Here is a 230,686-nt window from a genome sequence, read left to right as displayed (position 1 = left end):
CCGGAATCCGGCCCACTCAGTCCAGCGCAGTCCACAACGGCAGCGCAAATTTCCCGTCATCGGCAGGCCAGTCCAGACTCCGGAACCATCGTCACGCCCTGGTGAACGCCTGACGGCCAGCTGTAGCGGGGTCCGGGTGAGCTTTCATGAACATCGCTGAAGCGCCGTCGGGCATGGAGCAGCCGGTCACCACACCGCGATTGAAGGAGGCTACTCCCACGCGCCGCCTCGCGTCCCTGCATATGAAGAAGTGCAGCCGCTCGTCCCAAGCGACTTGAACTGGTGCTGAGGTTGTGCCCGAAAGTGATGTGCGGTCAGGCTGCCGGACCCTCGGTCAGGTAGTTGTGGACCTCGTAAATCGACACTCCGGTTGTTCGGTGATGCCCGCCTCGGCCGTGATGGGGTTCGATCTTCTCACGGGCGAACGCTTCGAAAGCGTCCGGCTCTTCCACATGACCACCACGCGGATGCCGTTCGCCCTGGCGGCGACCCACTGCGTCAGTCCCCCGGCGCTCCGGACCGCCCTTGGCAACCCCCATTTTGTCGATATCTTGGTCGTACTGGTCTGTGTTGTCCCAGGAAATCGAGGACGACGGCGACAGGCATGATGTACTCCTAAGAGATGAAGGATCATCTGGGGCGGCCGGAATTGGACTGCAAAGGTCCCTGGTACTCCCGCCGAGAGGGATGGGGTGCTTCTGTAGACTGTCTGGAGGTGAGCCGGGAAGTCTGGTCGGCATGTTCTTTGTCGAGCCCATGTTTAGGACACCTTCATGAGTAAAAACCCGTCAACTGCCCCGCGCTCCTCCGTTTTGGGACGGGGAAGCTATGGCGAAGTGCTGCGGATCGGGGCGATCCTGCGCAAGGAAACCGTGGGCGGCATCCTGCTCGTCGCCGCAGCCGTGATCGCCCTGGCATGGGCCAATTCCCCGGCTTCCGCCAGCTATTTCGCGTTGCGCGACTTCCGCATCGGGTACGAACCGTGGCATCTGGACCTCAGCCTCGGGGCATGGGCTGCCGACGGGTTACTGGCAATCTTCTTTTTTCTGGTGGGGCTGGAACTCAAACGTGAGTTCGTCGCCGGAGACCTCCGCCAATTCAGTAAATCCGTGGTGCCCATCGCAGCGGCTGCCGGGGGCGTGGCAGTCCCCGCGGTTATTTACGCCCTGGTCAACCTCACCAGCTCTGAAACCCTGCGGGGCTGGGCCATCCCCACGGCAACGGACATCGCCTTCGCCGTGGCGGTTTTGGCGATTATCGGTTCGCACCTGCCCAGCGCTCTGCGGATCTTCCTGCTGACCTTGGCGGTGGTCGATGACCTCATCGCCATCAGCATCATCGCTGTCTTCTATTCCAGCGACATCCAGGCCGGGCCGCTGCTGCTGGCCCTCATTCCGCTGGCGCTGTACACCTTCCTGGCCCAGAAATACCGCCGCTTCTTTGGCACCAGGCCCGCTGCGGCGTGGCTGATCCTGCTTCCCCTGGGCGTGATCACCTGGGCCCTGGTGCACGCCTCTGGTATCCATGCCACCGTCGCCGGCGTGCTGCTGGGCTTCGCCATCCCCGTGATCCGGTCCCGGGCCAGCGGGGGCCCGGCGGCGGGTCCGGGCCTGTCTGAGATCTTCGAGCACCGGTTCCGGCCGATCTCCGCCGGGATAGCGGTCCCGGTCTTTGCCTTCTTTTCCGCCGGGGTCGCCGTAGGCGGCTGGGACGGGCTGGTCTCGGCCCTGACCGACCCCGTGGCCATCGGCATCATCCTGGCCCTGGTACTGGGAAAACCGGCCGGCATCCTGGGCACCACCTGGCTCCTGACCAAGGCCACCCGGGCCTCCCTGGACAAGTCCCTGAAATGGATTGACGTGTTCGGGGTGTCCGTCCTGGCCGGCATCGGCTTCACGGTTTCACTCCTCGTGGCGGAACTGAGCTTCGGGCACGGCAGTACCCATGACGACCACGCCAAGGTGGGAATCCTCGCCGCGTCCCTGCTGGCCGCACTCCTGGCAACGGCAGTGCTCGGAACCCGGAACCGCCAGTACCGTGCCCTGGAAGCCGAAGAGACCATCGATACCGACCAGGACGGCATCCCGGACGTCTACCAAGAGGACCGCCAGCGGTGAGCCGACCCGGGCCGGGCCCGATTGCATTCACGTGCGGGCCGGGCAGCAGTCTTCTGCTCTTGCCCGGGGGTTGTCCCGGACGTTGCCTGTTGCGGGTTGAGTGCGTCAAGGAGCACCTGCTTTTCACCGGGGAGGACTCCCCCATGGCCAGCCTCATGTTTTCCGTTATGGGGCTTTTGCCGAGTGCTCGGTGATCAGGGAACGCCAGCGGGAAGGCATCGCCCTGGCCAAGCAGCGCGGCGCCTACAAGGGACGAAAGAAGACCCTCACACCGGAACGGGCGGCCGAGCTGGTCCAGCGGGCGGACAATGGAACTCCCAAATCCGTCCTCGCCAGCGACTACGGCATCAGCCGGGAAACGGTGTACCAGTACCTTCGCCAAGCAAGCCCGCAGAAAATCCCTCCGTACACAAGTCCTTCCGCTATCCCGGGCCTGGAACGGCTCTAGCTGGACGACATTCATGTCGTTGGCCGCTTCCCCCGGCCCCGGCCCAGCTGATCAGAAATCAGTATTGGTGCTCCTTTAGGGTGTGATTTCGGATGTGATCCGACCGTTGTTGCAACATGCGTTTTGTGGGAGCATGAAGGCATGACAGCAGTTGCAGGAGCCCGCGGCGGGTTGAAGGCGCACCAGGATTCCATCCGGCTTCCCGAGGCCGAGCTTATTCGAGACCTGCGTGACATCCTCGGCGCGAAGCTGGTCGCCTACATTGGCTCCGTGAAGGAAACCCGGGCGGTGCGTCAGTGGGCTGACGGTGAACGAAAGCCGTCGGCTGAGGTGATGACTCGATTGCGCCATGCCTACCATGTTGCCGCGCTGCTGGCTGAGCGCGATTCCCGCGCCGTGGTCCAGGCATGGTTCCAGGGTATGAACCCCCAGTTGGATGACGTGCCGCCGGCGCGATTGCTGCGGGAAGGCCAGGTCGAGGATGCGGCGCAGGCGGTTCTGGCCGCAGCCCGGGCATTCGCGGCAGCAGGCTGACGGGTGGGTTCTGAACAACTGGCTGTAGCTACTTCGGAAGGCCGGATTTACCGGATTGGATTCCGTCCTGACCCTTGGGCATGGAGCGGCTGGGAATGGGCAACTAATGGCAGGTTCCCTGGCCGGTGGGATGACCAGCACGGAAACTTCCGAGGGTGTACGCCGGCTCCAGCCTGCGTGCATGCCTGCTCGAAGTGCTGGCCGCGTTCCGCCGCGACGCCAGAATTGCCATGGAAATGGACGAGATCGTTGAAGACGATCAAGACATCGTGCTGCACCCTACCGTGCCGCCAGGGCAAGTCCCGCGCGAATGGCTAGACGCCCGGGCCCGCGACATCGGCCGAGCTGACCGGTACCTACTGCGCCGTGACGGACTCCAAATCCATTGCAGTCCTATACCCGCACTTCATCGGCGTCGCCCTCGGGCTCGGTTTGGCGGACCTGGACGCTGCCGCTCTTAAGGACGCCCGACCACGCCACCTCACCCAGGCGGTCGCAGTCTGGATCTACGAGACCACGGACCTCAACGGAGTTACGTTCGCCTCCCGTCACGGCGACGACCTGCGGTTATGGGCAATTTTCGAACAGCCAGGCGACGGTTTTGTCAGCCCTCAGCTACAGCACATCAAGATCGAGGAACTTCACCACGACAGCGACGCGATTAGGCAGGCCTTTCAGATGCTCGGCCTAACTTGGAAGAACGACTAAGCCGTTCCCTTGTCTCCACGACCAGGTTGACGGAATCGTGGTTATCGGCGTTTGAAAACGCCCGGGGAAGAGGCCCAAAAAGGGCCTTCTCTTACCTTCCGATGAGTGATCTGTCAGCCGGCGGCGGGGCTGCTGCCTGCGGGTCGCCGGCGGTGGTGTAGATCGTTTCGAATTCGTAGACTTCCTAACAGCCTGAAGCGGTGGCCCATCCTGACGGTGCGAAATGGCCGCTGCCGCTTATCGTCCCATCGCTTGGAGCACATCGAACACGGTCCGGAGCAGAGCGAGGGCGAGGCTGCATGCCGCTATCCAGAGCCCCGCGATCTGGACCCCTGTAGCCTTGCCGCTGCCTTTTTCAGTCACCCGAGACCACCTGCTCCTTCGAATTGGGTGACCATCATAGTCCTGGGGCACAGACACTTTTTGGGGGCCCGGCCACAGCCACAAGGCCGCCATGCACAGGATATCCACCGCCTGCCGGGGACCGGATCAGGGACCTGTGAAGAAGTGCGTGCGCGTTATCCACCGGAAATTGCCGGCGTGTCCGAACCCCCGGGAGTGTCGTCGACTACCCGGGCCATCACGGAGGAAGCTGCAGAGGTCATCACGCCTGCTCGCAGATCTGCGCAGGCAGGCTCCGGAGTCCAGCCAGCCGTGGCACGCTCCCTGTGAATGGGTCGCCGCTGCACGGTGGCAGGTCCTCAGGGTCCTGGACATCGCAGCCGCGAAACCTGAACACCTGAGCGACGGGTACTCAAATGATTCTTCGAACACCGCTCACCGGACATATTTCATGGGCCACTTTCACGCGTCAACACGAAGCCTGTTCAAGGTCCCAAGTCAACGGATAACATGGGGTTCTTTAGACGGTTTGCAGACTCCGTCCTTGTTGTCCCAACGGGCTGCTGCTGAAGGCTCACGGCGTGGATCCGTTGATCTACACTCCCAACGGCGGGAGAAACGGAGCAACATGTCCGGCCACTTCGAAGTCTTCGCCTCCCCTAATGGGGGCTACCGTTTCCGGCTACTGGATTCCTCAGGTAATCATCTGGCAACGTCCCGGCCCTACCCGACGAAGCAGGCAGCGGCGGCAGGAATATTCACCGTCCGGGAGATCGCCGGAACCGGCCTGATCAAGGACTCCAGGGCCAGCCAAGGCATCGTCGCCCGACCCGAAACCGGGCCGGTGAATGCCACAGGAGCCGCATCGCCGTCCCCCTGGTAACGGCTCTCCACGTGTCCATGCCACGTGTCCATGCCGGCAGCACTGGGTTCAAAGAGGATGCATGGCCGCGCGCCTAAAACTGAGGCCCGGCAAAGGCGCCGGGCCACGCACCCCTTAGCAGCCCAGGGTGCAGCAGTACCCGGAGCAGATCCGGCCGTTCAAAGGGATAACCAGTGGACCCGTCCACCATCATGGTCTACGTCCTCGCATATTTAGCGACGATGGGCATCGTTTTCCTCATGTTGTTGCCCGCCATCATCAGCCTGGTCCTGCTCCTCCTCGTAGACGGGGCCATCCAGCTGGTGATTCTGATCCTCAGACTCGCCGCTTTAGGTCTGTTCAGAAGCGCGAAGGCGCTCACCGGACGCCTGATCGAAAAGTTCCGCAGCCCGGGGAACACCGGCAGGCTGGCACACCACTGACCCCTGTCATTTGATCGGCCCCGGTAACCCCCGCACTCAAAAGCTGGAGGACGGCCCTGACTTCAGACGCGTGGCTGCGTTCTCTGCGGCCCGCCGGTGCAGGCCGAGGGAATTCATCCTCGGTCAAATCCGGACCTTCGGTGCTTGCTGTGGCGAGGCCTTCCACGGCGACTCCCCGTGCGCCGCCCGCCCTGGCCAACCGCCTCACAAGGGCGGCGCGTGGCCCGCAAAAGGGCTGAAATAGACGCTCCACCGGGAACGCTCGGTCGAGTTGGTCCAGCTTGCGGTTCGCCTGGCAAGAGTCGGGGCAACAAGCGCAGGCCGCCGAATTCTGCGAGAACGGCTCCACAGCGGCGGCCCATTCTCGTCTGGCATGCATGGCACTATCACGGGGGGTGCAATGCCCGCGGCATGACTTCGGTCAGTCCCTGAGCGACGACGGCCACGATGAAAATCAGTCCGAAGAAACGACTAAGCCCATTGTTTCTCACTGCTTTTTTCAACGTCTCTCCCTGTGCTTGAGGGGTTACCCCGGCATACCCGCTGATAGCCCGGGACGTACAGGCGGCGTCCCGCTGAGGGCAGCGTTCGAAGACCGTTTTCGGAAGGATACACCTGCTCCTTTTGATCTGCTCCTAATTGCCCGGCATTACGGCACCGACCAAGCGGAGCCCAACCTGCGCCGGTAAGAGCGGCGGCCTGCTGTCCGGCAGCAGGGCGCCATCTCCAGCAGCACATTAACCGTCAGGTTCCCTTGTCACCGCCACGGCTGGTCACTAAGACTCGGGTCATGAGCAGCGGCGGTGGCAGGACTTCAGGGCAGAGCCGGCAGAGACATTTCCGGCTGGGTGACGGAAACAGGCTCACGGCCAGCGGAAACCTGGTCCTTTATGCTGTGTCGCTTGGGCTGGCACTGGCCGGGGCCGCATCTTTTGTCCTGACTCTCGGGGAAGTGCTTCAACACGACGGAATTACAGCCCTTGACGAGCCCATGAGGGAATGGTTCGTCAGTCACAGGACGGACCTTGCCACCGCTGTCCTGACGCGATTCGCCAGAGTGTTCGGCCCGGTCGTGCTGCCTGTGGTCACACTGTTCGCGACCACAGGCTGGGTACTGTTGACGCGTCGTTTTTGGCGTCCCCTGCTGCTGGCCGGGGCCATGGTCACCGGCGTCGTCATCACGGAGGTGACCGCCCACCTGGTCCGTCGTTCCCGGCCGCCATCGGAATTGATGATGCTCGGCGCCGATCCAACCTCGTCGTTTCCTTCCGGGCACGTGGTGGGGGCGTCCAACTTTTTCTTATCGGCGCCTACCTGGTTTTTTCGCGTTCCTCCCGTGCCGGTCGCACAATTGCTGCCTTCGGTGCTGCCGCCGCAGGTATGCTGCTTGAGGCGACCAGCCGCATCTACCTGGGCTACCACTGGTTCACTGACACCGTGGGATCCGTCTCCGTATCCACGGTTTTGCTCGCGGCCGTGATTGCGGTGGACATCACCCGGGGCGAACGCAGCCCCGGGGAGGAAAAAGGCTGACCCTGCTGGGCTGCATCCTTAAAGCAGAAATCCGCGTCGACTTACTGTTGCGCACACGCAATTACTGCTGTTCAATGATGACATGGGTTGCCGCAAGGGGTGCCGGGTGGGTCAGTTTCCGGTTGCCAGCGTAAAGCGACCGTCAGAGGTGCCCCGGCCGCCGGCGGCGGCCGCGAAGGCCTCCAGTGCGGCAGCGAGGGCGGGGCGGCGGCCCGCCGGCATTCTGGAGATCACCTCGGCAATGGCTTGCCGCCGGTGCTCCAGTACGGAGTTGACCAGCTCCTTTCCCTTTCCCGTCAGTTCCAGCCTGATGTATCGGCGGTCGGCCGGGTCCTCGCGGCGTTCCAGCAGGTCCGCGGTGACGAGGCGGTCGCAGATGCGCGTGGCGTTGGAGGCGTGGACGCCAAGTTCCGCGGCAACGCCCCCCAGGTTTTGTGGGCCGCGGGAATGGATGAGGACCAGGACCCGCAGCTGTGGCGTATTTACGATGTCCTCCACCTCTGCAACGGAGTGGGCCACCACCCGTAACAGGACGTCGGCGGCGGCCATCACGGCTTCCACTTCCCGGCTGGAGGGACGGGACAGCCCGCCGGAGACAGATACATCCATGGAATCAGTTTCCTCTGATACTTCCGGCACTGCAAAGATTGCGGGCTTCGCGGCTTTTGCGACGAAAGGGCCCGCGCCGAGTCCACCCAAGCACCACCCAAGCAGTGACCATCATGGCGCTGGCGGCCGGGACTCCGGCCGTAGGACCCGCAAACATTTACTGCGATAGGAATTTATATGGGACCTGAACCAGTGACACGTCCGCGTCGTGGTTATATGCGGGCCGCGGTCGTGACTGCCGTTGTCGTTGTTACCGCCACCGGGGTGCACAGGCACCCAGGCACCTGCGGTCACTTCGTCTGGAACCGGCTCCTCCACCGGGCAGGTCAGCCAGGGAACACAAACACCCGGCGGACAGCCGCCGCAGTCCGCCCCGGACATTCCCACGATCATCCAGAACGTACAACCGTCCGTGGTCACCGTGTTCACGAAGGACGGGCTGGGGAGCGGTGTCGTGTACGCCAAGGACGGGCTGATCCTGACCAACGAGCACGTCGTGCGCGGCAACACCAACGTCGAGGTGGCCTTCGCCGACGGACAGCGCATCCCGGGCAAGGTGCGGGCCACCGACGCTATCGCCGACCTGGCACTGGTGGAAGCCCAACGCCAGGACCTGCCCCCCGCCACATTCCAGCAGCAACTGCCGCGCATTGGCGAACTCGCGATCGTGATCGGATCCCCGCTCGGTTTCGAAAACACCGCCACTTCCGGGATCATTTCCGGCCTGCACCGCCAAATCCCCGGATCGGCCGCAAGCAGTCAGTCACTGGTGGACCTAATTCAGACCGACGCGGCTATCAGCCCAGGCAACTCCGGCGGCGCGGTCGTGAACTCCCGCGGCGAAGTCGTAGGAATCAGTGAGGCCTACATTCCACCCCAGTCCGGAGCCGTCGCGCTCGGCTTTGCCATTCCCGCAGCAACGGCTGTCCAGGTCGCGGAACAATTGCAGAAAAACGGCAAAGCCGAGCACGCATTCATTGGCCTCGCTCCCACCGATATCACCCCACAAATCGCAGAGCAGCTTCACCTGCCGGACACCGCCGGCGTCCTGGTCCTGTCCATCGTCAGCAACGGTCCCGCCGACAAGGCCGGACTGCGCCCCGGAGACGTCCTGCTGTCCCTGGAAGGGCAAAAACTTAACGCACCTGAAGACCTGTTGGCCGCGCTCCGGAACAAGGCACCAGGACAGGCCGTGAACGTCGAATACCGCAGAGGGAACGATACCCGGGAGGCCAAGATCACGCTGTCCGAGAGGCCGGCCGCGGAAAGCTGAGCACAAGACCTGCACATTCCCGGCCCTGGCGTCGCCCCGCTGAGGTGGATCGAGACCCATTAACTGAAGCCGGCTTTGAAACTGAAGACCCTCCTGGTTTCCCTGGGACGGCGCCGTTATCGGCCGTCACCGGGGCGCTGACCGGGGCCGGAAACCAAGGGTGCGGGACGTGTTCAATATCCAGGCATCAACGTGGAGGGTTCCGCCCGAATTTCCCGCGACGCGCACCGCCCGGAACCGCAGCCACGCTGGCGAGCTTCTGGCCCGTCATCTCCGATTCGCGCATTGTTTCGGGTGGACGCATTGCCCGTTACTGATGGACGTGAGCAGCTACTGTAATCGAGTGCTTCGGCGTCGGCATCCAGAAAAATGTCCGGCTTTCATGTCCATGCGCACAGTCAATTCCGTACGGTGACCGCCCTGCTGTCCCCTCCCGGCAGGAGGAATGGGCTCACTGGCTCCGGCGGTCTTTAATCGGGGAGTTCGATGCTGAATCCGCAGGTGCAGCGGAGCATTTTTGTGGTGAGGAGGACGTCGGGCAAGCATGTCTCCCCGGTGCCGGACGAAGACACGGGTGCCGCCACAGTCCGGCGAACTCTACCGGTCATCGCCATCGGTTTCCCACAGTGCAAGTAGAAATTGCCGAACTTCAACATGCCTGGCACGATGTCCGCTTCATTCAGCAGTGCCGAGACGTCCCGGAACGAGGCAGCGTGGGCGTGGAGGGAACCACACGCGGTGCAGGCGTAGACGACATGCACCAGTGGTTCCCCCCTGCCCGCGGGCAAGGGGTCGATGGAATGCAGCACAAGGTGCTGGTCAGAACGGCACATGGCACACCCCAGGGGCAAACCTGGGGGTATGGCTACGCTGGGCTGCCCTGCATGGGGAGCAGGCCGGGTGGTGCCGCCGGCGTTGGAGCGCTCTTCGAGGCTAGAGATTTTTTTCATCGCTCTTCGCCCTTCCCCCATCCAATGGTTCGTTCACTTCGTGGTATTCAGGCGTCGCACCGTGATGGTGTTTGATGTTGTGTTTCCGGGCGTAGCGCATGGCAGGCCGGAGCCCATGGAACACATGCTCTTTAGATGAGCCGCCGCAGTGGACACGGTAGGCAACGTCGTCCAATACGTAGGACGGCGATACGGCTGCTGGTCTTGTCATGATCTTTTCCCTAGTTTGTTCTGCCCTCGGCGGGTTACAACAGGCCGGGGCCATCCTGATGGCCCCGGCGGCAACCAGGATCCCGTACGGCCGGGATCTGCGATGCCGGGGAGGATCTGCAAATGAAAGTTTTCCGTCAACTCCTCCTAACATAATGCAATAATTGCGATGTCGCAATGACCTGTTGGCGAGTGGATCATCGCCTCAGGAGGCGCAGCGGCGGGAACGGGCTATTTCCTCGCCTTCGGGAGCTGATCCTCGCTGGTGACTACGCCATCAGCCGGGAGACCGGCATCTCAGTAGCCTCCGGGTCACCACCAGCGCCCCATAAGCATGCGGAGTTACACCACAGGGAGTAGGCATGATTACGGAGAAGAGCAACGGCGACAGGGTCGACTTCTTCACGAGATTTACTTCCTGGACCGCAAAGGTATTGGGTCACCCCTGGGTCTTCGTCGCGGCAGTGGTGGTTCTCGTCGTGTGGGCCTGCACGGGCCGCTTCTGGGTTTCTCGAATACGTGGCAGCTGGTGATCAACACGGGCACGACGATTGTGACGTTCCTGATGGTGTCCATCATCCAGAACACCCAGAACCGGGACTCGGCAACGTTGCACCTCAAACTCGACGCGTGATGCGCGAACTCCGGGTGACCAACGCCAAACTCTACGACGCTGAAGATAAGGGCGAGGAGGAACTCGAGCGGCAGCGCAAACGCATCGAGGCGCAATCCGAAGATCAGCCCGCCCAGGACGGACAGCCGGTCAAGTAGACGACGAGAACCTGCAGTGACAGGCGAAAGCGATGGCCCTTGATGTAGGGAGTCCCCGCAGGACTGGTATGGCGAATAATCGCCCGTGCCGCAAAACACCGTTGCGCCTACGCAAATAAGGCGGGACACTGACCAGAGGTAATTGGCATTAAGAGGTAATTGCGACTAAAGGGAGGCATGATGCGTGCACTGGCGGTTACACCGGGAGAAAAAGACTCGCTCCACCTGCGCGATGTTCCTGACCCGGCACCTGACGGGCGCCAGGTGCTGGTGGAGGCACTGGCCGTGGGCCTGTGCGGGACCGACAGCGAAATCATCGCGGCCGAGTATGGGGAAGCCCCATCCGGCCAGGACTACCTGGTGCTGGGTCATGAGAACCTCGGCCGGGTAGTCGGTGCTCCCGCGGATTCCGGGTTGGCCAAAGGTGACCTGGTGGTGGGTATCGTCCGCCGGCCCGACCCTGAACCGTGCAAGGCATGTGTCGCCGGGGAATGGGACATGTGCCTCAACGGAAAATACACCGAGCACGGGATCAAGGGCCTGGACGGGTTCGCCCGGGAACAGTGGCGGGCGGATCCGCAGGCGATGGTGAAGCTGGATCCGGGGCTGGAGGACGTCGGGGTCCTGCTGGAGCCCACCACCATCGTGGCCAAGGCCTGGGAGCAGATCAACCGGATCGGGCAGCGGGCATTTTTCGACCCGCACGTCGCAGTCGTGACCGGGGCAGGTCCGGTCGGCCTGCTCGCCGCACTGCTGGGAGTCCAGCAGGGCCTGGACGTCCACGTCTTCGACATCGTCACCGACGGCCCCAAGCCCGACATCGTCCGCGACCTGGGTGCCACCTACCACAGCGAATCCCTTCCGGAGTCCGGGCTTAGGCCCAACATCCTGATCGAATGCACCGGCGTCACCCCCGTGGTCCTGGACGCGCTCAGGTGCCGGGCCCAGGACGCCATCACCTGCCTCACAGGCGTGTCCGGCACCGGGAAACAGACACCGGTGGACGTCGGCGCGCTCAACCGCGAGGAGGTGCTGATGAACGGCGTCGTCTTCGGCAGCGTCAACGCAAACCGCCGCCACTACGACGCCGGCGCCCAAGCACTGGCCAAGGCAGACCGGGACTGGCTCCGCCGGCTCATCAGCCGCAGAGTCCCCCTCGCAGACTTCGCAGAGGCCTTCAAACGCCAGCCTGAGGACGTCAAAGTCGTCCTCGACCTCACCCGGAACACCCAGGAAGACCCCGGCCATGACTGACGGACCAGCCCCCACGGACTCCGGGATGGACCACTGCCTGCCCTCAGGGCGGCAATACGAAATCTCCTCCGGACGGCAGAAGGTCCTGCTGACCGAAGTCGGAGGAGCCCTCCGGGACTACCAGCTCGACGGGCGCCCCCTATTGGACGGGTACGGGCCGGACGAAATGTGCACGGGCGCGCGTGGCCAGTCGCTCATCCCCTGGCCCAACCGGATCCGGGGCGGCAGCTACGCCTGGGACGGGCAGCGCTTGCAGCTTGACCTGAGCGAACCGGACAAAGGCGGTGCCATCCACGGACTGACCCGGTGGCGCAACTGGGAGATTGTCGCACAGGAGGCGGATGCGGTCTCCCTCGCCTGTACGCTCCACGCGTGCCAGGGGTGGCCCTGGGTGCTGGATTGCCGGCTCGACTACAGGCTGGACGACGGCGGGCTGACCGTGCGGACAACAGTCACCAATCGCAGTCCGGACCCGTGCCCCTACGGAACAGGAGCCCACCCCTACCTCAGCCCCGGAGCAGGGGCCGGCGTCATCGACGGCCGGCTCGTGCAGGTGCCGGCCGGGACGTACATGCCGGTGGACTGGCAAGGGATCCCCACCGGCCGTGAAAGAGTGGACGGGAGCCGGTACGACCTGCGGGAACTGCAGCAGCTCGGGGACCGGCACATCGACGTTGCCTACACCGACCTGATCCGCGACGTGGACGGACGCGCCCGGGTAAGGCTGCTGCATCCCGACCGTGCCGGAGGAGTAGAGCTGTGGGTGGACGGCTCCTACCCCTACCTGGAGATCTTCACCGGCGACACCCTCCCGCAGCCGGACCGGCGGCGCACCGGACTCGGAGTAGAGCCGATGACATGCGGCCCGGATGCCTTCAACTCCGGAGAAGGGCTGATCATCCTGCATCCCGGGGAATCCCACACGGGGGAATGGGGTATCCGGCCGCTCTGAAGGTTGGCCACCGTCCGGCCCGGGAGCAAAACCACTCGAACCCGGCCGCCAACTATTGCGTATGCGCAATCATTGGGGTTCAATGAAGACATGGTTTGCGGCCTTAAGGTTCCGGTCACTTCACGTGCCGGCTCCCAACGTAAAGCGACCGTCGGAGGTGCCCCGGTTGCCGGCGGCGGCCGCGAAGGCCTCCAGTGCCGCGGCCAGGGCCGGCCGGCGGCCAGCCGGCATCCTGGAAATCACGTCCGCGATGGCATGACGCCGGTGCTCCAGCACCGAGTTCACGAGCGTTTGTCCTTTCGCGGACAGTTCCAGCCGGACGTACCGGCGGTCGGCAGGGTCCTCCCGGCGGCTCCAGCAACTCGGCCGCTACCAGGCGGTCGCAGACGCGGGTGGCATTGGAGGCGTGAACACCGAGCTCCGCGGCGACGCCGCCCGGGTTCTGCGGGCCACGGGTGTGGATGAGAACCAGGACCCGCAACTGCGGGGTGTTCACCACGTGCTCCACCTCGGCAACAGAGCGGGCCACGACCCGCAACAAGGTATCCGCGGCGCCCATCACCGCTTCAACTTCCCGGCTCGAAGGTTCCGGGACTGATTCAGATCCACCAGCTGCATCCATGAGCACCAGTTTCCTCCGACAGTTGCTTTCCCGCAAAGTTTTCAGTTCCACGGGGCCAGTACAGGGCATTTCCGTGGGAAGAAGGAGAATCGTGAAAACACATCAGGCAAAAGGTTCTGTGGCCGGCACGGTCAGTGGGATCGACCGGCTCATCAGGAACGTGCAGACGGGCCGCTTCGAACGTTCCCTGTCCGGGCTGACGGCGGCCGGTGCGCTGGTCACCGCTGCGGAAATTTACCTGGAGCATGACAAGGCCAGCTTCGGCAACCCGTGGATGTGGGTCCCGGTGGCTTTGGGGCCGGTGGGTGCTGCTGCCGGGGTGGCGGGTGTTTTCAGCCGGCGGATGGCCAAGACCGCGTTGCCGCTGGCCAGTGCCGCCATCATTGCCAACGGGCTGCAGGGGACGTGGCTGCACCTGCAGGGCATCAGGCAAAAGCCCGGCGGCCTGTCCAACCTGCGCTACAACCTGGAGATGGGTCCCCCGCTGTTCGCACCGCTTCTGGTCACCCTCGTTGGTGGCATGGGCGTGCTTGCCTCCGTCCTGAGGCGGGAGCCATGAGCGCGCTGCCCCTGGACGCAGCCGACGGCGGCGGCCGTTACCCCGGCTTCGGCACCCTGTCCCAGGCGCAGCACTGGGATCCGGCCACCGCCGCCGTGGTCCACTCCCGGATGGGCCTGCTGCCGGACATCCGGTTCTTCACGCCGGCGGAGGAAGCGGCCGCACGGGCCCTCTTCGACCAGTTGCTGGACATGCGGGGTGAGCCCCGGGTGCCGGTGGTGAACATGGTGGACGCCCGGCTGGCGGAGGAAGAGACTGACGGATGGCACTATGACAACATGCCGCGGGACGGGGAGGCGTGGCGTGCCTCGCTGGCCGCGCTCGATGAGGAGGCCCGTGCCCGCGGGGACCGCACCTTCGCCCTGCTCGGGCAGGACCGGCAGGCCGGGCTGCTGCAGGACATCTGCGACCTGGACCGGGACTGTTGGCACGGGCTGCCGGCGGACCGGGTGTGGAGCCTGTGGACCCGGTACGCGTGCACCGCCTTCTACTCCCACCCGCTGGCCTGGGATGAGATTGGCTTCGCCGGTCCTGCCTACCCGCGCGGCTATAAGAACCTCGGGGTCGGCCGGCTGGACCCGTTCGAGGTGCGCGACGTCCGGCCCGAGGCGGATCCCACTCATGGGGGTGACCAATGAGTGCGCTGCGTGAACGTAACAACTCCGCCTGGTTGCTGCCCAAGGGCCCGGGCAGCAACCTGGGGTTGCGCGAAGGCATGCACCAGTATGGGGACGACGACGAGGTGGACATTGTCATCGTGGGCTGCGGGGCCGGGGGTGCGACGCTGCTGCAGCGCCTGGCCCGCGCCGGGTGGCGGGCAGTTGCCCTGGATGCGGGCCCGTTCTGGGAGCCGGAGCAGGATTGGGTGAGCGACGAGGCGGGTTCCCATCACCTGTACTGGACAGAACCCAGGGTGATTGCAGGCGCCGACCCCGTGCCGCTGGGCTCCAATAACTCCGGCCGGGGGGTGGGCGGGTCGATGGTCCACTTCGCCGGGTACACGCCACGGTTCCACCCCAGCGACTTCCGCACCTACAGTACGGACGGGGTGGGCGCGGACTGGCCGCTGGAATACCGGGAGCTGAGGCCTTTCTACGAGGACATCGAGGCGGAACTGCCCGTCGCCGGCGAGTACTGGCCATGGGGTGACCCGCACGGCTACTCGCACCGCCCACACCCGGTGTCCGGCAATGGGGAGCTGTTCCTGCGGGGGGCCCGCGCCTGTGGCCTGACTGCCAGGGTGGGGCCGGTGGCCATAGCCAACGGCCGCTTTGGGAACAGGCCGCACTGCATTTACCGCGGATTCTGCCTGCAGGGTTGCAAGGTCAATGCCAAGGCCTCCCCGTTGATTACCCACGTCCCGGATGCGCTGGCCCATGGGGCTGAAATCCGTCCCGAATCGATGGCCACCCGGATCGGTTTTGACGAGCGTACCGGGCTGGCTACCGGCGTCGAATACGTCCGCGGTGGTGTGCAACGGTTTCAGCGTGCCCGGCTGGTGGCCGTGGCCGGGTACTCGATCGAGACGCCCCGGCTGCTGTTGAACTCGGCGAACACGCGCTTCCCGGACGGGATGTGCAATGACTTCGACCAGGTGGGCCGGTACCTGATGGTCCAGGGTGCGCCGCAGACCGCGGGCCGGTTCCAGGAGGAAGTGCGGATGTGGAAGGGGCCTCCCCCGGAGGTCAGCACCGAGGACTTCTATGAGACGGACCCGGTCAAGCCGTACAAACGCGGCTTCTCAATCCAGTGCGTTTCCCCGCTGCCCATCACCTGGGCCGAGCACGTTGCCGCCCAGGGGCACTGGGGCGCGACGCTGCGCCGTTACATGTCTGACTACCCTCACTGGGCCTGCCTCGGGGCATTGTGCGAGTTCCTCCCGCTCGAAGGGAACAGGGTCACCCTCGCGGACGAAACCGACCGTCACGGCATCCCCGTCGCCCGCTTCAGTTACAGCCAGTGCGAGAATGACCGGCACCTGATGTCCGCGGCGCAGGAAGTCATGGAACGGATCCTGACCGCCGCGGGCGCAGCCGAGGTCATCACCATCAATCGCTACGCCCACCTGGTGGGTGGCGCCCGGATGGCTGCCACCGAGGACGAAGGCGTGGTGGACGGCGGCCTCCGGACTTTCGCGGTACCGAATCTGCTGGTCACCGACGGGAGTGTGCTGCCTACCCAGGGCAGTGCCAATCCGGCCCTGACCATCATGGCGCTGGCGGCCCGCGCCGCACGCGCTTTGGTTGAGGGTGCCCGCAGCGGCGCCCGGATGAGTATGAAGGAAGACTGATCATGGCAACTACAGTGGCTGACTACCTGCTTTCCCGGCTGGGCGAATGGGGCGTCGACAAGGTCTTCGGTTTCCCTGGAGACGGCATCAACGGCATCCTCGCCGCGTTCGGCAAGGCGGACAACAATCCGAAGTTCATCCAGGCCCGGCATGAGGAGATGGCGGCGTTCGAGGCCGTGGGCTATGCGAAGTTCGGGGACCGAGTGGCGGTGTGCATGGCAACGTCCGGCCCGGGCGCGATCCACCTGCTCAACGGACTGTACGACGCGAAGCTGGACCACGTTCCGGTGGTGTCCATCGTGGGACAGACGGCCCGGAGCGCCATGGGCGGTTCCTACCAGCAGGAGGTTGACCTGCTGACCCTGTTCAAGGATGTGGCCTCGGACTACGTCCAGATGGTCACTGTTCCGCAGCAGCTGCCCAACGTCATCGACCGCGCCATCAGGATCGCCGAGGCCGAGCAGGCGCCCACCGCGGTCATCATCCCGGCGGATGTGCAGGAGCTCGACTACGCGGGGCCGACCCACGAGTTCAAGATGGTGCCCTCCAGCGTCGGCGTCCAATGGCCCGACATCCAGCCCAACAGCGATTCGATCCGTGGCGCCGCCCAACTCCTCAACGAGGGGTCCAAGGTTGCCATCCTCATTGGCCAGGGCGCCCGGGGCGCGGCCGCGGAGGTCAAGGAGGTCGCCGAGCTGCTCGGCGCCGGTGTCGCCAAGGCACTGCTGGGCAAGGACTCGCTTCCGGATGACCTGCCTTACGTCACCGGGTCGATCGGGCTGCTGGGCACACGCCCCAGCTATGAGATGATGCGGGACTGCGACACCCTGCTGACCGTGGGCTCCAGCTTCCCCTACACCCAGTTCCTGCCCGAGCCGGGACAGGCCCGCGGGGTGCAAATCGACGTGGACCCAAAGATGATCGGACTGCGCTACACCAACGAATACAACATCGTCGCCGATGCCGCCGCCGCGTTGCGGGCCCTCATCCCGCACCTGGAGCGCAAGCAGGACCGGTCCTGGCAGGAGGGCCTGGAGAAATCCATCAGCCGCTGGTGGGAAACGATGCGTGACGAGGCCATGGTCAGCGCCGATCCGGTCAATCCGATGCGGCTGTTCGCCGAGCTTTCCACCCGGCTACCGGCGGATGCCATGCTCAGCGCCGATTCAGGGTCGTCCGCCAACTGGTATGCGCGGCAGCTGAGATTCCGCGGGGCGGTCCGCGGTTCCCTGTCCGGAAACCTCGCCACCATGGGGCCGGGGGTCCCCTACGCGATCGGCGCCAAATTCGCGCATCCCGGGCGCCCGGCCATCGCGTTCGCCGGCGACGGGGCCATGCAGATGAACGGACTGGCCGAACTGATCACCATCAAGCATTACTGGCGGGAATGGGACGACCCCCGGCTGGTGGTGGCTGTCCCGCACAACAACGACCTCAACCAGGTGACCTGGGAAATGCGCGCCATGGGCGGCGTGCCCGCCTTCCGCGAATCCCAGACCCTCCCCGACGTCGACTACGCCGGGTTTGCCGAGAGCCTGGGGCTGCAGGGCATCCACGTGGACAATCCAGACGACGTCGGCCCGGCCTGGGAGAAGGCCCTCGCCGCCGACAGGCCCACAGTGCTGGACGTCCGCACCGACCCCGACATTCCGCCCATCCCCCCGCACGCCACCCTGGAACAGGCCCGGAAGACGGCAGAAGCCATGATCAAGGGCGACGACAGCGCCTGGGACGTAGTGAAGGAAGGCGTCAAGACCAAGATCCAGGAATTCCTGCCGCACAAGGAGGGCTGAACGGTGGCCCGTCCCGCCACGCCGGCGGCGGAGGCTCCCGTCACCGCCATCCGGGCGGCAGCCTACACCGTCCCCACCGACGCCCCGGAAGCGGACGGGACGTTCAGCTGGGACTCCACCACGATGGTACTTGTCCAGGCCGCAGCCGGCGGGAAGACGGGCCTCGGGTGGACGTATGCGCCGGCGGCCGCGGCCGGCCTGGTCGAAGAGCTCCTCGGCCCGGCCGTCCACGGCGTCGACGCCCTGGACGTACCGGCAGCGGCAGCGGCGATGGCCCGCGTGGCACGCAACCCCGGCAGCACGGGTCTGGCGTCCTATGCCCTGTCTGCCGTGGACTGCGCGCTGTGGGACCTGAAGGCGCGCGTGCTGGACCTGCCCCTGCACAAACTCCTGGGCGCGGTCCGGGACAGGGTGGCGGTCTACGGCAGCGGCGGGTTCACCACCTACACGGAAGAGCAGCTGCGGAACCAGCTTCAAGGCTGGGCCATTGACCAGCGCATTCCCCGGGTGAAAATCAAGATCGGCCAGGACAGCGGAACCAACGTGCCTCGGGACCTGGAGCGGATCCGGCAGGCGCGCACCGCCGTCGGACCTCACACGGAACTGTTCGTCGACGCCAACGGCGCCTACACCGCCAAACAGGCCATCCGGGTGCTGCACGACACGGCTGCAGAGAGCGTGGTCTGGTTCGAGGAGCCGGTCTCCAGCGACCACCTGGCCGGGCTCCGGATGGTGCGGGATGCGGTGGATGCTGACGTGGCCGCCGGTGAATACGGCACCGGCCTGCCCTACTACCAGCGGCTGTGCAGCGCGGACGCTGTGGACTGCATACAGGCCGACGTCAGCAGGTGCGGCGGGATCAGCGAATGGCTGCGCATCGCCGCTGTCACCGCTGCCCACGGCCTTCAGGTGTCGGGACACTGCGCACCCCACCTGAGCACCGCCGTCGCCGCCGCAACGCCCAACTTCCGCCACCTGGAATGGTTCCACGACCACGTGCGCATCGAGAACCTCTTCTTCGAGGGAACGCTTGCCCCAGACGGCGGATGGGTACGGCCTGCAGATGAACCCGGTAACGGACTGTCTCTGCGCACGGTTGAGGCCGACAAATACCGGGTCCGCTGACATGCTGCCCGACCAAAAGAAATGGACTCTTTTATGGTGAACCTGCGAAACGAGCCGACAGCCTGCCCACTGGCAGGGGCCGCATGATGCCCGCGTGGTTGCTGGCCTGGATGTGGGGAACAATCGCCGGCGGTGCCCTGGTGGTCGGATGCGCCCTGGCATGGAAATGGCGAATCCCCTCAAAAGTCGTGTCCTCCGTAATGTCGTTCGGCGCCGGCGTGCTGATCTCGGCCCTCGCCTTTGAACTGGTGGAGGAAGCCGTCAACGGCGGCGGACTGTGGCCCACGATCGGCGGCTTCGCCACCGGCGCCGTCGTTTACGTTGCCGCCAACGCACTCCTTGCCCTCAAAGGCGCCAAGCACCGCAAACGCTCAGGCGGGAAACAGCCGTCCGAGCAGCAGAAGCCAGGCAGCGGTACCGCCATCGCGATAGGGGCCCTTTTGGACGGTATCCCCGAATCAGTGGTCCTGGGCGTGGGCCTGGTCACTGCCGGCGCGGTCAGCCCGGCCATGCTGGCCGCCGTGTTTATCTCCAACGTCCCCGAAGGCCTCTCCAGTACGGCCGGCATGAAAAAAGCAGGCCGCAGCGCCAGGTACGTGTTCGGAGTCTGGGTGGGAATCGCTGTCCTGTCCGGGATCGCCGCCCTCATCGGTTTCCTGGTCCTGCAGGATGCGCCCGCAGAAGTCGTCGCCTTCATCACGGCGGTGGCTGCCGGCGCCATCCTGGCCATGCTCGCGGACACGATGATCCCCGAAGCCTTCGAGGAACACCACCTCCTCACCGGCCTCATCGCCGCCGTCGGATTCCTGGCCGCCTTCACCGTGGACCAGGTCGGTGGCTAAGACATGACGGGACGGAAAGCCATGAACACCAATCCCCGCAACAACGGCTCCGTGAACGCAGAGCCACTCGCAGTGGACCCCACCGGGCAGGACCCTGCCGCCACGGATCCCGCCGCGGATGCGAAGCTGCGGCTCCAGCTGGCTATTTTCGAGGTCACCAAAGACGCCCGAGGCAAAGGCCTGGACGAGATCCTGGACAGGCTGCGTGCGGCCTTCGCCGCCCAGGGCGTCCGGACGCCCCCGACCACCTGGCTGGAGTCGGTAGCATCCTCAGTGTTTTACGGTGAGCCATACATCATTGATCTCCCGGCAGCGGTCGCGGCAGACGCTGCCGTGCCCGCCCCGAGCAGACTCGTCAGGGACCAAATCGCCTCCCGCCGGGAACTGCGGGAGGAAAAGCTCCCGCCCGGAACCTTTCCCTCCCCGGCCGACTGGCAGGTGCCGGCCACCGAGATCACCCGCACGGGCACGGCCGGGCGTGAGCATCAGGTCCGTGTCTCCCGACCGGCAGGTGGAAACCGCGCTGTCCTGGCCGCCGTCAGCCTGGCCGCAGCGGTGGTCGTGTCCGTCCTGGCGGTGCGCGGACGCAGACGCCGCCAGGTGCCGGTGCAAGCACATACAGATACGACCAGGAAGTGCAGCAATGTCTGAGGTCAGTGATTACGCACTCGTGGGGGACCTGCACACGGCCGCGCTGATCAGCACCAGCGGGTCCATCGACTGGATGTGCCTGCCGAACTTCGACTCCCCCGCCTGCTTCGCCGCCCTGCTGGACACCCCTGCCGCAGGGCGCTGGCTCCTGGCCCCTGCCGGGGCAGAAAAATGCACACGCCGCCGTTACCGCCCCGGCACCCTCATCCTCGAAACCGAATGGGAAACAGACCGCGGAAGCGTCAGGGTCACCGACTTCATGCCGGTCCGGGATGAGGCCGCTGACGTGGTGCGTATCGTCGAAGGCCTCAGCGGCAGCGTGCAGATGTACGGGGAATTATGCCTGCGCTTCGATTACGGCCACATCGTGCCCTGGGTCAGGCGCAGTGACCACGGACTCAGCGCTGTCGCCGGCCCTGACGCCGCCTACCTCACCACCAAAGCCCCCCTCGAAGGCAGGGACATGCGCACGGTCAGCGAATTCACCGTCCGGGCCGGTGAACAGGTGCCCTTCGTGCTGAGCTGGGTCCACAGCAGCCGGCCGGCCCCCGCCAGGACCGATCCCGGCGCCGCGCTGCAGGCAACGGAGGATTTCTGGCGGGACTGGATCGGCCGCAGCAAGATGGAAGGAAAGTACAAGGACGCCGTCGAACGGTCCCTCATCACCCTCAAAGGACTCATCTACGCCCCGACCGGCGGCATCGTTGCAGCTCCCACCACCTCGCTGCCGGAAGATCCCGGAGGATCCCGCAACTGGGACTACCGGTTCTGCTGGCTCCGCGACGCCACCCTGACGCTGCAGTCACTGCTCGCCGCCGGCTACACCGAGGAAGCAGCGGCCTGGCGCGAATGGCTGCTGCGCGCCGTCGCAGGCGACCCCGCTGACCTGCAAATCATGTACGCCATCGACGGCACCCGCCGGCTGCCCGAAACAGAACTGCCATGGCTGGCAGGGTTCGAAGGTTCCAAACCCGTCCGGACCGGGAACGCCGCCGCGCCCCAACTCCAACTCGATGTCTGGGGTGAAGTCCTGGACGGGCTCGCCCTCACCCGCGCCGCCTCCCCTGACGGTTCCGGGGATGATTCCTGGGACATCCAAATCGCCCTCATGGAATACCTGGAAGGGGCCTGGGACAAGCCCGACAACGGGCTCTGGGAAATGCGCGGCCCCCGCCGCCAGAACACCCACTCCAAAGTCATGGCCTGGGTCGCCGCCGACCGCATGGTCAAAGGCATCCAGCAATCCGGACTGCCCGGCCCCGAAGACCGCTGGTCCGCGCTGCGCGAGACCATCCATAAAGATGTGATGACCCACGGCTTCGACAGCCAGCGCAACACCTTCGTCCAGTCCTACGGAAGCAAAGAACTCGACGCCAGCCTCCTGCTCATACCCCGCGTCGGTTTCCTCCCCCACGACCACCCCCGCGTCGTCGGCACCGTGGAGGCGATCCAGCAGAACCTCACCGAAGAGCGGATTCGTCCTCCGCTACCACCCTCAGGCAAGCAACGACGGGCTGCCCGGCACCGAAGGCGTCTTCCTCGCCTGCTCCTTCTGGCTCGTTGACGCCCTCCTCGGCATTGGCCGCCACCACGAAGCCGTCGAGCTCTTTGACCGCCTCCTCAGCCTTCGGAACGACGTCGGCCTGCTCAGCGAAGAATGGGACCCCCAAAACAAGCGGCAACTGGGCAACACCCCCCAGGCCTTCAGCCACTTCCCCCTCATCCACTGCGCCCTGCAACTCCACCACGGACGTGCCCGGCACAGCGACACGCCCCTTCCCAGCCCAAAAAACCATGACCAGGGACAGGCCCGGCACGAGGACTCCCTCAGCGGACGGACCACCTGAGGCCCGACGTCGTGGTTGTCGGGGCCGGGCCCAACGGGCTGGCGCCGTCACCATGGGGCGGGCCGGGCTGAAAGTCCAGGTGCTGGAGGGAGCACTAGCGGTCGGGGCGGAACCCGGACCGCCGAACTCACGCTGCCGGGGTTCCTCCATGACGTTTGTTCAGCCGTCCACCCCCTGGCCCGGGCCAGCCCGTTCTTCCGGGCGTTTGAGCTTGAACAGCGCATTGACCCGCCGGTGCCTGAGATCTCCTACGCCCAGGCAGTGGACCCGTCCATGGCCGGAATCGCCTACCGCAGCTTGGCCCGGACCGCCGAGGGCCTGGGCCGGGACGGTGAACGGTACCGCCGGCTGCTCCAACCCCTCATGGAACGGGCAGACGGAATCACTGACCTCACCATGCACCAGCTGCTGCGCATCCCCCGGGACCCGCTCGCAGCACTCCTCTACTCTGCCCGGACCGTCGAACAGGGCGGGCCCTGGTGGAACACGCGCTTTACAGGAGCCATCGCACCGGCCATGATCACCGGTGTCAGTGCCCACTGCATCGGCTCCATGCCCGGACTGGCCACCAGCGGCACGGCGATGCTGTTGGCCGCGCACGCCCATGCCCGCGGCTGGGCGATCCCCATCGGCGGATCGCAATCGATCGCGGACGCGATGGCCGCGGACCTGCTGGACCATGGCGGTGACATAGTGCTCAACTCCCCCGTCACCGACCTGGCCGAAGTCCGCCACGGCTCCCGGCCCAAGACAGTCCTGTTGGACCTCGCCCCGGCGGGGCTTGCCCAAATCGCCGGAGACGTACTCCCCACAAACTACCTGCGCAAACTTGCCTCATTCCGGTACGGGAACGCCGTCAGCAAAGTCGACTTCGCGCTCTCCGCGCCGTGCCGTGGGCCAACCGCGCCCTTGCCCCAGCCCTTAGCGTGCACCTGGGCGGCACCAGGGCAGACATGGCACGGGCGGAAGCCGAAGTGGCCGCCGGACGGTATCCCGGGCAGCCCTTTGTCCTGGCCAGTCAACCAACAACCCTCGACAGCAGCCGCGCGCCCTCCGGGAACCACATCCTGTGGACCTACACCCACGTCCCGGCAGGCTCCAGTCAGGACATGACAGAGACGATCACCCGCCGGGTCGAACAGTTCGCACCAGGATTCCGGGACGTCATCCTCGCCACCCACTCCATCACCGCGCAGCAATACAGCGAATACAACCCAAACTACGTCGGAGGGGACTTCTGCGCCGGAGCCCTTTCGGCCTGGCAACTGCTCAAACGCCCCGTCATCTCCCCCGACCCCGGGCGGACACCGGCACAAGGCGTGTACCTGTGCTCGTCCTCAACCCCGCCCGGTCCCTCAGCCCACGGGCTCTGCGCCTGGTACGCGGCGCAGTCGGCCCTCAAAAGAGAATTCGGGCTGCCCTCACCAGCACTGGGGCAGCAGGAGAAAGCAAGCCGCAGCTGACCGCATCAGGGAATCACACGCCCCGACTCCTGCGAGGGCTGCTGGTCATTGGCGGGTCAGGTTGAGCAGTTCATTGAGCGGGGGGCGCGGTTCGTGCCGCAACCGGATATCTTCGGGCAGCCCCTGGACACTCACGGCCCGGCCGTCGATGTGGACCGAGAGCCGTCCCTCCCCTGCGAATGGGACGTTATCGAAATGGAAGTGCGTGTTGTGCGGGGGCAGGGTGGGGGCCAGCCACAGCTCCTTCCATGGAAGTCCCGGATCGAAGAGGAGCAGCGTCCTGATGAGCTGAACAGGCGCCGCCGACGCCCAGGCCTGGGGGGAACATGAGGCAGGGTACGGGACCGGCTGCGGGTAGTGTGAGCGGTCGAGTCCGCAAAAGAGCTCTGGGAGCCGGCCGTTGAAGTGGTCCGCCGCCTCGAGCAGGGAATAGGCCACGTTGCGGGCTTCGTCAACGAAGCCGTACCGCATCAGTCCGGCGGCCGCGATGGCATTGTCGTGAGGCCATACTGATCCGTTGTGGTAGCTTGCGGGGTTGTAAGCGCCCATGCTTGCCGCCAGTGTTCTGATCCCCCAGCCGGTAAACATGTCAGCGGACAGCAGGTGCGCCGCCACCAGGGCCGCCTTGTCGTCGTCGATGATCCCGGTCCACAGGCAATGGGCCATGTTGGAGGCGAGAGCGTCCACGGGTTTTTTATCCCGGTCCAGCGCCACCGCGAAGTACCCGCGGTCGGGCAGCCAGAACTGGTCGTTGAACGCCTTCTTCAGCCTGAGCGCTTTCTCCACGCAGGTCCCGGCGGTCTGCGCGTCGCCTGCGGCCCTGGCCAGCAGTGCCCGGCCCAGGTAGGCGCCGTAGGCGTAACCCTGCACTTCGCACAGGGCGATGGGCGGTTCGGCCAGCGTTCCGTCTGCGAAATTGATCCCGTCGCCGGAGTCCTTCCAGCCCTGGTTGCGCAGGCCTTTTTCGGTCTTTCGCTGGTATTCGATAAATCCGTCGCCATCGGAGTCACCGTAAGCTTCCATCCAGCCCAGTGCCTTGTCTGCCGCCGGAAGAAGCCGGCGCATCGCGTCATCGTCGAGTCCCCACCTGCTCAGCTCCGCCAGGACAATGACGAACAGCGGTGTGGCGTCCGCGGTGCCGTAGTACACCCCGCTGCCGCCCAGGGCGAGGCCGGCCGAGGCTCCGAGGCGTACTTCGTGCAGGATCCTGCCCGGCTCTTCCTCGGAAGCGGCGTCGACTTTCGTGCCCTGGTAGTCCGCCAGAGTCAGCAAGGTCCCCTTGGCCAAGGACGGGTCCAGCAGCAATGACATGAACGAAGCGAAAAGACTGTCCCTGCCGAAAAGCGCCATAAACCACGGAGCACCTGCGGCCACAACCGCTCGGTCCGGGTGGTCGGGATTGAATATCCGCAATGACCCCAGGTCTTCCTGACTGCGCTTGATCACCCTTTCCACTGCCTTGTTCCGCAACGTCGCCGTGGGCATGGATTTGCGCCAGGCCATCACCCGCCGCATGGCAGCCGCCCCCGGGTCGCCCGCACCGGCCGCTCCATGGCCGGTTGCGGGGTCCAGCACAGGCGTGGCAGAGATGTTGCCCGACCACGTCCCGTGGGCGGCGATGGCGGTCTCCAGAACGAGTCCGTCGCCCTCGAGCCTGGCACCGGGAAAGACCACCGTGATGCGCCCGCTATGGCCTTCCCGTTCGGACTCCAGCGTCAGCCCGGCCTCGCTCCAGCTGCGGTTACAGCGCCCGCCGCGGACGTGCCTGGCTTCCTTCACGTCAAACAGGCTGGCAAAGTCGGCGTCGGCATCTAACGATATCCGGCACTGCAGCGGCCGGTTCGAGTAGTTATGGACGGTCAGGGCCTCGGTGAGGCCCGCCCCCAGCCTGCGTTCCCGGTCAATGAGCAGCGCGCTGTCGGTGTGGTCCTTCCTGCCGGCCCTTCCGACGAAAAAGGCATGGAAAGGCTCCGGCGTGGCGGATGAGAGCGGCTCCACCGGCAAGCCCTGGAGCTTCAGCACCCACGCGCTGATGAACCGCGTGTCCTCAAAAAACACCCCTTGCGGGAGATTCGCTGACATATCGCCGTTGGCGGACGAAATGCAGAACGTCGTTCCCTGCACCAAGGTGACGTCGCCCTTGCCGGCAGATCCCGCATGATTCGCGACATTTACTTCGTCCACATTGACTTCTTCCGCAGTCGTACCACGGCCAGGGGCCTTGCCTTCCATCAACTAAGAAAGGCAAGCCCCTCCGGCAGGATGCCCATCATGCCCGGGGTCAGCACGGTCAGATCGGCAATGAATCAGGGTGGAGCCTGAGCCCGAGTTGGCCACCAGGCTGGCAGTCGCCTTCTCCTGGAAGTTAATGGCCAGGCTGACTGTGGCGCTCCTGCCGGCCGCGTGCCAGGGGACGGTCGCCGGTGCGGCGCAGTGTGAGCATGACCAGGCCTGCAGCCAACAGGCAGCATGCCAGGAAGATGGACGTGGCCAGGAAGCTGCCATGGGTCACATCCTGCAGGAAGCCTCCCACGTAGGGGCCGACAAATCCGCCGAGGTTACCTACCGCATTGATCAGCCCCATGGCGGTGCCGGCGACGGCAGCGGGCATTGCTCGGGACGCGGACGCCCAGAAGGGACCGTCGTAGGCCAGGGCTCCGGCCACCGCGACGCTGATGAGGGTGACGGCTACGAACGGAAGGCTGTCCCCGGTCGCCACGGAGACCACCAGGGCAACAGCACCGACTGCCATCGACAGCAGCACGTGCGTGGAGTAGCGGCCCGAGCGGTCGGCTGCCTTGGCGTTGTACCAGAGGCCGAACATCGCCAGCACGTACGGAATTGCGGTGATCATGCCCACCTCGATCGGGGAACCGGAGGTGATCGTCTTGATGACGTGGGGCAGCCAAATGTTGATGCCGTAGAAGCCGATCTGGATGAGGAAGTACACAAGGGTCAACCGCCAAACCACGGCGTTGGACAGAACGTGGCGGAGGCCAAGCCTTTCCTGTTGGGGATGTGCTGCGGCATCTGCAGCCAGTCCGTTCTCGATGTACTCACGCTCCTGGGCCGAGCACCATGCCGCTTCGCGCGGATGGTCGGCGATCAGGGCCCACCACAGGGGCGCAGCGATGATGAACGGGAAGATGCCTTCGATGATGAACAGCCAGCGCCAGTCAGAGAACGAGAGAATCCATCCGGAGAGGGGCGCGGTGATGATGGAAGCGATGGCGATGTTCATCATCCAGAACGCGTAGGCCCGTGCCCGTTCAGCCGCGGGGAACCAGTGGCTGATCAGGACAAGGATCGCGGGCCAGATCCCGGCCTCAGCCACGCCGAGGAAGAAGCGCACCAGGAGCAGTTGCGTGAAGTTCTGGATGAAGCCGGAAAGGACGGCCAGCACACCCCAGATGAGCACCATGATGCCGACGAACTTCTTCGCGCTCCAGTGCTCGGCGAGGTGGCCGCCGGGTATCTGCAGGACCAGGTAGCCGATGAAGAAGATGCCGGCGGCCAGTCCCTGCTGGGCAGCGTCGATACCCAGGTCCTGGTGGAGTCCGTTGAGGGCGAATCCAATGTTGGTCCTGTCCATGAACGAGATGATGTAGACGACGATCGCGACGGGAATCAGCCGCTTCCACCGCGCGTTGCCCACTGCCGCTGCTGACGTTACCTTCTGTGCCATCGGAATTGCTCCTTCGCAATACGGCGAATCGGATCGCGCCCCAGCACGCTGTTACTCTCCGCAGAGCCCAGCGGTACTCTTTCGGCCGGCGACCGGAAGGAGCAGAAGTTTGCGGCAGAACCCGGAATCACGTTGGAAACCGCCGCAGGCAGCTGGTTCCACAAAGTTATGCTTTTATTTTTACGCAACTATTGCGACAACGCAATAGGTTGTTTCCGATTTTTCTTATGGGTCGGTTGCCGCACTGGCCTACCATCGCGCGGTCTGCTGTTCGGCTCAAGAATGATCGGATCTGGTGGCCCGAGGTCATAGACAGGCTCCGTCCACGCTAACCCTTTCGCGGTGGTGCAGCTTTTCCCCCAAGAGTTCCACTGCCGGGGGAGCCCCTGTGTATCGCCGGTGAACCCGCCCGGGGGCTTCCCTTTCCAGCGTCACCGTTCCGGAGTGCATCGGGGTTGGCGAACGTTTGCGAAGCAGCGGGTGGCTGGGGCATGGCGGCGTTTACCAGTGCGCCCCCAGCAGTGGATGCAGTAGAGGTACGCCCCAACCTGACGGCAGGCCTCGGGCTGAGCGTTGTTTCCTGCCGGAGCTATAGGGTAGGGCCGCCCTTAGACGAGGAATCAGTTGGGATGAGGCGTGCCGTGGCCTGTTGGAGGAGATGTTCGATGGCCATTGTTGCGTCGAGCTGGAATCCGGGCTCGTCGGCTGCGAGAGGTTCGAGGGTGGCCAGTTGGCTGTCGAGGAGGCTTGCTGGCATGTATTCGTGGGTGCGGCCGGTAACCCTTTCGGCTATTTGTTGGCGGCCTGCCTCGAGGTGGATGAAGATGGCGCCTGGCAGGAGTGATAGCAGGTAGTCGCGGTAGCGGCGGCGGAGGGCGGAGCAGGCCACGACTGAGGGCTGGCGGCCGGCGGCACGTGCGACTGTTTCGAGCCATGGCCACCGGTCCTCGTCGGTGAGGGGAATCCCGGCAGCCATTTTCGCTATGTTGGCGGGCGGGTGCAGGTCGTCGGCGTCGATGAAGGGGGTACCGAGCTTGGCGGCCAGCGCGGATCCAACGGTTGTTTTCCCGACGCCTGATACGCCCATGACGAATACAGTCTCGATATCGTTCACAGGGCGCCCTGGGTGTCGGTGCCGGCGTTGATGGGCGTCATGGTTGTCACGGTCGTGGGTGAGTCAATGAGCGGGTCGACGGCCGCATCAAGCGCTGCAACGGCGGGACCTTTTGCGTGCGCTCCGAGCAGCTCCGGGCTGGTCCACTTCTCGATCATGGTGATTGTTCCATCAGCGGCGTCGTGGATGGCGTACAGGAGGCAGCCTTCTTCCGCGTGGACGGCCGGGATTGACTCCTGGAGGGCCTTGGCGAGTTGTTCCTTTTTCCCGTCGCGCGGGTGGAAGACGGCGGTGACTACTACGGTCATTCGAGTGTTTCCTGTCTGTTCTGGCCCTAACGGGCCGGGGCTTGGCTGGTTGAGGTGGTTTGGATGGCCGGGGCGCTGCTGGAGCGCCTTACGAACTCGGCAGCAACCTCGATGCGCCGCGGTGCGCCGGAGATGCTTCCTTTGGCACGTCCTACGGCGAGGTCGACGGAGTGGACCGCGAGCATGTCGATGGGCTGGCGAATGACGGTCAGGGGCGGGGAGACCAGTTCGGTCCAGGGATTGTCATCGAAAACGACCAAACTCAGATCGGCCGGGACTGCGACGTCAGACTGCTTGATCCGGCGCAGGGCGGAGCGAACCTGTGCCGTGTTGCCGACGACGACGGCGGTGGGCGGTTCGGGCAATCCCAGAAGGGCACCGATGGCGTCGCTCCCGGCGTCGCCGCGGAAGGGGATGTGGTGAATGAGTTCTTCATCAACGGGCAGTCCTGCCTCTGCCATGCCCCGTCGGAAACCTTCCACCCTGACCCGTCCGGTCGAGGTGTCGGAAGGTCCGGAGATGAACCCGATCCTGGTATGGCCCAAGCCAATGAGGTGCTCAACCGCTGTCTCCGCTGATACGTCGTTGCGAATGGCCACGACGTCGAATTCCGGGAGTTCCGGGATTTCCCGGTCGACGAACACGACGTTGATGCCTAAATCTGCGAGCCGGCTCCATTTGTCGACATTGCCGCCGGCCGGAGTGGCGATGACGGACGCAACGGACCGTTCCACCAGGGTGTCGATGGATTCGGCTTCCAGATGGGGGTCCTCCTGCGTGGTGAGCAGGACGACGTGGACTCCCCGGGATCGTGCCTCCCAGACGACCCTGTCGGCCAGGCGTGCGAAAAACGGGTTGGTCAGGTCGGCCAGTACCAGGCCAATAGTTGAGGTGGACTTCTGCTGAAGATCCCGGGCCGCTGCCATGGGCCTGTAGCCTAGACGGTCGATGGTCTCGACCACCTTGGCCCGCGTCAGGGCCGCCACCGGCCCGCTCCCCTCGTTCAGCACCCGCGAGACGACAGCGACAGATACCCCTGCCTCCCGGGCTACATCCCGAATCGTGGTCTTTTTCACCTGGTCCCTCCTTCCTTTAGCGACAGCGGAAACCAGCTAACCATGCTGGTGATTGACGTCACACGCTAACTACTGGTACAAAAGTGTAACCGTTACCACTCCAGATGGCGAGCGACGAGGAAGTCAGCCTGCAGGGCTTACGCCCCCCGCTCAACGCCACGAAAAGGAAGACCCATCGTGAACCTGCATTCCCTTCTTGAACAGCGTGAAAGCGAAGGCCGCCCGATCCGGGTAGGCCTGATCGGAGCGGGCCGCTTCGGCACCATGTACCTGTCCCAGGCGCGCAACATCCCCGGGGTACATGTTGTCGCGATCGCCGACATCAACCTCAAGCGCGCCCAGGGCGCGCTGGAACTTGTAGGGTGGCCGGCCGACGCAGTCGCCTCCACCATCGACGAGGCCCTTGAACGGCGGACCACCACCGTGGTGGCCAACGCGTCCGACCTCTTCGACGCCGACATCGACATCATTGTGGAAGCCACCGGAAACCCCATCGTGGGTATCGACCATGCGCTGCGGGCCATCGAAACCGGCAAACACATCATCATGGTCACGGTCGAAGCCGACGCACTGGCCGGCCCGGCCCTCGCCAAGCGCGCCGAGGAGGCCGGCGTTGTCTACTCCATGGCGTACGGCGACCAGCCGGCACTCATCATGGAACTGGTCGACTGGGCCCGGACCAGCGGCTTCGACGTCGTCTGTGCCGGCAAGGGCGCCAAGTACCTGGAGCATTACCACGAGATGAACCCGGACAACGTCTGGGAAAACTGGGAGTTCTCCAAGGAACTCACCGACTCTGGCCAGCTCAACCCGTACATGCACACCTCCTTCCGTGACGGCACCAAGGCCTCCATCGAGATGGCCGCCGTGGCCAACGGCGCAGGCCTCGTCCCTTCCGACAACGGGCTGACGTTCACGCCCGGAAACGTCGAGGAGATCGCCACGATCTGCCGCCCCTCGGACGTCGGTGGCGTGCTGGCCCATGAGGGCAGCGTCGATGTGATGTCCAGCGTCACCCGGGACGGCGACTGGATCCCGTTCAACACCCAGGAAGGCGTCTTCGTCGTCGTCAAGGCCACCAATGCCTACGTCTCCGGCTGCTTCACCGAATACCCCTGGCACCCGGACCCCACCGGCCAGTACGCAGCCCTCTACCGCCCGTACCACTACGTGGGCCTCGAGCTGAACATCTCCATTGCCAACGCGGTCCTCCGCGGTGTGGCGACCGGCGCCCCGAAGGGCTTCTTCGGCGACGTCGTCGCCACCGCCAAGAAGGACCTAAAGGCCGGCGAATTCCTCGACGGCGAAGGCGGCTACACGGTCTGGGGCAAGCTCGTCTCCGCCGAAACCTCCGTCCGCCACGGACTGCTGCCGGTGGCACTGGCCCACCACGTCGAACTCAAGAACCCCGTTATCAAGGGCAACAGCGTCAAGTGGGAGGACATCGTCATCGACGAGTCCCTCTCAAAGGCGCTCGAGCTGCGCCGCGAGACCGAAGCACTCATCCGCGCCACTGTCTGACCGCACCCGTTATTTCACAGTAGTCCCATCCTCCCTTTTCAAAGATGAAAGGAACCACCATGACGAAACGTATTGGCTGGTTTGCAGGCATTGCCACCGCCTCCGTTGCCGCCCTCGCCCTCAGCGCCTGCTCCGCAACCCCCGAACCGGCCTCTTCCTCTGGCGCATCAGGGAACCTGGCCTCCCAGGTCCAGGCCGACCAGAAGGTCGACGTCGCCTCCCTGCAGAAGTCCCTCGGGGCGCCCGAAGCGAAATCCGGGGTGAAGCTGTGCTACGTCACCCGTACGCTCGCCAACGAGTTCTGGGGTTATGAGCGGGACGGCTTCGAAGCCGAGGCCAAGAAGCTCGGAGTCCAGTTCCAGACCTATGCCGTCAACGACGAGTCCTCCATCACCGAGCAGCTCGACAAGGCCCAGAGCGCGCTGAACCAGGGATGCTCGGCAATCCTGGCCTCCCCGATCTCCGCCACCGCGCTGGACAGTGTCTTCCAGGCGGCACTGGCCAAGGGAGTTCCGGCGATCGTGCTCAACGACGCCAAGGGCACCCTCCCGGGCGTTGTTTACGTGGGCCCGGACGCCCAGACCATTGGGCAGTCCGCCGCGGACTACATCGCCAAGAAGCTGCCCTCCGGCGGCAAGGTCGCCCAGATCGAGGGTGACCCGGGTTCCTCGAACGCGCTGAACCGTGGCAAGGGCTTCAAGGCTGGCATCGCCCAGCATTCGAACCTGAACCTTGTTGCGTCGCAGTCAGCCAAGTGGGACACGAACCAGGCTCAGACCATCGCCAACGCCATGCTCACAGCTAACCCGGACATCAAGGCGTTCTACTCCCAGAACGACGGCATGGCTCTCGGTGTCCAGTCCGCGATCGATGCCAAGGGCCTCACAGGCAAGGTCCTGCTCGTGGGCACCGACGGCATCCCGCAGGCCAAGAAGCAGATCGCTGCCGACAAGTACACGGCAACGGTCAGTGAGCGGCCGACGACGGAAGGCGCCACGGGCGTGGACGTCGCCCTGTGGATGCTCGCCGGAAAGAAGGTCCCTGCCTGGGTGGATGTTCCGGCCTTCATCATCGACAAGCAGAATGTCTCCCAGTACCAGACCGGCATGCCCTAAGGCTAAGACCGGCTTAGACAGGAATCACCATGACTGACACCCTCCTAGAGATCAGCAATGTCGCGAAGTCCTTCCCAGGGGTCCGCGCACTGGACGACGTGAGCTTCCATTTGAACCGCGGCGAAGTACTCACCCTCGCCGGCGAAAACGGCGCAGGGAAGAGCACGCTTCTGGGCATCCTGGGCGGCTCCCTCGCCCCTGACCATGGATCGGTGACGGTGGACGGGGTCCGGCGCAGCGAGTACTCCCCGCGCCGGGCCCTGGCTGACGGCGTCGTTATCGCCCACCAGGAACCTGCCATCGTGCCGCAGCTGACCGTCGAGCAGAACCTGCTCCTGGGCAAAACGCCCCAGGAACGCCGCCGCGCGGGAGCCGCCGTGCAGGGCGCCCTTGAAGACGTCGCCTCCATGGGGTTCCCCCTCAAGCCCACAGCCCGCCTCGGTGACCTGAGCCCGGCGCAGCGACACGCCCTGACCATCGCCAAGGCGTTCGCCTTCGGGGCGAAGATCGTGGCGCTGGATGAGCCAACGACGTCCATGCTGGAGCACAACGTCGAAGCAGTCCTTACCCGCGTGCGGGAGATCGTCACCGACCGCGGAGTGGGAGTCATCTTCGTCTCCCACAAGATGCCCGAAGTCATGAGCGTCTCTGACCGCGTGGTCGTCCTGCGGGACGGCCGCGTCGGCTTCGAGAAGCGCATCGCCGAGACAACCGTCGAAGAAATCGTGCGGAACATGGTCGGGCGCGAACTGCTCAGCTTCCGCCGGCAACACCCCGTCGCCGCGGACGCTCCGGTCCTCTTCCGCGCCACCGACATCACCAGCCCGTTCTCAACCCGTCCGAACTCCCTTGAGGTGCACCGCGGAGAGGTACTGGGCATCGCCGGGCTTGTCGGATCCGGACGCACAGAACTCCTGCGCGCCATCGTCCGCGCCGACCCCGGAGCCGCCGGGAACCTCGAGATCGACGGCAAAGCCCTTCGGATCAAGACCCCCAACGACAGCCGGGACGCCGGCATCGCGTTCATCCCCGAAGACCGGAAGCAACAGGGCCTGGCCCTGCAGATGCCGGCCTACGCGAACATCGCACTGGCCGGCGCCAAAGAACTCACCGGCCCCGGCCCTTTCATCAACCCACGGAAGCAGGCTGCCGTAGCCCGCGAGATCGGCGACTCCCTGGCCCTGAAACCAGCCAACGTGCGGCTTCTCGCGCGGCAGTATTCCGGCGGAAACCAGCAGAAAATCGTCATCGCCAAATGGCTGCGGCGCGGCTCACGGGTATTCCTGTTCGATGAGCCCACCAAGGGAGTCGATGTCGGCGGCCGCGCCGAAATTTACGGCCTCATCGACGAACTCGCCGCGGCCGGGAACGCCGTCATCGTCGTCTCCTCCGACCTCCCGGAAATCATCTCCCTCAGCGACAGGGTTCTGGTGATGCGCGCAGGACGCATCACCTCCGAACACGTCGGTGAGGACATCAACGAACACAGCCTCGTGGCCAGCGCCATGGGCATCGCGAAGGAAACATCATGACCAACCAGACCGCGGTACGCCCGGCCGAAAACCGGCGCCCGCTCAACCTTCAGGCCTTAGGCATCGTCGCCGCAGCCGTGGTGATCTTCATCGGCTTCGGCATCCTCAACCCGAACTTCCTCACCATCAACAACCTCCGGGACGTGGCCGTCTCCGCCTGCGTCAACGCCCTCATCGGCATCGGCCTGACCTTCGTCATCGTCACCGGCGGCATCGACCTCTCCGTCGGCTCGATCGCCAGCTTCGTCGGCATCGTCTCCGCCAACCTCATGGTCAACGCCGGAGTCGCCCCGGTGCCAGGCCTGCTCGCCGGCCTCGTCCTGGGCTTCGCCGCCGGCGCACTCAACGGCGTCCTGATCACCTTGTTGAAACTGCCACCGTTCATCGCGACCCTGGGCACGATGAGTGTCTATCAGGGCCTGGCCTACGTGACCACGAACGGGACCCCGGTCTACAACGTCCCCTCCTCGTTCGTGTTCCTGCTCAACAGCTACATCGGCGGCGTTCCGATCATCGTCGTCATCGTTATCGTGGTCGCCATCCTCGCCTGGCTCCTGCTCCGCCGCACTGTGTTCGGCCAGAACGTCATCGCCACCGGCGGCAGCGAGGAAACCGCCTGGCTGTCGGGCATCCGGGTGAACCGCGTCAAACTCCTCGTCTACGGCATCTCGGGTCTGCTTGCCGCGCTGGCCGGCATGGTCGTCGTCGCCAGGATCTCCGCCGCCCAGTCCGAAGCAGGCAGCCCCTACCTCCTCACCGCCATAGCCGCGGCCGTCATCGGCGGCGCGAACCTCATGGGCGGAGAAGGCCGCATCGGCGGGACCCTGGTCGGTGCACTGATCCTCGGCGCGCTCACCAACGGCCTGGTACTGCTGAACGTCCCCAGCTTCTACGAACAGATCGTCACCGGCGTGGTCGTTGTCGTCGCGGTCTCCGTCGACCAGATCAGCAAGGGCTGGCCCATGCTGAAGCGCCGCAACACCGACCGCCAGGACAAGCCCGCCGCTCCCGGTACGGATGCTGCAGCAGGGCAGGCCGCGCAGAGCGGGGCCGCCCTATGACACCCGGACCCGCCGGCACCCTGGCAGGCATCCAACGGGTGCTCGTCACCGGCGGGGACGGACTGATCGGCCGCGCCGTGGTCGAACACCTGACCGGACAGGGACACGAGGTGACCATCCTTAGCGTCCCGGGACCACAGGCCCAAAAAGCTGCCCGGCGCATCACCGGGTCCGTCGCCGACCCGGATACCGTCCGCAAGGCCGTAGCCAGGCAGGACGCCGTGGTTCATCTCGCAGGGCTCGCCGGCCTTGACCAGGGAACTCCGCAGGACATTTATGCCGTGAATGCCCTGGGCACGTTCCTCGTCATGGAGGCAGCAGGACAGGCCGGTATCGGGAAGGTCGTGTACGCGTCCAGCATCAACGCCGTCGGCCTGCCCCTGAACCCGGCACCTGTCCTACCCTCCCGTTACCCCTGGGATGAGGACGAACCGGCGGTCATCGCCGACGCCTACTCCCTCTCGAAGCAGGCCAACGAGCACGCCGCCGAGGCAATGGCCCGCAGGCACGGGACCGAACTCACCGGAATCCGGTTTCCCCTGGTGCGGGACATCTACGAAAAGGACGGGACGGTCTTCGCGCAGCACATCCGGCGGGCCATGACCGAGGACCCGCGGCGTCAGGCCTGCGAAGGGTGGACGTACCTCGACACCCGCGACGCCGCCGCCGCCGTCCACGCAGCCTTGCTGCGGTCCACTCCCCCTGCCCCGGGAATCCTTGTCGCCGCTGCGCAGACCTACCTGCGCCAGGACACTGAGGACGCCCTGAACAGGTATGCCCCGGCTGTCCCCCGGGAAAGCATCCCGGGCAGGGATGTTCCGGTCTCGCTCCGCCGGGCGTCGGAATGGCTGGGCTTCCAAGCCCAGCACACACTCGAGTCGATTTCTGAAGACCACCTCGTCGATCTGAAAGACCTCAACCGATGACTACGGCCCCGAAAGTTTCGCTCCTCGGCCTGGGAAACATGGGCAACCCCATCGCCGGCCGCCTCCTGGACGCCTTCGGTAAGCTGACGGTTTGGAACCGGACCGCTTCCAAGGCGGCCCAGCTCGTTAACCGCGGCGGCAACCTCGCCGAAACTCCGGACGAGGCAGCGGCTGGGGTGACGCTGACGGTCCTGACCGACCTTTCGGACGTCCGGGATGTCCTCGAAGGTCCGCACGGTCTCCTCGCCGGCTGGCGCCGGCGGGAAATCCACGAACCTGTCCTCGTCGTCCACGGCACCGTCTCTCCCACGGGGGTGGCGGAACTGGCAGACGAGCTCGCCAGGGACGGCATCGGTGTCGTTGATGCTCCGCTCAGCGGTGGGGTGGCCGGAGCTGAATCCGGCAACCTGAGCATTATGGTCGGCGGCCAGGACTGGGCCGTTGCCAAAGCCATGCCGGTGCTGGAGAAAGTGGGTTCAACCATCGTGCACTTCGGCCCTCCCGGTGCCGGGGAGATCGCCAAGGCCTGCAACCAGGTCGTCGTAGCCGGGACTGTCACAGCCATCGCAGAATCGCTGGTCCTTGCCGATGCCTGCGGCCTGGACCGCGCCCAACTCCTGCGGATACTCGGCGGAGGACTGGCAGCGTCCGAAGTGCTCCGGCAAAAGAAAGACCGCTGGCTGAACGCAGACTTCACAGGAGGCGGCAGCGCCGCGAACCAGCTCAAAGACCTCCGGTTCGCCTCAGATACCGCCGCATCCCAAGGCATGGAACTTCCCCTGTCCCTCGCGCTCAAGGATGTCTTCGAAAAAATGATCGATGAGGGTCTCGGTCACCTGGACCATTCCGCGGTCGAACTGACCCTGGCCAACACGTCCCGAACCGGAAGGACCACAAGGTGACCCTCGACGTCATCGACGCCCACCACCACCTTTGCCTTCTCAGCAGCGCGAGTTACCCCTGGCTGGAAGGACAACCCGTCGCCCGGTACCACGGCGATGACCTGCCGCTTCGACGCGATTACCTCGTCGCCGACTACCAGGAAGACGCCGCCGGCCTGGCAGCCATCCCTGCACAGCTCATCGGTTCGGTCCACATAGAAAATGGCGCCGCCAACCCCGTCTGGGAGGCCGAATGGGTCGACCAGGTCATCAATGAAGAGCAGTTCCCCAGTGTCCAAGTCGTCAAAGTCGACCTCGCCTCCCCCCATGCCCACGAAGAGCTGGCGCTGCATCAGTCCCGTGCCTCGGTACGAGGTGTCCGGGACATCCTCAACTGGCACCCCAACCCCTACTATAGCCACCGTGACCGCGGTGACCTCATGGACGACCCGAACTGGCTGGCAGGATTCAAAAGCCTCGGCGAGCTGGGGCTGTCCTTCGACCTCCAAGTGTTCCCCTCGCAACTCGCCAAAGCGGCACGCCTCGCAGCAAACCACGACTCCACCCCCATTGTGCTTGACCACGCAGGTATGCCCATCGAACGCGACAGCGAAGCATTGACCGAATGGGCAAAGGGAATGGAACTCGTCGCAGCCCAGCCCAACACCACCGTAAAAATATCCGCCCTCGGCACCAACGATCACACCTGGACGGTGGACAGCATCCGGGACATCGTGCTGAGGACCATCGACATCTTCGGACCGCAGCGCTGCATGTTCGGCAGCAACTTTCCCGTTGACGGACTCTACTCAAGCTATGCCGACGTCTTCCAGGCCTTCGATAAAATCACCTCCGGCTTCTCCCAAACCGAACGCGAAAGCCTCTTCGCTGAGACCGCGTGCAGGTTCTACCGCATCCGCTAAACAGGCCCTTGAAAGTGTGGAAATGTGGTAGATCCCAACCTGACACTCAGCTTTCGGCGCTTCGCTAGATCGATAGGTGACGTTAAGCCATCGGCAGCGGTGAGGCATGGGCGCCCGCAGCACAGTTCCTCGGCTGTCGAGGATCATTCCTCGGACTACTTCCCGCGGAGTGAGAACCGCGGCATCGGAGCTGAGGAAGCGAGAGGTGGCATCACTGCTGGCCTTCGATGCCGTGGTCCTGCAGGTTGCCAACGATGACCCCGAGTCCTACGAACGCATGAGGCACCGCCACACCAACATGCAGTAACCATCCCGAGCCCGGGACTGGGCCAATCGGGTAACCAAGCACAGGAGGTACACATGAGCGACATCATTGTCATAGGGGTCGACGGCAGCGGAACCGCCCAAAAAGCCGCAGAATCAGCCAAAAACCTGGCAGCTGCCCTCAACGCATCACTCCACGTCGTGACAGCATTCAGCGACGACCGCGACGAAGTTTTCGGCACAGGCAGAGACCAAGTGGTCGTCTCAGCAGCGGACGCAGCCGAGCATCTGGCAAAAAAATCAGCCGAGAAACTCGCCCAAGGCATCAACGTCAACTCCGCCGCTGTGCCGGGCAAACCCGCCGAGGCCCTCATCGAGGAAGCCACCAGGGTCAACGCACGAATCATTGTTGTCGGAAACCGCAGAATGCACGGCATCGGACGTGTCCTGGGCAGCGTCGCCAATAGTGTGGCACACAACGCGCCCTGCGACGTCTACATCGCCAACACCTACGACGCCGACTAACACCTCACACACAAGCCGGAACAGGACCGAGGCAATCACAACCATTACTGAAGCCTGTCTCGATCAACTGGCAGAAGATAAGTGAACACAATCTGGGTGACGGATGCGGTTGATGTGGATCACCAGCACCGGACAAAAACCCGCCCCCGGCCGGGCGCCCAAGAGCCGGGGACCCAGACCCGAAACCCAGGTCCGCCTGACGCGCCTCGCCTGTACAACTTCCCAACCCGCTGCCCTGCAACAGGCCGAGTGAAGTACACCCTAACCTGACGTTCTCACCCCTGTCCCTTGACGTTCTTGCGGGAAGGCCCTAGAACTCAAGCTGACAGATCGATGGTTGGAGGCTCAGATGGCTGGACAGCGGATCGGGTACGTGCGCGTGAGCACGCTGGACCAGAACGAGAAGCGTCAGCTCGATGGCCTGGTTCTGGACCGGGTGTTCACGGATAAGGCCTCGGGCAGGGACACGGCCAGGCCGCAACTGGCTGAACTGCTGGGCTTCGCCCGCGACGGGGACACCGTCGTGGTGCACAGCATGGATCGGCTCGCGCGAAACCTGGATGACCTGCGCGCCCTGGTGCAGCGCCTGACCCTTAAAGGGGTGCGGGTGGAGTTCGTCAAGGAGCACTTGCTCTTCACGGGCGAGGATTCCCCCATGGCCAACCTCATGCTCTCGGTGATGGGGGCCTTCGCCGAATTCGAACGCGCTCTGATCAGGGAACGGCAGCGGGAAGGGATTGCCTTGGCGAAACAGCGCGGCGCCTACAAGGGGCGGAAGAAGACCCTGACGCCGGAACGGGCGGCGGAGCTGGTGCAGCGGGCCGGCCACCGGAATTCCCAAGTCCGTTCTCGCCGCCGAGTACGGGATCAGACGCGAGACGGTGTACCAGTACCTGCGGCAGGCCGCACTGTTACGGGCTATCGTCCCGTAACATTTGCCCGTTTCGAAGCGGTGGGATCAGTGGCCCGGCCCCGCCGCACCGCTTTCCTGATTCTGTCGGGGGACCAGGTGGCCGGAGATCGTTGTCGCGCAGTCCTGTAGCTCGATGTTCCCGGCGGCGACGCCAAGGACGAGGTCAAAGGCTTCGTTGGTGCTGAAGTCATGGCGGTAGCCGTTGATCCACAGGGTCAGCACCATCAGTGTCCATCCGGTGCGTTTGTTGCCGTCGATGAGTGGATGGAAGCGTGTAACGGATTCGAGGACCGTGGCGGCCTTCAGCGCGAGCCCCGGGTAGGCTTCAGCCCCCATCACCGTTGTCGCCGGCCGGGCCAGCGCGGAGGCGAGCAGGCCGATGTCACGGATATGGAACCCGTAACGGTCGATCACCTGCAGGGCGTCCTCGATGTCGAGGTACGCCGTCATGCGTCTTCGAGGCGCTTCAACAGCTCAGCGTCGTGGCCCAGCACAAAGTCCATGCCCTCACGGATGTCACGGTTACGCGCACGCCGCTGCAGCAGCAGCTCAGCGCCCTGCAGCAGCAACGCCGACTTCGACGTGTGCTCCTCCGCGGCAAGCTCGTCCAGCCTTCGATCAAGATCCGCCGGCAGGCGAAGATTCATAGCCATACGGCAATGGTACCAAGCTGGTACCGGATTGGCGTGGGCCACATCTGCGCCGGTGGTGGTTGAGTGCGCGACACCTATGCGTGGTCGGCTTTGACGACCAGGGCGGGACCACTTGATGCTTTCCCCGTCTGACTGTGGTGGAACAACCCAGCTAGCAGCTAGGCCGGACGGCATTCAAAGAATTGAGTGCTTCGATGCTCACCCCGAATGAAAGGCAACGCAACCGCTCCCTTACGGGGCGTCTGGTGGTGCGTGAGTCCACGGCCAGAAGCCGCTTCGGATGACACCAACATTTCGAGCGGAATGCTCAGGCTAGCGGCAATACTAATTCTTTTTCAGTGCCTGCTCTGAAGTGCATGCCAACCTGACACCGGGCCGTTAGCTTGACGGAATCGTGGTTATCGGCCTTTCAAAAGAGGGCGGGGACGTGCCTGCAAAAGCGGCTGTTTCCTGCTCCGTTTCACGGCGTCAGGGTTACTCCAACAGCCTGTTCGACTTTCGTGGCCTTGCCAAGGACTTCGGTTCTGCCGGAAACGCTGCGTCAGTACCCGCGCCGCTCCAAGGTTTGTTAAGCCCGCTCGGCCAATCCAGGCAGCTTGACGGAATAGCAGTTGTCGGTAGTCCACTATCAATTATGAAAGCTGGCAGAGCCGCCATCCATTCCATCACTACAGCGGTTCCGCCGCCGCACCTTTCTTGCCTAGGACAAAAGCCTGAGCATCGGGCCCCGCCGCTTGGGCCAGCGCCTCCAAGGGCATCCGACGCTGGCGCTCCCGTGGGTCGGTTTCGCGACTGGTTCGCTCGGGCGGGCACTTCCCGACGGCGTCGCCCTCGCGGGGAAATACCTGGACCGCCTTCCCTACCGGGTCTGGGTACTGTGTGGCGACAGCGAAATGGCGGAAGGTTCCATCTGGGAAGCGGTGGACAAGGCCTCCCACTACGGACTCACAAACCCTTACGTCATCATCGAAGCCCTTACGCAGCTGGCGCAGCAGGCCAGATTGTAGCTGCCAAACCAGGAGGCTGTGGCGATGCCCGTGGTGGCTCCTACGGTTCAGGTCTGCGTGTGTCCGTCGATGGTGCCTGTTTTGGCGAAGATGTCGTGGTCCTTGTTCACAGGGATGGTGTAGCCCGAGCCGCAGGCCTACAAAGTGATTTACTATTTGATGGTTACATCATTCCGTGTAATAGTCCACCGGAAACGACCCGTACGCAGATCACTCTGCACCGGGCTGTGACTAGGCCAGATCCAGCCGGCGCCGGTTACCCTCGTCACACAGACTTTCCTGGTCTTGGAGGACATGGACGCCGCCAAGGTCGGCCGACAACAACGAAAAGGATCACAGCGTGACAGAAAACAGCACGGCTACCCAGCAACTGCACGGTATTGAACTGACCATGATCGACGGCAGCGCAAGGAGCTTTGGGGACTTCAAGGGCAAGACCGTCCTGGTGGTCAACGTTGCGTCCAGGTGCGGCCTGACCCCGCAGTACGAGGACCTGGAGGCGCTCCAGCGCAAGTACCAGGATCGGGGGTTCACCGTCCTGGGAGTGCCCTGCAACGGATTTAAGGGTCAGGAACCGGGCAGTTCGGAGCAGATCCAGGAATTCTGCAGCGTCGGCTACGGTGTGACGTTCCCGTTGACTGCGAAGGCCGAGGTCAATGGCGGCGGGCGCCACCCGCTGTACACGGCGCTGACCGAATTCCGCACGGAGGAATTGCAGGAAGAGATCACCTGGAACTTCGAAAAGTTCCTCGTCAGCGCCGAAGGCGAGGTCATCGCCCGGTTCTCCCCCAAGACGTCTCCGGACGCCCCCCCAAGTCATCGCCGCCATCGAATCAGCGCTCAACTAGTCCCTCGGACACAGTATTCCCTTGCGGATCGGAACGATGTCCGCATCCCGGCGCCGCCGTTGCCGCGCGGGTTGCCTGGTTGGCCCTGTTAACGGCCCGCGCCAGCCGCCGTCTCCCGGGCCGAGAGGAATCCCCGGCTGGAGTGCTCCCGCCATGCCGTGGCAATCAGCGGGGCCGGGAGTACGGCGGCAGGAACGTGCCCGCACCGCTCCGGCCTCGGCGCCGCGTGTGGCCCGTTCTTCCTCACCGCCGTTCCGGCCGCCGCCCAGACCAGCAGACGCATCCGGACGGCGGTTTTCCGAAGGCGGGCATGGCGCCGTGCCGGATTCACGGGCACCAGGTCCCCGGTAGGCGGCCTCTGTCGTCCGGTGGGCCCGCGCGGCCACCGGGTCTTCGTCGGGTACGGCATATACCGCGCACCTTGCCCCGTCGGGCAAGGTATCCGCGAACGTCTCGGTACTGGCGGGCAGTGCCCATCGTGCCCACGGACACCGGGCCGCCGCAGGCAACGGAATATTCCAGACCGCTGTTACACTGGATGATGGATCTATAAAATAGTCAAGCAGGAGCTTGTGCGGATCCGCCGGGAGGCAGGCATGGACGATTCACCGGATTTCCGGGCACCCTTGTACGAAGTGAAGGCCAACCTTTTTAAGGGCCTCGCACACCCGGTGCGGATCCGGGTGCTGGAGTTGCTGTCGGAGGCGCCGGAGGTGTCGGTGACGGACCTTCTGGCCGCTACGGGGCTGGAGTCCTCGCACCTGTCCCAGCACCTCACCGTGCTGCGCCGCTACAACCTGGTCAAGGCAGAGCGCAGGGCGCTGCAGATGTTCTACTCGCTGGCCTACCCGCGCGTCGCCGAACTTCTGACCGTGGCGAGGCTGTTGCTCAATGATGTTCTGCAGACCACGCAGGAGCAGCTTGAGTACTCTGCGGGGTCTTCCCCTGCAACGACCTCCCCGGGGGCAGCCGGAGCCAGGACGCGGTGAAGGCCCTGGCTGCGGCCCGGGCGCTCTTGCCGGGCCGGCGAGACTATGAGCAGTTGCCCCGGACGTGGAAAGGGGACCTGGTAGCCGGTGTCACTGTCGGCATCGTGGCGCTGCCGCTGGCACTGGCCTTCGGTGTCAGCTCAGGTGCCGGGGCTGCGAGCGGACTGGTCACCGCCGTGATTGCCGGGGTGATCGCCGCCATCTTCGGCGGATCGAACATTCAGGTCTCCGGCCCCACCGGTGCCATGGCCGTCGTCCTCGGACCGGTCATCGCCACCCACGGCGTGGCGGCCCTGGCGGCGGTCTCCGTCCTCGCCGGTGTGATTGTTGCCGCCGCAGGGCTGCTCAAACTCGGGCGGGCCGTCACCTTTCTTCCCTGGCCGGTGATCGAGGGCTTCACCCTCGGGATCGCTGTGATCATTTTCCTGCAGCAGGTCCCGGCCGCGTTCGGCGTCAAAGCCGGGCCGAGCAGCAACGCCGCCGTCTCGGCCGTCCAAGGACTGGGAACACTCTCCCCCGCGACAGCCCTTGCCCCCGCGGCCCTGGTGGTCCTGGTCGCGCTGATCATGATCGTGGCCCCCCGGATCCACCCCCAGATCCCGGGCTCGCTGATTGCGATCATCGTGGCCAGCATCGCCGCCCAAGTGCTGGACCTTCCGGTGGCCCGAATCGGGTCCCTGCCTGACGCGCTCCCCGCGCCGGTCATACCCTCGCTGGACTGGGGCACCGTGACCGCCCTGGCCGGGCCGGCAGCGACCATCGCAGCCCTGGCAGCGATCGAGTCGCTGCTCTCGGCCCGGGTCGCCGCGTCGATCTCCAATACCGGCCCCTATGATGCCGACCGCGAACTGCTGGGACAGGGCCTGGCCTCCATCTGCTCCGGCTTCTTCGGCGGCATGCCAGCCACCGGCGCCATTGCCCGCACCGCGGTAAACATCCGCTCCGGAGGCCGGACCCGGGTCGCCGCTACCACGCACGCCCTGATCCTGCTCGCCGTGGTCTACCTGGCCACCGGACCGGTCTCGCGGATCCCGCTTGCGGCCCTGGCAGGGGTCCTGATGGTCACCGCAACACGAATGGTCTCCCTGGCCACCCTGCGCAGCGTCATCGGATCGACCCGCGCCGACACCGTCGTGTTCTTCGTTACCGCGCTGATCACCGTGTCCTTCGACCTGATCGAGGCCGTCGCGATCGGCATCGCCGTCGCCTCCTTCTTCGCCCTGCGTGCCCTGGTCAGATCCAGCGGCGTGCACCGGGAAGAGATCCCCGGCCCCGTCCAGGACGGCGACGAACACATTGCCGTGTTCCGCCTCGACGGGGCACTGTTTTTCGCCGCCGCCGAACGGGTCCTGGAACGGGTCAGCACGATCCGCAACGCCGACGTCGTCATCATCCGCATGTCACAGCTCCAGGTCCTGGACGCCACCGGGGCCCGGGTCATCACCGACATCGTCAACGCCCTCGAACGCCGCGGGATCACCGTGCTGATCAAAGGCATCCAGGACCGCCACCTGGCCCTGGTCACCCGGGTCGGCGTCCTGGAATCCCTGCGCCACCACAAACACCTCTTCGCTGAACTGCCCCCGGCCGTGGAACACGCCCGGAGCCACGTCGCCCGCGCCCGCGCCGCCCGGGCAGCACAAAACCCGGCACACAATGCAGGAAACGACGCCCCCGGGCCGCCAGCACAAGAACCCGGCACAGCCCAGACTCCCACAGGAGCGGCCCAATGAATGAACGGCGCAATCAATGATCAGAACCTGGGAGTTCGGCAGTTCGCTGGAATGGGCAGCCTCCCCCACGCCAGCGCGGCACACGCCGTAAACTCCCCCATCCCGCATACAGAAAAAGGGACACCTTGGAAAAGCACCTGAACAGAGTCTGGTCCGCCTCGGCGGCCCTGGAAATGCTCCAGTTCCAGACAGACCAAGCCCATGAGTCCCTCGTGCAGGCCCTCTGTGAAGCCATGGCGGTAGGAATCGCGCCCGCCGACGTCGCGGCGGCCGCGAACATGAGCGTGCGCGAACTTTTCAACACACTCCGCAGGCCCAGGACCGCTCCCCCCGCGACAGACAGCGATACGGCACACAACTCCTAAACCGCGGGGGCGGGGATGAGGTTCGTGGCGGACACACCGCACCAGCACGGCGCCCGGTTGAAGTACACCCCAACCTGACGCCAGAGGCCCGACAGGTTTAGATAAGGGCGTCGTCCGGCCTGTGATTCCAGGTGTGATTGACCGTTGAAACAAACTGTTTTTCGTGGAAGCATGAAGTTATGACAGCAGTTGCAGGAGCCCGGGGCGGCCTGAAGGCACACCAGGATTCCATCCGTCTTCCGGAGTCAGAGTTGGTCCGGGATCTGCGGGACATCCTCGGTGCGAAGCTGGTGGCGTACATCGGCTCGGTGAAGGAAACTCGGGCCGTCCGCCAGTGGGCCGACGGTGAACGAAAGCCCTCCGCGGAGGTCATGACCCGGCTTCGTCATGCCTATCACGTGGCCGCGCTGCTGGCCGAGCGAGACTCCAGGGCCGTGGTCCAGGCATGGTTCCAAGGCATGAATCCCCAACTGGACGACGTGCCGCCGGCGCGATTGCTGCGCGAAGGAAAGGTCGAGGACGCGGCACAGGCTGTCCTTGCTGCCGCCAGGGCATTCGCGGCAGCAGGCTGACGGGTGGGCATTGAAGACCTGGCAACAGCTGCGGCGGACGCCCGGGTTTGGCGGATTGGGTTCCGCCCGGACCCTTGGGCATGGAGCGGCTGGGAATGGGCTACCGATGGCCGGTTCCCCGGTAGATGGGATGACCTGCACGGAAACTTCCGCACCGTGTACGCCGGTTCGAGCCTCCGGGCATGCCTGCTCGAGGTGCTCGCCGCGTTTCGTCGCGACGCCAGGCTTGCCGTGGAACTCGACGCGATCATCGAGGACGATGAGGACGCGCTACTGCACCCACGGCGCCACCAGGGCAGGTCCCGCGGGAATGGCTTCACGCTCGCGCTGCGACCTCAGCCGAGCTGGTCGGCACCTACTGTGCCGTGACGGACTCGAAATCCATCGCAGTGCTGTATCCGCAATTCATCGGCATGGCGCTCAGCATCGGTCTCTTAGACTTTGACGCTGCCGCCCTGAAGGACGCCCGACCGCGCCAATTGACGCAAGCGATTGCCGCCTGGATTTACGAGACCACAGACCTCGACGGCGTGACGTTCTCCTCCCGTCACGGCGACGACCTCAGGCTCTGGGCAATCTTCGAACGACCAGGAGATCCCTACGTCAGCCCAAAGTTGCGGCACACAAGGCCTGAGGAACTCCACCACGACAGCGACGCGATCGAGGACGCCTTCCAGCTGCTCGGCCTAGCTTGGCGGAACGAATAGGCCACTCCCCCACCCGTAGTTGCTTAGCTTGACGGAATCACGGTTATCGGCGCTCACAAAATGGCCAGGAGAGCGGCTTCTTAACGGATTCTTGTCGCTTGCCAGCTTTGTTGGCGAATTGCCAAACGATCTGGCGAATCCTTCCAGTGAGTTGGCGGAGCGTTGATGAGATCGCCCGAAAACCCTTACATGTACGCCTCCGGATTAGGTCGTCGCCTGGCATCGGCGATGAAAACCAAGCCCGAACGACCCTGAAACCGAGCCTTTCGCCAACTCGGATGGCACGCGAGCTAGCGGCGTTCTGTTCGTACGGCGCATTCTCGGTCCGCTGACGCGCACCGTTGGCCAGCAGGGGCGTAGGGATTTCCCCGTTCGGCCACGCTCCTCAGCTCGCCAACTGAGTTGGCATTCTCGCCAACTATCCTGACAAGCCACAATTCTGAAGTAGTTGAGCCAGAGGACCCCTGACAGGCGGGCCGAGCGGATTAGCGAGCGTGACGTCATCCCGCCTGGAAATCAACTCTTTCATTGGTGCGAAGTTACCGGAGACCACGGCATCAAGCGCGCGATGGTATTGCTCCAGGATCAGATCGACAGTCCGTGACATGGTCCCTCGAACGTCCGGCTGAAGCCCTGTCGCCGAGCGGCGGCCGCCTCTGTGCCATAGTGGCACCGCCGTCCCGTCGACGGTTGAGAAGCCGACGCCGTTGCCAGAAGCCTGGAACCCGGCCGCCGCCACCCTGTGACGCTCTTCGGGCGACGCACACCACGCCAGCCCGCGTTTACCCCGGTGAGGTGCGGGCACTGGGGCGCCACGTCTGGCCCCCAGGGGCCGCGGTTGGCACGCATCCTCGCTGGTGATGGCTGGTAGCACGGCCGGAATGGTGCTTGGTGTACCTTTTGCCACTCTTCTGGGACAGAATCTCGCCTGGCGGGAGGCCTACGGGGTTTTAGCCGTGGCCGGACTTATAAGCAGCGGGGCGTTGTTGCGCTTCCTGCCAACGCTCGCACCCTCGGAAGCACCCACCCAGGATTACCTCGATTCCATCGGTGACACCCGGACCACGCCGAACTGCTGCGTTTCGGCCGCGACGGGGACACCGTGGTGGTACACAAGCATGGACAGGCTCACCCGCAACCTAGACGACTTGCGTGCTCTGGTCCAGAGTCGCACTCGCAAAGGAGTCCGGGTGGAGTTCGACAAAGAGAGCCTGGTCTTCACCGGGGAGGACTCCCCCATCGCCAACCTCATGCTCTCGGTCATGGGGGCGTTTACGGAGTTCGGTCGCTCCCTGATCAGGGAGCGACAACGGGAAGGCATGCGCTGGCGAAGCAGCGCGGTGCGCACAAGGGACGAAAGAAGACCCCTTCACCGGAAACGTGCCGCCGAACTGGTCCGGCGCGCCGGCAGTGGCGTTCCTACAGTCGCCCTTGCCCGCGATTACAGGACCAGCCGAAAGACCGTCTACCAGTACCTGCCTCGCCAGGTGACGTCAGCGCATAGGTCGGGCCGTTGCGCCGGCAGGATCAGTTGCGGTTGAGCTCGTCCGAGATGGCCTGGGCGGCCTTGCGCAGCATCGGGACGGCACGCCCGGCGAACGACCGGTCCACGCGGGATACCGGCCCGGAGACCGAGATGGCGGCAGGAGTAGGTGCATCGGGAACTGCCATGGCAAAGCAACGGACTCCCAGATCCTGCTCTTCCTCGTCAATGGAGTAGCCGCGTTCCCGGATCTTGCCCAGGTCTGCCAGGAGGGATTCGATATCGCCGATGCTCTTGGAAGTCGGAGTGGGCATGCCGGTGCGTTGCACGATGCCGCGGATCACCTCGTCATCAAGCTGGGCCAGGATGGCTTTGCCGACGCCCGTGTCGTGGGTGTGGGCACGGCGTCCGACCTCAGTGAACATCCTCATCGAATGCCGGGAGGGAACCTGGGCTACGTAGATAACCATGTCTGAATCGAGCACCGCCATGTTGGAGGTCTCCCCGAGCTGATCCACGAGGAATTTGAGCTGCGGCCGGGCCATGGCGCCCAACTGCTTGTTTGCTTCTTCGCCGAGCCTGATCAGCCGAGGGCCCAGGGCGTAGCGGCGGTGGGGCAGTCGTCGGATGCAGCCGAGAGTGACCAGCGTACGCAGGAGCCGGTGGATGGTGGGCAGCGGAAGATCGGTCGATAAGGAGAGCTGGCTGAGCGTGACGTCACCGCCTGCATCAGTAATCAGTTCCAACAACTCAAAAACGCGCTCAACAGACTGCACGCCTCTGGGGGATTTCTCAGCCATGAGACTGTCTCCTGCGACTCTTCAGCAACCAGGGCACCGTTTCAGGCGGGCGTCCGCACGCCCAGATAGTGGAGTGTGAGGCGCGAGAGTGCCGTAGCTGTTCAGGCAATGGCCCGCCTCCGACATGTTGGATTGGTGCATCAGAGTCCATGGGAATCATGGGCTGAAGCATGAATTTTGCCGGTTGCTTCGAGATGTTGACTAGTGAGCTCCTTGTAGTTTTCGGCGTTCGCTCGGCAATGCTCGATTTCCTCAGGCGTAAGGGGCCTGCGCACTTTGGCGGGGACACCCGCAACGAGGGAACCCGCGGGAACAATAGTGCCCTCCAGCACCAATGCGTTGGCGGCTACGAGTGATCCCTTCCCAATAACTGCGCCGTTGAGGACGGTGGCGTTCATGCCGATGAGCGAGCCCGCCTCCACGGTGCAGCCGTGCAGGACCGCTCCGTGACCCACGCTGACCTGGTCGCCCAGATGGGCGGGGTATCCGGGATCTGCGTGGACGACGGCTGTGTCCTGGATGTTGCTGCCGGAACCGATCGTGATGTTTTCCATGTCCGCGCGCAATACAGCGCCGTAGAAGACTCCCGACGCCTGCCCTAGGCTGACATCGCCGACCACGGTGGCGGTCGGGGCGATCCAAGTGCCGGCAGCGAGACGCGGTGTTCGGCCATTTATGGTGATGACGTTATTGCTCATGATGGGTTCTCCAAGGGCTACAAGGTGTGGGAATAAGGCACCACCCTAATACCTTTTGGCAGCCAGTCATGCCGCACAGGTAGTGGAGGGGATCGATGCTAATCATTTCGTGCAGATCCACACGTGTTCTATGCGTCCGTGGTTGTCGGATTGCTCAGTTGCGAGGAAACGAATTGACCACATCACGCATATTCCTCAAAGTTAGTGCATCAATTCATTCATTAAACAGCCGCTGATCCAACCTAGGAGGTGCCCGTCTTGGAGCTTCGAACCAATGGCCTCAAGACCGCACTTGACCACAAGATATCTCTACCAGCAACCGAATTTCGCCCCGTGCGTAGGCAGACAGACCACGGGAACACAGGACGCGAGCAGAAGAACGTCGCTTCATGATCGCCGAACCAACCGCTCTGAAGCTGGATGTTGGAAGCGTCGACTGGTGGGGCCTCTGTTGAGACATGGTGGCGGTGCGGCGGGAACCAGCGTAGTGAATGCTCGGAGCAGCTCCGCTCCGGCTCTCGGGACTTGCCAATCCCCCGCCTGAAGCAGGCTTTCCAAAACCTGCGCTGAGCTGCCCGCAGAACTGGCACTGATGATCTAACACCCTCGGACCTTCTCCGCCTAAGGAAGTAAGTCTTAATGTGCGGCCAGCGGTCCGAATAAATGGAGCGCGGCCGTTGACGAGAGCAGTGCGGTGAGTGTCCTCAGGAACTCTCTCGACCTAACTATGATTGAAAAGGAGCGACGACATGTCATACCCGGCCATTAAGCGGGAGGCGGAGTTACAAAGTTCTCCATGTGGAGTTACTGATCAACAAAATACCGCCGGTGAGCCCATCCATGAACTCGCCGCGGTACTCCCGCCCGAAGCCCTAATTACGGATCCTGCAGCCATGGGGCCGTACCAACAGGATCGCGCCTTCGATCCCAACGCTGGTATGCCGATTGGTGTCGTGCTTCCCCTGACCACCGAGCACGTCCAGGTCACGATGCAGTGGGCGGCCAAACATCGGATTCCCGTTGTGCCCAGGGGTGCCGGAACGGGTCTATCCGGAGGAGCAACCGCTGTAAGTGACGGAATAGTGTTGAGCACAGAGCGGATGCGCAGCATCAATGTGGACGCAGTCACCCGCACTGCGGTGGTCCAGCCAGGCCTTCTCAACGCTGAGGTTAAGGCGGCAACCGCTCAGGCGGGACTGTGGTATCCGCCGGACCCCGCGTCCTACGAGATCTGCACCATCGGCGGCAACGCCGCGACCAACGCCGGCGGCCTGTGCTGCGTCAAATACGGTGTCACCTCTGACTACATCCTGGGCATGGAAGTGGTCACGGCTGACGGCCGGGTGGTACGCATTGGCGGACCGCGGCTGAAGGACGTTGCGGGTCTGTCCATGCTAAAGCTCTTTGTTGGCAGCGAGGGCACGCTGGGCATTATCACGGAACTCACCTTGCGGCTCCTGCCGGCAGCGCCGCCCGCGCGGACAGTAGTGGGGTGGTTCTCCAGTAGCGGGGATGCTGCAGCCGCGATCCTTGAGGTCGCCTCGAGCATCCGCCCATCAATGCTGGAGTACATGGATGCGACGTCCATCAACGCCGTTGAAGACGTGCTGGATATGGGCCTGCACCGCCACGCGTCAGCGCTTGTTGTAGCGCGCTCTGATGATCAAAGCCCTAGTGGGGCCGAAGTCACGACCATGCTGGCAGCCTTCCAACGGCACGGCGCGTTCGAGGCATTTGAAGTCGCAGACCAGCAGGAAGGTGAGCGGTTTGCCCACGCCCGGCGAATCGCCATCCCTTCCGTCGAACGTTTGGGCACGTTGCTGCTTGAGGACGTGGGCGTAGCCATCCCCCGACTGGGAGAACTCATTCTCGGAGTAGAGAAGATCGCTGAAGCCCGCGATGTGATCATTGCATTCATCGCCCACGCGGGTGACGGCAACACGCATCCGCTGATTGTTTTCAACCCGGACGACGCCGCCATGAAGGAGCGCGCATACCTCGCCTACGGTGAGGTAATGGACCTGGCCATAGAACTGGAAGGCACCATCACCGGCGAGCACGGCGTGGGCCGACTCAAGCGGCCCTGGCTCGTTGACCAGATCGGAGAAGACCTCCTTGAAATCTCACACAATGTAAAGCGGGCTTTGGATCCAGCAGGAATCCTCAACCCTGGAACCATTTTTGCTGCTTCAGGTACTGCCGGCCGCGCTGGGAAGAAAGGACACTCATGATGGACCAGGAAGGACGCATCCAAAGCGGAGGGCTCTCCGTCGACACAGCTTTGCACCGTTTTGTCGAGCAGGAGGCACTGCCTGGCTCGGGCATCGAAGCGGCAGACTTCTGGAGTGGTCTTGAACAAATTGTTCAGGACTTGGCGCCCCGAAACCGTGAGCTACTCGCCCGGCGCGACGAGCTCCAAGCCCAAATTGACGGCTGGCACGCTCTGCACCCAGTTCCATTCGATCAACATGAGTACCGATCCTTCCTGCAGAACATCGGGTACGTCCTTCCCGAACCCGAAGACGTACAAGTACACACTCTCGGAGTGGATGAGGAGATTGCCCGCGTGGCAGGACCTCAGCTGATTGTGCCCGTTTCGAACGCCCGCTACGCACTCAACGCCGCAAACGCGCGGTGGGGCTCACTCTATGACGCGCTGTACGGCACCGATGCCCTGGGCCCGGCAACGGGAGCAAAAGAATACGATCCAGCACGCGGCAAGCTGGTGGTCTCATATGTGCGCGAGCTGTTGGACGAATTCTTTCCGCTAAACGCAGGGCGACACGCCTATTCGGTGGGATACACCGTACGCGACGGCGTGTTGACGGTGGAACTGGCAGACGGCACCTTTAGCGGCCTGATTCAGTCTGAGCTGCTCGCCGGCTACCGGGGTGAGGACGGCTCGCCATCGGCAATCCTTCTGCGCCACCATGGACTCCACGTCGAGATCACTATCGACCCTTCCACACAGGTAGGACAGACGGACCCGGCAGGCATCTCCGACGTCCTCCTCGAATCCGCCATTACGACGATCATGGACTTCGAGGATTCCGTTTCCGCCGTGGACGCCGAGGATAAAATCCTCTGTTACCGCAATTGGCTCGGGATCAATCGCGGCGACCTCGCAGACACCTTCACAAAGGGAGGCGAAGTGATGGTTCGGCGGCTGGCAAAGGATCGGCGCTATACATCTCCGGATGGCGCGGGAGAGATAACGGTGCCGGGACGGGCACTCATCTTCGTCCGGAACGTCGGCCACCTCATGAGCACCGACGCCGTACTCGATGCCCAGGGAAATGAGATCGGCGAGGGCATCCTGGATGCCGTCCTCACCGCGCTAACCGCGCTGCCCGGTCGTGACCCCTCCAACCCCATGCGAAACGGGTCCCATGGCTCCATCTACATCGTCAAACCGAAAATGCACGGCCCGGCCGAAGTGGCTTTCACGGTGGAACTCTTCCGGCGCGTAGAGGAACTTCTTGGACTGCCGGCGAACACGCTGAAGCTCGGCCTCATGGACGAGGAGCGGCGGACCACGGTCAACCTGAAGGCCTGCATAGCGGAAGCCCGGGAACGACTGGTATTTATCAATACCGGGTTCCTGGACAGGTCCGGTGACGAAATACACACGTCCATGGAGGCTGGGGCCTTCGTCCGCAAGGCTGACATGCGTAACCAAGCATGGATCTCCGCCTATGAGGATCAAAACGTCGATATCGGCGTCGAAGTGGGGCTGCCCGGCCACGGCCAGATCGGCAAAGGCATGTGGGCGATGCCGGATCTCATGGCTGCGATGCTCGAGCAAAAGGTTGCCCACCCCCTGTCCGGGGCCACCACTGCCTGGGTGCCCTCGCCCACCGCGGCGACCCTCCACGCCATCCACTACCACCGCGTAGATGTTCCTGCCCGCCAACAGGACATCGCCACTCAGGGCCGCCGCGGCACTCCTGAGGGACTGCTGACTCTCCCCATCGCGGTTAATCCGTCATGGTCGGCAGCCGAGCGCCAGGAAGAACTCGATAACAACATGCAGTCACTGCTCGGATACGTTGTCCGCTGGGTCGACCAGGGAGTGGGGTGCTCAAAGGTGCCGGACATTCATGACGTTGCACTCATGGAGGACCGTGCCACGCTGCGCATATCAAGTCAGCACATCTCCAATTGGCTCCGTCATGGAGTAGTGAGCGAGCAGGACGTGCATGAAAGCATGAGGCGGATGGCCGGGGTTGTAGACGCCCAGAACTCGACGGACCCCTTGTACCGCCCTATGTCTTCCAACTTCGAGGACAGCATCGCGTTCCAGTGCGCCGCTGACTTGGTGTTCCAAGGGGCCGAACAGCCAAACGGCTATACCGAACCTCTCCTGCACAAACGACGACGTGAGCAAAAGCGCCTTACCCGCTCAGTAGCAATCCACACGGTTAACTCATAGACCTCAAGGAACCTCATGCAGAACTATGTTGAATCACTTTCGGTAAGTTACGCGGCGGCCGCCCGGGCTGTTGTTTTGGCCCTCGAAGAAGGGGAAAAGCGAGGTGTCCTGGTAGCTGTCACTGTTGTCGATCCGATGATGGGACTCGTTGCTTTCGGCCGGGCGGACGGTTCGATGCCTCACAGCGTTGAGACCAGCCGACGGAAAGCCAATACGGCGGCTTCCTCTCGGAGGCCCAGCGGTTGGATGCAGGGAGACTTCGCTCTTGCCCTTCCGATGGGCACCGATAACCTCCTGACAAACATTCGTGGGGGATTCCCCTTGGTGTTCGCGGGAAAGCACGCGGGTGGCCTTGGCGTCGCGGGCGGGACGCCTGACCAGGACGCCGAGATCGGCTCTGCAGTCCTGGAGGCTTTAGGCAGCCCCTAGCGGCACCTGATCCTTGCTGCTAGAAACCTGCCGGTTGCCACAAGGATCGCTCCAGGCAGTACGTGGGCGCCGCCATAAGCGGAGCTCATCCGCCGCCCTTCAGCACGTACAACGGGCCCGGGCAGCGTTCCGTTTAACTGCAGTCCCTGCAGCCCGAACTCCTGCGGTGGGGTGTCGATGGTCACCGGGATCATCAACTATCGCAACGCATGGCACCTCATCGCAGGCTCGCCGAACGACCCGGTACATCTGTTCCAATCTGACCCCACGTATATTCAGGAGCTAACGATGGACCTTCACCTGCAATCAGAATGGCAACGTACGGTCGGGCAGCGTGTAGAAATCTGGAATAACGGGAAACTGGTACGCAAAGGAACTGTGGAGGTTGTCATGCCAGATGACACGCTTCTTTGGATTTCAGCGGACGGAATCTCGTCGAGGCAGATGATTTTCCGTTTCGACGGAGATCAGGTTTTCACACATTTCATGCCCCCGCGGGCGTCCGAGAACAACCAGTAGGATTTCGGCAGGTCCGCAACGGCGTAGCCCACCCCGGATATCGCGGCCGCGCGGCACTACGACCCAACTACTGGAGCTTTCTATGAATAGAACAATGTTCAAGTCCAAAATTCACCGGGCAACAGTCACGCACGCTGACCTGCACTATGTAGGTTCAGTCACCGTTGACCTTGACCTCCTCGATGCTGCTGACATTCTTCCTGGTGAGCTTGTGGCCATCGTGGACGTAACCAACGGCGCCCGCCTGGAGACTTACACCATCGCCGGCGAACGAGGCTCGGGCGTGATCGGCATCAACGGCCCCGCCGCCCATCTGGTACAGGAAAACGACATCGTCATCCTGATTACCTACGCCGAAATGACCACCGGGGAAGCCAAAGCTCACGAGCCCCGGGTAGTCCACGTAGACGAAAACAACAAGATGATCCAGCTTGGCAATGACCCCGCAGAGGGTTTCACGCCCGGGCTCCTGCGCCCGCCACACGCCCTGAACAACTTCGCAATCTAAACCGCACCGTGCGCGGTAGGACGACCTCAGCTGCGCACTAGGAGAGACCCCTTGCTAAGAGTGCGGGTGGCCGGTCGTTATTCCCTACACTCGCCCTTATGCAGACGACGCTGGTAGTTCCGCTCCTTCCCGATTTCCCTGACATCCTGCAGGTGACATCCGACGACGCCTCCTGGCTGGTTACTACCACGCTGCTCTCCAGCGGGGTGGCTACGCCAATCGTTTCCCGCAGCGCGGATATGTATGGCAAGCGCAAGATGATGACTATGTGCTTGCCCTCATGGTGGCGGGGTCGGTGGCGGCAGCAGTGGGCGGCGCCTACGTGAGGCTGGTCATCGGACGGGCACTTCAGGGCTTCGCCTCGGCCTTGATCCCGGTGGACATCAGTATCATGCGTGATGAACTGCCTAAGGAGAAGATGGGCTCTGCTGTGGCCTGTACGAGAGCCTGGGCTCGATCTTCTGGGTTTCCGCCGCTGCAGGGATACTGCTGCTTCTTGCCGTGGTGCTGGTTGTGCCAGAGTCTAAGGTCCGCACGTCCGAGTCCTTCGACTAAACAGGAGCATTAGTATTGTCAGTTGCGCTGACCGCTATGTTGTTGGCCGAGACCGCTTCCGCGAACGGCCTAAACAGCTTAGTCCGTGTCATCGGGACCTCGACATCCAGCGCGGCGATTGCCGCCGTCTTTACCTCGGCCACGATGACGGTCGGCGACACCGCTCCCGTCCTTCGAAACATTTAAGGACATCTTCTGGATAGCAGCGCTGGCGGCGGCAGCATCGACGCTGGCCGCGGTACTCATCCCACGGACAGCCGTGGTCCTCCGCGCCCCCGTGTAAGGCGTCGGCGTTGTTGGGCTCGTGCTGCAAGGACGCGTCCTGGCTCCTGACCACCGGCCCCTCACACCCACCGTCGTAACCGTCCTAAAAACCAGCGGAGATCAGGTCGACTGGAGCCGCGTGGACGCTGAGGGCAACTACAGTAGTTGCTCTCCCCAGTGCCGGCGAATACCTGATGGTAGCCAACGCCGCTGGTTGGTCGCCCAAAATTTCCTGCTCCAGGATCGACTAGAAAATTTTCCGGATCGGTCAGTGACAACGGCGGGCGCGTAGGCGGTGCGATGATAACACTCCTTGAAGCCGGCGACGGGCACTTGGGCACCAGCCGAACGGACGACGACGGCAGGTATGCCTTCCCGTTCCCACTGGCCGGCCGCTACGTGGTGACCATGCTTCATCCCAGGACTCGCGTAGCCATGGCGCGGAAGATCACTGTGGATACCCGCTCCATGCGCATAGACTTTGGCGCTCCGGCTGTGCAGGGGCATTCCGGGAAGCGGAGGGAAGCGTGTGCAGCCCCAGCCACGATTTAATTCTCAGCTCCGCCCTGCCACTCTCTTCAGAGCACACGGCTACCGCGCTGTTACGGTACGGGACTTCTCCGCGGACGCCGGCGTTTCCCCCGCCCTGGTCATGAAAACTCTTCCTCTCCAAGGAAAAGCTTTTGGCTGCCGCCCGGCCCCACGAGCCGCAGCTTACCGAGCTGGGCGTCCCACCGGCCGAACTCGGCCGAACCCTTGTGCAGTAATGATGCGCAGGGAACGAGGAATGCAGGCGCCCATGGGCCGGCATTCCGATGGCCGTACTTGATCCCCCCGACCTTGCGGCTGCCCGGTTAGATATCCGCGAACGCTATCTCTCTTCCATCGCTCAGTTGATCGGGGACACAACGCCGTGGCATTGGAGTCTTCCTCCGCAACTTTCGTGGTGGGGGGCGTCGTCCATTGGTGTTAGGTGAGTCTGTCTACCTCGCAACCCTGTCTGCGGACAATCCGTTGTTTATCATGCGCCCCAGGGACGGCGGCCGAGCCCCTCGTTGCCGAAGAAGCCCGCCACGAACTGCACCGGGGCCGGCGCTTCTGCTGAGCACCTCAGGATCCACCTCTTCACCTGAACTCGTCCGCCTGAACGGCGAGTCCGAGGCCAATACCCCAGCCATTGCCCAATACCTGCAGCTGCGTCCCAGCGAGACCGCGGCTACCACGCTCCCCCTCTCTTACTGTTACGGGAGGCGAAGAGCCACCTCCCGGTGACACATCGGGCAGTTGCGACTTTTTTGACCCCGTGGCTGGGTTCACGTCCTTAGTAGGCAAAACTGCGGTCGACCCCATCGAGGATGCGGTCCAGGCCCGGAAGCCAGTCCTCCTCAAGGCGGCTGGGGGGATAAGGGGTGTCGTACCCAGTGACGCGGATTACTGGCGCCAACAGCGAGTGGAAGACCGTTTCCTGAATCCGGGAGGCAATTTCGGCTCCGAGTCCTGCGGTCCGCGATGCCTCATGGGCAACGAGGAGCCGCCCGGTACGTTCTACTGACTGGATTATCGTGGCGTCATCGATCGGAGACAGGGACCGGAGATCGATAACCTCGATGCTTCGGCCCTCTTGATCGCATATTTCTGCGACCTTGAGGGCGACGGGCACCAGCGCTCCGTAGGTAACGATCGTTAAGTCGTTCCCCGCCCGGACAATTTCGGCTTTCTCAAGTGCCTGAGGCATCCTGTTCGGATCTACGTCGCCTTTAAGCCAGTAGTGGCGTTTTGGTTCAAGGAAAATGACAGGATCTTGGCTGCGGACAGCGAGGCCGATCATATCGTAGGCCTGTTGCGGTGAGGACGGGCAGACCACCTTGAGCCCGGCTGTATGGGCGAAGTACGCCTCAGGCGATTCCGAATGATGTTCAATGGCGCCGATTCCCCCGCCAACCGGGATCCTGATCACCACGGGGACAGTGATCGTCCCCTCGGACCGGTGCCGGTATTTTGCCAGCTGGGTAATGATCTGGTTCATGGCGGGAAAGACGAACCCGTCGAACTGGATCTCGCAAACCGGCCGGTATCCTGCCATCGCGAGTCCGATGGCGCCACCGACGATGCCGGCTTCCCCCAGCGGTGAATCGACCACGCGCTGCGGTCCAAAGGTTTTCTGGAGGCCGTCGGTCACCCGGAAGACTCCGCCAAGTTGCCCTATGTCTTCACCGAGGAGCATCACTTTGTCGTCGGATTCCATTGCATGGCGCAAACCGAGGTTAAGTGCGTGCGCGATTGGCATCTTGCTTATCGTCTGGTTCATTCCCCTGCCTCCACGAATTCGATGTGTTCTGCCATCTGCTGTTCGAGTTCAACGGGCAGATCAACGTAGGTATTTCGGAAGGGCGACTCCGGACCTGGGTTGGGCAGGTTACGGCAACCGGTCCTCAGCCGCTCTGCCAGACGACTTTCCTCTTCGGCAATCTTGTTTAGAAGGGCATCGTCGATCTGTCCAGTGGAGTCGAGATAGCGGCGGAACCGGTCAATCGGATCCAGGGCGGCCCACTCATCGTTTTCGGCGCCGGAGCGGTATCGACCGTCATCGTCCGACGTGGTGTGCGGGTTGCGGCGGTAGGTGAGGGCCTCGATCAGTGTGGGACCATTTCCGCTGCGGGCGTTGTCGAGAGCCTGTCTGGCTGCAGCCAGGCAGGCAAAGACGTCGTTACCGTCCACGCGGACACCCCGGAAGCCGAAACCTTCTGCGCGCTGCGCGACGGAAACCCTGCTTTGGACCGAGTACGGGGCGGAAATTGCCCACTGATTGTTCTGGCAGAAGAATACAACCGGCAAGTTCTGCGCTGCTGCCCAGACGAAAGCTTCGTTCGTCTCGCCCTCGCTTAGCGCCCCGTCACCGAGGAACACCATCACCGCACGGTCCCGGTCCGGATCTCCGGTGCCAACGTCACCGTCCCGGACAATACCCATGGCATAACCAACCGCATGCAGCGTCTGTGCACCGATGACCAGCGTGTAGAGATTGAAATTATTGGCTGTTGGGTCCCATCCCCCCAGGGTCGTGCCACGGAAGAGTCCCAAGAGATTCACGGGATCCACCCCTCGGCACCAAGCCACGGCATGCTCGCGGTAAGTAGGAAAAACAACGTCACCCGGCTGTAGGGCACGGGCAGCCCCAACCTGCGCGGCCTCCTGACCCAACAGGGACGGCCAAAGGCCCAGCTCCCCCTGCCGCTGCAGAGCAATCGCTTCGGTATCCACCCTCCGCGCCAGCACCATGTCCCGATACAGGCCAGGACCATCGACCGTCCTGACATCGAGCTTTAAGACTTCATCCGTTTGGATAGATCCGTCCTGGCTTATCAGAAAGATCGGCGCGTCCGTCATGAAGTGGTTCCCTTTCCTTTGGGCTGGACTGCCCGGACCATCTGGGCTGGTGCCGCACAACCCACAGCTGCAGAAGGCCGTGCGACTGGGCGAAGCCGTACCGTTGCCGCTGTGCAGCCAGAATCGATCCGGGCCGCGGTCAGATCTAAGACGCCGCCCTGTTCTGTGCTGGGGCCGGTAGTGGAAGCCACAAGCATGGCACCCTCCTAAAAGTGTTTTTCCGACGGATTGTCGTTGAATGAATCGCTGACCTAACTCTGAAGAGGGGGCGTGTTGTGGTCAACTCTTTCCCTTGCAACTGAGCGATCTGTTCATAACGAACTCGAAGACGCATGCGGAGCTGGATTAAACGATTAGCACCGGCGGCCTCCCCGACTCAACCCAACGCCCGCACAGGTGCGCCGAACTTGCATCAGAATCATTGAGTTGGATCGCAACGGCAAGAAGCTGCTGGGTAGGGCATTTGCCCAGGGCGAGGCCGAACTGCTCAGCATCATCGCCTCCCTCGCTCGGAACAGGACCCTGCTGCTGGTGGACCAGCCGGCGACGATTGGCGCGCTGCCGGTCGCCGTGGCCCAGACCAATGCATCAAGGCCGCTTATCTGCACCGGGCTGGCGATGCGCCGCCTCAGGCTCAACTGCGGCTAGGTCTAGGTGCGCCCCTGATGGCGCAGGAATCGTAGCTTCGGAGCGGATGATCACGGCGGCGCTTTCAGGTGATCCCGGCCCTGCAGTAGCTGCTCAGCAGTAACGCGGGTCGATAGCCGTCGGCACGCCGTGCGCCAGTGTTCGAGCACCAACCGCCTCCCCTACGAGCTCTGCGGCTATGCATCATCGCTCGGAATGTCCGGCGCCCTGTGAATCCTGCGCAAGCTCGGGGGTTCGCTCCACAATTCGTGAAATTCGGGACAAGCCCACCGTGCCAGCGGTGAAACAACCGACTTGCATAGGTACCGGTAAGGCCAGTGGGATGACGACCGAAGCCGATCAGCTTCGAGTATTCGCTACAGGAAACAAGCAACTTCGGTGCAAACTCGCGGTTCCCTTGACAGCCGGTGTCTTCTAAGTCACAGTTTATCCATGCTGTCTGGGCTTCTGGATCCAGAGAGCAGATGTCAGTGTAAACGAGGTCCTGATGCAGTTCGCTCTTCGAGACATGACGCCCGGAGAGGGTCTCTCGTCCCAAGCCCACACGACACCGTGACAAACCGTGCTTGGTCTTCGAAATAGCCAGTTTTAGGTATCACGAGGTCGAGTTGGAACCAACAGACTCGGTAATGGTCTGCATTTACGTGGTTGAACGGATCTGCAAGTCGTCGCCGACATCACCGCAGATTTCTAGTCGTGTAACCAACCCTTATTAGGAGCTATTTGTATGAGTGGTCCACTTAGCGGCATGCGTGTCCTCGACATTGCCACCGTATTCGCCGGCCCCTTCGCCGCTGCGTTGCTCGGCGACATGGGAGCAACTGTGCTGAAGATCGAGATGCCAGGGGTAGGCGATCCGTTGCGCGCCCTCGGTCCGTTTCACGGCGACACGTCGCTTACTTGGGCTGCAGCGGCACGAAACAAGCAAAGCATGACTCTCGATCTGAAATCGTCGGAGGGTCAGGAAATTCTCATCCGCCTTCTCGCCGAGCAGGACATTCTCATCGAGAACTTCCGGCCCGGCACTTTGGATAAGTGGGGCCTTACGATTGATCGGCTGCGGGAGGCGAATCCCGACCTGATCGTGGTCCACATTTCGGGCTACGGCCAGACTGGTCCCTACGGGAGTAAGGCCGGTTTCGGGACCCCTGCGACCGCATTCAGTGGTTACGCCCATATCAACGGGTACCCCGACCGTCCTCCTGTATTGCCGTCGGTGTCTCTGGTGGACTATCTAACCGGCATGTTCGGCGCGCTAGGTGCCCTGGCGGCCGTTTACCAACTGAAGGTGTCGGGCGGGCCGGCCGAGGAAGTCGACGCCGCTCTGTACGAATCAATCTTCCGGATGCTTGAGGTAGTCGTCGCCGAGTACGACGTGCTCGGCACAGTCCGTGAACGCACCGGCAACGAGCTAGCCGCCTCTTGCCCTGCAGGAATCTATCAGGCGAAGGACGGACACTGGGTCGTCATCACCACCAGCACAGAGCGCACCTTCGCCCGACTCGCCGAAGCCATGGACCGGCCTGACATGCTCACCGACCCACGCTACTCGACCAACCGGGAACGACTGGCGCGGAGGGCCGAGATGAACGAGTTGGTTAGCGCCTGGACCGGCAGGTACACCCGCGAAGAACTGCAAAAGCGGATGGACGACTTCTCGGTCCCGCACTCCCTTGTCTACGACGTCGCCGACATTTTTAAGGATGAGCACTATGCAGCCCGCGACATGCTAGTAGAGGTCAGTCATCCCACACTCGGCTCAGTCACATTGCCGGGAGTAGTGCCCAAGTTCAGCGAGAACCCCGGCTCCATCAGGAGCGCTGGCCCTCTCATGGGCGAACACACCACATCGGTCCTCACTGACCTGGGCTACACCGCCGAGCAGATCACCGACCTCGAACTCAAGGGAATCGTCTGATGTCAACTGAAAGCGATCAACCCGCTCGTCTTGAGAAAGGAGCATGACATGCCGGACGGGCTCATGATAAACACGCAGGCAGAGGGCCGGATTCTAGAGATAGTTTTGGATCGGGTCGAACGCGGGAATGCTCTGTCTGCTTCAATGTACCGTGAGCTGACCAAAGTAATAAAAGATGCGGAGAACGATGCCTCCATCGGCGCGCTCCTCATTCGCAGTAGTCGCGAAACTTTTTGCATGGGCGGCGACATATCTAATGATCGCGGTAAGCGTGACCCTCATTACAGCGCTGCGATTCACGACTTCACCGAGCAGTGGTTGTCAAGGAGCATTCCAACAGTGGCGCTGGTCGACGGCGCGGCTCAAGCGTACGGATGTGCCCTCGCTCTTAGTTCAGATCTTGTGTTTTCGACGGAAAAAGCCTGGTTCGCACTGCCTGAACTGTTGCACGGACTTGTACCCGTGTATGCACTAGCGGTCTTGAACGCGTCGGGGCATGCCGTGGCCGGAGCTCGAATGATGTGGCAGGGCAAGCGTTTCTCGGGCAGAGAAATCGGTAGCTTTGCCACTAATGTCGTGCTGTGCGCCTCGATCCAGGAGGCGGAAGAAGGCATTGCAAATACTTTCAGCGGATGGATGGGTGGGAATGTGGACTCGCTAAGGCGCGCAAAGCGGTTCACCAACAACGCCAATGACACAAACAGGCACAAGATCTTGTCCGGGGCCCACGAAGCGCTCCAACAGGCCCTAGCCAATGCTGACGAGGATCCAGGAAAAGCGCAGTCGTACCTGTCGGCAGACGACTCAGACGAATAGCCCCGAGGGTATCACCCATGAAGCTGTTATGACCAATTCAAAGGTAGCGCTGCCGGCTACGAAATCAACGTTGTGCGCTAACGATTGCCATACCGAAAGTCGCCTTCACTTTGCAATCCTAGAGGCGCACTTTCAATGTATTAGAAAGCGCACGGCGCCCTTTATCTAAAAGTTCCGATACTGCCCTGGGGTGTCGTAACCCAGCCAGTTCCTAGAAAAGATAAATCTGGCATTACTGCCAACCGCCCTCATTGGGCGAGGCGGGACATATGGCTATTGATCAAGTAGTCGCGACGGTGCGACCGTCGCAGGACCGCCTCAGACTTTAGAACCAACTTAAATTTCTAGCCACCTTGCTCAAGATGGCTGGCGCACATCGAAAGGCAGCTTGTAATGAAGCAAACTGTGCTCGACAGAGCTCAAAAGAAGGCATTTCGCCGGTTAATGCCATTCGTGGCACTGCTCTTCGTGGTAAACCAACTCGACCGCATTAATATCTCGGTAGCAGGACCCAATGGTATGAACGACGAGCTTGGGTTGACTGCTGCGCAGTTCGGCCTTGCGTCCGGACTCTTTTTTGTCGGCTACATGACACTTGAAGTTCCCAGCAATCTTGCCCTGCACCGGTTCGGGGCCCGGCGATGGCTTGCGCGTATCGTCGTCACATGGGGAATCGTGGCGACGGCCCTGACTTTTGTTCCAAATGCAGAATGGCTATACGGTCTTCGCATACTCCTGGGGATGGCTGAGGCTGGATTTGCACCCGGCATCGTGGTCTATCTGACATACTGGTTCACCCGCGAGATGCGTTCGCGGGCCACCGCCTTTTTCTTGCTGGGTATTCCTGTCGCGGCCGCCTTCGGCGTTCCATTTATGACCCTGATTGGTGTGCAGATGGACGGGTTCCTCGGGCTTGACGGTTGGCGTGTGATCCTTCTGATAACAGGTCTGTTGGCTGTGCTACTCGGTGTCATGTGCTGGTTCTACCTGACAGATCGACCTGCGGATGCGCAGTGGCTGACAGCCGAGGAAAGTCAGGTGCTGACTGAGGCATTGGCCAATGAGACACCGGAAAAAGCGGGTAATCACAGCATTCGCAAGGCCCTACTTAACGGGCAAGTGTGGCTACTCGCAGTTGCGCCATTCCTGGTTCTCTACTCTATGTTCGTCGTGACGTTCTTTTTGCCAACCCTGCTCAAAGACATCAATGCCCGTGAGTCTCTCGGCCTTAGCAGCGTGCAGGTGGGTCTCCTCTCTGCAATTCCGTGGGCCATCGGCGGCGCGGGTATGCTCTTTTTCGCCTCCAGGTCGGACAAAAAGAGGGAAGTAACCAAACACTTCGTTGTGGCCACGACTATCGGCTCAATAGGCTTCTTTTTCGTTGCCATGTTTGGTTTGGACAACCCGTATATCGCTCTTGCAGCGCTAACGGTGGCCATGGTCGGGGTGCTTGGATCCCTTACTACGTTCTGGGTTCTTCCGTCGCGTCTCTATACGGGCGCCGCCGCGGCCGGCGTAATAGCCCTTATCAATGCCATTGCCAATTTTGGCAGCTTTCTTGGCCCATACTCGTTTGGTGTGCTCAGTGACGCCACGGGCGGATACAGGGGCGGTCTGATTATCGTCGCCGTCGCCATGCTGCTTGCGGGACTTCTCATCGCATTGCGGTTTCGCGACCTTGGGAGAGCCCCGAATGCCGAACGCGTCGGCAGCGTCTCCAGGACGACCGACGATGTTCCGGAACCCCTAGTTCATCAAGCAAAATACCCTATAACGGCGGAGGGGACGCCTCGACAGGTGTTTCCGCGGGAGGATGACTAATGACACTGCCTAAGTCTGTCGTGGTGCGTGAAGTAGGCGCGCGTGAAGGTATGCAGATCGAGAAGGGACCAATCCCGACGGCGGAGAAGATCCGTCTGGTGGACCTTCTGTCTGAGTGCAACTTCCCGGAGATCGAAGTTACCTCTTTCGTCTCACCAAAGTGGGTGCCGCAAATGGCGGACGCCGAGCAGGTCGCAACAGGGTTCACCCGGAAGCCGGGCACCGAATACACCTGTGTTTACCTGAACAAGCAGGGTCTCGAACGCGCACTCGCAGTCGGCACTCTGGACGTCAAGGCCGCGGTGATCGTCTCGGCCAGCGAGGAGTTTTCCCACAAGAACATGAGACGGTCCACCGAGCAGGTGCTTGCCGACATCCCGGATTCGCTCGCGGTCGCTCGCGATGCGAACGTCCCCGTGTCCTACCTGTCGGTCGCGGCAGCCTTCGGCTGTAACTACGCAGGAGACGTCGACCTGGGCGCTGTGATCGATCGCTTCACGCGTGCGCTTGCAGTAGCAGCGGACGCAGGTGTCCATATCCCCACTTTGCTTTTGGCGGACACCATGGGATGGGCCAACCCCGAACAAATTCGTCGCACCGTCGGTGAAGTTCGAGAGCGTTGGCCGGAACACGATATTCGGATGCACCTGCACGATACCCGTGGCATGGGTATCGCCAACGCGTACGCGGCGATGCAGCTGGGAGCACATGACTTCGACGCTTCAGTCGCAGGGTTGGGCGGATGCCCATTCGGCGGGGACCACGGCGCTGCCGGGAACATCGCCACGGAGGAGTTCGTGCACATGTGCCACGAAATGGGAATCGACACCGGGGTCGACCTTGACCGCCTTATCGACGTCGCCCTCCAAGCCGAGTCCATTGTTGGACATTCCCTTCCCGGAAAAGTAATGCGGGGACGCGCCCTACAAACGTATCGCTGAGTTAGTCCGGCTGCCCCCGAGTCCGGTGGCGCGGCGTTTTCCCGACGCGCTACAGGGAATATTGCAACGGGGGAGCTAGTGCGCCTTTTCGCGCTGCTGGGTATCGACACAGGCGTCGGTCCTGAGTCACTAATGAATATTGCACGCGGTCCAATACGGAGCGCGGTCGGTCACCGGCTCGAGTCCTCGTTCGAGCCGGTGACCCGCGTGGGTCCTGTACTCGCCCCCGTCCGGCAGCTAATTGCAACAGATAAAACTGACGTCTCCACGTCCAGACCTCTCAGCAAAAAGCCGATTTCTCGACCGAGCAGCATGCCGCTAGCCCCCGGATAAGGGTGCTCGGCACAGTCCTTCCGAAGGACCACAATCAGAAACAACTTCGATGAAAAACATGATCTACAAGCGTTCCCTGCCAAGAGGGCAAGGATGAGCGGTCCAGGAGTGGGTTGTCTTGGACCGCACTTTCGTGTTGGTTCGGGGCTTCGTCCGGTGGCTGGCGCGCGCCGTGATCGAATGTGCTGTCAGGCTCTCACGAAAATTAGCCAACCACGGGCGATGAGAACCCGGCTTTGGTGCGGTGCTTCGTGCGGCACAGCCGTGCGGTGTGGTCAACCGGTTGTTGGGCCGGTTCGAGGACGACGGTGTAGCCCAAAGGCTTGGAGCTGATTGATGGCGCGTGCCCGTGCTTTGGCCGGCTGGATTATGGGGTCGAGGGTCCCTGTGGAGCTCGCCGGTGGTGAGCATGTTCCAGACAACGATGACGATCGAATGTTCAAGGCGACGAGGGCTTTCATGATCAGTCCGTGCGGCAAATCTTCCGTACTTGGCTCCGAAATGCTTTTTTGTTCGATCTGCACATGGCTAGTACCACGATGCCGAGGGCTCCTTAGGCACATGGGTGAGCAATTGGTTCATTAGGAGCTGGACTAACTGACTAACAGCGATCGCCTCCACTACGAGTTGCTGAAAAGAATCAACGCCAAGCCAAGCGTGTACCACGGGTAGATCGCCCATTTCGCTGGTCAGCTCGAGAAGCGGGGTCGTGCCCACCGTCGACCGGGGCACGTCCAGGCTAAACACCTGGCGGCTATGCAGTATCGCTCGAAAGGTCCGGCACCGTACTGCATCCATGCACATGCGCAGTTCGTTCCCGAGGTCGCGGAATTCGGGGACAAGCCACCTTGTCCAGGGGTTGTAACGGCTTACCTACACAGTTCCGCCACCGGTAAGGCCAGTGCGCCGAGGATCGCAACCGACCGGACTCTGGTGTTCGTTGCGGCTGCACGCCAACGTGGGGCCGGATTGCTGATTTCTTGACAGTCACTGTCTTCTGAGTCACAGTTTATGCATGCTGTCGGACGTTCTGGATCCAGAGAGCAGAATCTATGTAAGCGAGGTCCTGATGCAGTTCGCCCTTCGAGACTTGACGATCGGAGAGGTTCTCTCGACCCAAGCAGCACGACACCGTGACAAACCGTGCTTGGTCTTCGAAACAGTCAGTTTCAGTTACCAGGAGGTAGAGCTGGAAACCAACAGACTCGCTAACGGCCTGAGTTCAGCTGGAGTTGATTTCGGCGATCACGTAGCGGTTATGTTGGGTAACGGTCCAGAGATTTTGCTCTCAATTTTTGCTTTAGGAAAACTGGGCGCCGTAGCCGTCCCGCTGAACACATCGGCGAGAGGCAAGGGGCTGGCCTACAATCTTGATCACGCTGATGCCACCACGCTGATCGCTGACGCACAGTTCCTTCCGCATATCGCGGCGATCATCCATCTGACTTCCTCTTTGAAGCGCTTGATCATCGTCGGTGAACCGCCCTCTGGCGCCGACCTGCCTGCTGATCTCATTGTCTTGAAGTTCAACGATCTGAGGTCCAGCAATACACTTGCGCCCAAAACTGAAGTGAGATACAACGATCAAGCCTTCCTTATGTACACCTCAGGGACGACCGGCCCATCGAAGGCCGTTATGTACACACACGCGTACGCCCTTACGTGGGCCGGGGGGTTCGCCGATGCACACAGCTATCGCAGCGACGACATCATGTACGTATCGATGCCCTTGTTTCATGGGAATGCTTTGCATTCCGCCACTTATGGGTGCTTATTGGTCGGAGCCACAGTCGTCATAAAGCCTAAGTTTTCGGCATCCAACTTTTGGCGTGACGTATATGTCTACGGTGCGACTCTGACGAATCTATTAGGTTCGATGGGTGATATTCTCTGGAATCTTGACGTATCCGAATATGAGCGTAAGAATACGCTTCGTCAAATCATGGCGGGACCCATACCAGACCGCGGTCGTCAAATGGAAGAACGCTGGCACGTCCAGCTAGTGTCGTGTTTTGGGTTAACGGATTTCGGCGTTTCAAATTTTTCGACCATGGATGATCCGGCTGACAAGTTTGGATCTTGCGGACTGGTGTCACCTCATTTCGAGGTACGAATCGTTGACGATGACGATTTCGCGGTAGCAGACGGACAACTTGGGGAGATTGTCCTGCGCACAAAGACGCCATGGCACAGCGCCTCGGGCTACTACAAAATGCCAACCGAAACAGCGGCTAGTCTGCGGAATCAGTGGTTCCATACCGGGGATTTAGGAATTTGCGACGCAGACGGATTTTTGTACTTCAAGGATCGAAAAAAGGACGCCATCCGCAGGCGCGGTGAGAACATATCTGCGTTCGAGGTCGAGCAGGTGTTGATGGACTACGAGGGCATTGCGGAAGTCTGCGCCTATGCGGTAGCGATTGACGGAGACGAAGAAGTCGGAGTTTCGCTTATTATTACACCAGGCCATAACTTCGTGCCGGCTGATCTAATTAAATGGTGTGAGGGGCGAATGTCATATTTCATGGTGCCGCGATTTATCGATACACGCGAAGACCTGCCGAGAACTGAGAGCGGAAAAATTCAAAAGCATTCGCTTCGCCAGGATGCGCAATCAAACGTCAAGCAGTTGTGGGACCGCGTGTCGGAGGGAGTCGAGGTTGGTCGACTATGACGCATCTCGAAAAGATAGCCGCGGGATTCCATTTACTGGAGGGGCCGGTCTGGGATCCAACTTCCGGTTTGGTATTCGCCGACGCCGAGGGGGGTGGGGTGTTTGGTCTCAACGAGGCTGGAACTGGCCCCACCACTGTCGTGCAACACCGACGAGGAATTGGTGGTTTGGTGCGTCATCAGGCGGGCGGTCTTGTCGTATCCGGTCGTAATGTCGCATACAAGGGAACCGATACATCGTCGACGGTCGTTCTGTTAGACAACACCCCTGAAATAAGTGGAATGGTCGGATTCAGCGATATGTGTGCCGATGCATCGGGCCGCGTGCTGGCCGGTATGTTAGGGTCACGACCCACCGAGGAGAACCATCTCTCCGACCACGGGAGTCTTTGGCTCATCGACTTGGACGGATCCGCCCGATGTCTAATACCGACACCTAAGGTTCGGCACACCAACGGTTTGGCGTTCTCACCAGACGACACCAGCCTCTTCTATGCGGATTCTGGTCAGCGGGCTGTCTTCGTATATGACTACGACGTTGATTGCGGCCGCGTCGGCAAACCACGTCTGTTCGCCACGATGGACGCTGGCATCCCTGATGGGCTAGCGGTTGCGGCTGATGGAAGTGTCTGGGTAGCAAACGCGTTCGCATCCCGTGTGCTTGTTTTCGGTCCTGGCGGAGACCTGCAGCGCACCATCAATGTGCCCCAGGAAATTGTGACCAACGTTTGTTTCGGCGGCACTGCAATGGACGAGATATTCATCACCACGGGGTCCTTGAACCCGGCTGAGCGTGTCGGTGCTGTGTATCACCTGACCAACGACATCCCTGGATTGCAAACCCACCAAGCAAAGTGCCCCGTGCTGGTAGGAGCGACGCCCCCAGCTGTGTCCCCGAAGGAGGATGACTAATGACACTGCCTAAGTCTGTCGTGGTGCGTGAAGTAGGCGCGCGTGAAGGTATGCAGATCGAGAAGGGACCAATCCCGACGGCGGAGAAGATCCGTCTGGTGGACCTTCTGTCTGAGTGCAACTTCCCGGAGATCGAAGTTACCTCTTTCGTCTCACCGAAGTGGGTGCCGCAAATGGCGGACGCCGAGCAGGTCGCAACAGGGTTCACCCGGAAGCCGGGCACCGAATACACCTGTGTTTACCTGAACAAGCAGGGTCTCGAACGCGCACTCGCAGTCGGCACTCTGGACGTCAAGGCCGCGGTGATCGTCTCGGCCAGCGAGGAGTTTTCCCACAAGAACATGAGACGGTCCACCGAGCAGGTGCTTGCCGACATCCCGGATTCGCTCGCGGTCGCTCGCGATGCGAACGTCCCCGTGTCCTACCTGTCGGTCGCGGCAGCCTTCGGCTGTAACTACGCAGGAGACGTCGACCTGGGCGCTGTGATCGATCGCTTCACGCGTGCGCTTGCAGTAGCAGCGGACGCAGGTGTCCATATCCCCACTTTGCTTTTGGCGGACACCATGGGATGGGCCAACCCCGAACAAATTCGTCGCACCGTCGGTGAAGTTCGAGAGCGTTGGCCGGAACACGATATTCGGATGCACCTGCACGATACCCGTGGCATGGGTATCGCCAACGCGTACGCGGCGATGCAGCTGGGAGCACATGACTTCGACGCTTCAGTCGCAGGGTTGGGCGGATGCCCATTCGGCGGGGACCACGGCGCTGCCGGGAACATCGCCACGGAGGAGTTCGTGCACATGTGCCACGAAATGGGAATCGACACCGGGGTCGACCTTGACCGCCTTATCGACGTCGCCCTCCAAGCCGAGTCCATTGTTGGACATTCCCTTCCCGGAAAAGTAATGCGGGGACGCGCCCTACAAACGTATCGCTGAGTTAGTCCACTAATTTAAAGGTTTCGTATACAACTTTTCGTGATGTAAAACGTTTAAAAAACGGTCAGGAACAGACATGACGCAATACAATCTATCTACTTCAGACGCAGGACCGAACTCCGGACCGGACGCGCCAGTGCCCAGTCAGACCAACCGTCGAAGAACAGTGGTATCAAGTGCGCTGGGCACCACAATAGAATGGTACGACTTTCTCCTGTATGGCTTCCTGGCGCCCGTCGTGTTCAATCAACTGTTCTTCCCGACATTCGACCCTGTAGTCGGCACAATTATCGTATTCTCAACACTGGCCGTGGGGTACGGTGCACGGCCAATTGGGGGTATCGTATTTGGCCACTTCGGCGACAAAATTGGTCGGAAGAAGATATTCATGGTGACTCTTCTGTTGATGGGAGCTTCCACGATAGGAATTGGTTTGCTGCCCACCTACGAAACGATAGGCATATGGGCGCCCATACTCTTGGTCGCGCTTCGGTTTTGTCAAGGAATTGGCGTAGGTGGTGAAACGGGAGCCGGTACACTTCTAACCCTTGAAACGGCTCCGGATAACCGGCGTGGCCTGTATGGGTCAATCGTCATGGCCACCGCCAGTGTTGGGGTCATACTTTCTGTCGGTTCCGTCGCCTTGTTGAGTCTGATGCCGCGGGAAGATCTACTTTCTTGGGGATGGCGTATGCCATTTCTGGGCAGCATTATCCTAGTTGTAATCGGGGCCTACATCCGGCGCCGAATCACCGAATCGCCGGCCTTCCAGAAGAAGCAACAGATTGTAAAAGTTCCTGCTCTTGAGGTCTTCCGTACTGCATGGAGGCCTACTCTTGCCGGCATCGCCCTGGCAATGGTTGCTTCCACCCTCTACCACCTCGTTGCAACTTTTGCACTGTCGATTGGGCCTCGGAACTACGGTCTGTCGGTGACCGGACTTACCGTAGCCACCATGATTGCGGGCGTTGTTTCGCTGATCACGATTCCCCTCTGTGGTCGCCTATCCGACTCGGGCGGACGAAAACGCAACTACTACATCGGTATTCCGCTCGCAATGGTAACGGTTACGGTTTACTTCCTGTACCTACTGCCGTCGCAGAATATTCTGCTTGTGGGATGCGGGATGGTAGTAGCTATCGGAGTGGCGCAGGCACTGATGTACGGCGTTGAGGGTGCACTCATTTCCGAGAACTATCCGACGGCCGTACGCTTCTCTGGGTTCTCAATTGCAAAACAAATTGGAACGCTGTTGGGCGCAGGATTCTCACCTCTGATTGCATCGACCTTGGCTGCCGCGTTTGCTAACAATGCTTGGGCATACATCATCTTTTTTGGAGTGGAGGCTGTAATTGCCCTAGCCGCACTTACCCTTATGAAAGAAACCTACCGCGCTCCTCTGCAACCGGCAGTTCCCCGGTAACCGGACCACGCGTACAGCTCGAATCTCTGGTCCAGTTGACGTGCCGGCTTGGGCTGGTCATCGGGAGAGGGCGTAGTGAGAGCTGCGAGTCCCAGGGCCCGCTGGACAAGCCTCCACGAGGCAGGGATCGAGGACGCCGCCACCGTCTCTCCGTGCCCCACCGATCACCTCGCAACGTAGCGTCACGGATCCAGCGGGTGGACCCGGCCGCCCGCAGGACCTGGGCTGTATTCGGGCGTATGTCTGCCGCCGGCACAAGTACTCGTAGCGGCTCTTGCCCGAAGGGGGTGCACCTCAGTGCCGGCGACGTGGAAATCGGGCCCTTCGCAGATGAGCGTGGTTAGGGCCTGTTGGCGGCCATGAAAAACTGCCCGTAGATGGCCATGGAATTGCCCGCTGAGGCGGATTCCAGGGGTCGATGCAACACCCGAGGTCAGTTGGGTATCAGTAAAGCACGACGACGTTCGGCGGGAGTGTCCCAGGCGAGTGTTTCGCGTGGTCGTGCGTTGAGTTCTTGGGCGACGTGTTCGAGGTCCTCGGGCCCGTAGACGCTCAGGTCGGTGCCTTTGGGGAAGTATTGGCGGAGTAACCCGTTGGTGTTTTCGTTGGACCCTCGCTGCCATGGGCTGGCAGGGTCGCAGAAGTAGACGTCCATGTCGGTGGCGAGGCTGAACGCGCTGTGCTTGGCCATTTCGGCGCCTTGGTCCCAAGTGAGGGATCCGCGCAGATGTGCGGGCAGGGTTCCCATGGTCTTGATCAGCCCGTCGCGGACTGATTCCGCAGTGTGGTCCACCGGAAGGTGCACGAGCATGACATAGCGCGTGGTGCGTTCCACCAGGGTTCCGATCGCCGACTGGTTGTGGGTTCCGGTGATCAAATCGCCTTCCTTACGGTGTTGTTGTGGGTGATTTCGGAGCTGTCGTAGTGTTTCGATCACCCTCGGGCGGCGGGCATGGCAGAGATCGCCCTGCCGCTTGGACGGCTCACTGGGAATGGCCGCCCGCTGCCCGCCGATGACTCGACCGCTGATTGAGACTTACGACATTGATCGTTGGGTAAGGACGTGCCGGCGTGGTTATCGACAGGGCCAACGGAAATTGGAGCTGATCGAAGGGACCTAAGATATGCCGGCAATCTGGGTAGGAATCGACTCGGGCAAAAGAGCCCATCATTGCGTCGTGATCGATCAAACGGGAACGGTACTGCTCTCGAAACGGGTCGAAAACGACGAGACCGTGCTCCTCGAGCTCATAGCCACGATTGCTGACATTGCGGCCGGCGGTGAAGTCTGTTGGGCCACTGATCTGAACGCCGGCGGCGCCGCGCTGCTGATTGAGTTGTTGGCAGCGCATGCACAGAAGCTGCTCTATATCCCCGGACGGATCGTGCATCACGCCGCAGCAACTTACCGCGGGGATGGCAAGACCGACGCGAAAGACGCTCGGATCATCGCTGACCAAGCGCGGATGCGCACCGACCTCCAACCCGTTCGCGGCGCGGACCAGATAAGCGTGGACCTGCGGCTCCTGACCGCCCGCCGCACGGATCTGATCTGCGACCGTGTCAGGGCGATCAACCGGCTCCGTGCCACTCTGCTGGAGTACTTCCCTGCGCTCGAGCGTGCGTTCGATTACTCAAAGAAAGCGCCCCTCATCCTTCTCGGTCGCTACCAGACCCCCGAGGGCATCCGGCGGACAGGCCTGACCCGGCTCACCGGCTGGCTGAAGAAGCGCGGCTGCCGGAACAGTGCCAAGATGGCCGAGAAAGCCCTAATAGCCGCGAACTCCCAGCACACCGTCCTCCCAACCCAGACCACAGGCTCTGCCCTGGTCGCCCGGCTGGCCGAGCAGATCAGCACTCTCGATGCAGAAATCGACGACGTCGACGCCCAAATCACCGAGCTGTTCCGGCAGCACGACAGCGCCGATGTTCTGCTGAGCATGCCCGGTTTCGGGCCCGTTCTTGCAGCGACTTTCCTCGCGAGCATTGGCGGCAACCTGGACGCGTTCGAATCCGTCGACCGGCTCGCCAGCGTCGCGGGCCTGGCCCCGGTCCCACGTGATTCCGGACGGATCAGCGGAAATCTGCACCGGCCGCGTCGCTTCAACCGCAGACTCCTGCGAACCTGTTACCTCGCCGCCCTCTCCAGCCTGAAAAACAGCCCGGCCTCGCGAATCTACTACGACCGGAAGCGCGGAGAAGGAAAGTCCCATAAACAGGCCCTCATCGCCCTCGCCCGGCGCCGCATCAACGTCCTCTGGGCCATGCTCCGCGACCACACCCCCTACCAGGAACCAATCCCAAGAATCGGCGCTCAAGCGGCTTGACAGAAACATTGAGATTCCCAATGCCCGGGCAGGGCGCGGTCCTCAACCTCCGCGGGACGTTCAGAAATGTTGATCATCGGGTCCCGGAATCGGATGGTCCGTTCCTCCGGGTTCTTGCGCTGCCTGCGGCGGGTGCGTCCGGTGCGCAGGGCCTCCTTGACCTCGCGTTTGTGTCCGCCGCGGGCCTGAAGGTAGAGGGCCTGGTAGATCGTTTCGTGGCTCACGCGCATGACGGGGTCATCGGGGAATTCCTTGATCAGCGAGCGGGAAATCTGACGCGGGGACCAGCGAGTGAGGAGCTTTGCGTACTCACGCAGTTTCCCGGGTTCTGCCAGCTCACTGTCCTTGGGTCGTGCCCGGGCGGCGGTGGCGGCCCGGTGGGCGCCGTAGGGTAGGTAACCCAGCACCGCGTGGCTGTTGCGTTTGATCTCCCTGCTGATCGAGCCCTGGTTCCTGCCCAGGTCCCGGGCGATGGCACGGATCGACGCGCCTTTAGCGAGCTGGTCAGCGATCCTCTCGCGCTCGGGCAGGGACAGATACCGGCTGCAGATGGGCTGTTCCAGGGCGCCCAACGCCACCGGCGCGGGTGAAGGCTCCGCCGCAGCCGCCGTCAGTTCCGGCGCCGCTGCCAGGGCGCGAGGTTCCGCAAATGTCGTTGTCACCTCCTGTTTATACGGCAGATCTGGAGCACTGATCCTTGCAGCGATCGTGTCGCTGTCGGCGATGGGTCGTTGCCTGTCCCAAAGGTAGGAGCTTTGTTTGCTGGCCCCGACCGCCAGGGCAGCGTCTCTGCGGCTCACGCCTTCGTGGCGCAGGCGTAGGTCGCTAAGCTGTTTCTCTGATGGGCGTCGTGGTTTGGTGGAGGTAAGACCGGCATCAGCGGCCCAGTTGGAGCAGGTGGAACGGTTCATGCCGAGCTGCCTGGCTGCCACGGTGACGCTGCCGACATCCTGCAGCACGCGCAGGAATTCCTCGATCACCGCCGGTGAGTAGCGCTGCGTGGGCCCGGCGTTCGTGGTTCGGTTTGTCCGTTTATTCCTGGGCGCCGGCTTGATCCGGCCCGCCCATGTGTTCGCGGTGCTGGTATTCAATCCGACTTCTCTGGCCGCCTCCACGACGTTTCCGGTCCGATCCAGAACGGCATAGAACTGGTCTTTGTCAGCCTGCGAATACTGGCGCTTGCGCCGGATCCCGGCAGCGTTGGCCCACTTCTGGCATGTGCTTCTGTTGAGTCCAAGCTCCTTCGCCGCCTCGGCAACGGTTCCCAATCGTGCCACGGCAGAAAGAAAATCGTGTCTTTGTGCCGCGGTATGGGATTCCTGCCGGCGCTTTGCAGGTGCTTCGGCAGGGCGGACCGACTGCTTTGTGCAAGGAGATTTCTTGGCCGTGAAAGAGCTATTTCCTGATGGTGATTCCATGGTGTTGCAACTCCCGATTTTTCGGGGGCGTTGCAATGATCGCTAGAACTCGCCCAGCGGGCAGAAATGCTGGCCGCCTATGGGCAATTCCTAATGGCCGTTGACAGGGCCGTCTGACGCTAGGGCCGGGAGTGTGTTCTGATGCCGTTGCGGCGTGGTGCGGGAGGAGTGAATGTGTCAACTCAATTGGAGCCCACCTGGACGGCCCGAACGGTGGCCTTCTTGTCGGTACCGCACCACTGCCAGCCGAGCACATAATCCCCCGGACACAGCAATCAGACAGAACCACGAACCCACAAGATCCCACGACCTGGCTAGGGTGTACTTGACCCGGTAGCCCGTCTCGGCCGCGGCGGTGCCGAGGCCGATGAGCACGCGTGGGTTGCCCTGCTGACCCCTTCCACCTGATTTAGTTGGCGAACCCGGCCATGACAGAGACTTGGCAGAACACTTCCAGCAGGGTTAAGGGCCGGGGCGCGCAGCTGAAAGGTCTTGGCAGACCGCGTGTTGTGGCGGCGACAAGCTCGGCCCCGGGACAGCCCTCCGGCTGGGGAGGTCTTCGCCGGAGATTGTCGTCCAAAGATTCGACCAGTGACCGTCGACCGTGCTGACCGAGGGTGATTTCATGGCTGGGCCCCAAAGGGTGAGCTGGCCTCGAGCCGGGCGGACTGTTTGTGGGTGAGGGATCCCGGCGCGGCACCCGGCCTTCGGGCGTGTGCGTTGCGCTTCTTCTTGCCGCGCCGGGAATTTTTGACAGGTTTGTCGTCGTGGGCTGCTGGGACAATGCAGTGTGCGCGTCGCCCCGCAGCTGCCAGGGCGTTAGCCGTGGGTGAAGTTGGGCTGTCTCTTTTCGACGAAGGCGCGCATGCCTTCTTTTTGGTCAGAGGTGGCGAACACAGAGTGAAAAATCCTGCGTTCGAAGAGGACGCCGCTGTCCAGTGGCATTTGAAATGCAGCATTCACTGCCTCTTTTGCCAGCATTACGATTGGCGCGGACTTCTCGGAGATCGCCTTCGCAGTTTCCAAGGCATCTTCCAGGAGCCTGTCGTGAGGGACGATCCTTGCTACGAGACCGATGCGTTCAGCCTCGGCCGCGTCGATGGTGCGGCCCGTGAGGATCATCTCCATAGCCTTTGCCTTGCCGACGGCGCGCGTCAGCCGCTGCGAACCGCCCATGCCAGGTATGACGCCCAGTTTGATCTCCGGCTGGCCAAATCGCGCTGAGTCAGCTGCAATGATGAAGTCGCACATCATTGCCAGTTCACAGCCTCCGCCCAGCGCGTGGCCAGCGACGGCAGCAATTATCGGGGTCCGCACGGCGGCCAGGCCGTCCCAGCCCTGCAGCCAATCGTCCAAGTACATATCCATGTAGGTCCGGGAAGACATCTCCTTGATGTCGGCGCCTGCGGCGAAGGCGCGATCGGATCCGATCAGAAGGATGGCACCTGTATCGGGGGCCTTGTCCAAGCTTCTGGCAGCGGATACCACTTCTTGCATGAGTTGAAGGTTCAGTGCGTTGAGGGCCTCCGGCCGATTCAGTGTGATGACGCTTACACGTCCAATTTGCTTTACCGTGATGGTTCGAAAATTCATGCTCTTCCTCGAAGGAGGCTGCGATGTCGCAACTAGGCGTGGGTGTGGTTTCCAACCGGTACTGACCGCTCTTCGGGCCCGTTATAGGCGCTTAGCGGGCGGATGAGGGAGTTGGAGGCGGCCTGCTCCATGATGTGGGCTGTCATGCCGGTGATGCGGCTGGCGACGAAGATCGGGGTGAAGGTTCGGGTGTCGAAGCCCATGAGGTGGTAAGTGGGGCCGGCCGGGTAGTCGAGGTTGGGTTTGATGGCCTTGGCCTCATCCATGGCGGTCTCGAGCCCGTTGTAGAGTCCCAGCAGCTCAGGTCGGCCGTAGTGGGCGATCATCTTGTCCAGAGCCGCCTTCATCATGGGAACCCGGGAGTCGCCGTGCTTGTAGACGCGGTGGCCGAAGCCCATGATTTTCTTCTTCTGCGCCAAGGCGTCCGCCATCCACGCCTTAGCGCGGGTGGCGGCTTCCTCCAGGGATTCCTCGGGCCGAATTCCGATTTCGTCGAAGGTGTGCATGACTGCTTCGTTTGCGCCGCCGTGGAGGGGACCTTTGAGGGCTCCAATGGCGGCGGTCACGGCAGAGTGCAGATCCGAAAGGGTGGAGGTGACCACACGGGCGGTGAAGGTCGAGGCGTTGAAGGAATGCTCCGCGTAGAGGATCATCGAGACGTTGAAAGCTTCGACGACCTCATCCACGGGGTCTTCGCCGAAGGTCATCCACAGAAAGTTGGCCGAATAGCCCAGATCGTCGCGGGGCTCCACGATGTTCTGGCCGCGCCGGCGGCGCTGGTCATAGGCCACGACTGCCGGCATCGCGGCCCAGAGATCAATGGCTTTCTTCATGTTGACTCCGGGCGAAGAGTGCTCCGCCAGCGGGTGCCGTGCTCCGAGCACCGAGGCGGCAGTGCGGCAGACGTCCATGGGGTGGGCGTCCATGGGTAAGGCGTCGATGATGGTCTTGAGTGCCGGGTCGAGGGCCCGGCCCGCCTTTTCGCGGGCGGTGAACCCGGCGAGCTGGTCCTCGGTGGGCAGTTCGCCGTTCCAGAGCAGGTAGGCAACCTCTTCGAAGCTGCACTTGGCGGCGAGCTCCTGGACGGGGTAGCCGCGGTATAGCAGTGAGTTCGTGTCGGGATTGACCTTCGACACGGCGGTGTAGTCCACGACGACTCCGGTGAGGCCCTTTTTGATATCTGTGTCAGTCATGCTGAACTCCTTCGTTGCAGTCCTTGTACTAGCGAATGTCGGGGATTTGGAAGTCGAAAATGCCGGAATCGAACTTGTTGTAGGCCTCGTAGTCCACGAGGTCATACAGCCGTGCACGGGTGAGCATTTCCGGCACGCGCACCTGCTGGGTGCCCAGGCTCCTCAGCGTGTCCAGGACCCGCTCGGCGGCGCCCATGGCACTGCGGAGCAGGGTCACCGGATAGATCACCATGTTGACGCCCACGTTCTGCAGTTGGTCTTTGGTGAACAGGTCGCTTTTGCCGAACTCGGTCATGTTGGCGAGGATCGGCACGTCGACGGCGTCCCGGATGGCACGGAATTCGTGCAGGTCACGCATGGCTTCGGGGAAGATGGCGTCAGCCCCGGCGTCGACCAGTGCCTTTACCCGGTCTTTGGCGGCTTGGAGTCCGTCCACGGCCCGGATGTCGGTGCGCGCCATGATGAGGAAGTTCGGGTCCCGGCGGGCATCGGCTGCCGCGCGGATCCGCTTAGTGGCGGTGTCCAGGTCGACGACGTTCTTGCCGTCCAGATGGCCGCAGCGCTTCGGGTTGACTTGGTCCTCGAGGTGGAGCCCGGCCAGGCCGGCGTTTTCGATTTCCTGGACGGTGCGGGCCACGTTCATGGGTTCGCCGAAGCCGGTGTCGGCGTCCACGATGGCGGGCAGGTCGGTCATGCGGGCGATCTGCCCTGCCCGGGTGGCGACCTCGGTGAGGGTGGTGAGGCCGATGTCCGGCAGACCAAGGTCATTGGCGAGGACGGCGCCGGAGATGTAGACCCCGGCGAAGCCCTTCTCCTCGATCAGTCGGGCGGAGAGCGGGTTGAACGCTCCGGGGAACTGCTGGATGGCGCCGGAAGCCAGCAGTTCACGCAGCCTGACCCGCTTCCATTCCGGGGTGGTTTTTGAGTACAGCATTTAGAACAGCCCCTTCGGTGCCGCACTGAGGTCGATGACGCCTGGGGCGGCGATGATGTTGAGCTGGTCGAGTTCGCCGGCGGCCAGCTCCGGGAGGCGTTCGACGGCGGCGAGGAACCTCTCGATTTCGGCCTCCTCCACCAGCCCTGCGGCGAGGGTGCGGAACTTGTTCACGTACTGCTCCCGGGTGAACGGCCGGGCGCCCAGCGGGTGGGCGTCGGCCACGGCGATCCAGTCCGTGAACACGGTGCCGTCGGCCAGGGTGATCTCCACGGAACCGCCGAAGGCCTTCTCGGAGATGTCCAGGGAGTGGTAGCGGCGGGTCCACTCCGGGTCCTCCACCGTGGACACCTTCTGCCACAGCTCCACCGTGTCCGGCCGGGCGGCACGTTCCGGGGAGTAGGAATCCACGTGGTGCCACGCCCCGTCCTGCAGCGCGACAGTGAAGATATACGGGATGGAGTGGTCCAGGGTCTCCCGGCTGGCCGTCGGATCGTACTTTTGCGGATCGTTGGCGCCGGAGCCGATCACATAGTGCGTGTGGTGGCTCGTCCGGATCAGCACTGACTGCACGTTCGCCGGATCCGTGACCTCCGGGTGTTCCTTGTTCAGCTTGCGCGCAAGGTCGATCCACGCCTGGGCCTGGTACTCAGCCGAGTGTTCCTTGGTGTAGGTATCCAGGATAGCGCGCTTGGCCTCGCCCTTTTCCGGCAGGGGAACCTGGTAGGAGGCGTCCGGGCCGTCCAGCATCCACGCGATCACGCCGTCCTCGCCCTCATAGATGGGAACCGGGGAGGTCTGTCCGCGCATGGACCTGTCGACGGCTTCGACGGCCATTTTTCCTGCGAAGGCCGGTGCGTGCGCCTTCCAGGTGGAGATCTCGCCCTTGCGTGACTGGCGGGTGGCGGTGGTGGTGTGCAGGGCCTGCCCCACGGACTGGAAGATGGTTTCCACGTCCAGGCCCAGGAGGGTGCCGATGCCGGCCGCCGCGGCGGGGCCGAGGTGGGCCACATGGTCAATCTTGTGCTTGTGCAGGCAGATCGCCTTCACCAGGTTCACCTGGATCTCATACCCGGTGGCAATGCCGCGGATCAGGTCCTGGCCGCTGGAGCCCACGTGCTGGGCGACAGCGAGGATCGGCGGGATGTTGTCGCCGGGGTGCGAGTAGTCCGCGGCGAGGAACGTGTCGTGGTAATCCAGCTCGCGGACCGCCACGCCGTTGGCCCATGCTGCCCACTCAGGCGACACCCGCTCGCCGATGCCGAAGACCTTGGCCCCTTTACCGCCGCTGGACGGGGCGTGCGTGAGCGCCTGGGCCCGGGCCGCGACAATGGGGGCGCGGTTCAGCGAGGCAATGGCCACCGAGGCGTTGTCAATGATCCGGTTGATGACCATGTCGGTGACGTCGGGCGTCACATCAACAGTGTCCCCTGCGACCACTGCGATCTTATGCGCCAGCTGCTCCTCACGGGCAAGGTTCTCTTCACTCTTGTATACGCGGACGGAATGCTTATTTTTCACGTTGATTCCTTCAAAGAATTGCGGATGACGGGCTTACGGACCGCGCAGGCGTGACACTTCGCGATGTGGTTGAGGAGGAGGGGGAGCTAGTTCCGGTAGAGCAGCAGCGCTTCGCCCTGTCCCCCGCCACCGCAGAGGGCGACCGCCGCCCGGCCTGCCCCGCGGCGGAGCAGTTCGTTGGCGGCATGAAGTGCTAGGCGCGCCCCGGAGGCTCCGATGGGATGGCCCAAAGCGATAGCACCGCCGTGTATGTTGCAGCGGTCCAAGGGAATTCCCAACTCGTTCAACGACTGAACCGCGACGGCGCCGAAAGCCTCATTAATCTCGATGAAGTCAAGATCTTCTGTCGTCCACCCCGCCCTTTCCAGTGCCGCATTAATGGCGTTCGAGGGCTGTGAATGCAGTGAGTTATCAGGACCAGCTACTTGGCCCGGGGCGCTGACGACGGCAAGGATCTCAAGTTGGAGTCGTTCGGCGTTGGCGCGGCTAGTGAGAACAAGGGCAGCAGCTCCATCCGAGAGCGGCGAGGCGTTTCCTGCTGTGATGCTGCCATCCGCGACAAAGGCGGGACGTAACTGGGACAGGGCCTCGACGTCCGTGCCGGGTCGTATTTGTTCGTCCCTGTCAAGAACCAGGGACTGTCCTTTCCTGCCGTGAACAGTGATAGGTACGATCTCGTCCTTGAACACTCCTTCGTCGGCAGCCTGGGCAGCTCGCCGATGGGACGCCGCTGCCACCTCGTCCTGTTGACGTCTCCCTATGCTGTGCACCTGATTGCCTCGTTCAGTCAGGATGCCCATAGAGACGCCTTCCTGCGCGTCGCTGAGGCCGTCGCGGACGAGTGAATCGACCATGTTGCCGCCGCCGTATAACCATCCTTGGCGCGAGCCAGGCAGCAAGTGCGGACTTTGACTCATGGATTCTTGCCCGCCGGCAACAACTACTTCCGCGTCACCGGCGCGGATGAGGCGTGCTGCATCTATAACGGCGGTAAGTCCGGACAGGCAGACTTTGTTTATTGTGGTCGCAGGTACCTTCCCGCCGATTCCGGCCCTGAGTGCCGTCTGGCGCGCCGGATTCTGTCCGGAGCCCGCCTGCACAACCTGGCCGATCACCACGGCATCTACCAGGCCCGGATCGATGCCGGCCTTTTCAAGTGCTCCGCTTACTGCTGCTGCACCGAGTTCTACCGCGGTCAGTCCCGCCAATTGGCCGTTGAGCTTGCCCTGGGGGGTTCGGGCACCGCCGATAATCACTACATCCTCCGGACGGGGAGGTATTTCATGTCCTGGTTTGTTGTGCATCATGCTTTGTCCTTTGAAATCAATGCTGATGTGCGGGCTACCGGGACGCCATTCGCAGCGCCCCATCCATTCGGATAATTTCCCCGTTGAGATAGTCGTGACCGATGATCGACAACGCCAGCTGAGCGAATTCCTCGGGACGCGCTAACCGTTTGGGGAATGTAACGTCGGCGGCAAGTGCTTGCCGGACCTCATCGCTGACGGAGGCCATCATGGGGGTCTCCACAATGCCCGGTGCAATGGCATTCACCCGTATTCCATACTGGGCAAGGTCCCTGGCCGCAGGAAGGGTGAGGCCTACAATGCCGGCTTTTGACGAGGCGTAGGCGGCTTGGCCAATCTGACCTTCGAAGGCAGCGATGGAGGCCGTGTTAATAATTACACCGCGTTGACCGTCTAAATCCGCCTCTGTGCGCGAGATGGCTTCTGCCGCGGAGGCGAGAACGTTGAAGGAGCCGACGAGGTTGACTTCGATGACCTTTGCGAAGAGTGAGAGGTCATGCACTCCTCTTTTGCCGAGGATTCGCATTGTCGGGAGAATCCCTGCGCAGTTGATCACTGTCCGCAGGGGCTTGTCGGCCGAGGCTTTTACAACCACGCCACGGATCTGGGCAGCGTCGGTCACATCGGCCTCGACGTACTCAACGCCGTCTACCGGCTGACTCTTTCCGATGGATTCGCCGAGGTCCACGGCAAACACGTTTGCGCCCCGTTCGGCGAGAACCCGGGCGGTGGCTGCGCCAAGACCTGACGCGCCACCGGTAACGATTGCTGCAGTATTGCTGAGCTCCATTTTAATTGCTCCTCCTTGTGGCGCTTGCTTCCGTGACAGTGCATGTGGTGATGCGGCTGTTGTTGGGGGGGGATGACAGGGGCTTTGTTCAGGCGAACGCCGAGATCCCGGTCAGTGCCCGCCCGACCAAGAGAGTGTTGATCTCGTAGCTGCCCTCGTAGGAGTAGATCGCTTCTGCGTCGGCGAAGATTTTTGCCATCTCGAAGTCCGTGCTGATTCCATTGCCTCCGACGATTGATCTGCCGAGAGCCACGGTCTTGCGCATCCGCTCTGTGCAGCTTGATTTTGCCAGCGCGGCATGGTCCATGGTGAGAAGGCCCGACTCTGTTAGGCGTGCGAGTTGGATCATCAGGGAAAGGGGACATGGTTGCGTTTCCGATCATGCGGGCCAGCTGGTCCTGAATGAGCTGGAAGGAAGCGATTGGTTTGCCGAATTGCTTGCGCTGGAGTGCATATGCCCTCGCAACATCGAATGCTGCAAACTGCTGGCCTACGGCCTGCCAGCTGACCCACACCCTTGAGTGAAGGAGGAGGGAGTTGGCATCCCGGAACGTTCGTGTTCCTGGCAGCCAGTTGGTGAACGGGATTCTGACGTTATCCAGAGTGATGTTGGCATTCTGAATGATGCGAACAGCTGCCTTGTTGGGAATGGCTTCAGTGCGGAAACCCTCGGTACCTTTCTCGACGATGAACCCTTTAATCTGATCGTCTGCTGTATCGCGGGCCCAGACCAGGACGTAATCCGCGAAGGTACCGTTGCCGATCCATCTTTTGTGCCCATTCAGAATCCATTCATCTCCGCTTCGGGTTGCAGTGGTTTCCATCTGCCTGGAAATGTCGGACCCGTGCAGGGGCTCGGTGAGGGCGAAGGCTCCTACTTTCTTGAGCGACAGCAAGTCTGGAAGCATGGTCTGACGATGCTCATCGGAGCCCAATTCGCGGATCGCTGTGGTGAACAGTTCGTCATGGACGCCAAAGAACGTGGACACGGAGGTATCCGCGCGTGCGAATTCCATCTGAATCAGTCCGGCCAATAGATGCCCATGGCTATTCAGTCCGGTCAGTTGCTGCTTGCCCAGTTTGGGCAGGAGCTCGAATGGGAATTCCGCTCGATTCCAAAAATCGACGGCGATGGGACGTACTTCTTGCTGGAAGAAGTTGCGGGCCTGGGCGAGCTGGGCCTGCTCGGCTACGGTGAGGAGGCCCGAAAGGTGAAGAAGATCCGCCTCGGGGTATGGCGGCAAGTTGTCCTGAACTTCTGGCGCTGCGGATGCAGGCGGGGGCCCTTTCTGGAGCACCGACATGGTTCCTCTTCTCTGACGTTTGGTTTGTTGTTTGACGGTTCCGGTTCGGGCACGGCCACGGGGGAGCTTGCCTATGGACTTGAAAGTTCGATGGGACGAAGCGTTTCCAGCCCGGATCTTTGTCCACGAGCTGGCGGCAGTTTCCTTCGCCTTGGGAGAGCCGAAGGAAACTGCCGCCGGCAAAAAGACTCACCCGTCGTCACATCTGTTCGGAGAGTGCGTCGATGTTGGCTGACTTCAACCGACGATCCGATCGGGATGGTCGGTCATCTGCCACATGGGAGCGGCCTTGTCGTGGCGGCCGTACTCGGGAGTTAGGTTGTTAGCTGTGGGTGGTTTAGAGCAGCGCCAGACCGGGTTCCCTGAGGAGCGCGGCTGTGTCTGCCAAGAGTTGTGAGCCCTGCTGTCCATCCATGATCCGGTGGTCAAAGGACAGTGCCAGTTGGAGGACTGATCGCGGCTCGATTCTTTCGCCTTGTTCGTCCTCTACGACCCAGGGGGTCCGACGAACTGTTCCTACCGCCAGGATTGCGGCCTCCCCTGGGTTGAGGATTGGTGTGCCGGTATCGATCCCGAAAACACCGATATTCGTGATCGTGACTGTGCCGTTGGTCATCGCCGCTTGCTCCGTCTTGCCCGACCGGGCTGTCAAGGCCAGGTCGCCGATCGCCGCCGCAAGTTCAGCGAGACCCAGGCACTGGGCGCCCTTGATGTTGGGCACGATCAGCCCCCTCGGGGTCGCTGCCGCGATGCCCAGGTTAACTTCGCGGAACTGGACGATTTCCTGCGCGGCCTCATCCCACTTCGAGTTCGCCTCTGGCGTCCGCTGAATTGCTTTTAGGAAGGCGCGCGCGACGAAGGCGAGCGGAGTGAGCTTGACGTCCGCAAACTCCCTGCGGCGGCCTATTTCCGACTTCAAAGCCAGCGTCCGTGAAATGTCGACCGTGACGAATTCCGTGACGTGCGGTGCTGTGAATGCAGACTGCACCATGGCAGCCGCAGTGTGCTTCCGCACTCCCTTGATTGGAATACGGATGTCGTCGCCAGCGACCGGCTTTGCTTGTGCCTGTAGGATACCGATCGGGGCGTTTCTGGCACCGTTGTCGGTTGCGTGGGCGCGGAGTACGTCTTCGCGGGTGCGTATTCCGTCAGCGCCGGTGGGTTCGATGGCATGCAGATCCATGCCGAGGTCTTTTGCCAGTTTTCTGACCGGCGGGCTCGCCTTTGGGCGCCCGGTTTCGGCAGGGGGCTGAGCGGCTGAACTTTCCAGAGCGCTGCCAGGGGCCGTTCGGGAGCGACGTCGTTTGCTTTGAATTTCACGTGCTCCATAGCCGACCAGGAGTTTGGGATCTTCCTCATCCGCGGCGGCTTTTGGCTGTGGCGACTTTCCTGGCCCTTCGGATCCGTCAGCAGGTTCAGGGGATGAAGTCGCAATACTGATGATTGGTCGTCCTACATCAACCGTTTCACCTTGTTCGGCCAGCAATTCGCTGACTTCACCTGCAAAAGGGCAAGGGAGTTCCACCAGCGATTTTGCTGTCTCGATCTCTACGATGGCCTGGTTAACCGTGACTTTGTCGCCTCGTTTTACAAGCCAGGTGACGATTTCTGCCTCGGTGAGGCCCTCACCCACGTCCGGCAGGGCGAAATGTTTTACATTCATGGTTCTTCTCGTCCGTTAGTAGTTGAAGCTGTGGTCAACCGCATCAAGGATTCGGTCCAGTCCGGGCAGCCACTCTTCTTCGAGCCCGCTTGGCGGATACGGTGTGTCGTATCCGATGACCCTGATCACGTGGGCCTCCAACGAGTGGAACGCCGCGTCCTGCAGCCGGGAGGCGATCTCGCCCCCGAGGCCTGCGCTACGAGAGGCCTCGTGAGCCTCCGTTAATCGCCCCGTCCGCTCTCCGGAATCGATGATCGTTGCAACATCGATGGAAGACAGCGACCGTGACCAACAGGTAGTTCAGGATCAGAGGCATGTCGAAATCCCGCAACCTTTTCGGGTGTGAAGGCAGGAGATGGTCGCTTGGCAGGCAGGGCACGCTGGACGCGCCTGGGTACTGAGCTGCCTCTGGTCCAGGTGGAAGGCATCGTCCGCTGCCACGTTGGGGCCGCTCATCAAAACGTCACACACCGGGTGCCTCCCTTGCCTGTCGGCAATATTGATTGATCTGATGCATAATCTTGAGATCTGCCTGTAGGTGTGGTCAACTTATTAGCAATTAACTAAGCATTGGGTATAGATGAGGGGAAACTTTGCGCGATTCAGCTGGACGAAATGATTAGTATCGACAGGCTCGACTCAGAGCTCCTGAAGAGGCTCGACAACAACGCCCGTACGGGCGTCGCAGACCTTGCCGCCCAACTGAGCATCTCCCGTAACACGGTCCTGGCCCGACTCCAAGGTCTGGAAAAGCGGGGTGTGCTCCAGAGATACAGGCCGGTTGTGGACCTAGAGGCAGCCGGCATCCCCGTGCAGGCATTTGTCGGTCTCGAACTCGATCAGCGGCGGCTGAGCACCGTCGTCGAAGCACTCAGACAGATCCCGGAGGTCCTCGAAGTCACGACCCAGGCCGGCAGGGAAGACCTATTGGTAAGAGTGGCATCCGCAACACTCCAGGAGCTTCAGGCTGCCGCAGCAAGGATGGTCGATATCCCCGGTGTCAGACACACGAATACAACCCTTACGGTGTCGACCCCCCTCCCCTATCGCGTGCAGCCGCTTCTTGACCATTTGACGAGGGACCTAGGCTGGGGACGTTCTACTCCGCTCCCCGACTGACCCAGCCCTGCCCGCCGCGCCGACGGCTGCATGACAAATTGCAGTTGCGGGCTGAGGTTTCAACGATGGTCGAAAAATGAGCCATTGTGAAGGCTTGGCGTTCAGCGGTCGACTCTTCTATGTCTGTCAAGCCGCGTTCATCCCTATTGTCGCCGCGCTGAACGCGCGGTAGACGCGGCGGGCCAGATAGCGTTTGATGCAACGACGAATTTCCTTGTCCGTACGACCCTCGGCGCGTCGCTTCTGCACGTACTCGCGGGTTTCGCCGTCATGGGTCATCCTGACGATCGCGACCATGTGCAAGGCACTGTTCAGGGACCGGTCACCACCTCGGTTCAATCGGTGCCGGACAGTGTTCCCGGAGGACGCGGGGATCGGGTTTACCCCAGCCAGGGAGGCAAATGCTGCCTCGTTACGGACCCTGCCTTCGTGCGACCACGCGGCGAGGCACTTCGCAGCGCTGATCGCCCTGAACCCCGTCTCCTCCAGCAACGGCGCGGCCTCGCTGACCTTCACCAGATCGTCCAGCTGGTTCTCGTTGAGCGTGAGTTGCTCGTCCAGCGCCAGGACGTGTTTGGCCAGCCGCACGGCCTCGGCACGGGCGATGGACAAGGAAAGCTCTTCCTCGCGGGTACGCCACTTTGAGACCTCGGTGATCTGGGCGTTTGTGAGCTTCTGGCGGGCATCGATGCCCAGGTCGTTGCCGCGCACAAGTGCGTTGAGCGCGTTGACCGACCGGGTCCGGTCCTTGCTCATCGATCCCCGCGCCGTGACCAGGATCCGCACGCCTTGGCGGACCCCGTCATGAAGGCGTGGTCGGCGCAGCTTGTCCACCGGCAGTGGCAGAACGGCCATGGCGATCCGGTGGGCGTCCAGGGCATCGGACTTGCCCACGCCGCGGCGCTTCTTGGCATCCATGCGCGGCGCCTCGGCGACTGGGAATCCGTGGGTTGCCGCGGTGCCGGCGAGGATCGCGCCGTAGGATGCGGCTCCTTCGATGACCCAGAGGGTGTCGGCGTCGGCGTTGGTGCGGCGTGCGACCCATTTGATGGCCCGATTGATCCCGGCTGCGGTGGTGGGGAATGACTGCGTGTCCAGGAGTCCGCCGTGGGTGGCGTCGAGGATAGCGTAGACGTGGTTTCGGGCGTGCGTGTCGACACCCACGACAAATGGGTGGGCGTGCGCGACGATAGACATGGCGGTCATTGGTACCTTCCTCTTCACGGATGTGATCATGGCCGTCACCGGCCGGCACCAGTCCGGGTCGAGGTCACCAAAGGAACAGCACTGTGAGGGGTCACGCCCCGCAGCGGGCGGACAATCTTCTGATCAAGCTACCGAGGTGGGCAGGACGCGTGCCGGCCGGACCACCCCGATGGACGGACAAGTCGATCGAATGACACCTGGGGTCAGTTGCAACATGAGTCACGTCCACGGGGTGGAGCGGCCGATATTTATCCTGCCAGCCAGTCCCAGACCAGCTACAAACAACTCTCACAGTTGCAACACCTGAGTGATTTAGGAGTTGCAATTGGCAGAGGTGAAAGGCCAAGGAAGTCCCGGAAAGCGCCTCCGAAGAACGCTGCACGTGCTCATTATGATCAGCTGATGAAACAGGGAATGTGCAATTCCGTAGCGTTCCGGATCGTGAATCAGCCATCCTTCGGGCACGCGAAGGCGGCACGGTCACACGGTCGTGCTGCCGTTCGGAGGCACTAAGAAGTACGCTCCCATCTCACATGAGAGGCCGACAGTGATCTCCGCCCGGTTCCTTTCGGGGTTCGAACGGATTACGAACGCGGACCTGCTGCAGGCCCGGCGTAGCATCCGTGCCATAGCCAAGGCGCTCGGACGCAGCCCATGGACCATAGGCAGGGAGATCCGCGGAACACTCATGAGCCCTCTGGCAACTACCGTCCGCGAACGGCTCAGTAATGCCGAGCACCGACGGAGCCGGTCGGGTACGGTCCCCGCTCGAGGACCTTAGGTGTATTGGGCATCAGCAAAGGAATACCCCGTTGTGGTCTGGAGTTAGGGCGCCTTCACGGTACGCCTGGTCTGTTTTGGTGGCCAGTTTCACTTGGCCGCTGATATACGAGGTCAAAATCTTGGTTTGGCGGCGAAACCAAAGCGGGTGGTGGCCCGCGGAGGCCACCAAATTCATAGAGCTGGCAAGGAACGATGGGCTCGCCTCTGACGGCTCGGCCAGTGACGAGTGCATACGTATGTAGTTTTTCAGCACTAGGGTGGCCGGACGCCCTAGTGGTGGGGCGCCCGGCCGTTGCTGCTCGGGACGCAGGATGGAGTGTCCCTGTCCCCGCGCCTATCCGGCTGCGCCGCATCCGCCCCATAGGGCTGAGGTGAACGTTAGGACGAGTGCGGGCGACCGTTATCGAGAAGTCGTTGTGAACCTCGTTGGGGCGCCGAGCTGATTCGCCCCTAGAGCGGCCCGTCCAGGATAGATTCCCGTTCCTCTTGGTCTTGCCGAGAAGGCAGCTGGGGTGCCGGCAGGTGATGATAGGTCCGTCAGGCGTCGGACGGGTGGCGAGGAAATACCCAATTTATGATCGATGACTGGCATGCAGTGGTTCGGGACCGCTGGAGGGAACGCCCACTATCTGCTCAATCCGCTGTTTTACCTCTTCCGAGATGCGTCCCGCGGTTAGGGCGATGTCCGCTGCGGCTTCGGACATCACCCGGTACACGGGAAGGCTTTCCGGCGTTCGTTCCGCGAGGGCACGGATGTGCTCAGTGACTGTTCCGATGTCACCGCGCACTACCGGCCCGGTGGCTCCGGCAGCGCCTTTCAGCAGGGCGTTATCCAGTGCTGCCGCCAGCGCCGGGCGAAGCACTTCAGAGGTGTCGTTGACCGAAATGCTGGCGAGCATGGCCGATGACTGAACAATCAGGGTGACCAGGTGATTGGTGGCATGGGCCATAGCCGCGTGGTACAGAACCCGGTCAGATTCGGCGACCTTGAAGGGGATTCCGCCCATGTCATGGACGAGGCTTTCTGCAGTCTTCCGCGCACTATCATTTGCCGTGACGGCAAAACGGGCACCGGTAATGCGGCTCAGTTCCGTGTCGCGGTCTCCGCTGAAAGCCATTGCCGGGTGCAGTGCAATCACCGCGGCTCCCTGGTCCCCCAGGGGGCTAAGCACCGCAGCCCCGTATCTTCCGCTGACGTGAACGACGTTGACGCCGAGCCAGTCTTTTCGCTCGGCGGCCAGGGCTTGGACGAGGCCTTGCAGGACGTCGTCGGGCACGGCGAGAAGTACAAGGTCGGCTCCGGCGGTAGCTTCAGCCACCGTTGACGCTGCCTGGAAGTCCCCTAGTGTTTCCCGCGCCCCCTCTATGGCAGCTGGTGATGGGTCCCACACGGAAACCACGGTGTGGCCTGCGCGAACCAACGCTGTTGCGAGAACGATGCCGACCTTCCCCGCTCCAACCAGGCCGATTGAGTGCTGCTGACTAATATGCATTGGCGCTACTTTCTGACTTGTGGGCGTGTTCCTTGCCCAGGGATTTGCCGACAAGGAGCATGCCGACGGCCGCGACCAGCAAGAAGCCGGCACTGACCAGGATCGCTTGTGAACTCGACGCTGCCGTCGCATTTTCACCGCGGATGAGACCGACCATGTAGGGGGCAACGAAACCAGCTATGTTCCCGATGGCGCAGACCAGGGCGATGCCTCCGGCTGCGGCCACTCCGGTGAGCAACCGGGGAGTGATGGACCAAAATACAGGGAGGGTTGAGAGGCACCCGATCGCGCCGATACAGAAACCGACCATGGCAACCGCGGGTGCCGAACCCAGAGTCAGAGCAGCCATGACCAGGCCACCCGCGCCCAGGGCCGACGGTACTACATAATGCAGCACACGTTCCCCTGTTCGGTCGGATCGCCGGGAGATGAGGAACATCCCGATAGAGGCGAAGATGTAGGGAACGGCAGTGATGAAACCTACCTGAAGGATCGAGAAGGTGCCCATCTGCTTGATGATCGCAGGAAGAAAAAACGCCAGCGCGTAGATAGGGATGATCATGCTAAAGAACACCAGTGCCATGCCCAGTACACGAGGGTTGATAAACGCCTGGCGCAGCGTCCCTGACTGGTGAGTTGTATCCTCTTCACTCTTTTCCTTTGCCAAAGCCGCCGTCAGCCACGTACGTTGCCGTTCGTCAAGCCACTTTGCACGGGCGGGATTATCCGTCAGGAAAGCAAGTACGAGCACGGCGACAAACAAACAAGGAATTCCTTCGAGGAAGAACATGAAGCGCCAACCTTCGACGCCGAAGGGATTGAAGCCCATCAGCCAGCCGGACAACGGGGACCCGAACGCTGATGAAAGCGGCACGGCCAGATAGAACAGCGCGATGAGTCGGGCACGGCGGGCGGACGGTATCCATTGCGTGAGGTAGAGGATCACGCCCGGCACGAGCCCGGCTTCCGCGGCACCCAGCAGGAATCTGAGAATGTAGAAAGCCATCTCATTTTGCACGAAGGCCATGCCCATGGCTGCGAGTCCCCACGTAACCATGATGCGTGTAATCCATAGCCTCGCTCCGACCCGGTAGAGGATCAGGTTGCTCGGTACTTCAAACAACACATAGCCGATGAAGAACAAGCCAGCGCCAAGCCCATAAGCCGCCTCGCTCAGCCCCAGGGAGGCCTGGAGATGATCTTTTGCGATCCCGATGTTGGTTCTGTCGAGATAGTTAAGGATGTAGACGACGAACAGGAGCAGACCAAGGCGCCGCGTTACAAGTCGCATGGTGCTTCGTTCGAGTCCCGGCGTCCCGTCGAGGACCCCGGTGGCGTTGTTCAGTGCCACTGTTACCTTCTTTCGTTGCCGGCGGGCGCGTTTCAGCGCCATTAGCCAGCTCATGGTGAGTTAGCGAGGCTGGGATCCAGGCCAAAGGCTCTGTCCCGAAACGCCATCGCCGCGATCCTCCACATTGAGCCGCGCAGCGTTTCGGGGTTAGAGCTCCGATGATAGGAAGTATTGGAACTCTTTGGATCCAGAAACATTCACAAACCCCATCATAACTGTGACTTGAGGAATAAAACATGTCAATAGGCTAGAGTGAGCCCGACTTGTATGGCTTCTGTGCGAAGAAGGGTTGCGTCGAAGTGTGTACTTCACAGGTAAGACCAGTAGCCCGATTGCCACTCTCTTCAGATCACAAGAGTCTGCGCCGTGTCTGGCTGCCCTCTTCCACGCCCGGAGCAATCTGCTGGCTCTGCGCCCGTCCGCGTGCCTTTTCGGCTCGACTAAGCTTGTATTGACGAAAGGTTGTGAGTGGTGGTCGGTTCCCAGTCAATCCAACACGGTGGCGGCGACGGCCTTGTTGATGGTCCTGCCCGGCGCAGGGTCCCCTTGGTGGACGAAATCACGGTGCTTTTGCGCGAGCGGATCTATTCGCAGCAGTACCCGACAGGGGCCTGGCTAAAGCAGGAGGAGCTCTCCGAGGAACTGGGCGTAAGCCGGACGCCTCTGCGCGAAGCGCTGCGCCGGCTGGAACAAGAAGGACTGATCAAGTCTGACTCCCGCCGGGGGGTTAGAGTCATTTCAGGCGATGCGAAGACTCTGCTCGCAGCTTACGAGTTGCGTGCTGTTATCGATGGTTTAGCGGCGCGCTTGGCCGCGGGCAACGTCTCGGCTGCACGCCTTCGTGATCTCCGGCAAGTTATTGCTGCACAGCGCAAGGCCGTCGACCCTTGGAACCCCCGGGGATATTCAAAGCTCAATGTCGATTTACACGAAATGATCGTGCAAATGACAAACAACGAGTTCGTGATTGCCCAGACTTCCATTATTCGAATGACAGCTCAGGTATTTGCCCCCGTTGCGATGATCGAGCCCAGCAGTGCGCTGCGCGCCATCGATGAACACACAGCAATTGTGGACGCGATTGAATTGGCGGATGGCGTTGCGGCCGAGCGCCTTGCCAGGGACCATATCGAGAAAACGATCCACCAGCTACGCAGCGGCGCCCCCCGGGAGTCCGCAGTCGGATATTCTCAGGCGCCCGCCTAGCGAAACGGCGCCCATGCCGGGATGCATAGTATGGGGCCGGCTTGGCCCTATGGCAAGAACCGTCGCTTGATGCTTCTAGCCGTGTACAGCAGGCATGGGAGTTTTGACTGGGTGCCTGCTGTACACGGTGGGGTCAGATCGCGGCCATCGCCGTCATGATGGACGTCTCTTCGATCTGGGAATTTATGCCCGTTTCGTCCGCGATGCGCTCTGCGATACGATCGCCGATCTGCACCGTCGTTGCCCCCATACCCGCTCCGGCCAAAGCAGGCAGTTCACCCAGCACAGAGGCCGCTGCATTCTCCAGAGCCAGCGCTGCTTTACCTTCGCCCAAGGATGCCAGGCACAGTGCGGCGGAGAGTACAGCCGCCGCTGGGTTTGCCCATCCCTTTCCGGCAATGTCAGGCGCGGACCCGTGGACGGGTTCAAACATGCTGGGTGCGGTGCCATCCAAGTTGAGGTTGGCGCTGGCCGCAACGCCGAGGCCTCCTTGGATGGTGGCGCCTAGGTCTGAAATGATGTCGCCGAAAAGGTTGTCAGTCACGATTACGTCGAATCGCTCGGGGTTCATGGGCATGTGTTGGCACATGGCGTCAGCATGGACGTAGTCGACTTCGACGTCACTGTATTGGGCCGCGTGCTCGTTGACGACGCTTTGCCACAGTTCGCCTGCGTGGACGAGGACATTCTTCTTGTGGCAGAGCGTCAGCTTTCCGCGGCGTGCCTGTGCGAGGCGGAAGGCGTAATCGACGACGTCGGAGATGGCCTGGGCGGTGTTGATTGATTCCTGCAGTGCTACGGCATTCCTGGTCCCGGCATGGACAGTCGAACCTCCGCCGACGTACATGCCCTCGGTATTCTCACGGACGACCACAAAATCGCAGCGGCCCGGGTCGAGGTCTCTGATGGGAGTTGGGACTCCCGGATAGAGACGCACCGGTCGAAGGTTGACCTGCTGGCGAAGCTCGCGGCGCATCCGCAGGATCAAACCTCGTTCGAGGATCCCCGGGGTTACCCGAGGATCTCCCATGGCCCCGAACATTATGGCGTTGTGGGCCCGGAGGCTGTCCATGGTACCCGGGTCAATCAGCGTCCCCGTCTCGAGATATGCCTGCGCACCCAGCGGATACTCCGTTGTCTGCAGACCAAACCCGAAACGGCTGGCGGCGGCTTGCAGCGCTTTTACGGCCTCCCGGTTGACCTCCGGGCCGATGCCGTCGCCATGAATGATGGCCAAGTCATAAGTAGTCAAGAATATCGAGTCCTAATTCGTGAGATTGAAGTCGCGCCAGAGTTTGCCGTCCCCGTGGACGGCATCTTTTCGGTCATGCTCCACCGGTGTCGGACGCAACAAGAGATGTCGTCATTCTGAAGGCCAGTCCCTCATTGGAGATGCCACTTACACGCCTGTGCGGAACGCTCCGGATCCCGAAGATGTAGCAGGCAACGCAACTGCCTGCTCGGATTTTCTCAAGTCCGAGGACTCATAGCGCTTTTGGATCCAGAGACTCAAGTATCGCGAGATGCGAGTCTTGCGTCAACAGTTCTTGCCCAGTTCATTGAGGATCAAGTCGGTAATTCAGGGACTCTGGACCGTTTTAGCCAACTCGCATAGTCCGGTTCGAGCCCCTGCGCTTGACGTGAGACTACTCACTAGCGCATTCTTTTAGGTATCACCGGCCTTACCAGTGCCGACAATGAACCCCCAAAGGAGTGGACTCAACAGTGGGCCTTTTCAAACCCCCTTACCCCAATGGACTGCCTATTGCCGGAGAATGGGTTACCGACGGCGTCGGTACATCCACCATTTCGTTTCCCTACGACGGCTCCGAGGTGGCGCAGGCCCCGGTCGGCACAACCGACCATGCGAGACAAGCACTTGATGCCGGCCTCGCCGCCCAGCCACTGGTTGCAGCCCTGCCTGCAGCGACCCGCCGCCAGCTGCTGCTGGATGTCCGGCATGCCCTTGAGGAGCGCCGCTCCGAATTTGAACAGCTTCTGGTGACAGAGACGGGCAAGCCTCTTGTGGATTGCCGAACGGAGGTCAGCCGCACCCTCTTCACCTGGGCCGCCGCCGCCGAGGCCATTTCAGCCCTTCATGGGGAGACGGTCCCGCTCGATATCCAGGCCGGCGGAGAAGGAATGATCGGATACTGGACACGCAAGCCCATTGGCTTGGTTATCGGTATCGCCGGGTTCAACTATCCGCTGCTACTGGCCACCCACAAGATCGCACCTAGCATCGCCGCTGGATGCGCTGTGATCTGCAAGCCGGCACCCAATACACCCTTGTCGACCTTATGGCTGGTTCACCTGATTCGTCAGTCCGCCCAGGCCCTGAATGTCATCGAGGACATTGTTCAGATGATCACCGGCGGCCCGGAAGTCGGCAGCGTCCTTACCAGCGATCCCCGGATCGGTGCTGTCAGTTTCACAGGTTCTGCAGCTGTCGGACACCAGATTGCGCGGGACTGCGCCCCGCGCAAGGTACTACTTGAGCTCGGATCCAACGCTGCACTGATCGTGGCATCGGATGCTGATCTGGATGCAGCCGCCGACGCCGTCATCCGCGGCGGCTTCTACGGCAACGGGCAGGCATGCATATCAGTCCAACGCATCGTTGCTGACGAAAGCATCATCACTGATCTTTCCAAACGGGTGGTGGAGCGAATGGGAGAGGTGGTAGTCGGGGACCCCAGAAATGAACAAACTCGGGTAGCCAAACTCATCAATGAAGACTCAACCCGGCGGGTAACAGCATGGATTGACGAAGCTGTCAGCAACGGTGCCGAGATCGCCTTCGGCGGCGGAACCAAGGATGGGCTTCTCGAACCCACCGTCCTGGTTGACGTCCCGTCCGGCGTAAAGGTTTGGGATGAGGAAATCTTCGGGCCAGTGGTGTGTATTCGCTCCGTGCCCGATTTTGATGCAGCCATAGGCCTCGTCAACAAATCCCGCTACGGGCTGCAAGCGAGCGTTTTTACAGCCTCACTTGCCAAGGCCTACCAGGCAATAGACGGGCTTGACGTAGGCGGGGTGATCGTCAACGAGGTCCCCGGCTACCGGAATGACACGATGCCCTATGGCGGGGTCAAGGATTCAGGAACAGGACGCGAAGGCCCCCGCTTCGCGATGGAAGAACTGACCGTAACCCGCATGGCCGTCATTCGCCCTGACAGGAGAATCGCAAAATGAACTACAGCAACCTTTTTCGACTTGACGGCCGCAAGTCCTTCGTGCTCGGAGCCGGGAGCGGCATCGGCCGTGAATCCTCGCTGGCGTTGGCCGCCCACGGCGCCCACGTCATCTGCGCCGACCGGGACTTGGAGGCGGCGAAGCACACAGCAAAGTTGATCGGCAACGAAGGATGGCACGCCCAAGCATACGAACTTGACGTTCTCGATACCGATGCCGTCTTCGCTGCCGCTGCCAATCACCCGGATGTGGAAACACTGCTCTTCACCGCTGCAACTAACGTCCGCAAGAGGCTGCTCGACTACACCACTGAAGAGTACGAACGCGTCGTAAACCTCAATGTCCGGTCCAGCTTTGACCTCATCCGCGCCTTTGGCGCCAATATGGTCCGCCAGCAGAAGGGGAGCATCATCGGGTTCTCTTCGGTGCGCCACCTGGTGGTGGAACCCGGACAAGGCGTCTACGCCGCCACCAAGGCAGCAACGGTGCAGTTGCTCAGGACAGCCGCTGCAGAGTTTGGCGCGGCCGGCGTCCGGGCAAATGCTGTAGCGCCCGGATGTGTTGACACACCCTTGACCGATTCCATCAAGGCAAACCCCGAATGGTACAACGCTTATGCGACCAAGGGGGCGCTGGGGCGTTGGTCCCAGCCGAGCGAACTAACAGGCGCAGTCGTTTACCTGGCCTCTGAAGCGTCCAGCTACGTGACCGGAACGGTACTGTATGTTGACGGCGGATGGACAGCAGTGGACGGCCGGTTTGATCCCCCAACCTCATAGGGCTGCGCCCCAAGGCCGGGAGATCTGAGAACCAAGTGGAGAGAAAGGAAGGGCGGGAGCGTGAACACCGAGCCATCGCAGCCCGGCCGCGCCTACCAGGTGATCGCCGGGCGCGTAGAGAGCGCTATCCTGTCAGGTGAGTTGAAACCCGGAGACCGTCTCCCAAGCGAGCGGGAGCTCGTGGAGCAATATGGCGTCAGCCGCCCAACCGTCAGGGAAGCCCTCCGGTTGCTTGAAAGCAACCATCTGGTGAAATCGCGCCTGGGCGATCGCCGCGGGCCCGTCGTCCTCCCTGCCAGTTCCCACTCCTTACAAAAATCATTGACGAGACTCACTTCCGGACACATTGTCGGATTCGCCTCCTTGCTGCAGTTCCGCATGATGATTGAGAGCGCTGCGGTTGTGCTCGCCGCAACCAATCGAAGCGAGTCCGAACTCCTGGAACTGGAACGGGCGAACGCACGCATGCGGGCGAGCATCGAGTTAGGTTATGAGGACTTCAGCGCGGCCGACTTCGATTTTCACCGCATCGTCGCACGTGCTAGCGGCAACCCTCTGCTGGAGCTTTCCGGGGAGGCCGTCCGTGAATCCGTCCTCAACCTTATCCAGCAACGCATCATCGACTCCGGAGACAGCCGGGGACAGATGTTGGCTTCCATCCGGCATCATGACGAGTTACTGCATGCGATTCGGCATCGTGATGGCCGCCTAGCGTCATGGCTCACCCGGGATGGCTTGTTTTGGTATTACTACGATTACGTGGAGGAAAAGGAACGGCCTGCGCTTCGGTCGCTGGCTGATGAAGTTCGTCCGGCAGAGAACGCCGGCAGCTAGCCAGCTGCACTTGCCTGCCCTTGCAGGACTTTTGCCTGGGGGGTGCCGCAAGTCACTGCATCCCCCTCCCACCTGCACAGCACTTGCCCACCAGAATAGCCAGTGACGCCATCAAAGAGCCGCTGCACGGCGACTATGAGTCCTGCGGGTGGATGCCGCCCTGAACTAGATAGTTGCCCACCAGCCCAAGGCCACGGCCGTAGGGATCGCACCGGCAGCGCTCGGCTCAAAGAGAACAGACGTGACAATCTTAAGGAAGTCCATTGGACACATCACCCAATGAGGGGCACATCATCGTTCACGAGGATTACCCTTCTCTCGCCGCCGCCGTAGCCCGGCTGCGGGCTGCAGGCCGGTCGGTCGCGCTGGTTACGACCATGGGTGCCCTCCACAGCGGTCATCAGGAACTAATACGCCAAGCAAGCCGCGACGGCCGGACTTCCGTGGTGGTGTCAATCTTCGTCAATCCGCTGCAGTTCGGGCCTCATGAAGACTTCACCCGCTACCCCCGTGATCTGGAAACTGATGTCGCCAAAAGCCGCGAGGCGGGCGCCGATCTCGTTTTCGCACCCAGCGTGGACGAGATGTACCCGTCAGGCGGTGCAGGCGTCGTCACCATCGTCCCCGGGCCGCTCGGCGACGAACTGGAAGGTAGATCCCGACCAGGGCATTTCGCAGGTGTCCTCACCGTGGTTGGAAAGCTCCTAAACATGGTAAAGCCAGACCGAATCTACTTCGGCGAGAAGGACTACCAGCAATTGGTCCTGGTCCGATCGATGTCTGTCGACCTCAATATGGGCGTAGAAGTGATAGGTGTTCCCACACGGCGCGACCCCGATGGGCTGGCCTTGTCCTCACGCAATCGCTACCTCACTTGCGAGCAGCGCACCGCTGCACTCGCTCTCTCCCAAGCCCTCAAAGCGGCAGCAGCAGCAGCCAGCGGCGGACCCCGCGCCTCGCTGGAAGCCGCTCATGAAGCGCTGGCAGTGCAACCAGAGGTGGTTCCCGATTACGTGGAACTACGAACGGCCAACCTCGCTCCGTACAGCGGCGGTACGGATGCGCGACTCCTGATCGCAGCGAGAGTCGGAACTACTCGCCTCATCGACAATGCTCATCTCAGTTTCCCTGAGACCTCCTAGCCACGGGCATTTTGGAAAAGGCAGAGCTGATTACGGCTTGAAATCAGCTGTCCGAAACCAACCTCGCAGCCCAACGCCATCAATATACTCAACACAACCAAGGACCTATGAGTAACGAAATCCTCGCCAAAGTATCTGACGTCTTCGATCCCGCCCAATGGCGCGAGGTCTCCGGGTTCGATTTCCAGGACATGACGTACCACCGCCAGGTGGAACGTTCCGCGGACGGCACCACCAAGGACCTACCCACGGTCCGGATCGCTTTCAACCGCCCCGAGGTCCGCAACGCGTTCCGCCCCGGCACGGTCGATGAGCTCTACCGAGCCATGGACCATGCCCGGATGACGCCGGATGTGGCCACCGTGCTGCTCACCGGCAACGGCCCCTCCCCCAAGGACGGCGGACACTCCTTCTGCTCCGGCGGGGACCAGCGGATCCGGGGACGGGACGGATACAGGTATGCGGACGGGGAGACGCAGGAGACCATCGACCCGGCACGTGCCGGCCGCCTCCACATCTTGGAAGTCCAGCGGCTCATCCGGACCATGCCCAAGGTGGTCATCGCCGTCGTCAACGGCTGGGCCGCCGGTGGGGGCCACTCGCTGCATGTGGTCTGCGACCTGACCATCGCTTCGCGCGAGTACGGCAAGTTCAAGCAGACCGACGCGACCGTGGGCAGCTTCGACGCAGGCTACGGCTCAGCGCTGCTGGCCCGCCAGATCGGCCAGAAGGCTGCCCGCGAAATCTTCTTCCTGGCCCGAGAGTATTCCGCCGAGGACATGGTGCGGGTGGGCGCGGTGAACGAGGCCGTGGACCACGACCGTCTCGAGGAGGTGGCCCTGGAATACGCGGCGGGCATCGCCCGGCAGTCCCCGCAGGCCATCCGGATGCTCAAGTTCGCGTTCAACCTGGCCGACGACGGACTGGCCGGCCAGCAGGTGTTCGCCGGCGAAGCCACCCGGCTGGCATACATGACGGACGAGGGGGTGGAGGGCAAGGAGGCCTTCCTGCAAAAGCGCGACCCCGACTGGTCCCGCTTCCCCCACTACTTCTAAGGCAGGCGACGTCTTCGCAATGTAGCTGCATGTCCCGAGCCGGGCGGTGGGAGCGCCGTGGTATGAAGCGGGGAAGGGTTGCCAAGAGATGTTGGTCCGCCTCGCTACCTCACCGAGGCCGGCGGGAAGGCAACCAGGAAGAGCTCGCCACCGTTTAGGACTTCAAAGAATTCCGTCGCCGGGTACGCATGCCCTTCGCAACAGGCACCCCGAAATCCGGGCCGGACCCGGCGACGGATCCATTACGGGCGCTGCTTTTCTTAGAAACAGTGACCCCGGCTTTGTCTCCCGGCATTCAAATCGAATTGGCCAGGCACCACATCTTAGAGAGAGCAATAAGTGACACGTATTGGCATTGCGGCCGAGTTAGGTCGCGAGACGAGGGTGGCGGCGACGCCTGTCACCGTGAAGCAGTTGTTGGGGTTGGGCTACGAGGTTGTGGTCGAGAAGGGCGCGGGTGAGTCGGCATCCTTCCGTGACGAGGCTTATGCCGAAGCGGGTGCCCTGATTGTGGGCGCCGACGAGGCGTGGGGCAGCGAAGTGGTCTTGCGGATCAATCCGCCCAGTGAAGATGAGATCGCCCGTCTCACTGAGTGTGCGACGCTGATCGGGTCGTTGAGCCCTGGATTGCGGCCTGAGTTGGTGGAGGCGCTGGCGTCGCGTCCGATCACGGCGCTGGCGTTGGATGCAGTGCCGCGGATCTCGCGGGCGCAATCGATGGACGTGCTCAGTTCGATGGCGAACATCGCCGGCTACCGTGCCGTGATCGAGGCGGCGCATGAGTTCGGCCGGTTCTTTACGGGCCAGGTCACCGCTGCGGGCAAGGTCCCGCCGGCGAAGGTCCTGGTCGCCGGTGCCGGTGTCGCCGGGTTGGCGGCGATCGGTACGGCGTCCAGCCTGGGCGCGATTGTGCGGGCGACGGACCCGCGGCCTGAGGTCGCTGACCAGGTAAAGTCCATCGGCGGAACTTACCTCAAGGTCGAGGTCGCCGAGGAGATGAAGTCCTCCGATGGATACGCGAAGGCCACCTCCGAGGCGTATAACATCCGCGCCGCGGAGATCTACTCCGAGCAGGCACGCGATGTGGACATCATCATCACCACGGCCTTGATTCCGGGGCGTCCGGCGCCCAAGCTGCTCACGGCCGAAGATGTGGCCGCCATGAAGCCGGGCAGTGTGATCGTGGACATGGCAGCGGGCCAGGGCGGGAACGTGGAAGGCTCGGTCGCCGGGGAACGCGTCGTGACGGAGAACGGTGTGGTAATCATCGGCTACACGGATCTTCCGGCCCGTTTGCCAGCCCAGGCGTCCCAGCTGTACGGGACCAACATGGTGAACGTGCTCAAGCTCCTGACCCCGGACAAGGACGGCCAGCTCCGGATCGATTTTGATGACGTGGTGCAGCGGTCGGTGACGGTGGTGCGCAACGGGGAGCTCACCTGGCCGCCGCCCCCGGTCCAGGTCTCCGCCGCCCCAGTGGTGAAGCCGGACGCGTCAGCGGCCGCCGAAATCCCTGAACCGAAGAAAAAGCAGGGCCTCAGCACGGCCGGTAAGGCCGGGCTCTTTGCCGCCGGCATCGCCGCGCTGTTTGTCGTCAACGCTGTTGCTCCGGCGCCGTTGCCGCAGCACTTCACGGTGCTGATGCTCTCGGTCGTGGTCGGCTTCTATGTCATCGGGAAGGTCCATCACGCCCTGCACACTCCGCTGATGTCCGTCACCAATGCCATCTCGGGGATCATCGTCGTTGGTGCGCTGCTGCAGGTCACCTCGGAAAACCCAGTGATGCAGGTCCTCGCCGCCGTCGCGGTGCTGCTGGCCAGCATCAACATCTTTGGCGGTTTCGCCGTCACCCGCCGCATGCTCGCCATGTTTTCCCGCGGAGACGGGGCCCGTAGATGAGCGCCGTCACTGAAGCAGCAGCAACACTTACGAGGAGCCTTACCGTGTCCGACACTGTCTCCGGTCCGCTGACCGCCGACACCATTGCGGGAGCTGCGTACATAGTCGCGGCCCTGCTGTTCATCCTCAGCCTCGCCGGACTGAGCAAACACGAAAAGGCCCGCGCAGGCGTCGTCTACGGGATCGCCGGGATGATCATCGCCCTCGCCGCGACCATCTGGCTGACCCTGCAGGGCGCCTGGGGTACAGGCCCTGCCCTCACCGGCCTGATCCTGCTCTTGGCCGCAGTGCTCGTCGGCGGGGCGATCGGGCTCTGGCGCGCCCGGGTCGTGGAAATGACCGGCATGCCCGAACTGATCGCGCTGCTGCACAGCTTCGTGGGCTTCGCCGCGGTCCTGGTCGGATGGAACGGGCACCTTGAAGCCCCTGCCCTGTCCCCGGACCTGACAGCGATCCACCACGCTGAGGTGTTTATCGGCGTGTTTATCGGCGCCGTCACGTTCACCGGCTCCATCGTGGCGTTCCTGAAACTCTCGGCCCGGATGAAATCCTCACCCCTGATGCTGCCGGGAAAGAACGCGATCAACCTCGGCGCCCTCGCCGCCTTCGTCGCGCTGACGGTCTGGTACGTCAACGACTCCCAGCTGTGGCTCCTGATCGTTGTCACTGTCCTTGCTCTGGGGCTGGGCTGGCACCTCGTAGCCTCCATCGGCGGCGGCGACATGCCCGTCGTCGTCTCGATGCTCAACAGCTACTCCGGCTGGGCCGCAGCCGCCGCAGGCTTCCTGCTCAACAACGACCTGCTCATCATCACCGGCGCCCTCGTCGGCTCCTCCGGCGCCTACCTCTCCTACATCATGTGCAAGGCCATGAACAGGTCCTTTATCTCTGTCATCGCCGGCGGCTTTGGCATCGCGGCGCCCACCACCGGCGGTTACGCAGACCAGGGTGAGCACCGTGAGATCACGGCAGAAGCCACCGCGGAAATGCTGGCCAACGCCTCCAGTGTTGTCATCACCCCCGGCTATGGCATGGCCGTGGCACAGGCCCAGTACCCCGTTGCCGAACTCGCCCACCAGCTCCGCGAGAAAGGCGTCAACGTCAGGTTCGGCATCCACCCGGTCGCAGGGCGGCTCCCAGGGCACATGAACGTCCTGCTCGCCGAAGCCAAGGTCCCGTACGACATCGTCATGGAAATGGACGAAATCAACGACGACCTCGGAGACACCTCCGTGGTACTGGTCATCGGCGCGAACGACACCGTCAACCCCGCAGCAACCGAAGACCCGGGAAGCCCCATCGCCGGCATGCCCGTCCTCCGCGTTTGGGAAGCCGAAAACGTCGTCGTCTTCAAACGATCCATGGCCGCAGGCTACGCCGGAGTCCAAAACCCCCTGTTCTACCGCGACAACTCCCAAATGCTCTTCGGAGATGCCAAACAACGCGTCGAAGACATCCTTCGCGCGTTCTAAAGAGGAGATAGGAATCATGCCCCGACCCCGAGTTTCGGTGCCGCAGGCCGGTGTTCAGGGCGCCCAGGGCGGTGGTATCACGCCTGCCTAGGAACAGTGTCATTTGGCCCGTGACAGATTCAACAGCTCCCTAAGTGCGGGGCGGGCTTCGCGTCGGAGATTTATGGTTTCCGGCAGCCCGTCCACGGTGATCGACCTCTGTGTGATGTCGATAGTGAGTCGATGTCCGGCAAACGGTATGTTGTCAATCCGGAATTGCCCAAACCCTGGCGGAAGAGCCGGCGCGAGCCATAACTCGTTCCATGGAAGAGCAGGATCGAACCGCAACAGCATGCGTATCAGATGAATTGGAGCCGCTGAGGCCCACGCTTGGGGCGAGCATGCCGCTGGATACGGCACTGGAGTTGGAAATCTCGCCCGGTCGAGCCCACAGAACAGTTCCGGAAGTCGGCCGCCGAAGTAGTCGGCCGCTTGAAAAAGTCCGTATGCGATACTCTGGGCTTCCTCGATGAATCCATATCTCATGAGGCCATGTGCTACCAGCGTACTGTCGTGCGGCCAAACAGAACCGTTGTGGTAACTGAGTGGGTTGTAGGCTCCCATGTTGCTCGCCAATGTCCGGATACCCCATCCAGTGAACATCTCAGGGGAGATTAGACGTTCAGCTACCTGCGGGGCCTTGTCGGTGTCCACGATGCCCAGCCAAAGGCAGTGACCCATGTTAGAAGCCAAAGCATCCACCGGCCTCTTGTCCCCGTCCAGCGCGATGGCATAATAGCCCCGCTCCGGCAGCCAGAAGCGTTCATTGAATGCCTCCTTAAGTTGGACTGCCTTCGCCGTCCAGTAATCGGCGATCTCGTTGTCTCCGTCGTTTAGCGCCATGAGCGCACGCCCCACATATGCACCGTAGGTGTAAGCCTGGACTTCGCTGAGCGCTATAGGCCCTTGGGCGAGGGAGCCGTCGGCGAAAGTGATGGCGTCCCAGGAGTCTTTCCAGCCCTGGTTGATCAACCCGTGTTTGGTGTGCCTCTGGTATTCGACGAATCCGTCGCCGTCGCGGTCGCCGTAGTTCTCGATCCACGCAAGCGCGCGGTCTGCGGCCGGAAGCAGGGCATGGACAGCATCTGCTTCCAGCCCCCACCGGCCCAGTTCACCCAGGAATGCGACGAACAATGGAGTGGCATCTGCGGTTCCGTAGTAAATGCTATGACCACCCAGAACAGCCTCGGTGGTGGTGCCTAGACGGACTTCATGGAGGATCCGACCAGGCTCCTCTTCGGTTGCAGGGTTCACCACCTTCCCTTGATGGTCCGCCAGCGTCTGGAGGGTGCCAAGTGCCAGAGTCGGGTCCAGCAGGAGGGACATGAGGGATGAAAGCAGGCTGTCGCGGCCGAACAGGGCCATGAACCATGGGGCTCCGGCCGCGACCACGACGCGCTCGGGATGGTCGGGGTCAAAAATCCGCAGTGAACCCAAGTCCTCTTGGCTCCGAAGGATCGTGCGCCGGACCGACGCGTCCGCCAGATCCGGGATGGGCATGGACATTCGCCAGGACAAGAGGCGCTGGTGAGCTTCAGAGGAAATTCCAGCAGTGCCGTATTCCACCGTTGAGACCAGCGCCTCCCCATCCAGGAAGGGCGTGGCTGTAAGCGTTTGAATCCATTGGCCGTGTGCAGGAATTGTTGGAATGAAGGTTAGCTGGTGGCCATCAAAAGCTGCACCCGGTGCGCGCACGGCAAGACCATGACGCCGACCTGACCCCATTCGTTCAAGCAGAAGAGTGTCGTGCTCTAGCCGTACATGGTAGTTCCCCGCACTGGCGGGCCGGCCTTCCTTGACCTCGAATAAGTCAGCGAAATCAGACTCGACGGCCACGCCGAGCCGGAAGGTTATTGGCACCGCTCGATGATTCTCGACCGTTATGGTTTCGGAAAGTCCGGCGCCAATAGTCCTTTTGCGTTCTATCAGCAATGGCGTGTCAACACCCTCCACCTGACCGCTTACTCTCCCTATAAATAAGGCTTCGAAAGGTTCCACCACCGTGGCGGCAAGCGCTTCGAGCGGAACGTCATCGACGCTGAGGTTCCAGGCGCTTATGTACCGGGTATCGTGGAAAAACGCCCCATGGGGACTGCCCGAGGCCATGTCTCCATTGGCTGCAGTCAAACAGAACGAAGAGCCATCAAGAACTGTGACGGCTCCCGCGCCTGCGGAACCGGCTGCATTGTCGGCGTTCCAACCCGGCATCGACGTCCTCCTCGAAATCTCGAGAGAGGTCGGCCGCAAGCTAACGGCTAGCCCCGCCGGCCCTCCGTAGTTAGAACTATGATGCGCTGTTGCCGGGGAATCAAGCGTCTGGGCCCTTCTCTTTGCAGCGCCGTCGGCGCAAGGAAATGATGGTGCCCCCCTTCTTCGGGGCACCCTTCAGCCGAGGCCCTGTCGAGGGCTCCTCTGTATCAATGGCGGGGGCGCGGCGATTGAATTCTCATGACTGACAGCAACGACAGTCTGGAATTCGATATGGTGCGGGGGCATGCCTTCATCGCTGCAACCGTGAGACTGCGCGATGAAGGGAGCCAACAACCCCACGGGCTAGTCCTCGCGTACGGGACGTTCCATGCAGCACTTCCGCCTCTCTCACCCGTCCTCCGTAGGCGAACACGTTGCCTTCATGGAGTTGTCCAGTTCCGTCCAGAGACAGTTCGACGAATGAACCTGAATCATGCGGGATCAATAGAAGCGTCGGAGGACGCTCAGGCGTTACCCGGAGGTCACGATCTAACAGGCCTACCTCCGACACACCTGAGTGCTTTCGCGCTCCACCCCCGGACCGGAAAGTGAACGAGGAGAGCCCACCGAAGCACACCCAACCAGCAAGACCTTTCCCGCGCTGCTCCAGGCAAGTCCAGTGGTTTTGATTCGGTTTGTCTCACCAGGACGTCAGGCGGGAGTACACCCCAACCTGACGTCAGGACAGCGGCCAAAGGGCGTCAGAATAGGGTTCCATGCCTATTTTTCTGACGGTGGCTCGAGAAGCTCTCAGAACCCAACCTGACAGGTCCCGGGCCAGAGGCCCTCGGGCTGGCCACCGGATCAGTCACCTACTACTGAGCAACTTGAAGGCCGAATTCTAGTGGTGGCCTCACCACATTCCAGAACCCAGAACGGCCCCGCTTCCTTTCGGAAGCGGGGCCGTTTGTGTGCGGTATGCGTCAGCTAGCTGAGGCCGGCTCCAGGGCATCAGCCTCCGCCGTCGCAACCCCGCCTGCGTGCGGCTCGAAGCGGGCAAACATGGCCTTGAAGCCAGGGGTGTTGGACACGCGGGCCACGTTTTCCTTGTGGACCAGGGCGTTGGCCTCGGGGAAGTACGCCGCGGCGCAGCCCTTGGCCGTCGGGTAGGCCACCAGCCGGAACTTCTCCGCGCGGCGGTCGGTGCCCTGGAAGGTGCTCACCACGTCCACGAGGTCGCGGTCCTTGAAGCCCTGCTCGGCGAGGTCCTCGGGGTGCACCAGGATCACGCGGCGGCCGTCGGAGATGCCGCGGTAGCGGTCGTCCAGGCCGTAGAACGTGGTGTTGTACTGGTCGTGGCTGCGGATGGTCTGCAGCACCAGGTGCCCGGCCGGTGGCGTCAGGTACTCCAGCGGGCTGACCGTGAAGCGGCCGCGCCCGATGTCCGTCGCGAAGGAGCGGGTGTCCCGGGGCGGGTTGGGCAGCACGAAGCCGTTCCTGGTCCGGACCCTGGCGTTGAAGTCCTCGAACCCGGGCAGGACCCGGGCGATATGGTCACGGACCACGTCGTAGTCCTCGGCCATGGCTTTCCAGTCCACGGAATGGTCCGGGCCGAAGGTTGCCTCGGCCATTCGGGCCACGATCACCGGCTCGGCGAGCAGGTGCTCGGAGACCGGGGTAAGCCTGCCCTGGGTGGAGTGGACCACGGACATGGAGTCCTCCACGGACAGGAACTGGGCACCCTTGGGGTGCTTGTCGTCCTTGTCCGTCCGTCCCAGCGTCGGAAGGATCAGCGAGGTGCGGCCGTGCACCACGTGCGACCGGTTCGGCTTGGTGGAGATGTGCACGGTGAGCCCGATCCGCTGCATCCCGGCTTCCAGCGTCTCGGTGTCCGAACACGCCAGCGAGAAATTCCCGCCCATGGACACGAACACGTCCACCTCGTCGCGCTCAAACGCCTCCATGGACTCCACTGCGTCGTGGCCGTGGTCCCGCGGCGACTGGATACCGAACTCCTTGTCCAGGGCCTCCAGCAGCCACTCCTTCGGCTTCTCCCAGATGCCCATGGTCCGGTCACCCTGGACGTTGGAGTGTCCGCGCACCGGGCACGCACCGGCGCCGGGCTTGCCGAAGTTGCCCTGCAGCAGCAGGACGTTGACCATTTCCTTGATGGTGTCCACCGAGTGCGGCTGCTGGGTCACGCCCAGCGCCCAGCAGAAGATGGTGGCCTTGGACGCCACCAGCATCCCGGCCACATCCTCGATCTGCTTCCGGGACAGGCCCGTGGCCCGCTCCGTCTCCTCCCAATCCAGGTCCTTGCGGGCTTCGACGTAGGCGTCGAAGCCGTCGGTCTGCGCATCGATGAAGGAACGGTCGACGACGGTCCCCGGGTTTCGCTCCTCGGCCTGCAGCAGCAGGTGGCCCAGTGCCTGGAACAGGGCGAGGTCGCCGCCCACCTTGATCTGCAGGTATTCGTCGGCCAGCGGCGTGCCGCCGCCCACCACGCCGGAGAGCGTCTGCGGATCGCGGAAGTTGAACAGGCCGGCCTCGGGCAGCGGGTTCACCGCCACCACCTTGCCGCCCTTGTCCTTGCATTCCTTCAGCGCGGACAGCATGCGGGGGTGGTTGGTGCCCGGGTTCTGGCCCACCACGAAGATCAGCTCGGCGTCGTGGATGTCATCCAGCGATACCGTGCCCTTGCCGATGCCGATGGTCGGGTTCAGCGCGGAGCCGGAGGACTCGTGGCACATGTTGGAGCAGTCCGGCAGGTTGTTGGTGCCCAGCGAGCGGGCGAACAGCTGGTACATGAACGCCGTCTCGTTCGCCGTGCGCCCGGAGGTGTAGAAGACACAGCGGTCCGGCGTGCTGGCCCGGATGTGCTCGCCGATCAGCTCGAAGGCATCCGCCCAGGAGATCGGCGAGTAATGCGTCTCCCCCTCCCGGATGACCACCGGTTCGCTGAGCCGTCCCTGGTTTCCCAGCCAGTACTCGGTCTTTTCGGACAGCTCAGCGATGGAGTGCTTGGCCCAGAACTCCGCCCCCACGGTCCGCAGGGTGTTTTCCTCGGCCACGGCCTTGGCGCCGTTCTCGCAGAACTCGGCGGCCTTGCGCTTCTTGTCCGACTCCGGCCACGCACAGCCCGGGCAGTCAAAACCGCCGCGCTGGTTGAGCCGCAGCAGCGACTGCGCCGTGCGGGTTACGCCGGCCTGCGCCACGGCGCGTTCCAAGGCCACCATCACGGCCTTGACGCCGGCGGCCTCGGTCTTCGGCTTGTGGACTTCGAGCTCGTCCTCGTTAATGTCCGCGACGGGGGCGGGCTGCTTCCCGAACTTCATTGTTCCAACTTCCTAACCGGCTGCTTTCGTGCCTGTTTTGATCGCCACGAAGGCGCGCCAGGCATTCCTGGCGCGCCTTTAAGTGCGGCAATCTTGTCTTCCGTCTTACTGTGCCACCTTTTACTGGGTTACTTTGGCGAGGGTTTCGCGTTCGGCGGCGATGGTGGTGTTCTCGCCGTGTCCGGTCCTGACGACGGTGTCCGCGGGCAGGGTGAGGAGCCGTTCGCGGATGGAGGTCAGGATGGTGGGGTAGTCGCTGTAGGAACGCCCCGTGGCGCCGGGTCCGCCGTTGAACAGGGTGTCGCCGGTGAACACGGTCCCCTCATCTTCGAGGTGGAAGCAGGTGGAGCCGGGTGAGTGGCCCGGGGTGTGGATCGCCGTGAGCGTGGCGCCGGCGACGGCGAACTCGTCCCCGTCCTTGATCGCCTTATCGGGGGTGGTGCCGGGGTAGACCTGTTCCCAGAGGACCTGGTCCTCCGGGTTCAGCCACACCGGGGCACCCACGGCGTCGGCGAGTTCGCGGGCGGCACCGATGTGGTCGTTGTGCGCGTGCGTGAGCAGGACCGCCTTCACCTTCCGGCCGGCCACGGCGTTGATGATCGCGGCGGCGTCGTGCGGGGAATCAATGACCACGCACTCCTCATCGTTGCCCACGATCCAGACGTTGTTCTCCACATCCCACGTCCCGCCGTCCAGCGAAAACGTTCCCGAGGTGACCAGGTTCTCGATCGTGACACTCATACGGATGCTCCTGCGGTTGCGGCAGCGGACCGGGTTTCGGTGGCGGGCTGGATTTCGACGACGGAGCGCAGGACCTTGCCTTCGTGCATTTTGTCGAAGGCTTCCTCGACCTGGTCGATCGTGATCCGTTCGGAGACGAACGCGTCCAGGTCCAGGTTGCCGGCCTTGTAGTGGGAGACGAGCATCGGGAAGTCCCGGGAGGGCAGGCAGTCCCCGTACCAGGAGGACTTCAGCGACCCGCCCCGGCCAAAGACATCCAGCAGCGGCAGTTCCAGGACCATCTCCGGGGTCGGGACACCGACCAGGACCACCCGCCCGGCCAGGTCACGGGCGTAGAACGCCTGCTTGTACGTTTCGGGCCGGCCCACGGCCTCGATCACCACATCCGCGCCGTTCCCGCCGGTCAGTTCCCGGATCGCCTCGACCGGGTCAACTTCGCGGGAGTTCACCCCGTGCGTCGCGCCCAGGGACCTGGCCATCGCGATCTTGTTCTCGTCGATGTCCACGGCGATGATCGTCGTCGCCCCGGCCAGCTTCGCGCCCGCGATCGCCGCGATCCCGACCCCGCCGCAGCCGATCACGGCCACCGACTCGCCGCGCTTGACCTCACCGGTGTTGATCGCCGCACCGATCCCGGCCATCACACCACAGCCCAGCAAACCCACCGCGGCCGGATCGGCGTCCTCATCAACCTTCGTGCACTGACCGGCAGCGACCAGGGTCTTCTCCGCGAACGCCCCGATCCCCAGCGCCGGGGACAGCTCGGTCCCGTCCTCCAGGGTCATCTTCTGCGTGGCGTTGGCCGTGTTGAAACAATACTGCGGCTGGCCCTTCGCGCACGCCCGGCACTGCCCGCACACCGCGCGCCAGTTCAGGATCACCCGGTCCCCCGGCGCCACCTCGGTCACACCCGCACCCACCGCGGAAACCACACCGGTCGCCTCATGGCCCAGCAGATACGGGAACTCATCACCAATACCACCCAGCTTGTAATGCAGATCCGTATGGCACACCCCGCACGTCAGAACATCAACCAGCGCCTCACCCGGGCCCGGATCCGGCACCAGAATCGTCTCCACCGACACCGGAGCATCCTTCGCCCTGACAACAACTGCCTTCACTTTATGAACCATGAGGTCACATTCCTTTCCTGGGCCCGGGCCCTATGGCTGTGGCACCTCAGCCCAATCTAACCGACTTGCTGCGGTTCGAAATCCCCGTCCCGAGGACCGGACATTCCACTCGCCGTGCTGCTGGCGTCGAGGCGGGCGGGCGGCGCCTCCGCAGGCACCGGGACCTGGACCGGGATCGGAGCCGGTGCGGCGTGCACTGTGGCATGCTCCGCGAGGATGCCCGTCTGGTGCCTGATCTTCAGGCGGTAGAGCAGCGCACCGCCGCCGGTAACCGCGGCGACGAAGAGAACCCCGCCCCACTGCAGGTACCACTCGAACGGCGGCACCGAGTTGTAAATCTCGGGGCGCGGCCAGATCAGGTTCAGCGTCATGGCGCCGCCCCACAGGACCGCCAGGATGTTCACGGGCAGTCCCCACTTGCCCATGCTGAAGCCGCTCTCGGAGTGGTCTCCGGCGCCCGGCCACTTCTTCACCAGGCGCTTGCGCAGCATGGGGACGGTCACCAGCAGGTAGGACAGGTAGATCAGGACGATGCTGATGCTGGACAGAATGGTGAAGATCGCGGGCTGCGTGATGTTCACGAGCAGCGGGATGACGGCCAGGACGCCGATCACGATGGCCGCCACGGTGGGGGTCTTGCGGACCGGGTCCACCTTGCTGAGCTGGCGGCTGAAGGGCAGGTTGTTGTCCCTGGCCATGGCGAACATCATCCGGATGGCGGCTGCGTGGACGGCCAGCGTGCAGACCACTACGGCAACCACGATGCACACCAGGAAGGCCTTACCGAAGGGGCCGCCCAGGACGGAGAGCACGATGTGCTGCAGGCCGCCGTCGGCAGCTCCGATCTTGGGGTCGGTGAGGTCCGGCGCGGCCAGGATGCCGAAGAGCAGGATCAGCCCGCCCAGCAGGAAGGACGCGGTGACGGCGCGCAGGATGGCCTTGGGGGCGGTGCGCTTCGGGTCCTTGGTTTCCTCGCCGAGGGAGCTGGCGGTGTCGAAGCCGTACATGACGTAGCCGGAGGCCATGGCGCCGATGAGGAAGACGCCGAAGAAGCCGAGGTCGTGGCCCTCGCCGAAGCCGGCGGTGTCGAAAAAGACCTCGGGTCCCCGCGCGACGTGCCAGGCCAGCGCGAGGATGAGCAGCACGGCCGCGATCAGCTCGACGAACACGCCGATGCTGTTGATCCTGGTCATGAGTTTCACACCGAACGCGTTGATGAGGGTGGAGATGGTGATCATGATGGTGGCAAGGAGAACTCCGTTAAGGGCGAAGTCGTAGGTGCCGGTGCCGTCGCCGACGATCTGGAATCCGGACCACAGCTGCGGCAGGGTGATCTGCAGTGCCAGCGCCACGGACCCCAGAGCCATGATCGAGGACAGCAGCAGCAGCCAGCCGGCGAGCCAGGCCGAGGTCCCGGAGGCGAGGCGCTTGGCCCAGTTGTAGACCGAGCCGGCCACGGGGTAGCGGCCTGCCAGTTCGGCAAAGCACAGCGCCACCATCAGCTGGCCGACGAAAACGATGGGCCAGGACCACGCGTATGCGGGGCCGGCCATGGAGAAACCAAAGTAGAACAGTTGAAAAACGCCGGTGAGGATGGAGATGTAGCTGACGCCGGCGGCGAAGCTGGCGAACTTGCCGATGCTCCGGTCCAGGGTCTGGGCATAGCCAAACTCGTCCATGCCGCTTGAATCAGTACTCTTGCTGGGTTCCAACATCTGAACTCCTAAGTAAGAAAAGCACGATGGTGATGACCCGCGGCCGCCTTTGGACGCGGGTAACACTACACGCACATGAAGTCACACGCAGGTGGATTCACGCAGGTGTATCGACGGCCGGGCACCGCGCTGCAGCGCCCGGCCGTCTCCCCCAAAGTTGATGCCTAGCCGGCTGCGCCGAACCAGCCGCTCGGGGCCGGGGCAATGTTCTGCCAGATGTGCTTGGCTTCGCGGTACTCGGCCAGGCCTGCCTGGCCGAGTTCACGGCCGATCCCGGACTTGCCGAAACCGCCCCATTCCGCCTGCGGCACGTACGGGTGGTAGTCGTTGATCCACACCGTGCCGTGCCGCAGGGCGCCCGCGACCCGCTGGGCCTTGGAGGCGTCCGAGGTCCACACCGCGCCGGCCAGGCCGTACTCGGTGTCGTTCGCGATCGCGACGGCCTCGGCCTCGGTCCGGAACGTCTCGACCGTCAGCACAGGGCCGAACGATTCCTCCCGCAGCACGCTCATCCCGGACCGGCAGTTGCCGAGCACCGTGGGCGGGTAAAAGTACCCGGCGGCGAGCGGCCCGTCTTCGGGGATGTAGCCGCCGCACAGCAGCTCCGCCCCCTCGGCGATGCCGGCCTGGACGTAAGCATGGACCTGATCGCGGTGCTTGGCGGAGATCAGCGGCCCGGTCTCGGCGTCGGAATCGAAGGGCCCGCCCATCCGGATCTTCTTCGCCCGCCGGACCACCTCGGCCACAAAGCGTTCGGCGATGGTCTCCTCGACGACGAGCCGTGCCCCTGCCGAGCAGACCTGCCCGGAGTGCAGGAACACCGCGGTCAGGGCGTTGTCGACGGCGGCGTCCCAGTCCGCGTCCGCGAAGACGACGTTGGGGTTCTTCCCGCCGAGTTCGAAGGCCACGCGCTTCACGGTCTCGGCCGCTGCGGCCATGATTGTCTGACCCGTGGCCAGGCTTCCGGTCAGGGAGACGAGGTCGACGCGCGGGTCGGAGCTGAGCGGTCCGCCCACCTTCGACCCGGACCCGGTGACCAGGTTCGCGACGCCGGCGGGGACGCCGGCTTCGGCGAGGGTCTCCATGAGCAGGATCGAGGTCGACGGCGTGAGCTCGCTGGGCTTCAGCACGAAGGAGTTCCCCGCGACCAAGGCCGGGGCTACCTTCCATGCCGCCTGCAGCAGCGGATAGTTCCACGGCGCAATCAGCGTGCAGACTCCGAGCGGTTCGTACACCACACGGCTGATCGCGTCCGCCCGGCCGGTGTCGACGACCCGGCCGGCGTCAAGCCCGGCGACCTTGCCGTAGTACCGGAAGCACGCGGCGATGTCGTCCATGTCGTACTCCGCCTCCACGAGCCGCTTGCCCGTGTCCAGCGCCTCGGCCCGCGCATAGGCGGCCTTGTCCCGCTCCAGCAGGTCCGCGACACGGAGCATGACGGCACCGCGCTCGATGTCCGTCAGCCGCCGCCACGGGCCGTCGTCGAACGCGGCCCGCGCACTGGCGATCGCCCGCTCCGCGTCCTCGGCCGTCGACTTGGCGACCACAGCCACCTCGCGCCCGTCCGCCGGGCAGCGCACAACGGTAGTTGCGCCGTCGGACGGCTGCTGCCAACCGCCGTCGATATAGAGGCCGCGGGCGAGCTCAAGCTTGGTTTCGGTTGTCACGCTCATGCCCTTAGCCTTTCGCTGCCACGGCGGCTGCTGCCGGCGCGGATCCGCCGCGTTCCAGCGGGCTCACCCCGTGCCGGTAGAACTCGGTGTGCTGGGGCGCGAGCGGGGCCTTGCCGGCGATCAGGTCGGCGGCCTTTTCGGCAAGCATCATCACCGGGGCGTAGATGTTGCCGTTCGTGACGTACGGCATGGCCGAGGCGTCCACCACGCGGAGGCCGCTGGTGCCGTGCACGGTCATGTCCAGCGGGTTCACCACGGCCATGGGATCGGAGTCCGGGCCCATCTTCGCGGTGCAGGAGGGGTGCAGTGCCGTCTCGGCGTCGCGGGCCACCCAGTCGAGGATCTCCGCGTCGGTCTGCACGGCGCGGCCGGGGGAAAGCTCGCCGCCATTGAAGGGCCCCATGGCGGACTGGCCGAGGATGTCGCGGGCGACGTGGATCGCCTCGACCCATTCGCGGCGGTCCTGGTCGGTCGAGAGGTAGTTGAACAGCATGGACGGATGCACCGTGGGATCGGTGGACTTGATCTTCAGGCTGCCGCGGGCGTCGGAGTACATGGGCCCGATGTGCACCTGGTAGCCGTGCTTGGCATCAGCCTTCTGGCCGTCGTAGCGGACGGCCACCGGGAGGAAGTGGAACATCAGGTTGGGGTAGTCCACGTCCTCGTTGGAGCGGACGAAACCGCCGCCCTCGAAGTGGTTGGTGGCTGCGGGGCCCTTCCGTCCCAGCATCCACTGCAGCCCGATCAGCGGGTAGCGCCACAGGTCCAGGGCCGGCTGCATGGAGACCGGCTGGGTGCAGGCGTGCTGGATGTAGACCTCGAGGTGGTCCTGGAGGTTTTCGCCGACGCCGGGCAGGTTCACCACGGAGTTGATGCCCAGCGAGTTCAGGTGGGCTGCGTTGCCCACGCCGGAGAGCTGCAGCAGCTGCGGGGTGTTGATGGCGCCGCCGGCCAGGATCACTTCACCCGCGCTTACCTGGTGGGTCTTGCCGTTGCGGCGGTACGTGACGCCGGTGGCCACGTTGCCCTTGAAGTTGACCTTGGTGACGAGGGCCCGGGTCAGGACGGTCAGGTTCTTCCGGCCGAATTCGGGCCGCAGGTAGGCGCGGGAGGCGGAGAGCCGCTGCCCCTTGTGGACGTTGCGGTCGAATGCGGCGAAGCCCTCCTGCCGGTAGCCGTTGACGTCGTCGGTCAGGGGGTAGCCGGCTTCCTGGGCGGCGGCGAAGAAGGCCTGGAACAGCGGGTTGGTGGCCGGGCCGCGCTCCAGCACCAGCGGGCCGGAGTGTCCGCGCAGTTCATCATCGGGGTCGGCGGCCAGCGCGTTTTCCATCCGGTTGAAGTACGGGAGGCAGTGCGCGAAGTCCCACGTTTCCATGCCGGCGTCGGCGCCCCAGCGCTCGTAGTCGAGCGGGTTGCCGCGCTGGAAGATCATGCCGTTGATGGAGCTCGAACCTCCGAGGACCTTGCCCCGGGCGTGAGCCACGCGGCGGCCGCCCATGTAGGGCTCGGGATCGGACTCGTAGCGCCAGTCATAGAACGGATTGCCGCTGGGGAAGGTCAGCGCCGCGGGCATCTGGATGAAGAGGTCCCAGGGGTAATCGCTCCGCCCGGCCTCCAGGACCAGGACGCTGCTCTGGCCTCCGTCGCTCAGGCGGTTGGCGAGAACGGAGCCCGCGCTTCCGCCACCCACGATGACGTAGTCGTAATTGGTCTGTGTCATGCAAAATCTCCTTCTACCTGGTGCAGGTCACCTGCCGGGAGCGGATTGTCCTTCGTCCGGACGCTGGCGGTGGGGGTTTGACGAGATGGTCAGGGAGTGCGGCTGATGGTGTTTTCCCTGAGCCGCAGTCCGGAAGCCGCCGATGAAACGCCGTTATTTCCGCGGGACCCCGTTTGTGTGGTGTAGATCATACTCAAGTAGATTAGTCCAGATTGAACAAGCGTTCAAGGTTAAAACTGAACCGATGTTCAAGATTTTTTCGGCACAGGTCTGCCCAGGCCGGGGAAGGCCGTGTTTTACCTAGGACTTGTGGCCGCTGGGCCTTGTAACCGCTACGCGGCGAAGGCGATCTGCTCCGTGCGGGCGAGGCTCCGCTGGATGGATGCCTCGTCGACGCCAAGGAGGGCCGTGAGCCACATGCCGTTCTGCACGACGACGATGTCGGCGGCCCGCTCCTTGCATTCAGCGGCGGAAAGCTCGGGTTTCGCATTCCCGATCAAAGCCGCGAGCCCGTCGAGATACCGGTCGAATGCCGCGGCATTGATCAGCGCAAAGTCTTCGTGGGCCTGCGCGAGCGCCCACAGGTGGAGGCGCAGGGACAGGTACTGCGTGGTCAGCAGTTCCGGGTCCGCAACGCGCCGGAGGGCTTTCTGCAGCTGTTCGTCCGGGGAGGATGCCGGGTCGGGCGCCACCAGCTCAAGGTCGCGCTCGTCAATCCGGTGCAGTGCCGCACGGATCAGGCTTGACTTGTCTTCGTAGTAGTAGTTGACGAGCCCGAGAGCGACCCCGGCTTCGCGGGCCACGGCGCGCATGTTCACACCCGAGATGCCGTGGCGTGACAGCAGGTCCAGCGCCGCCTCGAGAATGCGTGCTTGCCTGTCAACCTGTTCGCCGGATTTCACGGTGCCTGTTTCCACTGGGCCAGACTATGGTGAAACCCGCTACGGTGCATCTGCTGTCCGCGCGGTGGTCGACTTCTGGGGAATGGTTGGATTCCGGCGGTGGTCGAAATTCCGCTCAGGGGCGGGGGCCGCCTTGAAGGTGACTCGGGCGTCCAGGCCCGGGCCTCCGGTCCTGGCCTCGAGGGACGCCGCCGCGCCGCTGGCCTCGGCGAGCTGCTTGACGATGGCCAGGCCCAGGCCGCTGCCCTCGGACGTTGACTGGCCGCGCCAAAAGCGGTTGAAGGCCCGGTGCCGGTCCTCCGCGGAAAGCCCTGGACCGTCGTCGAGCACGTGTAGCTCATAGCCTCCCGAGGCGCCGTCCGGCCGGACCACGAGGCGGATCTCCGAGTCCTGGGGGGCCACGGCCAGGGCGTTGTCGATGAGGTTGTCGATGATCTGTTCCGCCGCGCCGGGCATGGCCGTTACCCTGGCCTCCGGAACCGCGTCCAGCACCGTCCGCACCCCGCTTTCCTCGGCCAGCGCCTCCCACTGTTCCACGCGGTTCCTGGCGATCTCGCTGAGGTCCACGTCCTTCCGGTCCACCTGGCGGCTGTCCGCCCGGCTCAGCAGGAGCAGGCCGTCAATGATCCGCTGCAGCCGGTATGTCTCCTCCAGCGAGTCGGCCACCATGACGCGCGCGCCCTCGGGATCGTTGCCGACGGCGTCCACAGCGTTCTCCAGCCGCAGCCGCAGTCCCGTCAGCGGGGTGCGCAGCTGGTGGGACGCGTCGCTGGCAAATCCGCGCTGCTGCTGCAGCAGGTGCTCGAGCCGGTCGGCCATCTGGTTGAAGGACCGGGCCAGGGTGCGCAGCTCCGGCGGGCCCTGCTCCTCCTCGGTGCGGGTGGCCAGGTTGCCTTCCGCCAGCAGCTCCGTGGCCTTCTGCAGGCGCTTGATGCGCCTGGTCACGGCGCCGGCCATCACGTAGGCAAGCAGCCCGGCGAGCAGCACGGTGGTGCCCGCCACCGCCCACATGACCCTGAGCTGTCCGGAGACGCGGTCGTCCACCACCGAAGCCGGGTAGGTCAGACGCACCGCCCCGGTGATGTTTTCGCCGCTAAGCACGGGAACCGTGACGTACACCAGGTCGAACCCCAGGGTGTCCGAGTGGCGTTGGCCCGAGGTGATCTGGCCGGCGAGCGCGGCGGAAATCTCGGGGCGCGAAAGGTATGAGGCCCCGGTAGCCGACTGGTCGTCGTCGGATGTTGCCACCGCTGTGCCGGCGCGGTCCACCACCACTACGCGGGCACCGCTGGCACGGCCGTAATCGCGGACGGCCGCGGCCACCGTCTCGGGTGCCGGACCGCCCGTCTCCAGCAGCTGCCGGGCCCGCCCGCTGAGCAGGAAGGCATCGCGTTCCAGCGAGGTGGCCAGGCGGTCACGTTCGACCCGGACGAGGTAGCTGCCCAGGGGAATGTCCTGCACCAGCACCACCAGGAGCGTGATGGCCATAAACGCGCCAATCAGCCGCCACCTCACCCGGGCACGTCCAGCCTGAATCCGACGCCGCGCACCGCCTCGATCCAGCGGGGGTCGCCGAGCTTTTTCCGGATTGCAGCCACGTGCGCGTCCAGGGTCTTGGTGGTTCCGTACCAGGTGCCGTCCCACACGGCGCGGAGGATGTCGCTGCGCTGGCACACGGCACCGGGGTCCTCTGCCAGGTAATAGAGGAGCTCGAACTCCTTGGCGGTGAGGTGGATTTCACTGCCGCCCACCAGGACCCGGCGCGAGCGCTGGTCGATGCTCAGCGTGCCGATTACGCGGGTGCCGTCGGCCGGTGTGGCTGTCCCGGACTGGGGCTCGGCCGTGCGCCGGGCCACGGCCCGGATCCGGGCGATGAGTTCGCGCATGCCGAACGGCTTCACCAGGTAATCGTCCGCGCCCAACTCCAGGGCCAGCACCCGGTCGATCTCCTCATCGCGGGCACTGACGACGATGATGGGCGTCATGGTCAGCGAGCGGATGGAGCGGCAGACGTCCGTGCCGTCCATGTCCGGCAGCCCCAGGTCAAGGAGCACGAAGTCAGGGCTGGAGGACCGGATCTCGGCGAGCGCTCCCGCCCCGTCGGCGACATGCCGGGCCTGGAAGCCGGCCCTGGTCAGGCCCTCCAGCACGCCGGCGGCCACGGATTCGTCGTCTTCAACCACCAGGATCTGCATACCCGATTATCTTCCGGCCGGAGCGGTGCCGCAGCGGATAGCCACGGCATGGACAGCGTACTTCTCAGAACTTCGACAATTCTTGGACCCCGGAGGGCCCCACCACCCCATACCTCCCCCAACCCTTCCTCGGATCCTGCAGAGAAAACCAAACCCTTCCGCACCGAGCGAGGAAGCGTTGCGCGCGACCCGACGAAAAGTGAGGAAGCGTTGCCACCGGCCCAGCCCGACTCCTGCTGTAGTCTCTTGACACCGACGGACCCGCTCCGCTTCACTATTACGTATGCTGAAATAACAGTTCCATGATGCGGAACTCGACACTTCCGAGCCAGGGGGTGGCGATCGCCGGGAGAGTATCCGGCCCTCCGCATAGCCGTCACCATGGATGCCAGCATTTGCCTGAGGATCACAACGTGAAGCTTGCCGAATTCAATGCCGCGGACAGGGACGCCGCCGACGCTGTCCTGCGTCCCTGCATCGACGTCCCGCGCTGGGTGGACCAGATCGCCGCTGCGCGCCCGTTCGCCTCCCGCCAGGAGCTCCTTGACGGAGCCCGCGCCGCCGCCGCCCCGTTCACCCCGGAGGAGGTGGAAGGCGCCATGGCGCACCACCCGAGGATCGGCGAACGCCCCGCCGCAAAGACCACCGAGGCCGCCATGTCCCGGTCCGAACAGGCAGGCGTTGACCCCGCTGACACCGAAGTGGCGGACGCCCTGGCCCGCGGCAACCGCGCCTACGAGGAAAAGTTCGGCCGGGTGTTCCTGATCCGCGCCGCCGGCCGCACCGCGCCCGAAATCCTGGCAGCGCTGAACGAGCGCCTGGCCAACACCCCGGCGCAGGAAGACGCCATCGTCGCGCAGCAGCTGCGGGAAATCGCACTGCTCCGCCTGGAGGGAGTGATCAGCGAATGAGCGTCTCCCACGTGACAACCCACGTCCTGGACACCGGCGCCGGACGCCCGGCGGCGGGCATCGCCGTCGTGCTTTACGCGAACGACGGCGGCAGCTGGACAGAGCTGGGCAGCGGCACCACCGATGCCGACGGCCGCGCGAAGGACCTGGGACCGGAGGTCCTGGCCCCCGGGAACTACCGGCTCAATTTCGCCGTCGGCGACTACTACGCCCGGCAGGGCGGCACAACGTTCTTCCCGGAGGTGGACCTGGTCTTCGAGGTCACCGGCACCGAGCACTACCACGTGCCGCTGCTGCTGAGCCCGTTCGCCTACTCCACCTACCGCGGCAGCTGAAAGGAGACAAAATGCGGCTGATGCGCATTGGCCCGGCGGGCAACGAGGTCCCGGTGGTCATCGACGACGACGGCCAGGCCTACGACCTGCGGCCGGTCACCCGGGACATTGACGGGACCTTCCTGCAGGCCTGGTCCGGCCAACTGGAGGACCTGGACCTGAGCGGCCTCCCCCGTGTGACGGTCGACGGCAAGAGGATCGGTGCCCCGATCGCCAGGCCCGGCGCCGTGATCGGAGTGGGGCTTAACTACGCCGCGCACGCCGCAGAATCCGGCCTGCCCGTGCCCGAGCGTCCCATCATCTTCTTCAAGCACCCCAACACCGTGGTCGGCCCCGACGACGATGTCGTCATCCCGCCCGGGGCGCAGCGGGTGGACTGGGAGGTGGAGCTGGGCGTGGTGATCGGCCGGCGCGCCAGCTACCTGGCCTCCGACGCCGAAGCGGCGGACTGCATCGCGGGCTACGTCCTGTCCAACGACGTCTCCGAGCGCGAGTACCAGCTGGAGCACTCCGGACCGCAGTGGTCGCTCGGCAAGTCCTGCCCCACCTTCAACCCGGTGGGGCCCTGGCTGGTGCCCTCGACGGCGGTGCAGGCCAACGATATCCGCCTCGCTTCCTGGGTCAATGACGAGGTCCGGCAGGACAGCACGACCGCGGACATGGTCTTTGGACCGGCCGAACTGGTCCGCCGGCTCTCGCAGTACCTGGTGCTGGAACCGGGGGACCTCATCACCACCGGCACCCCGGAGGGCGTGGCGCTGTCCGGCCGCTTCCCGTACCTGCAGGCCGGGGACCTCATGCGGCTGTCCGGCGGGGAGCTCCTGGGCGAACAGCGGCAGCGGCTGGTACAGGGGGCGCAGGCCTGAACACGGGGCCGAGTGTACCGAGGCCGGCCGGCGGCCGGGATGACAGTAGGCTAGATGGCATGTCTTCCGACCAGCCCACCCCCGAACGCGGGGTTCCTGAACGGCGCGAAATCACCGTCCGGCGCGCCCCCAAGTATGTCCCCTTCCTGGTCCTGGGCGGGCTGGTGGGCTTTGCCGCGGCGGCGGTCATTGCGTACGCCCTGCCCGGCGACGCCAGTTACGACCGCGGGACCGTGTACGGCTTCTTCATGGTGCCTTGCGCCGCGGCCGGTGTGATTCTCGGCGCAATTGCCGCCCTAATCCTGGACCGGGCCAGCGTCCGCCGCGCCCGCCGCGGTGTCGTCGAATCAGTCCCGGAAACGGAACATCCCGCCGCAGGCGTGGAAATAATCACCGAACCCGCTCCGGAGCCGGGCCCGGCCCCGGAGCGGACCGCGGACGACGGCGGCGAGCCCGGCCAGCGGTCATAATCCGTCGGCCGGAATTTCCTTACCCCATGACGTGAGATAATCAACCAGTGGCACGCGGCGATGGAAAACTTTCTCATGATCTTCTCCCTGGCGAAAAAGGCCCGATGGACGCTTGCGGCGTCTTCGGCGTCTGGGCACCAGGTGAAGAAGTAGCAAAACTTACCTACTACGGGCTGTACGCACTGCAGCACCGCGGACAGGAGTCGGCTGGTATAGCCACCAGCGACGGCAAGCGGATCAACGTCTACAAGGACATGGGCCTCGTGTCCCAGGTCTTCGACGAGACCACGCTTAACACCCTGACCGGGCATCTGGCTGTGGGCCACTGCCGCTACTCCACCACCGGAGCCAGCCACTGGGCCAACGCCCAGCCCACCCTGGGCGCCACCGCCACCGGCACGGTGGCCCTGGCGCACAATGGCAACCTGACCAACACGGCCGAACTCAACGCCATGATCCATGAGCGCAACGGCGGCCAGCTCAGCGGCGAAATGAAGCAGGGCAACACCTCCGACACCGCCCTGGTGACGGCGCTGCTCGAAGGCGAAGAGGGCAAGACCCTCGAGGAGACCGCCCTCGAACTGCTCCCCAAGATCCGCGGCGGCTTCTGCTTCGTCTTCATGGACGAGGGCACGCTCTACGCGGCCCGCGACACCTTCGGCATCCGCCCGCTCTGCCTGGGCCGCCTGGAACGCGGCTGGGTGGTTGCCTCCGAGCAGTCCGCCCTCGCCACCGTGGGCGCAAGCTTCATCCGTGAGATCGAGCCCGGCGAGTTCATCGCCATCGACGAACAGGGCGTGCGGTCCCGCCGCTTCGCGGACCCGACGCCGGCCGGTTGCGTTTTCGAATACGTCTACCTCGCGCGGCCGGACGCCGCCATCGCCGGCAGGTCCGTTTACGAATCCCGCGTGGAGATGGGCCGCCAGCTCGCACGCGAGAACACCCAGACCGCTGACATCGTCATCCCGGTCCCCGAATCCGGCACCCCCGCGGCGGTGGGCTACGCCGAGGAATCCGGCATCCCGTTCGCGCACGGCTTCGTCAAGAACTCCTACGTGGGCCGCACCTTCATCCAGCCCTCGCAGACGCTGCGCCAACTGGGCATCCGGCTGAAGCTCAACGCCCTGGAGTCCGTGATCCGCGGCAAGCGCGTGGTGGTGGTGGATGACTCGATCGTCCGTGGCAACACGCAGCGTGCCATCGTCCGGATGCTCCGCGAGGCCGGCGCCGCCGCCGTCCACGTCAAGATTTCCTCCCCGCCGGTCCAGTGGCCCTGCTTCTACGGCATCGACTTCGCCTCCCGGGCAGAGCTGATCGCCAACGGCGCCACCATCGAGGAGATCTCCCAGGCCATCGGCGCCGATTCGCTGGCGTACATTTCCGAGGACGGCATGATCGGCGCCACCCAGCAGCCCCGCGAACGGCTCTGTACAGCATGCTTCACGGGCAAGTACCCCATCGAGCTACCCGGCGCGGACAAGCTTGGCAAGAACCTGCTGGAGCGCACGGACCTTGGCGGACTGCCTGCCGCGTCCGGCGCAGCTCCTGTGGCTGGCCCGGCAGCCGACGCCGCCGCCGAAGCGGCCATCGAACCGGCTGCCGCCACCCCCGGCAACCCGGACAGCATCCCGGTGACCGAGGACCCCGCGGAGAAGCCGGGTGCCACGGGCTGTGACCCGGGGCCGGATTCCGAGCTCGAGAACCTGCTCACCGACGCCGACCGCGTGCCGGATCTCCACCACGACGCTGCGACCGTCGGCGCTGACAAGAAAGAGTCCTGATGACTTCCGCTTCCTCCACTGCTGACATGAATGCTGCCCAGAACAACGCCGGCATCACCTATGCGGCCGCCGGTGTGGACGTCGAGGCCGGCGACCGCGCCGTCGAGCTCATGAAGGACGCCGTCAAGGCGACCCACAACGCATCGGTGATTGGCGGCGTCGGCGGTTTCGCAGGCCTGTACGACGTCTCCAAGCTCCTGACCTACAAGAAGCCCCTGCTCGCCACCTCCACGGACGGCGTGGGCACCAAGGTGGCCATCGCCCAGGCAATGGACATCCACGACACCATCGGCTACGACCTCGTGGGCATGGTAGTTGACGACATCGTGGTGGTGGGCGCCGAGCCGCTGTACATGACCGACTACATCGCCTGCGGCAAGGTGGTTCCGGAGCGCATCGCCGACATCGTCCGCGGCATCGCCGCCGCCTGCTCCGTGGCCGGCACCGCACTGGTGGGCGGCGAAACCGCCGAGCACCCCGGCCTGCTGGGCGAGCACGAGTACGACGTCGCCGGCGCCGCCACCGGCGTCGTGGAAGCCGACGCGCTGCTCGGACCAGACCGCGTCCGCGCCGGCGACGTGGTAATCGGCATGGCCTCCTCCGGCCTGCACTCCAACGGCTACTCGCTGGTCCGCCGCGTCATCAACCACGCCGGCTGGGCCCTGGACCGCCAGGTCTCCGAACTTGGGCGCACGCTGGGCGAGGAACTGCTGGAACCCACCCGCGTCTACGCTGCGGACTGCCTGGACCTGGCCCGGGCGTTCCCGGTCACCGGGGACAAGGCTGTGCACGGCTTCAGCCACGTCACCGGCGGCGGCCTGGCAGCCAACCTGGCCCGCGTGCTGCCGCAGGGCCTCGTGGCCACGGTTGACCGGTCCACCTGGGAGCTGCCCGCCATCTTCAAGCTCGTCTCCGAACTGGGCCGGGTGCCGCTGCCCGACCTGGAGCGCACGCTGAACCTCGGCGTCGGAATGGTGGCCGTGGTGTCCGCCGAAGCCGCAGATGCCGCCGTGGCCCGCCTCAACGAGCGCGGACTGCCGTCCTGGATCATGGGCGCCGTCAGCGCCGACTCGGACGCCGTGGTCAAGACCGGCCCGGACTACGTGCAGGGCGCCAAGGGCGTGGACGGCGGCGCAGTCCAGCTGGTCAACGCCTACGCGTAGCTAAAACATCGAGGGCCCACCGCCTGCCTGGACGGCAGATGGTGGGCCCTCGGCGTTTAAAAGACGTCGGCGTTAGACCTGCAGGACGCTGAACACCCCGCCCTGCGGGTCCTTCAGCGTGGCGATGGTGCCGCCGTCGTCGTCGAACTCCGGCTCCACGAGCACCTCGGCGCCGGCGGCGACGGCCGACAGCACCGCTTCCTTAACGCTGGACACGCCGAAGCAGACCTGCCAGCCGCGGCTGCCGTCTTCGTCGTCCCCGTCTTCCTCGGGTGCCGGGGCGACGCCCGCCACCTCCGCCCCGTCCACCATCAGCGTGGTGTAGGTTCCGCCATCGTCCTGCGGATATTCGGTCACGTCGTGCCCGAAGAGCTGCTGGAAGAATCCGACCGCGGCCCGCGGTTCGGGCGTGATCAGCTCGGCCCAGGCGAAGGCACCGGGCTCGTTGTGCCGCCCGCTGCCCGGGTGGGTGCCGGCCTGCCATACGCCGGTGGCGCCGCCGCCCGGCGGCTCCACGAACACCATGGTTCCGGTGTCCCCGATGTCCTCCGGCCCGAATTGCACCGCGCCGCCGGCGTGGTCGGCTTCCTCCGCGGTGGACCGGGCGTCGTCCGTGGCGAAGTAGACGTTCCAGTGCGCGGGCTGGTTTGTGTTGCCCTGCTGCGGTTGCGGCGCCACCGTCGCCACGAGGTCGTCATCCAGGAAGGCCTTCGCGTAGCTGCGGCCGTCCGGAGTGGGCAGGTCCTCGTAGCGCCACCCGAACACCGCGGCGTAGAAGACCTTGGCCGCAGCCACATCCGGCGTCTGGACGTCCGCCCAGCAGAGCTCTCCGAGTCTGTACCCGCTGCGCTGCACCATGCCTCCGTACCTTTCGTTGACTGAAGTCCCTCAAGCCTAATTCTTCTAGGCGCCGGCGTGCACGCCCGTCCGGTGAAGGCAACGAGCCGCTCCAGGCTGCCCGCTGTCTCAGCCACCTGCTGGGCCGGGGCGAAGCTGGCGGATCCGGAAACGCCAAAAGGCCCGTTGGGCACGCCAAAGAGTGGCGTGCCCAACGGGCCTGATAACTGTGGTGACACCGGACTTTCCCCTGCCGCCAAGTATCGGGCTATGACAAGAAGTCCGGGTCATGAAGGGAAGCGGGCAACCCTAATGCGGGAGATACCCAGGAGGTGTTCGACGGCGGCGTGCAGCCAATTGCCTGACGGCAGTTCAGCGGGAACGGCTAACCGATACGGCGGCTGTCTACCTCGTCGTCGTCTTCATCCAAATCGTCCGCGTACTTATCCACGTAGGCTGAATAGTCCGGCTCGACCGGTTCATTCGCGAAATGGCTCGTGGCACGACTTCCCGGACCCGTGAGCTCACGCTGTAGGGCCGAATAATCGGTGTTCGGGGAGTAGTACTTGATGTCCCGAGCCTGCTTGGTAGCTTTTGCCTTTTGACGGCCGCGCCCCATGGCGTGACCCCCTTTTGTACTTGGACCGGAGGTGGTCACCTTTGGCGATCGGTGAGGCCCCGGAATGTTTGGTCAATTTGTCGTACCCCTAGATTACATGCTTTCGGCGGCATCTGCTTGCCACGCGGGCCTCCGGAGGCCCGCGTGGCCCCCTTCTCCGCGGCAATCCGGGGCTCGCAAAGATTTTTTGTTCGATAGAGTCTCCTGAACGACTGCATTTGATGCCCGCCGCCGAGCGAACGCCAGGAAGGGGTGCCGCCCCATATGAGTGACAACGATCCCAGCCACGACGGGGAACGCGGGCCGGCCCGCGCCGTCGCCGTGCAGCCCGAGCCGAGCTCAGCCGCGGCGGCACGAGTCCGACCCAGCGAAGCCCAAGACGGTCCGGCACGGCTCAAAAGCCTCGCAGGATCGGTCCGTTCCCGGCTCGCACGGCCCGAGGCCCGGCAAACCCTGCTCAAGGCCGGATTTCTTGCCGCGCTGCTGGTAGTCGGCGGCCTGCTCGTGTGGCTCCTGACGTCGCTCCTCGCCGCCGCCACCTTGCAGTCTGCCAACCGGCCAGAGGCGGCAGCGGCGGAGCCCTCCGCCGCCCCGCCGGCCGCGTCTCCCCGGCCCAGCCTGCCCCTGGCCGGCGTGAGCCCGCTGGACTTCCGTGTGGGCGACTGTTTCAAGGACTTCGACCCCGAAGCGTCCAAGTCCACGATCGTTGCCTGCACCATCGACCATTCCGCCCAGCTTGTGTCGGTCACCCATTACGCCGACGGTGACGCGTACCCAGGCCGGGAAGCCCTGAAGACCCGGGCCAGGGAGACGTGCCAGACGGCCGCCCTGACGGAGAAGTCCAACGCCTACAACCTGAACTACCGCCTCGCCTACCCGAGCACGGCGAGCTGGGCCAAGGGCGACCGCCGCGTGGACTGCTACGTCACCGCGTCCGGCAACATCATCAAGGCAAGCCTGCTCCCGTAACTGCCCTGCTCCCGTCCCGCCAGTCGCGCCTGCCTAGTCCCGGCGGCGGACGGTGAGCCCGCTGCCCAGGGACGCGCCGCCGTCGGGCCCTGAGAGTGCCTCCAGTCCCTCCACGGTGAGTTCCCCGAGATCCGCTGCGGTGTCCACCAGGACGGTGTCGCCGTCGGAGATGTCGCCGGCCAGGATGGCCTTGGCCAGCCGGTCGCCGATTTCGCGCTGCACGAGACGGCGCAGCGGCCGGGCGCCGTACGCCGCGTCGAAGCCGGACATCGCCAGCCAGGAGCGGGCACCTTCGGTGACCTCGAGTGAGAGCCGCCGGTCGTGCAGTCGCTTGGCCAGGTCGGCGACCTGCAGCTCGACAATGCGGGCGAGCTCCTCAACTGACAGCGGATCGAACAGAACCACCTCGTCCAGCCGGTTCAGGAACTCCGGTTTGAAGCTAGCATTCACCGTGGCCATCACCGCGTTGCGCTTGGCGTTCGCATCCAGCGTGGGATCCACGAGGAACTGGCTGCCCAGGTTGGAGGTGAGCACCAGGATCACGTTGCGGAAGTCCACGGTGCGGCCCTGTCCGTCGGTCAAGCGGCCGTCGTCGAGCACCTGCAGCAGGATGTCGAACACCTCGGGGTGGGCCTTCTCCACCTCGTCCAGCAGCACCACGGAGTACGGCCTGCGGCGGACGGCCTCGGTGAGCTGGCCGCCCTCCTCGTAACCGACGTAGCCGGGAGGCGCACCGACCAGGCGCGCTACGGAGTGCTTCTCGCTGTACTCGGACATGTCGATCCGCACCATGGCGCGTTCGTCGTCGAACAGGAAGTCCGCGAGCGCCTTGGCGAGCTCGGTTTTGCCGACGCCGGTGGGGCCGAGGAACAGGAAGGAACCGGTGGGCCGGTTGGGGTCGCTGATGCCGGCCCGTGCGCGCCGGACGGCGTCGGACACGACGGTGACGGCCTTGGACTGGCCAATCAGCCGCTTGCCGAGCTCCTCCTCCATGTGCAGCAGCTTCTGGCTTTCGCCCTGGAGCATGCGGCCGGCCGGGATGCCCGTCCACGCCGAGATGACCTCGGCGATGTCATTGGCGGTGACGTCCTCCGCCACCATCAGCGCGGACTTGTCCGCGACGGCGGCTTCCGCCTCCGCGGCGGCGTTCAGCTCTCGTTCCAGGGCAGGAATTTCGCCGTAGAGGATCCGGGACGCCGTCTCCAGGTCGCCTTCACGCTGCGCCTTGTCCGCAGTGGACCGCAGCTCATCCAGCTTTGCCTTCAGGTCGCCCACCCGGTTCAGGCCGGCCTTCTCGGCCTCCCAGCGGGCGTTGAGACCGGCCAGCTGCTCCTTCTTGTCCGCCATGTCGGCGCGCAGCGCGGCGAGGCGCTCCACGGACGCGGCGTCCGTCTCGCCCTGCAGGGCGAGCTCCTCCATGGTGAGCCGGTCAACGGCGCGGCGCAGCTGGTCGATCTCCTCCGGGGCGGAGTCGATCTCCATGCGCAGCCGGGAGGCGGCCTCGTCCACGAGGTCGATCGCCTTGTCCGGCAGCTGCCGGCCGGAGATGTAGCGGTTGGACAGCGTCGCGGCGGCCACCAGCGCGGAGTCGGCGATGGCCACCTTATGGTGGGCCTCGTACCGCTCCTTCAGGCCGCGGAGGATGCCGATGGTGTCGTCCACGCTGGGCTCCCCGACGTACACCTGCTGGAAGCGCCGCTCCAGGGCAGGGTCCTTTTCGATGTTCTCGCGGTATTCGTCGAGGGTGGTGGCACCGATCAGCCGCAGCTCACCGCGGGCCAGCATGGGCTTGAGCATGTTGCCGGCGTCCATGGCACTTTCGCCAGTGGCCCCGGCACCCACCACGGTGTGCAGCTCGTCGATGAATGTGACAATCCGGCCTTCGGAGTTTTTGATCTCCTCAAGGACGGCCTTGAGCCGCTCCTCGAACTCGCCGCGGTACTTGGCGCCGGCCACCATGGAGGCCAGGTCAAGGGCGATCAGGGTCTTGCCGCGGAGGCTTTCCGGCACGTCGCCGGCCACCATCCGCTGCGCCAGGCCCTCGACGACGGCGGTCTTGCCGACGCCGGGCTCGCCGATCAGCACAGGGTTGTTCTTGGTCCGGCGGCTGAGCACCTGCACAACACGGCGGATTTCGCTGTCGCGGCCGATGACCGGATCGAGCTTCCCCGAACGCGCCACGGCGGTGAGGTCGGTGCCGAACTTTTCCAGGGCTTGGAAAGTGTTCTCGGGATCGGGTGAGTTGACCTTGCGGTCGCCGCGGACACCCGGGAGCGCCGCCGCCAGCGCCTCGTGGGACGCGCCGGCATCGCGCAGCAGCCTGCCCACGCCGTCGCTTCCCGCCGAAAGACCCAGCAGCAGGTGCTCGGTGGAGACGAAGGAGTCACCCAGCTTGTCGGCCTCGTTCTGGGCGTTCTGGATCGCCTGCAGGGAGGGCCGGGACAGCTGGGCCTGCTGGACCGAGCTTCCGGACGAGGCGGGAAGGGCTTTGATGGCGGTGCTGGCCTGCACGCTGACGGCGTCCGGGTCCGTTCCGGTGGCGCGGAGGAGGGCGACGGCGACGCCCTCCCGCTGATCCATCAGCGCCTTGAGCAGGTGGGCGGGTTCCACCTGCGGGTTCCCGGCCGTGGAGGCGTTCATGGCGGCAGCCGAAAGAGCCTCCTGGCTCTTGGTGGTGAATTTGACGTCCAAAGAGAGCTCCTTTCGAAAACGGTTTAGCGAAGTTGAGTCTACTACGCTCAACTTTGCTTTTTCACGCCTTCCCGGCCAAGTTTTCCCACAGCGAAATGCCCTCTGGCGGGCGGGCGAATTTTCCGTGAACGGTGGCCCTTGAACTGTATCGCCACTGGCCGAATCCCCCTAGGATCGATCTGTGGCTGCTGGCGCCAGCCCAAAGAAACTAGTCCCTAGACCACCCCCAGAGACAGGACCGGCAATGAAGAAGTTTGTAGTTCTTTACAACGCACCGCAGTCGGCACAATCCCAGATGGCGGAGAGTTCCCCCGAAGCCGCGCAGGAGGGCATGAAGGCCTGGATGGAGTGGGCGTCCCGGGCCGGCAGCGGCATCGTCGACATGGGCCAGCCCCTGGGCGCCGGCAAGGAATTGACGCAGACGGGCGCCACGGACACGAACACGAGCGTGGGGGGCTACGGCATCCTGCAGGCCGAGGACATGGACGGCGCCCTGGCCCTTCTTGATGGGCACCCCCACCTCATGATGCCCGGCGCCAGCATCCAGGTGTACGAGACCCTCGATTTGCCAGGAATGTAGCCGCTAGGAGCCCCGGATCCCCGAGACGCTGGTGATCCAGGCGAGGTTGCGGACCACAGAGGCGTGGTCATTGAAGTAGCCGGTGTAGTTCGCAGGGTTCCGGGCCGGCAGGATGTCCGACGTCGACAGCACGCCCGCCAGTTTGCCGTTCACAATCAGCGGCCCGCCCGAGTCGCCGTTCAGCGTGTGGCCACTCTCGGACCGCGTCCGGACAGACGGGCCGCCATAGCTGTCCACGCCCTGCCAGACCACCGAGACGTCCGCCGCCTTCAGGTAGTAGGACATGGCACCGGACCCCTCTGACTGATAACCCCAGCCATACACCTTCGCGGGCGTTCCGGTGGTGGGAAAGGAACTGGACAGGCCAACGTAGGAGCCGTAGTACGGCGTGGCCAGCTTCAGCAGCAGGACATCGCCGGCCGGGGCGGGATAGCGCCTGGTAACCGAACGGACGGCGCCCCCGGCCCCGAGGTAGCCGGTGCCCAGCCGCACCGACCTCAGGCTCGTCGAGTTGCAGTGCTTGGCCGTGACGACCCAACTGGCCGCGATCAGGCTCCCGGTACACCCGACGCTGGTACCTGCGGAATCGAAGGAAACTTGCGCCACGAAGGGGGCGGCTGAAACTGTGGTGGTGCTGCCGCCTGCAATGTCCCTGCTGAACGTGCCGTCGCCATGGGGCGCCGGCGCATCCGCGGCCACAACTGCCCGGGCGGACTGGGCGGAGAGAACGGGAGCCAGCAGCGCTGCACCGGCCGCGGCCGTGGCCAGGATTTTCGCGATCTTCAACGTGGGGTCCTTAGCGTTGGGGGCGAGAGGTCCGACTGCGAGCGTACGGTGATTGACATGATTTGTCATATTCATTGCAATGCTTGTCACTGTCATGCGGCAGGCCGGCTTATGGTCTGGGGGCACTGCGGGCATTACCCTGAGGACCTAGCAGTATTACTGTCCCAGCCTGCAGCGGCATCAGGCTCAGCTCCGCGGTGTGAGGGATCATGACTGGACTGTCTAAACAGCGGACATGGTCCGGCGTGGCTCCGGCCGTTCTCTCGCTGGCGCTGCTGCTCACCGCCTGCCAGGCCGGTCCGCCCGCGCCGCCGTCGGGAAGGCCGTCCAGCCCCGTGGAAACCTCTTCCCCGGCCGGGACCACCCGGCCGGGGAACGCCGCGCCCGCCGTCCACTTCACGGCCCAGGGTGACATCGGGCTGGGCACGGGAGCACGAAAGGTGCTTGACACAGTCAACGGCCTTCATCCTGAGCTCAACCTGGCCCTCGGAGACTTCTCGTACGAGGCAGGCCGCGAGCAGGAGTTCTGTGACATGGTCACCAGCAAGCTGGGCGGAGACTTCCCCTACCAGGTGGTGACGGGAAACCACGAGAGCGACGGCCACGACGGCGACATCGCCAACATCGTCCAGTGCCTGCCCAACAGGCTGCCGGGACTCCAGGGCGAATACGGAGTCCAGTGGTACGCGGATTATCCGGAACAGAACCCGCTGGTGCGCTTCATCATGGTGTCCCCCGGCATCGAGTTCCACGACGGCAACACCCTGGACTACTCCCCGGACAGCGAGCGCTGGCGGTGGACAGCAGCCGCCCTGGACGGGGCGAGGACCAAGAAGATCCCATGGACCGTCGTCGGCATGCACACACCGTGCCTGAGCGTGGGCAAGTACGGCTGCCAGGCCGGGCGTGACTTCACCAACCTGCTCGTCGACAAGAAGGCGGACCTGGTGCTGACGGGTCACGACCACATTTACCAGCGGAGCCATCAGTTGGGGCGGCGCCAGGATTGCCCGGTGCTGGTGCCGGACAGCTTTTCCGGAGGCTGCCTCGCCGACGCTGACAACGCCATGGTTCAGGGTGCCGGAACCGTGTTCGCCACCGTGGGTACCGGCGGCGTGGGGCTTTATGACGTCAACGGCGAGGACCCCGAGTCCCCCTACTTTGCTGCCTGGTCAGGAAAAAACCGCGACGCCGCCCTCGGCACCCTCGACGTGACGGTCACTCGGGACCGGCTGTCAGCACGGTTCGTTCCCGCGGACGGCTACACCTTCACGGACAGCTTCGAGATCGGACATAGGTAGTCTCCACGGCCCTCAGCAGGCAATGCCGTCCTGCGCTTAGAATCTCCCCATGGCCGTCTACCTCGATCCGCCGCTTTGGCCTGCCCACGACACACTGTTTTCGCACCTGATTTCGGACACGTCCCTGACGGAACTCCACGCCTTCGCCGCTGCCGTGGGCATCCCTGAGCGGGCTTTCGACGGCGACCACTACGACGTGCCGCAGCGCCGCTATGACGATCTGGTGACCGCGGGCGCCGTCCCGGTGGAGGCGCGGGTCCTGGTCCGGAAACTCATCGCCAGCGGGCTCCGGATCCCGGCCCGCAGCCGCACGAAGTCCCTCAAGACTCCCCTGCTCAACCGCTGGAACACGGTGATGCCGGGCCATGACGCCCTGTTCCTGGACCTGCTGGACCGCTGGAGCGAGGGCCACCGCAGGTATCACGGCTGCACCCACCTGCTCGCCGTGCTGGAGGCCCTGGACCTGCTCACCGAACCTGCCCGGCCGCCGCGTACCGTGGTCCTGGCGGCGTGGTTCCATGACGCCGTCTACCGGGGTGTGGCGGGCCAGGACGAGGAGGAATCCGCCCGGCTCGCCGAGCTCCGGCTCGCCCAGGCCGGTCTCCCGCCGGCCGACGTCGAGGAGGTGGCGCGGCTGGTCCGGCTCACCTCTGATCACCGGCCGGAGGCAGGGGACGACGACGGCGCCCTCCTCTGCGATGCCGACCTGTCGGTTCTGGGCGGGGAACCGGAGCCCTACGCCCGGTACGTTGCTGCCGTCCGGGAAGATTATGCGCACATCGGCGACGCCGATTTCGCGGCCGGAAGGGCCGCCGTCGTCCGCCAGCTGCTGGCGCTGGACCCTCTCTTCCATACCGAACGGGCCCGCAAGCTCTGGCTGGACGCCGCCCGCCGAAACCTGCAGGGCGAACTGGCGTGACCGGCGCCGGCCGGAAGTTGTGGGTCAGCGGTAGGCGGTGATGAACGGCCTGTCCGTGGGCACGATCTGCTTGCCCAGCGGCATCAGCGAAACCGGGATCAGCTTCAGGTTGGCGATGGCCAGCGGGATGCCGATGATGGTCAGGGCCATGGCGACTGCGGTGACCACGTGTCCGACCGCGATCCAGATGCCGGCCACCAGCAGCCAGATCACGTTGCCGAGCAGCGAAAACACGCCGTTTCCGCCCGGCTTGTCCACCACCATCCGCCCGAATGGCCACAGGGTGTAGGACGCGATCCGGAAGGAGGCGATGCCCCACGGGATGGTCACGATGAGCAGGCAGCAGATGATGCCGGCGGCGAAGTAACCGAGCGCCAGCCACAAGCCGCCGAAAACCAGCCAGATGATGTTCAGGAGTGTCTTCATCCGTCCATTCTGCCGGTCGCGGAGGCCGAAGTGGCTCGGGATCTGCCCTGATTTAACCCTTAACCTTCAGCCTGCGGACTTTCGTCCTGGCGAACAGCCGCCCTTGCACCGAGGCGCGGGACGCCCGCGGCGGCGACCATCAGCGCCAGCAGCCCCAGACCCAGCGGGAGTGAGGCGGCGGTGGCGATGGCACCCACCAGGAGCGGGGCGCCGGCGTCGCCGAGTTCGCGTCCGAGCTCGGCCGAGCCCATGGTCCGCCCCATCCTTTCCTTCGGCGTGCTGTCCGCCAGATGCGCAAAGCCCAGCGGGGTGGCCGCGCCGACGCCGGCGCCGATCACCGCCGCGGCGATGAAGATGGTGACCGGTCCCGGTGCTGCCGCCACGAGGCCCACCCCGGCAGCGGTGAGCAGCAGGCCCGTGCGCATCCCCCCGGCGTCGCCAATGCGGTGCATGTCGCGCATGGCTCCGATCCGCGGCTGGACCAGCAGCGAGGCGACGGCCAGGACACTGACGGCGGCAGTGCCCGCCACCGGATCCAGGCCATGTTGCACGGCCAGGGCAGGGAGGAAACCGATCGCGGCGCCCATGGCGCCCATCGAGGCGGCCAGCACCAAAGTGGGCACCAGGAACCTGCGCTCGGCAACCTGCCGTGCCAGGTCCAGCACGGTGTACCGCTGGCGCGGGAGCGGCGGCAGGTGCGGCACGGCCAGAAGGACCCACACGGCGGTGGCCGCGGCAAGCGCCGACAACGCCCCGAACAGCAGCGCGAAGCCGCCGGCGGCAATCAGCCCGGCACCGAGCAGCGGGCCGATCACGTACCCGAGGCTCTTCCAGGACCCGTACCTGCCGAAGAAGGTCCCGGCGTTCTTCCCGGCCGAGAGCCGGGCCACCATGGCCGAGGACGCCGGGGAGAACGCCGAGGCGGCGGCACCCTGGCCCAGGCGGGCGAGGCCCAGCAGCAGCGGATTGGCGGCCCACAGGCCGATCAGGGACAGGACGGCGAAGCCGATGAGTCCGCCGACGATGACAGGCTTGGCCCCGATCCGGTCGCTCAGCGCGCCAAAGACAGGCTTGAGGAACACCTCGGAGAGGTCGTAGACGGCCAGCAGGATTCCCAGGTTCAGCAGGGTCAGGCCGATGTTGCCGCTCTGGGCGCCCAAGCCGGCGGCAATGCTGTGCGCGCCGAACGCGGTCACGAATCCGGCGGCGTACAGAGGAGCCGCGGGCGTCCTGGCGCCGCGGTCCGTTACGGACGGAGTCACGGCATTGACCGGGTCATGGCGGTCAGCCTTTAGCCGCCGCCACGAACGCCCTGATCTTGGCCAGGTCCTTCACTCCCCTGCTTTGCTCGACGCCGGAGGAGACGTCCACGCCCCATGCCCCGGCATCGCTGGCGGCCTTCGACACGTTGGCGGGGTCCAGGCCGCCGGCCAGGAGCCACTGCCGTCCCGCCAGGCCTTTGTCACGCACGGAACCGTAGTCCCAGGCCTCGCCGGAACCGGGAACTGCGGCGTCGACGAGCAACAGGTCCTCGCCCCAGTCGGCAAATGCGTCCGGTCCGGCACCCATGGTGACGGCGCGGATGACCTTCATGCCGGCGTCGTGCGCTGTTTTTACGTCATCAGGTGTGCGCTCACCGTGGAGCTGGATCCAGTCCAGCCCGGCCGCCCGGGCGATGGCCACCGCGTCGGCGGCCGGTTCGGAGCGGAAGACGCCGACGGCGGCCACGCCGTCGGGCACTCCCTCAGCGAGCTTGGTGACCTGCGCGGGCGATACGACGCGGGGGCTGGCCGTCAGGACAAAGCCGACGGCGTCCGCGCCGGCTTCCACGGCTTCCCGGACAGATTCAGGCGTGCTCAGGCCGCAGACTTTGACGAACATTCACCGGCTCCTTTGTGTTGAAAGCATCGCCCTCGACCGCAGCGATCCGTCGCCGACTTTACGCGGGGAGGGAGAGCGGGGCAACGCGCGGATAGGCTGGGCTGATGGAGATTATCCGCTTCGCCGACCTCAAACCCCAGCCCTGGCGCAACGGCGGCGGGGTCACCCGCGAGCTTGCCAGCCGCAGCGGGGGCGCTTCGGCCGGCACTGCTGCATCTGAAGACGGGGCGTGGGACTGGCGGGTCAGCATCGCCGACGTCACCAGCGCCGGGGAGTACTCCGCCTTTCCGGGGATGGAACGGGTGCTGACCGTGGTCGAGGGCGAACTGCTGTTGCTGGCCGTGGACGGCACCGAGCATCCGCTCGAAAAATACCGGCCGTTCCGCTTTCCCGGCGGCGCGGCCTCCTCGTCCGCCCTGCCCACCGGGAATGTCCGAAACCTTAATGTCATTGCCCGGGAGGGGGCCTTCAAGGCGTACACCTCGATCATCGAGCTGTCCAAGAAGCGGGCCCATCCCGTGTTCGAGGGCCAGCTGGGCATCCTGCTGCAGGGACAGGCAACGGTCAGTCCGGGAAGGGCCGCCAGCCCGGGAAGCGCCGGGGCGGACAGCACGCCCGTCCCGCTCGGCCGCTACGACGCAGTGGTGGGCTCGGACAGCCAACCGCCGGAAATCCTGGGCCGCGGGTTCCTGGCCGTGGTGTCCATCGATCCGGTAACCGGCTAACCCGGGCCACATTACCGGTGAGTTTTGCCACCAACGGTGGCACCCGCCGTCGGGCGTTGCTAGGGTAAAAGCCTAGGTCCCCTCCCCGGACCTCCGGACGACGGTTCAGTACCCGGTGCGCGACAAGACTGGCCAAAGGATCTGTCATGTCGTGGTTCATCCTCATTCTCTCCGGCGCCCTCGAGGCGGTGTGGGCGGCAGCGCTGCACCGGGCCTCCCAATCCACGGGCCGGCGCCGGGTCGCGGCCGGGGTGCTCTTCCTCGTTGCCGTCGTGGCCAGCACCGCCGGCCTCGGCATCGCGATGCAGTCCATTCCCACCGGCACCGCCTACGCGGTGTGGGTCGGCGTGGGTGTGGTGCTGACGTCCGCCTACGCGATCGTGGCCAAAGTTGAACGGCCGACGGCGGCGCGGCTGCTGTTGCTCGGCGGTATCGCTGCGTGCGTGGTTGGGCTGAAGGCGGTGGCGTGATGCTTGCGAAGCCTGCCACGGCCTGGATCATCCTGCTCGCTTCGGCCCTCCTGGAAGCTGTCTGGGCCACGGCGCTGGGCCTGTCCGACGGCCTGGCCCGCCCCGTGCCCACGGTCGTATTTGTCGTGACCGCCGCGCTGAGCATGCAGGGTCTGGGCATGGCGGTGAAGCACATCCCGCTCGGCACCGCCTACGCCGTCTGGGTGGGTATTGGCGCGGCTCTGACGGTCGGCTGGGCCATGGCCACCGGCGTCGAACCCTTCAACCTGCTCAAGGTGCTGTTCATCGCGGGGATTGTGGGATGCGCGGCCGGACTCAAGATGCTCCCGGCGGGCCCTGGCCGCCGGCGCGGGGCTGATCCGGCTCCCTAGACTGGGAAACATGGACACGCTCATTCACTCACTTCGGGACATCACCATCCGCCGGATCTCGGTCAGCGAGATGGACAACAATGTGTATCTGCTGACGGCCAAGGAGTCCGGGGCACAGCTGCTGATTGACGCCGCGGACGACCTGCCGGCCATCCAGGGACTGCTCGCGGACGCCGCGGCAGACACCTCCGCCGAGCCCAGGCTGGCGCTGATCGCCACTACGCACCAGCACTGGGACCACGTGCGCGCGCTGCCCGGTCTCGTTGAAGCCACCGGGGCCAAGACCGCTGCGGGCACAGACGACGCCCCGGAACTGCCCGTGACGGTGGATGTGCTGCTGGACCACGGCGACGTCGGGAACTTCGACGGATTCGACGTCACCGCCGTCCACCTGCGGGGCCACACTCCCGGTTCCGTGGCGCTGGTCTACCAGGACCCCGAGGGTCCGGCGCACATTTTCTCCGGAGACTCCCTGTTCCCCGGCGGCGTAGGCAACACCCAGAAGGATCCCGAGCGGTTCAACCAGCTGCTCACCGACGTCTCCGAGCGGCTCTTCGACGTCTACCCGGACAACACCGTGGTGCACCCGGGCCACGGCAAGCCGACCACGCTCGGCGCGGAACGCCCGCACCTCGAGGAGTGGCGCGCCCGCGGCTGGTGATCCCCACCGGCCCAGCTGCGCTTTGGCGGTACGCAAAATACCGGTCGCTACGGGAATTCCCGTAGCGACCGGTATTTTGCGTATCGACGCCTGTTTAGCGGCTGCGGCGCTCGTTCGACGCCGGGGCCGACGCGCGGCGCGGAGCCTTCCGGGCCGGACGGCCATCACCGGAGCGGCCGCTGCCGCCCGCGGAGGAACCGCCGGCGTAGGATCCACCGGACGTGCCACCGGTGGTGGAGGACCAGACGGCCTTGGAGCCGCCGGCCTTGCTGCCAGCAGCGGCGCGCTGTCCGGTGGCCGGACGTCCGCTGCGCTGGCCGCCGGTGGCCGGGCGACCGGTGCCGCCACGGGGGGCATCGCTGCGGGTGAAGCGGGATTCCGGACGCCCGTCCGAACCTCGGCCGGCCGCTGAACGGCCACCAGCCGCCGGAACGTCGTTGCGGTGGGTCGATGCCGTGCCACGGCCACGTGCGTTGCGGCGGGCTGCCGCTGCCGCTGTGGCGCGGTCCTCGTTCTGCTCGATGACGCGCTCGGCAGCGTCGCGGGCGGCGGCGCGGCCTTCGTAGGCAGCGGCACGGCGTTCGGCGCGGGGCAGGTCCGTGCGGGGAGCCTCGGCGGAAACCCGTCCGCGGCCGCCGCGGCCACCCCGGCCACCGGCCGTGGGTGATGCCTGGCGGCGTGCGCGTTTGCGTTCGGCGTTGGCACCGGTGGAGGTGCCGCCGCCCTGGTTGGCCTTGGCGGCGAGCAATGCCGCGCGCGTCCGGGGGTCAACCTTGTCGGCGATCTCGCCCACCAGCTCGGCAACGATCGGGGAGCTGGCGGTAACCCGCTCAAAGCTGACGTCGACGCCCGCAGCCTTCATGAGCTTCCGGACGTCCGTCTGCTGCTCGGGCAGGGTCAGCGTGACTACGGTGCCGTCGGAGCCGGCACGGGCGGTACGGCCCGAGCGGTGCAGGTAAGCCTTGTGCTCGGTGGGCGGGTCGACGTGGATGACCAGTTCGACGTCGTCGACGTGCACACCGCGGGCGGCGACGTCGGTGGCGACCAGGACCCGGACCTCACCGGAGGAGAATTCGGCGAGGTTGCGGTCCCGGGCGTTCTGCGACAGGTTGCCGTGCAGGTCGACGGCGGGGATCCCGGCGTCCGTCAGGGTCTTGGCCAGTTTGCGGGCGTGGTGCTTGGTCCGCATGAACAGCACGCGGCGGCCGGCGCCGGACGCCAGTTCAACGATCAGCTGCTTCTTGACGGTCTGGTCATTGACCACCAGCACGTGGTGCTCCATGGTGGTCACCGCCGCCTGCGGATCGTCCACGGAGTGGGTCAGCGGGTTGGACAGGTAGCGCTGGACGATCTTGTCCACGCCGTTGTCCAGCGTGGCGGAGAACAGCAGGCGCTGGCCCTGGCTCGGGGTCATGTCCATGAGCTTCTTGACCACGGGCAGGAAGCCGAGGTCGGCCATGTGGTCGGCCTCGTCCAGGACCGTCACCTCGACGGCTTCGAGGGTCAGGATGCGCTGGCGGATCAGGTCCTCCAGCCGGCCCGGGCAGGCGATGACGATGTCGACGCCGGCGCGCAGGGCCTTCTCCTGGCGCGCCTGGGAGATGCCGCCGTAGATGACGGTGGTGTTCAGGCCCATGGCCTTGGCCAGCGGCTCGATGGTCGCGTTGATCTGGGTGGCCAGTTCACGGGTGGGCGCCAGGACCAGGCCCATGGGGCGGCCGGGCTTGCGGAAGTAGGCTGCTTCGCGCTCGGCGAGGCGGGCCACGAGGGGGATGGCGAAGGCGATGGTTTTACCGGAGCCGGTGCGGCCACGGCCCAGGACGTCGCGGCCGGCCAGGGTGTCCGGCAGGGTCTTGACCTGGATGGGGAACGGGGATTCGATGCCCTGGGCAGTCAGGGTTTCGGAGAGTGCCTTGGGCGTGCCGAGGGCAGCAAAAGTAGTCATATGCGTTTATCAGGGTCTTTCAGGCGGTATCCAGCGGATATCGGCCCCCGAAGCCGGTTGGCCCAGGGGGTCGCCGAAGAAAAGTCAGGTGATCAACCGGGCTGCTGCCAGTATTCAAACAGCGGCCGCCGGGACCAATAGCGTTCATCGACGCAGGATGTGCCTCTCACATGAAAAAAGCCCACCCTCCAAATTACAGAGCAAAGCGGGCATCACTGCACATCAAGTCCCATGAGTCTACCATCCGGGGGTTGCGGGCCCTATTTGCGCCTTCCCAGCACCGCCTGCAGGTGTGCGTGATGCAGCTCACGGCCAACAATGGACGACGACACTTGGGACTGGCATGCTGAACATATGTCGAAGACTATTGCGGCGTTTCGTGCTCGCTGCGAATTTCCCGCTATGGGGGCTGAATCCCGGCTGGACTGCGGAAATGCGCTTTCCCCCGCGCCGCTCCGGCCGTCATGGAGGCAACCCGCCCCGGTTCCCGCCGGGCAGCCCCGGCGGCGGGCGCGCGCAGGCAGCGTTCCGCCGCTCATAGTCTTAACACCATCCCAATTGTTAGTTCCGTCACATCTCCGGCGGACCGACGCGGCCGGCACGGCAACCCTCGCGCACGTGCCGGCACCTGTGACAAGGAAGAAGACTTGATGTCTGAACGCACCACCAGCATTTCCGTTCAACCCTCCACAGAACGTGATGAACCCGGCCAGGGCAGGGAACCGCACCTCGCCCGCGGACTTGGCAACCGCCACATCCAGCTCCTTGCCATCGGCGGCGCCATTGGCACCGGCCTGTTCATGGGCTCCGGCAAGACCATCTCCCTTGCGGGCCCGTCCGTCATCTTCGTGTACATGATCATCGGCTTCATGCTGTTCTTCGTCATGCGGGCCATGGGCGAGATCCTGCTCTCCAACCTGAACTACAAGTCCTTCAGCGACTTCGCCGGGGACATCCTCGGCCCGTGGGCAGGGTTCTTTACCGGCTGGTCCTACTGGTTCTTCTGGGTGGTGACGGGCGTGGCCGACATCGTGGCAATCGCCGGCTACGTGGACAAGCTCGCTCCGGGCACGCCCCTGTGGATCCCGGCACTGATCACGCCCGTGGTACTCATCCTGCTGAACCTTCCCACGGTCAAGGCCTTCGGCGAGGCGGAATTCTGGTTCGCCATCATCAAGGTGGTCGCCATCCTCGCCCTGATCGCCACCGGCGTGGTCATGATCGCCACCAACTTCACCTCGCCGAGCGGCGCGGTGGCCAACCTGGCCAACATGTGGAACGACGGCGGCATGTTCCCGCACGGTCTGTTCGGCTTCATTCTCGGCTTCCAGATCGCCATCTTCGCGTTCGCCGGCATTGAACTCGTAGGCACGGCCGCTGCCGAAACCAAGGACCCGGAAAAGAACCTCCCCCGGGCCATCAACTCGATCCCGATCCGCGTCCTGCTCTTCTACGTGGGCGCCCTGGTGGTCATCATGGCCGTCAACCCGTGGCGCAGCATCGACCCCGCCAGCAGCCCCTTCATCGGCATGTTCACCCTTGCCGGCCTGGGGATCGCCGCCGTCGTGATCAACCTGGTGGTCCTGACCTCGGCCGCCTCCAGCGCCAATTCGGGCATCTACTCCACCTCGCGCATGGTCTATGGCCTGGCGCAGGACGGCAACGCCCCCAAGGCCTTCGGCAAGCTGAGCTCCCGCAAGGTTCCGCAGAACGCGCTCCTGTTCTCCTGCATCTTCCTGCTGGCCGGGCTGGTCCTGCTGTACGCGGGCGACTCCGTGATCGGCGCCTTCACCATCGTCACCTCCGTGGCATCGGTGCTGACCATGTTCGTCTGGTCGATGATCCTCATCAGCTACATCGTGTTCCGCCGCCGCCGGCCCGAACTCCACGAGGCGTCCGCCTTCAAGATGCCGGGTTCGGCCTTCATGCCCTACGTGGTCCTGGCGTTCTTCGTGTTCATGCTCGTGGCCCTGGCCCAGGCCGAGGACACCCGCCTCGCCCTGGTTGTGGCACCGGTATGGTTCCTGCTGCTGGGCGCCGCCTGGTACTTCAACCGCCAGACGCCGCTGCAGCAGGCACGGATCGAGGAATGGAAGGCCGAAAACACCAGCGTCCCCGCTGCGGCCGCCAACTCCTAGCACCGCACCCCCAGAAAACCGCGCTGCGGCCACCCCGGTGGTCCGCGGCGCGGTTTTCTTTTGCCCTGATTCCCGGCCCGCCCTGTCCTGGTGCGCTCCGGGCACCGGTGCGCTCCGGGCACCGGTGAGGAAGCGGGCAACGGTGAGGAAGGTGTTAAGCGGAAATTACACAAGCCGCCGGGCGCTGTAACACGCGCGGCGAAGGATGGACTCATGCGGGGCTGATGGCAGCGGCCGCAGCGTCCCTCCGCCGAAAGGATCCAACCGTGATCTTGAAGAACATCTTCCTTCAAGGCATCTTCCCGTTCGACGGAGCCGGGCTTGAAAAAGCCGTGCCCATCCACAGCCAGCTCTCGCGTTTCGTCCCGCGACGGCGTCATCAACCAGACCCTGTATTTCCGCGGCGGCAACTCCTCCGCGGAGCTGGTCACGGTGGTGCTGATGCGGGATGGCGTGCCCATGCGGTACTTCCCGATTGCCGCGAAAGGCGACGTCCACGTCCCGCTCCGCGTGGTGGAAGACATCGACGGCGGCTCGCTGATCGAGCTGCGGCTGCTGGCGGACACGGGCGTCACCGGATACGTGGTGATCGACATGGGCATGGTGGAGCACTGATGACGGCCCTCGCCAGCCGCTCCGCCCGAGGCGCCCAGGGTGACACCCGGCGCCGGCTCGTGGTGATCGGCAACGGGATGGCCGGCGCCCGGGCCGTCGAGGAAATTCTGGCCCGTGGAGGCGCCGTCCAGCACAGGATCACCATGTTCGGCGACGAGCCCTACGGCAACTACAACCGGATCATGCTCAGCCATGTCCTCTCCGGCGAGGAGGACGCCGGCGGCATTTTCCTGAATTCGCTGGACTGGTACCGGGAGAACGGCATCACGCTGCACGCGGGCGTCCGGGTGGAAAGGATCGACCGCTTCGCCAAGCTGGTGTTCTCCGACGACGGCCGGGCCACCCCGTACGACGTCCTCATCATCGCCACCGGCAGCCGCTCGTTCATGCCCCCGGTCGAGGGCCTGTACACGCCGGGCGGACGGCTGCTGCCCGGCGTGTTTGCTTTCCGGACCATCGATGACACCCGCGGCATGGTGTCCTACGCACAGCAGGACCATCGCCGCCGTGCCGTCGTGATCGGGGGCGGACTGCTGGGGCTGGAAGCCGCACGGGGCCTGCAAAGCCACGGCGTCGACGTCGACGTCGTCCATTCCGGCGCGCACCTGATGAACGCCCAGATGGGCCCGGACGGCGGCGCCGTCCTGCGCCGCAGCGTCGAGGCACTGGGCATCAGGGTGCACACCAGCAGCCGGACCACCGCCATCCTGGGCGGCGACAAGGTGCGCGGCGTCCAATTGCGGGACGCGCCGGACATCGCCTGCGACATGGTGGTGGTGGCCGCAGGAATCCGCCCCAACGTGGAGGTGGCCGTGACCAGCGGCCTGCCGGTGGAGCGGGCCATCGTGGTGGACGACCACATGCGCGTCCCGGACGAGGACGGGATCTACGCCGTCGGTGAATGCGTCCAGCACCGCGGCGAGGTGTACGGCCTGGTGGCGCCGCTGTGGGAGCAGGCCGCCGTACTGGCAGACCACGTCACCGGAGCCAATCCGAAGGCAACCTACCTGGGCTCCCGCACCGCCACGAAACTCAAGGTGGCCGGCGTCGACGTCGCTTCCATGGGGCTGCAGGCCCCGGAGCGGGACACCGACGAGCACGTGGTGTTTTCCGAGCCCAGCAGGGGTGTGTTCAAGTCCATCGTGATCCGCGACAGCAAGATCGTCGGCGCCACACTGCTCGGGGACAGCCGCAAGGTGGCCTTCCTGACGCAGGCGTTCGACCGCGGATTGCCGCTGCCTGAGGAACGTGTCTCGCTGCTGTTCGATCTGGGCGGACCGGGCGAGGAGTCGGGCGTGGCCGAACTCGACGGCGATGCCCAGGTCTGCAACTGCAACGGCGTCAGCAAGCAGGCGATCGCGGACACCGTGCGGGGCGGCTGCACCACGCTGTCCGGCGTCATGGACGCCACCCGGGCCGGCAAGGGCTGCGGGTCCTGCAAGCTGCTGGTCCGGCAGGTGGTGGAATGGGCCGCCGACGGCGCCGTGGCGGAGGACCCGGCGGCCGCCTATTACGTTCCCGGCGTGCCGCTGGAGAAAGCCGCGCTGATGGCGGCGATCCGCGCTCAGGGCCTGCGGTCCGTGTCCGCCGTGTTCGCGGCGCTGGCGCCGGGCGGCACGGAGGACGCCAAATCGAAGATGGGCCTGGCGTCCCTGCTGAAGATGATGTGGGCCGGTGAATACATCGACGAGCGCGATGCGCGGTTCGTCAACGACCGCGTCCACGCCAACATCCAGCGTGACGGGACGTTCTCGGTGGTGCCGCAGATGAAGGGCGGGGTGACCTCACCGGAGCAGCTCCGCCGGATCGCCGATGTCGCGGACAAATACAACATCCCGCTGGTGAAGCTGACCGGCGGGCAGCGGATCGACCTGCTCGGTGTTCCCAAGGAGGACCTGCCGAAGGTCTGGGCGGACCTGGACATGCCGTCGGGCTACGCGTACGGAAAGAGCTTCCGCACCGTCAAGACCTGCGTGGGTCAGGAGTTCTGCCGCTTCGGCACGGGTGATTCGACGAAGCTGGGCATCGAGATCGAGTCACGGTTCCAGGGCATTGAGTCACCGGCGAAACTGAAACTGGCGGTGTCCGGCTGCCCCCGGAACTGCGCCGAATCGCTGGTCAAGGACGTGGGGGTGGTGGCGGTCGACGGCGGACGCTGGGAAATCTACGTCGGCGGCGCGGCGGGCGCCCACATCCGTAAGGGGGACCTGCTGGCCACCGTGGACAATCCCGGTACCGTGACGCTGCTCGCCGGACGGTTCATGCAGTACTACCGCGAACAGGCCAACTGGCTCGAACGCACCTATTCCTTCGTGCCGCGCGTCGGTATCGAGCACCTCCGTGCGGTGATCGTGGACGACGCCGAGGGGATCGCCGCCCGGCTCGATGAGGCGATGCAGCGGTCAGTCGACGCCTACGCCGACCCCTGGGCCGAACGTCACGATCCCTTCACCCCCGGCCAGTTCCGTACCTCGCTCCCGCTCGAGGTCCTCCCCCAGGTGCCAGTCCGATGAGTGCCGGTCCGATGAGTGCCGGACTTCACGTCCTTGGCCCGGTGGACCAGATCCCGGTGGGCGAGGGGCGGGCGTACGGCGTGGCCGGCGAACAGATCGCGGTGTTCCGGCTCCGGGACGGTTCCCTCCGCGCGGTTTCGGCTGTCTGCCCGCATAAGGGCGGCCCCATCGCCGATGGCACGATCGACGGAGACGTGGTGATGTGCCCGCTGCACCAGCACGTGTTTGAGCTGGAGACAGGCTGCTCCACCACCGGGGCCGGACCCCTGCGCAGCTATCCGGTGTCCACGGACGAATCGCAGAACGTGGTGGTGCGGCTCCCCAACTGACTCGCACTTGTTGTCGTTTTGAGGCTTCAAAACGACAACAACTGCGAGCTAGTTGGGCCGCGGATTCTGTGGCAGGGTATTCCCCATGGACCACGAGGGGCACGACGGCGCCGCGCGCCATTGGGACGATTTGTACCGCAGCAGGCCGCGCGTGTGGAGCGGCCGGCCCAACCCGCAGCTGGTGGCCGAGGCAGCCGGGCTGAAGCCCGGCACCGCGCTGGACCTGGGCTGCGGCGAGGGTGCCGACGCCCTGTGGCTCGCAGAGCAGGGCTGGACGGTGACCGCGGTGGACGTCTCCGCCGTCGCGCTGGAACGGGCCGGCCTGCACGCCGCATCTTCCCCGGCCGGGAACCGCATCACGTGGCTGCAGCGCGACCTTGATGCGTGGGCGCCGGAGGAGCAGTTCGACCTCGTGTCCGCCCAGTTCCTGCACTCCACCGAGGCGCCGTGGCAGCGGCCGCACCGGGTGGCTGCGGATGCGGTGCGCCCGGGCGGGACGCTGCTGATCGTCGGTCACCACCCCGACGGCCTGCCACCATGGCGGAGCCTATCGGACGAGCGGAGCAAGGCCGAGGAATACAGCCACCCGCAGGAGCACGGCCACGCGCACGGGGGCGACGGCCACGCGGGTTCGGAGATGTTCTTCACGGCGGAGCAGGCCGCGGCCGAGCTCGGCATTGCACCGCCAGAGTGGCGCGTGGAGGTTGCAGCCAGCCGGGAACGGGAAGCCACCGGCCCGGACGGCCAGTCGGCCACGCTCGCCGACGCCGTCCTGCGGGCCACCCGCCTGCAGCCCCGACCCGCGTAGTCCCCCTCTGCAGTGCTCCAGGGCGACGCCGTGACCCACCTGTATTACAAGGTCCTCCCGCGCATCTGACCCGTTTTCCTTGGGCGGGAAGTTAGTGGGCGACGCGGGGCGCTATGGCGACCGCGGCTGCGGCGATCACCGCGGTCAGCACGAAGACGCCGGCGAAGGAGGCCGCCGTCGTCGTAAACGCCGTGAACACGATTCCGGTGGCGGCGAGCGCGAGTGCACCGCCGAGCGAATCGGAAATGGACATCGCCGAGCTGTTGAAGCCCTCGGTGTCCGGCGTGGAAAGAGCCAGCGTCATCACGCTCAGCCGCGGATATGCAAGGCCCATGCCGCCGCCGGCAAGGACCCAGCCGGCAATCGCGACGGCGGGCGGCCAGCCGAGCGCGGTGGTCACCAGCGCCAGGGTGATCGCCAGCAGCACCATGACCGAGCCGATCCGCACGGCGGCCGGACTGCCCAGCCTGCCGCCCAGCCGGCTCTGGACACCCGACGCCGCCGCCCACGCCAGGGCTCCGCCGGTCAGCGTGAGGCCGGCGAAGGTGGGCGAGAACGCGTACCGCTCCACGAGCAGGTACGGCAGGTAGACCTCGGCACCGAAGAAACCAGCCGCAACCAGTCCGCGGATCAGGATCACACTGGGCAGGCCCCGCCGGGCGGTGAGGGTGCCACGCGGCACCAGCGGCCTGACGGCCAGCAGGGCTATCACGACGGCGGCACCCGCCAGCAACGGTCCGGCCGCCGGAAGCCCGGAGGACAGGTTCAGGCCGAGCACCGCCAGCGCAGCCAGGGCCGCCCAGGCCAGCCGCCCCGGCGCCCAGGACACCGAGGTGACCGCCGGCTCTGAAGCGTCAACGGAGTCGTTCCCGTTAGCGTTGCCGGACCGGACGCCCCGCAGCGCTGGCAACAGCATCGCCAGCGCCGGGAGCACCAGCACAACGACACCGAGGAACACCCAGTGCCAGCTCGCCAGCTGGGCCACCAGCCCGGCGGCAAACGGCCCCACGAGGGACGGAACCACCCACGCGGCGGAGAAGGCGGCAAAGATCCTGGGGTGCAGGACGGCCGGATAGACCCGTGCCACCACCACGTACAGGGCGACCGTCATGGCGCCGCCGCCCAGCCCCTGCACCAGCCGGCCCGCCACCACCGCCCACATGGTGCCGGCCGTGCCCGCCACCAGCAGGCCCAGCGCGAACACCGCCACTGAGGCGAGCAGCGGGCCGACGGGCCCGCGCCGGTCGGACCAGTTCCCGGCGCCCACCATGCCGATCACCCCAGTGGCCAGCGGGCCCGCGAAGGCGAGCGCATACAAGCCTGCCCCGCCGAGTTCCCGGCTCACGACGGGCATGACGGTGGTGACGGCGAGGGATTCGAACGCGGCGAGGAACACCAGCGCACAGGCGCCCACGGTCACCAGCAGGTAGGCGCGGTGGAGAATTCCGGCGCCTGGCGGGGCAGATACGGCAGATTCACGCATGGTCAGCCCACCAGCTCGGGGGCGCCGGCGGTCACGGCCACAACTTCGCCGCTGGCCGTCGAATCCGGGTTGAGCATCCAGCCCACGCGCTTGACCGTCCGCAGCATGACCACGCTCTCCACCAGTTCAATCCCCGGGATGCGCTGCTGAAGGGCCAGCTCCGCGGTCATGACGTCGGCGAGCGACTGCAGCCACATGATGATGACGAAATTGGTGCGGCCGGTGGTGGAGGCGCTCAGCCGCACATTCCGGAAGCCGCGGAGCTCCTCGGCCGCCGCTTCGTGCTGGCCGGGCGGGACGTTCGCGAACCAGTGGCAGGTCACCGGGAAACCTGAATACCGCTGCGCAATCTCGCAGCGGAAGGAGAGGACGCCGCTGGCCAGCACCCTGTTCAGCTGGCGCTGCACGGTGGCAGGATGCCGGTCCAGCGCCCTGGCGATTTCCGCCGCCGTCGCCCGGCCGTCCTTCGACAGGAACGGCAGGATCGCCAGGTGGCTGGCGGGCAGCGGCTCACCCACCGCCGCCGACGGCGCGGACGCTGCGGCCTCGGGACCGGCGAGTGCCCGGAGCGCCTGGAGCTGGCTTCGGTTGAGGACATTGATGCGCCACGCGTAGGCGCCGGTGTGCAGCCGGGTGGCCAGTGAGGTCTGGTATTTGACCAGCCCCTCGATGGCATGAAGCTTGGATGCCACGGCGGTGAAGTGCTGCAGGGACCCCGTGATGACCGTCAGCATCAGGTCCCGGTTGCTCGCCGCCTCCTCCACTGTGACGATCTCCGGCACCGCAGCCAGTGCCCGGGTGACCTCCGCCCGGCGGTGCAGCTCGCACTCGACGTCGACGAAGGCGAGGCACATCTTCTGCGGATCTCCCATCGGATGCGCCGTGACCCAGGCGGCGCCCGCTGCGGTAAGGCGCTCCCACCGTGCGGCCAGGGTGGTGGCGTGCACGCCAAGCACCTCCGCGGCGTCCGCCCAGCTCAGCCGCGGTGCGATCTGCAGGGCGTTGATCAGGGCGAGGTCCTCCTCGGTAACGTCCAATGACCCTCCCTCCCGCGCAGCTTTGCATGAATCCTGAATATCAGTCCGGGGTTTTGCATTTTTCCAGCACTTCGGGCGGATGTGAACCAGGCCACTCCAGAATAGACCCACAGCACCGGACCACCAACGAGGAGAACACGTGCCCATTGCCGCAGACGCCCGCCAGATGCAGGAAGACCTTGCCCGGTTTCGCCACGACCTGCACCGGGAACCCGAAATCGGACTGCAGCTGCCGCGGACCCAGGAGAAGGTTCTGAAGGCCCTGGAGGGCCTGCCGTACGAAATCACCCTGGGCAAGGAGACGACGTCGGTCACGGCAGTCCTGCGCGGCGGCGGCGATCCCCGTGCCACTGCAGGCACCGCACCCGCCGTCCTGCTCCGGGCAGACATGGACGGCCTGCCCGTACAGGAGAAGACCGGCGTCGACTACACCTCCACCATCGACGGTGCCATGCACGCCTGCGGCCATGACCTCCACACCTCCATGCTCACCGGCGCGGCCACCCTCCTGGCCGAGCGGCGGCACCGGCTGGCCGGCGACGTCGTCCTGATGTTCCAGCCCGGGGAGGAAGGCTGCGACGGCGCCAGTTACATGATCCGCGAAGGCGTCCTGGACGCGCCCGGCCGGCGGGTGGACGCGGCCTACGGCATGCACGTGTTCTCCTCCCTCGAGCCGCACGGAACGTTCTGCACCAAGCCCGGCGTGATGCTCAGCGCCTCCGACGGCCTGGTGGTCACCGTGCTCGGCGCCGGCGGCCACGGCTCCGCCCCGCATTCGGCCAAGGATCCGGTGACGGCTGCAGCCGAGATGGTCACGGCCCTGCAGGTGATGGTCACGCGCCAGTTCAACATGTTCGATCCCGTGGTCCTCTCCGTCGGGGTGCTCCAGGCGGGCACCAAGCGCAACGTCATCCCCGAAACGGCCCGCATCGAGGCCACCATCCGGACGTTCTCCGAGGAAAACCGGCAGCGGATGATGGTCGCCGTCCCGCGGCTGCTCAAGGGCATAGCTGCCGCGCACGGCCTCGACGTTGACGTGGACTACCAGCAGGAATACCCCCTCACCATCACCGACCAGGACGAGACGCACACCGCGGAGAAGGTCATCACCGGGCTGTTTGGGGACTCGAGGCTCTCGCGGTGGGCCACGCCGCTCAGCGGCTCCGAGGACTTTTCCCGGGTCCTGGCCGAGGTGCCCGGCACCTTTGTGGGCCTGAGCGCCGTCCCCCAGGACGCGGACCACGCCACCTCCCCGTTCAACCACTCGCCGTACGCATCGTTCGACGACGGTGTGCTGGCTGACGGTGCCGCCCTCTACGCGGAACTCGCCATTTCCCGTCTCGAGGCGCTGGCCGGCGTCCGGGTCCCCGCCCCCGTACCGGGTCTCTAGCCCGCCCACTCCAGGGAGACAACCATGACCTCCATCGTCAACGCCCAGCGCGAGAGCCGGACCTCGACCCGCAAGACCATCATCGGCACCGGCATCGGCAACGCCGTCGAATGGTACGACTGGGCCATCTACGCCACCTTCACGCCCTTCATCGCCAGCCAGTTGTTCAGCAAGTCCGACCCCGCCTCTGCCGTCCTGTCCACACTGGCGATCTTCGCCGTCGGCTTCGTTGCCCGCCCCTTCGGCGGCTTCCTGTTCGGCTGGATCGGCGACCGGGTGGGCCGCAAGGCCTCCATGACGCTCGCCGTCGGCCTGGCGTCCCTGGGCAGCCTCATGATCGGCGTCGCCCCCACGTTCGCCAGCGTCGGAGCCTTCGCGTCCCTGATGCTGCTGGTGGCCCGGCTGGTCCAGGGCCTGGCACACGGCGGCGAACTGCCGTCGTCGCAGACCTATCTCTCCGAAATGGCACCCAGGGAACACCGCGGATTCTGGGCCACGCTGATCTACACCTCCGGTACGGTCGGGATCCTGTTCGGCACCCTGCTGGGCGCGGTGCTGAACATGGCACTGAGCACTGAGGTCATGAACGCCTGGGGCTGGCGCATCCCGTTCCTCATCGGGGCCGCGATGGGCCTGTACGCACTGATCATGCGGTCCCGGCTGCACGAGACGGACGTGTTCGAGGGCGAAACCGCCACCCAGAAGCGCGCCCCGATCTGGCCGCAGATTGTCCGGTACCGCAAGCAGGCCATGCAGGTGATCGGCCTGACCGTCGGCCTTACGGTCATCTACTACATCTGGGGCGTGGTGGCGCCAAGCTACGCGACCACCGCCCTGAAGATCGACCGCGGCGAGGCCCTCTGGGCCGGCGTCATCGGCAACATCGTCTTCATCGCCGCGCTTCCCGTCTGGGGCAAGCTGTCCGACCGGATCGGCCGCAAGAAGGTGCTGTGGGCCGGCGCGATCGGCTCCGCCGTCATGCACTTCCCGATGACGTGGCTGCTGAAGGATTCCGCCTGGCAGCTGGCCGTGAGCATGTCCGTGATGCTCATCTTCATCGCCGCGAGCGCCGCCATCGTTCCGGCCGTGTATGCCGAGCTGTTCCCCACGAGCATCCGCACCGTAGGCGTGGGCGTCCCGTACTCCATCTGCGTGGCAGTGTTCGGCGGCACCGCGCCCTACCTGCAGCAGTGGCTGGGCACCACCATCCAGATGCCCAACCTCTTCAACGTCTACGCGGTGGTGCTGCTGGCCATCAGCGTGGCGTTCATCTTCACCATCCCCGAGACCAGGGGCAAAGACCTGGCGCACTAGCCTTTTCCCCATTCCCAACTGACTAGCAGTTGTTGTCGTTTTGAGCCCTCATAACGACAACAACTGCGAGTCAGTTGGGGCCTCAGTCGCCGATGAACCTGTCCCGCCCGGCGCGGTAGCCGAACACGGCGGCCAGCGCCCCCACCGCCAGGAACAGGAGCCCCGCCGCAGCAAACGAGCCGGTGCCCTGGTGCAGCTGACCCACCAGCAGTGTGCCCGTTGAGCCGAGCCCGTAGCCCACCCCCTGCATCATGCCGGAGAGGTGGGCTGCGGTGTGCCCGTCGCGGGTGCGGAGCATGATCATCGTCAGGGCGACGGCGGTAAGGCTTCCCTGGCCCAGCCCCAGCATCCCGGTCCATACCCAGACCAGATCCAGCGGGCCGAAGATGCTCAGGGCAAAGCCGCCGCCGGTCATGAGAGCCACCACGGTGTTGATCGCGCGCTGGTCGCGGAACCGGGCGGCGAGTGCCGGGGCGAAGAGCGAGCCCAGCATCTGCAGCACGATGGACACCGACACAATCAGCCCGGCCGTTCCGCCGTCCACGCCGCGCTCGCGCAGGATCGGTGCGAGCCAGGCGAAGACGCTGAAGGACATCATCGCCTGCAGCACCATGAAGATCGTGACCTGCCACGCCACCGCCGAGCGCCACACGTTCACGCCCTCCCGCACCGCCGTGTGCTGCCCGTGCCGTTGCCTTACGGCCACCGGCAGGAAGAGCAATAGAACGACGGCGGCAGGTGCCGCCCAGAACCACAGCGCCGCAGTCCACTGGCCGGCAGCGCTGAAAACTGGGTAGGTGAAGCCTGCGCCCAGCGCCGCCGAGGCACAGATGGCCGTTGTGTACAGGCCGCCCATCAGTCCGAGCCGGTGCGGAAAGTCCCGCTTCACCAGCCCGGGCAGCAGCACGTTGCACAGCGCAATGGCGGCCCCGCAAGCGGCGGTCCCGGCGAAAAGCGCCGGCAGATGCCCGGCACCCGGAACCTCGGCGGGCCGCAGGAGCAGGCCGGCCGTCAGGACCGCCATCGCTCCGAGCAGGACCCGTTCCGCGCCGAAACGGCGGGCCAGAGCCGGTGCCAGCGGTGCAAAGACACCGAGCAGGGTCACCGGCACCGTGGTCAGCACCACCACTGCCCAGCCGGGCAGCCCGGCGTCGGACGTCACCTCGGGGAGTACCGCCGAAAAGCTGGAGAACACAGTCCTCAGGTTCAGCCCGATCAGCACCAGGCACAGGCCCAGGTAGGCCAGTGCGCGGCGGCCGGTTACCTGCGTGGGTTCGGCAGCGGGGACGTCGTCCGCCTCTGCGTCCACGAGCGTGTCCGCGTTAACGGAAGGGCCCTGCTGGCTGCCGTCGGGCTGGCGTGAGTTCTGGGCATCAATCACCTGCCCATTGTTGCAGCCGGGTTGTGGGAGTCGGGGCGCCGGGCTGGCGTAGTGGACCGCGGCGGTTATCCACATACAGATGAGGGACGGTTCCTGCGGAACCTGCCCGCCCAATAGTCTGGTCGGCACGTGCACATCCAATCCGCCGGCGGTCTGTATCCGTGAGGAGAAGCATGAGTTTTCAAGTAACACCGGAGTCCGGAGGTCGGCCGCCCCGCCGTCTTGGCTGCCGGCCGCCTGACGATTCGGGCATGGGGATGGCCAGCCTCGTGTGTGGTGCTCTGGTTGTGCCCAGCATGGTGGTGACGACGGCTCCTGCAACGCTGGTCATGTTGGTCACGCGTCCGGACAGCGGACGTAGCGGCAGGGAATGGGTCGCGAGCGCTGTATTCTTTACGGCGCCCGCGATGCTGACATTGCTCTCCCTGGTTTATGGGCTCGTCGCACTGGGACGGGCGCCTCGGCGTTCCAAGGGGTTCAAAACCGGCGCTGCCGGCCTCGTACTCGCGGGCTTGGAGGCCGTCTTCATACTCTTGCCATCGATCGTGCGCGGATATTAGCGCCGGCGAGCCGCGTTCCGCCGGCTCCACTATTCTGGAAGGGATGAGCGAATCTCCCGAATCCCCGCAGCCGCCGGCAAATCCGAACCAGCCCAGGCCGGTCACGCCGGGAAGCCAGGCGTCCTATGGAACCTACGGCGGACGGCCGGTCAGCTTCGTCCGCCGCGGAACCCGGCTGCAGGGGCGCCGCCAGGCTGCCTGGGAGGAGCACTCCGGCCGCTGGGCCATCGACGTGCCCCGCCATGTGGCCAACACATCGGTCCACCCCGATTATTCGTTCGACGCCAAAGCCGAGTTCGGGCGGCAGGCACCCCTGATTGTCGAGATCGGCTCGGGCCTGGGCGACGCCGTCTGCCACGCCGCAGAGGAAAACCCGGACAAGGACTTCCTGGCAGTGGAGGTCTACACTCCTGGGCTGGCCAACACCATGATCAAGATCAACAGCCGCGGCCTCACCAATGTGCGTGTCGTAGAGGCGAACGCCCCCGAGGTTCTGGCCACCATGCTGCCGCCCGGCTCTGTCAGCGAACTGTGGGTCTTCTTCCCGGACCCGTGGCACAAGTCCCGGCACCACAAGCGCCGCCTCATCCAGCCCGAATTCGCCGAGCTCGCCGCCAAGGCGCTGAAGCCGGGCGGCCTTTGGCGCATCGCCACGGACTGGTCCAACTACGCCGTGCATGTCCGCGACGTCCTGGCCGGATCCGCGGCGTTCGAAAACCTTCACAACGGTGAGCGCAGCGGCCCTGAGAGTCCGCTCACCCACGTGTGGCAAACCGGCGTCGAATCGCTGGTGGGCGGCGCGCCGGTCAAGGAGGGACGGGCTCCCGTGAGCACGGAACACACGGGACCCAATGAGGGCATCGACGAAAGGGGCGGCTGGGCCCCCCGCTTCGAGGGCCGCATCCGCACCAGCTTCGAGAACAAGGCGCACGAGGCAGGCCGGATGATTTTCGACCTCTGCTACCGGCGGGTTTAGCCTCGCCGGGCCCTGGCCCATCCCCATCCGGGGACTCTGTTCCCTGGCGTCCCGCCGTGGCACCATAAGCGTGTGGCGTTGTGCCACAGCAGCTGCCGGCGCAGAGGAGCGATCATCAAACGAGAACTGAGAAGCGCAGCCGGCAAGGCCGAGGAGGTCACGAACTCCAAGCCCCTCGAAATGCTGGCCCGCGGTGGATTTGCGGCCAGCGGTGTGCTCCATATCCTGATCGGCTTCATTGCCTTCGGGCTCGCCCGGGGCCGTGGCGGCCGCGCGGATGTGAGCGGCGCCGTCGCCGAACTGGCCAACCAGCCCGCCGGCCCCGCGCTGCTGTGGGTCAGCTTCGCCGGCTGTATTGCCCTGGCCCTGTGGCAGGCTGGGGACGCCATTTTCGACTTCGAACGGTTGCCCACCAAGCATAAGGCCGGCAAGAAGCTGCAGGCCGGGGCGCAGGCTGTCGTGTATGCCGGGCTGGCCTTCACCCTGGCCGCCTTCGCGCGCGGCGCGGGGCAGGACAACCGGGAATCAACCAGCGACTTCACGGTCAATCTGATGAAGGCGCCGGGCGGCGTCCTGCTTTTGGTGCTGATCGGTGCGGCTGTGGCCGTCGTTGGCGTCATCTACGCGGTCCGCGGGTTCAAGAAGTCCTTCGAGAAGCACATCAACCCGCCGTCCACCCCGGACGGGCGCAAGGCCATCACGGTCCTCGGAATGGCGGGCTATGTGGCCAAGGGCGTCGCCCTGTTTGTGACGGGCCTGCTGGTGGTCATCGCCACGGTCACTGTCCACCCCGAGCAGTCGACGGGTCTCGACGGCGGCCTCCGCGCACTGCGGGAACAGCCCTACGGAGTGTACGTGCTGGCCGCGGTGGGCGCCGGCCTCATCTGCTACGGGGTTTTCACGGTGGTGCGGGCCCGGCTCGCCAAAATGTGAGTCCGCGACGGCGGCTGAGGCACTACACGGCCACTACACGGCTCAGGCGGCCGTACCGTTCGAGTGTCCGCAGGTTCAAGTGTCCGTAGGGCGCAAGGGTCTTTAGGTTCAAGTGCCCGGCACGGCAATGACGGCGATAGTCTGCTGCCGGTCATTACGCACCTCGACGCTGGCAATGCTCGTGTACTGCAGCGGCGTAGCGCTTGTCACCCGGACCCGTCCGCTCGGCGTCGCCATCCACGCGCACGCCCGGTCCTCAACCCCGGCACGGTCCTTCACCCACAGCGAAAGCCGGCCGTTCTGGGGCAGGCTCCGCCCGTCGACAGCAAGTTCGGTGCCCCAGGTTTTCTTGACCATTCCCACCGTGACCTGCATGCCGCTGTTGGCCTTGACCGAGTAGCTGGCATCGGGCTTGTCGGCGGGGTCAAAGAGCGGCGCCGCCGCAAATCCCAGGGCCAGGCAGGCCGCTGCCACCAACCCCACAAGGGCCGCCCCCCGCCGCCGGGAATTACGACGGCGGGCCGCCAGTTCGTCCAGAACAGGCTGGGGGACGGGGGCTTGGTCGGGGGATGCGGTGTCCGATCCGGGCCGGCGGGCCGCCGGCACGGCGAGCGCCACGGCCTCCGGGACCGGAAGGGCGTCCAGCAGTCCCGGCAGGGATTCCAGGTTCGACAGTTCACTGCGGCACGTGCCGCAGTGCTTGAGGTGGTCCTCGAAGCGCAGCCTGTCCGCATCATCGAGCCCGCCCAGCAGGTATGCCCCCAGCAACTCATGGACTTCCTTGCCGTTCACCGCTCCACACCCATTTCATCGAGTATTGTCCGCAGGGCCTTCACGGCGTAGAAGGCCCTGGATTTCACCGTTCCGCTCGGAATGTTCAACTGCACCGCCGCCTCGCCTACCGTGAACCGCCGGTAGTGCAGCGCCACCAGCACGTCACGGTGCTCTGAACTCAGCCGCAGCAGCGCTTCCTCCATCAGTACCTTGTTCAGCAGGTCGTCAACCCGTCCGGTGGCCTCCTCCGGGTCCGCGATGTCACGGTCCTCGGCTTCCACCGGCCGGCGCTGGGCTTTCCTGTAGTTGTCGATCATGATGTTCCGGGCAGTCCGGAACAGGTAGCTGCGCATGCTGCCCGTAACCTTGGGCGCCTGCTGCCAGACACGGAGCACCGTCTCCTGCACAATGTCGTCGGCCAGGTGCGGGTCGCGGGAAGCACTGAGCACAAACCGGCGAAGTGCCGTTCCGTGCTCACGGTAGATCGCTGCAACCAAGTCCTCATCCAGCGGCACTTTCGGCCTCCCTGCAATGACCTATGAAGCCGTCCGAGCGGGCCGGCCCTCCTGGCAAATACGACGTCGGCAACCGGCGATAAGTTCAATTCCGGTCAGCGTCAGATTCTTTGAACCATTCTTCACCTTTGTGCGTCATTCCAGATAGCGCCGGTCTCTCAGTCTGCCGGCCCGAGCCAAGGAGCAGCACATGAAGAAGCAACTGAGCGTTGGCCTCGCAGTTATGGCCCTTGCCGCCTCACTGACGGCATGTGGCGGCGGATCCGGCACAACCACCACCACTACGGCGGCGGCCCCGGCCAGCGAGTCGCCGGCGACCACCGCCAGCGAGTCGGCCTCGTCGTCCGCCAGCGACAGCGCCACAGTGGACCTCAAGACCGCATCGTCCAGCAAGGGCGACATCGTGGTGGACGGCAAAGGCATGAGTGTCTACTACTTCACCAAGGACGTCAAGGACTCCGGCAAGAGCAACTGCCTGGGCGACTGCCTCGTGAAGTGGCCTCCGGTGATTGCTGCCACGGACACCCCCAAGGTCGAGGGTGTAACGGGGAAGGTCGGAACGATTGATACCCCGGACGGCAAGAAGCAGGTGACGGTCAACGGCATGCCTGTCTACCTGTGGGAGAAGGACAAGGCCCCCGGCGACATCACCGGCCAGGGCGTCGGCAACGTCTGGTACCTCGTGGCGCCCGACGGGACCATGATCAAGTAAGTCCTGCGGGTGTGGCCGGCGCCTCTCCGGAGGCGCCGGCACTACCACCGGAGCAGGTGCTGGAACCAACCAAGCCTGCGGCCCATGGCCAATACCCTCCTGGCCTGGGCCGCAGCCTAACCGGGCCTGGACCTTCCGTTCTGAGGCGCCAATTGGGGGAGCGCCTCAAAGGGGTTACGGTCCGGGATGGAAGCAACGCGGGAGCTAGCCGGTGACGCTGAGGCTTACCAGGGTGGCGCCGTCGCCTTCGGCCAGCAGTCCGACGGCGGTGCTGGACTCCGCGGGGAAGATCTGGTCCGTGAGTGTCATCAGGCCGTCCTGGGCGAAAACCTCAACAGAACACCGGTCCAGGAAGATCCTGAGCCGCAGCAGGCCGCTGCCATCCAGGGCAACCGGCACACGCTCCACGGACGGGAAGTCGGCATGGAAGCCGACGTTCCCGGACGCGGTGCGGTCCAGGCTGAGCTCGCCCGTCAGAGGAGAGTAGGCAAGCACGGTCCGCTCCTGCACTCCCCCGGCCTCGCCCGCCCGCAGTACCAGCCCCACCTTGCCGGCGGAACCCGGACGGAACTCGGCGTCGATGCGCAGCACATCCCCGGAGGCCCCGGCGGGCAGCCACCGCACGCCGGCCGCGAGCGGTTCCGGGCCCGCCGCGAACAGTTCCGTCCCGGAGGCGTCGAACGGGTCCGTCGGGGCCTGCACCAGCATGGTGCGCCCGCCGCGGGTCTCCAGCCGGACCTCGCGGACCAGGGACATGGCACTGCGCCAGCCCTGCGATGGTGTCGAAGAAGCGTACTGCCAGTTGTTCATCCAGCCGATCATGAGGCGGCGCCCGCCGGGGGCGTTGCTGAACGAGACGGCCGCGTAGTAGTCCCGGCCCCAGTCCAGCCAGCCGTAGTCCGGCATCCGGCTGTCGTCGGTCTGTGTGCCCTCGGTGACCGTGGTTTCGGAACGGAACGTCACGCCGTCGAACGTTCCCAGGAAGTACTGGCCCGCGGAGCCGCCGGCGATCCCGCCGGGGCTCAGATTCACCACGAGGACCCAGCGGGTGTTCCCCGCATCGCCGTCCACGGGCAGTTCGAACAGGTCGGGGCATTCCCACACGCCGCCCGTGGCGTTGGCCGGACCGAAGGTGCTCAGGTACTCCCACGTTTTGAGGTCGCCGGACTTGTAGAGCACCACCTCATGCCGGACGGCCTCGACGGCGGCCATCACCCAGTAGCTGCCGGCGTCGCCGTCGTACCAGAAGACCTTGGGGTCGCGGAAGTCCGCAGACGCCCGGTCCAGCACGGGGTTCCCCGCATACCTGGTCCAGGTGGCGCCGTCGTCGGTGCTGTACGCGAGGGACTGTGCCTGCCGGCCCGCCAGCGGCGACAACGGGGAGTAGGCGCTGGTGTAGACCGCCACCAGCGGGGGCACTCCCCCGACGCCGAAACCGCTCGTGTTGTGCGTATCCACCATGGCCGATCCGGAGAAGATTGCCTCCTGTTCGTCGCAGGGGATGGCCACCGGCTGCTCGTCCCAGTTCAGCAGGTCCGCCGAGGTGGCGTGGCCCCAGGACATGTTGCCCCACACGTCACCGAATGGGTTGTGCTGGTAGAAGAGGTGGTACACGCCGTTGGAGTGCACCAGGCCGTTGGGGTCGTTGAGCCAGTTGCGCTCCGCAGCGTAGTGCCATTTGGGCCGGTATCGGCAGTCGAGGGCGGGCGTTGCATTCAGGGAAGTCATGATTCGCTTTCGAACTGGAAAGTGGGGCCGGGTCAGCCTTTGACGCCGCTGGAGGCGATGCTGTTGATGAAGGAGCGCTGGAACGCGATGAAGAGGACCACCACGGGAACCGTGATCAGCGAGGCGTAGGCCATCACCTCACCCCAGGAGACGTTCAGCTGGAAGAAGTACTGGATGCCGATCATCACGGGGCGCAGTTCCTCGGACTGGACCACCATGAGCGGCCACAGGTAGGAGTTCCAGGCGGGCAGGAACGTCAGGATGGCCACGGTGGCCGTGGCGGGACCGGCGAGCGGCATCACCACCTGGCGGTAGATCTTGAACCAGCCGGCGCCGTCGATCCGGGCAGCCTCGTCCAGTTCCTTGGGGATGGACTCGAAGTACTGGTGGTACAGGTAGATGGAAAACGCGTTGGCGATGAACGGGATGATCTGCACCTGGTACGTGTCCAGCCAGCCTTTGGAGATCTCCAGGCTGAAGCCGTTGAGTTCAAAGTAGGGCAGCTGGTTCACCCACCACACCAGCGGCAGTGCCAGCGTCTGGAACGGCACGATCAGCGTGGCCAGGATCGCCGTGAACACGATGCGCTTGCCGCGGACCTGCATGCGGGACAGCGCGAAGGCGCAGAGGCTGTTGATAAAGATTCCCAGGACCACTGTCACGGCGGACACACCGACGGAGTTGAGGAGGAAGCGCGCGGCCGGAACCCGGTCAAAAACTGCGGTGTAGTTGTCCAGCGAGATGTTGCCGATGGGCAGGAACGCCGCCACCGAGGACATGTCACCGAAGATCTGCTGGTCCGGCTTGAGCGAGGACACGAGCATGAACACGATGGGGAAGGCGGCGACGGCCGCGAACAGGATGCGGACGGCCATGGCGCCGATGGAATTGAGGCGGAGCACGTTTTTCACGTCAGTCCTTCTCTCGGGTCAGGTAGCGCTGGACCGCGGAGACCAGCAGCACCAGGACGAAGAATACGAGCGAGATGGCGGAAGCGTAGGAGGTCTCCTGCTGCTTGAAACCGGAGCGGACCGCCTCGTAGATGATGGTGGTGGTGGAGTCGAGCGGGCCGCCCTGCGTCATCACGCTCACCTGGTCAAAGAGGCCGAGCGCCTGGATGGTGATGGTCACCAGGACCAGGGTGCGCGTGTGCTTCAGGCCCGGCCAGGTCACGTACCGGAACTGGTGCCAGCGGCTGGCGCCGTCCAGCTGCGCCGCCTCGTACAGCTCGCCGGAGATGCTCTGCAGCCCGGCCAGCCAGATGATCATGTGGAAGCCGGCGGCCTGCCAGATGGACAGCGCGATAATGGCCGGCATGGCGGTGGCGGGGTCGTTCAGCCAGTCCGCGCCCGGGATGAGGCCGAAGCTGAACGTGGACAGCAGCTCGTTGATCAGGCCGTCCTTGCGGTACATGAAGAGCCAGAGCAGCGACACCACCACCATGGACGTGACCACGGGGAGGAAGTAGACGGTACGGAAGAAGTTCACGCCGCGGAACTTCTTGTTGATCAGCAGCGCCATGGCCAGGGCGAGGCCGGACTGCACCGGCACCACCACCACGGCGAAGTAGCTGACGTTCAGGAGTGCCCGCCAGAATGTGGGGTCGGTGAAGAGCCGGGCAAAGTTGTCCATCCCGACGAACTCCACCGGCCGCGGGGAGATGAGGCGGGCGTTCGTGAAGGCCAGGCCGAAGCCCAGGATCGCCGGCAGGAACACGAAGGCGAGCAGGAGGACCGCTGCCGGTGCGATCATCCCCCAGCCGCTGAGCTGTTCACGCAGGTGGCGCGGGCGTTTGCGGCGGGCTGCCGCCGGGGTGGTTCCGCCGGGCGCCGGAACAGCGGGGCGGCGGGAGGGAAGCTGGGTGGTTGTCATGGAGTCTCCGTTGACAGTCAGTGCCGGCTGGAGGACGACGGCGGCAGGTGCTGCCCGCCGTCGTCCTCCCGTCCGGCGGCCGGCTAGTTCTTGTAGCCGCCGTTGGACTTGATGTTGGCGTCAATCGCCTTGACCGCCTTGTCCAGGACGGTCTTGGCGTCCGCGCCGGCCAGGATGTCCTGGACGGCCTTGCCGTACTCCGTTGCGATGAACGGGTAGGCAGGCGTTTCCGGACGCATGACGGCCTGCTGCCGGGACAGTTCCATGAACACCCGGTTTTCTCCGCCCTCGGCGAAGGCGGGGATCAGGGCCGCGGCTTCGTCGGTGGCCGGGATGGTGCCGGTGGCCTTGGCCACGGCGGCGATGTTTTCCGGCTTCAGCGAGTAGGAGAGGTAGTCCATGGCGGCCTCGGAGTTCTTGCAGCCACTGGTCACGCCCCACTGCCACGAGGCGCCGCCGATCTTCGGCCCGTTGCCGAGGTCCACTGAAGGCATGACGGCCAGGTCCTTGCCGAGCGCCTTACGTGCCTTGTCCGCAGCCCAGGAGCCCGTGTAGACGATGCCGCTCTTGTTGTTCAGGAAGTCCTGGGTGGAATCCTTGCCGCTCTTCTTGGCCATGAAGCCTTGGTCGGCGAGTCCGCGGAACCACCCGGCCCACTCGACGGCCTTGTCCCCGTTGAGGGTCCCGTCCGCGGACTGGAAGCCGTCGCGGTTGACGAGGTCTCCGCCGAAGGACTGGAGCAGCGGCGAGTAGGCGTACGGCAACCATTCACCGGTGCCGGCAGTCCCCATGTCGAGGGGGTACTGCCACTTGCCCAGGGCCTTGAGCTTGGTCAGCGCGTCCTGGAATTCCTCCTTGGTCCACGGCTTTTCAACCGTGGCCGGGCGGACGCCGGCTGCCTTCAGGTCCGAGGCGCGGGCAAACATGGCAAGGGCGACGTCGTAGTAGCCCACCGCGTACGTCTCGCCTTCCCACTTGGCGACCGTGCTGGGGAGGTTCCTGGACAGGTCGGCCGAAAGCTTCAGCGGCGTCAGGTATTTGGCCCACGCCCAGTTCGGCACGTTGGGACCATCGATGTCCACGATGCAGGGCAGCTTCCCGGCAGCGGCCGCCGAGACCACTGAGTCGTTGTAGGACTCCTGCGGAAAGGCCTGTACCTTGATCTGAGCCTTGGCGGCGCCGCTCTTGTTGTACTTGTCGACGATGGCTTTGATGGCAGCGAGCTCGTCAGGGTTGCCCGCGTTGTGGGTCCACATGGTGATCTCGTTGCCGTCCTGGGACGTGGCGGACGCGCTGCCCTTGCCGCAGGCAGCGAGGCTGCCCATGAGTGCCGCCGCGGCTATGCTGGTGGCCAGGATCCGTGTGAATCGCTTGTTCATGAAGGTCCAGTCTTTCTGCTGATTTTGCGCGTGGATGATTGGTCCAGGGTCCGGAAGGGGCGCGGCCGCTGCAACGGCTGCGTCCCTTTTCAGGCGGACCCGGGGTTTGGGACGAACTGGTTCTATTGCTCGTGGTTGTTTGAATCCCGTCAGGTCCTGGGCGGCCCTACGGATCCCCGTTCGATCAGGGGACAGGCCAGCCGCACCTGTTCCGGCGGCGCCCCCGGGTTCTCGATGTCGTCAAGAACCCGGTTGACCGCCCATCGCCCCATGTCGTAATGCGGCAGGGCCACGGTGGTCAGCCCCGGCCACAGCGAGCCGGCGATGAGCTCCAGGTTGTCGATGCCCACGATCGAGACATCATCCGGGACGCTCAGGCCCAGCGCTGCGGCCGCTTGGTATACGCCCATGGCCACCCTGTCGCTGAAGCAGAACAGCGCTGTGGGCCTGTCCGGCTGGCTGAGGAGACCCAGGGCGGCCTCACGGCCGCCGGAGGTCTCCGGAACGGTGATGACGAGGTGCCGCGGATCGTGCTCGATGCCGTGGCGGCCCAGGGCGTTGTGGAATCCTTCCAGCCGGCCGTGGCTGGCGGGAATGTCGTCCACGTTGTTGATCATTCCGATCCGCGTGTGTCCGGCCGCGACGAGGGCTTCGACGGCGGTTTCGGCGGCGTCGACCTCGTCCGGGACGATGGAGGAGACCGCTGGGTCACCAGTGACGGCGTCCAGTAGGACAGTGGGAATCCCCGAGAGTGCAGGCGGCAGCTCGACCCCCTGGTGGTACAGCCGGGCATACACCACGCCGTCCACCTGGTGCTGCTGAAGCATCGTGATTTCGCGGTGTTCGAGCTCGCTGTCCAGGCCGGAGTTCACCACCATGACTACGTAGCCGCGTTCATAGGCCGCGTCCTGCGCCCCGCGGATCATGGCCCCGGCGAACGGCGTGGTGGTGATCTCGTCGCTGACCAGGCCCAGGATCTGGGAGCGCTGGTTGCGCAGCCCGCTGGCGAGCCTGTTGGGGGCGTAGCCAAGGTTCCTGGCCACGTCCCGGACGTGCTGCTGGGTTTCCGCCTTGACCCGGGAGCTGGTGGCGTCGTTGAGGGCGTGGGAAACGGTGGTCACAGAGACTCCCGCGGCCTTGGCCACTTCACGTATCCCTACTCTCGTCGTCATCGACTTCCTTTGCAAAACGTTTTGGTTGGGTGGAATGAGAATACACAAAACGTTTTGCATGTGTCAATCGTCACTTCCCACCCGCTCCCTAACCTTGCAGGCTCGGCCAGAGAACCTACGGGCGGAGGCTCAGCCACCAGACACGAGCTCAGCCAACAGACATGGGTCCGGCCCGGCGCTGCCCTTTCGGGCGGCGCCGGGCCGGAGGTTCTGTGAAGCTGCTCGGTTACCGTCCTGTGGTGAAGCTCCAGGAGAGGCCGCTGAGCGGGTTCCCGCCGGCATCCTTGATGCTGGTGGAAATGGTTGCCGTGTACTTCGTGTTGGCCGCCAGGGTCACGTTCGGGTTCAGCGTTGCCACGTGGCTGGTGGCGTTGTAGCTGACGGCATAGCTCACCAGGGCGTCGGTGGCGGCGTTCCGGAGGGCAAACGTTCCGTTGGCTACGCCACTCACGTTCTCACTGATGGTCGCCGTGACGTTGGCGGTGCGGCTGACGGCGGTGGCGTTCGTGGCCGGGGACTTCGCGGTCACGATCGGCCGGGGTCCCGTGGTGAACGCCCAGGAGTTGGCGGCGATCGGGTTGCCGGCGATGTCCGTGATGCCGGCAGTCAGCGTTGCGGTGTGCTTCCGGTCAGCCGCCAGCGTGACGTTCGGGTTCAGCGTGGCAACCCGCGTGGTGGCGTTCCACGTCACCGGAGAGGCGATGAGCGCTCCTGCCGAGTTCTTCAGGGTGAAGGATGCCGTTCCCAGTCCTGCGATCGGTTCGTTGAAGGTTGCCGTGACGTTCGCTGACCATCAGCGAGTTGATGCCCGGCGCCTTGGCAGTAACCACGGGTCCGACCGTGCCAGCTCAAAGGCCCCAGACTTCACCCGGCTGAGACCCAGCAAGGGTGATCCTCTTCAGGTCCATGATCTGAAGAGGATGCCAGTATGTGGACGCCACCCTGCGGAAACCTTTAAACAGAACCTGTGCCACCCCTCAACAGGGCCGGCGCACGGGTGAGCCGGCCCTCGCCGGAAAACGCCGGCCGGCCCGCGCAGTGCTACGCCTCTACGAGGTCCTCGTCCAGGTCTCCGTCCAGGTCTCCGAACTCGACGGCGGCCACGATTTCCTTGGTCTCCGGGTTGAGCATGAAAGCCTCGTCGTCGTCCTCGATCATGAGGAAGTCGCCGTGGTCGGTGCTGAAGTGCCACGCGAGCGCCGTCTCGCCGTTGTGGTTGTAGTTCGGGTCACCCATGGTGATTTTCTGCAGCTCGTAGCCGGTGATGTCGCACAGTTCGCGGATGATGACCTCGAATTCCGGGGCGTTCTCCAGTGCCTCTTCCGCGGCCTCGGCGCGCCGCTCTTCAAGGTCCGGCAGTGCCGCCACGCGCTTGGCGATGTGGGCGGTGAGCTCGTCGTCGTTCAGGACCAGCAGGCCTTCCTGGCCACGCAGCCAAGCCGCGTTGAGGGCCACGATGTCCTCCGTCCCGAGGAGTGATTCGAATTCGGCGTCGAGGTCCTCCATGGCCTGCACGCGTTCGGGGAGCCCGCCGTCCTCGGCGTCGGGCTCGCCGTCCAGGTAGATGTCCGTCTCCTCCTCGGACAGGGCGTCGAATGCCTCCGCGGTGCGGTCGAAGAGGTCAACATGCCTGGCGGCGCCCATGCCTTCCAGGCCCTCGCGGATATAGGCGTCAAGCTCCTCGCGGTCCGGGGCGGTAAAGACATACTGTGCAAAGCCGCCGCCCAGGGACTGCGTGAGGTAGAAGTCCACGAAGTAGCTGCGCAGGGCATTGGGCGCGATCTCCCCCGAACCGAGCAGCTCCTGGTACATGATGTTCACCACGGCGACGTTGGAATCAACTGTCTCTGCATCGCTGCCGCTATCGCCGCCTGCGGCGCCTTCGACGGTCAGGACAACGGGGTATTCGCTGGAAGTCATGGGAAATCCTTACTGCAGAAAGCCGGTGATGCTGAGGACTCTCCCAACGTACGCGCGGTCTGCAGCCAGCAGGTTTAGGGCGAAGTGAACGTCAGGCGAAGTTTGCCCATACCCCGTTGAGGCACAAACAGGACAAACAGAAGAGCCCGACGGCGGGCGGCGGCAAATTTGAGGGCCCCTCCCGCCCGACTAAGATGGATCAGATAACCTGCAGATTTTCGACCTGCCGAAAGTAGCGCGCACCCATGCCTTCCCAACCGGACGACAGTGCGGCACTGGCAATCCAGACCCCCGCGATCAACGACCGCTCCCTGGCGGCCGGGCTCGCCTATGCCATGGGCGGCCGCGTCTCCGGGATCTCGTTCGACGCCGCCACCGGCCTCATGCTCGGCAAGGTCCGGGGCGGCTCCGAGGTGCCCTACTCCACCACGGCCAAGCTGGTCCGCAAGGGCGGCGGCTGGAGCTGCACGGTGGGCGTCTGCAGCTGCCCGGTCCGCAAGGACTGCAAGCACGTGGCCGCGCTCCTGTTCGCGGCCGAAGACAACCCGGCGGTGCGGGTACAGCTCCTGTCCCCCGCCGACGTCTCGCGGGTGTCACGGGAAAAGTCGGTGCCGCCCCTCTCGGACTGGGAGCAGGCCCTCAGCCCCCTGATTTCGCAGGCCGGCCCTGCCCAGCAGACCGGCGGCACTCCCCTGGCCCTGCAGTTCGAGGTGGAGGAGCCTGCCCCGCACTTCTCCTACACTGGCCGGCGGGATCCGCTCCGCAGCGTCCGCCAGCTCAGGGCCCGCCCGGTGATCATGGGCGCCAAGGGCAAATGGATCCGCGGCGACGTCTCCTGGAATACGCTGAGCTACCTCAGCTTCAAGCGCGAGTGCAACCAGTCGCATGTGGAGTGGATGCAGGCCTTCCTCGCCGCGCACACCGCCGGCGCCAACCGGGCGTACTCGTCGTCGTCCCTCTGGCTGGGGCTGAACACTTTTGCGGGCAAAAACATGTGGGGCCTGCTGGAGGAAGCCCGGCAGATCGGCGTCGCGCTGGTGCACAGCCGCGGCCAGGAGCCCGTGAAGGTGGCGACGGAGCCCGCGGCGGTGGGACTGAACCTGGGCCGCTACGGAAGCGGTACCCAGGACGGCGGCCTGGAGCTCGCGTCCACCATCACTGTCGACGGCACCGAGGTTGATCCGGCATCGGTGGGCACCATCGGCCGCCCCCCACACGGCATTTTCCTTACCACCAGCGGAGATGCGCTGCCGGGGGTCGCCGCGGACGAAACCATCACGCTGGCCCCGCTGGAGAGCGGCCTGAGCGAGGAGCTGCTGGCCTTCGTCACGGCGGGCAGCACGCTGCACATCCCGGCGCGCGATGAAGGCCGCTTCCTCACCGGCTTCTACCCCAAGCTGAAGCAGACCGCGCGCGTGACGGCGGCGGACGAGTCCGTCGAGCTGCCCGAGCTCGCCGTGCCGACGCTCTCGCTGCTGGCCAACTACGGCACCGACCACCGCGTACGCCTGCACTGGGAATGGCACTACAAGTCCGGTACCATCGTCACCGCGCAGCCGCTTTGGCGCCACCCCGGCGACCACGGCTACCGTGACGATCCGGCCGAGGCCCGGATCCTGGAGGCTGTGGGCCAGCCGTGGGACGTGGTGCCCAAGCTGGGCGAGTCAGCCACCGGGGGCTGGGGCACGCCGCGGCTCGCGGCCACCGCGGAGCTGAGCGGGCTGGACACCCTCGCCTTCACGGAGGAGGTGCTCCCCAGGCTGCGGAACACACCGGGTGTCGACGTGGACACCTCCGGCGACATCGCGGACTACCGCGAGGCCGAGGAGGCGCCGGTGGTGGCGATCTCCACGAAGGCCACGGACCAGCGCGACTGGTTCGACCTTGGCATCGTGATCACCCTCGAGGGCCAGCCGGTGTCCTTCGCGGCCCTCTTCTCCGCCCTCGCTGCCGGGCAGACGCGCATGCTGCTGCCCAGCGGCGCGTACTTCTCCCTCGACCTGCCGGAGCTGCACCAGCTCCGCGCCCTCATCGACGAGGCCCGCAGCCTTCAGGACAACAAGGACGCGCCGCTGCAGATCAGCCGTTTCCAGGCCGGCCTGTGGGATGAGCTTGCGCAGCTGGGCATCGTGGACGAGCAGGCGGCCGCATGGCGCGAGGCGGTGGGCGGGCTGCTGGAGGACGGTGTCCAGGGCCTGCCGCTGCCGGCCACGCTCAACGCCGAGCTGCGCCCGTACCAGCTGGAAGGCTACAACTGGCTGAGCTTCCTGTACCGCCACAGTCTCGGCGGCGTGCTCGCCGACGACATGGGCCTGGGAAAGACAGTCCAGGCGCTGGCCCTGATGTGCGCGGCCAAGGAACACGCGGAGTCCTCTGCTGACGCTGGGCAAGCGGACTCCCAGACAGCGGACGCCAAAACTGAGGACGACGGCGGCACTTCCTTTTTGGTGGTGGCCCCCACCAGCGTCGTGGGCAACTGGGAGGCCGAGGCCGCCCGGTTCGCGCCCGGCCTGACGGTCCGCGCCGTCTGCGAAACCTTCGCCAAGAGCGGCGCCGATCCCGCCCAGGCCATGGCCGGGGCGGACATCGTCATCACGTCCTACGCGCTGTTCCGGATCGACTACGAGTCCTACGCCGGACGGCGCTGGGCCGGGCTGGTGCTGGACGAGGCCCAGTTCGTGAAGAACCACCAGTCCAAGGCCTACCAGTGTGCCCGCAAGCTTCCGGCGGCGTTCAAGCTGGCCATCACGGGCACGCCGCTGGAGAACAACCTCATGGAGTTCTGGGCCTTGACGTCCATCGTGGCGCCCGGGCTGTTCGCCAGCCCTTCGCGGTTCGCGGAGTATTACCAGAAGCCGGTGGAGAAGAACGGTGACAAGGGGCAACTGGACAAGCTCCGCCGTCGGGTCCGTCCGCTCATGATGCGCCGTACCAAGGAGCAGGTCATCAAGGACCTGCCGCCCAAGCAGGAACAGGTCCTCGAGGTGGTGCTGAACCCGCGGCACCAGAAGGTCTACCAGACCCATCTGCAGCGCGAGCGGCAGAAGATCCTGGGCCTGATCGAGGATGTGAACAAGAACCGCTTCACCATCTTCCAGTCACTGACGCTGCTGCGCCAGCTCAGCCTGGACGCGACCCTCGTGGACGAGTCCCTGTCCGGCGTGCGGTCGAGCAAGCTGGACGTGCTGTTCGAGCAGCTGGAGGACCTCGTGGCCGAAGGCCACCGCGCCCTCATTTTCAGCCAGTTCACCGGCTTCCTGGGCAAGGTCCGCGAGCGCCTCGTCAAGGAGGACATCGAGTTCTGCTATCTCGACGGCGGCACCCGGAACCGTACCGACGTCGTCAATGAGTTCAAGAACGGCGCGGCGCCGGTGTTCCTGATCAGCCTCAAGGCCGGCGGGTTCGGCCTCAACCTGACGGAGGCGGACTACGTGTTCCTGCTCGATCCGTGGTGGAACCCGGCGTCAGAGGCGCAGGCGGTGGACCGCACGCACCGCATCGGCCAGGCCAGGAACGTCATGGTGTACCGGCTGGTGGCCAAGGACACCATCGAGGAGAAGGTCATGGCGCTCAAGGCCAAGAAGTCGCAGCTGTTCGCCGACGTGATGGAGGGTGATGCCCTCTCCGGCGGTGCACTCACCGCGGAGGACCTGGCCGGGCTCTTCAACGACTGACGCTAGCAGCAGGCTACCGGGCGGGACCCCGTCCTGCATCGCGGCGACCCCAGCGGGCCGGAGCCCGAAGGCGGCCCGCCTGCTGAACCAGCGCCCCAGGGCCTTGCCCTTGCCCTTCCACCAGCTGTCCTCGTCGGTGTCGGTGCGCCACCGGTAGACCAGGACCACCAGCACGAACATCCCGGCCGTGACGTTCGGCCACACGCCGGCGGCAGCATCGAGCAGCGCCCTGACGGCCGTGGCCAGGATCGCCGGGACGGCCAATGTGCGGAAGACAGTGTTGGCCAGGTACCGCCGGTGGGAGCGTGGCACTGACAGCAGGCGGAGCATGTCGGAACAGGCGCACACCACCACCAGGGCCTGCCCCAGCAGGAGCAAAATGGACCCGGGCAGGGACCCGGCGAACTGCATCGCTGACGCCAGTCCTGAACTCATGGCCTGCACCCTTCCACGCCGCCTCCTCCGTCGCTGTCGCTGTCGCTGTGTCGGACCATTCAACGGCGCGGGGCACCGGTAAGTCACGGGGGCCGACTACGCGTCTTTCCCGCCCGCACTACCCGGGCTCCCGCTGCTGTACGCACCCCGGCCGGAAGCAACCATGCGGGAACTCCGATCGCGCCGGGCAGACACTACCATTGGCTCTATGGGTGCCCAAGACAGTCCGCCCGTCCGTTCCGGCGCCGCTCCCCCTTCCGAGGGAATGACGCTGGGACGGCTTTTGGCACTTCTGGGGGAAGGGATTTCTGCCGAGGCCCTGGAAACACACCTTGCAGCCATGCAGGAGGAGAGCCGGCTCGATCCGCCGACGGCAGCAGCCGCCCGCAGCCTCAACGCCAGGCTCCGGGAGGCCAGCCGGCGGGAGGGTCTGCTCCGCGTCCTGTACGACACCGCCACGGACCTCACCGGCATTCGGGATGTTGAAGCCGTCCTGAAGGCTATCGTCCGCAGAACCCGTTCGCTCATCGGCAGCGACATCGCCTATCTGAGCCTGAACGACTACGACTCCGGAGAATCGTACATCCGGGTGACTGACGGTGCCGCCACGGCACTGTTCCGGAACATCCGGATGCCCCTGGGTGAGGGGGTCCTCGGTGCGGTGGCCACCGGTGAAGCCCCCTCGCAATCCGCGGACTACCTGAGTGACAAGACCAAGACGCACCTTGGGCCGAGTGACGCGGCGGTCGCGGCAGAAGGTGTCAAGGCCATAATGGGAGTCCCCTTGCGGGCCGAGGGCAAGGTGATCGGCGCGCTCCTTGTTGCGGACCGGCACGCACACAACTTCAGCAGCGACGACGTCGCACTCATGGAATCCATCGGCACCCACGCCGCCGTCGCGCTCGAGAACGCCCGTCACTTCACCGAAATGGCCGATGCCCTGGCCCGGCTGGACCAGGCCCAGCGGCAAAATCTTGCCCATGTGAAGGCGCTGGAGGAGCTCTCCTCCCTCGATCAACGGCTGATGGAGACTCTGGCGTCCGCCAACAGCCTGCCCAACCTCATGCTGCTTTTGGCCGAGTCGATGGACAGCGAGGTGTTCGTGGTGTCGCCCATGGGCGAAACCCTGGCAGGGCTCGGCGCCAATCCCGACTTCGGCCATCCCGCCGCCTTAAGCGCCGCGGAGCTCTCCGCCGCCAGGACGCTGCCCATGCCTTTCACCGTCAAAGGCCGGCAGTACACCGTGATGTCCGCGGTCGCCGGGGACCAGCACCTGGCCTCGCTGATCGTTGCCGGCCACATCAGCCAGGACCGGCTTGCAGTGCTCGAGCGAAGCGCCCTGGTCCTCAGTGCGGCGTTGCTCTTTGAAAGGACCTTCCAGGACGCGCAGTACCGGCTGCAGCTCGAACTCATAGACGAACTCCTGAATCCGCGGTCTGAGGATACGGAAGCGCTGAAACGGCGGGCCGGGAGATTCGGCCTCGCAGACAACACCCCGCTGGTGGTCCGGGTGGTGGGCGTGCGGGAGGACCAGCGGCAAAGGGCCCTTGCAGTATTGAAACGGCTTGCACAGGACCGTCCCGGGATCACCGCCCTCCACGAATCGCATCTGTGCGTCATCGAGCCACCCGCCCCACGCGGCGGCCCTGCGGGTGCGGACCCGGGCGCAGACAACGGGCAGTCGATCGTCGATGCCCTGAAGCACCAGCGCATCCAAGCCAGCGTTGGATCCTCACAGGCGGTGACAGGATTTTCCCGGCTGACAGGGGCCCACGCCGAGGCCGATGCCGTGCTGCGCGCGCTGCAGGCGCTGTCCCGGAACGGCGAGGCCGCCGACCGGGCTGCCCTCGGCACGGCCGGGATGCTGCTGGGCGCCATGGACAGGCCCTTCGCCACCCAACTGCTGGCCGCCCAGCTCGGACCCCTGCTGGACTACGACAGCCGCCGGGGAACGCAGCTGGTCCTGACCGCCTGGACCTTCCTGGAGAACGACGCGTCCGGCACGGCAGCGGCGGAGGCCCTGCACGTTCACCCCAACACACTCCGCCAGCGACTGGAGCGCATCGATACAGTCCTCGGCGCCAGCTGGCGCCGGGGCGGCCGGTCCCTGGACATCCACGTGGCCCTGCGGCTCTGGCGCCTGCAATCCGCCGGAATCGGCGGCGAATTACGCTGAGCCAGCCCACACCGATGTGGTTCTGACGCACATGTTCCCACTGCCAATGTGGCAGAAACCTCCATAGGCCACCTCACGCGGCTCTGGAACGATGAGATCTGCGGCACCTATCAGGTAGCCCAAGATCCCCATCTTTAGGAGTCAGTCACAATGTCGTGTGCGCATGCAGCGGGCATCCGTCCCGCAACCTTCGGCGTCCTGCGCTTGCCGCGGAACATCGTCGTCGGGGCCCAGCAGCGTTTTGCCATCGCCGATATCGCAGCAGAGCTCGGTGACAGCGTCCTCATCTGCACGGACCCCCGGCTTGCAGCCTCGGACGAACTGCAGGCCCTGGTCACAAGCCTGGAGAACCGGAAGCTGTCCGTCCGGGTCTACGGAGAGACCCAGGCCGAGCTGCCCACCCCGGGCATCATTGCCTGTGTCGAAGAGCTCAAGGGTCAGGACATCGACGTCGTCATCGGCTTCGGCGGCGGCAGCTGCATGGACATGGCCAAAGTGGTCTCGGTGCTTCTGACCCACGGCGGTCACCCTAGCGACTATTACGGCGAATTCGCTGTTCCCGGTCCCGTCAAACCCGTCATCGCGCTGCCCACCACGGCGGGCACGGGATCCGAAGCGACAGCCATAGCCGTGGTTTCCGACCCCGGACTCGGCATGAAGATGGGCATCTCAAGCCCCCACATCATCCCCTTCGCCTCGGTCTGCGACCCCGAACTGACCTACACCTGCCCGCCGGCGCTGACGGCAGCCACCGGCGCGGACACCTTCGTCCACCTGGTCGAGTCGTTCACCGCCATCACCCGGGAACCAACCCGCACTCTCGCCAACGAGCGCGTGTTCGTGGGCAAGAATGTCCTTACGGACTCCCTGGCACTGGACGGGATCCGGCTCCTCGGCCGGAGCCTGGCCACGGCCTACAAGGATCCGGGCAACACCGAGGCCCGCGCCGACATGATGCTGGCGGCGCTCTACGGCGGCATTGTGCTCAGCAACGCCGGAACGGCGGCGGCGCATGCCATCCAGTACCCCGTCGGCGCACTGACCCACACACCGCACGGCGTGGGCGTCGGCCTGCTGCTCCCCTACGTCGTCCGCCACAACTTCAGCGCCATTGAACCGCAGCTGGCACAGGTTGCCGACGCGCTGGGACGCGACATCAGGGGCCTGGACACGCGCAGCGCGGCGATCGCCGGCGTCGAGGCCATCGACGAAGTCATCGCCACCATCGAACTGCCCGCGACCCTACAGGACCTCGGAGTGCAGGAGGGCGACCTCGGCCAGATTGCCAGGCTGTCCCTGAACTCCAAGCGCCTCATCGACAACAACCCGGTGCCGCTCGACATTGAGTCCGTCACATCCATCGTGCAGGCCGCTTACGCCGGCGACCGCACCATTCGCTGACAAAAGTCCCCCGCCGCATCATCATCTGATCAAACCTGAGGATCACCCATGACACTTCTCTCCGCCCAAGAACCCCTCGACGTCGATGAGCTGGCGGTCCCCCGCCAACTGCTCATCGCCGGAAACTGGCAGGACGCCGCTGGCGGCGGCACCGTCGCCGTCATCAATCCCTCCGACGGCACGGCGATCACCGCCATCGCAGACGCCGACGTCGAGGACGGCCTGGCCGCCGTCGACGCCGCCGCCGCGGCGTTCCCGGAGTGGGCCGCCACACCGCCCCGGCGGCGCGCCGAGATCCTCAGCCGCTGCTTCGAGCTGATGACCGAGCGGAGCGAACAGCTGGCCCGCCTCATCTCGCTCGAGAACGGCAAAGCGCTTCCAGACGCCCGGGGAGAGGTGGCATACGCCGCAGAGTTCTTCCGCTGGTACGCCGAGGAGGCAGTCCGGATCATCGGTGACGTTTCCACCTCGCCGTCTGGCGCGAATCGCATCCTGGTCCAGCACCAGCCGATCGGCGTCTGCGTCCTGATCACCCCGTGGAACTTCCCGGCCGCGATGGCCACACGCAAGCTGGCGCCGGCGCTTGCCGCCGGCTGCACCGCCGTGCTCAAGCCGGCCACGCTGACGCCCCTGACGTCGCTGGCCATCGCCCAGCTGATGGTCGACGCGGGCGTCCCGGCCGGCGCCGTCAACGTGATCACCACGAGCAAGACGAGCGATGTCATGACGCCGATCCTGGCCGACCCCCGCGTCCGGAAGCTGTCGTTCACCGGTTCCACCGGCGTCGGACGCCATCTGTTGCGGCAGGCAGCGGACAACGTCCTCAAGTGCTCCATGGAGCTGGGCGGCAACGCGCCGTTCGTGGTTTTCGATGACGCGGACCTGGACAAGGCAATCGACGGCGTCATGATCGCCAAGATGCGCAACGGCGGCCAGGCCTGCACTGCAGCCAACAGGATCTACGTCCAGCGCGGGATCCAGGCGGAGTTCGCCAGCCGCCTGGCGGCCCGCATGGCAGCCCTGACGGTCGGGCCCGGTACAGATCCCACCACCGAAGTGGGCCCGCTGGTTGATGAGGCAAGTGTCCTGAAGGTCGACGCCCTGGTGCGCGATGCCCTCGACCAAGGTGCGCGCCTGCTCACCGGCGGGCAGCTACCGGAAGGGGAGGGTTACTACTACCCGCCCACCGTGGTGACCAACGTGCCACTCCATGCGCGCATGGTGAGCGAGGAAATCTTCGGGCCCGTGGCATCAGTCATCGGCTTCGATACCGAGGACGAAGTCATCGCGGCCGCCAACGACTCCGAGTATGGCCTCGCGGCGTATGTATTCACCGAGGACCTGCGGCGGGGGCTACGGGTATCCGAACGCATAGAAAGCGGCATGGTGGCCCTCAATCGCGGGCTCGTCTCGGACCCGGCAGCGCCATTCGGCGGCATGAAGCAAAGCGGTCTGGGACGGGAAGGCGCCCACCAGGGCCTGCTGGACTTCACGGAAACCAAGTACATCGCCCTTGACTGGTGAATCCGGTTCACTGCCACCTGATCATCCCCCACATCCTTATTTGACCTTCGAAAGAAAAGACCAATGACGCTCTCCGCAGCAACGACCGGCAACGCACGCCGGGTGCCCTGGCGGGTATCCCTCGCCAGCTTCGCCGGAACCACCATCGAGTGGTACGACTACTACATCTTCGGCCTCCTTGCGGCCACCGGCGTTTTCAGCCGGCTCTACTTCCCCGAGCAGGACCCCGCCACGGGTCTCCTGCTGGCCTTCCTCACCTACGCGGTTGGTTTTGTTGCCCGGCCCTTCGGCGGCATGTTCGCCGGCCACTACGGGGACAAGATCGGCCGCAAGCCAATGCTGGTGCTCTCACTGCTGCTGATGGGATTCGCCACCTTGGCGATGGGCCTGTTGCCCACCTACGCGCAGATCGGCGTCTGGGCTCCGATCCTCTTGACGGTTCTGCGGCTCGTGCAGGGGTTCGGTGCAGGGGCTGAATGGGCCGGTGCCGCCATTATCTCCACGGAACACGCCCCGGAAGGCCGCCGCGGATTCTTCGGCAGCTTCACCCAAATGGGTGTACCGGCAGGCATGCTGCTGGCCAACTCATCGGTCCTGGCCGTCAAGGCCATGGTCCCGGCCGACGCCTTCGACGCCTGGGCCTGGCGCGTTCCGTTCCTCCTCAGCGTACTGCTGATCGTCGTGGGCCTGGTGGTCCGCGCAAAGCTTGAGGACTCCGATGACTTCAAGGAGCTCGTGGCCAGGAAGCAGACTGCTCACAACCCGCTCGGGGAAGCCCTGAAGAAGGAGACCAAGGGCGTTTGGCTGGTCGTCGGCATGCGCCTCGCCGAAAACTCGGCCTTCTACCTGTACACCACCTTCTCGGTTGTCTACATCATGCGGACGTTCGGGCCCGAACGCGCGAACCAGGGCTCCATGTCCGTTCTGATCGCCTCCGCCATCGGCGTCATCGCGGTGCCACTCTGGGCAGCGCTGTCCGACCGGATCGGCCGGAAGCCGCTTTACCTGTTCGGCTCCATCGGCGGGCTGCTGTTCTTCCCGCTCTACTTCGTCATGACGGACACCGGCAGCGCCCTGCTGGCAACCCTGGCCATCATCATCGGCCTCGCGGTCTTCCACAACTCCATGTATGGCCCTCAGGCTGCCTTCTTCGCCGAGCTCTTCTCCACCAAGCTCCGCTACAGCGGCGCCTCCATGGGCTACCAGTTCGGCTCGGTCCTGGCCGGAGGCATTGCGCCGCTGGTCGCCGTGGCCCTGCTCAATGCAGGCAACGGCGAACCCGGCTGGGTGATCCTGTACTTCAGCGTCATCGGCGTCATCACTGTGGCCTCGGCCATCATGGCTCCGGAAACGGTAAAGCGCGTGCGCGGAAGCCTTGAGGCGGCACAGCAGGATTCGGCTGCCTCCCAGGACTCAACTGGCAAGGCCGGCGTCCGCTAGGGGTTTTATTTAGCACGCCAGAGTTAGAAAAACCGGCGGCATCGGCAGTGTGTGCACTGCTGATGCCGCCGGCGGACTTTCTCCGGTCAGGCCGGGGACAGCTCCTCGGCCCGCGGCAGCGGATCCAGGTGGCTGATGCCGGTGGTCGTGACCTGCAGGACCCGGGCCGTGGCGATGTCGTAGAACAGGCCCGTCACATGGACGTCACCGATCCCGACGGCGTCCTGCAGGCTGGCGTGCCGTTGCAGCCGCTCGAGCTGGACGGCAACGTTGACCATGGCCAGCTGGTCCACAGCGCCGTACCCGGCCTGCTCGGCGGCAACCTGGACGGGATGTCCGGCCTGGAATGACTCGAGGCTCGGCCGGCCGTGGTCCAGCCAGGACTCGACGGGGCAACGCTTCTCCAGCCCTTCGGGCGTCTGCTCCCCGGCCTTCTGGTCTGCGGCCGGTCCGGCAAGCAGGGCGGTCATGGCACCGCAGCCGGAGTGGCCGCAGACCACGACGGACGTGACTGACAGCTCGTCAAGGGCGAACTTCAGCGATGCCTCAACCGACGGTTCGAGCCGGTCGCTTCCCACCACGTTGCCCACGTTGCGGACCGTGAACAGGTCCCCCGGGCCGCTGCTGGTGATCAGGTTGGGCACCAGCCGGGAGTCGGCGCAGGTGATGAACAGCGTGTCGGGGTCCTGGAAGGTGGACAGTTCCTCGACGTGCGGACGCAGCAGGTGGGCGTGCCGGCGGTGGTAGCTGTCCACGCCGTTGAGCACCGAGCGCACCGGGGCAGGCACATGCCCGGAAGCGCCGGCCGCAAGCGGTGCGCTGTCCCGCTGCCAGCTCCGCCACGGCGCGAAGCCGCCGCGCAGCGCGGATCGCGATGACCCTCGGGCCGGAGTTCCAGCCACGGCGGCGTGCAGGGTGGCCGTTCCGGTTTCCTCGATCTCGACGCTGCCGCCGTTGTTGACGTGCCGGACGCGCCAGGCCTCCAGGGTGTCGTGCACGGGGTGGTCCAGGTAGTCGACGTCGAGCTCCACAGTGACGTGCGCCGCCGGCGGCACTGCTGCAAGCACCTTGCTCAGGCGGGGAAGGGACAGGAAGGTGCAGGAACCGTCGATGACCACCCGCCAGCGGTTTTCGGCTGCGGCGCCGAGGGGCTCGGCGTGGATGCTGGCACGGACCACGCGCCAGACGACCAGCAGCACGGCCAGGGCGAGCCCGATCAGCACGCCGGCCAGGAGGTTGACGAACACTACCGTGAGCAGCGTGGCGGCGTAGACGGCCAGGTCACCGGTGACGCGTGCCGTTTGGAAATCGGCCACCTTCACCAGGCGGATGCCGATCATGATGAGCAGCCCGGCAAGCACGGACTCGGGCACCAGCTGGATGACTCCCGCCAGCAGCAGGGAAAAGACGAGGACCCAGATGCCGTGGAGGATGGCGGACTTTCGGGTCCGTCCCCCGGCCTCCACGTTGGTGGCACTGCGGACGATCACACCGGTGACGGGAAGCCCGCCCAGCATGCCGGACGTCACGTTGGCGGCACCCTGGCCGAGGAGCTCGCGGTTGAAGTCCGTACGCTCTCCGTGGTGCATCTTGTCGACGGCGACGGCGGACAGCAGCGATTCCACGCTGGCCACCAGGGCGATGGTGACGACGCCGACAGCGATGGCGGTCCACTCGCCTTGCGGCAGGTGCGGCAGGGACAGGGCGTCCAGCAGCGAACCGTCAAAGGTGATCCGGTCGACGTCGGAATTGAACGGCAGCGACAGCAGCGTGGCGGCTACGACGGCGACGAGCGGGCCGGGCACCCGGCGGACGGCGGCCGGCATGTGCTTCCACCCGGCGAGGAGTGCGATCACCACAGCCCCGAGGAAGGCGGCCTGCGGATCGACGGCGGCAAGGCTGTCTGGCAGCGCCAGGATGTTGTGCAGTGCGGCCTCCCCGGCTTCGCTGCCGAGCATCACATGCAGTTGCTGCAGGACGATGATGATGCCGATCCCGGCAAGCATCGCGTGCACCACCACCGGGGCGATGGCGAGCGCCACTCGTCCCACCTTGGCCATGCCCAGCAGCACCTGCAGGACACCGGCGGCCACGGTGATGGCGCAGGTGACCGGCCAGCCGAACTGCTCGATGAGGCCGGCGACGATGACCGTCAGGCCTGCAGCGGGGCCGCTCACCTGCAGCGGGGCGCCGCCCAGGCTGCCGGCCACGATGCCGCCGACTGCAGCCGCGATCAGTCCGGCCATGACCGGCGCGCCCGACGCCGCGGCGATGCCGAGCGACAGCGGGACGGCGACGAGGAACACCACGAGGGAGGCGGGCAGGTCCCAGCGGAGGCCCGAGGTCAGGCGGGCCAGGACTGGTATCCGGCTCCTGCCGGAGTGGATGGGGTTTGGATCCGTGGCGGCTGGCGAGGGCATGTAAGTCCTTAGCTCGTTCGAAGGGTCCTTATCCACGCTATTGATGCCCCGATAAAGGCCGCAAGAGTACCGCCCGTGAGAAGAAACACGAGGTCAGGGCGGACATAAAGCGAAAACTAGTGCACTAATCCATTCGTTTGCATAAGCCTTCGCCGGCCCGGCGGTGCTGTGTTCCCCCACACCGCAAGGGCTCCCCCCGGGGCAGCAAAAGGGGCCGCTGTTCAAGTCACATGGTCCGGGCCACGGGTGACCGCACGTTCACCGGGAAATAAATTCCGACGGCGGTTCCCGGCCGTGCGCGGGCGGCGTCCGGTTCCGCTGGTGAGGTCCGGTTAAAGCGGCAGTGGATCCATCCCCTGGGGATGGATCCACTGCGTTGGAACCGTGCCGGCTGACCGTGCCGGCAGGGGCGCCTAGCGCTTGACGGCGTCCAGCTTCAGCATCTTGGCGATGACGCTGTCGAGCTCGGAGTCGTCGAAGATCTTCTTCCAGTCGTCCTTGATGATGGTGTCCTTGCCGTACTGGATGGCGATTTCGCAGGCTTCAGAGAACGGGTTGGAGCCGCGCAGGGCGTTGGTGAGGGCGATCTGGACGTGGCCGAACAGCATGGCCTTCGCAGCTTCCTCGGGTACGCCGGCGGTGTGGACGGTCTCGTGCAGCGCCTCGTTGAGCAGGGTGCCGATCATGCAGGCCACGGTCTCCACCAGGGTGGGCTCGAGGATGGCGAGCTGCTTCACGGTGACCCAGTGGACGTCGATCACGGGTGCGTAAATGACGCGGATGGTGGCCTCGGCGGCAGCCTTGGTGGCCTCGGAAGCGTCCTCGTCGATCGCGGCGACGACGTTCTGGGGGGCGCCCTGGCCGCCGAAGGTGTCGGCCCATTCTTCCTTGGTGGTGCGCTCCAGGAACACGGACGGGTGGCAGGGGTGGGCCACGGCCTGGACGACGTCCTCGCGCTGGGCCAGCAGGCCTGCGTAGGCGGCGGCCGGGTCCAGGGTGAGCAGGATGGCGCCGGACTTCATCTGCGGCACGACGCCCTCGGACACGACGCCCAGGACGGTGTCCGGAACGGCGAGGATCACGACGTCGGCGCCCTTGACGGCGTCGTCGGTGGCGGTGATTTCACGGCCTTCTTCGCGGACGCGGTCCTGGCCGGCGGGGGAGTTTTCGGAGTAGAACACGGTGTGGCTGGACTTCTGGAGGTTCCGCGAAACGCGCATCCCCATCTTGCCTCCGGCTCCGATAACGGCGACGGTCAACTGTTCTGCAGACATTTCATTTGCTCCTTAGGAAATCGAGGCTTTGCTGGGTCCACTGGTTTTCGAGGCGGATGGTTTCGTCCTCGGAGTCCTGCCATGGCAGCCAGTGTTCGACGATCTGGTTGATGTTTCTTTCTTTGGGCTGAAGCTTTTCGACCATGTAGTCGTAGTCGAGGAGGCCTTCGCCGAGCGGCGCGCCGGAGTATGTGAATCCGACCCACCCCTCCTTGCGGCTGAACGCAAAGTCTTTGATGTGCATGTTCAGGACATGGGGTGCGACGGCGTCAATCACCTCACGCGGCGACTCCAGGGCCGCCACGGTATTGGCCGGGTCGCTGCACACGCCCAGGTACAGGCTTCCGACGCGCTCGATGACCTCCAGGATCCGGGCAGTGGGGACCTGTTCGTAGGTCTCCACCGCGATCCGCACCCCGGCCGCCTTGAACTCGGGCAGGACCTCGGTGAAGATCTCCACCGCCTCATCCGCCGTCGGACTGTGGCCCGGGATGTTGAACATGGTCCGCAGCAGCGGCGCCCCCAGGATCCTGGCGATGTGCAGGAACTTCCGGAGGTGTTCGGGCCGGATGCCCTTGGTGCCCAGCTCGAGGCTGATCCCGAGCGAGTCGGCGGTGGACCGGACGTCCCGCAGTTCGTCGTCGGCCATGGTTTCCAGCGGCGCATAGTCGCAGATCTGGAACAGGTCCACACCCAGCGCCGCGGTCCGCTCCAGCGCCTCGTGGATGCTCAGCGGCTTGCTCACCTTGTCGGAGAGCTGCCAGAAGAACGCGTAGCTGCTCAATCCAATTTTTGAACCCGATCCAATCCGGCTCATGCTGCAACTTCCTTCGCACCAAGCCGCTGTGCGGCCTCGTCCAGGATGTCCTGGACCGCGGACGGCTTGTGGGCGAAGCGGCCCAGGAACAGTCCGCTGACCGCGGGGCCAAGCTGGCTGATGAGGCCGGGGCCGGCGCTGCCTCCGTAGATCACCCGGCTGTCTTCCTGGCCCGGGCGGCTGCGCAGGTGGGTGTCCAGTCCGGTGATGACTTCGCTGATGAAACCGGGCGAGGCCGGTTCGGCTGCGCCGATGGCCCACTGCGGCTCGTAGGCCACGATGGTGCGCCCGGCGGTGCCCAGGCTTCCGGCACGGTTCAGGACGCCGTCGATTTCACGGATGCAGTGCTTGATGGCGTCCGCCGCGGTGCCGTGTCCGGGTTCGCCCACGCACAGCACCGGGGTGAGGCCGTTGCGGTACGCCGCAGCGGTCTTCAGCCCGATCACGTCGTCATCCTCACCGAAGATGCGGCGGCGCTCGGCGTGGCCCACCTCGGCGTACCGGCCGCCGGTTTCGGCCACCATCTTGCCGCTGACCTCGCCGGTGAAGGCGCCCTCGTCCTCCCAGAAGATGTCCTGGGCACCTGCGGCGGCCTTGGCGGCGGACAGGATCCGCGCGCACTCGGGCAGCACCGGGTGGGCCGGCAGGGCGAACAGTTCAATGTCGCCGCTGCGGACAGCCGGGTGGGCGGAGGCGATTCGCGCCACGTCCCGGCACCAGTCCAGGGTCCGCTCGTAGCCGAAGTACATCTTCAGGCTGACGCCGATGATCGCCTTTGGCTGCGTAGTGCCGCCGGCGGCGGCGGGGTTAGCAGGAAGTGACACCCTCGTAGTCCTTAATCAGGGTGACCTTCCCGGCGGAAGCCGAGGATTCGTCAAAGGTGTAGGTGAGCCATTCCTTGGCGAGGCGGCGGGCGAGTTCCAGGCCCACGACGCGCTGGCCGAAGGTGAGGACCTGGGCGTTGTTGGACAGGATGGAGCGCTCAACGGAGAAGCTGTCGTGCGCGGTGACCGCCCGGATACCGGGGACCTTGTTCGCGGCGATTGCCACGCCCAGGCCCGTGCCGCAGACCAGCAGGGCACGGTCGGCCTTGCCGGCGGCGATGAGTTCGGCGGCGGCGATGGCCACGGACGGGTACGGGGTGTGGCTGGTGGCGTCCACTCCGACGTCGGTCACGGACTCGACCAGTTCACTGGCTTCCAGGTCCGCCTTCAGGGCTTCCTTGTACTCGAATCCGGCGTCGTCGGAACCGACGACCAGGCGCAGTTTGGCGCTCATGCGTTCTCCTTAGTGGTTGCTGCAGCTTTCGCCTCGGCGAAGGTGTTGTGGATGGCGCGGACGATCAGCGCCATGGATACGGCGCCGGCGTCCGGGGTGCCCAGGCTCTTCTCGGCGTGCGGGCGTGCCCTGCCCATGAGGGGCAGCAGGTTGGCGGTTTCCTCCGCGGCCTGCTGGGCCACCGCGGCTGCCGCACCCCAGGCGTCGGTGAGGGACTGCCCGGAGCCGGCGGCTGCGGACAGGGCGTCGCGGAACGGAACCAGCACGTCCACGAGGGTCTTGTCGCCCACCTTGGCCTTGCCAAAGCCCATGATCGAGGCGGCGGCCTCCGCCACTCCGGCGGCGACAGCGCCGGCGTCGGGCGTGGTGCTGTCCCCCAACGCGTCCCCGACCGCCCGCAGCGCCATGCCCCAGAGCGCACCGGAGGTGCCGCCGGCACGGTCGGCCCAGGCGTCGGCGGCCAGGTGCAGGGTGGTCGCCGCGCCGGCACCGCGTTCGACGGCGTCAGTTGCGGCCTCGACCGCTGCCCGGACACCGCGCTCCATGCCGATGCCGTGGTCACCGTCGCCGGCGATCGCATCGATGCGGCCCAGTTCCTCGACGTTCGCGTCGATGACGTCCTTGGCGGCGCCGAGGGCGGCCAGGACATGGACCGCGGCGGCACGCGACTCGTCCGTGGCTTCAGGGATGGACGCCTCGGCCTCGGCGAGATCGACGTCGTCGGCTTCCAGGGCTGCGGCGGTGACCGTGCCGCGGCGGAAGGCTGGAGCATCGCATGGTGCGTTCCAGAGGGTTTCGAGCTCCTCGTCCAGCCAGAACAGGGTCAGCGAGGTGCCGGCCATGTCGAAGCTGGTGACCAGCTCGCCGACCTGCGGGTCAACGGCTTCCAGGCCGGCCTCGGCCAGGAGCTGGGCGACGCGGCGGTAGACCACGAACAGTTCCTCGTACTTGACGCTGCCCAGGCCGTTGAGGATCGGGACCACCTGCGCCCCCCGGGCCTGAAGGCCCTCCGGAATTTCGGTGAGCAGCTTGCCCACGAGCAGTCCGGCGAGCTCATCCGCCGTCGGAATATCTGTTTCACCGATACCGGACTCGCCATGGATGCCCATGCCTACGGCCATCCGGCCCTCGGGGACGGTGAACAGCGGGGTCTCGGCACCCGGAAGGGTGCAGCCGGTGAACGCGACGCCGAAGGACCGGGTGCGGCCGTTGGCGCGTTCGGCGATTTCGACCGTGGCGTCCATGCTGTAGCCGGCCTCGGCAGCGGCGGCCGCGACCTTGAAGACGGTCAGGTCACCTGCGATGCCGCGCCGCTTCTGCCGTTCTGCGGGCGGAGCGGAGGAGACGTCGTCGGTGACGGCGATGCTGCGGCAGTCGATGCCCTCGCGGCGGAGGCGTTCTTGCGCCTGGCTGAAGTGCAGGACGTCGCCGGCATAGTTGCCGTAGCCCAGCAGGACACCGGCGCCGTTGTTGGCCGCCTTGGCCACGCTGTAGACCTGCTGCGCGGAAGGGGACGCGAATAGGTTGCCCATCGCGGCGCCGTGGGCCAGGCCCTGGCCCACCAGGCCGGCGAACGCCGGATAGTGGCCGGAGCCGCCGCCGATCACCAGTGCCACAGTGCCCGGTGTGCTCCTCGTGCTGCGGGCCACGCCGCCGGAAACGCGCCGCACCCACCGGCCGTGCGAGGCAACAAAGCCCTCGATCATCTCATCAGCAAACGCTGCGGGTTCATTGAACAGGCGGGTCATGGGGAACTCCTGGGACTATCAGTGGAAATCGTGGGACGCTGCGGTCGGGGTGGTGACCCAACTGACTGGCAGTTGTTGTCGTTATGGCCGTCCAAAACGACAACAACTGCGAGTTAGTTGGGCGAGCCGGCACTCAGGGCTCGGAGTGGTGTCCGGCGCCCGTGGGGTCCAGCGCCTCGGCGGGAATGCCCTCGCTGGCCTTGCCGGAGCGGCTGAGCGCCAGCATCAGGACGCAGGACAGGAGCATGAAGCCGCCGACGACGAACATCGGGACGGTGTAGCTGCCGGTCCAGTCCTTGAGCCAGCCGGTGATGTAGCCGGCGCTGAAGCCTGCCAGGTTGCCCATGGTGTTGATCAGGGCGATGCCCGCCGCGGCTGCCGCACCTGTGAGGAACTGCGTGGGAACGGTCCAGAAGTTGGGCAGTGCCGCGAAGATGGACATGGCCGTGATGGTGATGACGGCGATGGTGGCTGCCGGGGATCCGGCGAACAGGGCCAGCGGGATGCTTAGGCCGCCCACCAGGGCAGGAACTGCGATGTGCCAGGTCTTGACGCCCCGCCTGGTGGCGTCCTTGGACCAGAAGTACAGGGCGAAGGCTGCCGGCAGGTACGGGATCGCGGTGATGAGCCCCTTCTGGAAGACATCGAACTTGGCGCCGTAGAGGCCTTCGAAGCCGGAGATGATGGTGGGCAGGAAGAATCCGAGGGCGTAGAGGCCGTAGATGAAACCGAAGTAGATCGCGGACAGGACCCAGACGCGGCCGTTGCCGAAGACGGTGCGGACGCTGACGTGCTTGTTGCTGGCGACGGTCTCGTTCTTTTCCTTCTCCAGGGCACCCGTCAGCCAGGTCTTCTCTTCAGCGGTGAGCCACTTCGCCTTTGCCGGGTTGTCTGCCAGGTAGAACCAGGCGATGACACCGATGATGATCGCGGGGACCGCAACGCCGAAGAACATGACGCGCCAGCCGGCGAGGCCGAAGAGGCCGTGCTGCTGGATGAGGAGGCCCGCCAGCGGGGCACCGATGACGGTGGTCAGCGGCTGGGCCAGGTAGAAGAGCGCGAGGATCTTGCTGCGGTGCCGGGCCGGAACCCAGAGGCTCAGAAAGAGGATGGCGCCCGGGAAGAAACCGGCCTCGGCTACACCGAGGATGAAGCGCAGGATGTAGAGCTGCTCAACGTTGCCAACCCAGGTGAACAGAAGCGAGACGATGCCCCAGCTGACCATAATGCGGGCCAGCCAGCGCCGGGCGCCGAACTTGTGCAGGGCCAGGTTGCTGGGAACCTCGAGCAGGATGTAGCCGATGAAGAAGACGCCGGAGGCGAAGCCGAACTGCGCCGCACCGAGGGCCAGGTCCGTGTTCATGCCGTTGGGACCGGCGAAGGAGATGGCCGTGCGGTCCAGGTAGTTGATGAAGAACATCAAAGCGACGAACGGCACCAGCCGGATCGCCACTTTCCTGATTGCAGATCTTTCGACCACCGATTGTGTGGTGTCCACATTGACTCCTAGATGTTGGTAGCCCCGGCCGCGTCCTGCTCTGGATGCTTGGGGGTTTCTCTCAATGCCGTCCGCCGGAAGGAGACCGGCATTGGCTACGCGTTGTGAGATCAACCATAAGGCGAGAGGGGCAAATTGGTCAACCGGTTGACGGATTTCCTTGCCTGACCGCCGTTGTCCGCCGGGAATTGGTCAGCCGGTTGCTACCCTTTGAAGATGCCCGAAAACTCCGCAGCCGCTACTGCCAGGATCAGCGCCGCCCTTGGCCCCATGGAACAGGGATCGGTGGTTTCAGAGGTTGCGGAGCGCCTGCTGGCCTACTTCACCAGCGGAGACATCGCAGCCGGCACCAGGCTTCCTGCCGAACGCACGCTTGCGGCATCCCTCGGCGTTGGCCGGTCGGCGGTCCGCGAAGCGCTGGCGGCCCTGGAGATCCTGGGCATTGTGATCGTGCGCCCGGGCTCCGGCACCTATCTTCGGGACGGCGTCTCGGAACTGCTGCCGCGGACCCTGAGCTGGGGCCTGATGCTGGGCGCCCCCCGCACCCGCGAGCTGGTGGAGCTCAGAAGCGGGCTCGAGGTGCAGGCCGCGCAGCTGGCCGCTGAACGCATCGACGACGCTGCACTGGGCCGCATGCGCGAGAACCTGCAGGCCATGGAGGACAACCTCGAGGACCTGGCCGCGTTCGTCGAGGCGGACGCAGCGTTCCACCGTGAGATCGCTGTCAGTTCGGGCAACCAGGTACTCCGGGAGCTGCTGCAAAGCATCCGCTCGCTGCTTCGCATCTGGGTGGACCGGGCCCTGACCGACGAAGGCCATGCGGCCGCGGCGCTGAAGGAGCACCGCGCAATTTTCACCGCGCTGGAGGCCCACGATGCCGCCGCGGTCACCGCGACCATGCGTTCCCACATGCAGACTGCCACGCGCCGGCTGCTCGCGGGGTTCGACGCCGCCCAGTAGGGGGTCGGGCCGCGGCCGGGGCCGCCCTGTTTGGGGGTGCCGCCGTCAGGAATCTCGAAGGGCGCCGAGTCAGCCTGTGTCCATGGTCAATGCCCAGAGCGAGCCGGCGGGCTCCCGCGTCAGCGAGGCCCTCATGATGCTCGAAATGGAGCAGCGCGACGTCCTGCTGGCCCTGCATTACGGCCGGCTCACAGTCGCCGAGGTGGCCACGCAGTTCGACATTTCCCCCGCCCTGGTCAGCCGCCGGGCACTGGCCGCCCTGCGGAGCCTGCGCCGGTTGCTGGACCAGGGCGCTCAAGCCCCGGAGCGGCTTTAAGCTGCTTGCGGGCTGCGGCTGGAAAGCAACGGTTTTTCTAACCTGTATTCCATGGAAAAGATCACTCGCTGACGACGGACAGCTACCTGCCGGCGGTCAGCCAGAAAAGGCCACGGTCACCGGATCCATGGTCAGTGAATTCAGGGGGACATCGCGCGGCTCGCCCGCACCTAGACCGGTTTGCCACGCAGGCAGGCCGATTCGTTGAGTCCTTGACATGCCGGCCGGGCGGGCCTACAACGTGGCGTATCAGGCAGCAACATCTGCGTTCCAAGCCTTTATCCCGGAAGCAGAAATACCCACAACAGGAGGTTACGGTGGCAAGTCTAATCCGCAAGAGTTTCGACTCCCCCGAGGAGACCCGGCCGTTTGAGGACGGCAAGGGCCAGCTCCAGCTGGTCCACATGGAGGGCGGCGGAGTCGGCCGGGCCACGTTCGAGCCGGGATGGCGGTGGTCTGAGCACGTAAAACCGATCGCCAAGACGGACAGTTGCCAAGCGTCCCACATGGGTTACTTCATCTCGGGGCGGATGAAAGTTGTCATGGACGACGGCGAGGAGATGGAGTACGGGCCCGGCGATTTCGCCATCATGGCGCCCGGACATGATGCCTGGACCGTTGGCGATGAACCCTGCGTCGTAATCGACTGGCAAGGGTTCTCGGACTACGCGAAGAGGTGAGCAGCACGCCGGTGCCGCGCCAACCCGCGTTTGGGTTGGCTGGCGCCGGGCGTGACATCATACGGAACATGGCCCAGAAAATTGCGTTCCAGGGTGAGCCCGGCGCCAACTCAGATATTGCCTGCAAGCAGATGTTCCCCCATCTGGAAAGCGTTCCCTGCGCCAGCTTCGAGGACGCCTTCGAGTTAGTGTCAAGCGGTCAGACCGATCTGGCGATGATCCCGATCGAGAACTCCATCGCCGGCAGGGTGGCGGACATCCATCTGTTGCTGCCGCACTCGGGCCTGCAGATCGTGGGGGAGTTCTTCCTGCCCATCCACTTCGACCTGCTCGGCATTCCGGGCAGCACCATCGAGGGTGCCACTGAGGTCCACAGCCACATTCATGCCCTGGGCCAGTGCCGGAAGCTGATCCGCGAGGCCGGCCTCAAACCCGTGATCGCCGGTGATACCGCGGGGTCCGCCCGCGAGGTGCGCGACTGGAACGACCCCACCAAGCTGTCCCTTGCGCCGCCGCTGGCCGCCGAGCTCTACGGGCTGGAGGTCCTGGCATCAGCGGTCGAGGACGATCCCTCCAACACCACCCGCTTTGTGGTCCTGGCCAGGGAAACCGGACTTCCAGCCCGGGAGGCACTGCCCGGTCCGGCCGTCACCAGCTTCGTGTTCCGTGTGCGGAACGTCCCTTCCGCCCTCTACAAGGCCTTGGGCGGCTTCGCCACGAACGGCGTGAACATGACCCGGCTGGAAAGCTACATGGTGGGCAACGAGTTTGCCGCCACCATGTTCATGGTGGATGTCGAGGGGCACCCCGAGGACCTGCCGCTGAAGCTGGCCCTGGAGGAACTGGACTTCTTCACCACTGAGGTGTGGATCCTTGGCGTCTACCCGGCCGCCGAACACAGAACACAGCGTGCGGCCGGCAGCTAACCCGCGGTGTTGCCCTGCGGCCTGTTCCGGACCTTGAGGGCTTCCCGGACCAGCAGGCCTGCCAGCAGGGCCCAGAACGCCGCCCCGATGCCCAGGAAACTCAGCCCTGATGCGGCCACCAGGAAGGTCACTACGGCGCCCGTCCGCTCGCCCGGCTCTGCCAGCGCCGAGGCGGCAGACCCGGCGAGCGTGCCCAGCAGGGCGAGTCCGGCGACTGCCTCCAGGACCCCCGGCGGAGCCGCGGCCACCAGCGCGGCGAGCCCCGCGGAGAAGGCACCCAGGATTAGGTAGGCCAACCCCGATACGAAGCCGGCCACCCAGCGCCGGCCGCGCTCTGCGCCTGCTTCCTCCCCTGCGGCCAAAGCTGCGCTGAGCGCGGCAAGGTTGATGGCATGTCCGCCGAACGGAGCTGCCAGCAGCGTACCGGCCCCGGTGACCAGCATGGATGCCCGCCAGGGAGCCCGGTAACCGAACGACCCCAGCACCGCCACGCCGGGAACGTTTTGGGATGCCATGGTGACGATGTACAGCGGCAGCGCGATCCCCGCCACGGCGCCCAGCGACCAGGCAGGCGTGGTCCACTCCATCGCCGGCAGCAGGCCCTCCGCGGGCACTGCCCGTCCTTCAACAACCAGCTGTATTGCGATGCCGGCGAGCGCCACTGCCAGCGCGCCGGGAACTGACCAGCGGGGCGCGAACCGTGACAGCACCAGCCAGCAGAGCAGGACCGGAACCACCAGCAGCGGGGCAGTCTGCAGCGCCTTCACCGGGGCAAGGCACAACTGCAGCAAAACCCCCGCCAGCATGGCCTGCGCCAGCGCCCTGGGAATGCTGCTGATGAGCCTGCCCAGCGGGCGGACCAGCCCCGTCACAGCGATCAGAACCCCGGTCACCAGGAAGGCGCCGACGGCCGCCGGCCACCCGCCGTCGGGCACTCCCGCGACCGCCAGCAGGGCGGCGCCCGGCGTTGACCAGGCGAGGGTCACCGGCAGCCGGGTCCGCCAGGCAAGGACTACGACGCCGATTCCCACCACCAGGCAAAGGGCCAGGAGACCGCTCGACGCCTGCTGCGGGTTCGCCCCCACGGCACGGAGGCCGGAAAGGACTACGGCGAAGGTCGACGTGAAACCTACCAGCGCCGTCACGATGCCGGCCATGACCGGCCTTACCAGCCCCTCGGAGACCGGGGCAGCGGGGTCGAGGGATATTCGGGGTGATGACAGCGGCATGTGAAAGTACGTTACCGGAGACTGCCACGCCGGTACCTTGTCATCGTGTCCAGGGCGATGCAGACTTTGGTGGACCACCTGCCCTGACCGCCAGGCCGAAGGAGTCCGCCGTGAACCCGCTGCACGCGTTAGTTGATGCCATTGAACACTTCGACCGGCTGGACGGGGTGGCGTCCGCCATCTCCAAGGCCGTTGGAAAGGCCGTGCAGCCGCGGCCTGTCCGCAACACCCTCAGCGGCACGGCCCTGGGCCACCCGCTTCATCCCGTCCTGACCGACTTCCCCATCGGCGCATGGACTATGGCAACTGTCCTGGACGCCGTTGGAGGGCCCGCCTCCGAGCCGGCCGCGGACATCCTGGTCGCCGTCGGAATAGCAACGGCCCTACCAACCGCAGCGGCCGGCCTCAACGACTGGTCAGACACGCAGGGAAAATCACGAAGGGTGGGCCTGGTCCACGCGGTGGCCAACGGAACGGCGCTGTGCCTGTTTTCGTCCTCGGCCGTGGCCCGCGCCTCGGGCAGCCGGAGCATCGGAAAGACACTTGGGCTGGCCGGCTTCGGCGTCCTGATGTTTGGCGGCTTCCTCGGCGGCCACCTCACCTTCAGCAACGCGGTCAACGTCAACAGGACAGCAGACAGGACAGGACCCAGAAAGTGGACACCCGTCCTGGCGGAATCCGAACTCGCTGACGGGGAGCACCGGAAAGTGGATGCAGGCAAAGTCTCCGTCCTGCTGTACCGCTCCGGGGCCGGGATCCTGGCCCTCGACAGCGTGTGCAGCCACATGGGCGGCCCGCTCGAGGAGGGAACCATCGCCGACGGCTGCGTCACCTGCCCCTGGCACGGCAGTACGTTCCGGCTCGGCGACGGCCACATCGTCCGCGGGCCGGCAACCACTCCGCAGCCAAGCTACGAAGCCAGGGTGAATGACGGCCAGGTTGAGGTCCGCCGGCGCGGCTAGAAAAGGCGCTGGAAGGCCTTTCCCCTCGCCATCGCCGAATGGGCCATCAAGGGCGCAGCGGCCGACGGCAGCACCAAGGACGTCCAGGGCAGGACGGCCGACGTGCTGCGATCCCGTTCGCGTCCCCGGAAGTCCCGGCCAAAAAAATTTCCGGATGCCTGTCGATTTCCGCAAGACCCGTTCGACGGGATAGTAGACGGACGCACACGGCGTCCACGTCAAGGCAAGGAGAGAACCATGAAGTACATGTTCATCATGCGCGCCACGGACGAAGCCATCGAAGCGTCGAAGCAGGTTCCGTTCGAGGAGATCCTCAACCAGATGGGCGCCTACAACGAACAGCTCATCAAGGCCGGCGTCATGCTCGCCGGCGAGGGCCTGACCGATCTGTCCGAAGGCTCGGCCTTCGTGGTCGATTTTGCCGAGGAACCGCCCGTGGTGACGGACGGCCCTTACGGCGAAACGCATGAGCTGTTCAACGGCTTCTGGATTGTCCAGGTGGCCTCCAAGGAAGAGGCGAAGGAGTGGGCGAGCCGTTGCCCGCTGGGTCCCGGTTCGAAGCTTGAGGTCCGCCGGATAGCCGAGGCGGACGACTTCGCCGACTTCGCCGACAACGAGTACATCAAGAAGGAAGCGGTGTGGCGCCAGGAACTGAACCAGCCCTGAGTGCGGGCCGGCAGGAACGGGCAGGCTGTGGCTGGCGGGCCCGTGAGTGAGGAGGCGGCGGCCTCGGTCCGGCGTCGGATTGATGCGCTGTGGCGCATCGAGGGCGCCCGCATCATCGCGGCCCTCGCCCGTGCCACCCGGGACGTGGGCTTCGCCGAGGACCTGGCGCAGGAAGCCCTGGCCGAGGCCCTGGCCCAATGGCCGGAATCCGGGACGCCGGGCAATCCTGCCGCATGGCTCACCGCTGTCGCCAAGCGCAAGGCCATCGATGCGTGGCGCCGGTCCGAGCGGCTCGAGGAGCGGTACCGGGCCATTGCCCGGGACTTGGAGGATGACGACGGCGTGCCCTGGGTTCCGCTGGAGGACGACGTGCTCAGGCTCGTGTTCACCGCCTGCCATCCGGTCCTCTCCCGGGAGGCCCAGATGGCACTGACCCTGCGGGTGGTGGGCGGCCTCACCACCGAGGAAATTGCGCGGCTCTTCCTCGTTCCGGTCGCCACCGTGCAGCAGCGCATCGTGCGGGCCAAGAAAACGCTCGCGGCGGCCCGGGTGCCTTTCGAGGTTCCCGAGCCCAACGAGTGGGGCGCCCGGCTGGGCACGGTCCTCGGCGTCGTGTATCTAATGTTCACGGAAGGCTACGCCGCCACCTCGGGGGACGCGTGGATTCGGCCCGACCTGGCAAACGAGGCACTGCGGATCGGGCGCATCCTGGCCGGGCTGGTCCCCCGCGAACCCGAGGCCCACGGGCTGGTGGCGCTGATGGAGTTCCAGGCCTCCCGTTTCCCGGCCCGCACCAGGCCCGACGGGTCACCGGTCCTGCTGGCGGACCAGGACCGGACCCGGTGGGACCGGGCGCAGATCGGACGGGGCCGTGCCGCCCTGCGCCGCTGCGACGCGCTGGGGCGGGGCCTCGGCAACTACGCATTGCAGGCTGCGATCGCCGAGTGCCACTCGATCGCGCCAAGCGTCGATGGCACCGACTGGCAGCGGATCGTGCTGCTCTATGAGGCGCTGGGCAGGATCGCGCCCAGCCCCGTGGTGGAACTGAACCGGGCCGTGGCGGTATCCATGGCTACGGGACCGGCAGCCGCGCTGGCCATCGTGGACAGCCTCGCCACCGGGGGTGCCCTGCGCGGAACGCACCTGCTGCCAAGCGTCCGCGGCGAGCTGCTGGTCCGGCTCGGGCGGGCCGGGGAGGCGCGTTCCGAATTCATCACGGCTGCCGGACTGGCCAGGAACCAGCGCACACGGGAGCTTCTGGAGGAGCGCGCCGCAGGCATCTCGCCGGCGCCGGGCCCCTTGCCCGGTTAACCTGGCCAGTCCTGCTCAGCTCCGGCCGTCCGGCTCAGCCGCCGAAGGTGACGTCCTTGGTCTCTGCCACCCCGGCGGTCCGGCCTGGCCCCGTGTGGTATTTCCAGTAGAGGTTGGTGTGCGCAATGACCTGGTCCGGCGGAGGGGCGCCCCACCCGGTCAGGTCCTCCGTGGTGTGGGCGTCGCCGACCAGCGTCACGTCGTAGCCGCGGACGAAGGCCCCGTGGATGGTGGACCTGATGCATTCGTCCGTCTGCGCTCCGGAGACCATCAGCCGGCCCACCGCCGCCGTAGCCAGCACCTGCTCCAGGTCGGTGCCGTCGAAGGCGTCGCTGAATGACTTATGCACCACCGATTCCTGCTCGCGGCGCCTCAGCTCGGGCACGTACTCCCAGGCCTCGCTGCCCTTCTCCAGCCGGTCGTCTGAATGCTGGACCCAGACAACGGGTACCCCTGCTGCGCGGCCCGGTCCACCAGCGTGCCGATGTTGGCCACCACTGCATCCCGCTGGTGTGCCTCGGCCACGACGCCCTTCTGCATATCAAGCACCACGAGGGCAGTGTTGGGCCGGTCCGGCAGCGTGGTCATGATGGTCTCGGCGTGGTCATGATGAGCTCCTCTGCCGGCGGGTAGGTGGGAATCCAGCCTAGGAGCCGGCGCTGTCATTGGGAACAGCCGGGCATAAGCAATCGGAGTATCTTTTGAAGGCAGCAAGCATCAGTTTAGGTGCGACCGCTTGCGCGGTCATCGTCCGCCGGATCGGGACCTGGCTGGCAGGGACGGAGCCCGCCGGAGTATAGTAATCCAAATTCGAGCCCCGCCATCTACCATTGAGGCGGCATAAAATGCCTAAATTAGCGCTGGCTAAAGCGTTGCTTGCGGGGGCAACTCTGCTAGGCGTAGTTGTAACAAGTGCCTGCGACGCGCCGCCGTCAGGGGGAGTTACCACCACGCAGCAGATGTCAGCGCCAGCCACGGCGCAGGCGGGCGGTGTGCCGTGGTTCGGGGGATACTTCGACACGACTCTCGTTCCTTCCAAGCAGTTAGAACACTCATCAAGCCTTGGGTCGGTCACAACGGTGTTGTCATTCATCGTGGCGGATCCCAAGAGCCCTTGCGAACCGTCTTGGGACGGGTTCTACGATTTAGAGCAGGCCGGAAGCAAGCTCAATCTCGACGCGCAGGTCGAGCAATTCCGGCACCAAGGAAACGACGTGGCCGTTGCCTTCGGTGGACAGCTTGGAACAGAATTGGCAGTGGCCTGCACCGATGAAGCAGCCTTGGCCCAAGCCTATTCGGCGGTGATTTCGAAGTACGGGTTGGACGTGATCGATCTGGACATTGAGGACCCAGGTCTGGCCGATGCGGCAGCGGCCAAGAGGCGTTCTAAGGCCATCGCGCAACTTCAGCAAGAACGTGGACCTGACGCACCCCTCAAGGTGTGGCTGACCCTCCCGGTTTCAGACACCGGGCTGACCAGCGAGGGGGAATTCGGCGTAAAAACCATGCTCGAGGCAGGAGTCGAGCTCACCGGCGTCAACATAATGGTGATGAATTTCGGGCCGCTCGATGCCGGGCAAAGCATGCTCGGCGCGTCAACCAGTGCTGCAAATGGCACCCATGCCATGCTCTCCGCCTTGTACAGGAAGGCCGGCAAACCACTGGACAGCGCGGCGGTGTGGAAGAGAATTGGGCTGACGCCGATGGTAGGAATAAACGACGTCAAGGGGCAGACATTTACCCTCAGTGACGCGGAAGGACTCAACGCTTTTGCCTTGGAGCAAGGAATAAGCCGGATATCCATGTGGTCGGTGAACCGCGACGGCCCATGCCCTCAGACCAAACCAAGCCAGTCCGACGGCAAACCCTCTGACAACTGCAGCGGTGTCAAGCAGCAGCCGGGGGAGTTCGCCAAATTGCTCAGTCAGTCCTACACGGGCTAGCCGCATGACCCGCATCCTGCTCATCGGCCCGCCCGGCTCGGGCAAAGGCACCCAGGCGCGACGGCTCAGCGGACAGCTGCACATCCCGGAGATCTCCACCGGGGACATGTTCCGCAGCCATCTGGCCAACGGCTCGCCCCTAGGCCGGGAAATCAAGGAATTCCTCGACGCCGGCAACCTCGTCCCGGACAGCCTCACCACGGCAATGCTGCGGGAGCGGCTGCAGGAACGGGACGCGAGGGACGGCTTCCTGCTGGACGGCTATCCGCGCACCGTGAGCCAGATGGACGACCTCGACGGCATCCTGGATGCGGCCGGAACCAGGCTCGATGCGGTGGTGGAAATTACCGCCCACGACGACGAAATCGTCCGCCGGCTGCTGCTCCGGTCCGACGCCGAGGGACGCAGCGATGACACCGAGGACGTCATCCGGCACCGGCTCGAGCTGTACCGGCAGGAGACGGAGCCCGTCATCGAACGCTATGGCCGGCGTGCCCTGGTGGTGAGAGTTGACGGCACGGCGGACATGGACTCGGTCACCGTCAGCGCGCTGCAGGGCATTGAAGCCATCAGGGCGCAGCCCTGAAACCAGCCCTGTCCTGAAACCAGCGCTGTACTGGGCAGCCCTTCACCCCGCCTTCCACACATACCGCCGCTCGGGACGCCCGACGCCGTACTTGAGTGTCACGTCCACCAGCCCCTCGTCGTTGAGGTACTCGAGATAGCGCCGGGCACTGACACGCGAGGTGCCCACCTGCTCAGCCAGTTCCGCGGCCGACACGTCGCCGCCACCGGCGCGCAGCGCTTTCTCCACCAGCTGGAGCGTCTCGGCGCTGCAGCCCTTCGGCAGCGGCCGGTCCGCACGTTCCAGCCCAAAGACGCGGTTGACGTCCGACTGCTCCGCCACGTCCTTGGACGAGTCGAGGCTTTGGTAGGTGTTGCGGTAGTGCTCCAGCCGCTCCTGCAGGTCGGTCTGCGAGAACGGCTTGATGAGGTAGTGCACGATCCCGCCGCGGAGCGCCTTCCGCACGGTCTCCACCTCGCGCGCAGCGCTGATCACCAGCACGTCCAGCTCGGGCGCCACGTCCCGCAGCTGGTGCATCAGGTCCAGGCCGTTGACATCGGGCAGGTGGATGTCCAGCAGCACCAGGTCCGGCTGCAGCCGTGCGGTCTCCAGCACCGCCTGCGCGCCCGTGTGCGCCACCCCGACGACGGCGAACCCCGGCGTGCGCTGGATAAAACCGGCGTGGACTTTAGCCACCATGAAGTCGTCATCGACGATAAGTACGTTGATCAAGGCTGCTCCCCTTTATGCATCGGCGGTTTTGCGCGTCAGCAGTGCCGTAAATACCGCGCCGTGGTCGTTCCGGACGGTGAGCCGCCCGCCGCGGCGCTGGCAGACCACCCTGGCGAGGGCCAAGCCATAGCCGCGGCCGCCGTCGGGCGAATTTTTGGTACTAAACCCCTGCCGGAAAATGTCGTCCATGACCTCCACCGGAACCCCCGGTCCGGAGTCCCGCACGTCAACCCGAACGCCGCCGTCGTTCTGTTCGATGAGGACCTCGACCTTGGCTTCGGAGGTGTTGGTGACGGCGTCCAGCGCGTTGTCCACCAGGTTGCCCACCACGGTGGTCAGGTCACGGGACAGTTCCTCATCCACCCTGCCCAGCCGGGACTCATCGGCGAGCTGCAGGGACACTCCGCGCTCGGCGGCGAGGCTGGACTTGGCAATGAACAGCGCGGCCAGGGCGGGATCCTCGATCCTGCTGGTCACGTCGTCGTTCAGGCGGGTCCGGTTCGACGTCGTGCCGTTGACGAACTGGACGACGGCGTCATACTCACCGATCTGGATCAGGCCGGAGATGGTGTGCAGCTGGTTGGCGAACTCGTGCGCCTGCGCCCGGAGGGTGTCGGTGGCAGTCCGCGTCGTGCCCAGCTCGCGTTCCAGGGACGCCAGCTCCGTCCTGTCCCGCAGGGTGGTGACGGAGCCGATCACGCGGCCGTGCGAGCGGATCGGCATCCGGTTCAGCACCACCAGCTTCTCGCCCACCAGGACCAGCCGGTCCGGGCCGGGCTGGTCCTCGGTGAGGACCTCGCGCAGCATCGGCGGCACCGCAAGGCTCCCGAGATCCTTGCCCACGCAGTCGTGCGGCAGGTTCAGCAGGCTCCGCGCGCTGTCGTTGGCCACCGTGATCCGCTGCTGGGGGTCCAGCGCCACCACGCCTTCCTTGAGCCCGTGCAGCATCGCCTCCCGGTTCTCCACGAGGCCGGTGATCTCCTCCGGCTCCATGCCCAGCGTCTGGCGTTTGACGCGGCGGGCCAGCAGGAGCGAACCGGCCACGCCCAGGACGCTTGCCACGCCCAGATAGGTCAGCAGGTTCGGAACAGCATCGCCCAGCCGCTCCAGCACGGACGGGAAGCTCCTGCCCACCACGGCGATGCCCACCATCTTCCCGGCGTCGTCCAGCACCGGCACGTGGGCCACAACGGCTTCGCCGGTTCCGGTGCCGACCACCCCGGTCCACGCCCGCCCGGACATTACCGCGCTGTCACCGAGTTCCAGCTGGCGGCTCTCCTGGGACGGATCCGACGACGTCACCACCGTCCGGTCGGCCCGGGCCAGTGCCACCTGGGAGGATCCCGAAATCGTGCGCACCGCTTCGGACACCGAGGGGAGCACGGAGTTGCCCTGGGGCTGGGCATCCGGCAGCAGGCTTCGGACGGCCGGATTCGCTGCCAGCGTCTCCGCGGCCGAGAGGGCCCGGCGGCCCTCAACGCGTTCAAAAGCTGCCGCCGACTGGGCCAGCGAGATCGCCACCACGGCCACGAGCACAGCCAATACGATCAGGAGCTGCAGCCGAAGATACTGCCCCGCAAGGGACATTCCTCGCCGTCGAGTCATGTGCTGCTGTTCTTCCTGTGGGTGCGTGGGTGGGGTGAACTATACCTGACACGGTACCGGGCCCGGCCCTCCGTTTGCCGCCCCGTTGGAGCGCGGAAACGTGAACGAAATGAACTTAACTTTCTCTGCTTACACAAGAGTGAGCCCGGTCACGTTGGGCCCTAGCATCGGAACCACCCCGATCAAACGGACCAAAAACGAGAAGAGGAACAACATGCGCGGAATGAGCGCACTGCGCGTGGCCGCAGTAGCCGCAGGCATTGCCCTGATGGCGTCCGGCTGCGGAGCTACCGGCAAGACTGCCGCCGGCCCCTCCACGAGTGGAGCCAGCGTCGCACCCCTCACCGGGCTGCGGATCATGGTGCCGAACACCGCCGGCGGCGGCTACGACACCACCGCCCGGGCGGCGGCGAAGGTTCTCGACGACGAGAAGCTCGCCCCGAACACCGAAGTCTTCAACCTGGCCGGCGCCGGCGGCACGGTGGGCCTGGCGCGCGTCGTGAACGAAAAGGGCAACGGCGACCTCGCCATGCTCATGGGGCTGGGCGTCGTCGGCGCCAGCTACACCAACAAGTCCGAGTCGAAGCTGACCGACACCACCCCGCTGGCCCGCCTCATCGAAGAGCCCGGCGCCATCATGGTGTCCAAGGATTCCCCGTACAAGACCATCGACGACCTGGTGGCCGCCTGGAAGAAGGACCCGTCCAAGGTCAGCGTCGGCGGCGGCTCCTCGCCCGGCGGCCCGGACCACCTCCTGCCCATGCAGCTCGCTGGCGCCGTGGGCATCGACGCCACCAAGGTCAACTTCGTCTCCTACGACGGCGGCGGCGACCTGCTCCCGGCAATCATCGGCAACAAGCTGGGCTTCGCGGCCTCCGGCGCCGGCGAATACCTGCAGCAGATCAAGTCCGGAGATGTCCGCGTCCTCGCCACGAGCGGCGAGAAGCGGCTGGAAGGCGTGGACGCCCCCACCCTCAAGGAATCCGGCATCGACCTGGTCTTCACCAACTGGCGCGGCATCGTGGCCCCTCCCGGCATCAGCGACGCAGACCGCGACGCCCTGATCGCCACGCTGGAGAAGATGCACGAGTCGGCGGCCTGGAAGGAAGCCCTGAAGACGCACAGCTGGACCGATGCCTTCATCACCGGCGATGAGTTCAAGTCCTTCCTGACCGACCAGGACAAGCGCGTCGCCGACGTCCTGACGAAGCTCGGCCTGGCGTGACCTCTCTGTCCACCCGCCTTAAAGGCCGCTCCGAGCTGGGCGTTGCAGCCCTGCTCGGGGCGGCCGGCGCCCTGGTCCTGCTGGACGCAGCGCGCCTGGTTGTGCCCTACTCCCAGTCAGATCCGGTGGGCCCCAAAACCCTTCCCCTCATCGTGGGAGCACTCCTGCTGGTCTGCGCAGTCATGCTGGCGGTCAATGTGTTGCGCGGCGGCCGCGGCGAGGCCGAGGCCGGCGAGGACGTCGACCTGACCCACCCCGCTGACTGGAAGACCGTCCTCCCGCTGGCCGGCGCGTTCATCGCCAACATCCTGCTCATCGACTGGGCCGGCTGGGTCATCTCCGGAACGGTGCTCTTCTGGGGCAGCGTCTGGGCCCTTGGTAGCCGCCACTACGTCCGCGACGGACTGATCTCCCTGGCGCTGTCCCTGCTGACCTTCTACGGCTTCTACCTCGGCCTTGGCATCGCACTTCCCGCCGGGCTTCTTGAAGGGATTCTCTAGATGGACATCTGGTCCTCACTCATGGGCGGGTTCGCGACGGCGCTGACCCCCATGAACCTCCTGTACGCCTTCATCGGCGTCCTGCTGGGCACCGCCGTCGGCGTGCTGCCCGGCATCGGGCCGGCCATGACCGTGGCCCTGCTGCTTCCCGTGACAACCGTCCTGGAACCCACCAGCGCATTCATCATGTTCGCGGGCATCTACTACGGCGGCATGTACGGCGGCTCCACGACGTCGATCCTGCTCAACACTCCCGGCGAATCGTCCTCGGTGATCACGGCTATCGAGGGCAACAAGATGGCCAAGGCCGGCAAAGCCGCCCAGGCGCTGGCGACGGCGGCCATCGGCTCGTTCGTCGCCGGCACCATCGGCACCACACTCCTGGTGGTCTTCGCGCCGATCGTCGTCCAGTTCGCCGTCAGCCTCGGTTCGCCGAGCTACTTCGCCATCATGATGCTCGCGCTGCTGGCAGTCACCGCAGTCCTGGGCGCCTCACGGCTGCGCGGCTTTGCTTCCCTCGGCCTCGGCCTGGCCATCGGCCTGGTGGGCATCGACTCCGTGACAGGCCAGCGTCGCCTGACCTTCGGCCAGCCCCTGCTGGCTGACGGCCTCGACGTCGTCGTTGTCGCGGTGGCGATTTTCGCCGTCGGTGAGGCCCTCTGGGTCGCGGCGCACCTGCGCCGCACACCCCTACAAATCATCCCGGTCGGCCGGCCCTGGATGGGCAAGCAGGACTGGAAGCGGTCCTGGAAGCCGTGGCTGCGCGGCACGGCCTTCGGTTTCCCCTTCGGTGCGCTGCCTGCCGGCGGCGCCGAGATCCCGACCTTCCTCTCCTACGTCACGGAGAAGCGGCTCTCCAAGCACCCTGAGGAGTTCGGCAAGGGTGCCATCGAGGGCGTTGCCGGGCCCGAGGCTGCCAACAACGCCGCCGCTGCCGGCACGCTGACCCCGATGCTCGCCTTGGGTCTGCCGACGAACGCGACGGCCGCCGTGATGCTCGCCGCGTTCGTGCAGTTCGGCATCCAGCCCGGCCCGCTGCTGTTCCAGAATGAAGGCCCCCTGGTGTGGGCGCTGATCGCCAGCCTCTTCATCGGCAACACGCTGCTCCTGCTGGTCAACCTGCCCCTGGCGCCGGTGTGGGCCAAGCTGCTCCGCCTGCCGCGCCCGTACCTGTACGCCGGCATCCTGTTCTTCGCCACGCTGGGCGCCTACGCAGTGAACCTGCAGGCCTTCGACCTGGCGATCCTGCTGGTCCTTGGCTCGCTCGGCTTCATGATGCGCCGCTACGGCCTGCCCGTCCTGCCGCTGATCCTCGGCCTCATCCTCGGGCCGCGCGCCGAAGGCCAGCTGCGGAAGACCCTGCAGCTGAGCGCGGGCGACGTGTCCGGCCTCTGGAGCGAGCCGATCGCCGTCGTCGTCTACATCATCGTTGCCGTTGTCCTGGCTTGGCCGCTCCTGGCCAGGCTCTGGCGCCGCCTGCGGCCGCGGCCCGCCGCGCTGGCCATGGCCGGTGGGCCCGCCGATGGACCCTCTGTTGATGAACACTCTGCCGCGGGACGCCCGGTTGAGGAATCTGAAGCCGGATCCTATCTTTCGCCCGCTGTTGAGGCACCCGCTGCCGTGCGATCTGCGGCCAAACGACCTGCTGATGCCGGCCGCCGCCGGGCGGACGCCAACCATGCCAGCCACGCCAACCACGGACAGGAGAACGAATGAGCATCATTGTCGGCTACGTCCCCACCGCCGAGGGCACGGCTGCCCTGGACCGGGCCATCACGGAGGCCCACAAGAGCCAAACGCGGCTGGTCATCATCAACTCCTCCCGGGGAGACGCCATGGTGGATAAGCGGTACGCCCAGGCTGCCGACATCAACCAGGTGACCGACCGGCTGGAGCAGGAAGGGATTGAGCACCTGGTCCTGCAACCGGTCCGCGGCAACGACGCGGCCAACGAGGTGCTGGACGCCGCGGAAAAGTACCGGGCCGAACTCATCGTGATCGGCCTCCGGAAGCGGACCCCGGTAGGGAAGCTGATCATGGGCAGCACGGCCCAGCAGATTTTGCTGGAGGCATCGTGCCCTGTGCTGGCCGTCAAAGCCAGCTAGCCTCAGGAGGTAGGGGCCTGCTTCGGCAGGTTCCTGCCTCCTTGGTTTAAGCGCCGGTTTCATTCAGCGCAGGTCTCATTTCACGGCAGAAGGACAGCATGCAGCAGCTCGCGATTCTCGACGATTACCAAGGCGTGGCCCACAGCTTCGCCGACTGGAGCTCCCTCGAACAGCGTGGCGTCGCCGTCACCGCGTTCAACCGGCACCTCGCCACGGAAGCGGAGGTTGTGGAAGCACTGCAGGACTCCAGCATCATCATTGCCATGCGGGAGCGGACGCCGTTTCCCGAAAGCGTCCTTGAAAAGCTGCCCCGGCTGAAGCTGCTTGTCACCACCGGCGCCGCCAATGCCTCGATCGATGTGGAGGCAGCATCACGGCTGGGGATCACCGTCTGCGGAACGGGCGGCTCGCCCACGGCCGCGCCCGAGCTGACGTGGGCACTGCTGCTGGCGTTTGCCCGGAACCTTACGCAGGAGGAGGCCGGACTTCGCGACGGACGGTGGCAGACCGGCGTCGGCTTCGAACTGTCCGGCAAGACCCTCGGAATCGTGGGGCTCGGGAAGATCGGGACGCGGATGGCCGGCTACGGCCGGGCCTTCGGTATGGAGGTGCTGGCCTGGAGCCAGAATCTGACCGAGGAGGCCGCCGCGGCGGCCGGTGCCCGGAAGGTGGGCAAGGAAGAGCTGTTCCGGGAGTCCGACGTCGTGTCCCTGCATCTGCGGTTATCGCCGCGCTCGGAGGGAATAGTCAGTGAACGCGAACTGCGGCTGCTCGGCCCGGACGGCGTGCTGGTGAATACCGCCCGCGGTCCCCTGGTGGACCAGCAGTCGCTGGTCACGGCGCTGCATGAGGGCTGGATCCGCGGGGCGGCGCTCGACGTGTTCGACCAGGAACCGCTGCCGGCCGGCCATCCCCTTCTTGACGCGCCACGGACCCTGCTGGCCCCGCACCTGGGATACGTGACCGACGCCAGTTACCGCGCGTTCTTCGGCGGCGCGCTCGAGGACGTCACGGCGTGGCTGGACGGCGCACCGATCCGGGTGCTCGCGCCGTAGCGTTTCCGGAAGGTAGGAAACTGCTGCAACGGAAGACAACCGACAACGGGAATGATGGGCTTCATCGAGAGCAGAGCCGTCCTCAGGCGGCCGTGAGTGGCACCCCGTCGGGCCAGTCGGGCCAAGGATCCAGAGGCAGCGGAATGGGGTCCGCAGCAGGCGCCGGGTCAAAGTCCTCTGGCCAGGTGGGTGGTTCCCAGTCCTGGTGCTCGGCCGGGTAGGACCGTCCCTTGGGTGAGGTCCAGCCCGGTGGGGTGTCGCGGGTGGCGCCGACCGGTCTCCATTGCGTGGTGTGTTTGAGCCTGTGGTGTTTGGGGCAGGGCTGGCCGAGGTTGGTAACGCCGGTGCCGCCGCCGTCGGCCCAGGCGAGGATGTGGTCGGCGTCGTTGTCCAGGGAGTGGTTGTTGCAGTTGGGGAACGTGCACTTGGCGTCGCGGAGCCGCAGCCATTGGCGCCTCGGTTTGGTCAGCCGGTAGCTGGTGCGGCCGATCTCCAGTGGTGCTCCGTCGCGGGGGTCGGTGAGGACCCGGAGGAATGAGGTTGCGCCGTCGGCGACGAGCCGGCGGGCCATGGACGGCGGGATCGGACCGTGCCCGTCGAGTGTGGCCGGTTCCCCGGACAGGCCGAGCAGCGAAAACACCGGCACGGTGACCAGGACCTGCGCCGTCGGGGACGGCACACCACCGGGATGCAGTCCCGGGGACGGCACACCGCCGGGCTGTATTCCCGGGGACGGTATCCCGCCGGGTTGGATGGGGCCGCGGGCTGGCACGTCAATGGCCCCCGGAGAGTCGGCGGGCAGGGAATCTGTCGGCGCGAGAGCTGCGGGAATGAATGCTGTGGCCGGGTCGTCAGCGGAACCGTCCACCGGCAGTGCCGGGCCGAGCAGCCATGCGGCGGCTGCGTCGACGCGGAGCTGGGTCAGGGTGCGGGTTTCGGCCGGGCCCTGCATGGCGCGGGCGGCGGTGGTGGTGCGGTTCCAGATCCCGGCGGCCTGGTCCGCGGGCAGATACGCCGAGAGCCAGGCCATGCCGTCCCGGTCCGGGGCATACTCCAGCCGCCGGTCCTGCACACACCTGTGGTGGCGTTTTTCGATGCTGACCGGGTGATGCCGTTCCCGCCAGTACCGCGCCTTGGCCCGGAACCTCGCCGGCGTCAGCTCCCCCGCCGGGCAACCCCGCGCATACCCGGGTGCGTCCGGGTCCAAAAAATGCGCCTCGAACGCCGCCGCCGCTTCCGGGCCCAGCCCCTCGGTCTCGTCGCACATGATCCGCCCGTGCTGCCACGACAGCGTTCCCGCCCCGAGCGCGGCCAGCGTCAACGGCAGATCCCTGGTGAGTTTGGCGGATTCGACCAGCAACCGTCCCGCCGACCCTTCGCTGACGGTCAGCGCACACGCCACCTCAGCAGTCAGCGACATCTGCCGGACGGTGCGGTCCTGCCCGGACGCGCCCGGCGGAGTCATGGCCTCCTCCGCCGCGGCGAACCCCGCGGCGAGGTGCACCTTCACCGCCGCCAGCCGGGCCTCCATCGCAGCCACACCGGCCAGACCCTCCAGGCACGCATCCGCCAGATCCCCCAAAGGATCCACCGCACCAGGCAGCGGACCCGGACCAGCCGCCCGCTCCAACCCAGCCGCCCGCTCCAACCCAGCCGCCCGGTCCAACCCAGCCGCCCGCTCCAACCCAGCCACCCGCTCCAGCCCAGCAGCCAGCGAAAGAGCAGAGGCACCGATGGCCTCCAACGTCTCCGCAACTACTGCGCTATCCATACCCACAGCATGACAGGGGGCTACGACAATATAAGGGCGGAAAGCACACCCCATGCGGACCGGCCGAAAAACTTCTTGAATGAAAACCGGGTCGCAGACCAGGGCATTCCCAGCGCTCAGAACGCCCTGATCTGCAACCTGCTTGGGGTCAGGTTCCGGAACTGTCCAGCGTGACTGTGCCGGCGTCGCCGTCGACCATAACTTGCTGCCCGCTGGACACCCGCTGGGTGGCCACCCCCGTTCCCAGGACGGCAGGGATGCCGTACTCCCGGGCGACGATTGAGCTGTGGCTCAGTGGCCCGCCAACGTCCGTGACAACGGCGGACGCCATCGCAAACAGCGGCGTCCAGGCGGGGGTGGTCATGCGTGCCACCAGCACCTCGCCGGGCCGCATGCTGGCGAAGTCGTCGGGGCCGTGCAGCAGCCGGGCCGGCGCGCTCACCCGCCCCGAGCTCGCGCCCACGCCGGTGATGACGTCCCCGGCCTCCTGCACCGACCGTGCGGGCATCATGCTGCCGAATACCCTTTCCATCCACCGGCTTTCCGGCAGCAGCTGCGGGGCCGCGGCTTTTCGCTGGCCACGCCACAGCATCTTGCGCTGTTCAACGGCTTCCGCCCGCACCGGCCGGTCCGTGCCGGTGATGGCCGCGCCGGGCGTGGCCAGCCCGAACTCGATGGCGTTGCGGAGCTCGTCGAGGCGGAGCCAGAAGATGTCGGACGGAGCCGCGACGACGCCCCCAGCCGTCAGCCGCTCCCCCAGTTCCAGCAGCATCCGCCGCATCAGCGGCCAGGCCAGTCCGACGTCGGCCAGCGCGTCCTCACGGACGGGCGCCGCTTTTTGTGCCCAGCGCAGCAGCCTGCGGAAGACGGCCCTACGGCGCGGCCCCAGCCTGGCGCTGATCAGCCGGGCCTGCTCCTCCCGCCGGTCGGCAGACCGCTGCTGGCGCTCGTGCGGATCCTTGCCCTGCCCACGCACGAAGTATCTCAGGGTCTCGAGCAGCGCGGACGGGTCATCGGCCGGCACAGGATTGACGAAATCCAGGTTATAGACGGCATGCCCGTACCGGTCCAGGTGCCGTTGGAGGCGGGAACACCACTCGTCCCACTGTGCCGGGTCCACATCTCCGTCCACGCCAGCGGGAGGCGTGCCGCTGCGGAGAGCTTCGGCGATGGCGTCCGCTAAGCCTTCCGTGACCGCCGCAGCCAGCGGCGGGCTTTCGCGGGTCCACACGGCAAGGTCGTACAGGGACTTCTCCGCGCGGATGGGTTCGCTGTCGTAGCCGAGGAGGAAGACCTCCGCCGAGGGGTCACCGGGCCGACGGACGAGTTTGTCGTAGTAGCTCCGGAGCATGATCTCGCTGGTGGCGGCGATGGGGATGATGGACTGGACCGCGGTGTAGTACGCGGCGCCGGCGTCGAGCAACGCCGAAATGCCGTCCAGCAGTTCGGCGGCCGGACGATCCGCCGGCGGTTTGGCCGCCCAGAACTTCACCAGTCCGCGGTACTTCGGGTGCGAGTGGTCGCGCCAGCCCTTGATTCCCATGTGCGCCTTGCCCTGGGCCAGTGCACGCATGGCCGTCAGCGACCTGCCCATGACCCGCCGCATTCCGGCGTTGTTGTAGTAGTAGTACGCGTAGCCGTTGACGGTGGGCAGCGAGACGTCCCCGGGCCGCACCACGCTCTTGCCGAATGCCTCGTTGAGCAGCGCGTTCAGCGACTTCGCCACGGAGCCGTCGATGAGGTCGGCGAACAGGGGTGACAACGGGTCCGGCAACTGCTCGACGATGCTGGCCCGGAAGTACATCCCGTCCGGATACGGCAGCGGCCACTCCGTCGGGGGATCGGCCGAGGGTTCCGGCAGCGCGGTGATGGGGCGGGCCTGCAGGATGAAGAACTCCCCTGCCGCCTGCGCCCATTCGATGTCCTGGGGCGACCCGAAGTGCTTGGCGATGGCTGTCCCCTGGCAGGCCAGCGCCGCCGCCGCATCGTCGTCGAGCACGGGCTCCCGGCGTTTCTCTTCGGGCACAGCCTGCTCCCGGGTGCCCGTTCCGTCGTAGACCGTCATAACGTTCTTGTCCGCCGTCCGGCGCTGGTCCACGCGGCCCGTCGCAGCATCCACCACGACGTCGTCGGTGGTGACGGCCCCGCTGACCACTGATTCGCCCAGCCCCCAGGCGGCACTGATCACCACCTGGTCACGCCGGCCGGTGGCGGGATTGGCGGTGAACAGGACGCCGGCCGCCGCGGCGTCGACCATCTCCTGTATCACCACGGCGAGGCGCACGGTGGCCGGGTCGAAGCCGTTCCGTGAGCGGTATGCCATGGCGCGCGCGTTCCAAAGTGACGCCCAGCACTCGACGACGGCGGCGGCGACGGCGTCGGGCCCGGAGACGTTGAGATAGGTGTCCTGCTGGCCGGCGAAGCTGGCCGAGGCGAGGTCTTCCGAGGTGGCTGAGGAGCGCACTGCCACCGGCGCTGCTGCATCCTCACCGACCGCCGCGGCCTGTTGTCCCAGCCGCCCGTAGGCAGCACGGAGTTCCCGACCGATCTCCTCGGGCATCGTGCTTTCGGCGAAGAGGGCGCGGATCTGCCCCGCGGCGGCGTCATAGTCATGGTTCGAGGCGCCGGCCGGAAGGGCGGCGAGCTCAAGAATGCGGCCAGCGATCCCGTTGGCGTTGACGAAGTCCTGGTAGGCCGCCGTGGTGAGTACGAAGCCCGGGGGCACTGGGAAACCAGCCCGGGCCAGCTCGCCTAGATTGGCGCCCTTGCCGCCTGCCTCGTCCACATCGCTGCGTCCCAGCTGGTCAAAGTCCTTGATGTAGGTCATGACCTTGCGTCCCTTCTGCCCGGGAGCCGGGACCGCGGCATTGCGGCCGATAACCCCGTTCCGGCACTGCACCCTATTCTGGCACTGCACCCGATTCTGGCAATGGGGAACGCCGCAAGGGGCAACGCCGTCCGGGGATGGCTGGACACGGCTGGACACGGCTGGTCCGGCCGGGCGGCCGGATGCGGCTGGTTAGACGCGGCCGGTTAGAGGTCGCCGCGCGGCCGCCACACCACCACGGCCTGCGAACGGGGCCGGGGCCGCTGGCCGCGCGCCAGGCTCACCACGTCACCGGCGGTGCCGGCGGCAAAGATCCGGGACTCCAATGGCTCACGACGGCGGGCCAGTTCCTCGGTCAGTTCGGTCACCCGGTGCTGCAGGGCAGCAACCTGGTTTTCGAGCTCCAGGATGCGCTTGATCCCCTCAAGCGAGACGCCTTCGTGGGACAGCCGCTGCACCTCGCGGAGCCGGTTCACGTCCCGCTGGGAGTAGCGGCGGGACTTGCCCGGCGCGCGGCTGGGCGAAACGATGCCCAGCCGGTCGTACTGGCGGAGTGTCTGCGGGTGCATGTCGGCGAGCTCGGCGGCCACCGAGATGACGAAGATCGGCTGATCGAAATTGATTTCCACGGCCGGCACCCGCCCCTAAAGCCGGGCCTTGGCTGCCAGGCCCTGGCGGACGTCCGCACCGGCGGTGGCGGCTGCGAATGCTTTCACGGCCTCCTCGGCTTCCTTGCTCAGGTTCTGCGGAACAGCGACGTCGATGGTCACCAGCAGGTCGCCGGTGGCCTTGGACGTCTTCACACCGCGGCCCTTGACCCGCAAGGTACGTCCTGACGGGGTGCCGGCGGGAACGCGGACCCGGACATGTTCGCCGTCGATCGTGGGAACCTCGATGTCGGCGCCCAAAGCAGCCTCGGGGAAGCTGACGGGTACGTGGATCCGGAGGTTGTCGCCGTCGCGCGTGTAAAAGTCATGGGGCTTGACGTTGACGGTGACCAGAAGGTCGCCGTTGCCCGCCGGGCCGTACTGGCCCTTGCCCCGGACTCGCACCTTCTGACCGTCCTTGATGCCCGCAGGCACCCGGACGTCGATGACCTCACCGTCCGGTTCACGCAGCCCGATGGTGGTGCCGCGGATTGACCCGGCGAAGGAGATGCTGGTGCTCGCCGTTCGGTCGGCGCCCTTCTGCGGGGCTCGCTGGAACCCGGCCGGTCCGCCCCCGAAGCCGCCGCCGAACAGGTCGGCGAACTCGGGCGGAACGCCGCCGGCTGTGCTGAACCCGCCGGAGTGCCGGCCGCCGCCACCGGTAAACAGGCCGCCGAAGAGGTCCTCGAAGCCGCCGTTCGCGGTGCTTCCCGCGCCGTGCGGGGCAAAGCGGGCGCCGCCGCCCATGGCCCGGATGGCGTCATACTGCTGCCGCTCATCAGGATCGGACAGCACAGAATACGCTTCGGAGATGTCCTTGAACTTCTTCTCCGCAGCAGTATCCCCGGAGTTAGTGTCAGGGTGGTACTGCCGGGCGAGCTTCCGGTAAGCCTTCTTAATGTCAGCGTCGGAAGCGTCCTTGGCAACACCAAGGATCTTGTAAAAGTCCTTGTCCACCCAGTCCTGGCTAGCCAATGGCGTTTCCTTTCAAATGTGCAAAACGATAAGGCGAGATTACCGCCGAACGCCGCCGCGGATGAGGAGGCCCGGGAGTGGCCCCCTCATCCGCGGAGGCGTGGAGGTAAAACTACGCAGGTACCGCGACGATGACCTGTGCTGCCCGGAGGACCCGGTCGCCTGACTTGTAGCCGGAGCGGAGCACCTGGCTGACGGTGTCAACCTCGATATCATCGCCGGGCTGCTGGATGAGGGCCTCGTGGATGGTGGGGTCGAACTCCACGCCGGTCTCGTCGATGCGGGTCAGGCCGTACGTCTTCAGCGCGTTCTCCAGCTTGGTGGCGATCGCGGCGAACGGGCCATCCGCGAGGTCACCGTGCTGGCGGGCGGCGTCGAGGTCGTCCAGCACCGGGAGCAGGGAGTTCAGGACGCCGATGACGGCCATCTCCCCTGCCACGGCGCGGTCGCGTTCGACGCGCTTGCGGTAGTTGACGTACTCGGCCTGGAGGCGGAGCAGGTCGTTCTTCAGCTCCGCCGCCGCGGCGGCCTCGGTACCCTGCGCTACGGACTCCTCAGCGGGGACCTCGACCTGGTTGAGGATTTCCTCAGCCTGGGCGAGCGCGTCGCCGTCGGAATCCGCTTCCGAGGCGGCCTGGCCGCCTTCCGGGTGCCGGGCCTCCCCGGTTACCGGGTCCACCTTGCGGTGGTCCCGGATGACCGGCTCGTCGCGCTTGCTGCCCTGGTCTCTGGAAGAGTTGTGCTCTTCTTCGTTACCGTGGTGCGGCATGGTTACTTCTTCTCTTCTTCGTCGACGATCTCGGCGTCAACGATGTCCTCGTCAGCCTTGCTCTCGCCTGCGGAAGCGCCTTCGGCACCTGCAGCGCCGGTGGCGCCGTCCGGGGAACCGGCCTGGGCGTAGATGGCCTCGCCGAGCTTGGTCTGCGAAGCCTGCAGCTTCTCAAACGCGGTCTTGACGGCGGCGTCGTCGGTGCCTTCGAGCGCCTTCTTGAGGGCGTCGACGTCGGCCTGGACCTCGGTCTTGACCTCTTCCGGCAGCTTGTCGCTGTTGTCGGCGATCAGCTTGTCCACGGAGTAAGCGAGCTGCTCGGCGGTGTTGCGGGTGTCGGTGGCCTCGCGGCGTGCCTTGTCCTCTGCTGCGTGCTCCTCGGCGTCCTTGACCATGCGGTCGATGTCTTCCTTGGAGAGCGCGGTGCCGCCGGTGATGGTCATGGACTGTTCCTTGCCGGTGCCCTTGTCCTTCGCGGAGACGTGAACGATGCCGTTGGCGTCGATGTCGAAGGTGACCTCGACCTGCGGAACGCCGCGCGGGGCCGGCGCGATGCCGGTCAGTTCGAACGTGCCCAGCGGCTTGTTGTCGCGGGTGAACTCACGCTCGCCCTGGAAGACCTGGATGGCCACGGACGGCTGGTTGTCGTCAGCCGTGGTGAAGGTCTCGGACCGCTTGGTGGGGATGGCGGTGTTGCGCTCGATCAGGTGCGTCATGACACCGCCCTTGGTTTCGATGCCCAGGGACAGCGGGGTGACGTCGATCAGGAGGACGTCCTTGCGCTCACCCTTCAGCACGCCGGCCTGCAGGGCTGCGCCAACGGCCACAACCTCGTCCGGGTTGACGCCCTTGTTGGGCTCCTTGCCGCCGGCAAGTTCCTTCACCAGGTCGGAGACGGCGGGCATACGGGTGGAGCCACCGACGAGCACGATGTGGTCGATGTCGGAAAGCTTGATGCCGGCTTCCTTGATGACGTCGTGGAACGGCTTCTTGGTGCGCTCGAGCAGGTCCTTGGTCAGGTCCTGGAACTTGGCACGGGTCAGCTGCTCGTCCAGGTGGACCGGGCCGTCCGGGGTGACGGAGAGGTACTGGAGCGAGACGTTGGTGCTGGTGGAGGAGGAGAGTTCCTTTTTGGCCTGCTCGGCAGCTTCGCGGAGGCGCTGCAGGGCGATCTTGTCCTTGGACAGGTCGATGCCCTTGACCTTGAGCTGGTTCAGCAGGTATTCGACGACGCGGTTGTCCCAGTCGTCGCCGCCGAGGCGGTTGTCACCGGCGGTGGCGCGCACCTGGATGGTGGAGAAGTCGTCTTCGTCCTTGCCGACTTCCAGCAGGGAGACGTCGAAGGTTCCGCCGCCGAGGTCGAAGACCAGGATGAGTTCGTCTTCCTTGCCCTTGTCCAGACCGTAGGCCAGGGCGGCCGCGGTGGGCTCGTTGACGATGCGCAGGACGTTCAGGCCGGCGATCTCGCCGGCTTCCTTCGTGGCCTGGCGCTCGGCGTCGTTGAAGTAGGCCGGAACGGTGATGACAGCGTCGGTGACCTTTTCACCGAGGTAGGACTCGGCGTCGTTCTTCAGCTTCATCAGCACGCGGGCGGAGATTTCCTGCGCCGTGTACTTCTTGCCGTCGATGTCCACCTTCCAGTCCGTGCCCATGTGGCGCTTAACGGATGCGATGGTGCGCTCGATGTTGTTGACGGCCTGGCGCTTGGCGATTTCGCCGACCAGGACTTCGCCGGACTTGGAGAACGCAACGACCGACGGCGTGGTGCGGCCACCCTCGGCGTTGGCAATAACGGTGGGCTCGCCACCTTCGAGAACGGAGACGACGGAGTTGGTGGTTCCGAGGTCGATACCTACTGCACGTGACATGTGTTGCTTCCTTCTTTCCGTGGAAACTTAGGGTCGCCCATTTCCTTGAGCGGTCTGCACTCAACTTTACTCAGCGCAGAATTTAAGTCAATCCAAAGTTGAGTCAGATACGCTCAACTTTGCCCCTGAGCGACCCCATCCGGACGCGAGAAACCCCCGATTCCCGGCGGATTTCCGCGGAGAACAGGGGGTTCCGGGACTAAACGGCCACCGGATTTCGCCCAGCGTGAACTGCGCCTAACCTCCCGAGGAGGTGCCGTCGTCGTCGTTTCGCGGGGGGTTGTCCTGGCCGCCGGTCAATCCGTCCTTCAGCTTTTCGGCGGCACGGCCTTCGGGGGCGGCACCGGCAGCCCCATAGTCACCCTCCGGGTATTCGCCTTCCTCATCCCCGGGCAGCTCCTGGCCGACGGCCCCGGCCCGGCCGTAGTCGCCTTCCGGATATTCGCCTTCTGATCCCTGCACGGACGGCTCGACCACCCCCGCGTCGCCGTAATCCCCCTCGGAGTAACCACCCTTGGGCTCTGCGGCGGATTCCTGCCCTGCCACGCCGGCGTCGCCGTAGTCCCCCTCCACGTACTGGCCGCTGTCCCCCTCGAGTGCCGGATTCCTGGAGCTGTTGTGCGTCTTGCCCGCGTTGCCGGACTCACTGTTTTCGGTCATCGCTTGATCACTCCTTCGAAAGGACTGGGCGCGCCTGGTCCGGGGCGCAGTGGCAGTCTACTCAGCCCGCGCGGGCGGCAACAGGGGCGCGTATGGGCGCCGCCGCGGCGGGCCGGCTACAACCCGGCGAGATCCGGGCCGGCTACAGCCCGGCGACATCCGCCAGTACGGCGATATGGTGCTCGAACAGTTCATCCGGCGCGGAAAAGGTGCCGGCGCCATACTGCCCGAATACTTCAAAACTGACGGCGCCGAAGAGTGAGGTCCAGACGAGGGCCCCACGGGCCAGCAGGGCGTCCGGGACGTCCACGCCCAGCTCACGCCGGATTGCGTCAAGGTCGGCGGCCAGCGGCGCCGGCACCGCGGAAGGCCCGCGCTCACGAAGGCGCCCGGCCCGGTGCGCGGCGTCCAGAATCTGCACCAGGCCGCCGACCACCCGCGTGCCGGGTGCCATGGTCCGCTCCGCCGGGGCCTGATACCCCGGCACCGGACTGCCGAACAGGAGTCCGTAGCGCGCCGGTTCCTGGAGGGCCCATCCGCGGACGGCGCGGGCCAGCGCTGCGAACCGGCCCCTGGACTCGTCCGCGGGGACGGCCTCGACGGCGGCATCCACCGCATCCCCCAGGTTGTTGTATGCGTCCACGAGCAGGAGGGTCAACAGCTCGTCGCGGCTCCCGACGTACCGGTAGACGGCAGAGGAGACAACGCCCAGGTCGCGGGCGACGGCGCGCAGCGACAGGGCGGCGGCCCCATGGCGGGCCAGGTGCTGCCGGCCCAGCCTGATGATGTCAGCGATGGTCTGCGCCCGGGCACGTTCACGCGGCGTGCGGGGTTCACCGCTGGCGGTCTCGGGGATGGGAGGCATCCACCCAGCATGGCATGAATCAGAGCACTGTCAACAAATGAGAGCACTGCTCTTGACATTGCCCGGTACCGGCAGCATCCTTGTTTCGAGAGCAGTGCTCTCAAAGGAGGGGCGGGCTCTCCGAGGCCAGCCGCACTGCACGGAGGAGAATTTTCAATGTCAGGTTTTTACGTGGTCACCGGCGCCGGCCCTGTGGGCTGGACGGTGGCAGAGCAACTGGCGGGGCGGGGTGAGCGGGTCCGGGTCCTCACCCGCTCGGGAAGCGGTCCCGACCATCCGAACATCGAAAAGCTGAACGGGGATGCCTCCGACCCAGGCCTGCTGACCGGCGCACTCGACGGCGCGGCGGCGGTCTTCCACTGCATCCACGGCTCGTCCTACAGCGCCGCGGCGTGGGCGCGGGAGCTCCCGGCCGCCGAACGGGCGGTCCTGGCGGCGGCAGGCGAGGCGGGCGCCGTCGTCGTCTTTCCCGAAAGCCTTTACTCCTACAGCAATCCGGAGCGGGTGATGGACGAAAGCAGCGCGCGGGAGGCGTCGGGCGGCAAACGCGGGATCCGCGCGGCGCTGCTGCGGGCGCGGGAGGCGAGCGCCACGGACACCGTCTCAGTGGTGGCGGGCGATTTCTTCGGCCCCCGCGTCCGGATGGCCCACGCAGGCGAGCGCATGGTGCCCGCCATCCTCGCCGGCCGCCCGCTACAGGTCGTGGGAAATGCGGACCAGCCGCATTCCTTCACCTACGTTCCCGATCTGGCCGCGGCCATGATCGGGGCCGCGGGGAAACCTGGGCTGTGGAACCGGGTTCTGCATGCGCCCACCAGCCCGCCGCTCACGCAGCGCCAGATCGCCCAGGCCTTTGGGGCCGCTGCCGGCATGCCATCCGCGAAGCTCCGCGCGGTGCCGGGCTGGGTCCTGCGCACCCTGGGACTCTTCTCGGCCGACATGCGGGAACTCAGCGAAACGCTCTACCAGTTCGAGCGACCGTTCGTGATGGATTCGGCGGCCAGCGAGGAGCAACTGGGCCTGCACCCGACCCCACTGGGCGTGGCGGCCAGGGCGACGGTGGAGTGGTGGCGCTCGGAACTCGCCGCCGGTCCGGGGCGAGCGACGGCGGGAATCCCGGCCGGAACCTAGCGGACCGCCGCTTCCGCCGGCCCTTCCACTTTGCTGGCTTCCTGCGAATCGTGCCGGGCGAGCCTGCCCGGCCACCAGATGCGCCGGCCGAGGTCGTAGGCCAAGGCGGGAACCAGGAGCGAGCGCACCAGAACGGTGTCCAGCAGCACCCCGAAAGCCACGATGAAGGCCAGCTGCACGAGGAACATGATGGGAATAACGCCCAAGGCTGCAAAGGTGGCGGCCAGGACCACTCCGGCCGATGTGATCACCCCGCCGGTCACGCCCAGTCCGCGCAGAATCCCGGGCCGGGTACCGTGCTTCAGCGACTCTTCGCGGACCCGGCTCATGAGGAAGATGTTGTAGTCCACGCCCAGGGCCACGAGGAACACGAAGCCGAACAGCGGCACCGTGGCGTCGGCCCCGGGGAAGCCCAGGATGTTGTGGAACACGAGGGCGGAAACGCCCATGGCGGCCGCGTAGGACATAACCACCGAGGCGACAAGCAGGACGGGTGCGAGGACGGACCGCAGCAGCACCATGAGGATGAGCAGGATAACGGCGAGGACCACGGGGATGATCGTGGCGAGGTCCCGCTGCGCGGTGGTGTTGGTGTCCAGGGCGGTGGCGGTCACCCCGCCGACCAGGGCATCGGGGTCCACACGTTTGACGCTCTCCCGCATCCCTGCCACGGCGTTCTCCGCTGCGTCAGAGTCGGCGGCGTAGTCGAGCGTGGCGTTGAGGAGCACCCTGCCGTCCCGCATGGCAGGGGTTCCCGGGGCGGCAGGGGTTCCCGGGGCTCCCGTGATGGGCACGCTTCCCTCAGCCAGAAGGTAGGCGTCGCCCACGCCGTCAGCGGCCTTGGCCGTTTCGAGGACGTCCCCGGCTTTCCCCTGGCTGGCCACGATGACCACGGGACTGCCGCTGCCGGCGTCGAAATGGCGTGCGAGCGCGTCCTGCCCGTCGACGGCGTTGGAAGCACTGAGGATGACGGCGGTTTGCGGCACACCGTTGGCTCTCAGTTGCAGGATCCCGGCCGAAGCCGCGACCAGCAGGAGCACGGAGGCCACCCACACCGTGCGGGGACGCCGCGACACCAGCGTTCCGACGGCGCGCCACAGCCCGCGCTGACCCTCCAGTCCGGTGGCCAGTTCCGGCTCACGCGCATCTTCGGGCAGGAGCCCGGGCCGGAACGGCCAGAACGCGGCGCGCCCCAGGAGTGCAGCGAAGGCCGGGAGCAGGGTGAGCGCAGCGAAAAGCGAGCAGACGATGCCCGCGGCAGCCACCGGGCCCAGCGCCTTGTTGGAGTTGAGGTCGGAAAACAGCAGGCACAGCAGCGCGATGGCAACCGTGGCACCCGACGCCAGAATGGGCGCCACGGAGGCCCGCCAGGCGGTGAGCGCGGCGGCGGTGCGGTTGGCCGTGTGCCCAAGCGCCTCACGGAACCGGGCCACGTAAAGCAGGGCATAGTCGGTGGCTGCGCCGATCACCAGGATGGAGAGGATGCCCTGGCTTTGGCCGTTGAGCTGGATCCAGCCCGCCTTGGCCATGCCGAACACCAGCAGGATGGCGGCGCATAGCGCAAACACCGAGGTCAGCAGCACGGCGAAGGGCAGGAGCAGGGACCGGTAGACAACCAGAAGGATGACAAACACCGCCGCCAGCGCCACCAGCAGCAGGATACCGTCGATGCCCGCGAAGGCCCCCGCGAGGTCGGCCGCGAGCCCGGCAGGACCGGTGACGAACGTCTGTGTGCCGTCCGGGGCAGCCGCCCGGACCTCGTTGCGCAGTTCCTCCACGGCGTCCGCCGGTTCCGCTGCCGCAACGGACACGATGTACTGCACGGCCTGCCGGTCCTGCGACGGCACGGGCCCCACCACCGCGCTGCCCACCCGCAGGTCTTCCAGCTTGGCTTTCAGGGCTGCCGCCGTGCCCAGTTGCGCAGGCGTGAGGGCGCTGCTGCTCTCAATGACAACGACGGCGGGCACCTCGCCGGAGTCCTGGAACTTTTGCTGCCACTCGCGGGCCTCGGTGGCCTCCGCGCCGGCGGGAAGGAAGGACGCCTGGTCATTCGACGAGACCTCATCCAGCCTGCCGAACGTGGGTCCGCCCACCCCGGCAACGGCAACCCAGCCGACGACGAGGACCACGGGGATAAGCCACCGGAGCCAGAACGGGAGGCTCGTGGTGCGGGCTGACTGGTTCATGGGGAAGACCTCCTGGGCGTGGCGGCCACCCGGGCCGTTCGGCGATGATTGTTCCAGCATAAACTATCTTTACCATGGAGATACATGGCTCTTTCCCCTGGGCGCAGACGCCTTGGCTGTAAACTCCGGAAGGCAACACTGAGAAGAGGAGGCGGACGTGGCCAAGAAGCCTGACAGCCCGTCCGATGGTGTGACCGCCTCAGCCCCGGGCAGGCAGCACCCCCTGATACGGCGACTTCAGGAGTTCACCCTGGAGGCCAACCGCTACGTGGACTCTGCGGGCGGCCGGAACGACATGCACCGGACGGACCTCAACGCTCTCGCCGCCGTCATGAGGCACGCCGCCAATGGCGAAGTCGTGACCCCGGGAACCCTGCGGAGGGAACTGAACCTCAGCTCCCCGGCCACCACGGCACTGGTTGACCGGCTGTGCGGCTCCGGACATCTGGTGCGCCTGCGCGAAGGGCAGGACCGGCGGCAGGTGCAGCTGCGGATGACGGACAAGGCGTACCGCGACGGCTCCGCCATGTTCCTGCCGCTCGCCCGCCACATGGACAGCGCCATGGCCGGGTTCACCGCGCAGGAACTCGAGACAGCCGCCCGGTTCATGGACGCGATGATTGCGGCAACGGTTGCCGCCAGCCGGGAAGCTTCCGGCACACCATGACCGCTCTGCCGCTGCCTTCCCGAAATGCGGAGAAGGAGTAGCGTTTCCCTATGAGCGCGCAGCAGCCGGAAGATGTCTACACTCACGGTCACCACGAGTCCGTGGTCCGGGCCCATGCCTCGCGGACGGCGGAGAATTCGGCCGCGTTCGTCATCCCGCATCTCACCCCGGGCGTATCGGTGCTCGACGTCGGGTGCGGGCCGGGCAGCATCACCTGCGACTTCGCGCTTCTGGTCGCCCCCGGGAAGGTGACGGGGCTGGACCGCTCCCCCGACGTGATCACCCACGCCCGCGAGCTGGCGTCCGACCGCGGCGTCGGGAACGTGGAGTTCGTGGCGGGCAACATCTACGACCTCGATTTCGAGGACGACACCTTCGACGTTGTGCACGCCCACCAGGTCCTGCAGCACCTGACCGACCCTGTCGAGGCGCTGCGGGAAATGCGGCGGGTGGCCAGGCCCGGCGGCATCGTTGCGGTCCGCGACGCCGATTTCCATGGCATGAGCTGGTATCCGGCCATTCCCGAGCTCGATGAGTGGATGGAGCTCTACCAGCGGATCGCACGCCGGAACGGTGCAGAGCCCGACGCCGGCCGGCGGCTCGTCTCCTGGGCACAGGCCGCCGGCTTCACGGACGTGGCGCCGACCAGCAGCAACTGGCTCTACGCCACCGGACAGCAGCGCCGCTGGCAGGCCCGGGTGTGGGGCGAACGCGTGCTGCATTCGGCCTTCGCGGAGCAGGCCCTCGAGTACGGCTTCGCGCAGGAAGCGGACCTCACGCGCATCTCGGCCGGCTGGCACCGCTGGGGTTCCACCGACGACGGCTGGTTCCTCATTCCCAACGGCGAGGTCATCGCCCGGGCCTAAATCGCCGGGCGAACCAGCCCACCCGGCACACCGACTAAACTTGCTGGGTGCAATTCTCCCTTTGGCTGGCCCTCGCGGGCGCCGGCGTCCTCATCAGCTTCACCCCGGGCGCAGGCGCCATCAACACCATGAGCAACTCGCTGACCGCCGGGTTCAAGCGCTCCATCTGGGGCATCCTGGGGCAACAGGCCGCCCTGATCCTGCACGTCATCGTCGTGGCGCTCGGCGTCGGGGTTCTGGTTGCCGGCTCCCCCGTCGCCTTCAACGCCATCCGCTACGCCGGTGCCGCCTACCTGGTGTATCTGGGCATCCGGCAGTTCCTGCGCCAACCGGACCTCGACCAGGAGAAAGTGGCCGCACTTCGCAACGAGCCCGCCTGGTCCATGTTCCGCCGGGGCCTGTGGGTCAACCTGCTCAACCCCAAGGCCATCGTGTTCTTCCTGGCCTTCATGCCGCAGTTCATCCGGCCAGCCAACCCGCTGCTGCCCCAGTACGCCGTCCTGGCGGCAACCGTGGTTCTCATCGACATCCTCGTCATGTGGTTCTTCTTCGCGGCCGCGGCCAAATCGTTCCAGCGCTTTACCCACAATACCCACGGGCAAACCGTGCTTAACAGGACTTTCGGTACCCTGTTCGTCGCAGTGGGCATCCTGCTGGCGCTGATCCACTAGCAGGCTCCTGCTGCCGGCCCGTGCGCGTTCGGAGCCGATCCCGGCGTCCGCTGCAGGGCTACTCCGCGCCCTGCAGTGAGACCAATTTCGACACCGCGTTTCGACACGGGGCGAAATGTTTTGAACAATAAGAATACTTACTAGCCAAGCGGTGTTAGCGTGCTCCATGCTTAGCCGTATGACCTCAATGACGAGACCATACCGGATCATCGCGGTCTGCACCGGCAATATCTGCCGGTCCCCGATGGCGGAGCTGATACTGGCGGAGGCCTTTGCAGCGGCGGGGCTCGCTGGCGCCGTCGTCGTGGACTCCGCGGGAACCACCGCCTACGAGGCAGGACGCCCCATCGACCCCCGGGCCGCGCGGAAGCTAACCGCACACAACCTCCCCTCCGACCGGCACATAGCCCGGGAATGGCGGAAGGAGTGGTTCACGGAACGCCACCTGATCCTGGCTCTCGACGTGGACCACTACGGCTGGCTGCGGGCGTCGGCCCCGGACGGCGAATCCCTCGAGAGAATACGCATGCTGCGCAGCTTCGACCCCCTATTGGCAACGAAGGATCCCCTGGACCAGGGCTGCGAAGACCCGTGGTACGGGGACCACAGCGACTTTGCGGCGGTGTTTGACCAAATCCAGGCGTCGGTGCCGGGAATCGTAGAGTATGTCCGTTCCGCCATCGCCGCGGCCTCGGCGGATGCCGCCCCGCTCCAGCTTAAGGACAGCCAGCAGGTACGCTCTATTTCATGACCCCCGCACCTGTGATCATCGCCATTGACGGGCGGTCCGGCGCAGGTAAAACGACTTTGGCCATCGAGCTCGCGGCCACGCTGCGGAACCACCACAAGGTCTCGCTGTTCCACGTGGAGGACATCTATCCCGGCTGGGACGGGCTGTCAGCCGGCATCGAACGCTACGTCACGACGGTGCTGGCGCCGCTGAGCCGCGGCGAAGCGGCCACCTGGGTCAGCTGGGACTGGAAAAACCATAACGACGGCGACCCGCGGGTCACGCTGCCCGCCGAGATCGTGATCGTCGAGGGCGTGGGCGCGGCGGCCGCCGCGGCCAGGCCGCATCTGGACGCCGTCATCTGGGCGGACTCCCCCGACGGAGAGCGCCGCACCCGCGCGCTGGAGCGTGACGGCGATACCTACGAGCCGTTCTGGGACCAGTGGGCAAGCCAGGAGGTGGAACTCCTGGCCGCGGACGACATCCCTCAGCACGCCCACGTCCGGGTCCTCAACCGCGCGGACGGCACCGCCCCCGCCGACGCCCTGCAGGTGCTCACCTACCTTCCCGAGCTCACCACCGCCCTGGTTCCCGAGCTGTCCTCACGGCGCGGCCTGCGTCTGCTGTCCGAACGGCTCGACGCCAGCCCCGATCCCGCCGCACTTTTTCAGGCGCTGTACGGGTCGTCGTCGAACGCCGTCTGGTTGGACTCATCCCTGCGTTCGGCCGGTTCGGCCGGTCCCGGCCGCGGAACTCCCGCAGCAGAGCGCAGCCGCTTCAGTATTTTGGCGGACGACGGCGGCACGTTCGGCCAGTCTGTCCTGCACAGTTCGGGGGTCACCCGGGTCACCGCCGGTTGCGCCACTGCCAACGTGTCCGGCCCCTTCTTCCGCTGGCTGGAAACAGTGTGGGGACGGAAGGCCGTGCGCGGACCGGAGGGCTACCCGTGCGACTTCGCACTCGGCTGGCTGGGCTACCTCGGCTACGAGCTCAAGCGGGAAACCGGCGGGCAGGACATCCCCTCGGACACGCCTGATGTGGCGCTGATCTTTGCCGGCCGGGCCGTGGTCCTGGACCACACGGATAACACCGTGTGGCTGCTTGCCCTCGACGCGCCGGATGCCACGGACTGGCTCGGCCGGGCCCGCGCTGCGGTGACGGCCGCCCCCAAAGCCGGCGGCAGCACCCGCGTCGAACTTCCGGCGGCCCATGACGCAATGCCTGCTACCGCAACTCCTGATGCCGCGGCGCCGGCCTTCGCCGGCCGGGACAGCGAGGCAAGCTACAAGCGCAAGATCGCCGAGGCGCAGCACCAGATTGCCGAGGGAAATTCGTACGAAGTCTGCCTCACCACCACCCTCGAAGCGGAGGTGGGGGCGCTCGACCCGTGGGCCGCGTACCTCGCCCTGCGCCGGCGGAACCCGGCGCCGTTTGCGAGCTACCTGCGCTTCGGCGGGCTCACGGTGGCCAGCACGTCACCGGAGCGCTTCCTGCGGATAGCGTCCGACGGCGGCATGCGCGCCGAGCCGATCAAGGGAACCCGCCGCCGGGCTGCCGACCCGGACACCGACGCCGCCCTCCGGCAGGACCTGGCCACGTCGCTCAAGGACCGGGCGGAAAACATCATGATCGTGGACCTGCTCCGGAACGACCTCAGCCATTTCGCCGAGCCGGGATCGGTGACCGTCAGCCGGCTGTGTGAGATCGAAAGCTACGCTACGGTGCACCAGCTCGTGAGCACCATCGACGCCATCCTGCTGCCCGGTGCGCCGCGGGCCGAGGCTGTGGCAGCCTGCTTCCCTGCAGGGTCAATGACCGGGGCGCCGAAGATCAGTACCATGGCCATCCTGGACCGGCTGGAGGAGGGGCCGCGGGGCGTCTATTCCGGCGCCATCGGGTACTTCTCGCTGAACGGGGCCACGGATCTGGCGGTTGCCATCCGCACCCTCGTGGTGCAGGACGGCGGCGACGGCGAAAAGGTGAAGCTCACCCTCGGCGTCGGCGGCGCCATCACGGCGGACTCCGTGGCGCAGGACGAATACGAAGAGATCCGCACCAAGGCCTACGGCGTCCTCTCCACCCTGGGCTCCCCCTTCCCCGATTGAGGGCTTATTGGACCGTGCCTTATTGGACCGTGCCCTATTGGACCGTGGCCGTCAGGCGTGCCACATTGTCCACGTACCTTGCCGCGAGGGGCCGGCGCATCCAGTCCTCGAGCCGGAGTTCGTGGGAGATGTCGCGGTAGGTGTCCTCCACCGCGCGCATGCTGTTGACGATGTCCGCGCCGAGCAGCATCACTGAGACCTCGAGGTTCAGGGAGAAGGACCGCATGTCCATGTTGCTGGAACCCAGGACCGCCACTTCGTCGTCGATGGTGAAGTGCTTGGCATGGAGCACGAACGGCGCCTTGTACAGGTAGATCCTGACGCCGGCCCGCAGCAGGGCCTCGTAATAGGACTGCTGAGCGTGGTGGACGAGGAACTGGTCACCCTTCTCGGAGACGAACAGCTCCACATCCACGCCGCGCTGCGCCGCGGTGGTGATGGCGTAGAGCAGGGAATCGTCCGGCACGAAGTACGGGCTGCAGACGGATATCCGGTGCTGTGCCGAGTAGATCAGCGTGTTGAAGAGCCGAAGGTTGTTCTCGGTGGTGAAGCCGGGGCCGCTGGGCACCACCTGGGCCGTGACGCCGCCCGGCGACGGCTCGACGGACAGCTGCAGCTGGTCCTCGAGTGACTCGTCGGTCTCGCTGAGCCAGTCGGTGGCAAAGACAACATTGAGAGTGGGAACGATCGGGCCCCGCAGGCACGCCATCAGCTCGATCCATTCCCGGCCGGCCTTGCGGTGCTTGGGGTTGTTGTAGGAGGGCTCGATCAGGTTCTGGGACCCCGTGAACGCCACTTCGCCGTCGATCACCATGATCTTGCGGTGGTTGCGCAGGTCCGGCCGGCGCCACTGGCCGTGGATGGGCAGCAGCGGCAGCATCCGCCGCCACTGGATGTTGCCGGCCTTGAGCCGCTTCAGCAGCCTGTTGTACCCCTTCACGCGCAACGTTCCGATATGGTCGAACAGCACGCGGACCTGGACGCCGCGGTCCGCCGCCTCCTCGAGGGCGGTCAGGAGGTCGTCCGTGACGTGGTCCGTGCTCATGATGTAGAACTCGGCGTTGACGAAGCGCTTGGCCTTCCGTACGGCCTCGGTCATGGCACGGATGGAATCCGGATAACCGGGAATCAACTCCACATGGTTGCCGTCCACCAGCGGGATCGACCCGAGCCGGCGGTTTAGTTCGGCCGCGGACTGCACCCATTCGGGCCCCGAATACTCGCTGGCGACGTCGGACAGCGCGGCGCTGCCGGCACGGACCCGCTCATTGACCAGCTGCTGCTGCTCGGTACGGCGGCGGGACAGCTTGAAGTTGCCGAAGAGCAGGAAAAGGATCAGCCCCAGGGCCGGCACGAAGAAAATGCCCAGCAGCCAGGCCATGGCCGTGGTGGGCCGCCGGTTGCCGGGGATGATGCCCACGGCCAGGACCCTGATGGCGAGATCCGCGCCGCTGAGCAGCAGGATCAGCCACGCCGGCAGTGTTTCCGCCAGCGGAAATGGCCACAACACAGTTGAAACCCCCGTTATTTCTTACCCTCGCAGCCATTCCGTATGGAGCGGTGAGGCCAGCCTATCGGGCGCGGGCCGCACTAAGCTTGAGGCATGACCTCTCGTACCTCCCACACAGTGCTGGTGTTCCTGGATCCGGACTATCAGAACGGCCGGCTCGCCGACCCCGAAAAGCCGCAGCTGATGGCCACTGACCTGGGTGCCACCCGCGGTGACGGGGTATTCGAGTCCATGCTCGCCGTCGCCGGCCACACGCGGAAGATCCAGGCCCACCTGGACCGCCTGGCCCGCTCGGCGCAGGCGCTGGACCTTGAGATTCCGGGGCAGGACGACTGGCGCCGCGCCGTGGAGACGGGCGTCTCGGCGTTCCGTTCCGACAACCCGGCGCCGTCCCCGGAACTGGATGAGGCAGTGGTCAAACTCATCGTCACCCGCGGCATCGAGGGCGCCGCCGCCCCCACCTGCTGGGTGCAGGTCTCCCCCGTGGCCGCGGCAAGCTGGCGCCAGCGCGAGACCGGCATCGACGTCATCCTCCTTGACCGCGGCTACGACAGCGACGCGGCCGAACGTGCCCCGTGGCTGCTGCTCGGCGCGAAGACCCTGTCCTACGCGGTGAACATGGCCGCGCTGCGCCACGCCCACAAGCAGGGCGCGGACGACGTCATCTTCACGTCCTCGGACGGCCGCGTGCTGGAAGGACCCACGTCCACAGTGCTGCTGGCGAACGTGGAGAAGAACGACGCCGGAACACCGGTCAAGCGCCTCGTCACGCCGCAGCTGGACAGCGGCATCCTCCCCGGAACGTCACAGGGTGCCCTGTTCGCCGCCGCCAAGGCGGCCGGCTGGGAACTGGGCTACGGTCCGCTGAAGCCGCAGGACCTGACCGATGCCGACGCAGTCTGGCTGATCTCCAGCATCCGCCTCCTGGCGCCGGTCAACCACATCGACGGCCGTGAAATCGGCACACCGGCGCTGCGCAAGCAGCTGACCGCCGAACTGAACGAACTGTTCGCCGGAATCGATTAGCACCAAGCCTCCGGGGACCGGAGCCACAGCCAGGGGCATTCCCCGCCGGGGGGCGGCAGGGGTATGGTCTGCCTCAGGGAGGCAATCGCATGCGGTATCCAGCGTCATGAACGGGCTCTTGCCCGGCAGGCCGGTATCCCTCTGGACGGCCACGGCCGGCACCACCGGCTACCCCTCCTTGGACAGCGACGTCGACGTTGATGTTGCCGTCATCGGCGGCGGCGTCGCGGGACTGACGGCGGCCCTGGCCCTCAAACGTTCCGGGCAGACTGTGGCGGTGCTCGAGGCCGCCCGGGTGGGGACCGGCGTCACGGGCCACACCACGGGCAAGGTAACCTCGCTGCACCGGCTCGCCTACACGGAACTGGCCAGCAACCACGGTGACTCCACCGCCCACACGTACGGCCAGGCCAACCAGGCAGCGGTGGAGCACATTGCCCGCACTGTCGCGGAGGAAGGCATCGACTGTGGATTCCGCCGGGTCGCCAACTACACCTACGCGGAATCCGAGAGGACCCTGGAACTGGTCCGGGCGGAGGCCGGGCACGCCGCCCGGCTGGGGCTTCCCTCAACTTTCACCACCGACGTGCCGCTCCCGTTCCCGGTCAGGGGCGCGGTGCGCTTCGACGACCAGGCGCAGTTCCATTCCACCCGGTACCTGCAGGGGCTGGCCCGCTCCGTTGACGGCGGCGGGAGCTTCGTGTTCGAGGAATCCCGCGCGTTGTCCTTCCGGGACGGCTCCCCGGCCATCGTCACCACGGAAACCGGCACTGTCCGGGCCCGGGAAGTCATCATGGCCACAAACGTGCCGTTCGGAGACGAAGGACGGTTCGATACACGGTGCTACCTCCACCGGTCCTACATCGTCGCCAGCCGCGCGGAAGGGCCAGCCCCCGACGCCACCTTCATCGGCGCCGACGAACCCATGCGGTCGATCCTGACGGCTGCCATCGACGGTGCCAGCTTCGTGCTCGCCGGAGGCGAGGGCCATAGGGCGTCCGACGGCGGCGATCCCGCCAGCCGGTACGGCCGCCTCGCGGCCTTCGCGCGCGAACAGCTCGGTGCTGGCGAGCCGGCTTTTCGCTGGTCCACGCAGGACGTGATGCCGGTGGACGGGCTGCCGTATGTCGGACTCCTGTCACCCGAGGCCAAGCACGTGCACGTCATCACCGGACTGCGGAAGTGGGGGCTGACAAACGGCACAGCCGCGGCACTGATCCTCACCGACGTGCTCTCCGGCCGCAACAACCCGTGGGCGGCGGTGTTCGACAGCAGCCGGGGCACACCGGCGTCGGGGAATTCGCCGCTTCCAGGCGCCGCCGCTCCCGCCGCTCCCGCCCAGGCAGAGCCGCCTCCACGCGGCCTCACACTCCCGCCGCCGGGGGCGGGTGCAGTCCTGGACCTCGACGGCGGCCCCGCCGCCGTCTACACGGATCCCGGCGGGCAGGTCCGCGCCGTCTCGGCCATCTGCACGCATCTGGGCTGCACCGTAGGCTTCAACGCCGCCGACAAGAGCTGGGACTGCCCCTGCCACGGTTCCCGCTTCGCCCTCGACGGGTCGGTCATACAAGGCCCGGCCACGAAGGACCTGGTCACCCGGAAGTTAGTCGCTCACGGCGGGGAGCCCGGGGCGGGCCAGCCCGAGTAACGAACGGGACCAGTAACGAATTGGCACCGGTCAAAAAAATGCGGGACAAGCCGGTGCCCCGCGTTGTACTCTTCTTCCACGGCCACTGCCCGCGTCCCGCGGCGGTGATGGTACGTGGCCTGGTTCCGGGCTCAGCCGGAATGAGTACGTATAAAGGAATAGCCGATGTCCCGGGATGACAACTCCCTGCACGCATTGACAAACTCATTACCCACGGGCTGGGGGGCCCAGGCAGTGTTGCCGGGGGACATGGGGGAAGTTTCTGTGCGCTGGCAAGCCCACCAGATCATTGCCGAACTGCTCGCCGAGTCAGATCCGGCCACCGAGTGGACCCGCGCGCAACTGCGCGCCCTGTGCGAGGCCCATCCGGATAATCCCGAACACGTGCTGCTCGAGCACCTCACCGTCACCACAGGGCTGGCCAACGCCGAAAACGGCGCCATCCCGGTGGCAGAGCGGCCCCAAGCCGTGGCTGCGCCCGAGCCCGTGCCGTTCACCCGGCGCAGCAGGAACCGGATCGAAGCCATCCTTGCCGACAAGATGCTGATGACCGCGTTCCAGCCGATCCGCCGGCTTCCGGAGGGGCACGTGATCGGAGTCGAGGCCCTGACCCGGTTCGTGAGCGACGACGGTGCCAGCGCGGACCACTGGTTCACTGAGGCAGAATCCGTCGGGCTGGGCACCGACCTTGAACTCGCGGCTCTGCACCGGGCTCTTTCTGCGGCCCAGGCTGTGCCCGACCACATGTTCATCGCCCTGAACCTGACGCCGGCAACGTGCGCGGACCCACGGATCCCGGGGCTGCTGGAGCATTCCCAGCTCGCCCTGGACCGGATGGTCATCGACCTGAACGGTTCGATCCCCCTCGAGCAGTACGCGTCGCTGACGGCCGCCCTCGCTCCGCTGCGGCGCCGCGGGCTGCGGATCGCCGTGAACGGCGCCGAGGCTGGCTTCACGTCCATGGACCAGGTCCTGGAACTTCATCCCGACATCATCAAGCTGGACCGCAGCTTCATCGCGGGCATCGAGGACTCCCCGGGCCAGCGGCTGCGGGCTGCCGCCATGGGTGAACTCGCCCGGTACATCGATGCCGCGCTCGGCGCCCAAGGCGTGGAGACGCCGGAGGAACTGGAGGCCGTGACCGAACTCGGCATGGTTGCCGCGCAGGGTTACCTGCTGGGCAGGCCCTCCGTCCATCCGCTGGACTGGAATGCCTGGATCCGTTCCGAGAGCGAGACGGCTACCAGCGGCACGGCCTCCTGAGTTAGTCCTCCGCTAAATCCGTGGCCAGGCGGATGTGGTTGTCCGCCAGCCATGCCGGGTTGAAGGCCTTGCTCTGGTAGTTGGCGCCCGTGTCCGGGGCGATCGCCACCACCACCGACCCGTGCGGTGCCGCCCTGGCCACCCGGAGCGCCGCCGCCACCGTCAGTCCCGACGACGGCCCGAGGGACAGGCCTTCGTCGTTGAGCAGCCGGTGCAGCGTGGTGTACACCTCGTCGTTCGGAATCCGCAGGAACCGGTCCAGCAGGCCGCGGTCGAAGACCTTCGGCCAGTCGGGCTTGGGCCACGAGTTGCCGACGCCGTCCACCAGGATCTGGCCCGGATGCCCGCCGCTGTACACCGAACCGTAGGGGTCCGCGCCGACCACCTCTACGTGCCCGCCGGACTTCTCCTTGAGGTACCGCCCGTTCCCGGTGATGGTGCCGCCAGTGCCCACGCCCGCGACGAAGTGCGTCACCCGGCCGCCCGATTGCTCCCAGATTTCCGGCGCCGTTCCCTCGTAGTGCGCCCGCGGGTTGGCCCGGTTGTCGAACTGGAGCGGACGCCACGCGCCGGGGATTTCGGCGGTGATCCGGGCCGCGACCGCCCGCGCGTTCTCCGGTGAATCCGAGGGCGCGCTCCAGTCCGTGAACACCACCCGCGCCCCGTACCGGTTCAGGGCCTCCAGCTTTTCGGACGAGATGGAATCACCGGTGACCACCACCACGGGATGGCCGGTCAGCGCCCCGATCAGTGCCAGCCCGATTCCGGTGTTCCCGGAGGTGCTTTCCACGATGGTCCCGCCGGGCTGCAGCTCACCGCTGCTTTCCGCCGCGCGGACCATGCTCAGCGCGGTCCGGTCCTTGATGGAACCGCCCGGGTTCTCCGATTCGAGCTTGACGAAGACTGCGCTTCCCAGGCCGCGGCCCAGCACCTCCAGCGGCACCAGCGGAGTGTTCCCCACGCGTGCCAGCACAGCTTCGGCATCCATGCCCGGATGCACTATCGGCGCCACGTGCCTGGGCTGGTGGCCGCTCCCTGTCAGAGTGGTCATGCTTCTCCTCCCCCATCCTCCGGACTTCCCGGACCGGGTATCTGTAATTCGGGCAGTCCTGCCAGCAAATCCCCCAGCGCGGCACGCGCACGCTCCACCAGTACTGCCGCCGGCAACTGCCCGGCCAGCAGCTCCGACAGCTTCACCACAACCGCGCGGGTGCCGGCTCCGAGCTGCCGGGTTTCGGCCTCCCGCCCGTCCGTGTCCTGTGCCTCCGCCAAAAGGTAGGAAGCCGTCAGCGCCTCGATGGTGAGGAGCTTCGCCGCGGCCTCCACCGAGCGCTCCAGCTGCTGGAGGGCCAGCGGGGCCAGCGTGGAGTGGTCCTCCACGTCCGCGGAAAGGGTGGGCGCTCCGAGCGTGGCTGGTGCCGCCAGGAATTTCAGCTCCGCCAGCAGTCCTGCTGCGGAGTACCAGAGCAGCCCCGGCAGGTCTTCGGACGCGAGCGGCGTGCCGGCCCGGGCCGCCTCGAGGTTGAGCTGCCGGATCAGGCGCTGCGGCGGGTAAAGCTTGGCGATCCGCCGCTCGCTGCTGATTCCCACATGGGCCAGTCCCAGCCGCAGCGCCTCGAACGCGAGGGCGAGCTGCATGGGCTGGAAGTTCCCGCCGGACACCATCCGGCCGGAGGCTATGTCCGCGAGCGGGTTATCGCCCCGGCCGTTGAGCTCCACCTCGAGCGCCTCGGCCAGGGCGGTGACCTGGGCCCGGAACGCTCCGTGGGTCTGCGGCGCCGCGCGAAAGGACAGGGCATCCTGGACGGACACCTGCCGCCGCGGGTCCTCGAGCCAGCCGCCGCGGACCAGGCGCCGGACGTTGGCCGCCGAGACGCGCTGGCCGTCCACCGCCTTGGCCGACTGGACAGCCGGCGAGAACGGGCTGAGGTTCCCGCCGCCGTCGTACCTTGCAGTGGCCTCAAGCGAGAGCGCCAGCGCGGTGTCCGCCAGGTCTGCGAGCCACCGGGCGCGGCGGAGCTCCAGCGCGCCGGCGCCGATTGAATAGGAGTTGGCGCTGACCAGCGCCAGGGCCTCACCGGGAGCGAGGACCAGCGGTTCCAGCCCGGCGGCGGTGAGCGCCTCCGCGCCGTCCTGCAGGCCGCCGCGGGGAGTCAGCGCCTGCCCTTCCCCGATGGCGACGGCGGCAACCGCCGCCAGCTGGGTGAGGTCCGATGAGCCGACGGACCCGTCACGCGGAACCGCCGGCAGCACGCCCCTGTTCAGCAGCTCGGCGTAGAACCGGGCAGTTTCCGGACGCACCCCCGAGCCTCCCCGGGTGAACCCGATGAGCCTGGCCAGGATGAGGGCGCGGATTTGGTCCCGGTCGAGCAGCTCGCCGACGCCGCTGTGGTGGTAGCGCACCACCTGCAGCTGGTAGTCGAGGATGGATTCCTGCTCCACGGCCGTGTCCCGCCCGGAGCCCAGCAGGGTGTTGAGGCCGTAGACCCGGTGGCCGGAAACGATGGTTGCCTGCACCACGTCGCGGGACAAGCCCACGAGCTCGAGGGCCTCAGCACTGAGCACCACCTCCACCGCGGGATCGGTTGCCGCTTCGGCCACGTCGTCGGCGCGGATGTGTGCCGTGCCGATCAGGAACGTGCCGCGCGCATCGGCCCGTGCCATGGCGTTAGAAGTCCAGCAGGTTCCGGCGGAAGCCGCCGTCGCCGTAGCTTGTCCGCAGCAGTCCCCGACGGCGGAGCACCGGTGCCAGCCGGTCCAGCACGCCGTGAATAGTGGCCGGGTCCACGAAGCCGGAGAAGAGGAACCCGTCGCCGCTCACTTCGGCCCCGGTTTCTTCGAGGTAATCCGCGATTTCCTCGGCGGTGCCGATGATGCTGTCACCGGCACCGCCGCTGCGGGCCTGCAGGATCTGCCGCAGGGTGGACCCCGGCGGAGCGGCCTTGGAGAAATGTTCGAGGGTGCCCCGGTTGCTGTTGGTGCTGAGTTCGGGAAGGGGCGCGTCGAGGTCGAACTGCTTGAAGTCGATGACGGAGAGGTAGGAGATCGAGTTGAGCTGGCTGTCGATGTCCCGCTGCGTGAGCTCCCGGCGGGCAGCCCTCAGCTCCTCCGCTTCGGCCGTGGAACCGGTCACGGTGGGTTTGAGGACGAACAGCACCTTGACGTCGTCGGGGTTCCGGCCGGCCCCGGCGGCTTCGGCGCGGATGGAGTCCCGGTAGGCCTTCATGCCGTCCACGCCGCGGGCCAGGGCAATGGCGACATCCGCATTTGCACCGGCGAAGGCCTTGCCCCGCGGGGATGCCCCCGCCTGCACCAGCACCGGTTCCTCCGGCAGGGGCGCCGTGTTCAGCGGTCCCCGGACCTTGAAGAACTCCCCGTCATGGTGGATCGGCCGGACCTTGGTGTGGTCCGCGAAGATTCCTGCCCCTGCGTCCTCCCGGATGGCGTCCGGTTCCCAGCTGCGCCAGAGCTTGCGCACAACGTCCACGAACTCCTCTGCCTTCTCGTAGCGGAGGTCGTGCTCGATCTGCTGGTCCAGCCCGTAGTTCTGCGCGGCAAGGTCACTGCCGGAGGTCACCACGTTCCAGCCCAGCTGCCCGTTGGAGAAGTGCTGCAGCGTGGCCAGCAGCCGGGCGGCGGTGAACGGCGGATAGAAGGACGCGCTGATGGTGGGCACAATGCCCAGGTGTTCCGTGGCGGAGAGCAGATACGGCACCAGTGCCAGCGGATCATGCTTCGGCGCAAAGGACGCCTGCGCCAGCGAAACCTCAGCGCTGCCGCCGTAGGTGTCGGGGACGGTGAGCGAGTCCTCGATGATGAACAGGTCCAGCCCCGCCCGCTCGAACTCCCGGACGGCGTGCTGGTAGGGGGCGGGCTTCTTCCAGTCATAGCCGATTCCGTAGCCGGGCGTGCCCCAGCCCTGGACCCCGAAGCCATGGCCCACAAACCATCCAAAGTGCAGCATGGGAGTCACTGTATTCGGGGTCGAATCATTCACTGTGGCCTGGTTTCATCCGGCGTTACGGCGGTTCATCTCCCGTCATTATCCTCCCGGCCACTGGCTTTGTAACCGCATGCCAGGGTCACTGCCATGACCAGCTGTTGGGTGCGTTACGGAACATGACGACGGCCGCGGT

192 protein-coding genes, 9 pseudogenes and 1 riboswitch are annotated in these 230,686 nt (G+C 65.2%); of the genes and pseudogenes, 118 read left to right on the top strand and 83 right to left on the bottom strand.

Translation table 11 applies throughout. The features are described 5' to 3' along the window. Positions 1 to 773: 773 nt before the first annotated feature. From nhaA to ABIE00_RS01240, 4 genes and pseudogenes are all read left to right on the top strand, one after another. A complete protein-coding gene (gene nhaA, locus ABIE00_RS01255; RefSeq protein WP_354255697.1) occupies positions 774 to 2,117 on the top strand; it encodes a Na+/H+ antiporter NhaA in 1,344 nt (447 codons plus the stop codon). 89 nt (positions 2,118 to 2,206) lie between these two features. Further along, positions 2,207 to 2,565, top strand: a pseudogene (locus ABIE00_RS01250) (helix-turn-helix domain-containing protein); the annotation flags it as partial. A 141-nt stretch (positions 2,566 to 2,706) separates the two neighbouring features. Next, a complete protein-coding gene (locus ABIE00_RS01245) occupies positions 2,707 to 3,099 on the top strand; it encodes a hypothetical protein (protein WP_354255694.1) in 393 nt (130 codons plus the stop codon). Positions 3,100 to 3,465: 366 nt separating this feature from the next. Further along, complete coding sequence (locus ABIE00_RS01240) at positions 3,466 to 3,807, top strand: hypothetical protein (RefSeq protein ID WP_354255692.1); 342 nt, start codon at positions 3,466 to 3,468, stop codon at positions 3,805 to 3,807. Between the two features lie 237 nt (positions 3,808 to 4,044). Here the strand turns inward: ABIE00_RS01240 and ABIE00_RS01235 are convergent, their stop codons facing one another. Further along, the gene (locus ABIE00_RS01235; RefSeq protein WP_354255689.1) at positions 4,045 to 4,170 is read right to left on the bottom strand and encodes a hypothetical protein; all 126 of its coding nucleotides are present in this window, start codon (positions 4,168 to 4,170) and stop codon (positions 4,045 to 4,047) included. A 607-nt stretch (positions 4,171 to 4,777) separates the two neighbouring features. Here ABIE00_RS01235 and ABIE00_RS01230 point away from each other — a divergent pair. The 3 genes from ABIE00_RS01230 to ABIE00_RS01220 all read left to right on the top strand — a co-directional run bounded on the left by ABIE00_RS01230 (position 4,778) and on the right by ABIE00_RS01220 (position 6,987). After that, positions 4,778 to 5,032, top strand: coding sequence for a YegP family protein (locus ABIE00_RS01230; RefSeq protein ID WP_354255687.1), 255 nt, complete (start codon positions 4,778 to 4,780; stop codon positions 5,030 to 5,032). Positions 5,033 to 5,205: 173 nt separating this feature from the next. Next, on the top strand, positions 5,206 to 5,454 hold the full coding sequence (locus tag ABIE00_RS01225; RefSeq protein ID WP_354255684.1) for a hypothetical protein: 249 nt from the start codon (positions 5,206 to 5,208) through the stop codon (positions 5,452 to 5,454). Positions 5,455 to 6,453: 999 nt separating this feature from the next. Next, entirely contained in the window at positions 6,454 to 6,987 is a 534-nt protein-coding gene (locus ABIE00_RS01220) for a phosphatase PAP2 family protein (RefSeq protein WP_354255681.1), read from the top strand. Between the two features lie 111 nt (positions 6,988 to 7,098). Here the strand turns inward: ABIE00_RS01220 and ABIE00_RS01215 are convergent, their stop codons facing one another. Further along, entirely contained in the window at positions 7,099 to 7,596 is a 498-nt protein-coding gene (locus ABIE00_RS01215; protein ID WP_354255678.1) for a MarR family transcriptional regulator, read from the bottom strand. Positions 7,597 to 8,008: 412 nt separating this feature from the next. On the opposite strand from ABIE00_RS01215, the gene ABIE00_RS01210 reads away from it, so the two are divergent. The 6 genes from ABIE00_RS01210 (at position 8,009) to ABIE00_RS01185 (ending at position 13,006) form a co-directional block, all read left to right on the top strand. Beyond that, on the top strand, positions 8,009 to 8,869 hold the full coding sequence (locus ABIE00_RS01210; RefSeq protein WP_502914180.1) for a S1C family serine protease: 861 nt from the start codon (positions 8,009 to 8,011) through the stop codon (positions 8,867 to 8,869). Positions 8,870 to 10,391: 1,522 nt separating this feature from the next. Then, positions 10,392 to 10,562, top strand: a complete 171-nt coding sequence (locus tag ABIE00_RS01205; RefSeq protein ID WP_354255672.1) for a low affinity iron permease family protein — start codon at positions 10,392 to 10,394, stop codon at positions 10,560 to 10,562. Then, positions 10,559 to 10,663: a low affinity iron permease family protein gene (locus ABIE00_RS01200; protein WP_354255669.1), complete on the top strand. Its 105-nt coding sequence runs from the start codon at positions 10,559 to 10,561 to the stop codon at positions 10,661 to 10,663. The genes ABIE00_RS01205 and ABIE00_RS01200 overlap by 4 nt, the downstream gene beginning before the upstream one ends. Then, positions 10,660 to 10,800 carry a hypothetical protein gene (locus ABIE00_RS01195; protein ID WP_354255666.1) on the top strand — a complete coding sequence of 47 codons (141 nt, stop codon included), beginning with the start codon at positions 10,660 to 10,662 and terminating at the stop codon, positions 10,798 to 10,800. The genes ABIE00_RS01200 and ABIE00_RS01195 overlap by 4 nt, the downstream gene beginning before the upstream one ends. Positions 10,801 to 10,977: 177 nt before the next feature. Beyond that, entirely contained in the window at positions 10,978 to 12,054 is a 1,077-nt protein-coding gene (locus ABIE00_RS01190; RefSeq protein ID WP_354255663.1) for a glucose 1-dehydrogenase, read from the top strand. Then, complete coding sequence (locus ABIE00_RS01185; RefSeq protein WP_354255660.1) at positions 12,047 to 13,006, top strand: aldose 1-epimerase family protein; 960 nt, start codon at positions 12,047 to 12,049, stop codon at positions 13,004 to 13,006. Before ABIE00_RS01190 ends, ABIE00_RS01185 begins: the two co-directional genes overlap by 8 nt. 115 nt (positions 13,007 to 13,121) lie before the next feature. Here ABIE00_RS01185 and ABIE00_RS01180 read toward each other — a convergent pair whose 3' ends face one another. Then, a complete protein-coding gene (locus tag ABIE00_RS01180; protein WP_354263237.1) occupies positions 13,122 to 13,502 on the bottom strand; it encodes a MarR family transcriptional regulator in 381 nt (126 codons plus the stop codon). Between ABIE00_RS01180 and ABIE00_RS01175 the strand changes: the two genes are divergently transcribed. The 10 genes and pseudogenes from ABIE00_RS01175 to ABIE00_RS01130 all read left to right on the top strand — a co-directional run bounded on the left by ABIE00_RS01175 (position 13,413) and on the right by ABIE00_RS01130 (position 24,198). Continuing rightward, positions 13,413 to 13,604 carry a hypothetical protein gene (locus tag ABIE00_RS01175; RefSeq protein WP_354263517.1) on the top strand — a complete coding sequence of 64 codons (192 nt, stop codon included), beginning with the start codon at positions 13,413 to 13,415 and terminating at the stop codon, positions 13,602 to 13,604. The two genes, ABIE00_RS01180 and ABIE00_RS01175, sit on opposite strands and share 90 nt — an antisense overlap. A 115-nt stretch (positions 13,605 to 13,719) precedes the next feature. Beyond that, positions 13,720 to 14,187 (top strand): hypothetical protein, encoded by a 468-nt coding sequence (locus ABIE00_RS01170; RefSeq protein ID WP_354255658.1) that lies wholly within the window; start codon positions 13,720 to 13,722, stop codon positions 14,185 to 14,187. Then, complete coding sequence (locus tag ABIE00_RS01165) at positions 14,184 to 14,825, top strand: gluconate 2-dehydrogenase subunit 3 family protein (RefSeq protein ID WP_354255655.1); 642 nt, start codon at positions 14,184 to 14,186, stop codon at positions 14,823 to 14,825. Before ABIE00_RS01170 ends, ABIE00_RS01165 begins: the two co-directional genes overlap by 4 nt. After that, positions 14,822 to 16,477, top strand: coding sequence for a GMC family oxidoreductase (locus ABIE00_RS01160; RefSeq protein WP_354255652.1), 1,656 nt, complete (start codon positions 14,822 to 14,824; stop codon positions 16,475 to 16,477). The genes ABIE00_RS01165 and ABIE00_RS01160 overlap by 4 nt, the downstream gene beginning before the upstream one ends. 2 nt (positions 16,478 to 16,479) lie before the next feature. Then, complete coding sequence (locus ABIE00_RS01155) at positions 16,480 to 18,270, top strand: thiamine pyrophosphate-requiring protein (protein ID WP_354255649.1); 1,791 nt, start codon at positions 16,480 to 16,482, stop codon at positions 18,268 to 18,270. 3 nt (positions 18,271 to 18,273) lie between these two features. Further along, complete coding sequence (locus ABIE00_RS01150) at positions 18,274 to 19,395, top strand: enolase C-terminal domain-like protein (RefSeq protein ID WP_354255646.1); 1,122 nt, start codon at positions 18,274 to 18,276, stop codon at positions 19,393 to 19,395. Positions 19,396 to 19,481: 86 nt separating this feature from the next. Then, the gene (locus tag ABIE00_RS01145; protein ID WP_354263236.1) at positions 19,482 to 20,237 is read left to right on the top strand and encodes a ZIP family metal transporter; all 756 of its coding nucleotides are present in this window, start codon (positions 19,482 to 19,484) and stop codon (positions 20,235 to 20,237) included. Positions 20,238 to 20,258: 21 nt separating this feature from the next. Continuing rightward, on the top strand, positions 20,259 to 20,888 hold the full coding sequence (locus ABIE00_RS01140; protein WP_354255643.1) for a hypothetical protein: 630 nt from the start codon (positions 20,259 to 20,261) through the stop codon (positions 20,886 to 20,888). Continuing rightward, a pseudogene (locus ABIE00_RS01135) lies at positions 20,881 to 22,735 on the top strand (glycoside hydrolase family 15 protein). Before ABIE00_RS01140 ends, ABIE00_RS01135 begins: the two are co-directional and overlap by 8 nt. After that, positions 22,732 to 24,198 (top strand): annotated as a pseudogene (locus tag ABIE00_RS01130) (phytoene desaturase family protein). The pseudogenes ABIE00_RS01135 and ABIE00_RS01130 overlap by 4 nt, the downstream one beginning before the upstream one ends. A gap of 45 nt (positions 24,199 to 24,243) precedes the next feature. On the opposite strand, the gene ABIE00_RS01125 reads toward ABIE00_RS01130, so the two are convergent. The 5 genes from ABIE00_RS01125 to ABIE00_RS01105 form a co-directional block, all read right to left on the bottom strand. Next, positions 24,244 to 26,382, bottom strand: coding sequence for an amylo-alpha-1,6-glucosidase (locus ABIE00_RS01125; RefSeq protein ID WP_354255641.1), 2,139 nt, complete (start codon positions 26,380 to 26,382; stop codon positions 24,244 to 24,246). Positions 26,383 to 26,563: 181 nt separating this feature from the next. After that, positions 26,564 to 27,883, bottom strand: coding sequence for an MFS transporter (locus ABIE00_RS01120; protein WP_354255638.1), 1,320 nt, complete (start codon positions 27,881 to 27,883; stop codon positions 26,564 to 26,566). 589 nt (positions 27,884 to 28,472) lie between these two features. Continuing rightward, positions 28,473 to 28,997, bottom strand: a complete 525-nt coding sequence (locus ABIE00_RS01115) for a gluconokinase (protein WP_354255636.1) — start codon at positions 28,995 to 28,997, stop codon at positions 28,473 to 28,475. Next, positions 28,994 to 29,305 carry a putative quinol monooxygenase gene (locus tag ABIE00_RS01110; protein WP_354255633.1) on the bottom strand — a complete coding sequence of 104 codons (312 nt, stop codon included), beginning with the start codon at positions 29,303 to 29,305 and terminating at the stop codon, positions 28,994 to 28,996. Before ABIE00_RS01110 ends, ABIE00_RS01115 begins: the two co-directional genes overlap by 4 nt. Before the next feature lie 26 nt (positions 29,306 to 29,331). After that, positions 29,332 to 30,381: a LacI family DNA-binding transcriptional regulator gene (locus tag ABIE00_RS01105; RefSeq protein WP_354255631.1), complete on the bottom strand. Its 1,050-nt coding sequence runs from the start codon at positions 30,379 to 30,381 to the stop codon at positions 29,332 to 29,334. A 177-nt stretch (positions 30,382 to 30,558) separates the two neighbouring features. On the opposite strand from ABIE00_RS01105, the gene ABIE00_RS01100 reads away from it, so the two are divergent. The 9 genes and pseudogenes from ABIE00_RS01100 to ABIE00_RS01060 all read left to right on the top strand — a co-directional run bounded on the left by ABIE00_RS01100 (position 30,559) and on the right by ABIE00_RS01060 (position 40,061). Continuing rightward, a complete protein-coding gene (locus ABIE00_RS01100) occupies positions 30,559 to 31,902 on the top strand; it encodes an NAD(P)H-dependent oxidoreductase (RefSeq protein ID WP_354255628.1) in 1,344 nt (447 codons plus the stop codon). A gap of 59 nt (positions 31,903 to 31,961) precedes the next feature. Beyond that, complete coding sequence (locus ABIE00_RS01095) at positions 31,962 to 33,017, top strand: sugar ABC transporter substrate-binding protein (RefSeq protein WP_354255626.1); 1,056 nt, start codon at positions 31,962 to 31,964, stop codon at positions 33,015 to 33,017. A 29-nt stretch (positions 33,018 to 33,046) separates the two neighbouring features. Further along, positions 33,047 to 34,549 carry a sugar ABC transporter ATP-binding protein gene (locus ABIE00_RS01090; RefSeq protein ID WP_354255623.1) on the top strand — a complete coding sequence of 501 codons (1,503 nt, stop codon included), beginning with the start codon at positions 33,047 to 33,049 and terminating at the stop codon, positions 34,547 to 34,549. Next, entirely contained in the window at positions 34,546 to 35,610 is a 1,065-nt protein-coding gene (locus tag ABIE00_RS01085) for an ABC transporter permease (RefSeq protein ID WP_354255620.1), read from the top strand. The genes ABIE00_RS01090 and ABIE00_RS01085 overlap by 4 nt, the downstream gene beginning before the upstream one ends. Further along, a complete protein-coding gene (locus ABIE00_RS01080; RefSeq protein ID WP_354255617.1) occupies positions 35,607 to 36,536 on the top strand; it encodes an NAD-dependent epimerase/dehydratase family protein in 930 nt (309 codons plus the stop codon). The genes ABIE00_RS01085 and ABIE00_RS01080 overlap by 4 nt, the downstream gene beginning before the upstream one ends. Then, positions 36,533 to 37,438 (top strand): NAD(P)-dependent oxidoreductase, encoded by a 906-nt coding sequence (locus ABIE00_RS01075; RefSeq protein ID WP_354255614.1) that lies wholly within the window; start codon positions 36,533 to 36,535, stop codon positions 37,436 to 37,438. Before ABIE00_RS01080 ends, ABIE00_RS01075 begins: the two co-directional genes overlap by 4 nt. Then, positions 37,435 to 38,340, top strand: coding sequence for an amidohydrolase family protein (locus ABIE00_RS01070; RefSeq protein WP_354255612.1), 906 nt, complete (start codon positions 37,435 to 37,437; stop codon positions 38,338 to 38,340). The genes ABIE00_RS01075 and ABIE00_RS01070 overlap by 4 nt, the downstream gene beginning before the upstream one ends. 360 nt (positions 38,341 to 38,700) lie before the next feature. After that, positions 38,701 to 39,129, top strand: coding sequence for a universal stress protein (locus ABIE00_RS01065; protein ID WP_354255608.1), 429 nt, complete (start codon positions 38,701 to 38,703; stop codon positions 39,127 to 39,129). A 349-nt stretch (positions 39,130 to 39,478) separates the two neighbouring features. Further along, positions 39,479 to 40,061, top strand: a pseudogene (locus ABIE00_RS01060) (recombinase family protein). A gap of 26 nt (positions 40,062 to 40,087) precedes the next feature. Here the strand turns inward: ABIE00_RS01060 and ABIE00_RS01055 are convergent. Continuing rightward, positions 40,088 to 40,492 carry a type II toxin-antitoxin system death-on-curing family toxin gene (locus tag ABIE00_RS01055; protein WP_354255605.1) on the bottom strand — a complete coding sequence of 135 codons (405 nt, stop codon included), beginning with the start codon at positions 40,490 to 40,492 and terminating at the stop codon, positions 40,088 to 40,090. After that, complete coding sequence (locus ABIE00_RS01050; RefSeq protein ID WP_354255602.1) at positions 40,489 to 40,695, bottom strand: ribbon-helix-helix protein, CopG family; 207 nt, start codon at positions 40,693 to 40,695, stop codon at positions 40,489 to 40,491. Before ABIE00_RS01050 ends, ABIE00_RS01055 begins: the two co-directional genes overlap by 4 nt. Positions 40,696 to 42,042: 1,347 nt before the next feature. Between ABIE00_RS01050 and ABIE00_RS01045 the strand changes: the two genes are divergently transcribed. The 8 genes and pseudogenes from ABIE00_RS01045 to ABIE00_RS01010 all read left to right on the top strand — a co-directional run. After that, positions 42,043 to 42,642: a glutathione peroxidase gene (locus tag ABIE00_RS01045; RefSeq protein ID WP_354255600.1), complete on the top strand. Its 600-nt coding sequence runs from the start codon at positions 42,043 to 42,045 to the stop codon at positions 42,640 to 42,642. Positions 42,643 to 43,146: 504 nt separating this feature from the next. Then, a complete protein-coding gene (locus tag ABIE00_RS01040; protein WP_354255597.1) occupies positions 43,147 to 43,539 on the top strand; it encodes an ArsR/SmtB family transcription factor in 393 nt (130 codons plus the stop codon). Then, positions 43,536 to 45,272 carry a SulP family inorganic anion transporter gene (locus tag ABIE00_RS01035; protein WP_354255595.1) on the top strand — a complete coding sequence of 579 codons (1,737 nt, stop codon included), beginning with the start codon at positions 43,536 to 43,538 and terminating at the stop codon, positions 45,270 to 45,272. The genes ABIE00_RS01040 and ABIE00_RS01035 overlap by 4 nt, the downstream gene beginning before the upstream one ends. Before the next feature lie 125 nt (positions 45,273 to 45,397). Next, a complete protein-coding gene (locus ABIE00_RS01030; protein WP_354255592.1) occupies positions 45,398 to 45,637 on the top strand; it encodes a hypothetical protein in 240 nt (79 codons plus the stop codon). Between the two features lie 179 nt (positions 45,638 to 45,816). Next, positions 45,817 to 46,209: a hypothetical protein gene (locus ABIE00_RS01025; protein WP_354255589.1), complete on the top strand. Its 393-nt coding sequence runs from the start codon at positions 45,817 to 45,819 to the stop codon at positions 46,207 to 46,209. A gap of 3 nt (positions 46,210 to 46,212) precedes the next feature. After that, positions 46,213 to 46,578: an RES domain-containing protein gene (locus tag ABIE00_RS01020; protein ID WP_354255586.1), complete on the top strand. Its 366-nt coding sequence runs from the start codon at positions 46,213 to 46,215 to the stop codon at positions 46,576 to 46,578. Then, the gene (locus tag ABIE00_RS01015) at positions 46,575 to 46,916 is read left to right on the top strand and encodes a hypothetical protein (RefSeq protein WP_354255584.1); all 342 of its coding nucleotides are present in this window, start codon (positions 46,575 to 46,577) and stop codon (positions 46,914 to 46,916) included. The genes ABIE00_RS01020 and ABIE00_RS01015 overlap by 4 nt, the downstream gene beginning before the upstream one ends. 1,057 nt (positions 46,917 to 47,973) lie before the next feature. Beyond that, positions 47,974 to 48,457: pseudogene (locus tag ABIE00_RS01010) on the top strand (recombinase family protein); the annotation flags it as partial. Here ABIE00_RS01010 and ABIE00_RS01005 read toward each other — a convergent pair. Beyond that, a complete protein-coding gene (locus ABIE00_RS01005; protein WP_354255581.1) occupies positions 48,444 to 49,199 on the bottom strand; it encodes an IclR family transcriptional regulator in 756 nt (251 codons plus the stop codon). The pseudogene ABIE00_RS01010 and the gene ABIE00_RS01005 overlap by 14 nt on opposite strands. Before the next feature lie 140 nt (positions 49,200 to 49,339). Continuing rightward, positions 49,340 to 49,897, bottom strand: a complete 558-nt coding sequence (locus tag ABIE00_RS01000; protein ID WP_354255578.1) for a gamma carbonic anhydrase family protein — start codon at positions 49,895 to 49,897, stop codon at positions 49,340 to 49,342. A gap of 749 nt (positions 49,898 to 50,646) precedes the next feature. On the opposite strand from ABIE00_RS01000, the gene ABIE00_RS00995 reads away from it, so the two are divergent. The 6 genes from ABIE00_RS00995 (at position 50,647) to ABIE00_RS00970 (ending at position 57,156) form a co-directional block, all read left to right on the top strand. Further along, positions 50,647 to 52,128 (top strand): FAD-binding oxidoreductase, encoded by a 1,482-nt coding sequence (locus tag ABIE00_RS00995; RefSeq protein WP_354255575.1) that lies wholly within the window; start codon positions 50,647 to 50,649, stop codon positions 52,126 to 52,128. Beyond that, positions 52,125 to 54,329, top strand: coding sequence for a malate synthase G (locus ABIE00_RS00990; RefSeq protein WP_502914179.1), 2,205 nt, complete (start codon positions 52,125 to 52,127; stop codon positions 54,327 to 54,329). Before ABIE00_RS00995 ends, ABIE00_RS00990 begins: the two co-directional genes overlap by 4 nt. A 15-nt stretch (positions 54,330 to 54,344) precedes the next feature. Continuing rightward, positions 54,345 to 54,758: a GlcG/HbpS family heme-binding protein gene (locus ABIE00_RS00985; protein ID WP_354255572.1), complete on the top strand. Its 414-nt coding sequence runs from the start codon at positions 54,345 to 54,347 to the stop codon at positions 54,756 to 54,758. Between the two features lie 177 nt (positions 54,759 to 54,935). Further along, positions 54,936 to 55,277, top strand: a complete 342-nt coding sequence (locus ABIE00_RS00980; RefSeq protein ID WP_354255569.1) for a hypothetical protein — start codon at positions 54,936 to 54,938, stop codon at positions 55,275 to 55,277. A gap of 82 nt (positions 55,278 to 55,359) precedes the next feature. Next, the gene (gene panD / locus ABIE00_RS00975) at positions 55,360 to 55,785 is read left to right on the top strand and encodes an aspartate 1-decarboxylase (protein ID WP_354255566.1); all 426 of its coding nucleotides are present in this window, start codon (positions 55,360 to 55,362) and stop codon (positions 55,783 to 55,785) included. A gap of 1,119 nt (positions 55,786 to 56,904) precedes the next feature. After that, positions 56,905 to 57,156 (top strand): carboxypeptidase-like regulatory domain-containing protein, encoded by a 252-nt coding sequence (locus tag ABIE00_RS00970; RefSeq protein WP_354255563.1) that lies wholly within the window; start codon positions 56,905 to 56,907, stop codon positions 57,154 to 57,156. Between the two features lie 769 nt (positions 57,157 to 57,925). On the opposite strand, the gene ABIE00_RS00965 is transcribed toward ABIE00_RS00970, so the two are convergent. Together ABIE00_RS00965 and ABIE00_RS00960 are read right to left on the bottom strand one after the other, a co-directional pair. Beyond that, positions 57,926 to 58,912, bottom strand: coding sequence for an alpha-ketoacid dehydrogenase subunit beta (locus ABIE00_RS00965; RefSeq protein WP_354255560.1), 987 nt, complete (start codon positions 58,910 to 58,912; stop codon positions 57,926 to 57,928). After that, positions 58,909 to 59,991: a thiamine pyrophosphate-dependent dehydrogenase E1 component subunit alpha gene (locus ABIE00_RS00960; protein ID WP_354255557.1), complete on the bottom strand. Its 1,083-nt coding sequence runs from the start codon at positions 59,989 to 59,991 to the stop codon at positions 58,909 to 58,911. Before ABIE00_RS00960 ends, ABIE00_RS00965 begins: the two co-directional genes overlap by 4 nt. Before the next feature lie 426 nt (positions 59,992 to 60,417). Here ABIE00_RS00960 and ABIE00_RS00955 point away from each other — a divergent pair, with 426 nt between their 5' ends. From ABIE00_RS00955 to ABIE00_RS00915, 9 genes are all read left to right on the top strand, one after another. Beyond that, a complete protein-coding gene (locus ABIE00_RS00955; RefSeq protein WP_354263515.1) occupies positions 60,418 to 60,639 on the top strand; it encodes a hypothetical protein in 222 nt (73 codons plus the stop codon). A gap of 748 nt (positions 60,640 to 61,387) precedes the next feature. Next, positions 61,388 to 62,557: a CaiB/BaiF CoA transferase family protein gene (locus ABIE00_RS00950; RefSeq protein WP_354255554.1), complete on the top strand. Its 1,170-nt coding sequence runs from the start codon at positions 61,388 to 61,390 to the stop codon at positions 62,555 to 62,557. Positions 62,558 to 62,605: 48 nt separating this feature from the next. After that, a complete protein-coding gene (locus ABIE00_RS00945; RefSeq protein ID WP_354255551.1) occupies positions 62,606 to 63,373 on the top strand; it encodes an enoyl-CoA hydratase/isomerase family protein in 768 nt (255 codons plus the stop codon). A gap of 393 nt (positions 63,374 to 63,766) precedes the next feature. Then, positions 63,767 to 65,194, top strand: coding sequence for an MFS transporter (locus tag ABIE00_RS00940; protein ID WP_354255548.1), 1,428 nt, complete (start codon positions 63,767 to 63,769; stop codon positions 65,192 to 65,194). Then, the gene (locus tag ABIE00_RS00935) at positions 65,194 to 66,135 is read left to right on the top strand and encodes a hydroxymethylglutaryl-CoA lyase (RefSeq protein WP_354255539.1); all 942 of its coding nucleotides are present in this window, start codon (positions 65,194 to 65,196) and stop codon (positions 66,133 to 66,135) included. The genes ABIE00_RS00940 and ABIE00_RS00935 overlap by 1 nt, the downstream gene beginning before the upstream one ends. A 1,348-nt stretch (positions 66,136 to 67,483) precedes the next feature. Continuing rightward, positions 67,484 to 69,142: an AMP-binding protein gene (locus ABIE00_RS00930; protein WP_354255545.1), complete on the top strand. Its 1,659-nt coding sequence runs from the start codon at positions 67,484 to 67,486 to the stop codon at positions 69,140 to 69,142. Then, positions 69,139 to 70,053 carry an SMP-30/gluconolactonase/LRE family protein gene (locus ABIE00_RS00925; protein WP_354255542.1) on the top strand — a complete coding sequence of 305 codons (915 nt, stop codon included), beginning with the start codon at positions 69,139 to 69,141 and terminating at the stop codon, positions 70,051 to 70,053. The genes ABIE00_RS00930 and ABIE00_RS00925 overlap by 4 nt, the downstream gene beginning before the upstream one ends. After that, the gene (locus ABIE00_RS00920) at positions 70,053 to 70,994 is read left to right on the top strand and encodes a hydroxymethylglutaryl-CoA lyase (protein ID WP_354255539.1); all 942 of its coding nucleotides are present in this window, start codon (positions 70,053 to 70,055) and stop codon (positions 70,992 to 70,994) included. The genes ABIE00_RS00925 and ABIE00_RS00920 overlap by 1 nt, the downstream gene beginning before the upstream one ends. 76 nt (positions 70,995 to 71,070) lie before the next feature. Beyond that, positions 71,071 to 72,417, top strand: coding sequence for an MFS transporter (locus ABIE00_RS00915; RefSeq protein ID WP_354255537.1), 1,347 nt, complete (start codon positions 71,071 to 71,073; stop codon positions 72,415 to 72,417). Between the two features lie 433 nt (positions 72,418 to 72,850). On the opposite strand, the pseudogene ABIE00_RS00910 reads toward ABIE00_RS00915, so the two are convergent. Next, positions 72,851 to 73,303 (bottom strand): annotated as a pseudogene (locus tag ABIE00_RS00910) (IS30 family transposase); the annotation flags it as partial. 238 nt (positions 73,304 to 73,541) lie between these two features. Here ABIE00_RS00910 and ABIE00_RS00905 point away from each other — a divergent pair. Then, positions 73,542 to 74,744 carry an IS110 family RNA-guided transposase gene (locus ABIE00_RS00905; protein WP_354255535.1) on the top strand — a complete coding sequence of 401 codons (1,203 nt, stop codon included), beginning with the start codon at positions 73,542 to 73,544 and terminating at the stop codon, positions 74,742 to 74,744. On the opposite strand, the gene ABIE00_RS25915 is transcribed toward ABIE00_RS00905, so the two are convergent. From ABIE00_RS25915 to ABIE00_RS00845, 10 genes and pseudogenes are all read right to left on the bottom strand, one after another. Continuing rightward, complete coding sequence (locus tag ABIE00_RS25915; RefSeq protein ID WP_502914178.1) at positions 74,732 to 76,021, bottom strand: IS30 family transposase; 1,290 nt, start codon at positions 76,019 to 76,021, stop codon at positions 74,732 to 74,734. The two genes, ABIE00_RS00905 and ABIE00_RS25915, sit on opposite strands and share 13 nt — an antisense overlap. A 960-nt stretch (positions 76,022 to 76,981) precedes the next feature. Then, on the bottom strand, positions 76,982 to 77,755 hold the full coding sequence (locus ABIE00_RS00895) for an enoyl-CoA hydratase (RefSeq protein WP_354255533.1): 774 nt from the start codon (positions 77,753 to 77,755) through the stop codon (positions 76,982 to 76,984). Between the two features lie 32 nt (positions 77,756 to 77,787). Next, the gene (locus ABIE00_RS00890; RefSeq protein ID WP_354255531.1) at positions 77,788 to 78,948 is read right to left on the bottom strand and encodes a bifunctional 2-methylcitrate synthase/citrate synthase; all 1,161 of its coding nucleotides are present in this window, start codon (positions 78,946 to 78,948) and stop codon (positions 77,788 to 77,790) included. A 28-nt stretch (positions 78,949 to 78,976) separates the two neighbouring features. After that, a complete protein-coding gene (gene prpB / locus ABIE00_RS00885; RefSeq protein WP_354255529.1) occupies positions 78,977 to 79,882 on the bottom strand; it encodes a methylisocitrate lyase in 906 nt (301 codons plus the stop codon). Then, positions 79,883 to 81,403, bottom strand: coding sequence for an MmgE/PrpD family protein (locus ABIE00_RS00880; RefSeq protein WP_354255526.1), 1,521 nt, complete (start codon positions 81,401 to 81,403; stop codon positions 79,883 to 79,885). Positions 81,404 to 81,489: 86 nt separating this feature from the next. Continuing rightward, positions 81,490 to 82,710, bottom strand: coding sequence for an acetyl-CoA C-acetyltransferase (locus tag ABIE00_RS00875; protein ID WP_354255523.1), 1,221 nt, complete (start codon positions 82,708 to 82,710; stop codon positions 81,490 to 81,492). 34 nt (positions 82,711 to 82,744) lie between these two features. After that, complete coding sequence (locus tag ABIE00_RS00870) at positions 82,745 to 83,500, bottom strand: SDR family NAD(P)-dependent oxidoreductase (RefSeq protein ID WP_354255520.1); 756 nt, start codon at positions 83,498 to 83,500, stop codon at positions 82,745 to 82,747. Positions 83,501 to 83,588: 88 nt separating this feature from the next. Next, positions 83,589 to 84,804, bottom strand: a pseudogene (locus tag ABIE00_RS25910) (acyl-CoA dehydrogenase family protein). Positions 84,805 to 85,141: 337 nt separating this feature from the next. Beyond that, positions 85,142 to 86,467: a dihydrolipoamide acetyltransferase family protein gene (locus tag ABIE00_RS00850; RefSeq protein WP_354255511.1), complete on the bottom strand. Its 1,326-nt coding sequence runs from the start codon at positions 86,465 to 86,467 to the stop codon at positions 85,142 to 85,144. Between the two features lie 15 nt (positions 86,468 to 86,482). After that, positions 86,483 to 86,746, bottom strand: a complete 264-nt coding sequence (locus ABIE00_RS00845) for a transketolase C-terminal domain-containing protein (RefSeq protein WP_354263234.1) — start codon at positions 86,744 to 86,746, stop codon at positions 86,483 to 86,485. 336 nt (positions 86,747 to 87,082) lie between these two features. Between ABIE00_RS00845 and ABIE00_RS00840 the strand changes: the two genes are divergently transcribed. Next, on the top strand, positions 87,083 to 87,586 hold the full coding sequence (locus tag ABIE00_RS00840; protein WP_354255508.1) for an Lrp/AsnC family transcriptional regulator: 504 nt from the start codon (positions 87,083 to 87,085) through the stop codon (positions 87,584 to 87,586). 126 nt (positions 87,587 to 87,712) lie between these two features. On the opposite strand, the gene ABIE00_RS00835 is transcribed toward ABIE00_RS00840, so the two are convergent. Continuing rightward, the gene (locus ABIE00_RS00835; protein WP_354255506.1) at positions 87,713 to 88,792 is read right to left on the bottom strand and encodes an IS110 family RNA-guided transposase; all 1,080 of its coding nucleotides are present in this window, start codon (positions 88,790 to 88,792) and stop codon (positions 87,713 to 87,715) included. A 490-nt stretch (positions 88,793 to 89,282) separates the two neighbouring features. On the opposite strand from ABIE00_RS00835, the gene ABIE00_RS00830 reads away from it, so the two are divergent. Further along, entirely contained in the window at positions 89,283 to 89,573 is a 291-nt protein-coding gene (locus tag ABIE00_RS00830) for a helix-turn-helix domain-containing protein (RefSeq protein WP_354255504.1), read from the top strand. Positions 89,574 to 90,147: 574 nt separating this feature from the next. Here ABIE00_RS00830 and ABIE00_RS00825 read toward each other — a convergent pair. Continuing rightward, a complete protein-coding gene (locus ABIE00_RS00825; protein WP_354255501.1) occupies positions 90,148 to 91,068 on the bottom strand; it encodes a Rossmann-like and DUF2520 domain-containing protein in 921 nt (306 codons plus the stop codon). Beyond that, positions 91,058 to 92,419 (bottom strand): MFS transporter, encoded by a 1,362-nt coding sequence (locus ABIE00_RS00820; protein ID WP_354255498.1) that lies wholly within the window; start codon positions 92,417 to 92,419, stop codon positions 91,058 to 91,060. The genes ABIE00_RS00825 and ABIE00_RS00820 overlap by 11 nt, the downstream gene beginning before the upstream one ends. A 549-nt stretch (positions 92,420 to 92,968) precedes the next feature. Between ABIE00_RS00820 and ABIE00_RS00815 the strand changes: the two genes are divergently transcribed. Beyond that, entirely contained in the window at positions 92,969 to 93,625 is a 657-nt protein-coding gene (locus ABIE00_RS00815) for a GntR family transcriptional regulator (RefSeq protein ID WP_354255496.1), read from the top strand. 133 nt (positions 93,626 to 93,758) lie between these two features. Here ABIE00_RS00815 and ABIE00_RS00810 read toward each other — a convergent pair whose 3' ends face one another. Further along, positions 93,759 to 94,877, bottom strand: coding sequence for a 3-isopropylmalate dehydrogenase (locus tag ABIE00_RS00810; protein ID WP_354255493.1), 1,119 nt, complete (start codon positions 94,875 to 94,877; stop codon positions 93,759 to 93,761). A 473-nt stretch (positions 94,878 to 95,350) separates the two neighbouring features. On the opposite strand from ABIE00_RS00810, the gene ABIE00_RS00805 reads away from it, so the two are divergent. The 7 genes from ABIE00_RS00805 to pntB all read left to right on the top strand — a co-directional run bounded on the left by ABIE00_RS00805 (position 95,351) and on the right by pntB (position 104,001). Next, the gene (locus tag ABIE00_RS00805) at positions 95,351 to 96,820 is read left to right on the top strand and encodes an aldehyde dehydrogenase family protein (RefSeq protein ID WP_354255490.1); all 1,470 of its coding nucleotides are present in this window, start codon (positions 95,351 to 95,353) and stop codon (positions 96,818 to 96,820) included. Continuing rightward, entirely contained in the window at positions 96,817 to 97,599 is a 783-nt protein-coding gene (locus ABIE00_RS00800) for an SDR family NAD(P)-dependent oxidoreductase (protein WP_354255488.1), read from the top strand. Before ABIE00_RS00805 ends, ABIE00_RS00800 begins: the two co-directional genes overlap by 4 nt. Before the next feature lie 60 nt (positions 97,600 to 97,659). After that, positions 97,660 to 98,433 (top strand): FadR/GntR family transcriptional regulator, encoded by a 774-nt coding sequence (locus ABIE00_RS00795; protein WP_354255485.1) that lies wholly within the window; start codon positions 97,660 to 97,662, stop codon positions 98,431 to 98,433. 263 nt (positions 98,434 to 98,696) lie between these two features. Continuing rightward, positions 98,697 to 99,575, top strand: coding sequence for a pantoate--beta-alanine ligase (panC, locus tag ABIE00_RS00790; RefSeq protein ID WP_354255482.1), 879 nt, complete (start codon positions 98,697 to 98,699; stop codon positions 99,573 to 99,575). A 107-nt stretch (positions 99,576 to 99,682) separates the two neighbouring features. Next, positions 99,683 to 100,630 carry a 1,4-dihydroxy-2-naphthoyl-CoA synthase gene (locus ABIE00_RS00785; protein ID WP_354255480.1) on the top strand — a complete coding sequence of 316 codons (948 nt, stop codon included), beginning with the start codon at positions 99,683 to 99,685 and terminating at the stop codon, positions 100,628 to 100,630. Positions 100,631 to 100,969: 339 nt separating this feature from the next. After that, entirely contained in the window at positions 100,970 to 102,529 is a 1,560-nt protein-coding gene (locus tag ABIE00_RS00780; RefSeq protein ID WP_354255477.1) for a Re/Si-specific NAD(P)(+) transhydrogenase subunit alpha, read from the top strand. After that, positions 102,526 to 104,001, top strand: coding sequence for a Re/Si-specific NAD(P)(+) transhydrogenase subunit beta (pntB, locus tag ABIE00_RS00775; protein WP_354255474.1), 1,476 nt, complete (start codon positions 102,526 to 102,528; stop codon positions 103,999 to 104,001). Before ABIE00_RS00780 ends, pntB begins: the two co-directional genes overlap by 4 nt. A gap of 99 nt (positions 104,002 to 104,100) precedes the next feature. Here pntB and ABIE00_RS00770 read toward each other — a convergent pair whose 3' ends face one another. From ABIE00_RS00770 to ABIE00_RS00725, 10 genes are all read right to left on the bottom strand, one after another. Beyond that, positions 104,101 to 106,248 carry an amylo-alpha-1,6-glucosidase gene (locus ABIE00_RS00770; RefSeq protein ID WP_354255471.1) on the bottom strand — a complete coding sequence of 716 codons (2,148 nt, stop codon included), beginning with the start codon at positions 106,246 to 106,248 and terminating at the stop codon, positions 104,101 to 104,103. Positions 106,249 to 107,213: 965 nt separating this feature from the next. Beyond that, positions 107,214 to 109,565 (bottom strand): FdhF/YdeP family oxidoreductase, encoded by a 2,352-nt coding sequence (locus ABIE00_RS00765; RefSeq protein ID WP_354255468.1) that lies wholly within the window; start codon positions 109,563 to 109,565, stop codon positions 107,214 to 107,216. Between the two features lie 120 nt (positions 109,566 to 109,685). Beyond that, complete coding sequence (locus ABIE00_RS00760) at positions 109,686 to 110,306, bottom strand: MBL fold metallo-hydrolase (RefSeq protein WP_354255466.1); 621 nt, start codon at positions 110,304 to 110,306, stop codon at positions 109,686 to 109,688. Continuing rightward, the gene (locus tag ABIE00_RS00755) at positions 110,303 to 111,439 is read right to left on the bottom strand and encodes an S-(hydroxymethyl)mycothiol dehydrogenase (protein WP_354255463.1); all 1,137 of its coding nucleotides are present in this window, start codon (positions 111,437 to 111,439) and stop codon (positions 110,303 to 110,305) included. The genes ABIE00_RS00760 and ABIE00_RS00755 overlap by 4 nt, the downstream gene beginning before the upstream one ends. 56 nt (positions 111,440 to 111,495) lie before the next feature. After that, positions 111,496 to 113,154, bottom strand: a complete 1,659-nt coding sequence (locus ABIE00_RS00750) for an APC family permease (protein WP_354255461.1) — start codon at positions 113,152 to 113,154, stop codon at positions 111,496 to 111,498. Positions 113,155 to 113,318: 164 nt separating this feature from the next. Then, a complete protein-coding gene (locus ABIE00_RS00745) occupies positions 113,319 to 114,827 on the bottom strand; it encodes an aldehyde dehydrogenase family protein (RefSeq protein ID WP_354255458.1) in 1,509 nt (502 codons plus the stop codon). Positions 114,828 to 114,831: 4 nt separating this feature from the next. Beyond that, positions 114,832 to 116,547, bottom strand: a complete 1,716-nt coding sequence (gene betA, locus ABIE00_RS00740; RefSeq protein WP_331574228.1) for a choline dehydrogenase — start codon at positions 116,545 to 116,547, stop codon at positions 114,832 to 114,834. 332 nt (positions 116,548 to 116,879) lie between these two features. Next, positions 116,880 to 117,464, bottom strand: a complete 585-nt coding sequence (locus ABIE00_RS00735; RefSeq protein WP_354255455.1) for a TetR/AcrR family transcriptional regulator — start codon at positions 117,462 to 117,464, stop codon at positions 116,880 to 116,882. Between the two features lie 24 nt (positions 117,465 to 117,488). Beyond that, complete coding sequence (locus ABIE00_RS00730; protein WP_354255452.1) at positions 117,489 to 118,937, bottom strand: HAMP domain-containing sensor histidine kinase; 1,449 nt, start codon at positions 118,935 to 118,937, stop codon at positions 117,489 to 117,491. A gap of 23 nt (positions 118,938 to 118,960) precedes the next feature. Beyond that, positions 118,961 to 119,644 (bottom strand): response regulator transcription factor, encoded by a 684-nt coding sequence (locus ABIE00_RS00725; protein ID WP_354255449.1) that lies wholly within the window; start codon positions 119,642 to 119,644, stop codon positions 118,961 to 118,963. A 413-nt stretch (positions 119,645 to 120,057) separates the two neighbouring features. Here ABIE00_RS00725 and uraD point away from each other — a divergent pair, with 413 nt between their 5' ends. From uraD to purM, 6 genes are read left to right on the top strand one after another with little or no spacing between them, the layout of a single operon-like run. Beyond that, the gene (uraD, locus tag ABIE00_RS00720) at positions 120,058 to 120,555 is read left to right on the top strand and encodes a 2-oxo-4-hydroxy-4-carboxy-5-ureidoimidazoline decarboxylase (RefSeq protein WP_331574244.1); all 498 of its coding nucleotides are present in this window, start codon (positions 120,058 to 120,060) and stop codon (positions 120,553 to 120,555) included. Beyond that, complete coding sequence (uraH, locus tag ABIE00_RS00715; RefSeq protein WP_354255445.1) at positions 120,552 to 120,890, top strand: hydroxyisourate hydrolase; 339 nt, start codon at positions 120,552 to 120,554, stop codon at positions 120,888 to 120,890. The genes uraD and uraH overlap by 4 nt, the downstream gene beginning before the upstream one ends. 11 nt (positions 120,891 to 120,901) lie before the next feature. After that, on the top strand, positions 120,902 to 121,756 hold the full coding sequence (locus ABIE00_RS00710) for a fumarylacetoacetate hydrolase family protein (protein ID WP_354255442.1): 855 nt from the start codon (positions 120,902 to 120,904) through the stop codon (positions 121,754 to 121,756). 59 nt (positions 121,757 to 121,815) lie between these two features. Then, positions 121,816 to 122,226 (top strand): hypothetical protein, encoded by a 411-nt coding sequence (locus ABIE00_RS00705; RefSeq protein WP_354255439.1) that lies wholly within the window; start codon positions 121,816 to 121,818, stop codon positions 122,224 to 122,226. A gap of 47 nt (positions 122,227 to 122,273) precedes the next feature. Then, on the top strand, positions 122,274 to 124,007 hold the full coding sequence (gene purF / locus ABIE00_RS00700; protein ID WP_354255437.1) for an amidophosphoribosyltransferase: 1,734 nt from the start codon (positions 122,274 to 122,276) through the stop codon (positions 124,005 to 124,007). Beyond that, positions 124,007 to 125,170: a phosphoribosylformylglycinamidine cyclo-ligase gene (purM, locus tag ABIE00_RS00695; RefSeq protein ID WP_354255434.1), complete on the top strand. Its 1,164-nt coding sequence runs from the start codon at positions 124,007 to 124,009 to the stop codon at positions 125,168 to 125,170. The genes purF and purM overlap by 1 nt, the downstream gene beginning before the upstream one ends. A gap of 72 nt (positions 125,171 to 125,242) precedes the next feature. Here the strand turns inward: purM and ABIE00_RS00690 are convergent, their stop codons facing one another. Beyond that, complete coding sequence (locus ABIE00_RS00690) at positions 125,243 to 126,028, bottom strand: VOC family protein (protein WP_354255431.1); 786 nt, start codon at positions 126,026 to 126,028, stop codon at positions 125,243 to 125,245. Positions 126,029 to 126,392: 364 nt separating this feature from the next. Continuing rightward, positions 126,393 to 126,626 carry a DUF3073 domain-containing protein gene (locus tag ABIE00_RS00685; protein WP_003803040.1) on the bottom strand — a complete coding sequence of 78 codons (234 nt, stop codon included), beginning with the start codon at positions 126,624 to 126,626 and terminating at the stop codon, positions 126,393 to 126,395. 264 nt (positions 126,627 to 126,890) lie between these two features. Between ABIE00_RS00685 and ABIE00_RS00680 the strand changes: the two genes are divergently transcribed. After that, positions 126,891 to 127,595, top strand: coding sequence for a septum formation family protein (locus ABIE00_RS00680; RefSeq protein ID WP_354255428.1), 705 nt, complete (start codon positions 126,891 to 126,893; stop codon positions 127,593 to 127,595). 33 nt (positions 127,596 to 127,628) lie between these two features. On the opposite strand, the gene clpB is transcribed toward ABIE00_RS00680, so the two are convergent. Continuing rightward, on the bottom strand, positions 127,629 to 130,286 hold the full coding sequence (clpB, locus tag ABIE00_RS00675; RefSeq protein WP_354255425.1) for an ATP-dependent chaperone ClpB: 2,658 nt from the start codon (positions 130,284 to 130,286) through the stop codon (positions 127,629 to 127,631). Positions 130,287 to 130,530: 244 nt separating this feature from the next. On the opposite strand from clpB, the gene ABIE00_RS00670 reads away from it, so the two are divergent. Beyond that, positions 130,531 to 130,866, top strand: coding sequence for a YciI family protein (locus tag ABIE00_RS00670; RefSeq protein WP_354255423.1), 336 nt, complete (start codon positions 130,531 to 130,533; stop codon positions 130,864 to 130,866). 3 nt (positions 130,867 to 130,869) lie between these two features. Here the strand turns inward: ABIE00_RS00670 and ABIE00_RS00665 are convergent, their stop codons facing one another. Further along, positions 130,870 to 131,652, bottom strand: a complete 783-nt coding sequence (locus ABIE00_RS00665) for a S1 family peptidase (protein ID WP_354255420.1) — start codon at positions 131,650 to 131,652, stop codon at positions 130,870 to 130,872. Between the two features lie 209 nt (positions 131,653 to 131,861). Between ABIE00_RS00665 and ABIE00_RS00660 the strand changes: the two genes are divergently transcribed. Continuing rightward, entirely contained in the window at positions 131,862 to 132,953 is a 1,092-nt protein-coding gene (locus ABIE00_RS00660) for a metallophosphoesterase (protein WP_354255417.1), read from the top strand. Positions 132,954 to 133,002: 49 nt separating this feature from the next. Next, positions 133,003 to 133,872 carry a DUF4031 domain-containing protein gene (locus tag ABIE00_RS00655; RefSeq protein WP_354255414.1) on the top strand — a complete coding sequence of 290 codons (870 nt, stop codon included), beginning with the start codon at positions 133,003 to 133,005 and terminating at the stop codon, positions 133,870 to 133,872. Positions 133,873 to 133,896: 24 nt separating this feature from the next. On the opposite strand, the gene ABIE00_RS00650 is transcribed toward ABIE00_RS00655, so the two are convergent. From ABIE00_RS00650 to ABIE00_RS00640, 3 genes are read right to left on the bottom strand one after another with little or no spacing between them, the layout of a single operon-like run. Continuing rightward, positions 133,897 to 134,298 carry a YccF domain-containing protein gene (locus ABIE00_RS00650; RefSeq protein ID WP_354255411.1) on the bottom strand — a complete coding sequence of 134 codons (402 nt, stop codon included), beginning with the start codon at positions 134,296 to 134,298 and terminating at the stop codon, positions 133,897 to 133,899. 59 nt (positions 134,299 to 134,357) lie between these two features. Further along, entirely contained in the window at positions 134,358 to 135,560 is a 1,203-nt protein-coding gene (locus tag ABIE00_RS00645; RefSeq protein ID WP_354255409.1) for an MFS transporter, read from the bottom strand. Between the two features lie 22 nt (positions 135,561 to 135,582). Beyond that, positions 135,583 to 136,179 carry a phosphoribosylanthranilate isomerase gene (locus ABIE00_RS00640; RefSeq protein ID WP_354255406.1) on the bottom strand — a complete coding sequence of 199 codons (597 nt, stop codon included), beginning with the start codon at positions 136,177 to 136,179 and terminating at the stop codon, positions 135,583 to 135,585. A gap of 104 nt (positions 136,180 to 136,283) precedes the next feature. On the opposite strand from ABIE00_RS00640, the gene ABIE00_RS00635 reads away from it, so the two are divergent. The 4 genes from ABIE00_RS00635 to ABIE00_RS00620 all read left to right on the top strand — a co-directional run bounded on the left by ABIE00_RS00635 (position 136,284) and on the right by ABIE00_RS00620 (position 138,406). Next, positions 136,284 to 136,904 (top strand): HutD/Ves family protein, encoded by a 621-nt coding sequence (locus ABIE00_RS00635; protein ID WP_354255403.1) that lies wholly within the window; start codon positions 136,284 to 136,286, stop codon positions 136,902 to 136,904. A 70-nt stretch (positions 136,905 to 136,974) separates the two neighbouring features. Next, a riboswitch (guanidine-III (ykkC-III) riboswitch) is annotated at positions 136,975 to 137,041 on the top strand. Positions 137,042 to 137,050: 9 nt separating this feature from the next. Further along, a complete protein-coding gene (locus tag ABIE00_RS00630) occupies positions 137,051 to 137,374 on the top strand; it encodes a DMT family transporter (RefSeq protein ID WP_354255400.1) in 324 nt (107 codons plus the stop codon). Next, positions 137,374 to 137,745 (top strand): DMT family transporter, encoded by a 372-nt coding sequence (locus ABIE00_RS00625; protein ID WP_354263233.1) that lies wholly within the window; start codon positions 137,374 to 137,376, stop codon positions 137,743 to 137,745. The genes ABIE00_RS00630 and ABIE00_RS00625 overlap by 1 nt, the downstream gene beginning before the upstream one ends. A gap of 10 nt (positions 137,746 to 137,755) precedes the next feature. Then, on the top strand, positions 137,756 to 138,406 hold the full coding sequence (locus tag ABIE00_RS00620; RefSeq protein WP_354255397.1) for an MBL fold metallo-hydrolase: 651 nt from the start codon (positions 137,756 to 137,758) through the stop codon (positions 138,404 to 138,406). A 94-nt stretch (positions 138,407 to 138,500) separates the two neighbouring features. Here the strand turns inward: ABIE00_RS00620 and ABIE00_RS00615 are convergent, their stop codons facing one another. After that, the gene (locus ABIE00_RS00615) at positions 138,501 to 140,351 is read right to left on the bottom strand and encodes a DEAD/DEAH box helicase (RefSeq protein ID WP_354255394.1); all 1,851 of its coding nucleotides are present in this window, start codon (positions 140,349 to 140,351) and stop codon (positions 138,501 to 138,503) included. 650 nt (positions 140,352 to 141,001) lie between these two features. Here ABIE00_RS00615 and cycA point away from each other — a divergent pair. From cycA to ABIE00_RS00590, 5 genes are all read left to right on the top strand, one after another. Next, positions 141,002 to 142,489, top strand: a complete 1,488-nt coding sequence (gene cycA / locus ABIE00_RS00610; RefSeq protein ID WP_354255391.1) for a D-serine/D-alanine/glycine transporter — start codon at positions 141,002 to 141,004, stop codon at positions 142,487 to 142,489. Positions 142,490 to 142,810: 321 nt separating this feature from the next. Beyond that, positions 142,811 to 143,104 (top strand): molybdopterin oxidoreductase, encoded by a 294-nt coding sequence (locus tag ABIE00_RS00605; protein WP_354255388.1) that lies wholly within the window; start codon positions 142,811 to 142,813, stop codon positions 143,102 to 143,104. Further along, complete coding sequence (gene nirB / locus ABIE00_RS00600; RefSeq protein ID WP_354255385.1) at positions 143,104 to 145,617, top strand: nitrite reductase large subunit NirB; 2,514 nt, start codon at positions 143,104 to 143,106, stop codon at positions 145,615 to 145,617. The genes ABIE00_RS00605 and nirB overlap by 1 nt, the downstream gene beginning before the upstream one ends. An 11-nt stretch (positions 145,618 to 145,628) precedes the next feature. After that, entirely contained in the window at positions 145,629 to 145,946 is a 318-nt protein-coding gene (locus ABIE00_RS00595) for a Rieske (2Fe-2S) protein (RefSeq protein ID WP_354255382.1), read from the top strand. Between the two features lie 85 nt (positions 145,947 to 146,031). Further along, positions 146,032 to 146,754, top strand: a complete 723-nt coding sequence (locus ABIE00_RS00590; protein WP_354255379.1) for an SAM-dependent methyltransferase — start codon at positions 146,032 to 146,034, stop codon at positions 146,752 to 146,754. Positions 146,755 to 146,845: 91 nt separating this feature from the next. Here ABIE00_RS00590 and ABIE00_RS00585 read toward each other — a convergent pair whose 3' ends face one another. Further along, a complete protein-coding gene (locus tag ABIE00_RS00585; protein ID WP_354255376.1) occupies positions 146,846 to 148,237 on the bottom strand; it encodes an MFS transporter in 1,392 nt (463 codons plus the stop codon). A 2-nt stretch (positions 148,238 to 148,239) separates the two neighbouring features. Further along, on the bottom strand, positions 148,240 to 149,274 hold the full coding sequence (locus ABIE00_RS00580; protein ID WP_354255373.1) for an Lrp/AsnC family transcriptional regulator: 1,035 nt from the start codon (positions 149,272 to 149,274) through the stop codon (positions 148,240 to 148,242). A 139-nt stretch (positions 149,275 to 149,413) separates the two neighbouring features. Between ABIE00_RS00580 and ABIE00_RS00575 the strand changes: the two genes are divergently transcribed. Both ABIE00_RS00575 and ABIE00_RS00570 read left to right on the top strand, forming a co-directional pair. Then, a complete protein-coding gene (locus ABIE00_RS00575; RefSeq protein WP_354255370.1) occupies positions 149,414 to 150,664 on the top strand; it encodes a M20 metallopeptidase family protein in 1,251 nt (416 codons plus the stop codon). Between the two features lie 24 nt (positions 150,665 to 150,688). Continuing rightward, positions 150,689 to 151,978 carry an MFS transporter gene (locus tag ABIE00_RS00570; RefSeq protein ID WP_354255367.1) on the top strand — a complete coding sequence of 430 codons (1,290 nt, stop codon included), beginning with the start codon at positions 150,689 to 150,691 and terminating at the stop codon, positions 151,976 to 151,978. A gap of 82 nt (positions 151,979 to 152,060) precedes the next feature. Here the strand turns inward: ABIE00_RS00570 and ABIE00_RS00565 are convergent, their stop codons facing one another. Further along, the gene (locus ABIE00_RS00565) at positions 152,061 to 153,287 is read right to left on the bottom strand and encodes an MFS transporter (RefSeq protein WP_354263232.1); all 1,227 of its coding nucleotides are present in this window, start codon (positions 153,285 to 153,287) and stop codon (positions 152,061 to 152,063) included. Positions 153,288 to 153,962: 675 nt separating this feature from the next. Here ABIE00_RS00565 and trmB point away from each other — a divergent pair. Then, positions 153,963 to 154,895: a tRNA (guanosine(46)-N7)-methyltransferase TrmB gene (gene trmB, locus ABIE00_RS00560; protein WP_354255364.1), complete on the top strand. Its 933-nt coding sequence runs from the start codon at positions 153,963 to 153,965 to the stop codon at positions 154,893 to 154,895. Positions 154,896 to 155,021: 126 nt separating this feature from the next. Then, positions 155,022 to 155,828, top strand: a complete 807-nt coding sequence (locus ABIE00_RS00555) for a DUF1206 domain-containing protein (protein WP_354263231.1) — start codon at positions 155,022 to 155,024, stop codon at positions 155,826 to 155,828. Between the two features lie 108 nt (positions 155,829 to 155,936). Here ABIE00_RS00555 and ABIE00_RS00550 read toward each other — a convergent pair whose 3' ends face one another. Further along, complete coding sequence (locus tag ABIE00_RS00550) at positions 155,937 to 156,620, bottom strand: zf-HC2 domain-containing protein (RefSeq protein WP_354255362.1); 684 nt, start codon at positions 156,618 to 156,620, stop codon at positions 155,937 to 155,939. Further along, complete coding sequence (locus ABIE00_RS00545; RefSeq protein ID WP_354255359.1) at positions 156,617 to 157,117, bottom strand: sigma-70 family RNA polymerase sigma factor; 501 nt, start codon at positions 157,115 to 157,117, stop codon at positions 156,617 to 156,619. The genes ABIE00_RS00550 and ABIE00_RS00545 overlap by 4 nt, the downstream gene beginning before the upstream one ends. A 190-nt stretch (positions 157,118 to 157,307) precedes the next feature. On the opposite strand from ABIE00_RS00545, the gene ABIE00_RS00540 reads away from it, so the two are divergent. Beyond that, positions 157,308 to 157,829, top strand: coding sequence for a COG4315 family predicted lipoprotein (locus ABIE00_RS00540; RefSeq protein ID WP_354255357.1), 522 nt, complete (start codon positions 157,308 to 157,310; stop codon positions 157,827 to 157,829). Positions 157,830 to 158,033: 204 nt separating this feature from the next. Here ABIE00_RS00540 and ABIE00_RS00535 read toward each other — a convergent pair whose 3' ends face one another. The 7 genes and pseudogenes from ABIE00_RS00535 to ABIE00_RS00505 all read right to left on the bottom strand — a co-directional run bounded on the left by ABIE00_RS00535 (position 158,034) and on the right by ABIE00_RS00505 (position 165,900). Continuing rightward, the gene (locus ABIE00_RS00535; protein WP_354255355.1) at positions 158,034 to 159,557 is read right to left on the bottom strand and encodes a glycoside hydrolase family 32 protein; all 1,524 of its coding nucleotides are present in this window, start codon (positions 159,555 to 159,557) and stop codon (positions 158,034 to 158,036) included. A 32-nt stretch (positions 159,558 to 159,589) separates the two neighbouring features. Continuing rightward, positions 159,590 to 160,468 carry a carbohydrate ABC transporter permease gene (locus tag ABIE00_RS00530; RefSeq protein WP_354255352.1) on the bottom strand — a complete coding sequence of 293 codons (879 nt, stop codon included), beginning with the start codon at positions 160,466 to 160,468 and terminating at the stop codon, positions 159,590 to 159,592. 1 nt (position 160,469) lies between these two features. Then, positions 160,470 to 161,429 carry a carbohydrate ABC transporter permease gene (locus tag ABIE00_RS00525; protein WP_354255349.1) on the bottom strand — a complete coding sequence of 320 codons (960 nt, stop codon included), beginning with the start codon at positions 161,427 to 161,429 and terminating at the stop codon, positions 160,470 to 160,472. A gap of 83 nt (positions 161,430 to 161,512) precedes the next feature. Beyond that, positions 161,513 to 162,808, bottom strand: coding sequence for a sugar ABC transporter substrate-binding protein (locus ABIE00_RS00520; RefSeq protein ID WP_354255346.1), 1,296 nt, complete (start codon positions 162,806 to 162,808; stop codon positions 161,513 to 161,515). A 149-nt stretch (positions 162,809 to 162,957) separates the two neighbouring features. Continuing rightward, positions 162,958 to 163,980, bottom strand: coding sequence for a LacI family DNA-binding transcriptional regulator (locus tag ABIE00_RS00515; protein ID WP_354255343.1), 1,023 nt, complete (start codon positions 163,978 to 163,980; stop codon positions 162,958 to 162,960). A 226-nt stretch (positions 163,981 to 164,206) separates the two neighbouring features. Continuing rightward, positions 164,207 to 164,755 (bottom strand): annotated as a pseudogene (locus tag ABIE00_RS00510) (Ig-like domain-containing domain); the annotation flags it as partial. Positions 164,756 to 165,021: 266 nt separating this feature from the next. Further along, positions 165,022 to 165,900, bottom strand: a complete 879-nt coding sequence (locus ABIE00_RS00505) for a DMP19 family protein (protein ID WP_354255341.1) — start codon at positions 165,898 to 165,900, stop codon at positions 165,022 to 165,024. Positions 165,901 to 166,145: 245 nt separating this feature from the next. On the opposite strand from ABIE00_RS00505, the gene ABIE00_RS00500 reads away from it, so the two are divergent. The 5 genes from ABIE00_RS00500 to ABIE00_RS00480 all read left to right on the top strand — a co-directional run bounded on the left by ABIE00_RS00500 (position 166,146) and on the right by ABIE00_RS00480 (position 176,550). Beyond that, complete coding sequence (locus ABIE00_RS00500; RefSeq protein WP_354255338.1) at positions 166,146 to 169,574, top strand: DEAD/DEAH box helicase; 3,429 nt, start codon at positions 166,146 to 166,148, stop codon at positions 169,572 to 169,574. A 643-nt stretch (positions 169,575 to 170,217) separates the two neighbouring features. Further along, positions 170,218 to 172,185, top strand: a complete 1,968-nt coding sequence (locus tag ABIE00_RS00495; protein WP_354255335.1) for a helix-turn-helix domain-containing protein — start codon at positions 170,218 to 170,220, stop codon at positions 172,183 to 172,185. 150 nt (positions 172,186 to 172,335) lie between these two features. Further along, positions 172,336 to 173,586: an iron-containing alcohol dehydrogenase gene (locus ABIE00_RS00490; protein ID WP_354255333.1), complete on the top strand. Its 1,251-nt coding sequence runs from the start codon at positions 172,336 to 172,338 to the stop codon at positions 173,584 to 173,586. Positions 173,587 to 173,634: 48 nt separating this feature from the next. Continuing rightward, positions 173,635 to 175,110, top strand: coding sequence for an NAD-dependent succinate-semialdehyde dehydrogenase (locus tag ABIE00_RS00485; RefSeq protein ID WP_354255330.1), 1,476 nt, complete (start codon positions 173,635 to 173,637; stop codon positions 175,108 to 175,110). 63 nt (positions 175,111 to 175,173) lie between these two features. Then, positions 175,174 to 176,550, top strand: coding sequence for an MFS transporter (locus ABIE00_RS00480; protein WP_354255327.1), 1,377 nt, complete (start codon positions 175,174 to 175,176; stop codon positions 176,548 to 176,550). 86 nt (positions 176,551 to 176,636) lie between these two features. Here ABIE00_RS00480 and ABIE00_RS00475 read toward each other — a convergent pair whose 3' ends face one another. From ABIE00_RS00475 to ABIE00_RS00445, 7 genes are all read right to left on the bottom strand, one after another. Continuing rightward, on the bottom strand, positions 176,637 to 178,970 hold the full coding sequence (locus ABIE00_RS00475; protein ID WP_354255324.1) for a SulP family inorganic anion transporter: 2,334 nt from the start codon (positions 178,968 to 178,970) through the stop codon (positions 176,637 to 176,639). 413 nt (positions 178,971 to 179,383) lie between these two features. Continuing rightward, entirely contained in the window at positions 179,384 to 180,244 is an 861-nt protein-coding gene (locus ABIE00_RS00470) for a phosphogluconate dehydrogenase C-terminal domain-containing protein (protein ID WP_354255321.1), read from the bottom strand. A 1-nt stretch (position 180,245) separates the two neighbouring features. After that, entirely contained in the window at positions 180,246 to 181,061 is an 816-nt protein-coding gene (locus ABIE00_RS00465) for a sugar phosphate isomerase/epimerase family protein (RefSeq protein WP_354255318.1), read from the bottom strand. Continuing rightward, positions 181,058 to 181,885: a triose-phosphate isomerase family protein gene (locus ABIE00_RS00460; protein WP_354255315.1), complete on the bottom strand. Its 828-nt coding sequence runs from the start codon at positions 181,883 to 181,885 to the stop codon at positions 181,058 to 181,060. The genes ABIE00_RS00465 and ABIE00_RS00460 overlap by 4 nt, the downstream gene beginning before the upstream one ends. After that, a complete protein-coding gene (locus ABIE00_RS00455) occupies positions 181,869 to 182,339 on the bottom strand; it encodes a ribose-5-phosphate isomerase (RefSeq protein WP_354255313.1) in 471 nt (156 codons plus the stop codon). The genes ABIE00_RS00460 and ABIE00_RS00455 overlap by 17 nt, the downstream gene beginning before the upstream one ends. Further along, positions 182,336 to 184,087, bottom strand: coding sequence for a dihydroxyacetone kinase family protein (locus ABIE00_RS00450; protein WP_354255310.1), 1,752 nt, complete (start codon positions 184,085 to 184,087; stop codon positions 182,336 to 182,338). The genes ABIE00_RS00455 and ABIE00_RS00450 overlap by 4 nt, the downstream gene beginning before the upstream one ends. Before the next feature lie 133 nt (positions 184,088 to 184,220). Beyond that, positions 184,221 to 185,585, bottom strand: a complete 1,365-nt coding sequence (locus ABIE00_RS00445) for an MFS transporter (protein WP_354255307.1) — start codon at positions 185,583 to 185,585, stop codon at positions 184,221 to 184,223. A gap of 216 nt (positions 185,586 to 185,801) precedes the next feature. Between ABIE00_RS00445 and ABIE00_RS00440 the strand changes: the two genes are divergently transcribed. From ABIE00_RS00440 to ABIE00_RS00425, 4 genes are all read left to right on the top strand, one after another. Further along, positions 185,802 to 186,545 carry a FadR/GntR family transcriptional regulator gene (locus ABIE00_RS00440; RefSeq protein WP_354255304.1) on the top strand — a complete coding sequence of 248 codons (744 nt, stop codon included), beginning with the start codon at positions 185,802 to 185,804 and terminating at the stop codon, positions 186,543 to 186,545. An 82-nt stretch (positions 186,546 to 186,627) separates the two neighbouring features. Then, positions 186,628 to 186,861, top strand: a complete 234-nt coding sequence (locus tag ABIE00_RS00435; protein ID WP_354255301.1) for a sigma factor-like helix-turn-helix DNA-binding protein — start codon at positions 186,628 to 186,630, stop codon at positions 186,859 to 186,861. 317 nt (positions 186,862 to 187,178) lie between these two features. Further along, positions 187,179 to 187,541: a cupin domain-containing protein gene (locus tag ABIE00_RS00430; protein WP_354255298.1), complete on the top strand. Its 363-nt coding sequence runs from the start codon at positions 187,179 to 187,181 to the stop codon at positions 187,539 to 187,541. Between the two features lie 68 nt (positions 187,542 to 187,609). Continuing rightward, positions 187,610 to 188,467, top strand: a complete 858-nt coding sequence (locus ABIE00_RS00425) for a prephenate dehydratase (RefSeq protein WP_354255295.1) — start codon at positions 187,610 to 187,612, stop codon at positions 188,465 to 188,467. Here ABIE00_RS00425 and ABIE00_RS00420 read toward each other — a convergent pair. Next, positions 188,464 to 189,696 carry a benzoate/H(+) symporter BenE family transporter gene (locus ABIE00_RS00420; RefSeq protein ID WP_502914177.1) on the bottom strand — a complete coding sequence of 411 codons (1,233 nt, stop codon included), beginning with the start codon at positions 189,694 to 189,696 and terminating at the stop codon, positions 188,464 to 188,466. The two genes, ABIE00_RS00425 and ABIE00_RS00420, sit on opposite strands and share 4 nt — an antisense overlap. 110 nt (positions 189,697 to 189,806) lie before the next feature. On the opposite strand from ABIE00_RS00420, the gene ABIE00_RS00415 reads away from it, so the two are divergent. The 3 genes from ABIE00_RS00415 to ABIE00_RS00405 all read left to right on the top strand — a co-directional run bounded on the left by ABIE00_RS00415 (position 189,807) and on the right by ABIE00_RS00405 (position 192,635). After that, positions 189,807 to 190,658 (top strand): Rieske (2Fe-2S) protein, encoded by an 852-nt coding sequence (locus tag ABIE00_RS00415; protein ID WP_354255292.1) that lies wholly within the window; start codon positions 189,807 to 189,809, stop codon positions 190,656 to 190,658. 237 nt (positions 190,659 to 190,895) lie between these two features. Then, positions 190,896 to 191,324, top strand: coding sequence for a YciI family protein (locus ABIE00_RS00410; protein WP_354255289.1), 429 nt, complete (start codon positions 190,896 to 190,898; stop codon positions 191,322 to 191,324). A 42-nt stretch (positions 191,325 to 191,366) separates the two neighbouring features. Further along, positions 191,367 to 192,635 (top strand): RNA polymerase sigma factor, encoded by a 1,269-nt coding sequence (locus ABIE00_RS00405; RefSeq protein ID WP_354255286.1) that lies wholly within the window; start codon positions 191,367 to 191,369, stop codon positions 192,633 to 192,635. 34 nt (positions 192,636 to 192,669) lie between these two features. Here the strand turns inward: ABIE00_RS00405 and ABIE00_RS00400 are convergent. Then, a pseudogene (locus tag ABIE00_RS00400) lies at positions 192,670 to 193,175 on the bottom strand (isochorismatase family protein). A 305-nt stretch (positions 193,176 to 193,480) separates the two neighbouring features. Here ABIE00_RS00400 and ABIE00_RS00395 point away from each other — a divergent pair. Both ABIE00_RS00395 and ABIE00_RS00390 read left to right on the top strand, forming a co-directional pair. Continuing rightward, positions 193,481 to 194,578, top strand: a complete 1,098-nt coding sequence (locus tag ABIE00_RS00395) for a chitinase (protein ID WP_354255283.1) — start codon at positions 193,481 to 193,483, stop codon at positions 194,576 to 194,578. 4 nt (positions 194,579 to 194,582) lie between these two features. Next, on the top strand, positions 194,583 to 195,164 hold the full coding sequence (locus tag ABIE00_RS00390; protein WP_354255280.1) for an adenylate kinase: 582 nt from the start codon (positions 194,583 to 194,585) through the stop codon (positions 195,162 to 195,164). Positions 195,165 to 195,206: 42 nt separating this feature from the next. Here ABIE00_RS00390 and ABIE00_RS00385 read toward each other — a convergent pair whose 3' ends face one another. Both ABIE00_RS00385 and ABIE00_RS00380 read right to left on the bottom strand, forming a co-directional pair. Next, positions 195,207 to 195,875 (bottom strand): response regulator, encoded by a 669-nt coding sequence (locus ABIE00_RS00385; RefSeq protein ID WP_354255277.1) that lies wholly within the window; start codon positions 195,873 to 195,875, stop codon positions 195,207 to 195,209. 12 nt (positions 195,876 to 195,887) lie between these two features. Further along, positions 195,888 to 197,462, bottom strand: a complete 1,575-nt coding sequence (locus tag ABIE00_RS00380; protein WP_354263228.1) for a sensor histidine kinase — start codon at positions 197,460 to 197,462, stop codon at positions 195,888 to 195,890. A 232-nt stretch (positions 197,463 to 197,694) separates the two neighbouring features. On the opposite strand from ABIE00_RS00380, the gene ABIE00_RS00375 reads away from it, so the two are divergent. From ABIE00_RS00375 to ABIE00_RS00355, 5 genes are all read left to right on the top strand, one after another. Beyond that, positions 197,695 to 198,705 carry a Bug family tripartite tricarboxylate transporter substrate binding protein gene (locus ABIE00_RS00375; RefSeq protein ID WP_331574391.1) on the top strand — a complete coding sequence of 337 codons (1,011 nt, stop codon included), beginning with the start codon at positions 197,695 to 197,697 and terminating at the stop codon, positions 198,703 to 198,705. Continuing rightward, positions 198,702 to 199,205 (top strand): tripartite tricarboxylate transporter TctB family protein, encoded by a 504-nt coding sequence (locus ABIE00_RS00370; RefSeq protein ID WP_331574393.1) that lies wholly within the window; start codon positions 198,702 to 198,704, stop codon positions 199,203 to 199,205. The genes ABIE00_RS00375 and ABIE00_RS00370 overlap by 4 nt, the downstream gene beginning before the upstream one ends. Further along, complete coding sequence (locus ABIE00_RS00365) at positions 199,206 to 200,921, top strand: tripartite tricarboxylate transporter permease (protein ID WP_354255273.1); 1,716 nt, start codon at positions 199,206 to 199,208, stop codon at positions 200,919 to 200,921. Continuing rightward, a complete protein-coding gene (locus tag ABIE00_RS00360) occupies positions 200,918 to 201,310 on the top strand; it encodes a universal stress protein (RefSeq protein ID WP_354255271.1) in 393 nt (130 codons plus the stop codon). Before ABIE00_RS00365 ends, ABIE00_RS00360 begins: the two co-directional genes overlap by 4 nt. 98 nt (positions 201,311 to 201,408) lie before the next feature. Next, entirely contained in the window at positions 201,409 to 202,365 is a 957-nt protein-coding gene (locus ABIE00_RS00355; protein ID WP_354255269.1) for a D-2-hydroxyacid dehydrogenase family protein, read from the top strand. A gap of 82 nt (positions 202,366 to 202,447) precedes the next feature. On the opposite strand, the gene ABIE00_RS00350 is transcribed toward ABIE00_RS00355, so the two are convergent. The 8 genes from ABIE00_RS00350 to ABIE00_RS00315 form a co-directional block, all read right to left on the bottom strand. Further along, the gene (locus tag ABIE00_RS00350; RefSeq protein ID WP_354255267.1) at positions 202,448 to 204,136 is read right to left on the bottom strand and encodes an HNH endonuclease signature motif containing protein; all 1,689 of its coding nucleotides are present in this window, start codon (positions 204,134 to 204,136) and stop codon (positions 202,448 to 202,450) included. Positions 204,137 to 204,284: 148 nt separating this feature from the next. Then, the gene (locus ABIE00_RS00345; protein ID WP_354255265.1) at positions 204,285 to 206,963 is read right to left on the bottom strand and encodes a PEP/pyruvate-binding domain-containing protein; all 2,679 of its coding nucleotides are present in this window, start codon (positions 206,961 to 206,963) and stop codon (positions 204,285 to 204,287) included. Between the two features lie 206 nt (positions 206,964 to 207,169). After that, positions 207,170 to 207,592: a heat shock protein transcriptional repressor HspR gene (locus ABIE00_RS00340; protein WP_331574403.1), complete on the bottom strand. Its 423-nt coding sequence runs from the start codon at positions 207,590 to 207,592 to the stop codon at positions 207,170 to 207,172. Between the two features lie 15 nt (positions 207,593 to 207,607). Continuing rightward, the gene (locus ABIE00_RS00335) at positions 207,608 to 208,585 is read right to left on the bottom strand and encodes a DnaJ C-terminal domain-containing protein (RefSeq protein ID WP_331574405.1); all 978 of its coding nucleotides are present in this window, start codon (positions 208,583 to 208,585) and stop codon (positions 207,608 to 207,610) included. A gap of 112 nt (positions 208,586 to 208,697) precedes the next feature. Continuing rightward, entirely contained in the window at positions 208,698 to 209,354 is a 657-nt protein-coding gene (locus tag ABIE00_RS00330; RefSeq protein WP_354255261.1) for a nucleotide exchange factor GrpE, read from the bottom strand. A gap of 2 nt (positions 209,355 to 209,356) precedes the next feature. Continuing rightward, on the bottom strand, positions 209,357 to 211,222 hold the full coding sequence (gene dnaK, locus ABIE00_RS00325; protein ID WP_354255258.1) for a molecular chaperone DnaK: 1,866 nt from the start codon (positions 211,220 to 211,222) through the stop codon (positions 209,357 to 209,359). A 237-nt stretch (positions 211,223 to 211,459) separates the two neighbouring features. After that, positions 211,460 to 211,882, bottom strand: coding sequence for a hypothetical protein (locus ABIE00_RS00320; RefSeq protein ID WP_354255255.1), 423 nt, complete (start codon positions 211,880 to 211,882; stop codon positions 211,460 to 211,462). A gap of 142 nt (positions 211,883 to 212,024) precedes the next feature. After that, on the bottom strand, positions 212,025 to 212,747 hold the full coding sequence (locus tag ABIE00_RS00315; RefSeq protein ID WP_354255252.1) for a TetR/AcrR family transcriptional regulator: 723 nt from the start codon (positions 212,745 to 212,747) through the stop codon (positions 212,025 to 212,027). A 156-nt stretch (positions 212,748 to 212,903) separates the two neighbouring features. Here ABIE00_RS00315 and ABIE00_RS00310 point away from each other — a divergent pair, with 156 nt between their 5' ends. Then, on the top strand, positions 212,904 to 213,878 hold the full coding sequence (locus tag ABIE00_RS00310; protein ID WP_354255249.1) for an NAD-dependent epimerase/dehydratase family protein: 975 nt from the start codon (positions 212,904 to 212,906) through the stop codon (positions 213,876 to 213,878). On the opposite strand, the gene ABIE00_RS00305 is transcribed toward ABIE00_RS00310, so the two are convergent. Beyond that, positions 213,875 to 216,064, bottom strand: coding sequence for an MMPL family transporter (locus ABIE00_RS00305; protein WP_354263227.1), 2,190 nt, complete (start codon positions 216,062 to 216,064; stop codon positions 213,875 to 213,877). The two genes, ABIE00_RS00310 and ABIE00_RS00305, sit on opposite strands and share 4 nt — an antisense overlap. A gap of 157 nt (positions 216,065 to 216,221) precedes the next feature. Between ABIE00_RS00305 and ABIE00_RS00300 the strand changes: the two genes are divergently transcribed. The 5 genes from ABIE00_RS00300 (at position 216,222) to pabB (ending at position 221,103) form a co-directional block, all read left to right on the top strand. Continuing rightward, the gene (locus ABIE00_RS00300) at positions 216,222 to 216,731 is read left to right on the top strand and encodes a MarR family winged helix-turn-helix transcriptional regulator (protein WP_502914176.1); all 510 of its coding nucleotides are present in this window, start codon (positions 216,222 to 216,224) and stop codon (positions 216,729 to 216,731) included. Positions 216,732 to 216,781: 50 nt separating this feature from the next. After that, a complete protein-coding gene (locus ABIE00_RS00295; protein WP_354255246.1) occupies positions 216,782 to 217,597 on the top strand; it encodes a methyltransferase domain-containing protein in 816 nt (271 codons plus the stop codon). Positions 217,598 to 217,644: 47 nt separating this feature from the next. Beyond that, complete coding sequence (locus ABIE00_RS00290) at positions 217,645 to 218,268, top strand: LysE family transporter (RefSeq protein ID WP_354255243.1); 624 nt, start codon at positions 217,645 to 217,647, stop codon at positions 218,266 to 218,268. A 178-nt stretch (positions 218,269 to 218,446) separates the two neighbouring features. After that, positions 218,447 to 219,019 (top strand): low molecular weight protein-tyrosine-phosphatase, encoded by a 573-nt coding sequence (locus ABIE00_RS00285; RefSeq protein ID WP_354255240.1) that lies wholly within the window; start codon positions 218,447 to 218,449, stop codon positions 219,017 to 219,019. Further along, positions 219,016 to 221,103, top strand: a complete 2,088-nt coding sequence (gene pabB / locus ABIE00_RS00280; RefSeq protein WP_354255237.1) for an aminodeoxychorismate synthase component I — start codon at positions 219,016 to 219,018, stop codon at positions 221,101 to 221,103. Before ABIE00_RS00285 ends, pabB begins: the two co-directional genes overlap by 4 nt. A 34-nt stretch (positions 221,104 to 221,137) precedes the next feature. Here the strand turns inward: pabB and cls are convergent, their stop codons facing one another. Further along, positions 221,138 to 222,613: a cardiolipin synthase gene (gene cls, locus ABIE00_RS00275; RefSeq protein ID WP_354255235.1), complete on the bottom strand. Its 1,476-nt coding sequence runs from the start codon at positions 222,611 to 222,613 to the stop codon at positions 221,138 to 221,140. A gap of 93 nt (positions 222,614 to 222,706) precedes the next feature. On the opposite strand from cls, the gene ABIE00_RS00270 reads away from it, so the two are divergent. From ABIE00_RS00270 to ABIE00_RS00260, 3 genes are all read left to right on the top strand, one after another. Continuing rightward, entirely contained in the window at positions 222,707 to 223,639 is a 933-nt protein-coding gene (locus tag ABIE00_RS00270) for an aminodeoxychorismate lyase (RefSeq protein WP_354255232.1), read from the top strand. Positions 223,640 to 223,745: 106 nt separating this feature from the next. Continuing rightward, positions 223,746 to 225,287 (top strand): FAD-dependent oxidoreductase, encoded by a 1,542-nt coding sequence (locus ABIE00_RS00265; RefSeq protein ID WP_354255229.1) that lies wholly within the window; start codon positions 223,746 to 223,748, stop codon positions 225,285 to 225,287. 264 nt (positions 225,288 to 225,551) lie between these two features. Next, on the top strand, positions 225,552 to 226,550 hold the full coding sequence (locus tag ABIE00_RS00260) for an EAL domain-containing protein (protein ID WP_354255226.1): 999 nt from the start codon (positions 225,552 to 225,554) through the stop codon (positions 226,548 to 226,550). Position 226,551: 1 nt separating this feature from the next. Here ABIE00_RS00260 and ABIE00_RS00255 read toward each other — a convergent pair whose 3' ends face one another. The 3 genes from ABIE00_RS00255 to ABIE00_RS00245 are packed head-to-tail and all read right to left on the bottom strand — an operon-like array spanning position 226,552 to position 230,514. Then, positions 226,552 to 227,601 (bottom strand): PLP-dependent cysteine synthase family protein, encoded by a 1,050-nt coding sequence (locus ABIE00_RS00255; RefSeq protein WP_354255223.1) that lies wholly within the window; start codon positions 227,599 to 227,601, stop codon positions 226,552 to 226,554. Then, complete coding sequence (locus tag ABIE00_RS00250; protein WP_354255220.1) at positions 227,598 to 229,214, bottom strand: aromatic amino acid ammonia-lyase; 1,617 nt, start codon at positions 229,212 to 229,214, stop codon at positions 227,598 to 227,600. Before ABIE00_RS00250 ends, ABIE00_RS00255 begins: the two co-directional genes overlap by 4 nt. 4 nt (positions 229,215 to 229,218) lie before the next feature. Then, the gene (locus tag ABIE00_RS00245; protein WP_354255218.1) at positions 229,219 to 230,514 is read right to left on the bottom strand and encodes an NtaA/DmoA family FMN-dependent monooxygenase; all 1,296 of its coding nucleotides are present in this window, start codon (positions 230,512 to 230,514) and stop codon (positions 229,219 to 229,221) included. Positions 230,515 to 230,686 lie beyond the last annotated feature (172 nt).

Source organism: Arthrobacter sp. OAP107, assembly GCF_040546765.1.
Lineage (GTDB): Bacteria > Actinomycetota > Actinomycetes > Actinomycetales > Micrococcaceae > Arthrobacter.
This window is presented reverse-complemented; position numbering and strand designations above follow the sequence as displayed.

What these genes read in the sequence shown, in the direction of transcription:
- ABIE00_RS01230 (WP_354255687.1), top strand. Translation starts at nt 4,778, where the DNA reads ATGTCCGGCCACTTCGAAGTCTTCGCCTCCCCTAATGGGGGCTACCGT.
- ABIE00_RS00255 (WP_354255223.1), bottom strand. Translation starts at nt 227,601, where the DNA reads ATGACCACTCTGACAGGGAGCGGCCACCAGCCCAGGCACGTGGCGCCG.
- ABIE00_RS00990 (WP_502914179.1), top strand. Translation starts at nt 52,125, where the DNA reads ATGATGGACCAGGAAGGACGCATCCAAAGCGGAGGGCTCTCCGTCGAC.
- ABIE00_RS00755 (WP_354255463.1), bottom strand. Translation starts at nt 111,439, where the DNA reads ATGGTTCATAAAGTGAAGGCAGTTGTTGTCAGGGCGAAGGATGCTCCG.
- panD (WP_354255566.1), top strand. Translation starts at nt 55,360, where the DNA reads ATGAATAGAACAATGTTCAAGTCCAAAATTCACCGGGCAACAGTCACG.
- ABIE00_RS00310 (WP_354255249.1), top strand. Translation starts at nt 212,904, where the DNA reads ATGTCAGGTTTTTACGTGGTCACCGGCGCCGGCCCTGTGGGCTGGACG.
- ABIE00_RS00770 (WP_354255471.1), bottom strand. Translation starts at nt 106,248, where the DNA reads ATGCCGGGTTGGAACGCCGACAATGCAGCCGGTTCCGCAGGCGCGGGA.
- ABIE00_RS00410 (WP_354255289.1), top strand. Translation starts at nt 190,896, where the DNA reads ATGAAGTACATGTTCATCATGCGCGCCACGGACGAAGCCATCGAAGCG.
- ABIE00_RS00835 (WP_354255506.1), bottom strand. Translation starts at nt 88,792, where the DNA reads ATGACCGCCATGTCTATCGTCGCGCACGCCCACCCATTTGTCGTGGGT.
- ABIE00_RS00355 (WP_354255269.1), top strand. Translation starts at nt 201,409, where the DNA reads ATGCAGCAGCTCGCGATTCTCGACGATTACCAAGGCGTGGCCCACAGC.
- ABIE00_RS01095 (WP_354255626.1), top strand. Translation starts at nt 31,962, where the DNA reads ATGACGAAACGTATTGGCTGGTTTGCAGGCATTGCCACCGCCTCCGTT.
- ABIE00_RS00965 (WP_354255560.1), bottom strand. Translation starts at nt 58,912, where the DNA reads ATGAACCAGACGATAAGCAAGATGCCAATCGCGCACGCACTTAACCTC.
- ABIE00_RS00670 (WP_354255423.1), top strand. Translation starts at nt 130,531, where the DNA reads ATGAAGAAGTTTGTAGTTCTTTACAACGCACCGCAGTCGGCACAATCC.
- ABIE00_RS00375 (WP_331574391.1), top strand. Translation starts at nt 197,695, where the DNA reads ATGCGCGGAATGAGCGCACTGCGCGTGGCCGCAGTAGCCGCAGGCATT.
- ABIE00_RS01065 (WP_354255608.1), top strand. Translation starts at nt 38,701, where the DNA reads ATGAGCGACATCATTGTCATAGGGGTCGACGGCAGCGGAACCGCCCAA.
- ABIE00_RS00465 (WP_354255318.1), bottom strand. Translation starts at nt 181,061, where the DNA reads ATGAGCCGGATTGGATCGGGTTCAAAAATTGGATTGAGCAGCTACGCG.
- ABIE00_RS00395 (WP_354255283.1), top strand. Translation starts at nt 193,481, where the DNA reads ATGCCTAAATTAGCGCTGGCTAAAGCGTTGCTTGCGGGGGCAACTCTG.
- trmB (WP_354255364.1), top strand. Translation starts at nt 153,963, where the DNA reads ATGAGCGAATCTCCCGAATCCCCGCAGCCGCCGGCAAATCCGAACCAG.
- ABIE00_RS00980 (WP_354255569.1), top strand. Translation starts at nt 54,936, where the DNA reads ATGGTCACCGGGATCATCAACTATCGCAACGCATGGCACCTCATCGCA.
- purM (WP_354255434.1), top strand. Translation starts at nt 124,007, where the DNA reads ATGACTTCCGCTTCCTCCACTGCTGACATGAATGCTGCCCAGAACAAC.
- ABIE00_RS00785 (WP_354255480.1), top strand. Translation starts at nt 99,683, where the DNA reads ATGAGTAACGAAATCCTCGCCAAAGTATCTGACGTCTTCGATCCCGCC.
- ABIE00_RS01205 (WP_354255672.1), top strand. Translation starts at nt 10,392, where the DNA reads ATGATTACGGAGAAGAGCAACGGCGACAGGGTCGACTTCTTCACGAGA.
- ABIE00_RS00450 (WP_354255310.1), bottom strand. Translation starts at nt 184,087, where the DNA reads ATGACCCGCCTGTTCAATGAACCCGCAGCGTTTGCTGATGAGATGATC.
- ABIE00_RS01165 (WP_354255655.1), top strand. Translation starts at nt 14,184, where the DNA reads ATGAGCGCGCTGCCCCTGGACGCAGCCGACGGCGGCGGCCGTTACCCC.
- ABIE00_RS00295 (WP_354255246.1), top strand. Translation starts at nt 216,782, where the DNA reads ATGAGCGCGCAGCAGCCGGAAGATGTCTACACTCACGGTCACCACGAG.
- ABIE00_RS00520 (WP_354255346.1), bottom strand. Translation starts at nt 162,808, where the DNA reads ATGAACAAGCGATTCACACGGATCCTGGCCACCAGCATAGCCGCGGCG.
- ABIE00_RS00365 (WP_354255273.1), top strand. Translation starts at nt 199,206, where the DNA reads ATGGACATCTGGTCCTCACTCATGGGCGGGTTCGCGACGGCGCTGACC.
- ABIE00_RS01040 (WP_354255597.1), top strand. Translation starts at nt 43,147, where the DNA reads ATGGACGATTCACCGGATTTCCGGGCACCCTTGTACGAAGTGAAGGCC.
- ABIE00_RS00985 (WP_354255572.1), top strand. Translation starts at nt 54,345, where the DNA reads ATGCAGAACTATGTTGAATCACTTTCGGTAAGTTACGCGGCGGCCGCC.
- ABIE00_RS00570 (WP_354255367.1), top strand. Translation starts at nt 150,689, where the DNA reads ATGACCTCCATCGTCAACGCCCAGCGCGAGAGCCGGACCTCGACCCGC.
- ABIE00_RS00515 (WP_354255343.1), bottom strand. Translation starts at nt 163,980, where the DNA reads ATGACGACGAGAGTAGGGATACGTGAAGTGGCCAAGGCCGCGGGAGTC.
- ABIE00_RS00590 (WP_354255379.1), top strand. Translation starts at nt 146,032, where the DNA reads ATGGACCACGAGGGGCACGACGGCGCCGCGCGCCATTGGGACGATTTG.
- ABIE00_RS00420 (WP_502914177.1), bottom strand. Translation starts at nt 189,696, where the DNA reads ATGCCGCTGTCATCACCCCGAATATCCCTCGACCCCGCTGCCCCGGTC.
- ABIE00_RS00915 (WP_354255537.1), top strand. Translation starts at nt 71,071, where the DNA reads ATGACGCAATACAATCTATCTACTTCAGACGCAGGACCGAACTCCGGA.
- ABIE00_RS01190 (WP_354255663.1), top strand. Translation starts at nt 10,978, where the DNA reads ATGATGCGTGCACTGGCGGTTACACCGGGAGAAAAAGACTCGCTCCAC.
- ABIE00_RS00905 (WP_354255535.1), top strand. Translation starts at nt 73,542, where the DNA reads ATGCCGGCAATCTGGGTAGGAATCGACTCGGGCAAAAGAGCCCATCAT.
- ABIE00_RS00250 (WP_354255220.1), bottom strand. Translation starts at nt 229,214, where the DNA reads ATGGCACGGGCCGATGCGCGCGGCACGTTCCTGATCGGCACGGCACAC.
- ABIE00_RS01155 (WP_354255649.1), top strand. Translation starts at nt 16,480, where the DNA reads ATGGCAACTACAGTGGCTGACTACCTGCTTTCCCGGCTGGGCGAATGG.
- pabB (WP_354255237.1), top strand. Translation starts at nt 219,016, where the DNA reads ATGACCCCCGCACCTGTGATCATCGCCATTGACGGGCGGTCCGGCGCA.
- ABIE00_RS00870 (WP_354255520.1), bottom strand. Translation starts at nt 83,500, where the DNA reads ATGGAGCTCAGCAATACTGCAGCAATCGTTACCGGTGGCGCGTCAGGT.
- ABIE00_RS00940 (WP_354255548.1), top strand. Translation starts at nt 63,767, where the DNA reads ATGAAGCAAACTGTGCTCGACAGAGCTCAAAAGAAGGCATTTCGCCGG.
- ABIE00_RS01160 (WP_354255652.1), top strand. Translation starts at nt 14,822, where the DNA reads ATGAGTGCGCTGCGTGAACGTAACAACTCCGCCTGGTTGCTGCCCAAG.
- ABIE00_RS00650 (WP_354255411.1), bottom strand. Translation starts at nt 134,298, where the DNA reads ATGAAGACACTCCTGAACATCATCTGGCTGGTTTTCGGCGGCTTGTGG.
- ABIE00_RS00960 (WP_354255557.1), bottom strand. Translation starts at nt 59,991, where the DNA reads ATGACGGACGCGCCGATCTTTCTGATAAGCCAGGACGGATCTATCCAA.
- ABIE00_RS00800 (WP_354255488.1), top strand. Translation starts at nt 96,817, where the DNA reads ATGAACTACAGCAACCTTTTTCGACTTGACGGCCGCAAGTCCTTCGTG.
- betA (WP_331574228.1), bottom strand. Translation starts at nt 116,547, where the DNA reads ATGACACAGACCAATTACGACTACGTCATCGTGGGTGGCGGAAGCGCG.
- ABIE00_RS00540 (WP_354255357.1), top strand. Translation starts at nt 157,308, where the DNA reads ATGAAGAAGCAACTGAGCGTTGGCCTCGCAGTTATGGCCCTTGCCGCC.
- ABIE00_RS00585 (WP_354255376.1), bottom strand. Translation starts at nt 148,237, where the DNA reads ATGCGTGAATCTGCCGTATCTGCCCCGCCAGGCGCCGGAATTCTCCAC.
- ABIE00_RS00945 (WP_354255551.1), top strand. Translation starts at nt 62,606, where the DNA reads ATGCCGGACGGGCTCATGATAAACACGCAGGCAGAGGGCCGGATTCTA.
- ABIE00_RS01055 (WP_354255605.1), bottom strand. Translation starts at nt 40,492, where the DNA reads ATGACGGCGTACCTCGACATCGAGGACGCCCTGCAGGTGATCGACCGT.
- ABIE00_RS01120 (WP_354255638.1), bottom strand. Translation starts at nt 27,883, where the DNA reads ATGGCACAGAAGGTAACGTCAGCAGCGGCAGTGGGCAACGCGCGGTGG.
- ABIE00_RS00440 (WP_354255304.1), top strand. Translation starts at nt 185,802, where the DNA reads ATGCCCGAAAACTCCGCAGCCGCTACTGCCAGGATCAGCGCCGCCCTT.
- ABIE00_RS00390 (WP_354255280.1), top strand. Translation starts at nt 194,583, where the DNA reads ATGACCCGCATCCTGCTCATCGGCCCGCCCGGCTCGGGCAAAGGCACC.
- ABIE00_RS00765 (WP_354255468.1), bottom strand. Translation starts at nt 109,565, where the DNA reads ATGAAGTTCGGGAAGCAGCCCGCCCCCGTCGCGGACATTAACGAGGAC.
- ABIE00_RS00620 (WP_354255397.1), top strand. Translation starts at nt 137,756, where the DNA reads ATGGACACGCTCATTCACTCACTTCGGGACATCACCATCCGCCGGATC.
- ABIE00_RS00490 (WP_354255333.1), top strand. Translation starts at nt 172,336, where the DNA reads ATGTCGTGTGCGCATGCAGCGGGCATCCGTCCCGCAACCTTCGGCGTC.
- ABIE00_RS00615 (WP_354255394.1), bottom strand. Translation starts at nt 140,351, where the DNA reads ATGACTACTTTTGCTGCCCTCGGCACGCCCAAGGCACTCTCCGAAACC.
- pntB (WP_354255474.1), top strand. Translation starts at nt 102,526, where the DNA reads ATGAGCGCCGTCACTGAAGCAGCAGCAACACTTACGAGGAGCCTTACC.
- uraH (WP_354255445.1), top strand. Translation starts at nt 120,552, where the DNA reads ATGAGCGTCTCCCACGTGACAACCCACGTCCTGGACACCGGCGCCGGA.
- ABIE00_RS01085 (WP_354255620.1), top strand. Translation starts at nt 34,546, where the DNA reads ATGACCAACCAGACCGCGGTACGCCCGGCCGAAAACCGGCGCCCGCTC.
- ABIE00_RS00330 (WP_354255261.1), bottom strand. Translation starts at nt 209,354, where the DNA reads ATGCCGCACCACGGTAACGAAGAAGAGCACAACTCTTCCAGAGACCAG.
- ABIE00_RS00305 (WP_354263227.1), bottom strand. Translation starts at nt 216,064, where the DNA reads ATGAACCAGTCAGCCCGCACCACGAGCCTCCCGTTCTGGCTCCGGTGG.
- dnaK (WP_354255258.1), bottom strand. Translation starts at nt 211,222, where the DNA reads ATGTCACGTGCAGTAGGTATCGACCTCGGAACCACCAACTCCGTCGTC.
- ABIE00_RS00480 (WP_354255327.1), top strand. Translation starts at nt 175,174, where the DNA reads ATGACGCTCTCCGCAGCAACGACCGGCAACGCACGCCGGGTGCCCTGG.
- ABIE00_RS00925 (WP_354255542.1), top strand. Translation starts at nt 69,139, where the DNA reads ATGACGCATCTCGAAAAGATAGCCGCGGGATTCCATTTACTGGAGGGG.
- ABIE00_RS00875 (WP_354255523.1), bottom strand. Translation starts at nt 82,710, where the DNA reads ATGATGCACAACAAACCAGGACATGAAATACCTCCCCGTCCGGAGGAT.
- ABIE00_RS01140 (WP_354255643.1), top strand. Translation starts at nt 20,259, where the DNA reads ATGAACACCAATCCCCGCAACAACGGCTCCGTGAACGCAGAGCCACTC.
- ABIE00_RS01000 (WP_354255578.1), bottom strand. Translation starts at nt 49,897, where the DNA reads ATGAGCAATAACGTCATCACCATAAATGGCCGAACACCGCGTCTCGCT.
- ABIE00_RS00725 (WP_354255449.1), bottom strand. Translation starts at nt 119,644, where the DNA reads ATGCAGATCCTGGTGGTTGAAGACGACGAATCCGTGGCCGCCGGCGTG.
- ABIE00_RS00745 (WP_354255458.1), bottom strand. Translation starts at nt 114,827, where the DNA reads ATGAGCGTGACAACCGAAACCAAGCTTGAGCTCGCCCGCGGCCTCTAT.
- ABIE00_RS01185 (WP_354255660.1), top strand. Translation starts at nt 12,047, where the DNA reads ATGACTGACGGACCAGCCCCCACGGACTCCGGGATGGACCACTGCCTG.
- ABIE00_RS00535 (WP_354255355.1), bottom strand. Translation starts at nt 159,557, where the DNA reads ATGACTTCCCTGAATGCAACGCCCGCCCTCGACTGCCGATACCGGCCC.
- ABIE00_RS00825 (WP_354255501.1), bottom strand. Translation starts at nt 91,068, where the DNA reads ATGCATATTAGTCAGCAGCACTCAATCGGCCTGGTTGGAGCGGGGAAG.
- ABIE00_RS00435 (WP_354255301.1), top strand. Translation starts at nt 186,628, where the DNA reads ATGGTCAATGCCCAGAGCGAGCCGGCGGGCTCCCGCGTCAGCGAGGCC.
- ABIE00_RS00640 (WP_354255406.1), bottom strand. Translation starts at nt 136,179, where the DNA reads ATGTTCGTCAAAGTCTGCGGCCTGAGCACGCCTGAATCTGTCCGGGAA.
- ABIE00_RS00685 (WP_003803040.1), bottom strand. Translation starts at nt 126,626, where the DNA reads ATGGGGCGCGGCCGTCAAAAGGCAAAAGCTACCAAGCAGGCTCGGGAC.
- ABIE00_RS00995 (WP_354255575.1), top strand. Translation starts at nt 50,647, where the DNA reads ATGTCATACCCGGCCATTAAGCGGGAGGCGGAGTTACAAAGTTCTCCA.
- cycA (WP_354255391.1), top strand. Translation starts at nt 141,002, where the DNA reads ATGTCTGAACGCACCACCAGCATTTCCGTTCAACCCTCCACAGAACGT.
- ABIE00_RS01090 (WP_354255623.1), top strand. Translation starts at nt 33,047, where the DNA reads ATGACTGACACCCTCCTAGAGATCAGCAATGTCGCGAAGTCCTTCCCA.
- ABIE00_RS00320 (WP_354255255.1), bottom strand. Translation starts at nt 211,882, where the DNA reads ATGACCGAAAACAGTGAGTCCGGCAACGCGGGCAAGACGCACAACAGC.
- ABIE00_RS01080 (WP_354255617.1), top strand. Translation starts at nt 35,607, where the DNA reads ATGACACCCGGACCCGCCGGCACCCTGGCAGGCATCCAACGGGTGCTC.
- ABIE00_RS00660 (WP_354255417.1), top strand. Translation starts at nt 131,862, where the DNA reads ATGACTGGACTGTCTAAACAGCGGACATGGTCCGGCGTGGCTCCGGCC.
- ABIE00_RS00630 (WP_354255400.1), top strand. Translation starts at nt 137,051, where the DNA reads ATGTCGTGGTTCATCCTCATTCTCTCCGGCGCCCTCGAGGCGGTGTGG.
- ABIE00_RS00455 (WP_354255313.1), bottom strand. Translation starts at nt 182,339, where the DNA reads ATGAGCGCCAAACTGCGCCTGGTCGTCGGTTCCGACGACGCCGGATTC.
- ABIE00_RS01110 (WP_354255633.1), bottom strand. Translation starts at nt 29,305, where the DNA reads ATGACCGTAGTAGTCACCGCCGTCTTCCACCCGCGCGACGGGAAAAAG.
- ABIE00_RS00380 (WP_354263228.1), bottom strand. Translation starts at nt 197,462, where the DNA reads ATGTCCCTTGCGGGGCAGTATCTTCGGCTGCAGCTCCTGATCGTATTG.
- ABIE00_RS00315 (WP_354255252.1), bottom strand. Translation starts at nt 212,747, where the DNA reads ATGCCTCCCATCCCCGAGACCGCCAGCGGTGAACCCCGCACGCCGCGT.
- ABIE00_RS01005 (WP_354255581.1), bottom strand. Translation starts at nt 49,199, where the DNA reads ATGGCTGAGAAATCCCCCAGAGGCGTGCAGTCTGTTGAGCGCGTTTTT.
- ABIE00_RS00485 (WP_354255330.1), top strand. Translation starts at nt 173,635, where the DNA reads ATGACACTTCTCTCCGCCCAAGAACCCCTCGACGTCGATGAGCTGGCG.
- ABIE00_RS00635 (WP_354255403.1), top strand. Translation starts at nt 136,284, where the DNA reads ATGGAGATTATCCGCTTCGCCGACCTCAAACCCCAGCCCTGGCGCAAC.
- ABIE00_RS00360 (WP_354255271.1), top strand. Translation starts at nt 200,918, where the DNA reads ATGAGCATCATTGTCGGCTACGTCCCCACCGCCGAGGGCACGGCTGCC.
- ABIE00_RS00970 (WP_354255563.1), top strand. Translation starts at nt 56,905, where the DNA reads ATGATAACACTCCTTGAAGCCGGCGACGGGCACTTGGGCACCAGCCGA.
- ABIE00_RS00750 (WP_354255461.1), bottom strand. Translation starts at nt 113,154, where the DNA reads ATGTTGGAACCCAGCAAGAGTACTGATTCAAGCGGCATGGACGAGTTT.
- ABIE00_RS00710 (WP_354255442.1), top strand. Translation starts at nt 120,902, where the DNA reads ATGCGGCTGATGCGCATTGGCCCGGCGGGCAACGAGGTCCCGGTGGTC.
- ABIE00_RS00470 (WP_354255321.1), bottom strand. Translation starts at nt 180,244, where the DNA reads ATGTCTGCAGAACAGTTGACCGTCGCCGTTATCGGAGCCGGAGGCAAG.
- ABIE00_RS01245 (WP_354255694.1), top strand. Translation starts at nt 2,707, where the DNA reads ATGACAGCAGTTGCAGGAGCCCGCGGCGGGTTGAAGGCGCACCAGGAT.
- ABIE00_RS00760 (WP_354255466.1), bottom strand. Translation starts at nt 110,306, where the DNA reads ATGAGTGTCACGATCGAGAACCTGGTCACCTCGGGAACGTTTTCGCTG.
- ABIE00_RS00265 (WP_354255229.1), top strand. Translation starts at nt 223,746, where the DNA reads ATGAACGGGCTCTTGCCCGGCAGGCCGGTATCCCTCTGGACGGCCACG.
- ABIE00_RS01075 (WP_354255614.1), top strand. Translation starts at nt 36,533, where the DNA reads ATGACTACGGCCCCGAAAGTTTCGCTCCTCGGCCTGGGAAACATGGGC.
- ABIE00_RS00285 (WP_354255240.1), top strand. Translation starts at nt 218,447, where the DNA reads ATGACCTCAATGACGAGACCATACCGGATCATCGCGGTCTGCACCGGC.
- nhaA (WP_354255697.1), top strand. Translation starts at nt 774, where the DNA reads ATGAGTAAAAACCCGTCAACTGCCCCGCGCTCCTCCGTTTTGGGACGG.
- ABIE00_RS01215 (WP_354255678.1), bottom strand. Translation starts at nt 7,596, where the DNA reads ATGGATGTATCTGTCTCCGGCGGGCTGTCCCGTCCCTCCAGCCGGGAA.
- ABIE00_RS00655 (WP_354255414.1), top strand. Translation starts at nt 133,003, where the DNA reads ATGGCCGTCTACCTCGATCCGCCGCTTTGGCCTGCCCACGACACACTG.
- ABIE00_RS01220 (WP_354255681.1), top strand. Translation starts at nt 6,454, where the DNA reads ATGGTTCGTCAGTCACAGGACGGACCTTGCCACCGCTGTCCTGACGCG.
- ABIE00_RS00680 (WP_354255428.1), top strand. Translation starts at nt 126,891, where the DNA reads ATGAGTGACAACGATCCCAGCCACGACGGGGAACGCGGGCCGGCCCGC.
- nirB (WP_354255385.1), top strand. Translation starts at nt 143,104, where the DNA reads ATGACGGCCCTCGCCAGCCGCTCCGCCCGAGGCGCCCAGGGTGACACC.
- ABIE00_RS00625 (WP_354263233.1), top strand. Translation starts at nt 137,374, where the DNA reads ATGCTTGCGAAGCCTGCCACGGCCTGGATCATCCTGCTCGCTTCGGCC.
- ABIE00_RS00730 (WP_354255452.1), bottom strand. Translation starts at nt 118,937, where the DNA reads ATGGCCATCACGCTCCTGGTGGTGCTGGTGCAGGACATTCCCCTGGGC.
- ABIE00_RS00525 (WP_354255349.1), bottom strand. Translation starts at nt 161,429, where the DNA reads ATGACAACCACCCAGCTTCCCTCCCGCCGCCCCGCTGTTCCGGCGCCC.
- ABIE00_RS00850 (WP_354255511.1), bottom strand. Translation starts at nt 86,467, where the DNA reads ATGAATGTAAAACATTTCGCCCTGCCGGACGTGGGTGAGGGCCTCACC.
- ABIE00_RS00950 (WP_354255554.1), top strand. Translation starts at nt 61,388, where the DNA reads ATGCGTGTCCTCGACATTGCCACCGTATTCGCCGGCCCCTTCGCCGCT.
- ABIE00_RS00495 (WP_354255335.1), top strand. Translation starts at nt 170,218, where the DNA reads ATGGGTGCCCAAGACAGTCCGCCCGTCCGTTCCGGCGCCGCTCCCCCT.
- ABIE00_RS00690 (WP_354255431.1), bottom strand. Translation starts at nt 126,028, where the DNA reads ATGGTGCAGCGCAGCGGGTACAGACTCGGAGAGCTCTGCTGGGCGGAC.
- ABIE00_RS00270 (WP_354255232.1), top strand. Translation starts at nt 222,707, where the DNA reads ATGACCTCTCGTACCTCCCACACAGTGCTGGTGTTCCTGGATCCGGAC.
- ABIE00_RS00935 (WP_354255539.1), top strand. Translation starts at nt 65,194, where the DNA reads ATGACACTGCCTAAGTCTGTCGTGGTGCGTGAAGTAGGCGCGCGTGAA.
- ABIE00_RS00895 (WP_354255533.1), bottom strand. Translation starts at nt 77,755, where the DNA reads ATGAATTTTCGAACCATCACGGTAAAGCAAATTGGACGTGTAAGCGTC.
- ABIE00_RS00705 (WP_354255439.1), top strand. Translation starts at nt 121,816, where the DNA reads ATGTCTTCCGACCAGCCCACCCCCGAACGCGGGGTTCCTGAACGGCGC.
- prpB (WP_354255529.1), bottom strand. Translation starts at nt 79,882, where the DNA reads ATGCTGTACTCAAAAACCACCCCGGAATGGAAGCGGGTCAGGCTGCGT.
- ABIE00_RS01025 (WP_354255589.1), top strand. Translation starts at nt 45,817, where the DNA reads ATGACAGCAGTTGCAGGAGCCCGGGGCGGCCTGAAGGCACACCAGGAT.
- ABIE00_RS01050 (WP_354255602.1), bottom strand. Translation starts at nt 40,695, where the DNA reads ATGGCTATGAATCTTCGCCTGCCGGCGGATCTTGATCGAAGGCTGGAC.
- ABIE00_RS01145 (WP_354263236.1), top strand. Translation starts at nt 19,482, where the DNA reads ATGCCCGCGTGGTTGCTGGCCTGGATGTGGGGAACAATCGCCGGCGGT.
- ABIE00_RS00500 (WP_354255338.1), top strand. Translation starts at nt 166,146, where the DNA reads ATGCCTTCCCAACCGGACGACAGTGCGGCACTGGCAATCCAGACCCCC.
- ABIE00_RS00350 (WP_354255267.1), bottom strand. Translation starts at nt 204,136, where the DNA reads ATGGATAGCGCAGTAGTTGCGGAGACGTTGGAGGCCATCGGTGCCTCT.
- ABIE00_RS00595 (WP_354255382.1), top strand. Translation starts at nt 145,629, where the DNA reads ATGAGTGCCGGACTTCACGTCCTTGGCCCGGTGGACCAGATCCCGGTG.
- ABIE00_RS00890 (WP_354255531.1), bottom strand. Translation starts at nt 78,948, where the DNA reads ATGACTGACACAGATATCAAAAAGGGCCTCACCGGAGTCGTCGTGGAC.
- ABIE00_RS00345 (WP_354255265.1), bottom strand. Translation starts at nt 206,963, where the DNA reads ATGACCTACATCAAGGACTTTGACCAGCTGGGACGCAGCGATGTGGAC.
- ABIE00_RS00920 (WP_354255539.1), top strand. Translation starts at nt 70,053, where the DNA reads ATGACACTGCCTAAGTCTGTCGTGGTGCGTGAAGTAGGCGCGCGTGAA.
- ABIE00_RS00505 (WP_354255341.1), bottom strand. Translation starts at nt 165,900, where the DNA reads ATGACTTCCAGCGAATACCCCGTTGTCCTGACCGTCGAAGGCGCCGCA.
- ABIE00_RS00475 (WP_354255324.1), bottom strand. Translation starts at nt 178,970, where the DNA reads ATGCCCTCGCCAGCCGCCACGGATCCAAACCCCATCCACTCCGGCAGG.
- ABIE00_RS00840 (WP_354255508.1), top strand. Translation starts at nt 87,083, where the DNA reads ATGATTAGTATCGACAGGCTCGACTCAGAGCTCCTGAAGAGGCTCGAC.
- ABIE00_RS00245 (WP_354255218.1), bottom strand. Translation starts at nt 230,514, where the DNA reads ATGCTGCACTTTGGATGGTTTGTGGGCCATGGCTTCGGGGTCCAGGGC.
- ABIE00_RS00425 (WP_354255295.1), top strand. Translation starts at nt 187,610, where the DNA reads ATGGCCCAGAAAATTGCGTTCCAGGGTGAGCCCGGCGCCAACTCAGAT.
- ABIE00_RS00930 (WP_354255545.1), top strand. Translation starts at nt 67,484, where the DNA reads ATGCTGTCGGACGTTCTGGATCCAGAGAGCAGAATCTATGTAAGCGAG.